Origin of the sequence: Shinella sp. (assembly GCF_049651085.1) — a bacterium.
Taxonomy (GTDB): domain Bacteria; phylum Pseudomonadota; class Alphaproteobacteria; order Rhizobiales; family Rhizobiaceae; genus Shinella.
Genome location: NZ_JBASBL010000016.1, coordinates 1 through 221,083 on the forward strand (window position 1 = coordinate 1; position 221,083 = coordinate 221,083).

Below are 221,083 nucleotides of genomic sequence, written 5' to 3' on the forward strand. Positions count from 1 at the left end.
CTGGCGCTGGCCGCCGGAAAGCTGGCCGGGCCGGCGCGCGCCGTAGCCGGGCAGCTTCACCATGGCGAGCGCCTCTTCCGCCGCCTTCAGCCGCTCCGCCTTGTCGACGCCCTTGACCATCAGGCCATAGGCGACGTTTTCGAGGATCGAGAGGTGCGGGAAGAGGGCGTAGTCCTGGAAGACCGTGTTGACGTTGCGCCGGTAGGGCGGCACGCCCTCGGCGGTCTCGCCGAAGATTTCGATATGGCCGGCGGTCGGCTGCTCGAAGCCTGCCATGAGGCGCAGGCATGTCGTCTTGCCGGAGCCGGAAGGTCCGAGCATCGCGAAGAACTCGCCCTCGGCAATGGCGAGATCCACGCTATCGACGGCGCGCACGGCGCCGAAATAACGGGATACTTGCTGAAACAGGACGGCGGTCATGGGAGCTCCCGGTGTTGTCTTGGGCGATGGCTGATCTGGTGAGCCGATCGCGGAAAGTGCCGTAGGAGTAAAAACGGCGCGACTATCCAATCTCCCCACAAGGGGAGATGCCCGGCAGGGCAGAGGGGGTATTGCTACCCGCTCGCTCGGATCTTGCTGCTTCGCGGGCACCCTCTGTCGCCTTCGGCAACATCTCCCCCACAAGGGGGGAGATCGGGAGGATACCGCTTCTTTTGCCTCAGCGGCCGCCGATTACGCCGATATAGTCGGACACCCAGCGGTGGTAGGGCACGCATTCGCCCTGGCTTTCGCACTTGCTGACGGGCGTGCGCCAGAAGCTGATCTTCTCGAAGTTGTCGAAGCCGTTGGTCGAGCAGCCTTCGTCCGTCAGCAGCGCATTGCCCTTGCAGGCGGCCGGAACGGAGGGAACGGCGCCGAACCAGGCGGCCGCGTCACCCTGCACCTTGCTGGACAGCGAATGTTCCATCCACATATAGGCGCAGTTCGGGTTCTGGCTGTCGGCATGCAGCATGGTCGTATCCGACCAGCCCGTCACGCCTTCTTCCGGGAAGGTCGAGGCGATCGGCTGCTTCTCGGCCTGCATCAGGTTGACCTGGAAGGGCCAGGAGCCGGAGGCGACGACGCCTTCATTCTTGAAGTCGTCGATCTGGATCATCGCGTCGTGCCAGTAGCGGCCGACGAGCGTGCGCTGGACGCGCAGCAGCTCGAGCGCGGCCTTGTACTGGTCTTCGTTGAGTTCGTAGGGGGACTTGATGCCGAGTTCCGGCTTGTGCGCCATCAGGTATTGGGCGGCGTCGGCAATGTGGATCGGGCCGTCATAGGCCTGCACGCGGCCCTTGTTGGACTTGCCGTCCGGCAGCGTCATTTCCTCGAAGACCACGTTCCAGCTCTTCGGCGCGGCGTCCTTGAAGACCTCGGTGTTGTACATCAGGACGTTCGGGCCCCAGAGATAGGGTGTGCCGTAGTGGACGCCGCCGACCGTGTGCCACGGCGCGTTCTGCAGGCGCTCGTCGATGGTCTTCCAGCTCGGGATGAGGTCGGTGTTGATCGGCTGGATGCGCTTGCCGGCGACGAGGCGCAGCGAAGCGTCGCCCGAGGCAGTGACAAGGTCGAAGCCGCCCTCGTTCATCAGCGCGACCATTTCGTCGGAGGTCGCTGCGGTCTTCACCGTGACCTTGCAACTCGTCTTCTTCTCGAAGTCGCTGACCCAGTCGTAATTCTTGTCCGTCTCGCCGCGCTCGATATAGCCGGCCCAGGCGACGATCGAGACTTGGCCTTCACCGGGGCCGAGTTCCTTCAGCGGCTCCTGGGCGACGGCGGCGGTGGCGAAAGCGAGCGAAAGGGTAAGCGCGGTGCAGGAATGCAGAAGTCGCTTCATGACAGTCTCCCGGTTTGATCCGCTTTATGCGGTATTGTTCCCGACTGGAAAGGTGCCGCTATTTCGCCGCTTTCGCAAATTCATAAATCAGATAGTTGATATCGGAAATTCCGAAAGCGTAACATTCTTCCGAGACTACCGGCCCCGCCCGCTACGCAGTGCCTCCGCCAGCCCGACGAAATCGCGCGCCGATTGCGGCAGGCTGGAGCCCTTGCGCCAGACGATGCCGACCTGCACCACCGGCAGCGCGCCGGACACGTCGCGGCTTTCGATGCGGTCACCTTCCAGCGACCAGGGGCGATAGACGAGATCGGGCAGGAGCGCGATGCCCGCGCCGGTGGCCACGAGGCTGCGCACCGCTTCCACCGAGCGCGTGCGGAAGGCGACATGCGGGCGGGCGCCGAGCGCCGTCAGCAGCTTGCCGGTATTTTCCTCGATTTCGTCCACCGTCAGCATGATCAGCGGTTCCCGTGCAATATCGCTGACGGAAATGATGTCCGCCGAGACGAGCGGATGGCCGATCGGCAGCCAAAGCCTGTAGGGCGAGGTCTCGATGATCTCCGCCTGCAACGCCATGCGGTCGCGCAGGTTCGAGATGACCATGACCGCGACGTCCAGTTCGCCGCCGACGAGCAGATGTTCAAGATAGGAGCCATTGTCCTCGATCGCGCTGACATCGATCCCGGGAAAGGCCCGGCGATAGCGCGACAGGAGGTCGGACAGCACGTAACCGGCGACGAGCGAGGTGACGCCGAGATTGAGTTGGCCCTTTTCCGCCGTGCGGTTATCGGAGAAGGAGCGTCGCGCATCGGAGACGTCGGCGAGGATCTTTGTCGCGTGGCGCAGGAACTGGTGGCCGTTATGCGTCGTCGTCAGGCCGCGCGGATGACGGTCGAAGAGTTCGACGCCGAGATCCGATTCGAGTTCCTTGATCGCTTCGGTGATCGAGGATTGCGAGATCGACAGGTTCTGCGCGGCGCGCGTCACGGACCCCTGTTCCGCGACGGCGACGAAATATTGCAATTGCCGGAGGGTGAATGCCATGGCGGCAGTTAATATGCGCCGCGGGCGCGACGCAAGGCGAATGGCTGCGGATGGGCATCGCTAGGCATTCCCCGCCCCCACTTCCTGGGATAAGCTCCGGCAACCGATGCGCGACCTGCAGGAGAGGACATGCCCCCGTTCGAAATGATGCTTGCCTTTTTCGTGACGACGGCGGTCTTCGCCTACATGCCGGGACCGGCCATGCTCTATGCCGCCGCCCAGACCATCGCGCGCGGACGCCGCTCGGGGCTGATGGCGAGCCTTGGCATTCATCTCGGCGGCTATGCCCATGTGCTTGCCGCCGCCGCCGGCCTGACGGCGCTTTTCCATGCCGTTCCCGCGCTCTATCTCGCGGTCAAGCTGCTCGGCGCCCTCTACCTCATCTGGCTCGGCATCTCCATGTTCCGGGCAAAGGCCGAGGCGCCGGCGCTGGCATCCGGCGAACAGGCGCGCAAGAGCGGCCGGCGTGCCTTCGTCGAAAGCGTTTCCGTCGAGGTACTCAATCCGAAAACGGCGATCTTCTTCCTGGCCTTCCTGCCGCAATTCGTCGATCCCTCGGCGGCGCTGCCGGTCTGGGCGCAGCTCCTCGTCCTCGGCACGGTGATCAATCTCATGTTCACCTCCGCGGACATCGTCTGCGTGCTGCTGGCGGGCGCGATCGCCACGCGGCTGAAAGGCTCGGCGCGGGTGCAGAAGACGATGCAGCGCGTCGGCGGTACGATCCTTGTCGGGCTCGGCCTCAACCTAGCCTTCCAGAAGACCTGATCCGAACGGAACCTGCCATGACCGAACGCCCCATGCCGAGCGAGGACGGCATTCTCGCCTTCCACAAGCGCTGCGAGGATTTTTATCCGGCCGATGCGGTCGATGCGGATATCGCGCAGCAACGGGCCTGGTACGACGCGCTGTGCGCGGCCTTCGATGCAGCGCCTCCGGCCGGCATGGTGAAGGCGGACGGGCTGGTGGCAGGGCGCATTCCGGTGCGCCGCTATCGGCCGGCGGCTCCCACCACGCAGACGCGGCTTTTCTACATTCACGGCGGCGGGTTCGTCGTCGGCTCGCTGGAGAGCCATGATGCGATTTGTGCCGAACTGGCCGAGGCGGCGGGAGCCGAACTCGTCTCCATCGACTACCGCCTTTCGCCGGAACATGTCTGGCCTGCCGCTTTCGACGATTGCTGGGCCGTGCTGGTCGAACTTCTTCTGGAAAACCGCCCGGTCGTGGTGATCGGCGACAGCGCCGGCGGCAATCTGGCGGCCGGCATCGTGCTGAAGGCGAGGGACGAGGGGCTGAAGGGCATTGCCGGGCAGGCGTTGATCTATCCGGGCCTTGGCGGCGATCTGGTTTCCGGTTCCTACGTGGACATGGCCGAAGCGCCGGGGCTGTCGACCGTAGATGTCGCCTATTATCGCGACATCTACGGCGCGCCCGAGGAGGCGGTTCATGCTTATCCGCTGCGGGCCGAAATCCTCGCCGGCCTTCCGCCGGCCTTCATCACCGGGGCCTATTTCGATCCGCTGCGCGACGATGCGCGCGCCTATGCGGCGCGGCTGGCGCTTTCCGGTGTGCCAGTGGATTTCCGCGAGGAGAAGCAGATGATCCATGCCTGGCTGCGCGCCCGCTTTATGAGCGAGGGAGCGAAGGCCGGCTTTGCAGCACTGTGCGCTGCCGTGCGCCGGATGGCCAATCTATGAGCGGCATCACCGATCTCGACGAATTGCTGGCGACCATGGAGCCGGCGCTGGTGGAGGGCAGCTTCGTCTATGCGAGCGTGCCGGCCGCCGATCTTGCGCTACATCTGGTGCGCGGGCCGATCGGCCTGTTTCGCGAGGAGGAGGGCATCACGCTGATCCTGCCCGCCAATGGCGCGGCCGGGTTTGCCGCCAGCCCGCCGATGCGGATGATCACGCTCACCGTCCATTCCTCGCTGGAGGCAGTGGGGCTGACGGCGGCCTTCGCGACGGCATTGACCAAGGCGGGCATCAGCGCCAACGTGGTTGCCGGCTACCATCATGACCATATATTCGTGCCGGAGCGGGATGCCGAGCGAGCGCTCGAAACGCTGCGGGCGCTGTCCCGCGCGGCGCGTGAAAAGGGAGATGCGGGATGAAACTCAAGCTATTTTCAGGCGTCGTCCTGGCTTGCGGCCTCACGGCGGCGCTGCCGTCCGGCTCCATGGCCGGCGACGCCCCGGCGCCGCTTCCGTCCTGCGCCATGTCCGGATCGAAAAGCGTCTTCATCGGCGGTGCGCCAGCGCTGCGCCTTTCCGACGTGATCAATTGCCCGCTGGAGCTTTACGAGATTGTTCCGAGCGTCATGATCGAAGGCCAGCCCATGGTGAAATTTCGCACCGGCGTCGGCGAGAAGGGCAATTGCACGGCGCGTGGCGAGGAGACGGTAAGCGTCGAAGGCGAATCCGCCAGCCGCCTCGGCGATGTGACCTGCACGCAGAATTGAGCGGAGGCGCCGTTTGCAGGCGCTCTCCCCTTGTCGCCGTCATCCTCGGGTCGAGCCCGAGGATGACGGCGGGAGGTTGTCGACGGCGCGGCACTTCGGAAGGTGGCCGGAGCCGCCGCCCGGTTCAGTTCCCGGCGCTTTCCATACGCCGTGTCGTCAGCACTCGCTCCAGCCAGCCGATTTCCATTTCCGGAACCGATTTCAACAGGAGGTCGGTGTAATCGTCGAAGGGCGGTGAAAGCACCTTCGATTTCGGGCCGAAGCGCACAAGCCGTCCCCGGTGCATCACGGCCACGCTGTCGGCGATCGCGCGCACGATGGCGATATCGTGGGTGATGAACATGTAGGAAACCTGCGTTTCCTCCTGCAGTTTGAGGAGGAGCTTCAGGATACCTTCCGCCACCAGCGGGTCGAGCGCCGAGGTCGGCTCGTCGCACAGGATGAGTTCCGGCTGGGCCGCCAGCGCCCTTGCGATCGCCACGCGCTGCTTCTGGCCGCCGGAAAGTTCGGCCGGATAGCGGTCGGCGAAGCGGTCGCCCATCTCGATCTGCTCCAGCAGTTCCTTCACCCGCTCCGCCTTCCTGGCGCCGCGCAAGCCGTAGTAGAAGGTAAGCGGCCGGCCGATGATGTCGCGCACCGTCTGGCGCGGGTTCATCGCCGTATCGGCCATCTGGTAGATCATCTGGACGCGGCGCAACTCGTCGTTCGACCGGCCCTTCAGGGCCTTCGGCAAGGGCTTGCCGTCGAAACTGATCGTGCCGTCCTGCGGTGGCAACAGGCCGGTGATGACGCGGGCGAGGGTGGACTTGCCGGAACCGGATTCGCCCACAACCGCCAGCGTCTGGCCCTTCGGCAGGTGCAGCGAGACGTTCTGCAACACCTTGAACCCGTTGGAATATCCGGCGGTAATGTTGTCGACCTTGAGGAGCGTATCCGACTGGTCGGGCGCTTCCTCGCGCTTGGTGCTGCGCACGTTGACCAGCGCGCGGGTATAGTCCTGCGTCGGCGCCTCGATGATCTGTCGCACCGAGCCGTATTCCACCATCTTGCCGTGCCGCAGTACGAGGATGTCGTCCGTGATCTGCGCCACGACGGCAAGGTCATGGGTGATGTAGAGCGCGGCCGTGTTGGTTTCCTCGATGGCGTGCTTGATGGCGGCGAGCACGTCGATCTGCGTCGTCACGTCGAGCGCCGTCGTCGGCTCATCGAAGATGATGAGTTCCGGGTTTGGGCAGAGCGCCATGGCGGTCATGGCGCGCTGAAGCTGGCCGCCGGAAACCTGGTGCGGATAACGTTGGCCGAAGGTTTCCGGGCTCGGCAGGCCGAGCACCTTGAACAGGTAGAGCGCGCGCTTTTCCGCTTCCGCACGGGTCATGATGCCGTGTTTCAGCGAGGCCTCGATCACCTGTTCGCCGAGCCGGTGGGCCGGGTTGAAGGCCGCCGCCGCAGATTGCGCGACGTAGCAGACCTTCGCGCCGCGCACCTTGCGGATGCCGACGGGCGAAAGCTTCAGGAGGTCCTCGCCATTGAGCTTGACCTCGCCGCCGGTGATGCGCACCCCGCCGCGCCCATAGGCAAGCGCGGTGAGGCCGATGGTCGATTTTCCGGCGCCCGATTCACCGATGAGGCCGAGCACCTTGCCTTTTTCGACGTCGAAGGACACGCCTTCCACGAGGGTCACGGTTCTCGGCGGCTCGCCGGGCGGGTAGCTGGTCGCCTCGATCTTGAGATCGCGGACGGAGAGAAGATCAGGCATCGCCGCGTCCCCCTTTCAGGCTCGAGGTGCGTTTCATCAGCCAGTCGACGACGAGGTTGACGCAGATGGCGAGCCCCGCGATCGCGCCGCCCGGAATGAGGGCGGCGGAAATCCCGAAAATGATGCCGTCCTTGTTGTCCTTGACCATGCCGCCCCAGTCGGCGGCCGGCGGCTGGATGCCGAGGCCTAGGAAGGAGAGGGTGGAGAGGAACAGGATCGAGAAGGCGAAGCGCAGGCCGAATTCTGCAAGCAGCGGCGAGAGCGTGTTGGGCAGGATTTCCCGGAAGATGATCCAGCCCGTGCCTTCGCCGCGCAACCGTGCCGCCTCGACGAATTCCATGACTGCTACGTCGAGCGCGACGGCGCGGCCGATGCGGTAGACGCGCGTACTGTCGAGGACCGCCATGACGAGGATGAGGATCCACAGCTGCTGCGGCAGGACGGCCAGCACGACGAGGGCGAAGATCAGTGTCGGGATCGCCATCATCAGGTCGTTGAAGCGCGAGAAGGCCTGGTCGACCAGCCCGCCCGTCACGGCCGCGGTGAAGGACAGCAGCATGCCGAGCGAGAAGGACAGCACGGTTGCCGCCAGCGCCACGAAGATGGTGGTGCGGGCGCCGAAGATCAGCCGCGAGAAGAGGTCGCGGCCGAGATTGTCGGTGCCGAGCAGGAAGTCGCCGCCCATCGGCTCCCAGACGGAGCCGACGATCTGGCTCTCGCTATAGGGGGCGATGAGGGGGGCGAAGATGGCGCAGAAAACGGCGAGCATGATGCCCAGGATGCCGATCCAGGCGCTGACGGGTATGGAGTTCAGTCTCATCGCGGATGCCTCAATCTGGGGTTCGCGACGATCGCAAGGATATCGGCGAACATGTTGAGGAAGATATAGAAGGCGGCGAAGATCAGGCCGCAGGCCTGCACCACCGGCATGTCGCGCACCGTCACGGCGTCGACCATGTACTGGCCCATGCCGGGATAGACGAAGACCACCTCGACGACGACGACGCCGACAACGAGATAGGCAAGGTTGAGTGCGATGACGTTGATGACCGGCGCCACGGCATTCGGCGCCGCGTGCCTGGCAATGATGCGCAAGCCCGAAAGACCCTTCAGTTCCGCCGTTTCGACATAGGCGGAGGACATGACGTTGAGGATCGCGGCCCGCGTCATGCGCATCATGTGGGCGAGCACGACGAGGACGAGCGTTGCGGTCGGCAGCGCGATGGCCGATAGCCGCTGGCCGATCGTCATGGTGTCGTAGACCGTCGCCGGGAAGGTCGCGACGCCCATCTGTACGGCAAAGAACAGGATCAGCAGATAGCCGACGAAGAACTCCGGCAACGAGATCGCGGCCAGCGAAACGACGTTGATGATCTTGTCCGGCAGGCGGTTGCGGAATTCCACCGCGAGCATGCCGAGGCCCACGGCGAGCGGGACGGAGATGATCGCGGCGAAGAAGGCGAGGAACAGTGAATTGCCGAGCCGCTTGCCTATCTGCTCGCTGACCGAATTCTTCGAGGCCCAGGAGGTGCCGAAGTCGCCCTGTAGCGCCCCGCCGAGCCAGTTCAGGTAGCGGGTGGTGGCTGGCTGGTCGAGGCCCAGATCCTTGCGGATGTTCTCGACGGCCTGCGGCGTGGCGGACTGGCCGAGATAGGTCGTGGCAAAGTCGCCGGGCAAGGCTTCCACGCCCCCGAAAATCATAAGGGACACGGCAAAGAGCAAGGCCACGCTGAGCGCGAGGCGTTGCAGGATGAGCGCAACCATGGGGCTGCTCTTGCTGAGTTTCGCCCAGAACGAAGGCGTGCCTTCGTTGGTGGGGGCTTCAGTGGACGCAACCGACCCGGCAACGCCGGCAGACTGCGGGGCTTCGCCCGCAGCCGCCGTTGCTGTCAGCTCCGGACCGTGCGCCGGTCCGTTGCCGGCCATCAGGTGTCGAGCCAAACGCGGGTTGCGACATAGCCGTTCGACATGTCGTTGCCGATGTCGTGGACATAGCCCTTCACGTTCTTGCTGCAGGCGTTCACGAAGTCGTTGAACATCGGCAGGATGAGGCCGCCCTCGTCACGCACCATCATGGCCATGCTGCGGTACATTTCCTTGCGCTTGGCCTCGTCGAGCTCGGAGCGGGCTTCCAGCAGGATCTTGTCGAAGTCCTCGCGGTGGAAGCGCGTGTCGTTCCAGTCAGCCTTCGTATGGTAGGCGGTCGAGTACATCTGGTCCTGCGTCGGGCGGCCGCCCCAGTAGGACGTCGAGAAGGGCTGGACGTTCCAGACGTTCGACCAGTAGCCGTCGCCGGGCTCGCGCTTCACTTCGATGTTGATACCGGCCTTCTTGGCGCTTTCCTGGTAGAGCACGGCGGCATCCACCGCGCCGGGGAAGGCGACGTCGGACGTGCGTAGCAGAACCGAGCCGCTATGGCCCGACTTCTTGTAGTGGAAGGCCGCCTTGTCCGGATCGTAGGCGCGCTGCTCGATGCCTTCCGGGAAGAGCGCATAGGTCTCGTTGATCGGAAAATCGTTGCCGACCTTGCCGTAGCCGCTGAGCACCTTTTCCAGCATCGTCTCGCGGTCCATCGCATATTTCAGCGAGAGCCGCAGGTCGTTGTTGTCGAAGGGCGCAGTGTTGCAGTGCATGATGAAGACGTAGTGGCCACGGCCGGACGTGCTCAGCACCTCGATATTCGGCGCGCGCTTCAGGAGGTCGACGGTCTTCGGATCGACGCGGTTGATATAGTGGAGCTGGCCGGAGGAAAGCGCCGCGATGCGCGCGGTCTTGTCGTTCATCGCGATCAGCTCGACCGAATCGACATAGCCGCGGTCGGTGCGCCAGTCGTCCTGGTTGCGCTCGAAGGTGGCGCGTACGCCGGGCTCGAAGCTCGTCATCTTGTACGGGCCGGTGCCGATCATCGCGTCCGGATCGTCGAAGCCGCCATTCGGCTGGATGACGAGGTGATAGTCGGTCAGGAGCAGCGGCAGGTCGGCATTGCCCTCGGCCAGAACGAGGACTAGCTTGTCGCCGTCGGCCTTGATTTCCTTGATGGACTGCATGACGCCGAGCGCGCCGGATTCGGCCTTCTCGTCCGTATGGCGCTGCAGCGTCTTGATCACGTCATCGACGGTCAGTTCCTTGCCGTCGTGGAACTTGACGCCCTTGCGGATGGTGAAGGTCCAGGTCGCAGCGTCGGCGGACGGCTCCCATGATTCGGCAAGCGCGGGAACCGGCTTGCCGGTCAGCGGCTCGGATTCGACCAGCATGTCGCCCCAGGTGCGGCTGGTGACGAACATGAACTGCGAAAGGTTCTTGGCGGGGTCCCGCGAATCGGTGGCCGATGCGCCTTCGAGGCCGAGCTTCAGATGACCGCCGCGCTTGGGCTCCTGCGCCCTGGCAGCGGTATCGAACATCGTCCCGGCGGCCGCAAGCGTGATGCCGAAGGCAGCGGCGCGGCCCATGAACTCGCGGCGGTTCATCTTGCCGAGCGAGACCTGGCTGGTAAGGTATTTTGTATAATCAGTCATTCCCCTGTTCCCTTTTTGCTGGCCCTGTTTGGTGGGCAATTGTCGTTATGATTGGCAGAATTTCTGTTTTTGGCCATTAAGGCAAGCTTGCAACCGGCTTTTGTGTCGGCAGCAGCGCATTTCCGTCTCCCGAATGCCTCCCTTTTTCACCGCAACGCGGCCTGTTATGCATGAGTCAATCACGCATTAGCTGCGTGTAATACTTAAAATATGTATTCCTTCCGCAAGTCATACTTGTAGAAGACTGCTTTGCTCGCCCGATGCAGGGGCGAGTTCTTTCATTGTCCCTTCCAGACGGGATCGCGTTTCTCCGCGAAGGCGCGGGCGCCCTCGAGTTGATCCTCGCTGGAATAGAGAATGTCGACCGTCCGGAACTGCCGGCGGGTGATCTTGTTCATGGTCGTCTGGAACGCCTCGCCTTCGGCGGCGCGCACCACTTCCTTGATCGCCGCATAGACGAGCGGCGGGCCGCTTTCGAGCAGGCGCGCCAGCTCCCAGGCGCGCTCGAGCAGCTTGTCGGCAGGCAGGATCTCGTTGACGAAGCCCCAGCGATGCGCCTCCTGCACATCGAGCCAGCGGCCGGTGAGCAGCATGTCCATCGCGATGTGGTAGGGAATGCGCTTCGGCAACTTGATCGAGGCGGCGTCCGCCACCGTGCCGGAGCGGATTTCCGGCAGCGCGAAGGTGGCGTGCTCGGCGGCGAGGATCAAATCTGTGGAAAGGGCGATTTCGAGGCCGCCGCCGCAGCAGATGCCGTTGATCGCCGCGATGATCGGCTTGTTGAGGTCTCGCAGTTCCTGCATGCCGCCGAAGCCGCCGACACCGTAGTCGCCGTCGACCGCGTCGCCCGCCGCCGCCGCCTTCAGGTCCCATCCCGGACAGAAGAATTTTTCTCCCGCGCCGGTGATGATGGCGACGCGCAATGTGTCGTCGTCGCGGAAATCGGCGAAGATCTCGCCCATGATGCGACTGGTCACGAGATCGATGGCGTTCGCCTTGGGGCGATCGATCGTCACTTCCAGAATGCCACCTTCGCGGCGTTGCAGGATCGGTCCGGTCATGGGTTCTCCCTCAGACGGATCAGTGCGTCGGCTGCGACGACACCGTCGCCAGCTGGCAGCACCATTATGGGATTAACGTCCAGTTCTTCGATTATTGAAGCGTTTGAAACGACATAGGATGCTGCTGATGCGACGGCGGCGACCAGAGCGTCGATATCTCCCTTCGGACCGCCGCGATAGCCGTCGAGCAGCTTTGCGACTTTCAGACCCGAGATCGCGTCGCGGATCGTCCTTTCATTGACCGGAAGCGTCAGGATCGCCGAATCTTCCAGCAATTCAACAAGAATGCCGCCTGCGCCGATGGTCAGGACGGGTCCTGCGACCGGGTCGCGCAGCGCGCCGACGATGAGTTCGGCGACGGGTTTGCCCACCATCCTTTCCACGAGGAAGCCGGATGCGACGCCGGCCATGGCGCTTGCCGCATCGCGCACCGCCTGGCGGTTCGCAAGGTTGAGCTTCACGGCGCCGGCCTCGGTCTTGTGCGCAACGCCAAGGCCCTTCAGCACGACCGGGAAACCGAGCATCTCTGCGGCATCGGCTGCGGCTTCGGCGGTGTCGGCGGTCATTCCCGGGGGCACCGGCAGGCCATGGGCGGCAAGCGCCTGCTTGGCCTCGTGCTCGGTGAGCGTGACGGCTTCGCCTTCGCCTTGCGTGGTTTTCAGCAGCGGTTCGGGAAGGGGCCGTACCCAGATCTCGCCGATGCCGGCGGCGATCTCGGCGGCGGCCAGCGCCTCCTCGATGCCGTAGAACGGCACGACGCCGTTCTTCACCAGCATTTCGGCTGTCTCCTCGGGCATGTTTTCGCCCATGCTGGCGACGATGCCGGCATTTTCGCCGGTTGCCTTTGAGGCATCGATGACGGCATGGCAGGTGGTGATCCAGTCGGCGGCGTCACAGCGGTCGAGGCGCGGGAAATCGAGCACCACGAGGTTCAGGGCATAGCCGCCCTTCATCATCGTCGTGAAGGCCTCTGTCTGCTTCTCGCGATTGCCCCAGACGAAGGTGTGGTAGTCGAGCGGGTTGGAAATCGTCACCATCTGGCCGAGCGTTTCGCGCAGAGGCTGGCGCTGCTCTTCCTTCAGCGCGCGGTAGTTGACCTTCCGCTTCACGCCGGCATCGGCCATGAGCGAGGCCTCGCCGCCCGAGCAGCTCATCGACGAGATGTCGCGGTTCGGCAGGGGGCCTGCCACATGCAGCAGTTTCAGGGTTTCAAGCAGCTCCGGCAGCGTCTCGACGCGGCCGATTCCGAGGCGGGAGAGCAGGGCGGAGGAGACCGCATCGTTGCCGGCAAGGGATGCCGTGTGCGAGACGGTGGCCAGCTGCGCCTGTTCGGATTTTCCGACCTTCAGCGTGACGACGGGCTTTTTCAGCTCCCGCGCGCGCAGCGCGAGGCGTTCGAGGGAAGCGAGGCTGTCGAAACCCTCGATATGCAGGCCGACGGCGGTGACGCGGGGGTCTTCCAGCACGGCGCAGGCGAGATCGGCAAGGCCGGTCTGCGCCTGGTTGCCGGCCGTCAGGATATAGGCGAGCGGCAGGCCGCGCTGCTGCATGGAAATGTTGCAGGCGATGTTGGAGGACTGCGTGAGGACGGCAACGCCCTTGTCGACGCGCAGCATGCCGTGCTGGTCTGGCCAGAGCAGCGCGCCATCCAGCATGTTGATGAAGCCGTAGCAGTTCGGGCCGAGGACAGGCATGTCGCCTGCGGCCTCCACCAGCGCCTTCTGCAGGTCGTCGCCATCGGCCAGTTCGCTGACGGCCTCGCGGAAGCCGGAGGCGTAGCACACCGCGCCGCCCGCGCCACGGGCGGCGAGGTCGCGGATGATGCCGATGGTCAGCTCGCGGTTGACGCCGACGAAGGAGGCGTCCGGCGCGCCGGGCAGATCGGCGACGGAGCGGTAGCATTTGCGCCCGAGAATTTCCGTTTCGCGCGGATGCACCGGCCAGATTTCACCGGAAAAGCCCATCTTGTCGCATTGGAAGATGACCCGTCGCGCCTCCTTTCCGCCGAAGACGGCGATGGATTTGGGCCGGATCAGACGGTCGAGAGAGCGTATCATGTCGCGATCACGCTCCCAGTGGCCGGAGCAGATCGCGGCTGATGATGTGCCGCTGGATTTCCGACGTGCCGTCCCAGATGCGCTCGACGCGGGCATCGCGCCAGAAGCGGGCGAGCGGCAGGTCGTCCATCAGGCCCATGCCGCCATAGATCTGGATCGCCTCGTCGGTGACGCGGGCGAGCATTTCGGTGGCGTAGACCTTGGCCGAGGCGATCTCGCGGTTCGACGGCAGGCCCTGGTCGAGACGCCAGGCGGCGCTGAGCGTCAGGAGGTCGGCGGCGTCGATCTCGGTGATCATGTCGGCGAGCTTGAAGGAAACACCCTGGTTCGCGCCGATCGGCTTGCCGAACTGCTTGCGCTCGGCGGCATAGGAGAGGGCATAGTCGAAGGCGCGGCGCGCGCGGCCGACGGAGGTGGCCGCGACCGTGAGGCGCGTCGCATAGAGCCAGTCATTGGCGATGTCGAACCCCTTGTGCACTTCGCCGAGGATCTGGGCCGAGGACAGGCGGCAATCGTCGAAGGACAGGATGCAGTTCTGGTAGCCGCGATGCGAGACCGAATTGTAGCCGTCGCGGATCTCGAAGCCCGGCGTGCCGCGGTCGACGAGGAAGCAGGTGATGAGCTTCTTCTTGCCGCGCGGCGTGTCTTCCTCGCCGGTTGCGATGAAGACGATGACGAAATCGGCGATGTTGGCATGGCTGATGAAATGCTTGGTGCCGTTGACGATCCAGTCGCCGCCGTCCTGCCGTGCGAAGCACTTCATGCCGCGCACGTCCGAACCGGCGTCCGGCTCGGTCATGGCGAGCGCATCGAATTTCTCGCCACTGACGGCCGGCAGCAGATAGCGCTCGCGCTGCTCGTCGTTGCAGGCCATCAGGATGCCCGAGGGGCGGCCGAAGAAGACGGTCAGCGCCATCGAACCGCGGCCAAGCTCGCGCTCGACAAGCGTGAAGGACGTGTGGTCGAGGCCCGCGCCGCCGACCGCTTCCGGCATGTTGCAGCCGAAGAAGCCGATTTCCTTGCACTTGCGTGCAATTTCCTGCCCGAGTTCCGGCGGCACGACGCCGGTGCGCTCGACCTCGTTTTCGTGCGGATAGATTTCGGTTTCGACGAAGGAGCGGACCGTATCCACGATCATCTGCTGTTCGCCGGTCAATGCGAAGTTCATTGAAAATTCCTCCCGGTATGTCTTCTACGGGAGGTGCGTGTTGCGGCAACCCCCCTTTGCCCTGTCGGGCATCTCCCCCGTGAGGGGGAGGTTGATTGCGGCACCGCTTTCCCGTTGCCGATCTCCCTTCTTGTGGGGAGATGCCCGGCAGGGCGGCGGGAACTGGAGGCTCTCGCCTTTACTTGTGCCTCTGGCCGACGCTGCGGCCCGCGCCCTCCGGCGCCGGCAGCCTGGCGTGCGCTTCGGCGATCGGCGCGATCTTCGCCAGCACCTCGGCAGGAGCGGAAACGCTCTTGCCGGCCTTGCTGTCGACATGGAGCGCCATCTGTTCCGCCGTCGCGATGACGTCGCCGGTTGCCGCATCATGGATGCGGCTAAAGTAGTGCAGTCGCTTGCTGTCCGAGGCGAGGATCTGCAATGTCGTGTAGAGCGCTTGCCCGAGCTTGGCCTCGCCGAGATGGCGGATGTGGGTTTCCACCGTATAGTAGCTGTGGCCGGCCTCGACATAGGCGAAGTCGACGCCGATCAGCCGCAGCAGCGCATCGGACGTATCGCCGAAAAGCTGGAGATAGCGGTGCTCGGTCATGTGGCCGTTATAGTCGACCCAGGCGGCATTGACCTTGGTGTCGACGAGGCGCAGCGGCTCGTCCGTGGAAACCTCGACCTTCGCCTTGCCGGCCTTGGCCCAGAGATGTTCCTCGAACTCGGCGAGCAGCTTGCCCGAACCCCAGCCGCGGCCGTCGTCGCCGGCCTTCAGCGCATGCATGATGCCGACGAGGTTCTGGTCGCGGATCCGCTCCAGCTCGCGGATGCCGCGGGCGCCGGACTGCGCGTCCGACTGGTTCGCGATCTTTTCCACCAGCTCGTCGTTGAGATCGACGACGTCGGTGAGCTTCGTCCACGGCCAGGAAAGGCAGGGGCCGAACTGGGCGAGGAAGTGGCGCATGCCGGCTTCGCCGCCGGCGATGCGGTAGGTCTCGAACATGCCCATCTGCGCCCAGCGCATGCCGAACGAATAGCGGATCACGTCGTCGAGCGTTTCGGTATCGCAGATGTCGTCCTTGATGAGCCAGAGACCCTCGCGCCAGACGGCTTCGAGCAGGCGGTCGCCGACGAAGGCCTCGATCTCCTTGTTGATGATCACGCCCTTCATGCCGATGGGGGCAAGCTTGGCCTTGGCGTCTTCCAGCACGGCGCGCGTGGTCTTCTGGCCGCCGACGAGTTCGGCGAGCGGCAGGAGGTAGACGGGGTTGTAGGGATGCGCCACGAACAGGCGTTCGGGGTGCTTCATGTCGCGCTGAAGATCGGTCGGCATCAGGCCGGAAGTGGAAGAGCCGATCAGCGCATCGGGCCTGGCCGCCGCGTCGATCTGGGTGAGGACACCGCGCTTCAGCTCCAGCCGCTCGGGCACGCTTTCCTGAATCCAGTCAGCATCTTGCACGGCTTCTTCCAGGCTCTTGCAGAAGGTGACTTTTCCCTTCGGCGGCAGCGGCGCCATGGTGAGCATGCCGTAGGCGCGCTCTGCATTGGCCATCACTTCGCCGATGATGCGCTCGGCTTCGGGATGGGGATCGAAGACCTTGACGTCGATGCCGGCAAGCGCGAAGCGGGCGATCCACGCGCCGCCGATGACACCGCCGCCGACGCAGGCTGCCTTGTTGATCTGGCTCATTTCGGTGCCCGCTTCTGGAGTTTCAGCTTCTCGCGCACTTCGGCCGGGCCGATGACCCGCGCGCCCATGCTTTCGATAATGTTCACGGCCTTGTCGACGAGCTGCGCATTGGTCGCGAGCTGACCCTTGCCGACATAAAGGTTGTCTTCGAGGCCGACGCGGACATTGCCGCCAGCAAGCACGGCGGCTGCCGGATAGGCCATGGCGTTGCGGCCGATGGAGAAGGCCGAGAAGGTCCACGAGGCCGGCACGTTGTTGACCATCGCCATATAGGTGTTGAGGTCGTCGGGCGCGCCCCACGGAATGCCCATGCAGAGCTGGATGAGAACCGGATCCTCGATGAGGCCTTCCTCGACGAGCTGCTTGGCGAACCAGAGGTGGCCGGTGTCGAAGGCTTCGATCTCGGGGCGCACGCCGAGGTCCGTCATCATCTTGGCCATGGCGCGCAGCATCGACGGCGTGTTGGTCATCACGTAGTCGCCGAGCGAGAAATTCATCGTGCCGCAGTCGAGCGTGCAGATTTCCGGCAGGCATTCGGCGACGTGGGACACGCGCTCGGTGGCACCCGCCATGTCGGTGCCGACGGGGTTCAGGGGCAGCGGCTGTTCGGTGTTGCCGAAGATCATGTCGCCGCCCATGCCGGCGGTGAGGTTCAGCACGACGTCGACTTCCGCGTCGCGGATGCGCTCGGTCGCCTCGCGGTAGAGGTCGTTGCGGCGGCTCGGCGCGCCGGTTTCCGGGTCGCGGACGTGGCAATGCACGATAGCGGCGCCAGCCCTGGCGGCCTCGATCGCCGATTCGGCGATCTGTTTGGGCGAGCGCGGCACATGGGGGGATTTCCCGGCGGTGTCGCCGGAGCCGGTAACGGCGCAGGTGATGAAGACGTCACGGTTCATGGCTAAGGGCATTGTCGTTCTCCCGGTATTCTCGTTGGGCCCATTACGAGCCAAGAGACGCCGCGATGCTTTCATTTTTCGGATCCAGTCTTGACAATTACGGAGATGAAAAAGCAGGATCGCGCCATGCTCGATCCTTCGCAAGACACGCTCGACATCGACATTCTCGTGCTGCCCGAGACCAACCTCATCCTCGTCGCTTCGGTCATCGAACCGTTGCGCGCGGCCAATCGCATCTCCGGCCATGACCTCTACCGGTGGCGGATCTTCTCGCCGGACGGCCAGCCGGTCGAGACGCGCAGCCGCATTCCCGTGCCGGTCGATGGCCTGTTCCAGCCGGAGAAGGAGACGTCCCCGCTCTTCGTGCTCTCCTCCTATCAATGGCAGATGAGTGCGACGCCGCTGCTGCGGCGGCAGCTTTCGCAGACCGCACGCCACCGCACGATGATGGCGGGCATCGAATCGGGCAGCTGGCTTCTGGCGCAGGCGAGCCTGCTCGACGGCCATACGGTGACGGTCCACTGGGAGGATATGGAGGAATTCGCTTCCGCCTATCCGCAGATCGACGTGATGCGCGAGCGCTACGTCATCGACGGCAAGCGCATCACCACCGGCGGCTCGCTGCCGACGCTCGACCTGATGCTGGAGATCATCCGCCGCCGGCAGGGATATTCGCTGGCGCTCGAGGTCTCGCGGCTCTTCATCTACGAGCACGAGCGCACCGGCGGGCTGTTGCAGGTGCCGGCGCTCGGCAACATGCGCGTTGCCGACCAGCGCGTCAGCCAGGCCGTGCGGCTGATGGAGGAGACGGTGGATGCGCCGCTGGCGCTGGCGCGGCTGGCCAGGCGCGTCGGGGTCAGCGCGCGGCACCTGCAGGACCTCTTCCAGGAATCGATGGGCGTTGCGCCCCACCAGCACTATCTGGCGCTCCGCCTCAATGCCGCGCGCCGCAAGGTGATCGAGACCAGGGCCGAATTCGCGGACATCGCGGCGCTCACCGGCTTCAATTCGTCTTCCGCCTTTTCGCGAAGCTATCGCGCGCACTATCACGAAAGCCCGAGCGAGACCCGCCGGCGGTTGCGGACCGGCGCGAAGGGTTAGGGCTCTGCGAGAAGCGCCATCATCGTTTCGCCCGCCTGCCGCGACAGGGCGTCGCGCGGCCAGACGAGGCTGAGCGATTGCTGGTAGGCAGGATCGAGCGGCAGCAGGGTGGGAGGCAGGCTGATATTGGCGACGGAATGCTCCGGCAGGACGGACAGGTGGCCGTGGTCCAGCACGAGGTTGATGATGACCGGGATCGAATCGACCTCGACCAGCGTCAGCCGCGCCCGCTCGGCAGGCGAGAGTGTCGCCTCCAGAAAACGGTCGGTCATCTGGCGCAGTCCGCTGCGCGGGCTCGGCACGGCGATGGGATAGCGGCGCAGCAGGGCGGGCAAATCCTGCTTTTCTGCTTCGTCGAGCATGCGCGGGCCGGCGAGGGCGAGTTGCGCGCGGCTGATCAGGCTCCCCTCGAATTCGGCGGGAAAGCGGTCCGTGTCGAGCAGGATCAGGTCGAAGCGGCGGTTCTTGAGCCCGGCGACGAGTTCGTCCGCCGTTGTGGACGACAGGAAGAGCGGCTGGCGGGGCCGCGCGGCGCGCCACCTCACCACGAGGCGGGCGAGCATGGCCGCGATCTCGCTTTCATGTCCGAATGGAATGACGGTGCCGAGCCGCCAGGTGGCGGCGCTGCGGCGGAACCGCTCGGCGGAGGCCGCGGAAAGCGCGTCCCACGCCGCGCCGATGCGTTCGGCCAGCGCCAGCGCCTCCAGTCCCGCCGGCGTGCAGCTTATGCCGGCCGGCGAACGGTCGAGCAGCTTGCAGCCGACCGCTTTTTCCAGCTGGCTCAGCTGGCGCGTAAACTGCGGCTGGCCGAGGCCGAGGGTTTTGGCTGCGGCGTTGATGCTGCCGGCTCTGGCCGCCGCGACGAAACGGGTGAGGGCGGCGAGCGATATGGCGGGCGGCGCCCCCGAACCATCGCCGAGGGCGGCAAGTGCGGCGGCGGCGCGGGCGATCTCGGCAAAGCGCGGCAGGCGGGCTTCGGCGTCGAGCGTCGGCACGAGCGCCTGTCCGTCGCGGCGTACCAGCGGCACGGACAGCACGGCCTCGACACGACGAAGCGCGGCGCTTGCGCTGGAAGCGGGACGGCCGGCAGCGACGGCTGCCCTGCGGATGCCGCGTTCTTCGAGAATGCTGTGCACAAGGCAAAGTGTGGATAGATCCACAGGCCGGTCCTTCGCTTTTCTTATTTGTTCGGATCATAGCATGGGCTGTACGGATTTTGGGATATCTGTTTGGCCGGCGATCCGCATAACATCCATCTTCGAAGAAACAGGTTTTCAAAAATGCTCGCTTCCGCCGATACGATCTATCTGACCGGTCAGCCGCTCGACTTCGCGACCCTGGAGGCCATCGGCGCGAGAACGCGGCGTATCGTTGCCTGCGAGATCGGCATGGAACGTGTCGATGCGGCGCGCCGTGTCATCACCGAGCGCCTTGCCGCCGGCCTGCCGATCTATGGCGCCAATACCGGCGTCGGTTCGATGAAGGACAAGCTCTGGACGGCGGACGACCTGCTGGAATTCAACAGCAATCTCGTCAAGGCGCACCATTTCGGCACCGGCGAGCCGTTCCCCCTGTCGATCGTGCGCAAGGCGATCGGCATCCGCGTCAACACGGCGCTCGGCGGCTATTCGGGGTGCAGCCCGGAGCTGATCGATGCCTTCCTCGCGCTGCTCGAAAAGGATGTCGTGCCGGTCGTGCGCCGCCACGGATCGATGGGCTGCGCCGATATCGGCCTGATGGGGCAGATCGCAGCGGTGATGACCGGCGAGGGCGAGGCCTGGTATGGCGGCGAGCGCCTGCCGGCGACGGAAGCGCTGAAGCGCGCGGGCCTGACACCCTACCGCATGCAGCCACGCGACGCGCTGGCGGCCCTCAGCGTCAACGCCATCTCGCATGCCGCCGCCGCCAATGTGGTGCGCGAGGCGGCGAAAGCGATCCGCAATCTCATGGTGACCGGCGTTCTCTCCTCTCTGGCGCTCGGCGCCTCGGCCGATCCGTGGCGCGTGGCGGCGCGGCTTTCGGCCCATGGCGAGGCGCTGGCCGGCACCTGGTTCGAGGCGCAGGCCGCCGCCGGCAACTGGCCCAAGCCCTCGGCGATCCACGATCCGCTCAGCCTTCGCATGACGGCACAGGTCTTCGGCGCCTGCCTCGATACGCTGATGAACGCGGCCGAGCGCATCGTAGAGGCGACGGCGCAGTCGGATGACAATCCGGTCGTGATGGACGGCCATGTCATGGCCTCCGGCGGCTCGCTGCCGCTGTCGACCACGCTCTATGTCGAGGCGGCGCAGACCGGTTTTGCCCATCTTGCCCGCAACGTGCTGAACCGCTGCGTGCTGCTTGCCAACGGCGTGCGCCGCAACCTGCCGGTCAATCTCGTCGCGCCCGGCGAGGCGGCGACCGGCTTCGGCCCGCTGCTGAAGCTCGCCGTCGAACTCTACATGCGCATCCAGTCGCTTGCCGTGCCGATCTCGGCGCAGTCGATCGTGGTCGCTGGCGGACTTGAGGAAGAGGCGACCTTCCTGCCGCTGATCGTCGAGCGCATGGAAAGCCAGGTGCGGGACCTGCGCCAGCTTGCTGCGCTCGAAGCCATGCTTTCTGCGCAGGCGATCGACCTGACCGGCGACAATGTCGCGGGTGTCGTCGCGCTCTCCTACCAGCGCACGCGCGCGATCAGCCCCTTCTACCGCAAGGACCGGCCGCTTTCCGCCGAGATCGAGGCGCTCGACTGCGACCTTGCAAGCCCCGAGGCGCTCGCCGCTTTCGTCGAGGCCGCACCGATGGCGGATTTCGACACTTTCTTTGCCCTCAAATCCTGACGGAGACACGGGAATGGCCGATTTCGATCTCGTTCTGAAAGGCACCGTGGTTCTCGCGGACCGCATCGTTGAAGGTGGCCATGTCGCGGTGCGGGACGGCAAGGTGGTGCATGTCGGGCAGGGCGCAATGCCCGCCGCGAAGGAACAGCACGACCTTTCCGGCGCGCTGATCCTGCCCGGCGCCATCGATGCGCAGGTCCATTCGCTGTCGCAGAAGAACCAGGAAGACTTCATCTGGTCGACACGCTCGGCGGCGGCCGGCGGTGTCACGACCATCGTCGACATGCCCTATGACGAGGGCAATCTCGTGTGCTCGGCCGAGGCGGTGAAGCGCAAGGTGGAACATGCATCGGCGCAGGCGCGCGTCGATTTCGCGCTCTATGGGACGGTCGATCCGGAAGAGGGGCCGGCCCGCATTGCCGAAATGGTCGAGGCGGGCGTTGCGGCCTTCAAGTTCTCCACCTTCGGCACGGATCCCAAGCGCTTTCCGCGCATTCCCGCAGCGCTGCTGGAGGATTGTTTTCGCGCCATCGCCCCGACGGGCCTGACGGCCGGCGTGCACAACGAGGACGACGAGGCGGTGCGCGCGGCGATTGCCAGGGTGCAGGCCGCCGGCATCACCGACTATCGCGCCCATGGCCTGTCGCGTCCGCCGCTGACCGAACTGCTCGCCTCCAATCAGATCTACGAGACCGGTGCCGAGACGGGTTGCCCGGCGCATGTGGTGCATTGCTCGCTCGGTCGAGGCTACGAGATCGCCGCCGCCTACCGGGCGCAAGGTCACCGCGCGACCATCGAGTGCTGCATTCACTACCTGACGCTCGACGAGGAGAACGATGTCGCCCGGCTCGGCGGCAAGGCGAAGATCAACCCGCCGATCCGCCTGCGCGCCGAGGTGGAAAAGCTCTGGCGCCATGTCGCTGCCGGCAATGTCACGCTGGTTTCCACCGACCATGTCAGCTGGTCTGAGGACCGCAAGACCAACCCGGACATGCTGGCCAATGCCTCCGGCGTGCCGGGGCTTGAGGTCATGGTGCCGCTCTTCGTCAAGGGCGCATTGGAGCGCGGCATTCCGCTCACGCGAGCGGCCGAGCTGATGACGCTGAACCCCGCCCGGCACTTCCGGCTCGATCACGTGAAGGGCGCGCTGGAGGCGGGCAAGGATGCCGACATTACCGTGCTGACGCCCGAGCCCTATACCTATGACGCGGCAGCGAGCGGCAACAACGTCGTCGGCTGGTCGCCCTATCACGGCATTCGCCTGCCGTGGCGCGTTTCGGCCACGTATCTGCGTGGCAGGCTTGCCTTCGACGGCAAGGCCGTGCTTGCCGAGCCGGGCCTTGGCGCCTTCGTGCGCCCGCTGCCGACGCTCCTCTCCTCCGGGGCACGGTGATGGCCCGCCCGACCAACCTGCCGGTCGATCCCGCCCGCATCGCGGATGTGATCGACGGCCTTGCCGCGCTCACCGAGCCGGGCCGTCCCTATACCCGGCGCGCCTTTACCGCTCTTTTCCCCGCGGGGCGGGCGTTTCTTGCAGGCAAGTTCAAGGCCGCCGGGCTCGAAACGCGCATCGATGCGGCCGGCAATCTCGTCGCCCGGCGGCCGGGCAGGAAGCCCGGCCTCGGGACGATCATGCTCGGCTCGCATTCGGACACGGTGCCGGATGGCGGGCGATATGATGGCATTGCCGGTGTGGCGGTGGCGCTGGAAGTGGCCCGCGCGCTTGCCGATCAGGGCATCGAACTCGACCATGATCTGGAGGTCGTCGATTTCCTCGCCGAGGAAGTCTCGATCTTCGGTGTTTCCTGCATCGGCAGCCGCGGCATGGCCGGCGTGTTGCCGCAGGAGTGGCTGTCGCGGCAAAGCGGCGAGCTGACGCTGGAACAGGGCATTCTCGACGCAGGCGGCGAACCCGCGCGCATTGCTGCCGAGGCGCGCAGGGATATTGCGGCCTTCCTCGAGCTGCATATCGAGCAGGGACCGGTGCTTGAGACGGAAAGGCGCGATATCGGCGTCGTGACGGCTATTGCCGGCATCACGCGGATCGAGATCGTCGTTGAAGGCCGGGCGGACCATGCGGGGACGACGCCGATGGGCAACCGGGCCGATGCGCTCGCCGCCGCCGCACGGCTGGTAACGGGCATCGAGGCGCTGGCGAAATCGCTTTGCGAGGGACCTTCTCATTTCACGGCGACGGTCGGTGAATTCTCCATCGAGCCGAATGCCGCCAATGTCGTGCCCTCCCGGGCTCGTCTTCTGATCGATGCGCGGGCGGAGGATCGCATGGCGATGGACCTTTTCGCCGCGTCGGTGGACCGGCTGGCCGAGCAGATCGCACGCGAGACGGGGACAGTCATCGCCGCGCCGCGCCGCATCTCCGACAACATGCCGACACCGGGCGATCCGCTCGTGCTCGATGTGCTGGATGCGGCCTGCGAGGCGGCGGGCGCCAGTTATCGCCGCATGGCATCCGGTGCCGGGCATGACACGGCCTTCATGGCGAAGGTGACGCGGGCGGCGATGATCTTCGTACCCTGCCTTGGCGGACGCAGCCATGCGCCGGAAGAATTTGCCGCGACGGATGATATCGCGCTTGGCGCGGCGGTGCTTCTTCATGCAGTGATTCAACTGGATGAAAAACTTCATAAAATGATTCAGGAGGACGTCTAATGGGCCGGATTTTAAAGGAAAAAGACGTCGAGGCGGCGGTCAAGGGCGGCTCGGTCTATGCGGCTGGCGGCGGCGGCTGGGCCGATCATGGGCGCATGCTCGGGCTTGCGGCAGTCTCGATCGGCAAGCCGGAGCTGGTATCCATCGATGAGCTTTCCGACGACGACTGGGTGGCGACGGCGGCGGCGATCGGCGCTCCGGCCTCGACCACGCCGTGGGAAATGCGCGGCGTCGATTATGTGAAGGCGGTCGAGTTGTTGCAGGAGGCGCTCGGCGAGAAGGTCGCAGCGCTGATGGTCGGCCAGAACGGCAAGTCCTCGACGCTGAACGGCTGGCTGCCCTCCGCCATCCTCGGCACCAAGGTGCTGGATGCGGTCGGCGACATGCGCGCGCATCCGACCGGCGACATGGGCTCGATCGGCATGGCCGGTTCCCCCGAGCAGATGATCCAGACGGCGGTCGGCGGCAATCGTGACGAGAACCGCTATATCGAGCTTGTCGTGCGTGGCGCGACGGCAAAGGTCTCGCCGATCCTGCGCACGGCTTCCGACATGTCCGGCGGCTTCATCGCCTCCTGCCGCAATCCGCTGCGGGCTTCCTATGTCCGCAGGAATGCCGCGCTGGGCGGCATCTCGCTGGCGCTGAAGCTCGGCGAGGCGATCATTGCGGCGGAAGGCAGGGGCGGTTCGGCGATCATCGACGCCATCGCCAAGACGACGGGCGGCGCGATTCTTTCCGAAGGCACGATCACCGACAAGTCGGTGGTCTATACCAAGGAAGCCTTCGACATCGGCACGGTGACCCTTGGCAAGGGTGACAGCGCCACGGTGCTGCATATCATGAACGAATATATGGCGGTGGAATCGGCAGGCGGCACGCGCCTCGCCACCTTCCCGGATGTCATCACCACGCTTTCGGCCGATGGCGAGGCCTTGAGCGTCGGCCAGCTTGAGGTCGGCATGAAGATCTTCGTGCTGCATGTGCCCAAGACCATCATCCCGCTCGCCTCCAGTGTCCTCGACCCGACCGTCTATCCGTCGGTCGAGAAAGCGATGGGGATCGAGTTGGCGCGGTATGCGCTTGGTGAGTGAGAGGGGGGAAGCCTCCCCGTGAACGCTGAGGAGACCACGATGCCCAAACCGAACCCGCGCCATCCGAACTACCCTATTCCCGGCGGTGACGTGCTGCGCGCCAAGGGATGGCGGCAGGAGGCGCTGCTGCGCCTTCTGGAAAACGTGTTGTCCGTCGGCGAGGACCCGGACAACCTCATCGTCTATGCCGCGCTCGGCAAGGCGGCGCGCAACTGGGCGGCGCACAAGGCCATCGTCAGGGCGCTGACGGAGATGGACGAGGACCAGACGCTGGTCATTCAGTCCGGCAAGCCGGTCGGCCTGCTCAAGACCCACGCGAAGGCCCCGCTCGTCATCATGGCGAACTGCAATATCGTCGGGCAATGGGCGAAGGCGGAGGTCTTCTACGAGCTTCAGCGCAAGGGGCTGATCTGCTGGGGCGGGCTCACGGCCGGCGCATGGCAATATATCGGCAGCCAGGGCGTCATCCAGGGCACCTATGAAATCTTCATGCGGATTGCGGAAAAGCGGTTCGGCGGCAGCCTTGCCGGCCGTTTCATCCTGACCGCCGGCCTTGGCGGCATGGGCGGCGCGCAGCCGCTTGCCGGCCGCATGGCGGGTGCGGCGATCCTCTGCGTCGATATCGATCCGGCGCGCGCGGCCGCCCGCAACGCGGTCGGCTATCTGGAGCATGTGGCGCCCGATCTCGATACGGCGCTCGCGATGATCGCCGAAGCGGTGAAGGACAAGCGCGCGACATCCATCGGTCTCGTCGGCAATGCGGCGGAAATCTATCCGGAAATCGCCCGGCGCGGCATCGTGCCGGATATCGTCACCGACCAGACCTCGGCGCATGACCTCGTCTATGGCTATGTGCCGAAGGGCATGAGCCTCGATCAGGTGAAGGGCCTGCGCGACGACGGGCAGGGGCAGTTGATGGCGGCAAGCCGTGCGTCCATCGTCGAACATGTCTCCGCCATGCTGGAATTCCAGAAGCAGGGCTCGGAGGTCTTCGACAATGGCAACCTCATCCGCACGCAGGCGCGGGAAGGGGGCGTGGAAAATGCCTTCGACATCCCGATCTTCACCGAAGCCTATCTGCGGCCGCTCTTCGCGCGCGCCATCGGGCCGTTCCGCTGGATGGCGCTGTCCGGCGAGGAAAGCGACATTGCCCGCATCGACGATCTCGTGCTGGAGATGTTCCCGGACAACAGCATCGTCACCAACTGGATCCGGCTTGCCCGCGAGAACGTGCCGTTTGAAGGCCTGCCGGCGCGCATCGCCTGGCTCGGCCATGGCGAGCGCACGGCGCTGGCGCTGGCGGTCAACCGGCTGGTCGCGGCGGGCGAGCTTAAGGCCCCGATCGCCTTTTCGCGTGACCATCTCGATGCCGGCGCCATGGCGCATCCGAACATCATGACGGAACGCATGAAGGACGGCTCGGACGCCATTGCCGACTGGCCGCTGCTCGATGCCATGCTGCTCTCTTCGTCCATGGCTGATCTCGTGGTCATCCATTCCGGCGGCGGCGGTTACGCCGGCTACATGACGAGCTGCGGTGTGACGCTGGTCGCCGATGGCACCCCGGAGGCTGCGGAGCGACTGGAACATGCCCTGACGAACGATACCTCGCTCGGCGTCATCCGCTATGCGGATGCGGGCTATGACGAGTCATTCGACGAGATCGAGAAGAAGGGCATCGGATACGTGAAAATCGGCAGTTCCTGAGAGGCGGAATGCTGTTCAAGGCGAAAGTGCTGGAAGGGATTGCGAGCGGCGCGGTGACGGTCGCTTTTCGGCGGTGGACCAGGCCGACCGTTCGGGCCGGCGGCACCTTGCGGACCGCCGTGGGCATTCTAGCCATCGACAGCGTCGAGACGCTCGCGCTTGAAGCCGTTTGCGAAACGGACATCCGCGCGGCCGGCTATGCCTCCCGCACCGCGCTGGTGCGCGACCTTCGGCCGGAGGGTGTACTGTACCGCATCGCCTTTCATGTCGCGGGCGAGGACCCGCGGGAAGAACTGCGCGAAAACGATACGCTCGATGCGGCGGAAATCGCTGCACTCGAAGGGCAGCTTGCACGGCTTGACCGTGCGAAGCCCTGGACCGGCGCCGTTCTTTCCCTGATCGCCGAAAGGGATGGGCACACCGCCGCCGAGATGGCGGAACGGCTCGGCGTGGAGAAGCTGGCGCTCAAGCGAAAGATCAGGGAGCTCAAGGATCTGGGGCTGACGGAAAGCCTTGCCATCGGCTACCGGCTTTCGCCGCGCGGGCGGGCGTTCCTTAATGGCAATCGTCAAGAAACATGAGGTCGCTGAGCCTAAGTGCCTGAAATGTCACGGTTGGCTGTAAACGTTGCATTTAACATTTCGCGGTAATCTTCCGTTAGTAATTCCGTCCATGTGTCGAAAGGGCGGGGCTTCGGTTTGTTTTGCGTGCGAGTGCCTATGCGTCTTTCGGTCCTTACAGCGGTCCTCCTCGGTTGTGCTTCCCTTGCGGGTTGCGCATCGGGCTCGAGCCCGGAAACCGTCCTTGCGATCAAGCCATCGCGGGAGACGACAAGTTCCGTCTCCAAGGCGAGCGGACCCGTGCCGGAAGTGGCTGTCGGCGAAAGCCAGGTGAAGGCCGAGGGCGCGCGCGAAATGCTCGCCTGGGCCGGGCCGGTACCGGAAACCCACATTTTCGAAACGGTGACCAAGCAGGCGGCAGTTCCCTCCGAACGCCCGGTTGATTCCGCGACGGCGGTCGAGACCCCCACGCAAGGGCGCTCGCGCAAGGGTTCGCGCGTCTACAGCCAGCAGTTTCGTGATGCCCATCCCATCAATTTCGGCAAGCGCGCACCGAAGCACTACCAGGTTCACGGCGTCGACGTCTCGCGCTGGCAGGGCGATATCGACTGGGTGAAGCTGCGCACGCAGGGCGCCAACTTCGCCTTCATCAAGGCGACCGACGGCGGCGATCACCTCGATCCCATGTTCCAGAAGAACTGGCGCCGGGCCAAGAAAGCGGGCATCCGGCGGGGCGCCTACCACTTCTTCTACTGGTGCCGGGTCGCAAGCTCGCAGGCCGAATGGTTCATCCGCAACGTTCCGAAGGATCCCGATGCGCTGCCGCCGGTGATCGATGCCGAATATAACGGCGAGTCCGCCTGTAAGAAGCGGCTGACGCGCGCGCAGTATGTCGAGAAGATCCAGGTCTTCTCCGATATGCTGGAACGCCACTACGGCAAGCGGCCGATCATCTACACGGCGCCGGACTTCTATGAGGACAACCTTTCGGGCGAACTCAAGAACCATCCGTTCTGGCTGCGCTCGGTCGCGGCGCACCCGTCCAAGCGCTATCCGAACCGCCGCTGGCTGTTCTGGCAGTATTCCGGCTCGGGCCTCTCGCACGGCGTTTCCGGCAAGATCGATCTCAATGTCTTCTCCGGCAGCGTAAACGACTGGAACAACTGGCTGAACGGCCAGTCCTGAATGCGCCGATGACGGTCTATTTCCGCTTCTGCGGATAGATCGTCTCGCCGCGCTTCAGCATCTCCACGAACGCTTCGATCTTGCGCGTGCGGGCAGCCTCTGTCTTGAGGTTGTGCATACGGAAGGCCAGCGCGAAGCGGTTCTGTTCCGTCAGCTTGCCGAGCATGTCCTTTGCAATCGGATCGGCATCGATGGCGAGCTGAAGGTCAGGCGGGATTGGCAGATCCCTGCCGCTGCCATAGGCCTTTTCCCAGCGGCCGTCCGCCTTGGCGGCCTCAACCTGTTTCAGGCCGTGCTCCGTCATCCGGCCGCCTTCGACCAGCCGGCCGACCGTCTCCACATTCTTCTTGCTCCACACGCTCTTCCTGCCGCGCGGGCTGTAGCGCTGGAAAAAGCTTCTTTCGTCCAGCCCCTTGCGGATGCCGTCGATCCAGCCCCAGCAGAGCACCACCTCGATCGCCTCTTCCGGGGTGATGGATTTGAGGCCAGAAGCGCGTTTGTGAACCTTGATCCAGACCTCCGGCGCGGCGGCGTGGTTTTCGCCCAGCCAGCGGTAGAAGCTTTCGGGATCTTCAAATTCGCGGACATGGTCAGGGTTGATTTCCACAGGCGCCATCGCGTTCTTCTCTCGATATCGGGCCGGACGTGACTGCTTTGCATCGGTCGGAAAGAACGAGCGGCCAATGCCGAGAATGTGATGCTTCTTCTTCTTGCCAGCCCGCTACCGCTCTGGCTAGCCATCGGCTTCAATCGTCTTTCCTATGGAGTATGTATCGAGAATGCCTACGGTGTGCACATTGTCGCGCAGAGCCTTCATCCTGGGCGCCGCCACGACGCTCGCGGGTTGCGCGACGACCAAGGATGCTCCGGTCAAGAATGCACCGGTGCCCCAGAAGGTCAGTTATCCGATCGTGCCGGCAGCGGACGATGAACTGGCGACACGCTATGCGGCCCTCGAGGATGGCGGTCATCTCATTCCGGCCATTCCCTATAAGGAAATCGATCCGAAGTATTTTCGCCAGCGCGTGAAGGATCCGACCGGCGAGGCGCCGGGCACGGTTGTCGTCGATACGCCCGGCCGCTTCCTCTATGTGGTGGAACCCGGCGGCACGGCAATGCGCTATGGCGTCGGCATCGGCCGCGAAGGTTTTGCCTGGGAAGGCGAGGGCATCATCCACTGGCGCCAGCCATGGCCGCGCTGGAAGGTTCCGGCGGATATGATCGCGCGCAATCCGGGTCTTGCCAAATATTCCGTCGAGAACGGCGGCATGGAGCCGGGCATCAAGAACCCGCTCGGCGCGCGGGCGCTCTACATTTTCCAGAACGGCAAGGACACGCTCTACCGCCTGCACGGCTCGCCGGACTGGAAGTCTATCGGCAAGGCGACCTCGTCGGGCTGCGTGCGCCTCCTCAACCAGGATGTACTCGATCTCTACAAGCGCGTGCCCTACCACGCCCGCATCGTCGTGTATCAGGGTGCGATGGGATCCGTATAGGCAATCCACGGACGATCGTAGAGCGGCGCGGAGGCGGCGCTTTCAAGCGGATTTGAACCGCGCCATCAGCTCGGCGCGGGCCGGATCGGTCAGCGTAACGGCGGCGCCGAATTCGAGTGGCATCAGGGCGGCCTCGTCGGGATAGACGATCTTGTCGCCGGTGATCTCGGCCGGCAGCAGCGACATGACGCGGCTGTCGGTCGTCGGCGTGCTGTTGGCGATATGCTCCTTTGCCGCGTTCTGCGGGTCCATCAGGAAGTTGAGCAATGCATAGGCGGCCGGCTTGTTGCCGGCGCTCTTCGGTATGCCGAAGAAATCCGACCATATCTCGCCGCCATCCGTGCCCAGAGCGAACTGGATTTCCGGGATGTCGCGGTTGAGCTGCGCGCCGTCTCCCGTCCAGCACATGGTCATCCAGGCGTTGCTGGCGCGCATGGCGGGCTGGTAGTCGCTGTTGATGGCGTAGAGGTGCGGCTTGACCCTGAGCAGCAGCTCCTCTGCTTCGGCAAGTTCGCCGGGCTTGATGGAATTGAACGAGTGGCCGAGCGAGACGAGGGCGCTGCCGATGGTGGTGAGCTGGTAGTCATGCACCATGGCGCGGCCGTCCGCCTCGGTCATCGCGATCTCGAAGAACGCCTTCCAGCTGGTTACAGGCGATTTTATCCTGTCGGAATTGAAGGCGATGCCGGTCGCACCCCAATTCTTCGGCAGCGCATAGATCTTGCCGTCGACCGTGCCCTCGTTGGTGAAGCGGGCGTTCTGGGTCTTCGGATCGTAGTTCGGCAACCTGGCAAGGTCGAGCGGATCGATCAGGCCGAGGTCGGCATAGGTGGAGATCGTGTGGTTGGTGGGCACGAAGAGGTCCCAGCCTGCGTCGCCGGCCTGCAGCCTGGCCAGTATTTCCTCGTTCGAGCCGAAGACATGCACTTCCACGGCAACGCCGGTCGCGGCGGTGAAGGCCTCGAAAGTCGAGGGGTCATGGTAGTTCGGCCAGGTGGCGAGGACCATCACCGAGCCGAGGTCCTCCTGCGCATGGGCCTCGGAGGGGAACAGGCCGGGCTGGCGGGCCATCAAGGCTGCGGCGGCGCCGAGGCCGGTGACGCCGAGGAAGTGGCGACGCGTGACCGAGCCGCGCCTGAGCCGCATGAACTCCTCCGTCAGATCGCTGGCGCTGATCGAGGCATTCTCCCTGAACCATTTCGACATCACGCTGTTCCCCTATTGTTGTGAGGCTGTTTCCCCTCGGGCGTGAAGGATAAGTGCTGTACCGGGATCGAAGCTTGTTACGACCCGCGTAATCGGTCCGGCGAGGTCTTTTTCTGATGGGCGCAACGCGAAAGCCCGGCATCGCTGCCGGGCTCCCTCAATCTTTTCAAGTTCTTGTCGCGTGGTCTTCGTGGATCGATTCCGGTCCTTGAGACGCAGATTCAAGCAACCGTCGCGAGGGCTACCTGCGCGCGGGCGTCGATGATCTGGCGGGCGGCGTTGGCCGCTTCCTTGCCCTTGATGACGAAGTGGTCGCGGAAGAAGGCGATATGGGCTTCCGATTCCTGGAAATGGTGCGGCGTCAGCACGGCCGAGAGCACCGGCACATTGGTGTCGAGCCCGACGCGCACGATGGCGTCGACCACCGAGCCTGCGACGAAATCGTGGCGGTAGATGCCGCCGTCAACGACGAGAGCGACGCCGAGGATGGCGGAATAGCCGCCGGTCCTGGCAAGCAGCTGGGCATGCAGCGGGATTTCGAGGGCGCCGGGAACGTCGATCACATCGACATCCTCGACGCGGCCGCCAAGCGCCTTCCATTCGGCGATAAAGGAATCGACCGCCTGATCGACGATGCCGGCGTGCCAGCGGGCACGGATAACGGCGATGCGGGCGGAGGGGGTGGCATTCACATTCATGTCTAGGCCTTTCAAGGGTTGAGCCATTTTGCAACGGGTCCCTTGGGCGAACACGCAAGAAAGCTGAAACCAGCCCTGCGGCCGGTGCCTCCTGCTTGCTCTCTTCCATCCGGACTATGACCGTCGGCTCCGGCATCGCACCGGATCTGCTGACCCCTCCATTGACCGGAGGGCGCTCGCGGGCTCCCGGATTGCTCCGGATACCGCCGGTGGGGAGTTTCACCCCGCCCTGAGAACAATGGGAGATTAACCGCGCCCGGCTGCCAGATCAAATCCCCAGGCGACGGAAAACGCATGATTCACGACAGATTTTTTTAAACCCTGCCCGAGGTCTGGAATGATATGCCAGCCTGGAGCAATTCCAGTGAAAACCGGACCGCTACAATTGCTTCAGGCTTTGTTTTTACCGCATTTTCCGACGCCGAAGCGATGCCGCTTCGGCTGGAAATGCTCTAGTCGTGGATGACCAGCAGGTCTCCGGCGGTGAACCGCAGGGTGACCGTGTCCCCGGCGACCGGCGGCACCAGGCCGGGGTTGTTGAACATGTCGAACGAGATGATGCTGCCGCCGACCTTCATGCGGGTGCGGATGACCGAGCCGAGGAAATTCGACGAAGTGACCTCGCCGGAAAGCGCCGTATCGCCCTTGGCATCGGGCGCGATGGAGCCTGCCTCCGGGCGCAGCGCCAGCGAGATCGTGTCGCCGGCCTTTGCATTGCCGAGCGATTCGTGCAGCGTGACAGCCTGATCGCCGATCAGGACGCTGCGTGCGGAAGGATCGACGACCTTGGCCTCGATGAGGTTGAGGGTGCCGACGAAATTCGCGACGAAGCGGGTGGCCGGGCGGTTGTAGATCTCGGCCGGCGCGCCGATCTGGTCGGCTTTGCCGGCATTCATGACGACGATGCGGTCGGAGATCGACAGCGCCTCTTCCTGGTCGTGCGTGACAAAGACCGTGGTAATGCCGAGCTGCTGCTGGATCATGCGGATTTCCTCGCGCAGCGACACGCGGATCTTGGCGTCGAGGGCCGAGAGGGGCTCATCGAGCAGCAGAACCTGCGGTTTCGGCGCCAGCGCGCGGGCCAGCGCCACGCGCTGCTGCTGGCCGCCGGACATCTGGTAGGGGTAGCGGTCGGCGAGGTGGTCGAGCTTGATGAGGCCGAGCATCTCCTTGACGCGCGCGTCGATCTCGGCCTTCGGCCGCCCGGCGACCTTGAGGCCGAAAGCGACGTTTTCCGCGACGTTCATGTTCGGGAACAGCGCATATGCCTGGAACACCATGCCGATGTTGCGCTGGTTGGGGCGGAGATTTTGCTGGCTCTTGCCGTCGATGGCGATCGTGCCGCCCGAGGGCGTCTCGAAGCCTGCGATCATGCGCAGGACAGTGGTCTTGCCGCAGCCGGAAGGCCCGAGGAAGGAGACGAACTCGCCCTTCTCGATCGACATGTTGAAATCCTTGACGACCTGAACGGGCCCGAAGGATTTCTGGAGGCTGGAGAGTGTCAGAAAGCTCATGAAAATCCTCAGGTGGGGCTTTGCGCGCCCTTCTGGAAGCGGGAGACAAGCTGGATCAGGCCAAGGCAACCCCAGGTCAGGGCGAAGGACATCACCGCGAGCGCAGCAGGTTCATAGGCACGATTGGCGCCGAGCAGCTGCATATAGGGACCGAAGGCCGGACGGTTGAGAAGCGCTGCCATGGTGAACTCGCCGATGACGATGGCAAAGGTCAGGAAGGCGCCGGACAGCACCGCGACCAGCACGTTGGGCAGGATGATGCGTGCAAGGATCGTCATCCAGCCGGCGCCGAGACTCTGGGCGGCTTCGGTCAGCGTGGCGATATCGATCGCGCGCAGGCCCGTATCGACCGCGCGATACATATAGGGCAGCGCCAGCATCGAGTAGCCGAACATCAGAAGGATGTTCGTGCCGGTGATCGAGCCGGTCAGCGGAAGCCAGCTGGAGGTGTTGTAGAGCCTGATGTAACCGAAGACGATGACGATGGCCGGGATGACCAGCGGCAGCAGCGTCACGAATTCGACATAGGGACGAAGGCGCGGCAGCTTCAGGCGCACCCAATAGGCCGTTGGCACGACGAGCAGCACACCGAAGGCGATCGTCGCGAGCGCCATCAGCACCGAATAGGTAAATGTCTCCTGGAAGCGCGGATCGCCGAGCACCACCGCATAGGCATCCAGCGAATAGACGCCGCGCCGCATCTTCAGCGAGAAGTTGGTCATGCCGAGCAGCGGCAGGGTGAAATAGAGCAGCCCGAAGATGAGGGCGCCCCAGGCCCAGAACTTCTTCATTTCAGCCACCTTTCGCTGCGGGCGCGAAGCCAGATGTAGATCGTGTTGGCGACGCCGGTCACGACGATCATGCCAAAGGCGAGCGCATAGCCGAGATGGGGATTGCCCAGCACGTCGCCGCGGATTTGCGCGAAGAGTAGGATCGGCACGATGGAGAGCGAGGAGCCCGTCAGCGCGATGGCTGTTGCTACGGCGCCGAAGGCATTGGCGAAAAGCAGGGCGAGCGTGCCGAGGAAGGACGGCAGCAGGATGGGGAAGGCGACGAGGCGCCAGTATTGTGCGTTCGTCGCGCCGAGAATCTGGGCCGCCTCACGCCACTCGCGCTTCAGGCCGTCGAGCGCGGGCGTGATGATGAGGATCATGAGCGGGATCTGGAAGAACAGGTAGGTGACTGTCAGGCCCCAGAAGGACAGGATGTTAAAGCCGAGCGCGCGCAGATCGATGCCGATCTGGGTCTTCAGGAAGACGGTGAGCAGGCCGACAGGGCCGAGGGTGGCAAGAAAGGCGAAGGCAAGCGGCACGCCGGCGAAGTTGGACGCGACGCCGGAAAAGGTCAGCAATGGACCGCGAAGCCACTTCGGCAGGCCGCCAAGCACGACGGCGGCGGCGACCGAGAAGCCGATCAGGCAGCCGAGCAGGGCCGAGGCGATGCTGATCTTGATCGAGATCCAGTAGGCCGACATGATCGAGGTGGTGAACAGCCCGCGGATATTGTCGAGCGTGAAGCCGCCGTCCGGGGTCTGGAAAGCGCCGATGACGATGCGCATCGTCGGCATGATGAGGAACAGCAGGACAAAGATTGCGAACGGCACCGCGCCGAGCCAGTGCAGCGGGAGGCGGAAAGGCGCCCGCGTCGGCTGTCTGCCTGCTGAACTGTCTGATGACATTAAGTAAACCTCGAAGGGGTTGCCATTATTGGCATAACGCAATCGTCGCCCCGGCTGAAGAACCGGAGCGACGAAAGATGTTCTTTATTGTACGTTCGCGCCGACGACGGAGTCCCAGGCGCTGGTCACGGCAGCATTGTTGGCGTCGACTTCCTCGAGCGTCGGGAAGTAGGCCTTTTCATAGGATGCTGCCGGCGGCAGGGCGTCGAGCAGGTCCTGCGGAACCTTGCCAGCCTTGACCATGGCGTTGAAGCGCGCCGGGTGGCAATAACCCTTCAGCCACGCGAGCTGGCCTTCGTCGGAATAGAGGTGCTCCATCCAAAGCTTGGCGGCGTTCGGGTGCGGCGCGTAGGCCGAGATTGCCTGAACGTAGACGCCGGCAAGGACGCCCTTCTCCGGGACGACGACTTCGGTCGGCGGGTTGCCGTTGAGGGTCTTGGCCCAGCCGAGGGCGTTGTAGTCCCAGGCGATGACGATCGGGGTGGAGCCCTGCGCCAGCGTGCCGGACTTGCCGATGACCGGAACGAAGTTGCCGGCCTTGTTCATCTCCGCGAAGTAGGCAAGACCTGCTTCGCCGGCTTCCTTGCCGGACTTTGCATCCTTGGCAAGACCAGCGGCGAGAACGCCGAGGATGGCCTGGTTGGAGGCGCGCGGGTCGCCTGCAAGCGCGACCTGGCCGGCATATTCAGGCTTCAGGAGATCGGCCCAGTCCTTCGGCGAGTTGGCCACGATGTCCTTGTTCACGATGAAGGACATCACGCCGTAATAGTCGCCGTACCAGTAGCCTTCGGGATCCTTGATGGTATCCGGAATTTCGTCCCAGGTGGAGACCTTGTAGGGCTGCAGCAGGCCTTCGGCCTTGGCGGACGGGCCGAAGGACAGGCCGACGTCGATCACGTCGGGCGACTGCGGGCCCTTGTTGTCCTTGTTGGCCTTGATGGCTTCGATTTCGTCGGCAGAACCGGCGTCCGGGTTCAGTTCGTTGATCTGGATTTCCGGATATTTCGCCTTGAAGGAGGCGAAGACATCACCGTAGCCGCACCAGTCGTGCGGCAGGGCGACCGTCGTCAGCATGCCTTCCTTCTTCGCCGCTTCGATAAGCTCGGCGCTCGGTTCGGCGAAGGCGAAGGAGGTCGTTGCAACCACCAGGGCGGTGGAGAGCGAAAGCAGACGTTTCGTATGTGATATCACGGTTTTCTCCTTTGTGTGACAGTCAACTTCGGTGAAGCTGATACTGGTGGTGCATGAACCCTATGTGACAGTTTTGTTTCTGTTTTTTCGTGTGCCTGCCACGACTTTCGCAGAGCTTCCGGCCGATGGTTTGCGAAATAGCTGACTAGCCTCGAAGAGGCCCTCCAGCGCTTTCAGGCGGCCGCTCGTCTCTTCCCAGCCCGAACTCTGGACGGCTTCGATCAGGGCTTCGACGATAAACAGGGTGACGACGGAGGAATCCCAGGCGGAAGGGGCCTCGATCTGGACCCGGAAAACCTTGGCCGCGACCTTTGCCACCGGCGAGGCCCATTGGTCGGTGAAGAGCACGATCTTCACGCCGCGCTCATGCGCCACGCGACCGAGCGTTTCCATTTCCTGCTCGTAGCGCCGGATGTCGAAGATCACGAGCACGTCGCCGGCCTTCATGTTCAACACATAGTGCGGCCAGGAACTCGGATTGGAGGCGATCTGCGTGACGTTGGGGCGAATGACCTGAAGATGGGTGAAAAGATAGTCGGCAAGCGCCTTCGTGATGCGCCCGCCGATGATGTAGATGCTGCGCTGCCGGTCGGCGAGAAGGGCGCTGGCGCTGTCGAATTCGGCTGTTTCCACATGGGCCAGCGTCTGGCGCAGGTTGTTCATGATCGTGTCGGCGAAGCGGTTCAGGATGTGCGCGCCCGGCGCATTCGCAGCCCAGCGGTCGTGCTTGCTGATCGGGCTTGAAAGCGTCGCTTCCAGCTCATGGTGAAGCCGGGCCTGAAAATCCGGAAAGCCCCGGAACCCGAGCTTCTGCACCATGCGGGCGACGGTCGGCGTCGACACGCCGGCATTTTCAGCGACCGTCGTGATGCTGCCGAGGCCGGAGACGGGGTAGTTGTCCAGTAACGATGTGGCCAATTGCCGTTCGGCACGCGTCAGCGCATCGAAGTGGCCGCTGATCACATCCGACACCGTCATGGATGTTTGGTTGAGCGTCAAATTTTTCCCCCGCGCTCCGTTCTTCGCCGGAGTTTCTAAAATTAAACATCGCTGTCACAATCCGAGTCAAATGTTTTTTTGAAGAGATTTTTTCAATTCCTGATTGACAGGAGTGAAACTGTGAAGAATTCTCTTCAGTAATGATAAAAGCCGGTCGAGGGGATCAGGCTCATGGGAATTCTGAGTGGAGAAGAGGGCGACCCCGTCGCCCTGGAGAATGCTGTTGCGCGTGGACCGATCATCCTGGTCTGCGAGCATGCATCGCGTCTTTTGCCGAAGTCGCTCGGCACGCTCGGCCTTTCCGAGGAGGTGCGCGCCAGCCATATCGCCTGGGATCCGGGTGCGCTCGCCGTGTCGCGATTGATGGCCGAACACCTCGATGCGACCCTGCTTTTCCAGCGCTTTTCGCGTCTCGTCTACGATTGCAACCGTCCGCCGGAATCGCCGGCCGCCATGCCGGAAAAGAGCGAGGTGTTCGACGTTCCGGGCAATGCCGGCCTCGATCAGGCGGCACGCGATGCCCGCACCGAAGCGCTCTACCTGCCATTCCGCGACACGCTCTCCCGCATCGTGAAAGAGCGGATCGCAGAGGGTCGGGCGCCGGTCATCGTGACCATGCACAGTTTCACGCCGATCTATTTCGGCATGCAGCGTCTGGTGGAAATCGGCATCCTGCACGACGCCGACGCACGCCTTGCCGATGCGATGCTGACCGCTGCCAGTGAGGACAAACGCTATGACGTTCGCCGCAACGAGCCCTATGGCCCGGACGACGGCGTAACGCATACGCTGAAGGAGCACGGCCTATCCAATGGCCTGCCCAATGTGATGATCGAGGTTCGCAACGACCTCATCAAGGACGAAGCCAGCCAGAGGGTGATGGCAGGCTACCTGTCGGGGCTGCTGCGTGAGAGCATCCCCGCAATAAAACAATAAACGCCCTGGGAACGGAATGTCCGTGGAGACGGAAGTGAACACGAACTGGAGAGGCCAAGCGAATGCTTGCGTTAATACACTGGAGGTCTGGCCCGGCTGAGAACGCCGCCGCTGTCAAAGGGGGCAGGGGACATGCCTGATTTCATCAAGAGTTATGTACGCTTCGTCGACACGTTCAACCGGCGTGTCGGCCTTTTTGCGATGTACCTGATCTTCGCGATGTTCGCGATCCTGTTCTATTCCTCGATTTCGAAGGCGTTCCACCTGCCGGCGAACTGGACCCTGGAATCCGCGCAGTTCACCATGGCCGCCTACTACATGCTCGGCGGCGCCTTCGCCATGCAGACCGGCGACCACGTCCGCATGGACCTCTTCTACAGCCAATGGTCGCTGCGCCGCCGCGCGGCCTTCGACGTCGTCACGGCCGTTGCGCTGATCGTCTTCCTGGGCTTCATGCTCTATGGCGGCATTTCCAGCACGGCCTACGCCATTCAGTTCAACGAAAAGAGTTTCAGCGCCTGGGCGCCCTACATGGCGCCGATCAAGACCATCATGACCTTCGGTGTCGTGATGATGCTTGCGCAGGCTACCTCCTCGCTCTTCAAGGATATCGCGGAATTGCGGGGAAGGCCCATCGCATGAGCTATGAATTCATCGCAATCACGATGTTTGCCGGCATGATGGTGCTGCTGCTTACCGGGCAGCGCGTCTTTGCCGTCATAGGCTTCGTCGGCGTCGTCGCGGCCTTCCTGCTCTGGGGCACGGGCGGCTCGGAAATGGGCTTCGCCTCCGCCATGAAGCTCGTCAAATGGTATCCGATGCTGACGGTGCCGATGTTCGTTTTCATGGGCTACATGCTCTCGGAATCGGGCATCGCCGAAGACCTCTACAAGGCGTTCCACGTCTGGATGGGATCGATCAACGGCGGCCTGGCGCTCGGCACCATCGGCCTCATGGTGATCATCTCGGCGATGAACGGCCTGTCGGTCGCCGGCATGGCGATCGGCGCCACCATCGCGCTGCCGGAATTGCTGCGCCGCGGCTACGACAAGGTGATGACGACCGGCGTGGTGCAGGGCGGCTCGACGCTCGGCATCCTCATTCCGCCGAGCATCGTGCTCGTGCTCTACGGCATGATCGCCCGCGTACCGGTCGGCCAGCTCTGGCTCGCCGGCGTTTTCCCCGGCCTGCTGATGGCCTTGCTGATGGCGATCTACGTCTATATCCGCTGCCGGATCAATCCGTCGCTCGGACCGGCGCTGCCGGCGGAGGAGCGCGCGGTGCCCATGGCTGAAAAACTGAAGCTGCTGACGGCAGGCGTCCTGCCCCTCGGCATCTTCTCACTGATGATGTGGCTGTTTCTGAGCGGCATCGCCAGCCTTGTGGAAGCCTCGGCCGTCGGCGCCATCTCCTCGGCCCTCGTTGCCTGGCAGCGCGGTCGCCTCAGCAGGCGGCTGTGGAACGACGTCTTGCAGAAGACGCTCGGTATCACCTGCATGTTCATGTGGATCCTGATCGCCTCGCTCTGCTTCGGCGCCGTTTTCGACGGTCTTGGTGCGGTAAAGTCGATCGAGCGCTTCTTCCTCGGCGACCTTGGCCTCGAGCCCTGGCAGGTGCTGGTGCTGATGCAACTCTCCTTCCTCATCATGGGGATGTTCCTCGACGACACGGCGATGCTCGTCATCGTCGCGCCGCTCTACATCCCGCTGGTGCAGAAGCTGGGCTTCGACCTCGTCTGGTACGGCATTCTCTACACGATCACCTGCCAGATCGCCTACATCACGCCGCCCTTCGGCTACAACCTGTTCATGATGCGCGCCATGGCGCCGTCCGGCATCACCATGTCCGATATCTACAAGTCGATCTGGCCGTTTGTCGGCATCATGGTCGCAAGCCTGATCATCATCGGCGTGTTCCCCGACATCGCGACGTGGCTGCCGAACAACTACTACAGCAAGTAACCGGACGCCCGGTGGCGGGAACCACCGGGCGTCCGACGGGAGTAATGGGCCGACAGAAAAAAAACGTTCGACCGACCGGGATTAACGGCCGTTCCCGGCAAAACGAGACGTATAACCAGAGGGATAGAGATATGACCAACAGAAGGCAGTTTCTTACCAGGGCAGGGGTGGTGACGATCGGTGCGGCAGGCGCCGCAACGCTTGCCGCACCCGCCGTCGTGAAGGCCCAGACGCCCATCAAGTGGCGCTTCCAGACCTATGCGGGCGCTGCGCTCGGCGAGCATGTCACCAAGCCGATCGTCGATGCGATCAACGCAGCCGCCAAGGGCGAGCTGGAGATCGAACTCTACTTCGCCGACCAGATCGTACCGACCGGTGAGCTTTTCCGCGCGCTTCAGGCCGGCACGATCGACGCCGTGCATTCCGACGACGATTCCATGGCCTCGCCGGCCGATGTCGCCACCTTCGGCGGCTACTTCCCGCTTGCAACCAAGCAGATCCTCGACGTGCCGGTGCTGTTCAAGCAGTACGGCCTCGCCGATATCTGGCGCTCGTCCTATGAAAAGGTCGGCGGCGTCGTCTGGCTCGCGGCTTCGGGCCAGGATCCGTGCCATTTCAACACCAAGAAGGCGATCAACTCGGTGAAGGACCTGGAGGGCTTGCGCCTCTACACCTTCCCGACCGCGGGCCGCTTCCTCACCCAGTTCGGCGTCGTGCCGGTGACGATCCCCTACGAAGACGCGCAGGTTGCCGTGCAGACCGGTGAACTCGACGGCATGGCCTGGTCGGGCATCACCGAGGACTACACGGTCGGCTGGGCCGACGTGACGGATCATTTCCTGACCAACAACATCTCGGGAGCCTGGATCGGCTCCTTCTTCGTCAACGAGAAGAAGTGGGCAGAACTGCCGGATCACCTGAAGAAGCTGGTCATGACCGCCATCGAGGCCGGTAACAACTACCGCGACCAGTGGTACTGGGGCGGTGAGGCCAAGCTGCGCGCCGAGGGCACGAAGCTGAAGCTCACCAGCATCCCGGCAGCCGAGTGGAAGGTCGTCGAGGATGCGGCCAAGGTGTTCTGGAAGGAGATCGCCGGACAGAGCGAGACGGCCGCCAAGGTCGTCAAGATCTTCGAGGACTACAACGCCGTCATCAACAAGGCAGGACCGCCCTACGTCAACGGCTGATAGCAACCGACACCCCGGACCGGGCTTGCCAAGGCCCGGTCCGGCATGACGCCACAACCCGCAGGACCGCCCGATGACCGTGACCTATAGTTTTGATGACCTGAAGAAGGATGTGGCCGAGGGCCGCATCGACACCGTTCTCGCATGCCTGGTGGACATGCAGGGGCGCCTGATGGGCAAACGCTTCCACGCGCAGTATTTTGTCGAAAGCGGCTATGAGGAGACGCATAGCTGCAACTACCTGCTTGCGACCGACATCGAGATGGAGACCGTCCCCGGCTACAAGTCGACAAGCTGGGCTGCCGGCTATGGCGACTATACGATGAAGCCGGACCTTGCCACGCTGCGCAAACTGCCCTGGCTCGAAGGCACCGCGCTGGTGCTTTGCGACGTTCTCGACCACCACACCCATGCGGAAGTGCCACACTCGCCGCGCGCGGTTCTCAAGAAGCAGGTCAAGCGGCTGGAGGCCCTGGGCTTCAAGGCCTTCATGGCCAGCGAGCTTGAATTCTACCTGTTCGACCAGACCTATGATCATGCTCGCGAGAGCGGCTATCGCGACCTCATGCCAGCCAGCGGCTACAACGAGGACTACCACATCTTCCAGACCACGAAGGAAGAGGATGTCATGCGGGCGCTGCGCAACGGCCTGCAGGGCGCCGGCATTCCGGTGGAAAACTCCAAGGGCGAGGCATCGCCCGGCCAGGGGGAGATCAACGTGCGCTATGCCGAGGCGGTGGCCATGGCCGACCGGCATTCGATCATCAAGAACGCCACCAAGGAAATCGCCTGGCAGCGGGGCAAGGCCGTCACTTTCCTGGCCAAGTGGAACTACAACGCCGCCGGCTCGTCCTCGCATATCCACCAGTCGCTGTGGAGCCTGGACGGCAAGGAGCCGAAATTCTTCGACAAGGAGGCCCGGTACGGCATGTCGGAGCTGATGCGCATGTATGTGGCGGGCCAGCTCGCCCATGCCAGCGAGATCACCTATTTCCTTGCGCCCTACATCAATTCCTACAAGCGCTTCGTCGCCGGCACCTTCGCGCCGACCAAGGCGGTCTGGAGCAAGGACAACCGCACGGCCGGCTACCGCCTTTGCGGAGCCGGATCGAAGGGCATTCGCATCGAATGCCGCGTCGGCGGCTCGGACCTCAATCCCTATCTCGCCATGGCGGCGCTGCTTGCGGCCGGCATTGCGGGCATCGAGGAGAGGCTGGAGCTCGAAGCCCCCTTCGAGGGCGATGCCTATGGCGGCAAGGACATCCGCGAGATTCCGAGGACGCTGCGCGGTGCCGCGGCGGCGCTGAAGGAATCCGAGATGCTGCGCGATGCCTTCGGCGATGACGTGGTCGATCACTATGTCCGCGCTGCCGAGTGGGAGCAGGAAGAGTATGATCGTCGCATCACCGACTGGGAGGTGGCGCGCGGCTTCGAGAGGGCATGATGTTGCGCGATTTGGAATATTGTTGACGTTATCGCAACACGATGCGATCCTTGTTGTCCCTACGCGTGTAGAAGGACCACATCATGGAGCAGGAATATACGATCGATACAGGTTGGTTTCGTGAACAGCTGAAGAAGCGCGGCAGCAACCAAAGCGATCTGGCCCGCTTCCTGGGGCGTGATAGAAGCGCTGTGTCACGCATGTTGAGCGGAGAAAAGAACATGTCCGTCCAGCAGCAGGACAAGATTGCGGAGTTTCTGGGCGTAAGTCTTGCGGAAGTGGCTGAACATCGATTTTTGCCGCAATCAGGCTTTGAGGAGGGGAAGCAAGGTAGCTACGCAACACACGAGGCAGAGCCGCAACAGGAAGCATCAGGGAAAAAGGCCGGCAAGGATCCATACCGGCATCCGATTTTCGGCTGCATGAAGGGAACGCTGACGATTGCACCGGGGGTGGATTTGACGGAGCCGCTGGATTTTGAATGGAGTGGCAAGCTCTATAATGAGTAGCGGATTTCTTCTTGATACCTGTGCCGTCATCTGGATGTCTCAGCGTCTCCCGATTTCCGAGGCGGCGGCCCATGTCGTAAGCGATGCCCGCGACAGTGGGGTGCCCATCCATGTTTCAGCCGTGACGGCGTGGGAAATGGGGATGCTCGTTGCTCACGGCCGCATTAGCGAAACCAAGGAGCCCAAGCGCTGGTATGATGAGTTTCTGGCAGGAGCGGGGCTTTCGGAGATACAGGTGACGGCTGATATTTTCATGGCCGCGTCCTTTCTCCCGCTGCCTTTGCACAAGGATCCCATCGATCGCATCATCATCGCCACAGCGCGCGGACACGATCTGACTATCATCACCCGCGATAGAGCGATCCTCGCCTATAGCGTTGCCGGCCATGTAAGGGCGCTGGCCTGTTAAAACGGAGTTCTGAAAGAATGACTGTGATCAAATGCATATCCCCCGTGGATGGCTCGGTTTACGCCGAGCGCGAGGCGATGCCGCTGGCTGCCGCGCAAGAGGTCGTCGCCCGCGCGAAAAAGGCGCAGAAGGCCTGGGCGAAGCGTCCGCTGGAAGACCGCATCCAGCTCGTCCTGAAGGGCGTGGCGCGCGTCAATGAAATGGCCGACGAGATCGTGCCGGAAATCGCCTGGCAGATGGGCCGCCCCGTCCGCTATGGCGGCGAGTTCAAGGGCTTCAACGAGCGCTCCAACTATGTGGCGGAGATTGCCGGCTCGTCGCTGGCGCCGATCGTTGTCGAGAACAGCGGCAGCTTCGAGCGCCGCATCGAGCGCGAGCCGCATGGCGTCGTCTTCGTCATCGCGCCGTGGAACTATCCCTACATGACCGCGATCAACACGATCGCGCCGGCGCTGATGGCGGGCAACACGATCATCATCAAGCATGCCGCCCAGACGCTGCTCGTCGGCGAGCGACTCGTGCGCGCCTTCAACGAGGCTGGCGTGCCGGAGGGCGTGTTCCAGAATGTCTTCCTCGATCATGACACGACTTCGGCGCTGATCGCCGGAAACGCGTTCGACTTTGTCAATTTCACCGGCTCCGTCGAAGGTGGCCGGTCCATCGAGCGCGCCGCCGCCGGCACGTTCACGCCGGTGGGACTGGAGCTTGGCGGCAAGGACCCGGGCTACGTCATGGAAGACGCGGACCTCGACGCGGCGGTCGATACGCTGATGGACGGCGCGACCTACAATTCGGGCCAGTGCTGCTGCGGCATCGAGCGCGTCTACGTCAACGAGAAGCTCTACGACGCCTTCGTCGAAAAATCCGTCGCCTGGGTGTCGAACTACAAGCTCGGCAACCCGCTCGACCCGGAAACGACCCTCGGCCCGATGGCGCACAAGCGCTTTGCCGCGACCGTGCGTTCGCAGATCGCCGATGCGGTTTCGCGCGGCGCGAAGGCGCTGGTCGATCCCAAGCTGTTCCCGGCCGATGACGGCGGCGCCTATGTCGCCCCGCAGATCCTCGTCGATGTCGATCATTCGATGGAGTTCATGACCGAAGAGACCTTCGGTCCGGCCGTCGGCATCATGAAGGTGAAGAGCGACGAGGAAGCGCTCGCCCTGATGAACGATTGCAAGTACGGCCTCACCGTCTCGCTGTGGACGAAGGACAGCGAGCGTGCGGCCCGCATCGCCCGCGACCTGGAGACCGGCACGGTATTCCAGAACCGCGCCGACTATCTCGACCCGGCGCTGTGCTGGACCGGCGTCAAGGAAACGGGCCGTGGCGGTTCGCTCTCCGTCATCGGCTTCCACAACCTCACGAGACCGAAATCCTACCATTTCAGGAAAGCTTGAAGAGCATGACCATCACTGCCAACTGGAGCTACCCGACCGCCATCAAGTTCGGGGCGGGCCGCATCTCGGAACTGGCCGATCACTGCAAGGCAGTCGGCATGAAGAAGCCGCTGCTTGTCACCGATCGCGGCCTTTCGACAATGCCGATCACGCAGAATGCGCTTGCCATTCTGGAGGCCGCAGGCCTCGGCCGGGCGATGTTCGCGGAGGTCGATCCGAACCCGACCGACAAGAACCTCGCAGCCGGCGTCAAGGCGTTCAGGGATGGCGGCCATGACGGCGTCGTCGCCTTCGGCGGCGGCTCGGGCCTCGACCTCGGCAAGGCCGTCGCCTTCATGTCCGGCCAGACGCGCCCCGTCTGGGATTTCGAGGATATCGGCGACTGGTGGACCCGTGCCGATCCAGCCGGCATCGCGCCGATCGTCGCCGTGCCGACGACGGCCGGCACCGGCTCGGAAGTTGGCCGTGCCTCGGTCATCACCAATTCCGAGACGCATACCAAGAAGGTGATCTTCCATCCGAAGTTCCTTCCCGCGGTGACGATCTGCGATCCGGAACTGACGGTCGGCATGCCGAAGGTCATCACATCCGGCACCGGCATGGACGCCTTCGCCCATTGCCTTGAAGCCTATTGCTCGCCCTTCTATCACCCGATGAGCCAGGGCATCGCGCTTGAGGGCATGCGCCTCGTCAAGGAATACCTCCCGCGCGCCTACAGGGACGGCACGGATATCGAGGCACGCTCCCATATGATGTCGGCCGCCGCCATGGGCGCGGTCGCCTTCCAGAAGGGGCTGGGTGCAATCCACTCGCTGTCGCACCCGGTCGGGGCGATCTACAACACCCACCACGGCATGACCAATGCCGTCGTGATGCCGCCGGTGCTGACCTTCAACCGTCCCGCCATCGAGGCGAGGATTGCCAGCGCTGCCGCCTATCTCGGCATAGCCGGCGGCTTCGACGGTTTCTTCGACTATGTGCTGCGCCTGCGCGAAGAGCTTGGCGTTCCCGACAAGCTTTCGGCGCTCGGCGTCGGCACGGACAGGATCGATGAAATGTCCGCCATGGCGATCGTTGACCCGACGGCTGGCGGCAATCCGGTGGAACTGACGCTCGATGCGGCCAAGCGCCTCTTCATCGAGTGCATCTGAGTTTTTACTTTTTACCCTTGAATGAAGCCCGGAAAACGCAGGTTTTCCGGGCTTTTTCTTTGCAAGGCGTGGTTCCGGCGCACCGTCTCGTTAATCTTTTCGATACGAAAGTTTGCAATTCCTTAACCATGTTTTGAAAGGTTTGATTAAGGGGCGCCATTTTTCACCGGGCCGCCCGACCAGAGCGATCAGGAAGCTCACAGCCTTCAACGAGGAACGCCATGTCAGTCATCACATTTGCCAATGCCAAGGGCGGCGCGGGCAAGACCACAGCGGCCTTGATCCTTGCCACCGAGCTTGCAAGTCAGGGCCACTGCATCACCATCCTTGATGCGGACCCGCAACGCTGGATCAGCCACTGGCACGAGACATCCGGCCGCCAGCGCAATATCGCCGTCATTTCCGAAGTATCCATGGCCTCGCTTCAGTGTCATATCCGCGAGAACCGTGCGGCGACGGACTATTTCATCATCGACCTTGCCGGCGCACGCGATGCGCTGGTCGCCACCGCCATCGGTCTGTCCGATCATGTGATGATCCCGGTGCAGGGCTGTGCGATGGATGCGCGGGGCGCCGCGCAGATCCTCGACCTCTTGAAACAGCTGGACGAAAAGGCCGGCATCCGCATCAACCATTCGGTCGTGCTCACCCGCATGAGCGCGATGGTGACGACCCGCGCCATGACGGCCATCAAGGCGCTGCTGTCGGCACGCGGCGTGAATGTGCTCGACACGCCGATCGGCGAGCGCACGGCTTTCCGTGAAATCTTCGATGGCGGCGGCACGCTCTATTCGATGGATCCGCTGAAGGTCAGCAACCTCGACAAGGCGCGCGAGAATGCGCGGCTCTTTGCCGAGGAAGTGCTCCGCCTCGTGCCCGCGCGCAAACCGACCGCGACAGAGCGCGGCTTTTTCCGCACGCTTCGGCCGGCGGCTTGAGTTCCCGGATTTGACGAAAGCCAGGAACGGTTGCGACCATATGCGCCGCCGTTCCCGTGATTTGAGGCAAGGCTTGGTAATGAACAATTTACCATGCCTAACTTAATGATATCGCGTCAGAAAGCTATCCCATGAAGGCCTTGCCTTCAGCAGAACCCATGACGGGTTGCGGGTTGGGCGTGCCGTGCGGCGCCGCCTCCCGAGGTGCGTTATCGCTTTAATTCCGTTTCTCGAGTACCAGGATGCCCTCAGCATGAAGCCAGTCCCGCAGACCGCCAGCCAGAGCCACGATATCGCGCGTCGTCTGGAGTATCTCGGCCTTGACGAGGCTTCCCTTACGCGACTGCGCAGTCTCAAGCCCTTCATCGAGAAGGAACTCGGCCCGGCGCTCGACAAGTTCTATGCCATCGTGCGCAAGAGCCCGGAGGTGAATCACCTCTTCTCCAACGATGCGCATATCAACCGTGCCAAGAACGCCCAGCTTGGCCATTGGGCGAACATCGCGTCGGCTGATTTTACCGGTGACTATGCAGCGAAGGTCCAGACGATCGGCCATGTGCATGCGCGCATCGGGCTGGAGCCGCGCTGGTATATCGGCGGCTACGCGCTGATCGTCGAGCATCTTCTGACGGAAGCGGTCAGGTCGCTGTGGCCGAAGCAGGGGCTCTTTTCCCGTCAGGAAATCGCCCCGGAGGAGTTCGCTGCGCGGTTCTCCAGCCTGCTCAAGGCCATGTTCCTCGACATGGACCTGTCGATCTCCGTCTATAACGACATGTCCGACCTCACCAAGCAGCAGATGGTGCAGGCGCAGGTTCTCGGCGAGGAACGCCAGCTGGTGAACGACAGTTTCGGCGCGGCGCTGAAGCGCATATCGGATGGCGACCTTACCGCGCGCATCAACGGTGCGCTGCCGGAGGCCTATGAAACGCTGCGGCACGACTTCAACCACGCCATGTCCACTCTGGCGCAGGCCATCGGCAATATCGGCGTCGGCGCCGGGTCGATCCATCTCAGCGCCCGCGAGATCGCGTCGGCCTCCGACGACCTTGCCAAGCGCACGGAACGGCAGGCGGCCAATCTTGAGGAAACGGCTGCCGCAATCGAAGAGGTGACGACCACCGTGCGCCACACCGCGCAAAGCGCAAACGATGCGAATGCGCTCGTCGAGGCGGCGCGCGACAACGCCCAGCGCAGCGGTGAAGTCGTGGAAGAAGCGATCACCGCCATGGGCGAGATCCAGGCCTCCTCGGCCGCCATCGCCAACATCATCGAGGTGATTGACGAGATCGCCTTCCAGACCAACCTTCTGGCGCTGAATGCCGGCATCGAGGCCGCGCGGGCAGGGGAGGCCGGCCGCGGCTTTGCCGTCGTCGCCTCGGAAGTGCGGGCGCTCGCCCAGCGCTGCGCGGATGCGGCCAAGGACATCCAGAACCTCATTGCCCGGTCGCACGGCCAGGTCGAGGACGGGGTGCGTTCGGTCAACGAGGTCGCCCAGTCGCTGCGCCAGATCGTTTCGCAGGTCGTCGAAGTCAGCGCGGTGTTCAACTCCATCCGCGCCAGCACGGCCGAACAGGCGACAGGCCTTCAGGCGGTCAATCAGGCGATCAACGCCATGGACCAGATCACCCAGCAGAATGCCGCCATGGTCGAGCAGGCGAATGCCGCAAGCCAGGCGCTGACGCAGGAAGCCGCATCGATCGCCGCCCAGCTCAGCGCCTTCCGCACCGGCGGCACGGCGCAGCCTGCCAAGGATTCGGGCTACACGCGCGCCGCCTGAGCGATCGTCGATAGTTGAAGGAGGGCCGGGAGCGCTTGCGTTGCCCGGCCTTCCTGTTTCTGGCTGCTGCGGAGACAAAAAAGCCGGCCCTGAAGGCCGGCTCCGATGCTTCGTTGGCTGGGTGGATCAGTCGACGAATTCGACCGTCACGCCCGCGCTCGTCATCTTGGCAAGCTCGGTGGCGTCCCAGTTGGTCATGCGGATACAGCCGTGGCTCTGGGTCTTGCCGATCTTGGAGGGTTCCGGCGTGCCGTGAATGCCGTAGGTCGGCTTGGAAAGAGCGATCCAGACGGTGCCGACCGGGCCGTTCGGGCCGGGCTGCAAGGTCAGGACCTTGTTGTTGTTGCCCTGCTGGAAATTGATCTTCGGATTGTAGGTATAGCCCGGATTGAGCGCGATGCGCTGGACCGAGACGATGCCGGAAGGCGAGGGCGTATCGGCCGAACCGATGCTGGCCGGGTAGGCGGCGATCAGCGTGCCGTTCGCGTCATAGGCGAGCACCTGCTTGCGACCCTTGTCGGCGAGGATCTTCGCCACCTTGCCGGTCTTCTTCTCGCCGGTATCGACGACCTTGATGAGCGTGCCGGGAATGGTGAAATCGACGCCGGGGTTGATTTCCTTCAGATAGGCCTCGTCCATATGGAACTTTTCGGCCAGCATCTCGCTGGTCGACGTGAAGGAAAGATGCGGCAGGGCCGCCTTGTGCGCATAGTCGTCCGGGATCGAGGCCACATAGGGACCGGCCGCGTCGGCGGCGCTGATCTCATAGGTGGTGAAGGCCATGCCGCCGGAAAGGCGCAGCCGCTCCAGAATATCGTCGGCATTGTTCGGATCGAGCTTTTCGCCCGTCGCGTTCTGCCAGGCTTCGATCGCCTTGGTGACGTTCGAGCCCTTCTTGCCGTCGATCACGCCCGGTGAAAACCCTTCACGGTCGAGGAACACCTGAAGCGCGGTGACTTCTGCGGAGGACATCTTGCCGAGCGCCTGTGCCGGCGCGAATTTCGGGCCGGGCACGAATTCGGCATTCGGATCGACGCCGTTTTCCGGCAGCGCCGCGGTGTCGTCTTCACCGTTGAAATCGGGCAGCGGCTGCGAACCGCCGAAATCAGCGTCTGGCAGCGGCTGCCGTTCGATATCGCCCGGCAGGCCGTTTCGCATTTCCGGCACGGAACTGGTCGTCAGCTCGTCGCCGAAGTCGGATCCAGGCGCCGGCGGAAAATAGTCCGGGTTCATGTCGTCATAACCGCGCGTATCGCGGTAGCGGTCGCGCCGCGGACGATAATCGTCGCCGCGCGCCAGATAGCGGCCGGCCGGCATGGCGGTGGCGACGATATTGCCCCAGTTGTCGACCAGCACGGTGCGGCCGCGATTGTCGCGCGCCCAGCGAACGCTGCCGTCGTCCGGCACGTAGTCGAGGATATCGCCCTGCGGCGATACGAGGATGGTATCGCGGGAAAGGCGGCTCTGGGCATGGGCGGGCGTAAGAGCGAATCCGAGCACGGATGCTGCCGCAAGGAGTGAAATGCTTGTTTTAAATATCGAATTCACGATCTTAGACCTGCCAGATTGCATATGTCGCGCGGACGGAACACTTCAATTCAGACCTTAATATGGAAAATCTGAATCGATGGTGAACGCAACGTCAACGCGTCAGGCAAAAACTTGTGATCGGCCGTGATCGTTCCATGAAAAAATGCGGGCGAATGGGTGTGTCCCGTGGCGTTGCGCGGCTTTTGATCCTAGCATGCTGTCGCCAGATTGCCTCTTGCCGGAGCCCCGGATGACCGTTTCCCTGACCGCCGAAACCTTTCTCCTCGATTTGACGCCGCAGTCGGTGCTGGATGTCGGCAGCGCGGTTTTCCACGGAGTGAACATCGCGCCCGGTTTTGCGATCCCCTCGGATGGCGATCCGCGCATCGACAAGGCGTTGCCGGGGTTCCTGTTTACCTGCGGGCCCGATCACATTCGCCACCCAGTGCCGGTGGAAGGTGCGGCCGACGGGCGGCGCTACCCGCTGCACGGATCGCTTTGCGGCCATCCGGCGCTCGACGTGCTGATCGAGGAGGATGAGAGGGAGACGGTCTGTGAGGGGCGCGTTCCCGTCGCGCTTGCCAATGGCGGGATGGCGGAGCTTGTGCGCCGCTGGCGGAGCGACCGGTCGACCGGCTGCGTCACGCTCGACGACGTCATCGTCAATTCCGGTGATACCGCCTGGCCGTGCTTTGGCATGTACCATATCAATTTCGGCACCGGCCTGTTCGACGAGGAGACGCGGCTGACCGGCGCCATGCTGCCGGGCGGCAGCCTGCCCTGGCGCTTCGACGATGGCGACATGACGATCTTCTGCGTGGCGGCGGCGGAAACGGCGAAGGACGGCTGGGCCGAGATCGCCGTCGGCCCGATCGCCAGCCTCGGCGGGCGCAGCGTGCATATCCGCTTCCGAACCGATACCTTGCCCTATCTCCAGGTCTGGCGGAACCAGTCGCCCGGCTGCGCCGTGTTGGGCATCGAGCCGGTCTCGCATCGCCTGGCCTCCCGCGCGGAACTGATCGCGGCCGGCGAAGCGCCGGATTTTGCGCCGGGCGAGAGCGCCAGCTACTGCCTCGCCTTCGAAGTCCGCTAGATCGAGCGTGATTGACGCTCTGCCGGCGCGGGCTTAAACGGGAGCGCACCCATTTCGGAAAGGACACATCCCATGGACATCCGTGAGATCAACGACGAATATTCCGTCTCCGGCCAGATCACTGTCGAGGACCTCGACGCTATTGCCGCCATGGGCTTCAAGTCCATCGTCTGCCATCGCCCGGACCATGAAGAGGCCGGCCAGCCGGAATTTGCGTCCATCGCCGCCCGCGCGAGCGAACTCGGTATCGAGACGGCCCATGTGCCTGTCGGTCCGATGGGCGTGACGGCGGAAGCAGTGACGGGCATGGTTGACGCGCTCGACGAACTGCCGCGCCCGATGCTCGGCTATTGCCGCTCCGGCATGCGCTCGACGAAGACCTACGAACAGACGCGGCACATTCGCGGCTGACGCCGGGAAGGGGCAGTTCCCCTCCGCCTACCGCGACCTTCTCCCCGCAAGCGGGGCGAAGGTCGCGGTAGAGGGACGAGGGGCTTTCACGCCCTCGCCAGACTACTTCCCGTTGCGGATATCGGACAGCGTGCGCGTCGGCGTGATGGCTTCCGGGTCGAGCTTCACCTCGATGATCGCCGGCTTGCCGCTGGCGCGGGCGCGCAGGAAGGCCGGCGCGAAGTCCTCCGTCTTTTCCACCGTTTCGCCATGGCCGCCATAGGCGACGGCAAGCGCTGCGAAATCGGGATTGGTAAGATCGGTGGCGCTGACGCGGCCCGGATAGTCCCGTTCCTGATGCATGCGGATCGTGCCGTAGATGCCGTTGTTGACGACGACCGTGATGATCGGGAGCTTGTAGCGCACGGCGGTCGCGAATTCCTGTCCGTGCATCATGAAGCAGCCATCGCCGGCAAAGCAGATGACCTCGCGCTCCGGGAAGAGTTGCTTGGCGGCAACCGCCGCCGGCAGGCCGTAGCCCATCGAGCCGGAGGCCGGGGCGGCCTGCGTCGCAAAGCGGCGGAACCGGTGGAAGCGGTGCACCCAGGTGGCATAGTTGCCAGCGCCGTTGGTGAAGATCGTGTCTTCGCCGGTGTTTTTCTCCAGCCAGGCCATGATCGGCCCCATCTGCACGGCGCCGGGGCCGCTTTCAGGCGGCGTCGACCATGTCAGGAAGTTTTCGTGCATGGTGGCGGTGCGGGCGGCCCAGCGCGGTGCGCTCTTCGGCGCGAGCCCTTCGAGCGCGGCGACGAAATCCTCCGGCGCGGCGCAGATCGCAAGATCGGGGCGGTAGACGCGGCCGAGTTCCGAGGGATCGGGATAGACATGCACCAGCTTCTGCTGCGGGTAGGGGCTTTTCAGCAGGCTGTAGGTGGAAGACGGCATTTCGGAATAGCGTCCGCCCAAGAGCAGGACGAGATCGGCCTCGCGGATTTCCTTGCCGAGCGCCGGGTTGATGCCGATGCCGGAATCGCCAGCATAGTTCGGATGCTGGTGATCGAACAGCATCTGCCGGCGGAAGGAGCAGGCGACCGGCAGCGACCAGCGCTCGGCGAAGGCCGTGAAGCCGGTAACGCTCTCCTGCGACCAGCGCGTGCCGCCGAGGATGACGAGCGGGCGTTCGGCCTTTTCGAGGAGGCCGGCCAGTTCTTCCACCTGCTTGCGGCCCGGATGGGCCTCCACCGGCGTATAGGCTCTTGCGGCGACCGTCTCGACTTCGTCCGTCAGCATGTCTTCCGGCAACGCCAGCACGACCGGGCCGGGCCGGCCGGAGGTGGCGACGGCAAAGGCGCGGGTGATGAATTCAGGAATGCGGCGGGCGTCGTCGATCTCGGCAACCCATTTGGCGACCTCGGTGAAGGCGCGGCGGTATTCGACCTCCTGAAAGGCCTCGCGCTCGCGCGCGTCGCGCTGCACCTGGCCGATGAAGAGGATCATCGGGATCGAATCCTGGCGTGCGATATGGAGGCCCGCCGAGGCATTGGTGGCGCCGGGGCCGCGCGTGACCATGCAGATGCCGGGCTGGCCGGTGAGCCGGCCCCAGCAATCGGCCATCATCGCCGCGCCACCTTCCTGCCGGCAGACGAGCACGTCTATATCCGTGTCGTGCAGCGCATCGAGCACCGCGAGGTAGCTTTCTCCCGGCACGCAGGAAACACGCGTGACGCCATTGGCAACGAGGGCGTCGACGATCAGCTGGCCACCGGTCTTCATGCGCTTTTCTTTCCTGCTTCGAGGGTTACGAGTTCCGCCATCACGGCGTCGGTGTGTTCGCCGAGCCGCGGGCTCGGACGGTCGTAGGCAAGCGGGGTGCCGGAAAAGACGATGGGGGTGCGCACGCCGGGGATGAGGTTGCCATCGGCATCCGGCAGGTCGACGCGCAGGCCGCGCGCCTTCACCTGCGGGTCGTCGAAGGTCTCGGCGATGGAGTTGATCGGCCCGGCCGGCACACCCCCGCGCTCGCAGGCCTCCAGCAACGCAGCCTTGGTGATTGCGGCCGTCGCGCCGGTGACGAGGCGGCGCACGTCGTCGCGATGGGCGACGCGGGCGCGGTTGGTGGCAAAGCGCTCGTCGTCCGCCATGCCGTCGAGCTTCAGGATGCCGCAGAGCTTGCGGAACTGCCCGTCATTGCCGACGGCGAGGATGATATGGCCGTCGGATGTCGGCACGACCTCGTAGGGCGAGATGTTCGGATGCGCATTGCCGAGCCGCGCCGGGGCAACGCCGGAGGCGAGGAAGTTCATGTTCTGGTTCGCCATGACGGCGGACTGCACGTCGAGCAGCGCCATGTCGACATGCTGGCCCTTGCCGGTCTTCAGGACATGGATGAGCGCCGCCTGGATGGCGGTGACGGCATAGATGCCGGTGAAGATGTCGGCGATGGCGACGCCGGCCTTCATCGGCTCGCCGTCGGGAGCGCCCGTCACCGACATGAAGCCGGACATGCCCTGCACGATATAGTCGTAGCCGGCGCGGGCGGCATAGGGACCGTCCTGGCCGAAGCCGGTGATCGAGCAATAGACGAGCTTGGGGTGGCTTTTCGCAAGGTTCTGGTAGTCGAGCCCGTATTTGGTCAGCCCGCCGACCTTGAAATTCTCGATGACCACATCGGCGGTTGCGATCAGGCGGTGGACGGTCTCCCGGCCTTCCTCCGTCTTGAGGTCGACGGCGATGGAGCGCTTGCCGCGGTTGGTGGAGTGGTAGTAGGCGGCCGAGAGGTTTTCGCCGTCCTTGCCCGTCACGAAGGGCGGGCCCCAGGCGCGCGTATCGTCGCCGCCATCGGGGTTTTCGATCTTGATGACGTCCGCCCCCATGTCGGCGAGCATCTGCCCGGCCCAGGGGCCGGCGAGAACCCGGGCCAGCTCGATGACACGGATGCCGGCTAGCGGCAGGTTCGGCTTCTCCATCGTGCACTCCCTCCCCGACGCGCGCGCTACGGCGCAGGCCGGGCTTTTACGCCCGTTTTCCCTTGGATAACAAAAAGCTGGCGGGCACGATAGCCGAAGCTGGCCGGGACATCATGACGGCTGCGACTGACATGATGCCGGGCCGTTTTTGCTTTCATCAGATCGGGGCCGAGACGGGCGGGACCGTTGCCGTCTTGTTGATCCGGCGTTCACGCCATATGACGTAGAGGCCGGAGCTGATGATGATGGCGATGCCGAGCCATTTTACCGCGTCCGGCAGGTGCCCGAATACCCACCAGCCGAGGATCGTCGCCGAGACGATCTCCAGATATTGCAGCGGTGCGAGCGTGGAGGCGGGCGCCGAGCGATAGGCATAGACGCCGAGCACGCCGGCAATGGTGGCGGCAACGGCCGCGCCGGCAATATAGAGCGTGTTCGCCATGTCCGGCATGACCGCGGTCAGCGCGGTGATGCCCGCCCGCCCTCCGACAAGAAGAAGCAGGCCTGAAAAGACCGCGCCCCAGAGCCCGGCATAGAACTGCATCGACCAGGGATCCTCCTTCTGCGCGACCAGCCGGGTCAGCAGGAAGAACAGCGCGAGGGAGAAGGCGGCGACGACGGGCAGGAGCGCGATCCAGCCGACCTCCTGCAGGCTCGGCTGGATGACGAGCAGCGAGCCGAGGAAGCCGACGCCGCAGGCCGTGTAGCGCCGCCAGCCGATGGTCTCCTTGAGGAAGATCGAGCCGAGGATCGTCAGGATGATCGGCTCGACGAAGAAGATGGCGATGGCGTCGGCCACTTCCATGACGGCGAGCGGCGTGACGAAGCTGATCATGGTGATGGCCATCAGCAGGCCGCGCGCCGCATGCAGGCCCATCTTCTTCCAGGTCACGTCGAGGAGCGTGCCGCGCATCAGGCAGATCGGCCCCAGCACCGTCATCTGGAAAAGGAGGCGCACGAAGGTGATCTCCGTCGCCGGAACGGTGGTGACGGCGAGTTTTGCGAAAATGTCGATGATCGGCGAGATCAGCACCGAGAGCACCATGAGGAGGAGCCCGAGGCTGACCTCCTGGCGAAGCGGGGGGACGGCAGATGTGTTCATGTCTGTTCCGGGATCCGGTGCCATTCCTCGACAACCCGCCGGCACCAGCCGGCAAAGGCGTCGATGGCGGGATCGCGCAACGCCGGGCTTTCGTTCAGCGTCTCGTGACGCATGCCGCGGTGGACGATCGTCGTGACGTCCTCCAGCTGCGATTTCGCCAACCGCCGGGCAAAGGCCAGCGTCGCCCGGCCGCGCTCCGTCGCCGGATCCTCGTCGCCGCCGACAAGGTGGATCGGCAGCCGCCTGGGCAGCCGGGCAAGCCCTTCGGCGGATGCGTCGGCAAAGGTGGTGGCAAAAATGTCGATCCACAGGGAGACATTGACGTCGAAGCCGCAGAGCGGATCGGCAATGTAGGCATCCACTTCGTCCGCCTCGTGCGACAGCCAGTCGAACGGCGTGCGCCGGCCCGCGATGGACTTGCCCCAGGCATCGAAGGTGAGGCGCGGCAGGACGGCGCTCGGCACGTCGGAGCCCTTCAACATGCGCTCGGCCGCCAGCACGACCTGCGCGATGCGCCCGGCAAGGCCGGGTTCGAGGTTGGAATTCCAGACGGCAAGGGCATCGATATCGGTCGGATGCGCCTGGGCATAGGCGAGGGCCAGAAGCCCGCCCATCGAATGGCCGAACAGCACGACCGGCAGGCCGGTGTGGCGGGCGACCGCATGGTCCCTGACGGCGCGCATGTCCGTGATCACGCGGCTGATGCCGTTGCGCGGCGCAAACTGGCCGCGCGGTGCATCCGGCGCCGTCGTGAAGCCATGGCCGCGATGGTCGTGGGCATAGACATGAAAGCCATCCTTCGCCATGCGCGCGGCGAAAGCCGCATAACGCGCGCTGTGCTCGGCAAGGCCGTGGCTGACGAGGAGGATGCCGCGCGCATCCGCACACGCCGGCTCATGGCGCAACGCCAGCGTCGCTCCGCTTGGGGTCTTCAGCGTCTCGGCCTTGGAAAACACCGCCGTTCCTCCGTTTGGCAAACGTCAACGCGATTTGCCGTGGAAAGACAATGGGATGCGGCGTGTATTTTTTGCTTGCCTCCCGTATTTCGGGATTTTGCCGATTTACGGTTGCAAATTTCTCGTTTTTGGATGTATATGATCTTGCTTTGTTCTCATTCGGGAGCCAGTCATGAAGACGAAAGCTGCATTTTCCTTTCTTGTCGCAGGCATCTCCTTTTTCATCGCGGCCGGGCTTGCCCTGGCGCAATCCGCACCGACGGGCGGCGGGACGCAGGAAGTCCTCTCCGTCAGCTGGCAGCCCGGTTATTGCGCGGCGCGGCCGAAGAGCCGCGGTTGTGCGGATTTCTCCACCACGTCAACGGCCGCCAGACAATTCTCGCTGCATAGCCGCTTCCAGCTGCGCAAGAGCTATTGCGGCATCGAGGCAGGGCTGAAGCAGCGGGCACGCAAGGGCAAATGGACGGATCTTCCGGATATCACGCTCGCCTCGGCCACAAAGGAGCGCCTGCTGGCGGCCATGCCCGCCGCACGCCTTGGCCTCGACCGGCAGCAATGGCTGAGAAGCGGTAGCTGCGTCGCCGCCTCGGCGGAAGCCTATTACGGCCGCTCTCTCGACCTGCTCGACCAGCTCAACGCCTCGCCGGTGCGGGCGCTCTTTTCCGGCAAGGCCGGCGGCACCGTGACGCTCGCGGACGTCCGCGCGGCATTCGATGCGGCCTTCGGTCCGGGAGCGGGCGAGCGGGTCCGTCTTTCCTGCCGCAAGGCGGGCGACAGGACCATCGTCGTCGGCCTCACCATCGGTCTTGCAGCCGGCGAGGGGCTGCTGCCGGCCCTGATCGAGGGATCCTCCCCTACGAAATCGCGCTGCGCGGAGGGGATTACCGGTGCCGGGCCTGCCGGATAGTTCGCTGGAGGATGGGGATCATACGCTCCTGTGCGGATGGGACTTGCCCGCGGAACGGCCTTCATGGAAGGCACTTGCGGCTCAAAGGGGGGCTGCGGAGACGTGTCGGACGGCGGCCGCCTGTGTGCCGCGGCTTTCATTGATTGCCGCGGGCAGAGAATTCGCCTACATAGCGGGCAAATTTCCTGCGAATGCGGAGTACACGCTTAATGGCACGTCAGTTCATCTACCACATGTCGGGGCTCAACAAGTCCTACGGCGCCAAGAAAATCCTCGAAAACGTCAACCTGTCTTTCTATCCCGATGCCAAGATCGGTATCCTCGGCCCGAACGGCGCCGGCAAGTCGACGGTGCTGCGCATCATCGCCGGTCAGGACAAGGAATATACCGGTGAAGCCTGGCTCGCCGATGGCGCGACCGTCGGTTACCTGGAGCAGGAGCCGCATCTCGATCCGAACAAGACGGCCTTCGAGAACGTCATGGAAGGTGTGGCCGACAAGCAGGCCGTGCTCGACCGCTACAACGAACTGATGATGAACTATTCCGACGAGACGGCGGACGAGGGCGCGAAGCTCCAGGATATCATCGACAGCCAGAACCTCTGGGACCTCGAACAGCAGGTCGAGATGGCGATGGAAGCCCTGCGCTGCCCTCCGAAGGACGCCGACGTCACGGTGCTGTCGGGTGGTGAGCGCCGCCGTATCGCGCTCTGCCGCCTGCTTCTGTCGCAGCCGGACCTGCTGCTGCTCGACGAACCGACCAACCACCTCGACGCCGAAACCATCGCCTGGCTGGAAAAGCACCTGCGCGATTATCCGGGCGCCGTCATGATGATCACCCACGACCGCTACTTCCTCGACAATGTGACGGGCTGGATTCTCGAGCTCGACCGCGGCCGCGGCATTCCCTACGAAGGGAACTACTCTGCCTACCTGCAGGCCAAGGCAAAGCGCATGAAGCAGGAAAGCCGCGAGGAAGCCGGGCGCCAGAAGGCGCTGTCGCGCGAACAGGAGTGGATCGCTTCCAGCCCGAAGGCGCGTCAGGCCAAGTCCAAGGCCCGTATCAAGGCGTACGAACAGCTGGTCGATGCGGCCGAAAACATCCGGCCCGGCGACGCCCAGATCATCATCCCGGTCTCCGAGCGCCTCGGCAACGTGGTCATCGAACTGGAAGGCATCAAGAAGGGCTTTGAGGGTCGCACGCTGATCAACGACCTGTCGATCAAGCTGCCGCCGGGCGGCATCGTCGGCATCATCGGTCCGAACGGCGCCGGCAAGTCGACGCTGTTCAAGATGATCACGGGCCAGGAGCAGCCCGATGCCGGCACGGTGCGCATCGGCGACACCGTCCAGCTCGGTTATGTCGACCAGAGCCGCGATGCGCTTGATGGCAACAAAACCGTCTGGGAGGAAATCTCCGGCGGTGCCGAAGTCATCAAGCTCGGCAAGTTCGACATGAACTCCAGAGCCTATTGCGGCGCCTTCAACTTCAAGGGCGGCGACCAGCAGCAGAAGGTCGGCAACCTGTCCGGCGGCCAGCGCAACCGCGTGCACCTCGCCAAGATGCTGAAGGCCGGCGGCAACGTGCTGCTGCTCGACGAACCGACGAACGACCTCGATACGGAAACGCTGGGTGCACTTGAAAGCGCGCTCGAGAACTTCGCCGGCTGCGCAATCATCATCAGCCACGATCGCATGTTCCTCGACCGTCTCGCCACGCATATCCTGGCCTTTGAAGGCGACGGCCATGTCGAGTGGTTCGAAGGCAACTTCGAGGACTACGAGGAGGACAAGGTGCGCCGGCTTGGTCCCGACGCCCTCAACCCCGGCAGTCAGGCCTACAAGCGCCTGACCCGCTGACCGAAAGCGTCATCGCCCTTTTGAAAAACCCCGGTTCGCCGGGGTTTTTCTTTGGGCCTGTTGATGGGAAGATCGGCGACACGGATTGGCTCTTGCGCGACGCAAGTTAATCACATAAACATATCTTTATGTCTTGATTGGAAAGACCATGGGCGACATGCAGAAACTCGGACTGGACGACATCGTGGAGATCCTGAAGGCGGCGGGCGAACCGACGCGCCTTCGCCTGCTCGCGCTGCTGTCGCATGGCGACCTGACCGTGACGGATCTCACCGATATCCTCGGCCAGTCCCAGCCGCGCATTTCGCGCCATCTGAAGCTGCTGGCGGAAGCGGCCCTGGTCGACCGCTACCAGGAAGGCGCCTGGGCGTTCTTCCGGCTGAGCCAGGGCGGCCCCGCCGTCTCGCTCGCCCGCCAGCTTCTCGATGCCGCCGAGCCGGCCGATGCGGTCTTTGCCCGTGACGACGAGCGTCTGCGTGCGCTCAAGAAGATCCGCTCGGACAAGGCGCAGGCCTATTTCAGTCGCAACGCTGCGGAATGGGACGCGATGCGTCGTCTCCATGTCAGCGAGGCGGAGGTGGAAGCACGGCTTGCCCGGATGATCGGCACCGAGCCGGTCGATGCCTTCCTCGATCTCGGCACGGGTACCGGGCGCATCCTCCAGCTCTTCGAGGGGCTTTACCGGCGCGGCGTCGGTGTCGATGCCAGCCGTGACATGCTGGCGGTCGCCAGGGCCAATCTCGATCGCGCCGGCATCACCAAGGCCTCGATCCGCCACGGCGATATCTTCAATCTGCCGCTGGAGCGCGACGAGTTCGACGTCGTGACGATCCACCAGGTGTTGCATTTCCTTGACGAGCCCGATGCGGCGATCGCCGAGGCGGCGCGCATGCTGGCGCCCGGCGGCCGTCTAGCCATCATCGATCTTGCGCCGCACACGCTGGAGCACCTGCGCGACGAGCACGCCCATATCCGCCTCGGCTTCTCGCACCAGACGCTCTCCGAGTGGCTGGAAAAGGCGGGGCTCGCCGTCGAGGAGGTCGTCGACCTCACACCCGCGCATTCGGCTGCCGATGCGCTCACCGTCACCATCTGGCTTGCCCGCGACCAGCGCGAACAGGCAGCCGACCCTATCGCGATCCGCAGGAGGAGTTGACATGAAACCGGCGACCGCCACGAGAGCCCACAAGGACGTCCGTCTGTCTTTCGAATTCTTCCCGCCCAAATCGGCGGAGGCCGAAGGCCAGCTCTGGGAGACGGCCGCCGCGCTTTCGGCCTATGCGCCGGGTTTCATGTCGGTCACCTATGGCGCTGGCGGCTCCACCAAGGAGCCGACGCTGGCGACCGTGCGTCATCTGCTGAAGATGGGCCTGCCCGCCGCCTCGCACCTCACCTGCGTCGGTGCGACGAAGGAGGAGGTGCATGCTGTTGTCGCCGAGTTCCAGGCCGTCGGCGTCAAGCATTTCGTGGCGCTGCGCGGTGATCCGCCGGGCGGCGTCGGCGCGGCCTATCAACCCCATCCCGGCGGCTATGCCAATGCTGCGGAACTGACCGCCGGCCTGCGCACGCTCGCCGATTTCGAGGTTTCCGTTTCCGCCTATCCGGAAAAGCATCCGCAAAGCCCGGATGTCGCGGCGGATATCGATATGCTGAAGCGCAAGGTGGATGGCGGGGCGACGCGCGCGCTGACGCAGTTCTTCTTCGAGAACGACGATTTCGAACGCTATCTCGAGCGGGTGCGCAAGGCGGGCATCTCCATTCCGGTCGTGCCGGGCATCCTGCCGGTGCACAATCTCTCGCAGGTCCAGAAATTCGCCGGCCTCTGCGGCGCGTCGGTGCCCGGCTGGCTTGCCGATCGTCTCGGCCCCTTCGACGACCGGCCGAACGAGCGGGCGGCCGTCGCAGTGGAATTGGCGATACGCCAGGTGAACGACCTCATCGACCGCGGCATCAGCGAGTTCCATTTCTACACGATGAACCGGGCGGCGATGGTTTCGGCGGTTTGCGATGGTGTCGGTTTTGCGAAGATCGACCAAAGCCGGGCCGCAGGCGCGGCTGCCTGACGCTCGCCCGGGTCGGAAATTCGCAGCGCCCAATAAAAAATGCATGGCGCCGTCTCCGGGCCATGCATTTTTTCTAATGGGTTTCGGCAGGGTTTGTTGCTCTTGTCCCTGACCTCTCTGCCTCGCTTGGATCGCCTCAGATGAAAATCATCGTTGCGATGAAGAGGAACGCTGCACTGATCATCAGAACATTCAAGGAATGTGTGAGTCCCATGGGCTTGCCTCCTTGCGTCTACGGTCCAATAATACGACCGAAAAATGCGGGTTGGAAAGGTGTTTTGTTGCTGCGTTGCAACATCCTAGCTCTCCCGATAGTTTATTCACAGCGCTAATCTGCTGAATTTACTGATTTTTTATGCGCGCCACAGAAAAATCACAATCCCTACCAAATGACGAATGCCGACATTGTGCATTTACCTTTGTGGCGCAAATCGGGTTCGCAAACCCGCGTATTGCCATGAAACGGCCTGAAACGCGCGTTGTTCCCGAAGATGTTCAGGCGGTGCGGAATCGGGCCAAAACGCGCCCGTCGAGCACCACAAGGCCCAGCAGCACCAGCACCATGCCGAGGACGCCGAGCGGCGTCAGCGTTTCGCCGAGAAACAGCATGCCGGCGAGAATCGCGCTGGGTGGCACGAGCAGGGTGACCAGCGAGGTATTGGTCGCACCCGCCGCCGCCATGATCCGGAAAAACAGGATGTAGCCGTAGGCGGTGGAGACGAGCGCCAGCGCCAGCACGGCGAGGATGGCCGACAGCGGGGGCAGGGGAAGCTGCCAGGGCGAATCAAGAAGCAGGGAGGCCGGCAGCATCAATAGCGTCGAGGCGGTGAGCTGGCCGGCGGCGATGACCGGCGGGGCGGTGCCGCGGAAGCGCTTGCCGTAGGTGGCGGCGAAACCGTAGGAGACGGCGGCAAGCACCGGCAGGATGACCGCCCAGAGCGGCGGGCCGCCATCGCCCGTGAACGGCGCCAGTGCACGCGGGCCGATCAGCACCGCCGTGCCGACGAGGCCGATGAGGCAGCCGGCGATCTTCGCCGGCGAGAGCTTCTCATCCGAGGTCATCCGGTTGGCGATGAGCACGGTGAAGATCGGCGTCGTCGCGTTGAGGATGGAGGCAAGGCCCGCACCGATCTGTGTCTGGCCGAGGAAGATCAGCATGTGCGGCACGGCGTTGTTGATGAGGCCGAGCAGCAGGAATTCGCGCCAGCGGGCGCGCAGTGTCGCGTAGATGTCCATGCGCCCGGCGATATAGATGTGGAGCGCAAGGGCTGCGATGCCGACGCGCAGCAGCACGAGGGTCGCCGGCGGCACATAGGCGACGGCGACGCGGGCAAAGAAGAACGAGCCGCCCCAGATCATGCCGAGGAGCGCCAGCAGGCCCCAGATCTGGGCGCTCATGCGCGTTGCAATGGCCGGCTGATCCATGCGTTCCCTCCCAGGAGCATCCAGCCGGCGGCGTGGATGCGGCAAGACAAAAGCAAGCGGCGCATGTCGGTTCGACCGGACATGCGCCACTCAGGTCTCAGGGGAAACTATAGCACCGGACGGCGGTCAGCCACCCGATTTCCGTCAGAGGGCGGAGAGCAGGGCCTGCGTTGCCCAGCCGTCGGCGGGCATGCCGAGGCGCAGCTGTTCCTTCTGGATCGCCGCGCGCGTGCCGGAGCCCAGAATGCCGTCGATTTTGCCGACGTCATGGCCCTGACCCTGCAGCTTGGTCTGGAGCTGCTTCATTGCGTCTTCCGAAAGGCCTTCCTCCGGGGCGCCGCGCTCATAGGGTGGCGTGCCGGCAAGGCGCGTCGCGAAATAGGCGGCGGACGTCGTGTAGATGAAGGACTGGTTCCATTCGAGGTAGATGTTGAAGTTCGGGTAGGTGATGAAGGCCGGGCCCTTGCGGCCCTGCGGCAGCACCAGCGAGGCTTCGAGATTGCCGAAGGATGTGTCGCCATCGCGCGGCTTGACGCCGAGGGCGAACCAGTCGCCGGCCTTCATGCCCGATTGCAGGCCGGTCTTCTCGAAGGGCAGCACGTCCGGTACGGAAACTTCCTGGATCCACGGCTGGCCCTTGGTGAAGCCGAGATGCTGGATGAATTTCGCGGCGGTCAGGATGGCGTCGGGCGAGCTTTTCTTGACGTCGATATGGTTGTCGCCGTCGCCGTCCACGCCGAATTCGATGATGTCCTTCGGCAGCATCTGTACCTGGCCGACTTCGCCGGCCCAGGCGCCCGTCGTGCCGTTCGGGTCGAGATCGCCATGGCCGACCATTTCGATGGCGGCGAGAAGCTGCGGCCGGAAGAGTTCCGGACGGCGGCAGTCGTGCGAAAGCGTCACGAGGGCGTTGCGGGTGTTGAAATCACCCTGCACGGCGCCGAAATCGGTCTCCATCGCCCAGAAGGCGGCAATGATCGGGCCGGGCACGCCGAATTCCTGCTCGGCGCGGGCGAAGACGGAGCCAAGGTCCTTCAGCTTCTTGCGGCCGATATCGAGGCGCGACTGGCTGACCGTGCGCTTGGAGAATTCGAGGAAGGTCTGGCGGAAGACGCCCTGGGCGCGGTCGCGCGACAATACCTTCGGGTCGATGGCGGCACCGGCAAGCGCCCGGTCGGCGACCTCGGCGGAAACGCCGCGGGTCAGCGCTTCGGCCTTCACGCCTTGCAGGAAGGCGTTGAAATCACCGCCGCAGGCGGCTGCCGTCTGGGCGTGCGCGCCGCCAGCGAGAAGAAATGCCGTGAGGCTTGCCGCAAGTGTCGTCTTCAGGTTCGGCCGCATCCGGGTGCTCCTTGGGTCTGTTGCTTGCCCGGCTGTCTCAGATGAATGTGACGGAAGCAAGAAGAAAAAGGCAGCAGCGGCGTGCGGTCACTCCTTCTCACGCAATTGTTGCTGAGATCAGCGAGAAACCGAGGAGACCCACTTGTTCCAGTTCTTCGTGGAGCCGGCGAAGACATTGATGTCCGTGTCTCCGGAGATGCCCGGTACGACCCCCGTCGAGGTATATTGCCAGAACGCCCATTTGCGCGCGGCGTAGATGTTCTCCGGATGGTTGGCGACCGAACGAAGCCAGAAATGGTATTTCTCGAAATGGCCGACGAGGTTTTCGCGATGGAAATCCACCGTCGTGTAGATGATCGGCCGCTTGCCGTAATGCGCCTCCAGGCGATCCATGAAGCGTTGCAGCGAGGCGCGAACCTCGTCCGCCGGCGGGCGCAGCTTGCAGGTCGGCGAGGCGGCGTTCCATTCGGCATCCAGCACCGGCGGCAGCTGCACGGCCGCCTTCGGCACATTGGCGATGAACCAGTCGGCCTGTGCGTCCGCCGTCGAGCAGAAATAATAGAAATGGTAGGGCGCATGGGAGACGCCGGCGGCGCGCGCGCCGCGCCAGTATTCGGCAAAGCGGCTGTCCAGCCGGTCGGTGCCCTCGGTTGCCTTCAGGAAGGCAAAGGATACGCCGCTCTTCTTGACGGAGTGCCAGTCGATGTCGCCATTCCATTTGGAGACGTCGATGCCGTGCACCTCATGGCGATGCGGGGTGCGCGCGCCGAAATCCTGCGGGTCCTTGTCCGCGAAGCGCGGCGGAACCGATGCAGTGGACACCAGATCGTAGTCGGTGGTGGAACAGGACGTGGCGAGAAAGGCGAGGGGCAGCAATGCCAGAATGAGCCGACGCATGGAGGTCCCGTTGTTGCGCGTTTTCCAATCCTGCCTCGAATGGGGCGGGCCGTAAAGGGGGGCGCGCGAGACCGGTCTGTGACCTATCGCGTATCTTCGTAAAATTATGGTTAGCGCGAGGTTAAGCCGGGGCGAAAGGACCGCCCCGGCCTAATCCGTCAGAACTTCATGCTGACGCCGACCATGATGGAGTGCGAATCGATATCGCCATCCAGGCCAGCGGCGCCGAACATGTCGGACTTGCTGTAGTCGCTGTAGCGATATTCGACGCGCCCGATCATGCTGTCGGTGAAGGCCTGCTCCACGCCGGCGCCGAGCGTCCAGCCATGCAGGGTTTCGCCTTCGCTTGCGCCGGTGTTCACGTCTTCAAGCTTGGCATGCGTGAAGGCATAGCCGCCGGTGCCGTAGATCAGCGTCCGGTCGATGGCATAGCCGAGACGCGCGCGAACGGAACCGCCCCACGTCGTCTCCGTTTCCAGCGTCGTTCCGCCTGAGGCGAAGCGCTCGTCGTTGAAGTCGCGCTTGACGTCGGCTTCAACGCCATACACCCATGCGTCGTTGGATATATTGTAGCCGGCATAGCCGCCGAGGACGAAGCCGCCGAGGTCGCGGTTAATGGCGGAGACGCCATCCGAATACTCGGCCCCCGTCCAGGCATAGCCGGTGTTCACGCCGACATAGAAGCCTCCCCAATCGTAGATGCCCGATACTTCGGTGATCGGGGTTTCCACCGGCGGTTCTGCTATGGTCATGTCGGCCGCAAAAGCGGGAATTGCGCCCGCTGTCAGCAGGATGCCAGCGGCACCGAAAATTATCGATTTCATGTGATTGTCCTTTTCACTCGATACCCGCGCGAAGCCCCGCACGCGAGTGACAACAACCGGCCCAACGCACATCGGCGCCGATAGTTCCAAAAAAATATCCCCCCTAATTCTTGGGGGGCGAACGCCAACGCTCCCTTAACACTCTGTCATCCTTTGTCGGCTACAACTTCCGCAGGCCGATATTGGCCAAGCCACCCTGTTGTCATGATAACAACGGTTTAGGGTTACATGATGTTGAAAATCTTGTTGCCGAGGATCGAGCAGCGCTATGCGTTGGCGGGATCGGTCTTTGGAGCGTTTCTTCCTGCCATCTGCCTTGCCGCCGACCAATTGCTGCGCGATCCCTTACAGGCGAGCCCCTTCAGCTTTTCCACGCCGATAGCCACCGCTTTCGCCCTGATGCCGGTTTTCTTCGGCGCCGGCTTCTACCGGATCGGCCGCTCGAAGGCGCAGCTCATCGAGGAGCTGGACCAGCGGCGGCAGACAGCGCGCCAGCTTCTGCACGACGCCCATCATGACCGGATGACCGGCCTTGCCAACCGCTTCCGTCTGGAGCGGGATATACAGGCCATCGTGGACGCGCGGGAGGACGCGAACCGTCCGGCCCTGCTGCTGCTCGATCTCGACCGCTTCAAGTCCGTCAATGACAGCTTCGGGCACGATGCCGGAGACCAGTTGCTCACGGCCATTGCCGGCCGGCTGACGCGTGCACTCTCCACAAAAGCGCGGGTCTACCGTCTGGGCGGCGACGAATTCGTCGTGATGGTCGCCGGACGGCCCTCACAGGGCAAGGTTGAAGACGTCTGCCGCACACTCTGCGCGCTCTTCGAAGAGCCGTTCGAGCTGAAGCGCGGTCGGGTTGCAAGCGGCTGCAGCATCGGCGTGACCTTCATGGAAGCGGACGACACGTCGGTGTGCGAGCTTCTGAAGCGCGCCGACGTCGCCCTGTATGAGGCCAAGAAAACGCGCAGTAGCGGTTTCCGCTTCTTCGATGCGGTGCTTGCCGCCGACATGCAGGCGCGCACTGCGATCGAGCACGACCTTGCGCGCGCGCTCGCGGCCGATGAATTCTTCCTCGAATACCAGCCCATCGTGGGCATCGAGAGCGGCTCCGTGCGTGCCTTCGAGGCGCTGCCGCGCTGGCGGCACCGGGAAAAGGGGCTGATCATGCCGGATGCCTTCATTCCCGTGGCGGAGAGGATCGGCCTTCTTCTGCCGCTCTACAATCGGGTCATGCGGGAGGCCTGCCGGGAGGCGGCGAAATGGCCGGCGCCGACCGGCATTGCCGTCAATGTCATTGGCGACCAGTTCAGGGACCGGACCTTCGTGGATTATGTCAAGGCGTGCCTTGCCGAAAGCGGACTGGCGCCGGGTCGCCTCACGGTCGAGGTGGCGCAATCCGTCTTTTCGCTGGACGAGGCGGTGATCCGCGATAACCTGCGGGCGTTGAGCGCTCACGGCGTGCGCGTCGCACTCGACGAATTCGGCACCGGCTTTTCCTCGATCAACAACCTGCGCTCCCTGCCGATCGACCAGATCAAGATCGACCGTTCCCTTGCGCGGGCGATGATGGACAGCAGGCGTGACGCCGACGTCGTCGATATCATCCTGAAGCTCGGCCAGACGCTGCAGGTGACGACGACGGTGGAGGGCATCGAATCGGAAAGCCAGCTCGACTTCATTCGCCAGCGCGGAGCCTCGGAAGCGCAAGGAGACCTGATTTCGGGGCCGGTCGCCGCGACGGATATCATGGCCTTTCTCGTTCGGCCGGAGAGCCGGCTTTCGGCGTGACGGCGCAAAAAGCCTTTTCACCGCACACAAATCCTGATTGTCTCGGATCGAAGGGGAGGCGGCGATGAGACGATTCTACGGGCTGGCGGTTTGGGCGTTTTCCCTGCTTGGCCTCGTCGTTCTGGTGGGAGCGAGCTGGCTCATCGTATCGCCGCCGGCGCTCCTCAGCGTCGGCTCCGGCTATGCAGCAAAAATCGTCTGCTCCAATGTTTTCATCGCCGGACGCGATCCGGACAAGGTGCTGGCCGAGGACGTGCAGGCGCCGGGCCATCCGCTGCTGAAACTCATGCGGCAGGATGTCGATTTCACGGAAAAGACGGTGACGACCCATCTGCTGGGCGCCTTCGCACCGGGCCATGCCGTCTGGCATGAGGGGTTCGGTTGCTCCAGCGTGCCGGACGGCGATTTCCGCGCGGCGCGGCAGGCGGTGTCCGACGTTCCGCTGCCCGTCATTCCCACGGGCGATCCGGCTGTTGCCTGGCCGGACGGCGAGGCGGTGAGCCCGGACGGCCGGCTTGCCGCACTGCTGGCCGAGCCCGAACTCGCCGGGCCGGGCATGCGTGCGACGGTCGTCGTCCACGACGGCCGCATTGTTGCCGAAGCCTATGGGCAGGGCTTTTCCCCCGCAACGCCCCTGCTTGGCTGGTCGATGACCAAGTCGGTCAATGCAGCCTTGATCGGCCGGCTGATGCAGGCCGGTGCGCTGTCGCCGGAAATGAGCAACCTCTTCCCGGAATGGCGCGGCGATGCCCGCGCGCAGATCACGCTGGCTCAGCTTTTCGCAATGGAGAGCGGGCTTGCCTTTAACGAGAGCTATGGCGACGTCGCCGACGTGACGCGCATGCTCTACCTCGAGCCGGACATGACGCGCTTCGTCCTGTCCTTGCCGCTCGAAGCCAATCCCGGCGAGAGGTTCAACTATTCCAGCGGCACGGCGGTGCTGCTGTCGCGCATCTGGATGGGCACGCTCAGCGGACGGGCGCAGGCGCTGTCCTTCCCCGCAAGGGCTCTCTTCGCCCCGCTCGGCATGGCAAGCGCGGTGATGGAGCCGGACGAGACCGGCATCTTCGTCGGCTCATCCTATATGTATGCGACGGCGCGCGACTGGGCGCGCTTCTCGCTGCTTCTCTTGAATGACGGGGTCTGGAAGGGAAGTCGCCTGTTGCCGGAAGGCTTCGTTGCGGCGATGGCGACGCCCACCGGGGTCTCCGACGGCGCGTATAGCCGCATGCAGACATGGACCAAGGGGCCGGGGCGGGAAAACGATACGGATTACGGCCTGCCGGATGAGACCTTCTGGATTCTGGGGCATGACGGCCAGTCGGCCGCCATCATTCCCTCGCGCCGGCTCGCGGTGATCCGGCTGGGGCTGACGCCGTCGAAACTCGGCTATCGGCCCCAGCGGCTGGTCAAGCGCATCCTGGATGTGCTGGATGCATCGAAACCCTGAAGCGCCTCAGGCGCCGACCTGGGCGATCCAGTCGTTGAGGTTGTAGGTGTTGGAAATGCGCGCAACCTTGCCGTCGCGGATTTCGAAGAAAGCGCCGGCCGGCAAGATATAGGTCTGGCCGTTGGCTTCCGGCAGGCCCTCGTCGGTGACGAGATACTGGCCGTTGACGACGAATTCGGCCGAGCCGCGCGTGCCGTCGTCATTCGACATGATGACGATATCCGTCAGCGTCTCGCGATAGGAGCGGTTCATATGCGCCATGAAGTCGCGGAAAACGGCCTTGCCGACCTGGCGGCCGCCCTGATTGATGTCGTGGATGACGTCATCGTGCAAAAGATCCAGGAAGGCTTCCATATCCTGCCTGTTGAAAGCATCGTAGTAAGCGCGGATCGTCTCTTTTGCTGGCATGTCATCCCTCATATCGTTGTCGTTTCGGCAAAAGCCGCCCGCCTTATAGCATTCTTCAAGCCTTTGGGAACGTTTACGGATCATGCAAGTCAAGATCGTCCATGGAGAGGCCGTGACGCCGCACATCGCGGATCTCGCGCGCCTGCGCATCGAAGTCTTTCGCGCCTTCCCCTATCTCTATGAAGGGAGCGAGGACTACGAGACGTCCTATCTCGCGACCTATGCCAGATCGCCCGAGAGCCTGTTCGTTCTGGCCATCGATGGGGAGCGTATCGTCGGGGCCTCGACGGGCGTGCCGATGACCGATGCGTCCGACGAATTCAAGGCGCCCTTCCTTGCCGCCGGCATCGACCCGCAGCAGGTCTTCTATTTCGGCGAATCCGTATTGTCGTCGAGCTATCGGGGCAGGGGGCTTGGCGTGCGCTTCTTCGAGGAACGCGAGGCCTATGCGCGCCGGCTCGGACGTTTCGACTGGTGCGCCTTCTGCGCGGTGGAACGGCCGAAGGACCATCCGCTGCGCCCGGCCGGCTATGCGCCGCTCGATGAATTCTGGGGCAGGCGCGGCTATGCGCAGCGCGCCGATCTGCGCACCATGCTGGCCTGGCAGGATATCGGTGAAGAGGACGAGACTGAAAAGCCGATGTCGTTCTGGCTGAAGCCGGCGCGCTGATCGCCCCGGCAAGCTGCCGGCCTATCTCAGGCCGGTCTCGTCGAGCAGGCCCTTGCGCTTGGCGTGATAGTAGTAGCCGGCGGCATAGAGGCGCACCGCGCCGTCGTTCTTGTCGTCGGCCACCAGCCATGCGCCACGCAGGTACTTGCCGGCATATTTGATATTGGTCTCGGCATCGAACAGGCCTTCGGCCGGGCCTTCATAACCCATGCTCTTGGCCGTCGCGTATTTGATCTGCATCAGGCCGTAGTGACCTCGGTTGAAAGCCCTCGGATTGTAGGTGCTTTCCCGCTTCACGACGCGATGCAGAAGCGATTCCGGGATGCCGTACAGGGCTGCGTATTTCGTGATCAACGCATCGATCGGCGTGCCGGATTTCTTGAACGGTTGCTCGGCCTGCGGCACCACCAGGCGCGTCTGGGTGGTCAGAACGGCGTTGCTGAGAAGCGCGGGCTTTGCCATGGGCACGATCTTGCGGCTGGCGACGAGCTGTTCGAGGCCTTCCGGCTCGCCGGTGTCGAAGCCTGGCTCCATGACCGAAACGCCGATGACCGTATCGAAGGTCTGCGGCTGCGAGACCGCGGTCACGGCGCTGCCGGTGTTTTCTGCAAGCGCAGCGGTGGCCACGGCTGCGCCCGTTGCCTGCCTGGTTTCTGCAAGGGCGGAGACCGGCACGGCGGCGCCTGCCGTATCGCCCGCGACGACGATCGGCGTCGGCAGGGCTTGCGGCGTGTTTTCCGTGCCCGGCTTGGCGGCGGGCAGTGCGGCATAGGCGACCTGCGTCCCCGCTGCGTCGGCGGCGGCGATATCGGTCATGGCCGAACCGGGCGTTATGGACCTTGCCGTCGTTGCATCCTCGGCGACGCTGGCGCAGCCGGCAAGCGTGACCAGAAGGCTTGCGCAGGCAAGCGTGGCAATGCGTGCCGGACGGGAAACGGGGGTGTCTGCCATGGTCGTCGCTCTCGGTTTGCCGGGGTGCGGGGCGCAAGAATGCCCCCGCTTTTGCAAATCAGTCGGCCGTGGCCGTGTCCCGCTCTTAAACGATCGGGGCAAGAGCGGCAACCCGCAGGCCTTGCGATGCGTCAGGCGGTCGTCCGTTTGAGGCCCGCCGTCAATAGTCCGGCGCCGATGAGAAGCGTGCCGCCGGTGCGGTTGACGACCTTCTGGACCGAGGGTTTGCGGATCGTCTGGCGCGCGGCGGCGGCCAGCAGGGCGTAGGAAAGCGCGTTCAGCGTCGCCAGCACGAGGAAGGTGATTTCGAAGATCACCATCTGCGGCAGGACGGGCTGCGAGAGGTCGAGGAACTGCGGCAGGAAGGCGACGAAGAAGACGATGCTTTTCGGGTTCAGCGCCGTGACCACATAGGCATGGGCGAAGATGCGGAAGGGCTTTTCCTCGGCCGGCGTCTCGCCTTCCGCGCCGATCGTGACGGGCGCGCGCCAGAGCTTGATGCCGAGCCAGACGAGATAGGCCGCGCCCACCCATTTGAGAACGGTGAAGATTGCGGCCGATGTCGCGAGCAGCGCGCCGAGGCCGAGCATGGAGGCGGTCATGGCGGTGAAATCGCCGAGCGCGACGCCGGCCACGGTAGCGCCGGCCGTGCGGCGGCCATGGCCAAGCGCATAGGAGATCACGAGGAGGATCGTCGGTCCCGGGATGGCAAGCATGACGGCGGATGCGGCGGCGAAGGCAAGCCAATGCTCGAAGGACATGAAGAACTCCCCGGATCGAGTGCGATCCGGGGAGAAAGCCATTCCGTTATTTCGCCGTCAAGCCTGATCTGAAGGCTGCCGGTTCGCAGGCCTCTATCAGCCGGCCGGCTTCCACTTCTGGCCGATCGTGTCCATCACCTCGCCGAACCACTTTGCCGAGGTGTCGAAGTGCTTGCCGCCCTTGATGCGCGGGAACTCGATGGTGCGCAGCTTGCCGCCCTGGCCCTCGTCATGGCCGGTGACACCGGAGACCTTGTTGAGCGCGCTTTCGACGGCAAGGTCGGTCATGCTCTGGATGAGGCGCAGGTCGTCACGGTTGGCCGGGGCGGAACGGGCATAGTAGCCCGACTTCTGCACCATGGAGCGCTCGGCCCCGAGGAGGGCGGCGAACTGCTTGGAGAACCAGTTACCGACATTGATCGTGTCGATCTTCACATGACCGAAGGCGTCGCGCTTGACGGTTTCGCCGGCGGCTTCCCGTTCGGCGACGATGGCGTCGAGGCAGGCACCTTCCGAAACGAAGAGGGTGACGTAGCCGCTGCGGTCCATGATCGCCCTCAGGCGCTCCGCCTCCGCGTCGAGGTTGAAGTCCATCTCCGGCAGGTAGAGGCCGTCGATGTTCTTCAGCTGCTTGTTCATCATGAAGCCCTCGACATACTCGTTGCCGTTGGTCTTCTGGATATAGGCGCGGGCGGTCGCGGCGGTGAGCCAGCCGCAATGGCGGCCCATGACTTCGTGCACGACGAGGGTTTTCGGCGCTGCGCTCTGTTCGTTGCTGACATGATCGAAGAAGCCGGCGCCGACTTCGGCGGCCGTCCAGGCGCCGAGCGACTGGCGGATCGGCACGACGTCGTTGTCGACGGTCTTCGGCAGGCCGACGACGGTGAGATTGTAGCCGTTCGCGCCGAGATAGGCGGCAAGGTCGGCAGCGGTCGTGTTGGTGTCGTCGCCGCCGATCGTGTGGAGGATGGTGATGCCGTCCTTGGCAAGCCGCTCGGCGGCAACGCGCAGCGGGTTCTCGCCTTCCTTGACGAGGCCGCGCTTCACGCAGTCGGCGGCATTGGTCAGCTTGACGCGGCTGTTGCCGATCGGCGAGCCGCCATAGCGGTGCAGGAGCGGCGCCTTCTCGCGCATGTCCCTGGTGATCTCGATACGGTCGGCAAGCAGGAGGCCCTGATAGCCGGAGCGGTAGGCGACAAGCTCGATATCCGGTGCGACGTCGCTGTAGCGCTCGATCAGGCCCCCGACGGCGGACGACAGACAGGGCGCGAGCCCGCCAGCGGTCAGCATTGCAACTCTCTGCTTGGCCATGATTCCTCCTCGGCTTAAGCCCGTCTGGATGGGCGGGCGTTCGGTCCTTTGTTTTCACGGCTGCGGACCAAAACGCTTCGCCCCTTTGCTGGTGTTGCTCCTAGCGCAGAATCCCCGCAAGGGGAACGGCATGGCGAACATATCTGCAGTCCATGACGGATTGTTCAGGCATGCTCCACAGGCAGGAAGCCTTGTTTTCGCAAATTATGATGGCGCCACTTAATGAGGGGCATCAAAATTCTGTCATACGGGGTTAAATTGCCGCTGCGTGCCTTGCATTCCCTGCAATTGTCTGATCAAGATCACCTTATGTTCCAGAATTCGCCTAGTTGCTTCATCAGTGCCGTATGGGATCGCCTCGTCGGCATGGTCTCTGATGCCGCCAGCAATGTGCTGTCCGGGGTGGTCGAGGCCGTGCGGACCCTTTTTGAGGGCGACCCGGAAACGCGTCGGCAGGTGGCCTTCTCCGTTGCGATGATCGCGCTTTCGGCCAAGATGGCCAAGGCCGACGGCATCGTCACGACCGCCGAGGTAGATGCCTTCAAGGATATCTTCAAATATCCCGACGACCAGGCGGCCAATGTCGCGCGCCTCTATAACCTCGCGCGCCAGGACGTTGCGGGCTATGAGGCCTATGCGGAAAAGATGAAGGCGCTGTGCGTCTCCTGCGAGAAGAATTGCCCGATCCTCGAGGATATCATCGACGGCCTGTTCCACATCGCCAAGGCGGACGGGCTGATCCATGAAAACGAAATGGCGTTCCTGATCCGCGTCGCCGAGATTTTCGGCATGGCCGAGGAGCGCTTCGAGCAGATCACGGCGCGGCATGTCCATATCAGCGGTCGCGATCCCTACAAGGTGCTCGGCGTGAAGCCGAGCGACGATTTTTCCGAGATCCGCAAGCGCTATCGCGTGCTTGCCTCGGAGAACCATCCTGATAGGTTGGTGGCGCGTGGCGTGCCGGCCGAGTTCCATCAGATTGCGAACGACCGCATGGCCGCGCTCAACGCTGCCTATGAGGCGATCGAGAAGGAACGCTGCGCTGCATGAGCGCATTCACATGTGACTATGCCGGCGCGACCGCTGCGCCGTCGCCGAATTTCGGCGAACGGGCTGGCGGACGCTCCCCGGACATCATCCTCCTGCATTATACCGGCATGGCAACGGCGGACGGCGCGCTGAAGTGGCTTCGCGCGCCGGAAAGCCAGGTCTCCTGTCATTACTTCGTGCATGAAGACGGACGCATCGAGCAACTCGTGCGCGAGGCGGATCGCGCCTGGCATGCGGGCAAGAGCTTCTGGATGGGGGAGGTCGATATCAACTCGGCATCGATCGGCGTCGAGATCGCCAATGCCGGCCACCCCGGCGGACTGCCGGATTTTCCCGATTTGCAGATCCAGGCCGTCATCGAACTGTGTCTCGATTGTGGCAGAAGGTGGGGAATTGCCCCGCAACGCGTGCTCGCGCACAGCGATGTTGCTCCGATTCGCAAGGTCGACCCGGGTGAAAATTTCCCATGGCAACGCCTCCATGCGAGGGGTGTCGGGCACTGGGTGGAGCCGTCGCCGATCGCCGGCGGGCGCTTCTTGCTCGAGGGCGATGCCGGCCAGCCGGTCGAGGCCCTGGAGACGATGCTGTCGCTCTACGGCTATGATGTTGAAATAGATGGAATTTACTCACAAAAGACGCGCGGTGCGGTAGAGGCTTTCCAGCGCCATTTCCGCCCGCAGCAGGTCGATGGAATCGCCGATTTTTCGACCATCGATACACTGCATAGGTTGCTTTCCACGCTGCCGCGGCAGGCTGTCTGACAGCCTATGCGATTATTCAAATGTTACAGTCTGTAATATAAGTTTATCGCTTCGCCACATCCTGACCCGATTAGGCATGTCTTTTCCGGCTGCGTTCGTTGCAGCGCAGCATGCGGTCAGGGCCTGATCGCAATCACGATGATCGAGACGTTAGCGCAGGGCGCGCGGCTTTCCATGCCGCGGCCAAGGCACTGCCTTTGCGCCTTTTGGAGACGACAAAAAAAATGAGAAGACTTCTTGCTGCCATCAGCGCGGCCTGCCTTTGTGCGTCCGTTTTTTCCGCCAGCATGGCGCATGCGGCATCCGGTGACTACCGGCAGCCCATGACGAAAACCTCCAGCAAGACGGAGGCCACCAGCAAGGAAAAGGTCCAGAAAACGTCCGGCAAGCGCAACAAGCGCAAAAAGGGTGGCGGCAACGACGTGGTCGTCGGCAAGCTGAAGACCTTCAAGAGCACGACCGGCTATCCCAGGGCGGAAAACCCGATATCGGCGGGCGCAAAGGCGGCGGGATATTCCAGCATCATCCAGACCTATGCGAAGAGCTACGGCGTGCCGGTCGATCTGGCACATGCGGTCGTGCGGGTCGAGAGCAACTTCAACCCGAAGGCTCGCGGCAGCGCCGGTGAAATCGGCCTCATGCAGATCAAGCCGGCGACGGCGCGCATGATGGGCTATAGCGGCAGCGCCAAGGGCCTCTACGATCCGGAAACCAACATCAAGTACGGCATGAAGTATCTCGCCATGGCGCATGAGCTGGGCGGCGGCACGACCTGCGGCACCATCCTGAAATACAATGCCGGTCATGGCGCCAAGCGCATGAACCCGATCTCCAAGCGCTATTGCGGCAAGGTGCTGAGCTACATCGACTGAAGCCGGAATGCGTGACCTTTCGCGGGCTGGAATCGGCCCGCAGCCATGCTATGCCATCGGAAAAGAGCGAGGGTGAAGCATGGTTCGGCATTTCGATTTCGTCGTTGTCGGCAGGGGCATGATGGGAGCCGCCGCAGCGCGGCACCTTACGAAAGCGGGCGCTTCGGTGGCGCTCGTCGGCCGGGGCGAGCCGGCGGACTGGAAGGCCCATGACGGCGTGTTCTCCAGTCACTACGACAGCGGCCGCATCACCCGCACGATCGACCAGGATGCGGACTGGGCCTTGCTCGCCAGCCGATCGATCGCCCGCTACCGCGCGATCGAGGCCGAAAGCGGCATTCCCTTCTACGGCGAGACCGGCTGCCTGATCAGCGGTCCTGCCGGCAGCGATTTCATCAATTCGGTTGCGGCGGTCGCGGAGCGCCATGCGCTCGACGCACTGCTGCTTGATCGTACTGCCCTGCGCCAGCGCTTCGCCTGGTTCGACCTGCCGGAAACCTCGGCGGGCGTCTTTGAAGCGAAGGGCGCGGGCTATGTGGATCCGCGCAAGCTGGTCGCCGCGCAGGTTGCCTGCTTCGAGAAGGCGGGCGGAACCTCCATCCTCGATGACGCAAACTCCGTGTCGGACGCGGGCGACCGGGCAGCGGTCGCGCTGAAATCCGGCGGCTCGGTCACGGGCGGGCGCGTGCTGGTGGCAACCGGCGGCTTTTCGCGGGCCCCCGGATTGTTGCCGAAGGTGCCGGCGCTGGTCGTGAAGGCGCGCACCGTCGTTCTGGCGCAGCTGACGCCGGAACAGGTCGAGGCCTATCGCGGCATGCCATCCTGGATCGATGAAGGCACCGACCCTTCCGAGCATTTCTATTTTCTGCCGCCGATCGTCTATCCGGACGGCGAGACCTATCTCAAGATCGGCGGCGATCCGACCGACGTCGAGATCGAGGAGGAGCAGGCAATCCGCGACTGGTTCGGCGGGGAGGGGCGTCCCGAAGCGATCGTCCATCTCAAGCGCCTGCTTGCCCGCGCGCTCCCGGACCTGAAGCCGGTGCGCCTTCTTTCCGTGCCGTGCGTGACGACCTACACCACCCATGGCTATCCCTATGCCGGCTTTGTCGAGGGCGAGCGTATCGCTCTGCTTACAGGCGGTAACGGCGCGGCGGCGAAGAGTTCCGACGAGATCGGCCGCATCGGTGCGGATCTGGTGATTCGCGGCCGGCTCGACGAGCCGGACTATGCGACGGATTTTGCCGTTCATTTTCGGTAGGGCTATGGCGTTTCCTTGCGGCATGAGCTAGTCAGCCCCTGCCAGTTGGCTGGGCAGCCGCGCTTTGCAAGGGTCGAAAGGCCGCAGGGTGAGGAAAGTCCGGGCTCCACGGAAACACGGTGCCGGATAACGTCCGGCGGGGGCGACCCCAGGGAAAGTGCCACAGAAAGCAAACCGCCTTCCTCGGAAGGTAAGGGTGAAAGGGTGGGGTAAGAGCCCACCGCGGCCATGGTGACATGGTTGGCAAGGTAAACCCCACCGGGAGCAAAACCGAATAGGGATGACGCGAACCGCGCAAGCGGTTCAGCCTGTTTCCGGGCCGGTCATCCGGGTGGGTTGCAAGAGGCCGGGCGCAAGTCCGGTCCCAGATGAATGGCTGCCACGTTCCGGTTTCGGCCGGGGCCATACAGAACCCGGCTTACAGGCCAACTGGCAAAATCTCTCCTTCAAGGACGATTTCAACATTTCCCGATGCGCTGAATTCCTCGGGGTTCGCGCATGCCTTGCCTTGCCCGGAGGCGAGCGTGCGCAGCGTTTTTCGAGCTGCAAAGCCGGGGCGCTAGGGGAGGCTCCCTAACCTTTTGTTAAACTTAACGCCTTATAAACATTTGACGGTCTGAATGCGGGAACGAGGTCTATTCCCATTGACGCCCATATGGTCCCATGTTATCCCAATACCATACTGCACGAGGGCGCATGAGCGTCCGATCATCGCAAAGCTTTAGGGCAAACCCGCTGGGGATGGTGCAACGCAAGCGCGTTGTGTCAGGGCTGGTTCGTGTGCGTTGTGTTGTGTTGGTTGCGCCGGAGGGGATGCACAGCGCTCCGGTTTTGGGAGCGGCTGTATCGCGTCATGAACCGGTTCCTGTCGAATGCGACAAACAGGATCGATGCCAAGGGGCGGGTTTCCGTGCCTTCGTCATTCCGTTCCGTCCTGTCGCAGCGCGACATCCGGGAACTCTATTGCTTCCAGGATTTCATGTTTCCGGCGATCAGCGTCGGAGGGCTGGATCTGCTCGATCGTTTCGAGCGCCAGATCGCCAGCGAGGATGTATTCTCGCCGAAGGCCAATTCGATGTCGCTCCTCATTCACGGGGGCGGCGTCTTCATGAAGCTCGATTCGGAAGGGCGCCTGCCGGTCACGGACTTCATCCGCGACTATACGGGCATCGCGACGGACGTGACCTTTGTCGGTCGGGCGGATCATTTTCAGCTCTGGGCCCCGCAGACATTTCAAGCCATGCAGGCGGCGGCCCGGGAAGAGTTCAGAACGCGAGGTCTGGGCTCGGGGTAAGACGGAGAATCGGAATGACGGCGGATTTTGGCGGAGGTTCTACTGAAGCCGATGGCGGATCGGTCCGTCACATTCCGGTTCTTCTCTCCGAGGTCATGGCGGCGCTTGCGCCCAAGCCCGGCGAAGTCATTCTCGACGGCACGTTCGGCGCAGGCGGATACAGCTCCGCCATTCTTGCTGCCGGCGCCGATGTCATCGGTCTCGACCGCGACCCGACCGCCATTGCCGGCGGGCAGGGGCTGGTGGAGGCCTCCGGCGGCCGGCTCACGCTCATTCATTCCCGCTTTTCCGAGCTTGCCAGGCATGCGCCCGAGGGCGGCCTCGACGGCGTGGTACTCGATGTCGGCGTCTCCTCCATGCAGATCGACGAGGCCGAGCGCGGTTTCTCTTTCCAGAAGGACGGCCCGCTCGACATGCGCATGTCGGCATCCGGCGTTTCGGCCGCCGATGTGGTCAACCGCGCCAAGGTCTCCGACCTCATCCGCATCTTCGGCTTCCTCGGCGAGGAAAAGCAGCCAGGGCGCATCGCCCGCGCCATCGAGAAGGCGCGCGAGAAAGAGCCCTTCACGACGACGCGGCAGCTTGCCAACCTCATCGAGCTGACGACGCCGCGTAAAGCGAAGGACAAGATCCATCCGGCAACCCGCGTCTTCCAGGCGCTGCGCGTCTTCGTCAACGACGAACTCGGCGAGCTCGCCCAGGCGCTGATCGCCGCCGAGCGCGCGCTGAAGCCGGGCGGGCGGCTCGTCATCGTCAGCTTCCATTCGCTGGAAGATCGCATCGTCAAGAAATTCTTCCAGGACCGCGCCGGCAAGGCGGGAGGCTCGCGGCATCTGCCCGAAGTGCACGACCGCGCCGCAACCTTCGCACCAGTCGGACGCCCTATGGTGGCGGCCAGCGACGAGGAAAGCGCGGTCAATCCGCGTGCCCGTTCCGCGAAGCTGCGGGCAGGCGAGCGCACCAGCGCCCCGGCCGGTACGGGTGATCTGTCCATTTTCAATCTGCCCAACCTTGCCGACCTCGAGAAGATGGGAAGCTGAGTGATGTTTCGTACCCTTGATGTCGTCATGATCGCTGTAATGACCGCAGCAGCCACCGTCACCTATTCGATCAAGCACCAGGCCGAGAACAAGCTCGAAACGGTGCGCAAGCTCGATGCCGAGATCAAGCTCGAAGAGGACACGATCGATCTTCTCAAGGCCGACTGGGCGCTGCTCACGCAGCCGAACCGCCTGAACCGCCTCGTGACGACCTTCGAGGGTGACCTCAAGCTGGTGCCCACCGAATCGACCCAGCTCGCGCGGCCGAGCGAATTGCCCATGGCGACCGCCGAATTGCCGGCGCTTGCGCCGGAGAAGGACGACAAGGTCGCCAAGAACAAGAAGAATGCCTCGGGCACGGATGCAATCCAAACCGGATCGGTGGCAAACTGATGTCGTTTCTCTCCCGCATCATGGACCTCAAGAGCAAGGCGCATTTCAACGCCGGTGGCAACAACCACAACCGGACCGGCGGCAATGGCGGCCAGACCTTCGAGGGCACGCGCAAGCGTTCCGGCTCGCAGGCGCGCAGCCGTGTCGCCGTTATCGTCTGCTGCTTCGGCATGGTCTATGCCGTTATCGGCGGGCGCCTCGTGCAATATGGCATGGCGTCGCCCGAGACCGTCTCCTCGATCGGCCCGGCAGACCACCTGATGGCCTCGCGTCCCGATATCGTGGACCGCAACGGCGAAATCCTCGCCACCGACATCCGCACCGTTTCGCTCTATGCCGAGCCGCACAAGATCGTCGATGTGGACGAGGCGGTCGAGATGCTCGCGACGGTGATGCCTGACCTCGACCGGCGCGGCACCTATCGCAAGCTGACCTCGAAGTCCCGCTTCCAGTGGCTCAAGCGCCAGCTCACCCCCAAGCAGCAGAGCCGCATTCTGGCGCTCGGCATTCCCGGCGTCGGTTTCCGGCCGGAAAAGCGCCGCTTCTATCCGGGCGGCGCCACCGCCGCGCATATTGTCGGCCACGTCAATATCGATAACCGCGGCATTGCCGGCATGGAGCGCTATATCGACAGCCAAGGGCTTGCCGACCTCGCCGCCATCGGCATGACGAGTGACGCCAAGCTGGAGCCGGTGCGTCTTTCCATCGACCTTCGCGTGCAGGCCATCGTGCGCGAAGTCGTCAAGGAAGGCATGGAGAAGTACAAGGCGATCGCCGCGGGTGCGGTCGTGATGGATGTGCATACCGGCGAAGTCCTCGCCATGGCCTCGGTGCCGGACTACGATCCGAACAATCCGGCGGAAGGCGCCAAGGACGGCTGGATGAACCGCATGTCGAACGGCACGTTCGAGATGGGCTCGACCTTCAAGAGCTTCACCACCGCCATGGCGCTCGATTCGGGCAAGGTGAAGATCACCGACAGTTTCGACGCGCGCGCGCCGATCCGCATCGGCGGCTTCACCATCAAAGACTTCCACGGCAAGCACCGGGTGCTGACCGTGCCTGAAATCTTCCAATACTCGTCGAATATCGGCACGGCAAAAATGGCCGATGTCATCGGTATTGCCGGCCACCAGGAATTCCTGACGCGCCTTGGCCTTCTGACGCGCCTCGAAACGGAACTGCCGGAGGTGAAGACGCCGACGCAGCCGCGCGAGTGGAAGAAGATCAACTCGATCACCATTTCCTTCGGCCATGGCGTCTCGACGACGCCGCTGCAGACGGCGGTGGCTGCCGCCGCCCTGATGAATGGCGGCCTGCTCATCAATCCGACCTTCCTGCCGCGCACGGTCGACGAGGCAAACGAGGTCGCCAAGGTCGTCCTCAAGTCCGATACCGTCGACAAGATGCGCTATCTCTTCAAGCTGAACGCAAATGACGGTTCCGGCCGGCGTGCGCTGGTGCCCGGCTTCAATGTCGGCGGCAAGACCGGCACGGCCAACAAGGTCGTCGGCGGGCGCTATTCCAACACGCAGAATTTCAACGCATTTCTGTCCGCCTTCCCGATCGACGACCCGAAATATGTGGTCCTGACCTTCATCGACGCGCCGCAGACCGGCGAGGGCGGTGGCCGCACGGCTGGCCTCAACGCTGCGCCGATGGTGGGTGAAATCATCCGCCGTTCCGCCGCGCTTCTCGGTGTAAAGCCGAAATTTGGTGAGGACGGGTCTGCCTTGCTTGTGTCTTATTGAATGGAGAAGACGGGACGCCGATTCGTGGGGCGAAGCGGCTACCAACAGAAAACACATAGAGCGGACAATGAAGATCAGTGACCTCGCCGGACCCGAAACCGAACTCTCGCATGCCGCAGCCTCCACAGAGGTAAGCGGCATTGCCAGCGACAGCCGGACGGTGAGGCCGGGCGATCTCTTCGTTGCGCTTTCCGGCACCAAGGCCGATGGCAGCGCCTTCATCGCCGATGCGGTTTCCCGCGGCGCCAGCGCCGTCGTCATCGCGGAGGGCGCTTCGGCCGACGCAGCCGTCCCGGTTATTCCCGTAGCCTCGCCGCGTCGCTTCCTGGCGCTTGCCGCCGCCCGCTTCTACGGCCGCCAGCCCGAAACCATGGTCGCCGTCACCGGAACCGCCGGCAAGACCTCCGTTGCCGCCTTCACCCGCCAGATCTGGGCCCATGCCGGCCATGCCGCCGCGATGATCGGAACGACCGGTGTCGTCGCACCGGGCCGCAACGACTACGGTTCGCTGACGACGCCCGATCCGGTCTCGCTGCATGCGCTGCTCACGGAACTTGCCGATGCCGGCGTTACCCACGCGGCGATGGAGGCCTCCAGCCATGGCCTCGACCAGTCGCGCCTCGATGGCGTGAAGCTCGCCGCCGCCGCCTTCACCAATCTCGGCCGTGACCACATGGACTACCATCCGACGGTTGAGCACTACATGGCCTCCAAGATGCGGCTCTTCGATACGTTGCTGGAGAAGGGCGGACCGGCGGTCATCTACGCCGATGACGAATGGTCGGGCGTGGCGATCGACGCTGCCCGCAAGGCCGGTCTTGACGTGCGCACGGTCGGCCGCAAGGGCGACTATCTTGCGCTGAAGCGGGTCGAGCATTTCCGCCACAAGCAGATCGCTGAAATCCATGTCGGCGACGATATCTTTGAAGTGCATATTCCGCTCGCAGGCGATTTCCAGGTGGCGAATGCGCTCGTCGCCGCCGGCCTCGCCATGTCGACCGGCGTTCCTGCCGCCGTTGCCATGGCCGCGCTGGAAAAGCTCATCGGCGCTTCCGGCCGTCTCGAACTGGTCGGCCATGCGAAGAACGGCGCGCTTGCCTATGTCGACTACGCGCACAAGCCGGATGCACTGGAAAACGTGCTGACCTCCGTGCGCCCGTTCACGACCGGCCGCGTTATCGTGGTCTTCGGCTGCGGCGGCGACCGCGACAAGGGAAAGCGCCCGATCATGGGCGAAATCGCCACGCGCCTTGCCGACGTGGTTGTCGTCACCGACGACAATCCGCGCTCGGAAGTGCCTGCCGTCATCCGTTCCGAAATCATGGCCGCGGCCAAAGGTGCAACCGAGATCGGCGACCGGGCGCAGGCCATCCGGGGTGCGGTCCGGATGTTGCAATCCGGCGATACGCTGATCGTCGCCGGCAAGGGACATGAAGAGGGCCAGACCGTCGGTGCGGTGACGCTGCCCTTCTCCGACCATGCCGAACTGCGCAAGGCCCTGGAGGAACTCGACCGGTGACATGGCTCTGGACCAGTGCTGATCTCGTTGCGGCCATGCGGGGCCGCCCCATCGGCAACCTGCCGCACGGCATAACCGGCATTTCCATCGACAGCCGCGCGATCACGCCTGGCGAAGCCTTTTTCGCCATCAAGGGCGATCGTGTCGACGGTCATGATTTCGCGAGCTTCGCCATCGCCAACGGTGCAGGACTGCTCGTCGTCAGCGAAGGAAAGCTGCCGGCGCTCGGCCGCCTCGTCACGCCGATGATCGTGGTGCCGGACGTATTGCAAGCGCTTGTCGATCTCGGCTGCGCGGCGCGCGACCGCACCGCCGCCCGCATCATCGCCGTCACCGGCTCCGTCGGCAAGACGACGACCAAGGAAATGCTGCGGCAGGCGCTTGCCCCCTCGGGCAGCGTCCATGCCTCCGTCGCCTCCTTCAACAATCACTGGGGCGTGCCGCTGACGCTTGCCCGCATGCCTGAGACCACCGACTACGGCATCTTTGAAATCGGCATGAACCATGCGGATGAAATCCGCCCGCTTGTCGGCATGGTGCGCCCGCATGTGGCGATCGTCACGACCATTGCCGCCGCCCATCTCGGCAATTTCCGCGACCTAGAGGAAATCGCCGCCGCCAAGGCGGAGATTTTCGAGGGCGTCGTGCCCGGCGGTCATGCCCTTCTCAACCGCGACAACGAACAGTTCGCCTTCCTCGAGAAGGCGGCGCATGCCGTGGGCGTTTCGCATGTCCACAGCTTCGGGGCGGACCCGGAAGCGGAATTCCGCCTGCTCGATTTCATCAGCACGAACGAAGGCAGCCTGTTGCGGGCTACGGTCGGCGGCCAGACGCTGGAAGTGCCGATGGGCGCGCCCGGAAGGCACATCGCCGAAAATGCCGTTGCCGTGCTCGGCGCCGTCCACCTTGCCGGTGGTGATATTGAAAAGGCGATGGCGGGACTCGCCACCATGCAGGCGGAGAAGGGGCGTGGCCGGCGCTATCGCCTCGCAAAGGATGCCGGCTGGTTCACCCTGATCGACGAAAGCTACAATGCCAACCCGGCCTCGATGCGCGCGGCGATCTCGCTGCTTCGCGATAGCGAGCCGCGCGGCAATGGCCGTCGCATCGCCATTCTCGGCGACATGCTGGAAATGGGCGAGCATTCGCCTGCCGTACATGCCGGCCTTGCCGAACCGCTGATCGAGGCGGGCATCGCTGACGTCTGGCTTGGTGGGCCGGACATGGGGGCCTTGCGGGATGTGCTGCCGGAAGGCGTCGAGACGGTCTATCACGATACGGCCGACCAGCTTGCTGCCCATGCGCTCGTCGCGGTGCAGCCAGGTGACGTGCTGGTGGTCAAGTCGTCGAAGGGCACGGGCTTCAGCCGCATCGTGGCAGCGCTGCTTGACAAATATCCAGCGCTCCCCGAGAGGGAACGCGAGAGTTGAGGAGGTTCGGCCGGGCAGGTGCCCGCCGGACCTTATCTTTTTTTGAAATTTGCTTCTCCGTCCGCGGTCGTCACGCCGGGATGATTCGGGGAACCTCTTGGGAAAGGGTGACAATGCTGCTTTGGCTCGTCGAGCTGGCTGACACCGTTCAGGTGTTCAACCTGTTTCGCTACATTACCTTCCGAACCGGCGCTGCGCTGTTCACCTCGGCCACCATCGTCTTCCTGTTTGGCCCGATGATCATCTCGTCGCTGCGCATCCGGCAGGGCAAGGGCCAGCCGATCCGTGCGGACGGGCCGCAGACCCATTTCAAGAAGGCCGGCACGCCGACCATGGGCGGCCTGATGATCCTTGCGGGCATCGTCGGCAGCGCGCTGCTCTGGGCGGACCTGTCCAACGTCTATGTGGTCGCCACCCTGCTCGTCACTCTCGGCTTCGGCGCCATCGGCTTCTACGACGACTACCTCAAGGTCACCAAGCAGACGGACAAGGGCTTTTCCGGCAAGGCGCGCCTTGGCCTCGAATTCATCATCGCGGGGGCTGCGACCTATTTCATGATGCGCGCCTCGCTCTCGGCAGGGGCGGCGGGCTCGACCTTCGGCTCGTCCATCGCCTTTCCGTTCGCCAAGGACCTCCTGCTCAACCTCGGCATCTTCTTCGTGCTGTTCGGCGGCTTCGTCATCGTGGCGGCTGGCAATGCGGTGAACCTGACGGACGGCCTCGACGGCCTTGCGACCGTTCCGGTGATGATCTCCGCCGCCTCCTTCGGCGTCATCGCCTATCTCGCCGGTAACGCGGTGTTCTCGAACTACCTGCAGATCCATTTCGTACCCGGCACCGGCGAGCTTGCCGTCGTGCTCGGCGCGGTCATCGGCGCGGGCCTCGGCTTCCTGTGGTTCAATGCGCCGCCGGCCGCCATCTTCATGGGCGACACGGGCTCGCTGGCGCTCGGCGGCCTGATCGGCACGGTTGCCGTCGCCACCAAGCACGAGATCGTCATGGCGATCATCGGCGGCCTCTTCGTCATGGAGACGCTGTCGGTCATCATCCAGGTCGCCTCGTTCAAGCTCACCGGCAAGCGCGTCTTCCTGATGGCGCCGATCCACCACCACTTCGAAAAGAAGGGCTGGACGGAAAGCCAGGTCGTCATCCGCTTCTGGATCATCGCCGTCGTGCTGGCGCTGGTCGGTCTTTCCACGCTCAAGCTGCGGTAAGGTCCGATGATCCCCGTCACCACATTGAAAGGCAAGGCTGTCGCGCTCTTCGGGCTCGGCGGCTCCGGCCTTGCGACGGCCCTGGCGCTTGCCGCGGGCGGCGCGAATGTCACGGCCTGGGACGACAACCCGGCCAGCGTCGAGAATGCGTCGGCGGCGGGCATCAACACCGGCGACCTGCGCAAGCTCGACTGGAACGCCATCGACGCGCTGGTGCTTTCGCCCGGCGTGCCGCTGACCCATCCGAAGCCGCACTGGAGCGCGGATCTTGCGCGCGCCGCCGGCGTCGAGATTGTCGGCGATGTCGAGCTTTTCGTGCGCGAGCGCCGGGCCCATGCCCCGGATTGCCCCTTCATCGCCATCACCGGCACGAACGGCAAGTCGACCACCACGGCGCTGATCGCCCATATCCTCAGGGTGAGCGGCCGCGACATGCAGCTCGGCGGCAATATCGGCACGGCCGTGCTGACGCTCGATCCGCCGAAGGCCGGCCGCTTCTATGTCGTCGAGTGCTCCTCCTACCAGATCGACCTTGCCCCGACGCTGAACCCGTCTGCCGGCATCCTGCTGAACCTGACGCCCGATCATCTCGACCGTCACGGCAGCATGCAGCACTATGCCGACGTGAAGGAGCGGCTGGTCGCGGGCAGCAGGACGGCGATCGTCGGCGTCGATGACACCTTCTGCGCCATGATCGCCGACCGCGTCGAGCGGACCGGCACGAAGGTCGTGCGCATCTCCCGGCGTCATGTGCTGGCTGACGGGATCTATGCGGACGGCGCGCGCCTCATCCTGGCGCAGGGCGCGGCAACGCGCGAGATCGCCGACCTGTCGCCGATCCAGACGCTGCGTGGAAGCCACAATGCCCAGAACGCCGCGGCCGCGATTGCGGCCTGCCTTGCGGTCGGGGTCGGCGAAGACGAAATCCGGGCGGGGCTTGCCTCGTTCCCGGGCCTGAAACACCGCATGCAGCCGGTCGGGCGCAGGGGCGAAACGCTCTTCGTCAACGATTCCAAGGCCACGAACGCCGAGGCTGCCGCACCCGCGCTCTCAAGCTTCGAGCGCATCTACTGGATTGCCGGCGGCGTGCCGAAGGAGGGCGGTATTTCCACCCTCGGCGGCTTCTTTCCGAAGATCGCCAAGGCCTATCTCATCGGTGAGGCGGCGCCGGCCTTTGCCGCAACGCTCGGCGAAACGGTGCCTTTCGAGATTGCCGGCACGCTGGAGCGCGCTGTGGAGGACGCGGCTGCCGATGCCGGGCAGGATGGAAGCGGCCCCGTCGCCGTTCTCCTGTCCCCGGCTTGCGCAAGCTTCGACCAGTACAAGAATTTTGAAGTCAGAGGCGACGCCTTCGTGAAACATGTCGCGGCGCTGCCCGGCGTGTCCATGCTGGTCGAGGTTTAAGCGAGGGTGGTTCCGGCAGGCTGCATAGCGGCTCTGCGTTCGGAATTGCCGGGGAACAGGGGAAAGAGACATGGTTAGTCGTGCCGAACGTGGTGCATTGGCGGACTGGTTCTGGACGATAGACCGGCTCTTCCTGGCGGCCTTCATCCTGCTGATGGGGCTTGGCTTCATGCTGTCCTTCGCGGCAAGCCCGGCGGTTGCCGAGCGCCTCGGGCTCGACAGCTTCCACTTTGTCAAACGTCATGCGATGTTCCTGCTGCCGTCGATTGCCGTCATGTTCAGCATTTCGTTCCTGTCGCCCCGGCAGGTGCGCCGGGCGGCGATGATCCTGCTCGTGATTTCGCTTGCGGCCATGGTGCTTGCGCTGTTCTTCGGCGTCGAGGTCAAGGGATCGCGGCGCTGGATATCGATCGGCAGCTTCTCGCTCCAGCCGTCCGAATTCATGAAGCCGGCCTTCGTCATCATCTGCGCCTGGCTCTTTGCGGAACATGCCCGCCAGCCGGAAATTCCCGGCAACCTCTTCGCCATCATCCTCTTCGGCATCGTGGCGGCGCTGCTCGTCGCCCAGCCCGACCTTGGCCAGACGATCCTGACCGCCGCCGTGTGGGGCGGCATGTTCTTCATGGCCGGCATGCCCTGGCTGTGGATCATCATCCTCGGCGGCGCCGGCGTCGGCGGTCTTCTGACGGCCTATACGTTCCTGCCGCACGTGGCGTCGCGTATTGACAAGTTCCTCACCGGCGAAGGCGACACGTTCCAGATGGACACGGCGCGCGAGGCCATCATCCGCGGCGACTGGTTCGGCCAGGGGCCGGGCGAGGGCACGGTCAAGCGGATCATCCCGGACAGCCACACCGACTTCATCTTCTCGGTCGCGGCCGAGGAGTTCGGCATCATCTTCTGCATGGTCATCGTGCTGGTTTTTGCCTTCGTGGTGATGCGCGGCCTCAATCATGCCTTCAAGGAGCGCAACGATTTCACGCGCTTTGCCGTCGCAGGCCTTGTGCTTCTGCTCGGCACGCAGTCGATGATCAATATCGGCGTGAACCTCGAGCTTCTTCCGGCCAAGGGCATGACGCTGCCGCTGATTTCCTATGGCGGCTCGTCGATGGTTGCGATCTGCGTGACCGCCGGCTTTATCCTGGCGCTGACCCGCCACCGGCCGGAAAAGCGCGCCTCCGAGCGCAGCCTCTTCCGCGGTGGCATCGTGGCGCCCGCTGAATAAGGGTTTCGAATGAACAAGGGTATCGTTCTTCTCGCCGCCGGTGGTACCGGCGGCCATCTCTTTCCCGCAGAAGCGCTGGCGCATGAGCTGAAGGCCGGCGGCTGGTCGGTGCACCTCGTCACCGACAGCCGGGCCGAGCGCTTCGCCGGAAAATTCCCGGCCGATGAAATCCATGTCGTCCCGTCCGCGACGATCGGCTCGAAGAACCCGATCAGCGTCGCCCGGTCGCTCTTCACGCTCTGGAAGGGCATTCGCGTTGCACGCAGGCTGATGGCGCGGCTGAAGCCGAAAGTCGTCGTCGGTTTCGGCGGCTATCCGACCGTGCCGCCCCTGCTGGCCGCGACGGGCATGGGCATCGCCTCGATGATCCACGAGCAGAACGCCGTGATGGGCCGCGCCAACAAGGCGCTCGCCAGCCGCGTCAAGGCAATCGCCGGCGGCTTCCTGCCCGAGACCGGCGGGCAATATGCCGGCAAGACCGTGACAACCGGCAATCCGGTGCGCCCGGCCGTGCTCGAGGCTGCGAGCATCGCCTATGAGGCCTCGGCCGAAGGTGAATTCCGTCTCGTCGTTTTCGGAGGCAGCCAGGGCGCGCAGTTCTTCTCCAAGGCCATTCCGTCCGCGATTGCGGCGATGGAGCCCGCGGACCGCGCGCGCCTGAAGATCACGCAGCAGGCGCGGCCGGAAGACCGCGACGAGGTGGTGCGCACCTATGCCGATCTCGCCATCCCGGCGGATGTCTCGCCCTTCTTCACCGACATGGCGTCACGCATCGGCCACGCCCATCTCGTCATCAGCCGCTCCGGTGCCTCCACCGTTTCCGAAGTCTCGGTGATCGGTCGTCCGGCCATCCTCGTGCCGTATCCTTACGCGCTTGATCATGATCAGGCGGCCAATGCGGCGGCGCTCGCCGAGGGCGGCGGGGCGAAGGTCATTGCCCAGTCGGAGCTTTCGACGGAGCGTCTTGCGGGCATCGTTTCCAAGGCGATGCACGATCCCGCGCGCATGGCGGCGATGGCCGAAAACGCCAGAAAGGCGGGAAAACCGGATGCCGCGCGCTTGCTCGCATCCATGGTTGAGGCTATTGCGGGCGGAAAGACCATCGCACAATTCAAGGGAGAACGGCCATGAAGATGCCGCAGAGCATAGGGCTCGTTCATTTCATCGGTATTGGCGGCATCGGCATGAGCGGCATTGCCGAAGTGCTGCACAATCTCGGCCATCGCGTCCAGGGCTCGGACCAGGCGGACAGCGCCAATGTGCAGCGCCTGCGCGAAAAGGGCATCGACGTCTCCGTCGGCCACCGGGCGGAGAACCTTGGCGACGCCGAAGTGGTGGTCGTCTCGACGGCCATCAAGAAGACCAATCCGGAACTCATCGCCGCGCGTGAAAAGCTGCTGCCGGTCGTGCGCCGGGCCGAAATGCTGGCCGAGCTGATGCGCTTCCGCAACGCCATCGCCATCGGCGGCACGCACGGCAAGACGACGACGACCTCGATGGTCGCGACGCTGCTGGAAGCCGGCGGCCTCGATCCGACCGTCATCAATGGCGGCATCATCAATGCCTACGGCACCAATGCCCGCATGGGCGAGGGCGAGTGGATGGTGGTGGAGGCCGACGAATCGGACGGCACGTTCCTGAAACTGCCCGCCGACGTCGCCGTCGTCACCAATATCGACCCGGAACATCTCGACCACTACGGCGATTTCGACGCCGTGCGCGCGGCCTTCCGCCAGTTCGTCGAGAACGTGCCGTTCTACGGTTTCGGCGTCATGTGCCTCGACCATCCCGAAGTACAGGCCATGGTCAGCCGCATCGAAGACCGCAAGGTCATCACCTATGGCGAGAACCCACAGGCCGACGTGCGCTTCGGCAATATCCGCATGGACGGCGCGACATCGGTCTTCGACGTGGAAATCCGTCGCCGCCGCACGGGCCAGGTGATCTCGATGAAGGACTTGCGCCTGCCGATGCCGGGCCGCCACAACGTTTCCAACGCCACGGCGGCCATTGCCGTCGCCCAGCGCCTCGGCATTTCGCCGGAGCTGATCGCCAAGGGTCTGGCGAGCTTCGGCGGGGTCAAGCGTCGCTTCACCCTTACGGGCACCTGGAACGGCGTGAGCGTCTATGACGACTACGGCCACCACCCCGTCGAGATCAAGGCGGTGCTGCGTGCGGCGCGCGAGGCCTGCTCGGGCCGAATCATCGCCGTGCACCAGCCGCACCGCTACAGCCGCGTGGCCAGCCTCTTTGAAGAGTTTGCCGGCTGCTTCAACGATGCCGACACGATCCTGATCTCGCCGATCTATGCGGCGGGCGAAGACCCGATCGAGGGTGTGACGTCGGAAGAGCTGGTTTCCCGCATCAAATCGGGCGGCCATCGCGATGCGCGCCTGCTTGCTTCGCCGGATGCGCTGGCCGAAGTTGTCGCCGGCATTGCAAAGCCTGGCGACTTTGTGGTTCTCTTGGGGGCTGGCAGCATCACGCATTGGGCGCAGGCGCTGCCGAACGAACTGGCAGGCATTTCGGGGCAGGTGGCATGAAGCAGGTGGATGGTGCGAAACTTCTGGCGTCGTTGGGCGAGGGCATCAAGGAGGTGCGTGGTCGCCTGACGCCGGATGCGCCGATGGATCGCGTCACGTGGTTCCGCGCCGGCGGCCTTGCCGAGCTGATGTTTCATCCGCATGACGTCGAAGACCTCGTCACCTTCCTCAAGCTCGTACCCGAAGAGGTGCCGCTGACGGTGACTGGTGTCGGCTCCAATCTGCTGGTGCGCGACGGCGGCATTCCCGGCATCGTCATTCGGCTGTCGGCCAAGGGTTTTGGCGAAGTCGAGCTTGCCGGTGAGAACAGGATCAAGGCCGGCGGCATCTGCCCGGACAAGAACATCGCCGCCATGGCGCTCGATCACAGCATTGCCGGCTTCGAATTCTATTACGGCATTCCCGGCGCAATCGGCGGCGCGCTGCGCATGAATGCCGGCGCCAATGGCGGCGAGACGAAGGACCTCGTCGTCGAGGTTCATGCCGTCGACCGCAAGGGCAACCAGCATGTGCTGACGAATGCCGATATGGGCTACACCTATCGCCATTCCGCCGCGCCGGACGGCCTTATCTTCACCCATGCCGTCTTCCAGGGACAGGCGGGCGAGAAGGAAGAGATCCGCGCCAAGATGGATGCGGTGCGCCAGCACCGCGAGACCGTCCAGCCGATCCGTGAAAAGACCGGCGGTTCCACCTTCAAGAATCCCGAGGGGCACTCCGCCTGGAAGCTGATCGATGAAGCGGGTTGCCGCGGCCTCATGATCGGCAGCGCGCAGATGTCGCCGATGCACTGCAATTTCATGATCAACACGGGACAGGCAACCGGCTACGAGCTGGAATATCTCGGCGAGACCGTGCGCAGCCGCGTGCTGGAGCATTCCGGTGTCATGTTGCAATGGGAAATCAGGCGTCTCGGCAAATTCATGCCCGGATACGAGGTCAAGGAATTCCTGGGCCGCGCGACCGCCTGACATATCTACCTGCCGGGGAGTTCGCGAGCGTCCCCGACGCCTCGCGTTCTCTCTCCCCTCCGGCAGTTTTCAAGAAAACATGTGAAATCGCGTATTCGGGCGCACGGCGAAGCCCGACATACGGGCAAATGGGGGATTCATGTTCAGGAAACTTGCGGCCGAATTCATCGGTACGTTCTGGCTCATCTTCATCGGCAGCGGCAGCGGCATACTGGCGGGGACCTTTCCCGACATCGGTATCGGCATTGTCGGTATCTCCTTCTCCGCCGGCATCGCCGTGATGAGCATGATCTATGCGGTCGGCCACGTTTCCGGCGGGCATTTGAATCCGGGCGTCTCGCTTGGGCTGGCGGTCGCCGGCAAGTTTCCGGCCTCCCACGTGCTGCCCTATGCCATCGCGCAGGTGGCGGGTGGGATCGCGGCCGCAGCGGTGATCTATCTCGTTGCCTCCGGCAACGCCGGCTTCGTGGCCGGCGGTTTCGGTGCGAACGGCTATGGCGAGCTGTCTCCCGGCGGCTATTCGCTGACGGCGGGCCTCGTCACCGAAATGGTGCTGATGGTGCTGTTCCTCTTCGTCATCCTCGGCTCGATCCATGACCGCGCTCCGGCGGGTTTCGCGCCGATCGCCATCGGTCTCAGCCTCACGGCGATCAATCTCGTGTCGATCCCGATCACCAACACCTCGCTGAACCCGGCCCGTTCCACGGGGCTGGCGCTGTTTGCCGATACCGCTGCGTTGTCGCAGCTCTGGCTCTTCTGGCTGGCGCCGATGCTCGGCGCCGTGATCGGCGCCGTTCTCTGGAAGGTCGTAGGCGAAGACGGCTGATTGCCGGGGAGGCCGCGGCGGGATTTCCCGCCGCCTGCCTTCTGTTTCTTTATTCAGCCTCTATTCAGACAAGTTTGACGAATGCTACGTTCAGTCGCGCGATGGTTGCGCGATGAAGCCCCGCCTCTGCGGGGTTCGGATCAGGGGGCATTCATGTTCAAGAAACTCTCCGCAGAATTCCTCGGTACGTTCTGGCTCGTCTTTGGCGGTTGCGGCAGTGCCGTGCTTGCAGCGGCCTTCCCGGAAGTCGGCATCGGCTTGCTCGGCGTTGCCTTCGCTTTCGGCCTCACCGTCCTGACGATGGCCTATACGGTCGGCGGCATTTCCGGCGGGCATTTCAATCCGGCTGTTTCCGTGGGCCTCACCGTTGCCGGTAAATTCCCGGCTGCAAGCCTCGTGCCCTATATCGTGGCGCAGGTTGTCGGTGCGATTGCGGCGGCTGCCGTGCTCTACCTCATCGCCTCCGGCAAGGCCGGTTTCCAGGCGGGCGGCTTTGCCTCGAACGGTTACGGGGAGCTTTCGCCGGGCGGCTATTCGCTGACGGCCGTGCTGGTCGCCGAAGTGGTTCTAACGGCGTTCTTCCTCATCATCATTCTCGGTTCGACCCACGGCCGTGTGCCGGCCGGTTTTGCGCCGATCGCCATCGGCCTGGGATTGACGCTGATCCATCTCGTCTCGATCCCGGTTTCGAACACCTCGGTGAACCCGGCGCGTTCGACGGGCGTCGCGCTGTTTGCCGATACGGCCGCGTTCTCACAGCTCTGGCTGTTCTGGCTGGCTCCGATCCTCGGCGCGGTGATCGGCGCGGTGATCTGGAAAGTGGTCGGCGAAGACGATTGATCGATCGATCGCAGACATGAAAAACCCGCCGCGTCGCCGCGGCGGGTTTTTGATTCGCAGCCCTGAAGGGCTCAGACCTCGTCCTTGCCCGAAAGCAGGATGCAGGCCAGCGTGATCACGGCGGAAAGGCCGAGATAATAGCCGACATAGGTCATGCCGTAATTCGCCTGCAGCCACGTCGCGATATAGGGCGCGAGCGATGCGCCGAAGATTCCCGCGAAGTTGAAGGTGATCGACGAGCCCGTATAGCGCACCTTCGTGGGGAAGGGCGCAGCGAGCGCCGTGCCGATCAGGCCGTAGGTCATGCCCATCAACGCCATCGCGAAGATCACGAAGATGAAGATGCCGCTCTCGCCGCCGGTCATCAGGCCGGGCAGGAAGAACGAGAAGATGCCGATCAGGACGGTGGTGGCGATCAGCACTTCGCGACGGCCGAACCGTTCCGCAAGCTTGCCGGCAAGCGGAATGAACAGGCCGAACAGTACCGAGCCGATGAGCTGGACTTCAAGCGCCTCCACGAAGGGCAGGCCGAGGACCTTGACGTTGTAGGACAACAGATAGGCCGAGCCGATATAGAACAGCACGAAGGTGGCGAGCGCCACGAACGTGCCGAGCACGAGGCTGCGCTTGTGGTTGCGGAAGAGTTCGACGACCGGAACCTCCACGCGTTCCTGCTTGTCGATGGCCTTCTGGAAGGCCGGCGTTTCGGTGATCGACAGGCGAACCCAGAGGCCGACGGCGATCAGGACGATCGAGGCGATGAACGGAATGCGCCAGCCCCAGGACAGCAGCGCCTCCTGCGACATGACATGGAGCAGCAGCCAGAAGACGCCCGAGGAGAGGAACAGGCCGACCGGTGCGCCGAGCTGCGGGAACATGCCGTACCAGCTGCGCTTGCCCGGAGGGGCGTTTTCCGTCGCCAGCAGCACGGCGCCGCCCCATTCGCCACCGAGACCGAAGCCCTGACCGAAACGGCAAAGCGCCAGCAGCAGCGGTGCAACCACGCCGATCGATTCGTAGGTGGGAAGCAAACCGATGATCACGGTCGACACGCCCATCGTCAGCAGTGCGGCGACGAGCGTCGTTTTGCGGCCGACACGGTCGCCATAGTGGCCGAACACGATTGCGCCGAACGGACGGGCGAAGAAGGCGATGGAGAAGGTCGCGAAGGAGGCGAGCAGGGCGGTCGTCGGATCGTTGTTCGGGAAGAACAGCGTCGGGAAGACCAGCACTGCGGCCGTTGCATAGACGTAGAAATCGAAGAATTCGATGGTCGTTCCGACCAGGCTTGCAAAAAGAACGCGCGCCGGGGAGTTGAGCCCGGCGCGGTTGGAATGCGTTGCGGTCGGCGACCCAGTAGAGCTTGTTTCACTCATTGGCGGTGCCTTTTCTGGTTTTTTGCCGTCTTGGGAGGCAGCGCGGGTCTATTACGCCAACCGGTCGACCGCTGAAACAATAAAAGTACGCCGAAGGGGGCTTAAGTCGTACTATTCGTGCTCGCCGACGCCTCCCGCGTTTACCAGGCTTGCGGGTGCCGCCTCGTGGTTGCTGTCCGGGAGTCTCATGTCGGGATTTTGCCGCTTTCTCTTGCGTCAATCACAACTCTCTGATTCCAGTGAGAGAATCGAAGTGTCGCTTGATTCGGTGTTCGGAAAATTTATCCCGCAGCGCGTCAGGTTAACGAAAGTAAACGCTTCATTAACCTTAATGACGCTCTAGTGGTCCCATCTCACCGCCGAGTCGGGGCCGGTAAGAAAATCAGGTCCGCACAAGCGACGAGACGCAATGTGCGGAATTCAGTTGGGGGTTCTATGAGCGTAAAGCATGTCGCGATGCTGATGGGTGGTTTTTCGTCGGAGCGGCCGGTGAGCCTTTCGTCGGGGAATGCCTGCGCCGACGCGCTTGAGGCCGAGGGCTACAAGGTTACGCGCGTCGATGTCGGGCATGACGTCGCGAGCGTGCTTGCCGAGCTGAAGCCGGATGTCGCCTTCAACGCGCTGCATGGCCCCTTCGGCGAAGACGGCACCATCCAGGGCATCCTCGAATATCTGGAAATTCCCTACACCCATTCCGGCGTGCTCGCCTCGGCGCTCGCCATGGACAAGTCGCAGGCCAAGATCGTCGCGAAGGCAGCCGGCGTTCCGGTCGCCGAGCAGCGCCTGATGAACCGTTTCGACTTCACCTCGGCCCATCCGATGAAGCCGCCTTACGTCGTCAAGCCGGTGTGCGAGGGCTCCTCGTTCGGTGTCGTCATGGTCAAGGAAGACCAGTCGCATCCGCCGCAGATCATTACTTCGGATGAATGGCGCTATGGCGACAACGTGATGGTCGAGCGCTACATCTACGGGCGCGAGCTGACCTGCGGGGTCATGGGCGATGTGGCGCTTGGCGTGACGGAAGTGGTGCCGCAGGGCCACGCCTTCTACGACTATGATTCCAAATATGTAAAAGGTGGCTCGAAACACGTCATCCCGGCGCAAATTTCACCGAATATTTACCAAAAAGTACAAACACTCGCACTGAAGGCACATCAAGCGATCGGGTGCCGTGGCGTCAGCCGTTCCGACTTCCGCTACGACGACCGCTTCTCCGAGAATGGCGAGCTTGTCTGGCTGGAGGTCAACACCCAGCCCGGCATGACCCCCACCTCCCTGGTGCCCGAAATGGCCGACCATGCCGGTCATTCCTTTGGTGAATTCTTGAAGTGGATAGTGGAGGACGCGTCTTGTTTGCGTTGAGCGTCAAGAAGAGCAGGGTTCGTCCCGCCGGGCTTGCCGAGACGGAAGCCGGTCGCGTTCTGCCGCGCCCGCTGCGCCGGATCGTCCGCTTCCTCGTCAGCCTTGCGGCTGGCCGCATCTATATTCCGCGCCACGTCGGCACTGTGGCGACCGGGCTTTTCCTCGGTGCGACCGGCCTCTACGGCATGTCGATCGGCGGCCACTCGCAGGATTTCGCGCAGGCCTCGACCACTGCGATCGGCTTTGCCATCGAGGATGTGAAGGTCTCCGGCAATCGCGAGACGTCGGAGATCGACATTCTTGAGCGCCTCGGCCTCGACGGCACGACCTCGCTGGTCGCCTTGGACGTTAAGGACGCGCGGCAGAAGCTTTCTGATCTGCCCTGGGTGCAGGACGTCTCTGTCCGCAAGGTCTATCCGGGCACGATCGAGATCACGCTCAAGGAGCGCGAGGCTTTCGCGATCTGGCAGCACGGCAACGACCTGTCGCTGATCGAAAAGAACGGCAGCGTGATTGCACCACTGCGCGACAACAAATTTTCCGCGCTGCCGCTGTTCGTAGGTCGCGATGCGGAAACCGCTGCGGCCGATTTTGCCGCAGAGTTCGACAACTGGCCGGAGATCAAGTCCCGGGTGAAGGCGTATATCCGCGTTGCCGGCCGCCGCTGGGACCTGCGTCTCGACAGCGGCATCGTCGTGAAGCTGCCGGAACACAACGTGCCGCGCGCCATGGACATGCTTGCGACGCTGGATGCGGAGCAGGGGATCCTGGAGCGCGATATCGCAGCCGTCGACTTGAGGCTTGAGGACCGCACGACGGTTCGCCTGACGGAAGGGGCGCTGGAACGCCGCAATGCGGCGGTCGAGCAGAGGGCAAAGGACCTGAAGAAGGCAGCGAAGCGCACATGAGCATTTTCGGTTCGTCCCATTTCGGCCTGCCGCGCTTGAAGCCGCTTTCCTCGAAGCGGGCTCACGTCGTTTCGGTCCTGGACATCGGATCCACGAAGATCGTCTGCATGATCGGCCGGCTGACGCCGCGCGCCGAAAGCGAGATCCTTCCCGGCCGCACGCACAATGTCGAGGTCATCGGGATCGGCCACCAGAAATCCCGCGGCGTGAAGAACGGCGTGATCATCGATCTCGATGCTGTCGAAAGCGTCGTGCGCCTTGCTGTCGACGCGGCCGAGCGCATGGCCGGCCTGACCATCGAGAGCCTGATCGTCAATGTTTCGACGGGCCGCCTGCAGAGCGACGTCTACACCGCCACGATCGACCTCGGCGGTCAGGAAGTCGATGCGAACGACCTGCGCAAGGTGCTTGCCGTTGCCGGCCAGCAGTCGCTGCGCCAGGACCGGGCGATCCTCCATTCGCTGCCGACCGGCTTCTCGCTGGACGGCGAACGCGGCATCCGCGATCCGCTTGCCATGTTCGGCGACGTGCTCGGTGTCGACATGCATGTGCTGACGGCCGAGCGCTCGGCGCTGAAGAACCTCGAGCTGTGCATCAACCGTGCGCATCTCTCCGTCGAAGGCATGGTGGCGACGCCCTATGCAAGCGGACTTTCGGCCCTTGTCGACGATGAAGTCGAACTCGGCTGCGCCTGCATCGACATGGGCGGCGGCACGACGACGATCTCGGTCTTCGCCGAAGGCAAGCTGGTGCATTCCGATGCGGTTTCGCTTGGCGGCCACCACGTCACGACGGACCTGGCGCGCGGTCTTTCGACCCGTATCGAGGACGCAGAACGCCTGAAGGTCGTGCATGGTTCGGCGCTGCCGAATGCCGGCGACGAGCGTGACATCATCACCGTTCCGCCGATCGGCGAGGATGACCGGGACCAGCCGACCCATGTGCCGCGCGCGCTCATCTCGCGCATCGTGCGGGCCCGGATCGACGAGACGCTCGAACTTATTCGCGACCGCATCCAGCGCTCCGGCTTTTCGCCGATCGTCGGAAAGCGGATCGTACTGACGGGCGGCGCAAGCCAGCTCACGGGTCTTCCGGAAGCGGCTCGCCGCATCCTCGCCCGCAACGTCCGCATCGGCCGCCCGCTGGGCGTGTCCGGCCTGCCGACGGCGGCAAAGGGCCCGGCCTTTTCGACCGCGGTGGGTCTGATGATCTATCCGCAGGTCGCGGAACTTGAAGAACACGCTGTGCAGGGCGGCATGCTCTCGCAGCTGACAGGGGGCAACGGCCGGATCGCTCGCGTGGGGCAATGGCTGAAGGAAAGTTTCTGACGGGTTTTCCGGCGGTTCGCCGCCGGAAGAGACCGACAACCAGGTTTTAGGGACAGAACGGCTGGGCGATGCGGCCGGAAACGAAAGGACAAGTACCATGACTATCAAGTTGCAGAAGCCGGACATCACCGAGCTGAAGCCCCGCATCACCGTCTTCGGCGTTGGTGGCGGTGGCGGCAATGCCGTCAACAACATGATCACCGCTGGCCTCGAAGGCGTCGATTTCGTCGTCGCCAACACCGACGCCCAGGCGCTCTCCATGACCAAGGCTTCGCGCATCATCCAGATGGGTGTCGCGGTCACCGAAGGTCTCGGCGCCGGCTCGCAGCCGGAAGTCGGCCGCGCCGCCGCTGAAGAGTGCATCGACGAAATCATCGATCACCTGAACGGCACGCATATGTGCTTCGTCACCGCCGGCATGGGCGGCGGCACGGGCACGGGCGCAGCTCCCGTCGTCGCGCAGGCGGCCCGCAACAAGGGCATCCTGACCGTCGGCGTCGTCACCAAGCCGTTCCACTTCGAGGGCGGCCGCCGCATGCGGCTTGCCGAGGAAGGCATCCTGGAGCTGCAGAAGTCGGTCGACACGCTGATCGTCATCCCGAATCAGAACCTCTTCCGCATCGCCAACGACAAAACCACATTTGCCGACGCCTTCGCGATGGCCGATCAGGTGCTCTATTCGGGCGTTGCCTGCATCACCGACCTCATGGTCAAGGAAGGCCTCATCAACCTCGACTTCGCCGACGTGCGTTCGGTGATGCGCGAGATGGGCCGCGCCATGATGGGCACGGGCGAAGCTTCGGGCGAAGGCCGCGCAATGGCAGCCGCAGAAGCTGCTATCGCCAACCCGCTGCTCGACGAGACCTCGATGAAGGGTGCGCAGGGCCTGCTGATCTCGATCACCGGCGGTCGCGACCTCACCCTCTTCGAAGTGGACGAGGCTGCAACCCGTATCCGCGAGGAAGTCGATCCGGACGCGAACATCATCCTGGGCGCGACCTTCGACGAAGAACTCGATGGCCTCATCCGCGTCTCCGTCGTTGCAACCGGCATCGACCGCACGGCCTCGGAGGTGGCCGGTCGTTCGGCTGACTTTCGCGGCCAGAGCAAGCCTGTAATTCGTCCGTCCGCTGCCGTTCCCGCCCAGCCGGTCGCTGCCATCCAGCAGCCCCAGCCCGTCATGCAGCAGCCGGTTTTCCAGCAGCCGGTGATTGACCCGATCGCCGAAGCCATCCGCGCTTCGGAAGAAAACCTCGAGCGCGAGCTTGCCATTCCGGCCAGCCGTCCGGCGGTGATGCAGCCGGTCGCCGCGCACCACGAAGAGCCCCGTATGCAGAACCGCATCTTCGCGGCCCCTGCCGAGGCCCCCGTCATGCAGCGCGCGGTTCCGGTCCAGCAGCCGGTTCATCAGGCCCCTGTCATGCAGGAGCGTGTCGAGCATTCTGCTCCGATCATCCGTCAGGAGCCGCAGGCCATGCGCATGCCGAAGATCGAGGATTTCCCCCCGGTCGTGCAGGCAGAGATGGATCATCGCACGGCACCGCAGCCGGTCGCGCATCAGGAAGAGCGTGGTCCGATGGGCCTGCTTCGCCGCCTGACCTCGTCGCTCGGCCGCCAGGAAGACGTCCAGGCGGCCCAGGAACAGGCGCCTGCCCAGCAGCAGCGTCGCCCGCTGTCGCCGGAAGCCAGCCTCTACGCGCCGCGCCGTGGCCAGCTCGACGATCACGGCCGTGCCAGCCCGCAGGCCCGTTCGCTGGGTGAGGACGACCAGCTGGAGATTCCGGCGTTCCTTCGCCGGCAGTCCAACTGAGGCCGCGATGACGGCCTTGTAACAAGGTGCCCGGATCTTTGATCCGGGCATTTTTATTTCTGTTTGTTTTCAATGGCTTGTTGCCATGAAACTCGCGTAACAAACCGAAAGAAACAGTGATTTGTCTGACGCTGAGGGGCCTACTACATTCAGCCCGGGCAAAGGGCATGGTCAGGATCCGCGTAACCGGTATCACCGGAACGCAAAGAACATTCCAGACTTCCGGCACATTTGGTCGGCGGACGCTACTGCGTTCGGCGCGTGGCCCCTCAGGGGCGTGAAAGAGACAATGTCGGCGAAGAATAAGCCGATAGTAAGATAAGGCAAATGCACATGACGATCGGTATGCTCGGTTTCCAGACGACGATTTCCAGCCCGGTGACGATTTCCGGGACGGGCGTCCATTCCGGCGCGGCTGTGTCGATCACTCTCAATCCGTCTGAAGCCGACAGCGGCATCGTCTTCCAGCGCCTGCACGACGACGGCACGGTCAGCGAATACCGCGCGGTCTCCTCGCAGGTCGGCAACACGGATCTGTGCACCGTTCTCGGTTTTTCTCCGGCAACCTCCATCGCGACGATCGAGCATGTCATGGCCGCGCTCTATGCGCTCGGCCTCGACAATGTGCTGATCGAAGTGCATGGCGCCGAAATGCCGATCATGGACGGCAGTTCCGCGCCTTTCATCGACGCCATCGACCATGTCGGCATCGTGCAGCTGGCTGTGAAGCGCCGCTACATCCGCATCATCAAGCCGGTCCGCATTGAGGCGGGTGCCTCCTGGGCGGAGTTCTCACCCTATGACGGCACGCGATTCGAAGTCGAGATCGATTTCGACACCCCGCTCATCGGGCGCCAGGCCTGGAAGGGCGACCTGACGCCGGCGACGTTCCGCAACGAACTGTCGCGCGCCCGTACCTTCGGTTTCATGCGTGATGTCGAACGGCTCTGGGCTTCAGGCCATGCGCTCGGCTCCTCGCTGGAGAATTCCGTCGTCATCTCCGATGACCACACGGTGATCAATGTCGAGGGCCTGCGCTACGCGAAGGACGAGTTCGTGCGCCACAAGACGCTTGACGCCGTGGGCGATCTTGCCCTTGCCGGTGCGCCGTTCATCGGCTGCTACCGGTCCTATCGCGGCGGCCACAAGATGAACGCCCATGCCCTGAACGCGCTGCTCAGCGACCGCACTGCCTATGAGGTGGTTGAAGCTGCCGCGCCGCGCTCGCGCGCCGGCCAGCGTGAACTGGTCGCCGTCAACGCTCCCGAGTTCGCGCCCTGGTCCGTCTGAATAGGATCGTTCCGGCATCTCTCCCGACCTATGCCATAAAAATGCGTTAATGCGGCGGCATGGCGTTGCGGTCTCTACGTATTTGGAGATACAACGCGGGGCGCGTGTGCGGCCCGTCCGCATAGGCTGCCGTTGAACTGGGATTGTCACATGGTTGTTGCAGGGTCTGTTGGTGTGAAGAAGACGGCGCGCATTGTCTATTTTACGCTTTTCGCTACGGCGTCTTCCGTTGGTCTTTCCGCTTGCCAGTCGGACCCGGACATCGACATCACGAAACTGACCGGCGAAACCGAATCCCCCGACACGCTCTATAATCAGGGCCTTGCCAACCTGAACGCCGGTAAGGTTACGGAGGCGAGCCGCAAGTTCGAGGCGGTCGATCGCCAGAGCCCGTTCTCCGAACAGGCCCGCAAGGCGCTCGTCATGACGGCCTTCACGAATTATCGCCAGGGTCGCAACGAAGAAGCAATCACAGCCGCCAAGCGCTACCTGAGCCTCTATCCGGGGTCTTCGGATGCCGCCTATGCCCAGTATATCGTCGGCCTTGGCTACTGGAAGCAGATCCCGAGCGTGACGCAGGATCAGCGCGCCTCGCAGCAGACGATCGAAGCCATGCAGGCCGTCATCGATAACTATCCCGATTCGGAATATGTCGAGGATGCGCAGGTGAAGATTCGCTTTGCGCGCGATCAGCTCGCCGGCAAGGAAATGCAGATCGGTCGCTACTACCTCGAGCGCAAGGAATATATCGCGGCTGCCAGCCGCTTCCGCGTTGTGGTCGAAAAATATGCGATGACCAACCAGATCGAGGAAGCGCTGGCGCGTCTCGTCGAGACCTACTACGCCATGGGCGTGGACAGTGAAGCGCAGACGGCGGCCGCGGTGCTCGGCCACAACTACCCCGACAGCCAATGGTACTCCGACAGCTACAAGCTCCTTCAGACGAAGGGGCTCGAGCCGCGCGAAAATTCCGGTTCCTGGATCGCTCGCGCCGGCAAGAAGCTGGTCGGCGCCTGACCTTAGAGATATGACGCGATATGCTGGCGCAGCTATCGATCCGCGATATCGTCCTGATCGAACGGCTCGATCTCGCTTTCGAGCCGGGTCTTTCCGTGCTGACGGGCGAGACCGGCGCAGGTAAATCCATCCTCCTCGACAGCCTTTCGCTGGCCCTCGGCGGGCGCGGCGATGGTTCTCTGGTTCGCCACGGCACCGAGCGCGGCCAGGTGACCGCCGTCTTCGACGTGCCGGGTGTCCATGCCGCTCGCGCGCTTCTGCGCCACAACGGCATCGACGACGACGGCGACCTGATCTTCCGCCGCCAGCAATCCGCCGACGGCCGCACCAAGGCCTATGTCAACGACCAGCCGGTCTCCGTGCAACTGATGCGCCAGGCCGGCCAGCTTCTCGTCGAGATCCACGGCCAGCACGACGACCGCGCGCTTGTCGACACCGACGCGCATCGCCTGCTGCTCGACGCCTTCGGTGGCCTCAGCGAGGCGGCGATCGATGTCGGGACGCTCTATCACCAGTGGAAGGAGGCCGAGCGCACGCTGCGCCGTCACCGCGAGAAGGTGGAGGCCGCCGCCCGCGAGGCCGACTACCTGCGCTCTTCCGTCGAGGAACTGGAAACCCTCTCGCCGCAGGATGGCGAGGAGGATGCACTGGCAGAGGTTCGCGCCCGCATGATGAAGGCCGAGCGCATTGCCGGCGATATCAACGAGGCAAGCGATTTCCTGAACGGCAATGCGTCTCCCGTGCCGCTTATCGCCGCGCTGGTGCGCCGGCTGGAGCGCAAGAGCCACGAGGCGCCGGGTCTTCTCGAGGAGACGGTCGAGTTGCTCGACCAGGCGCTGGGCCACCTTTCCGACGCGCAGATGGCGGTCGATGCGGCGCTCCGCAAGACGGAATACGATCCCAAGGAGCTGGAACGCACGGAAGAGCGCCTTTTCGCGCTGCGTGCCGCCGCGCGCAAATATTCGGTGCCAGTCACCGGGCTTCCCGCGCTGGCGGTCAAGATGATCGCCGACCTTGCCGATCTCGATGCCGGCGAGCAGAAGCTGGTGCAGTTGCAGGGCAGGCTTACCGAGGCGCGGGCTGCCTTCGAGAGCGCCGCCCGCTCGCTCTCGCAGAGGCGGCACAATACGGCAAAGGCGCTTGCCGCTGCCGTGATGGCTGAACTGCCGGCGTTGAAGCTGGAACGCGCGCGTTTTTCGGTCGAGATCACAACGGATCCGGAAGGCGGCGTCGAGGAGGGGATCGACACGGTTGAGTTCCACGTCCAGACCAACCCCGGCACGCGTCCCGGCCCGATCATGAAGGTCGCCTCGGGCGGTGAACTCTCGCGCTTCCTGCTGGCCCTGAAGGTGGCGCTTGCCGACCGCGGTTCGGCGCCGACGCTCGTCTTCGACGAAATAGACACTGGTGTCGGCGGGGCAGTCGCGGATGCCATTGGCCAGCGGCTGAAGCGCCTGTCGTCCACCGTGCAGGTGCTTTCCGTCACCCACGCGCCGCAGGTCGCTGCGCGCGCCGCAACGCATCTCCTGATCTCCAAGGGGCCGGTCGAGGGCAGCGAGACGGTCGCCACCCGCGTCGCCCGCATGGACGAGGGTGCCCGCACGGAAGAGATCGCGCGCATGCTCGCCGGCGCTTCGGTGACCGACGAGGCGAGGGCGGCGGCAGCACGGTTGCTCTCCGGCGGTGTGTGAGCAGCGCGGCCCACTTTCCTTTCGCCAAGTTTGCTCTAAAACCTGTTTCGAAATCCGGAGCATGTCATGGCAAACGCGAAAATTCCTGTCGAGAACCTGACCGAAGACGAAGCGGCGGCCGAGCTTGCCTTTCTGGCTGCTGAAATCGCGCGCAACGATGAGCTTTATCACGGGCAGGACGCGCCGCAGATTTCGGACGCGGATTACGATGCGCTGAAGCGGCGCAACGAGGAAATCGAGGCCCGTTTTGCAGCACTGGTGCGCGATGACAGCCCGTCGCGCCGGGTGGGGGCAGCGCCGCTGCCTACCTTCGCTCCGATCACCCATTCGCGTCCGATGCTCTCGCTCGACAACACGTTCTCGGACGAGGACGTGCGCGATTTCGTGAACTCGGTCTATCGCTTCCTCGGCCGCTTGCCGGACGATTCGATCGCGTTTACCGCCGAACCGAAGATCGACGGGCTCTCCATGTCGATCCGCTACGAAAACGGCCGGCTCGTCAGTGCGGCGACGCGCGGCGACGGCACGACGGGCGAGAACGTGACGGCGAACGTGCAGACCATCGGCGAGATCCCGAACCGGCTGCCGGCCGGCGCGCCCGCGGTGGTCGAGGTGCGCGGCGAGGTCTACATGGCCAAGAGCGACTTCCTCGCACTCAACGAGAAGATGGCGGCGGAGGGCAAGCAGACCTACGTCAACCCGCGCAACACGGCGGCGGGCTCGCTCCGCCAGCTCGATGCCACCGTGACGGCGAGCCGCAACCTGCGCTTCTTCGCCTATGCCTGGGGCGAGATGTCGGACATGCCGGCGGATACGCAGTTCGGCATGATCGAGGTGCTGAAATCCTGGGAATTCCCGGTCAATCCGATGACGAAGCGGCTCTCGCGCGTCGAGGAGATCATCGCGCATTACCGCGATATCGGCCTTGCCCGCCCGGACCTCGACTACGATATCGATGGCGTCGTCTACAAGGTGGACGAGCTCGCGCTTCAGGAGCGCCTCGGTTTCCGCTCCCGCTCGCCGCGCTGGGCGACGGCGCACAAGTTCCCGGCTGAACAGGCCTTCACGACGGTCGAGAAGATCGACATCCAGGTTGGACGAACCGGTGCGCTGACGCCCGTGGCGCGGCTGACGCCGGTCACGGTCGGCGGCGTGGTCGTCACCAACGCCACCCTGCACAATGCCGACTATATCGAGGGCATCGGCAATAGCGGCGAGCGCATCCGCCCGGAAGATCACGACATCCGCATCGGCGACACGGTCATCGTGCAGCGGGCGGGAGACGTCATCCCGCAGGTGCTGGACGTGGTGATGGAGAAGCGCCCGGCGGGGTCGATCCCTTACGAATTCCCGCGGACCTGCCCGGTCTGCGACAGCCATGCCGTGCGCGAGCGCAACGAGAAGACGGGCCGGCTCGATTCCGTCACGCGCTGCACCGGCGGTTTCTTCTGCCGCGCGCAAGCCGTGGAGCACCTGAAGCATTTCGTCTCGCGCAACGCCTTCGACATCGAGGGGCTGGGTGCAAAGCAGATCGACTTCTTCTTCGAGGCGGAAGACCCGTCGCTGACGATCCGCACCGCGCCGGATATCTTCACGCTCAGGAAGCGCCAGGAAGCATCCGCATTGACGAAGCTCGAAAACATCGACGGCTTCGGCAGGGTCAGCGTGCGCAAGCTCTTCGACGCCATCGACGCCCGGCGGTCGATTGCGCTCAACCGGTTCATCTATGCGCTCGGCATCCGCCATGTCGGCGAGACGAATGCCAAGCTGCTGGCGCGCGCCTATGGCACCTATGCCGCCTTCGAGGAGGCAATGAAGGGGGCGGCTTCGCTCTCGGGCGAGGCGTGGGCCGAACTCAACAGCATCGACGGCATCGGCGAGGTGGTCGCGCGGGCGATGGTGGAATTCTACAAGGAGCCGCGCAATCTCGACGTGATCGAGCGGCTGTTGCAGGAAGTGACGCCGGAGGCCGCCGAGGCGGTCGTCGCGACGTCGAGCCCCGTCGCCGGCAAGACGGTGGTCTTTACCGGATCGCTGGTGAAGATGACCCGCGACGAGGCGAAGGCCATGGCCGAGCGACTGGGCGCGAAGGTGGCGGGGTCCGTGTCGAAGAAGACGGATCTTGTGGTGGCCGGACCGGGCGCCGGCTCGAAGCTCGACAAGGCGCAGGAGTTCAACATCGAGGTCATCGACGAGGACGGCTGGTTCGAACGGATCAAATCCTGATTTCAGGGGATGGTGACGGTGGAGCCGCGCACGAGGAAGCGGCCGTCGAAGGTCATCGGCACGCCCTGGCCCGCGCTGTAGTCCAGCGTGCCGCCGAGATAGGCGTGCATGTGCAGGTGCGGCTCGGAGGAATTTCCGGAATTGCCGACCCGGCCGAGCATGTCGCCCTGCGTGACGATGTCGCCACCGGTGACGGCGAGCGAACCCTTCCTGAGATGGGCCAGCAGGATGCGCGCCGTGCCGCAGGCGAGGATGATGTGGTTGCCTGCCGGTTCCGTGATGTTCGTCTGCGAAATCCGGTTGTCCTCTATGCCGTCACGGGTGGAAATGGCGACGCCGGTGCAGGGGCTCGTGACCGCGTGGTCGTAGATGGCGTAGTCGGCCAGATCCTTCGGCATCAGTCCCCTGGCGCGCGCGCCAAAACCGTTGAGCGCGACGATATCGAGCGCATAGCGCTGGCTCTGGTCCGCATGATGAAAGTTGATCGACGTCGTGCTTCCGCCCTGGCCGATATAGTAGGTGCCGGCGGCAAAGGGAAAGGCGAGGTCAACGGCGCTCTCGTGATAGCCATAGCCCGAAAGCGCCCGGGCGGCGAGCGCCAGAAAGAACACGGCCATGGCGGCGGTGAAGCCATGGCTGCGTATCGCGGAGGCCGATTTGTTCCAGGGCAGGTCGCGAACGTGCATGAAGGCGAGCGCGGCCAGGCCGATGAAGACGATCGGTAGCCCGACCGCCAGCGTGGAACTCACGAAATCCCAGCGACCGATGACGGCGATGAAGGTAAAGTAGCAGCCGCCATAGAGGGCTCGCATGGCCCAGCCGAGTTGGTCGGCCGGGCGCGGCAGCCAGAGCCACAGCAGGAAGAAGGCAGGAAGAAGAACCTGCGTCGTCAGGAGGATGAGGAGGGGCAGTTGCATGGTTCGGGCCTTGCTGGATCAGCCATGCCCAATCGCGCAGCCGGACACGGACGTTGTGCCCTGTTCAATCCGTGCCGGAGGAATTGGTTCCGCTTTTTCAGCGTTTCCCACGCCTTGCCGTTGCGCCTCGCCGGTGCCGTATCCGGATGTCCGGCTGCGGCCTACCAGACAGGCGTAGCGCGTCAGACGGCCACACCATGAACCCGGAAAATCCCGCGCAAAAGCGCGGCGAGCAATGCGGCGCGGCTGATAAGCTCCGCGCCGCTGCATTTGTCAGAAGCGATCCGGCTTCTTGGTCTTGGGCTTGAACGGACCGCCCTCCGGCTTGCCGGACTTCTCGTCGCGCTTGCCCTTGAAGGGCTTTGCGCCGGCGAAGGGCTTGCCGGGCTTCTTGTCGCCCTCGTTGCGATCCTTCCAGTGCGGCTTGGCTGCCGCGCCTTCCGGCTTGTCGCCTTCGCGCTTCTTGTCAAAGCGGGGCTTTTTGTCGAAGCCGGGCTTCTTGTCGAATTCACCCTTCGGCTTCCAGTCGGCGCGACGCTCCGGCCGGTCGTAGCGTTGTGCAGGCTTGTCGCCGGGCGTGCGGGTGTAGGGCTGCGGGGTCAGGTCGGGCTGGCCTTCCAGCACGGTGACGCGGATGCCGCGCTCGAGCATGCTGGCCGGACCGAGATGGCCGAGGAAACCATCGGCGGCATCTGCGGAGAGTTCGACATAGGTCTCGTCCGGCTGCATCTTGATCGCGCCGATTTCGTTCTTGGTGATGTTGCCGTTGCGGCAAAGCATCGGGATCAGCCAGCGCGGTTCGGCGCGCTGCTTGCGGCCGACCGAAACGGAAACCCAGACGCTGGCGCCAAAACCGTCGCGCGGGCGCTTGGTTTCGGCGGGAATGCCGTCATTGCTCCGTTCGCGCGGCTTGCGCTGCTCAAGCGACACCTCGATCAGGTCTTCCGGGGCCGAGCGGCCGGCCTTGAAGAAGCGGGCGACGGCGGCGGCAAGTTGCTTGGCATCGAACTGCGCGACGAGCGCATTGATCGTGTCCTGCTCCTCTTCGGTGATCTTGTCCGTGAGGGTCGGATCGGCCAGCAGGCGCTCGTCGTCACGGCGAAGGATATCTTCGGCGGACGGCGGGGTGTCCCAGTTCGCCTTGAGGTTCGCCATCTGGAGCAGGCGTTCGGCCTTGCGGCGGGCGTTCAGCGTCACGATGAGAGCGCTGACGCCCTTGCGGCCCGCGCGGCCCGTGCGGCCGCTGCGGTGCAGCAGCGTGTCGGGATTGGTCGGCAGGTCCGCATGCACGACCAGTTCGAGGTTCGGCAGGTCGATGCCGCGTGCTGCGACGTCGGTGGCGATGCAGACGCGGGCGCGCCCGTCACGCATGGCCTGCAGCGCATGGGTGCGCTCGTTCTGGCTGAGTTCGCCGGAAAGGGCGACGACCGAGAAGCCGCGATTGTTGAAACGTGCCGTCAGATGGTTCACGGCGGCGCGCGTCGAGCAGAAGACGATGGCGTTCTGCGCATCGTAGTAGCGCAGCACGTTGATGATGGCGTTCTCGCGGTCTGCCGGGGCGGCGAGCAGGGCGCGATAGTCGATGTCGACATGCTGCTCGCGCTCAGCGGCGGTCGAGATGCGCTTTGCATCGCGCTGGTAGTTCTTGGCGAGCCCAGCGATTTCCTTCGGCACGGTGGCCGAGAACATCAGGGTGCGGCGATCTTCCGGCGCGGCTTCCAGGATGAATTCCAGGTCTTCGCGGAAACCGAGGTCGAGCATCTCGTCGGCTTCGTCCAGGACGACGGCGCGAATGGCGCCAAGGTCGAGATTGCCGCGCGTGATATGGTCGCGCAGACGTCCCGGCGTGCCGACGATGATATGCGCGCCGCGCTCCAGCGCGCGCCGTTCGCTACGCACGTCCATGCCGCCGACGCAGGAGCCGATCACAGCGCCGGTCAACTCGTACAGCCATTCCAGCTCGCGCTTCACCTGCATGGCAAGTTCGCGGGTCGGGGCGATGACGAGGGCCAGCGGGCTTGCAGCGCGACCGAAGCGTTCCTCGCCCTGAAGCAGCGTCGGGGCGAGCGCCAGGCCGAAGGCGACCGTCTTGCCGGAACCGGTCTGCGCGGAGACCAGCGCATCGGTATCGCCGAGCGCCGGATCGGAAACGGCGATCTGCACCGGGGTCAAAGTCGTATAGCCGCGTTTTTCCAACGCCTTTGCCATCGCCGGAGCGAGGCCATCAAAATTCGTCATATGGGGTCTTTCGGAATCCGGGTTCAGCGACGATCTGGCGTCGCACTCTCAAGCCCGCGTATGACGAGCGTGGTGCGCGCTCTCTACTTTGCATTGGCTCAAATGTACAGTGCGCAGAATGCAATGCTGCCCAGCGGGCCTGGCGATAGGTGGCAGCAGCGTTTGCCGATTGTCTTTTTGCGTTGCACAAGATAGAAAACGGCGCTCCCGACAAGGTCCGCAGAGGCCGCACGGGTGACGTCGCCCGCGGGAGAGGGCGTAGCATGGAGGAACCGGCGATGCAGACCCTCACCACCATCGCGGATTTGCGCGCGGCACTGGCGCCGCACCGTCTCGACGGCCGCACGATCGGTCTGGTGCCCACCATGGGCTATCTTCATGTCGGCCATATGGCGCTTGCCCGCCAGGCGCGCGCCGAGAACGATATCGTCGTCGCGACGATCTTCGTCAATCCGCTGCAATTCGGTGCCAATGAGGACCTGACGCGCTATCCGCGCGATCTTGCGCGCGACCAGGCGATGCTCGAGGCCGAAGGCGTGCACTATCTTTTCGCGCCCGGCGTGGCGGACATGTATCCGCAGCCGATGGAAACGGTGGTCGACGTGCCGACGCTCGGCGCGGAACTCGAGGGTTCCGTGCGCCCCGGCCATTTCGCGGGTGTCGCGACCGTCGTGACGAAACTCTTCAATATTGCCGGCCCGGACCGCGCCTATTTCGGCGAGAAGGATTTCCAGCAACTGACGATCATCCGCCGGATGGTCGAGGACCTTGCGCAGCCCGTCGAGGTCGTCGGCGTGCCGACGGTGCGCGAGGCGGACGGGCTCGCCTGTTCCTCGCGCAATGTCTATCTGTCGGCCGAAGAACGCGCCGCCGCCGCCATCGTGCCGCGGGCGCTGGAAGAGGCCGAACGGCTGGTCGCAGCCGGCGAGACGGATGCGAAGCGTCTGGAAGCGGCGGTGACCGCTTTTATCGGCACGGAACCCCTGGCGAAGCCGGAGGTCGTCGCGATCCGCGACCCGCAAACGCTGGCTGAAGCCGGCACTATTGGCGAAAAGCCGGTTCTTTTGTTGCTTTTCGTGCGCTTCGGGAGCACGAAACTCCTCGACAACCGGGTCATCGGCCCAAAAAACGCGAAAAATGCAAAGGTAGCGTGACATGAGCGTACACACCGCGAAACGCCGTCTGGCACCGTCCGACATCAGGGCTCTCAAGGGCGAGCGCCCGATCGTCAGCCTTACCGCCTATACGACGCCGGTTGCCAAGCTCATGGATCCGCATGTCGACTTCATGCTGGTCGGCGACAGCCTCGGCATGGTGCTCTACGGCCTCGATTCCACCGTCGGCGTGACGATCGAAATGATGATCGCCCATGGCCAGGCCGTCATGCGCGGCTCGTCCAGCGCCTGCGTCGTCGTCGACCTGCCGTTCGGCTCCTACCAGCAGTCCAAGGAGCAGGCCTTCGCAACGGCCGCGCGCGTGCTCAAGGAAACCGGCTGTTCCGCAATCAAGCTCGAGGGCGGCGCGGAAATGGCCGAGACGGTGCATTTCCTGACGCAGCGCGGCATTCCCGTGCTCGGCCATGTCGGCCTGATGCCGCAACTCATCAACACGACCGGCGGCTACCGCTCGCTCGGCCGGAACGACAAGGAAGTCGAGAAGATTCGCAATGATGCCGCGGCGCTCGACGAGGCGGGCGCCTTCGCCATCGTCATCGAGGGCACGGTCGAGCCTGTGGCGCGCGAAATCACCGGCAACCTCAAGGTGCCGACCATCGGCATCGGTGCCTCGCCGGCCTGCGACGGGCAGGTGCTCGTCGTCGATGACGTGCTCGGCATCTTCACCGACTTCAAGCCGCGCTTCGTAAAGCATTTCGCCAATCTGGCGCCGCAGATGAGCGAGGCTTTCGCGACCTATGCACAAGAGGTGAAGGCGCGCACCTTCCCCGGACCGGAGCACACGTTCCAGCTCAAGAAGGTCTGATCATCCATCAGCGCCGATCGCTGGATGGCGCTGACCGATCAACGTCGCTGAACGGTCCATCAGCCAATTTGGTTTGCCGGTGGACCGCTCCTGCTCTATGGATTCGATACTTTTTCACGCAATTCCGGACGGAAAACCGCTTTATCCTTTTCCTCGAATTGCTTCAGGCCAGAGCAGACCCATGACCCCCGCCACAAAAGAAGAAATCCGCGACGCCTTTCGGCGTGGCATCTCCGTCGCCATCGCAGCCTCTCCTTTCGCTGTCCTGTTCGGCGCCGTCGCCATTGACAACGGGCTGACCGTTGCCGAGGCGACGCTGATGAGCGCGACGCTCTATGCGGGCGCCAGCCAGCTCGTCGGCGTCGAGCTGTTCAATCACAATGTCGCGCCGTGGCTCGTCGTGCTCTCGATTTTCGCGGTCAATTTCCGCCATGTGCTCTATTCGGCAGCGATCGCCCCGCATATCCGGCATCTCACCTTCTGGCAGAAGGCGACGTCGTTGTTCCTGCTGACCGATCCGCAATTCGCCGAAACCGAACGGCGGGCGGATGCGGGTATTCGCGTCAGCTATATCTGGCTGATGGTGCTTGGCTTCAGCGTCTATGTTCCCTGGCTCTGCCTGTCGATCGTCGGGGGGCTTCTCGGCAACCTGATCGGCGATCCCAAAGCCATTGGCCTCGATGTGCTGCTGCCGATCTACTTCATGGGCCTCGTGCTAGGTTTCCGCAGCCGGGCGAACTGGCTGCCGGTCGTGCTCGCTTCGGCGGCGGGTTCGATCCTCGCGTTGCAGTTTGTCGGCTCGCCCTGGCATGTCAGCCTTGGGGCGCTCGCCGGCATCGCCGTCGCCGCGGTCCTGCCGCTGGATGACAAGGAGAGCGCGGCAACTGCCGGCGAGACCGTGGAAGGGGAGGCGTGACCATGGATACGCTGTTTCACACGCAGACCCTGCTGATCATTGCCGCCGGTGCGATTGCGACCTATTTCACGCGCGTTGGCGGCTATATCTTCATCACGCGCATGAAGCGCATTCCGCCGCGCGCCGAAGCGGCGCTGAACGCCGTTCCGGCGGCCGTGCTGACGACGCTTGTCGCGCCGGCAGCCATCACGGGTGGTTTCGACGTGAGCATCACCATGGCGATCGCCTTTGTCCTCGGCCTGCGCATCGGGCTGTTGCCGATGCTGGCCGCCGGCTGGATCGTCGTGATGACCCTGCGTCATTTCATCGGCTGATCGGGGCGGTCGCCTTTTCGAGCCAGGCTTTCGTTGCGTCGCCCGACAGCAACGGCAGGAGTTTCTCGCGCGTTTCGGCGTGATAGGCGTTGAGCCAGGCGAGTTCCTCGTCTGTCAGAAGCGCGGGCACGACGAGGCGGCGGTCGATCGGGCAGAAGGTCAGCGTTGCAAAGCCGAGCATGTCCAGATCGCCGCCGTCCACGGCGGCTGCCGGCAGGACATGGACAAGGTTCTCGATGCGGATGCCGAAGCTGCCGGGGCGGTAGTAGCCCGGCTCGTTCGAGAGGATCATGCCTGCGAGCAGTTCCTGCGTCGACAGCCGCGAGATGCGCTGCGGGCCTTCATGCACCGAAAGATAGGAGCCGACGCCATGGCCGGTGCCGTGGGCGAAGTCGGCGCCTGCCTTCCAGAGCGCGATGCGGGCGAGCGGGTCGAGATCGCAGCCGCGTGTCCCCTTGGGGAAGCGCGCCGTGCTGATGGCGATCATGCCCTTCAGGACCAGCGTGAAGAAGCGCTTCTGTTCCTCCGGCACCGCGCCGATGGCGATCGTGCGGGTGATGTCCGTCGTGCCGTTGACGTATTGCGCGCCGGAATCGATGAGGAACATCGTGCCCGGTTCGATGGCCGTGTCCGTAGCGGTCGTCACGCGGTAATGCATGATGGCGGCATGGGCGCCTGCACCGGCGATGCTGTCGAAGGAGACGTCCTTCAGCGGGTTCTGCTGGCGCTCGCCTACATTGCGGCGGACTTCTTCCAGCTTCTTCGTGACGGTCATCTCGGTCTGCGTGCCGGGCGTCATGCTGTCCAGCCAGGCAAGGAACTCGACCATCGCCGCGCCGTCCTGGAGATGGGCGCGGGCCGAACCCTGAAGCTCGACGTCATTCTTGCAGGCGCGGGGCAGGCGGGCCGGGTCGATCGCTTCCACCAGCGTGCCGCCCTTCGTGCGCACGATTTCCGCCAGTGCGAAGGGTGCGTGGTCGGGATCGATCAGGATACGCTTGCCTTCGGCCGAAAGCGCCGCGACCGCTTCGTCGAAGCGGGACGGCGGCTGGAGGTCGGCGAGCTGGGTGAGGTAGGCTTCCTGTTCGATGCCGGTCTTGCGCTTGTCGAGGAAGAGCTGCGGGCGACCGTTCGCCGGAATGATGGCGCGGGCCAGCGGATGGGGCGTATGCGGCACGTCGCTACCGCGGATGTTGAAGATCCATGCGATGGAGGAGGGATCGGTGACGGTGAGCGCATCCGCGCCGGCCTTTTCCGTCGCCTCGGCCATTTTCACCAGCTTGTCCTTCGCAAGTTCGCCCGCATGGTCGATGGCCTGGATGGTGACGCGGCCGAGCGGTTCGGCCGGGCGGTCGGTCCAGGCTCTGTCGAGCGGATTGTACGGCAGGAAGACCAGCATGCCGCCGAGCCCGGCGAGCGCCTTTTCGAGCCGACGCACTTCCGCGCCCGTATGCAGCCACGGGTCGATGCCGAGGCGGAACCCCTTCGGCGCATGGTTCTGCAGCCAGAGGTGCGGCGGTTCGCCGACGAGGTCGCCGCCGGTAAAGACGCTACCATCCACCTGCTCGGCAAGCTGGGTGACATAGCGTCCATCGACGAAGACGATGGCCTGGCCCCGCATGACCATCGCGACGCCGGCCGAGCCCGTGAAGCCGGTCAGCCAGGACAGGCGCTCGGCGCAGGCCGGCACATATTCGCCCTGATATTCGTCGGCGCGCGGCACGAGGAAACCGTCGATGCCGAGTGCATCGAACGAGGCGCGCAAGGCATCGGCCCGTTCGCGGCCGAATTCAGGCGTGGAGGTGACGTCGAAACTCTGGAACATGGGAAGGCTTCCGGTAAGGCTATGAATCGTGCCGGCAATCTATCGCATCGTCCTGCCGCGTCATAGGCGGGAAAGGGGACGGTCCAGCAAAGCGCAGAGGTATCCGATTGGACTTATGCGTCATGCGCATGGCACCCATGTCGCAAAGGGGCTGTCCTGATTTTCAGAATCACTTATAAGCAGCGCCAACGAAGCGAACATAAAACGCGCTTCAAGCGAAACGAAGTGAACCTCCTCCAATCCTTCGTATCGCGCATAGCTAGGTGTTCCGATCAGGCGTCTTGCCGGTCACTCCTCCTCCCTCCTCCGGGAAGGCGCTCGGAACACATAGGCCCGCTTGAGCGCTCCTCCTCCTCAAGCTCGCGGGCAGGCCGGTTCGCCGGCCATAGGCGGTGCCTCTGGCACCGCCTTTTATTTTGCCCGGATGCCAGTTTCCCGGGGCGGGGTGCCTGCACCCCGCCGGAGCTTTCGTTTCAACGTCTGTTGTCCAGGTGGATCGTTACCCAGCCCTCGCGCCAGAGGGTGCGCACATGACGCAGGCCCGCCCCGTTATAGGCGGCGAGCACTTTCCAGCGCTGCGAGGCGAGGATGCCCGACAGGATGACGTCGCCGCCGGGTGAAAGCTGCGCGGCAAGCTGCGGCGCCATGCGCATCAGCGGGCGGGCGAGGATATTGGCGATGATGAGATCGAACGGACCGTGGCGGCGGAATGCCGTGGAATGGAAGCCCGGTGCGGTTTCCAGCGCGATGCCGGAGACAATGCCGTTGAGGCGCACATTCTCGCTCGCGACGCGGGTGGCGATCGGGTCGATATCCGTTGCCAGCGCCTTCACCGGCGCCATCTTGCGCGCGGCGATCGCCAGCACGCCGCTGCCCGTACCAAGGTCGAGCACGCGCCTGACCTTGCGGGCGCGCATCACCTTGTAGATGACCTCGAGGCAGCCCGCCGTCGTGCCGTGATGGCCGGTGCCGAAGGCCTGGCCGGCATCGATCTCGATGGCGATCTCGCCGGCGCGGGCGGTGTCGCGGTCATGCGAGCCGTGGACGACGAAGCGGCCGGCGCGAACGGGCTTCAGCCCCTCCAGCGACTTGGCGATCCAGTCGATATCCGGCAGTTCCTCGCGGCGGATCTGCGCATCGGGGAACTCGGTGGCCAGCAGCGCGGCGAAGCGCTCGTGGACTTCTGCCTCGTCCTGCCGGAACATGTAGACCGAGGCTTCCCAGATGTCGTTCTTCTCGTCGATCTCCATCGTCGCGATGGCGTAGCCTTCCTCTTCGAAGGCGTCGGTCATCAGCGAAAGCGCGATATCGGCTCTGCGTTCGGTCGTGGTGATGTAGAGGCGGATTTCGCTCACGGCTCGGAGTTCCTGTTGTTTCAGGTCCGCCTAGCATGTCCGAAAGCCGAGGGCAAAGGTGGATCGCTGCGATCCTACCGCTTGATGAGATTCGCGAGCTTCTGTTCTGCGACGTCGGTGTTTTCGCCATAGGCGATCGTACCGATGAAGCGGCCTTCGGCATCGAGCAGGAAGACGGAGGCCGTGTGGTCCATCGTGTAGTCCCCGTCAGGCTTGGCCTCGTCGAGCGGCACCTTGCGATAGTAGACGCGGTAGCCCTTGACCATCTCCAGTACCTTGTCCGTCGGGCCGGAAATGCCGGTGATCCGCTTGGAGACGTTGCCGACATACTGGCCGATGAGCTCGGGGGAATCGCGCTCCGGGTCGACGGTGACGAAATAGGCCTGCAGCTTCGAGCCATCCGGATCGATCTTGTTGAGCCAGCCGTCGAGCTCGAACAGCGTCGTCGGGCAGACTTCCGGGCAATGGGTGAAGCCGAAGAAGAGGGCGGTCGGCTTGCCGGTGAAGGCCTTTTCGGTGATCGGCTTGCCGTCCTGCGCGACAAGCTCGAAGGGGACGCCGAACGGGCCGCCGGCGACCTGCTCCTTCGTGCGGGTCATTTCGAGCGTCAGCCAGCCGAGCAGGGCCGCAACGAGGGCGACGGCGATCCAGAGTACGAGGCGCAGGGTCTTCATGGCGGTCCTTCGATAGGGCTATGGCGGCAAGAGCCGTTCGCCCGTGTCATAGTCCTTCGCCGGAAGTCGTGCAAACGCGCCAATTGCCGCAATCGCGGACAAACGGAAGGGATCGCGCAATCGTGATCAGAAGCACCATGCCATGCCGGTTTCAGCCAGGCTGAGGAAAATCGCCGTGCCATGCTCCATCCAGCCAGCAAAGGCGGCTGTGGCGACCATGACGCCGAGCCCCAGCGCAATGAGCGCGACAGGCAGAACAGTGTATCGGCGGGCCATCTTGTCCATGTGCGAAGCATAGCACGAATCGGCGGGTTTTGGAACCGCAGCGCGGTTGCCGCGCCGTCAGTTACTCCGGAAGGAATGAAACCTTGCTAAAATGCAAGTTCCGGCAGGCCCCCCTTAGCCATTGTTTAATCTCTCTTTGCGACCTTTCAACAACGCGCAATAGGCCCTGACGGCTCCAGGACATGACGTCCGCCGCGCGCCGGCAACGGCGAGCTGCGCATTTCAAACAGTTCATTCCCTTGTGGGAAGAGGTCTTGTCCATGTCCAACGCCATCAAACAGTCCGGCGCCTATCTCGAAATCGTCTCCTTCCACCTGGGAGAGCAGGAATTCTGCATCGACATCATGGCCATCCGCGAAATCCGCGGCTGGGCCCCGGTGACGCCGATGCCGCATACGCCGCCCTATGTGCTTGGCCTCATCAACCTGCGCGGTGCAGTGATCCCGGTCATCGACATGGCCTGCCGTCTCGGCATGAAGATGACGGAGCCGTCCGAGCGCTCCGCGATCATCGTCACGGACATTGCCGGCAAGCTGGTCGGTCTTCTCGTCGAGCAGGTCTCCGACATGATGACCATCAAGAGCGAGGCCCTGCAGCCGGCGCCGGAAATCATCCCGGAAGCCCAGCGCGCCTTCTGCCGCGGTATCGTCGCGCTGGAGAAGTCGATGGTCTGCTTCCTCAACCTCGATACGGTCATCGCCGACGAGCTTGCCCAGGCCGCCTGAGGCGGCGGGGAGGGCAGATTCGGGTTTGCAGCACCCGGCCGGATTCCGGTCGGGTGTTTTCGGATATCGGCACTTAAATACCTTGATCTTGCCCCAATTCAGCAGGAACCAAACGAGGGGGCTTCCGTTTTCTCCGTGCTTCTAGCAACGAAACATTGGAGAATTGCAATGAAGAAGACCGTTATCATCGCCCTTGCTTCGCTTCTCGCGGTATCGCCGGTTGCGGGTATCGCCTATTCCCAGGACGCTACCACCGGCACGATGGCGACAAGTTCCATCACCGCCGACAAGGTGAACGTCGTTCCTATTTCCACGCTGGAAAGTGACGAAGCGCAGCGGAACGAATATGATCGCCTGACCAGCAAGTCGAAGGACATGGCGGCCGTCGAACAGGCACAGGCCGAGCTGCAGGCTGATCCGGCACTCACCGAAATCCTGGCCTCCAAGAACGTCCAGTTGCAGAACGTGGTCGAGATCAAGACTGCGGCCGATGGCGGCAAGATCGTCTACGTCAAGTAAGTACACAAGCAGGCTAAACGCCCCGGCGCCCATGCGCCGGGGCGTTTTTTTATGGCTTGCCGTTCGTCCATGTGACGGTCTGGCCGTAGAGCGGCACGGTGGAGATCGACATCTTTGCCGACCCTTCCGTCAACTCGCGCGAGTGGGCGAGGTAGATCAGGGTGTCGTTCTTCCTGTCGTAGATCCGGGTGACGATCAGCGACTTCCAGATCAGCGACAGGCCGGCCTTGAAGACCTCTTCGCCTTCGCGATCCAGCTCGACATCGCCGATGGTGATCGGGCCGGTCTGCTGGCAGGAGATGGCGTTGTTCGAGGGATCCTCGAACCATTTGCCTTTCTTCAGCCGGTCGATGACGGAGCGGTCGAAATAGGTGACGTGGCAGGTGACGCCCGCGACCTCCGGATCGGTCACCGCATCGATATAAATATCGTTGCCGATCCAGTCGACGCCGACCTTGCCGACCGTTTCAGCGGCGGCGGACAGGGTGGCGACGGCCATGAGGCCGGCCGCGATGGCAATGCGCAGGCGAGGGGTGGAAAGCGTGAGCGGCATGGCGGATCTCCTTGTTCCCTATCAGTAAGGAGTGCCGCCCGCCGCTTGCAAGATGAGGCGTCAGGATTTTGCGGCGGCGATGGTCGCGCGCACGGCGTCCCCGTCCGTCAGCGTCAGCTCGTATTCCCGATCCTTCTCCGTGCCGCCCATGCCGACATGGGGGTTGCGGAAGGCCATGCCGCTCGCCACGGTCTTGAGCGCGGCGAAGTGCATTTCGACCAGCCCGGTCTCGTCGCGGACCTTGCGGATGTTGTCCGCATCGAGCGCGCCGCATCCCATGATGACGATGCGGCCGGCTGCCTGCTCGACGGCGCTTTTCAGGATCGTGATGCCTTCAACGGCCGTATCGCGCTGGCCGGAGGTCAGCACGCGATTGACGCCGCAGCGCACGAGCGCCTCCAGCGCCTCGCCGGCATCGGCCGTCATGTCGAAGGCGCGGTGGCAGGTGACGGACATCGGGCGGGCCGCCTCGACCAGCGCTGCGGTGCGGGCTTCGTCGATCCGGCCGTCCGGCGTCAGGCAGCCGATGACGACGCCGGCGACGCCCTCGCTGCGCAGCGCCTTGATGTCCTCCACCATCGTGTCGAATTCGGCCTGCGAATAGAGGAAGTCGCCGCCGCGCGGGCGGATGATGACGTGGACCGGGATGCGTGCCGCCTTCACGGCGGCGCGGATCGTGGCAAGGCTCGGCGTCAGGCCGCCCTCCATCAGGCTCGCGCACAGTTCGACCCGGTCGGCCCCGGCCTCCTGGGCGGCGAGGAAGCCGTCGATACCTTCGACGCACAGTTCGATGAGGGGCTTGGTCATGAGCTTATCCGCAGGTTGGTCAGGCTTCGCGCCAGACGGTTTTCAGGAGCCGCAGCCAGTTTTCGCGGCAGAGTTTGGCCAGGTCGTCCTCGCCGTAGCCGGCAAGGCGCAAGGCTTCGACGAGCGCCTGGTTGCCGGCGGCATCGGTGATGGCGGCGGGGATGGTCGCGCCGTCGAAATCCGAGCCGAGCGCCACGCAGTCGATGCCCATGCGCTCCACCATGTGGTCGATATGGCGCACCATGTCGGAGAGCGGTGTTTCTGCATTCTCCAGGCCGTCGGCGCGCAGCATGGTGGTGGCGTAGTTGAGGCCGGCAATCCCCTTGCGCTCGCGGATAGCGTCGAGCTGGCGGTCGGTGAGGTTGCGGGAGATGGGCGTCAGCGCATGGGCGTTGGAATGGGTGGCGACCAGCGGCTGCGTGCTTTCGCGCGCCACGTCCCAGAAGCCCTGCTCGGTGATATGCGCAAGGTCGATCATGACGCCCAGCCGGTCGCATTCCTTCACAAGCGCGACGCCGGCATCGGTAAGGCCGGGGCCGGTATCGGGAGAGGACGGATAGGCGAAGGGAACGCCATGGCCGAAGCGGTTGTGCCGGCTCCAGACGGGGCCGAGTGAGCGAAGACCCGCCGCATAGAGCGTTTCGAGCGTCGAAAGATCGTCTGAGATCGGCTCGCAGCCTTCGATGTGAAGCACGGCGGCGAAGCGGTTGGCCTCCATCGCGGCGCGGATATCCGCGGTCGAGCGGCAGATGGCGAGCGCGCCGGCCCGTTCCAGACGGAAGGCGATGGCGGCCATTTCGAGCGCGGTGTTGAGGGCGGCAGGCTGCTCCAGCGGGCCGACCATCGGAATGTTGTAGTGGCCGTTTTCATCCACCTCGCGGGCCGGATAATCGCCGTCCGGCGGGATGAACATGGCGCAGAAGCCGCCGGCCAGGCCGCCCTTCAGGGCGCGCGGGGCGTCGATATGGCCCTTGTCCGTGCCGTCCACGAATTCGGCGACCGGATCGGCCCCTTCCTTCGCATGTTCCCACAGGCGCAGGAGAACATCGTTGTGGCCGTCGAAGATCAATTGCATGTGCCGCTCCTTGATTGCCCGGTTGGTAAAGCCGATTCCGCCGCAGCCTGCAAGGACCGCAGCGGCGGGTCAGGCGGCGAAGACCGGCGTGCCGCCGATCCATGTGGAGACGACATTCACGCCCTCGTCGATGACGGCGAAGTCCGCGTCGTGGCCATGCGTCAGGCGTCCCTTGCGGCCCGTCATGCCGATAGCCTCGGCGGGGTAGAGCGAGGCCATGCGCAATGCCTCCTCGAGGTCGATGCCAACGGTATCGCGCATATAGCGGATGCAGGAAGCCATATCGATATCCGCGCCGGCGAGCGTGCCGTCGGCAAGCGTCAGACGGCCGCCCTCGCGGAAGATTTCACGGCCGTTGAGGAAGAAGCTCGTCATGTCCGTGCCGATGGTCGACATGGCGTCGGTCACGAGGAAGATGCGACCCGGGCCGCGCTTGGCGGTCAGCGCCATGCGGATCGAGGCGGGGTGAACGTGGAAGCCGTCGGCGATAAGGCCGGCGTTGAGGTGGCCGAGGTCGAGCGCCGCGCCGACCATGCCGGGCTCGCGGTTGCCGAGCTGGCTCATGGCGTTGAAGAGGTGGGTCATCATGCTCGCGCCTGCCTCGACGGCAAGGCCAGCGGTCGCATAGCCGCAATCGGAATGGCCGAGGCTGACGGTGACGCCGGCCGCACGGAGCACGGCGATCTGGTCGTTCGTCGCGTTTTCCGGCGCCAGCGTCATCAGCAGGGCCACCAGCCCCTTTCGTGCCTCGATGGTGCGGTCGAGATCGGCCTGTTCCATCGGCCGGATGAGGGCAGGGTCATGCGCGCCCTTACGGGCGAGAGACAGATGCGGGCCTTCGAGATGAAGGCCGAGGAAGCCGGGAACCGCGGCGCGCTGTGCCTCAAGGCCGGCCGCGATGGTCGCGCTCGTCACCGAGCGGTTGTCGGTAATCAGCGTCGGCAGCAGGCCGGTCGTGCCGAAGCGGGCATGCGCGGCGCAGATCGTGCGGATGCCCTCAAGGTCCGGCCGCTCGTTGAGCAGCACGCCGCCGCCGCCATTGACCTGAAGATCGATGAAGCCGGGGACAAGCGAGAGCCCGTCCATCGGCACGGTGCGGGTGCCGGCCGGCACATCCTGCGGCGAGGCGACGGCCGCGACCTTGCCGTCCTCGATCAGCAGCACGCTGTTCTCGTGCCACAGATCGCCGTCGAAGATCCGGGCGCCGGTAATGGCGGTGAGCGCTGTCATCGGGTTTCCGTCACTTTCTTGAGGTTGACCGGCTTGTCGGGATCGAGCCCCTTGCCGCGCGACCAGGCTTCCACGAAGCCATAGAAGGGCACGATGAGCGCCAGCGCATCGGTGATCGGGTGGCCGGTGGCGACGAAGGGCAGCTTTCGCGCGCTTCTGGCGCCGGCGGCGGTGACGCCGGCATAGGCGCCGCGATCGGCAAGGCTGTCTGCCATGCCGGTGACGGACGCTTCCGCCGCGTCGCGCGCGGCAAGCGCGATGACCGGGAAGGCGGGACCGACAAGGGCGACCGGGCCGTGCAGCACTTCGGCCGAGGAATAGGCCTCGGCATGCATGCCGGAGGTTTCCTTGAACTTCAGCGCCGCCTCGCTGGCAATGGCAAGCCCGGGGCCGCGGCCGAGCACGTAGAGCGACTGGGCCGCCGCAAGGTCGCCGGCGAGATCCGACCAGTCGAGCGCCACGGCCTTGGCGAACTGTTCGGGCAGGTTCTTCACGGCGCGGTCGAGGTCGGCATCGCCCGTCCACTCGGCGAGAATGGCAAGGCCGGCGACGATCGAATTCACATAGGACTTGGTCGCGGCCACGCTGAGTTCCGGCCCGGCGGACAGGTCGAGCGAATGCGTGCAGGCGTCCGCCAGCGGCGAGGGGAGCGTGTTGGTCAGCGCGATGGAGATCGCGCCGCCCTGCGTTACGCCTTCCGCCATGGCCACGATATCCGGGCTCTTGCCGGACTGGGAAATGGCGATGGCGGCCGCACCGCCGAGCTTCAGCTTCGCACCGTAGATCGAGGCCAGCGACGGGCCGAGGGAGGCGACGGGCCGGCCGGCGGTCAGCTCGATCGCATATTTCAGGAAAAGGGCCGCATGATCGGAGGAGCCGCGGGCGACCGTCACGAAGAACTGCGGGTCACGTTCGCGCAGGGCCTTGCCCGCAGCCGTGATCGCGCTGGCGGAATTTGCCAGCAGGCGCGCAGCCGCTTCCGGGATCTCGTTGATTTCTCTGCGCATGTTGGTCTGCATGGAATTGCCTCTGCGGTTGGACGGTCACGTCTCGGACAGCGTCAGTTCTGCGACGAAATCGTAGGCGTCGCCGCGATAGATGGAGCGGGTGAATTCTACCACCCGGCCGGTACGAAGATAGGAGATGCGTTCTATGGAAAGCCCCGCAGCGCCGGCGGGGACGCCAAGCATGGCCGCGTCCGGATCCTTCATGTTGTAGGCGGAGATGCGCTGCACCGCGCGCACCGGCCGGCAGCCGTGCTTTTCCAGTGCGGCATAGAGCGAATCCTGCACTTTCTGCGGATCGGGCAGGAACTCGGCGGAGATGCAGGCGCGCTCGATGGCCAGCGGCATGTCGTCGGCGACGCGCAGGCGACCGAGCCGTGCCACGAGTGCGTCGGCTGGCAGGCCGAGCATCATCATCTCGTCAGGCGAGGGATGGAACAGGCCGCGATCGAGCCATTCGGCGCGGGTGGTAAGGCCGCGTCGCGCCATGTCCTCGGTGAAGGAGGTGAGGCGGGAAAGCGACTGCTGCACCTTGGAAACGGGTTTGGCGACGAAGGTGCCGGACCCGTGGCGGCGCACCAGAAGGCCGTCCTTGACGAGATCGTCGACGGCCTTGCGCACGGTGACGCGGCTGACATTGGCGTGGTCGGCAAGGTCGCGTTCGGCCGGCAAGGCATCGCCGTAATTGAGCTTGCCGGAGGTGATCGCGTCTTCGAGTGTCTGGCGAAGTTTCAGATAGAGCGGACCGGGTACGCCCGACTGCAGACCTTCCGGGGTCAGGATGGCGGCAAGGGGCGTGGTCATGCGGCAGCTCCCTTTCTTTGCCGGTGGCCCTTGGCGGCAAGCGCCACAGCGCCCGTCAGCGCATCGGCCTCGGCTACCACCAGTATCGCGCGGTGCCGTTCGGAAAGCCATTCGGGATAGATCGTGGCAAGGCCGCCGAGAAGGCACAGGCGCTGTGCCCCGGCGAGTGCCATGATGGCGTCGAGGGATTCGTTTACCGTTGCCGCGCCTGCCTTGACGATGGCGATCGCCTGCGGATCTCCCCGGCGCGCGTGATCGAAAAGAAGCGGGGCGAAGCGGCCGAAATCGCCCGGCTTGGAAAGGCGGGCGAACTCGACGATGCCGCGCGGATCGCCCTTGAATTCATCCAGTATGGCGTCCGTCACGCCGGAACGCGGGCGCACGCCGTCATGGGCAAGAAGCGCCTCCTGCAGGAGCGCATGGCCGAGCCGCGCGCCGCCGCCGAGATCCCCGACGGTAAAGCCCCAGCCGCCGATATAGCGGACAGTATTGTCCTTGCGCGCCATGAAGATGGAGCCGGTGCCGAGGATCGCCACTGCGCCGTCTTCGTCGCCGATCGCGCCCTGGAGGGCGATCAGGCCGTCGGAATCGATATCCGTGTGGCGGAAGGGCAGGCGGTCGTGCACGTAGCGGGTAAGGTCGCCGACATTGGTGCCGGCAAGGCCGAGAAAGGCAGAGGCGCCGGAGACGCCGGCATCGTCGAGCCCGGCATCGCGAAAAGCGGCCTTCGCCGCCTCCGTGATGGAGATGATCGCATTGTTGGGGTCGGTCAGGATATTGGCCGCGCCGCTCTTGCCGCGGCCGAGAATGACGCCGTCCGGGTCTGCGACCGCCGCGCGGCAACTGGTTCCGCCGCCATCGATACCGAGAATGTAATCCGTCATGGCCACCTCCACTTAAAACGATACCAAAAAAATACCAATAACCAAGGGGTATGGTGGTGCTGAAAATCAGCTTTCTTTTATATTGTTGATTTTATGAGATAAAAATATCTGCAACCAAAAAAGTGGTCTCAAAAGTTAATTCCCTATGGACAAGTGGTATTTTTTTGGCATTAATTTGGTGCAGAGGAGAAGTGACGATGGCTGGAGGCAAGACCGAGGGCAGGCATGATCAGGCGAGCGGGCTGGACAAACGTCCGCCTGTCGACGTGCTGAGAGTGCTTGCGGATGGACAGAAGGCCGCGGCCGCCGTGGTCGATGCTGCGCTTGGCGATATCGCCGCCGCCGCACGTCTTGCCGCCGATGCGCTGCTTTCCGGCGGCCGCCTCGTCTATGTCGGCGCCGGCAGTTCCGGCCTGATGGCCATGGCCGACGCGCTTGAGCTTCCGGGCACCTATGGCATTGTCCATGATCGCATTGTCATCCTTCTGGCCGGTGGGGCTGCAAGCCTCCAGGACCTGGCCGGCGGGTATGAAGACGACCGCGATCTTGCCCTCGGCGATGCTTCCGCAGTTTCCATCGATGCGCGTGACTGTGTGATCGCCGTTTCGGCGAGCGGCAGCACGCCCTATGCGCTGGCCATTTCGTCCTATGCGAAGGAGAAGGGCGCGCGCGTCGTGGCGCTTGCCAACAATCCGGGGGCGGCGCTTTTCGAGGGGGCCGACGTTTCGATCCTGCTGGCGACGCCGCCGGAGGTCATCTCCGGCTCGACGCGCATGGGCGCCGGCACGGCGCAGAAGATCGCCTTCAACATGTTCTCGACGCTTGTCGGCATCCATCTTGGCCATGTGCACGATGGTCACATGGTCAATCTCAAGACCGACAATATCAAGTTGAAGAGGCGGGCTTGCCGCATCGTCTGCGACATTTCCGGCGTCGGCCTGGACGAGGCGGAGCGCCTTCTTGCGCGCTCCGAAGGTTCGGTCAAGACGGCGGTTCTGCTGGCTGCGGGGGTTCAGGACGCCGGTGCCGCGCAGGAGGCGCTGGACCGGTCGGGGCAAAGCCTGCGCCGAGCACTTGAAGCTCTCGGATAAACAGATCTCAAAACGCGCTGCGGCGCATAAAAGGGGAGAATGACATGACACGCAACGCAATCAAGGGCTTGCTCCTTGCCACCAGCATCCTCGGCACGGCCGGGCTGGCCCAGGCACAGGAAGTCACGCTGACCGTCGAAAGCTGGCGCAATGACGACCTGTCCATCTGGCAGGAAAAGATCATCCCGGCCTTCGAAGCGAAGAACCCGGGCATCAAGGTCGTCTTCGCGCCGACCGCGCCGACCGAATACAACGCCGCGCTGAACGCCAAGCTCGATGCCGGCTCCGCAGGCGACCTCATCACCTGCCGTCCGTTCGACGCCTCGCTCGAACTCTTCAACAAGGGCCACCTTGCCGGCCTGAACGACCTGCCGGGCATTGAGAACTTCTCCGACGTTGCCAAGTCCGCCTGGACGACGGACGACGGCGCGACGGCGTTCTGCGTGCCGATGGCTTCGGTCATCCACGGCTTCATCTACAACAAGGACGCCTTCGACCAGCTCGGCGTGACTGTCCCGACGACGGAAGCCGAATTCTTCGCCGCGCTCGAAAAGATCAAGGCCGACGGCAACTACATCCCGATGGCCATGGGCACGAAGGATCTCTGGGAAGCCGCGACCATGGGCTACCAGAATATCGGCCCGACCTACTGGAAGGGCGAGGAAGGCCGCAAGGCGCTGATCAAGGGCGAGCAGAAGCTGACCGACGAGGGCTGGGTCGAACCCTATCGCGTTCTGGCCAAGTGGAAGGACTATCTCGGCGACGGCTTCGAGGCGCAGACCTATCCGGACAGCCAGAACCTCTTCACGCTCGGCCGCGCCGCGATCTTCCCGGCGGGTTCGTGGGAAATCGGCCTGTTCAACACGCAGGCCCAGTTCAAGATGGGCGCCTTCCCGCCGCCGGTGAAGAATGCCGGCGACACCTGCTACATCTCGGACCACAACGACATCGGCATCGGCCTCAACCCCAAGAGCGCCAATTCCGAAGCCGCCAAGAAGTTCCTGACCTTCGTCACTTCGCCGGAATTTGCCGACATCTACGCCAACTCGCTGCCGGGCTTCTTCAGCCTGAACTCGACGGCCGTGAAGATGCAGGATCCGCTGGCGCAGGAATTCGTCTCCTGGCGTGAAAAGTGCCAGCCGACGATCCGCTCGACCTACCAGATCCTGTCGCGCGGCACGCCGAACCTGGAAAACGAGACCTGGACGGAATCGGCCAACGTCATCAACGGCACCGACACGCCGGAAGTGGCTGGCGAAAAGCTCCAGAAGGGCCTCGACAGCTGGTACAAGCCGGCGAAGTAAGCCTCGGCTTCGGCTGTTGAATTCTGCTTGAGGAGCGGGTGTTTGCCCGCTCCGGTCCTCTCCCCGGCCAAATCGGGGGGAGGAGCCTGCGGCGGTGCGGCTCGATGATGCAAGGCGCGCCTGCCACAAACCTCTGCGTCCCGGTGGACAGAGGTCGCCGAAGGGCAAATTCGGGGAGCGACCCCGTTACTATTGTGTATGCTGAACCTGTCATGTGCGGCTGGGCCGCCGCACAAGGCGTTCGCGCATGCGAACCTGAGAACAACAACCGGACAGGGCAGGCTGGGCCATGAGCGATATTCCTTCTTCCCATGAGGCGATACGACCGATCAAGCGGGCGACACGTTGGCATATCGGCGTTTTCCTGCTGCCGGCCGTGCTCGTCTATTCGACGGTCATGATCCTGCCGCTCATCGAAACCCTGCGCCTGTCGCTGTTCAACGTCGTGGACGGCCAGTCGACCTTCGTGGGCCTCGGCAACTTCAAGGTGCTGTTCGGCGACGAGCGCTGGGCCGTGGATTTCTGGAATGCGCTGAAGAACAACTTCATCTTCTTCGTCATCCACATGCTGGTGCAGAATCCGATCGGGGTGGCGCTTGCCGCGATGCTCTCGCTTCCCAAGCTGCGCTTTGCCGCCGCCTACCGCACGGCCATCTTCCTGCCGACGCTGCTGTCCTTCGTGATCGTCGGCTTCATCTGGAAGCTGATCCTGTCGCCGATCTGGGGCGTCTCGCCCTATCTGATGGACCTCGTAGGCCTCAAGTCGTTCTTCTCGCCGTGGCTCGGCAAGCCGAACTCGGCGCTGATCGCCGTGTCGCTGATCTCGGTCTGGCAATATGTCGGCATTCCGATGATGCTGATCTATGCGGCGCTGCTCAATATCCCGGAAGAGGTGGTCGAGGCCGCCGAATGCGACGGCGTGACCGGCTGGAGCCAGTTCTGGAAGATCAAGCTGCCGCTGATCCTTCCCGCCATCGGCATCATCTCGATCCTGACCTTCGTCGGCAACTTCAACGCCTTCGACCTGGTCTACACCGTGCAGGGCGCGCTTGCCGGACCGGACAAGTCGACGGATATCCTCGGCACGCTGCTCTACCGCACCTTCTTCGGTTTCCAGCTTCAGCTCGGCGACCGCTCGATGGGCGCGACGATCGCGACGGTCATGTTCCTCATCATCCTCGCCGGCGTGTCGCTCTATCTCTTTGTCATCCAGCGGCGCATGCGTCGCTACCAGTTCTGATCGGGAGGGTCCGACATGGCTCAAGCACGCAATTCGCTCACCCGCACCGGGCTCGTGCACCTCGCGCTGACCGCCTATGCGCTGGTCGCGCTCTTCCCGGTGTTCCTGACGATCATCAACTCGATGAAGGATCGCAACGCGATCTTCCGAAACCCGATGCAGCTTCCGTCGCCCAAGACCTTCGATCTGGTTGGCTACTATACGGTGCTGGGGCAGGGGGACTTCGCAAGCTACTTTCAGAACAGCTTCATCGTCACGGTGGCTTCCATCACGCTGGTTCTGTTGTTCGGCGCCATGGCCGCCTTCGCGCTCTCTGAATACCGCTTCCGCGGCAACATGCTGATGGGACTCTACCTTGCCATCGGCATCATGATCCCGATCCGTCTCGGTACGGTCGCCATCCTCCAGGGCATGGTGGCGACGGGGCTCGTCAACACGCTGACGGCGCTGGTGCTTGTCTATACGGCGCAGGGCATCCCGCTCGCCGTCTTCATCCTGTCGGAATTCATGCGGACCGTTTCCGACGACCTCAAGAATGCCGGTCGAATCGACGGGCTCTCTGAATACTCGATCTTCTTCCGGCTCGTGCTGCCCCTGGTCCGCCCGGCCATGGCGACGGTCGCTGTCTTCACCATGATCCCGATCTGGAACGATCTGTGGTTCCCGCTGATCCTGGCGCCGGGCGAGGCGACCAAGACGGTCACGCTGGGCTCGCAGATCTTCATCGGCCAGTTTGTCACCAACTGGAATGCGGTGCTCGCGGCTCTCTCGCTGGCCATCCTTCCGGTCCTCGTCCTCTACCTCGTCTTCTCGCGGCAACTGATCCGCGGCATCACCTCGGGAGCTGTAAAGTGAACTCTGCCATGACCCCCATCCGTGTCCTCTCCGCCGGCCTCGGCAACATGGGCAGGAGCCATGCGCTCGCCTATCACGAAAATCCCGGCTTCGAGATCGCCGGGCTCGTCAACCGCTCGGAGGTCCCGCTGCCGGCGGGGCTGGAAGGCTACGAGATCCTTCCGTCCTTTCCGGAGGCGCTCAAGGAGTTGAAGCCCGACCTCTGCTCGATCAACACCTATTCGGACAGCCATGCCGAATTTGCGATCGCGGCCATGGAAGCGGGCGCGCATGTCTTCGTGGAAAAGCCGCTGGCGACGACGGTCGCCGATGCCGAGCGGGTGGTCGCCTGCGCCAGGGCGAACGGCCGCAAGCTCATCGTCGGCTATATCCTGCGCCATCATCCCTCGTGGATGCGGCTCATCGAGGAGGCGCGCAAGCTCGGCGGGCCCTATGTGTTCCGCATGAACCTGAATCAGCAGTCGAGCGGGCCGACCTGGGCGACCCACAAGGCGCTGATGCAGACGACGCCGCCGATCGTCGATTGCGGCGTGCACTATGTCGACGTGATGTGCCAGATCACCGATGCCAAGCCCGTCGAGGTGCGTGGCATGGGGCTTCGCCTGTCGAACGAGATTGCGCCGGACATGTACAATTACGGCCATCTCCAGGTGATGTTCGACGATGGATCGCTTGGCTGGTACGAGGCGGCCTGGGGCCCGATGATCTCGGAAACGGCCTTCTTCGTGAAGGATGTGATGTCGCCCAACGGTGCGGTTTCGATCGTCATGGATCCGAACGCCAAGTCGGACGACATCGACACCCACACCAAGACGGCGGTCATCCGCCTGCACAATGCGGCCACCGGCCCCGACGGCAAGTTCCTGTCGCCGGACGAGGACCTGAAGATGGCTGGCGAACCCGGTCATCAGGAACTCTGCGACCGGGAGCAGGCCTTCGTGCTGAAGGCAATCCGTGAGGATATCGACCTCTCGCGGCACATGGACGATGCGGTGCAGTCGCTGAAGATCTGCCTCGCAGCCGATGAAAGTGTCAGAACCGGCCAGCCGGTCAAGCTTTAAGGGGATATCGGGTGGGCTCTCTTCAACTTAAATCCGTACGCAAGTCCTTCGGCTCGGTCGATGTCATCAAGGGCATCGATCTCGAGGTGAAGGACGGCGAGTTCGTGATCTTCGTCGGCCCCTCGGGCTGCGGGAAGTCAACGCTGCTGCGCATCATCGCGGGTCTCGAGGACGCGACCTCCGGCTCGATCGCCATCGACGGGACGGAAGTCGCAACCGTTCCGCCGGCCAAGCGCGGCATCGCCATGGTGTTCCAGTCCTACGCGCTCTATCCGCACCTGTCGGTCAAGGACAATATGGGGCTCGGCCTCAAGCAGGCCGGAACGCCGAAGGCGCAGATCGAGCAGCGGGTCGGCAAGGCCTCGTCCATGCTTTCGCTCGAAAAGTACCTTGCCCGCCGGCCGGCCGAGCTTTCCGGCGGCCAGCGCCAGCGCGTCGCCATCGGCCGCGCCATCGTGCGCGAACCCAAGCTCTTTCTCTTCGACGAGCCGCTGTCCAACCTCGATGCGGCGCTGCGCGTCAACACGCGTCTGGAAATCGCCCGGCTGCACCGCGAGCTGAAGGCGACCATGGTGTACGTCACGCACGACCAGGTCGAGGCTATGACGCTGGCGGACAAGATCGTGGTGCTCGATGCTGGCGTCATCCAGCAGGTCGGCTCGCCGATGGAGCTCTACAATCGTCCTGCGAACCTGTTCGTCGCCGGCTTCATCGGATCGCCGAGCATGAATTTCATCGATGCCGAACGCCTCGGCGTCGCCGATGCGAAGACGGTCGGCGTGCGTCCGGAGCACCTGGCATTGTCGCGGGACGGCGGGGAATGGCAGGGCAAGGTCGTGCATGTCGAGCACCTTGGCGCCGACACCATCGTCTATCTCGAATCGGAAAAAGTCGGGTTGATCACGGTCCGCCTGTTCGGCGAACACCACTATGCGGTGGACGACGTGGTCTTCGCCACGCCGGCGCAGGGCCAGACGCATCATTTCGATTCAAATGGTCGTGCAATACGTTGAGGCCCCTCATCACAATTCTGTGATGAGTGAGGATTGCGGCATTCCCAGCCGTGCTCTACGATTGTCAAACATCAGGAACTAACATACAGCCTTGTTTGTATGTTGCGATGCGGTGGTCACTCGATCACCGCATCGACTCATTTTCAGCACCATGTCGGTCTCCCGCCGGCACTGCCTATGGAAGAACCCATGCGTTTCAACAGACCGATTACGATTGCGACCTTTGGCGCCCTTCTGATCCTCGCCGGCTGCCAGGACGAACAGGCGCAGCAGGGCGGCGGAGCTTTCCCGCCACCGCAAGTGGCCGTCATCACCGCCAAGGCCGAGAACGTGCCGATCACCAACGACCTGCCGGGCCGCATCGCCGCGACCCGTACGGCGGAAGTCCGCCCACGGGCTACGGGGATCGTCATCGAGCGGGTCTTCCAGCAGGGCTCGCAGGTCAAGGAAGGCGATATTCTCTATCGCATCGACCCCGCGCCGTTCCAGGTACTGGTCGATAGCGCGGAAGCCACGCTGCGCCGCGCCAAGGCCGTACAGGCCCAGGCGAAGAACGACACGGTGCGCCAGGAGCAACTGAAGAAGTCGAACGTCGCCTCCGCGCAGGCCTATGACGACGCCATCGCCAAGCTGGCGCAGGCCGATGCCGATGTCGCGATCGCCGAAGCGGGTCTCGCCACGGCCAAGCTCAATCTCCAGTACACCGAAGTGAGAGCGCCGATCAGCGGCCGCATCGGCCGGGCCCTCATCACCGAAGGTGCGCTGGTTTCGGCGAACGGTACAGAAAACCTCGCCACGATCCAGCAGCTCGACCCTGTTTATGCCGACTTCACGCAGTCGGCGACGGACCTCATGCGCCTGCGCAAGGCGCTGGAGGACGGCGACCTGATGGCTGACAACAATTCCGCCGACGTCAAGCTGATGCTCGACGACGGTACCGCCTATCCGCATCCGGGCAAGCTGCTCTTCTCGGAAGCCGCCGTCGACGAGACGACCGGCCAGGTGACGCTGCGCGGCGAATTCCCCAACCCGGACGGCGATCTTCTGCCGGGCATGTATGTGCGCGTTCAGATCGAGCAGGGCATCGAGAAGGGCGCTGTTCTGGTGCCGCAGCAGGCCGTGCAGCGTGACGCTTCGGGCAACGCTCTGGTCTACCTCGTTTCCGCCGACAACAAGGCGGGTGCCCGCCCTGTGCGCGTTGGCCGCGCTTCCGGTACGCGCTGGGTTATCACCGATGGCCTGAAGGACGGCGAGACGATCATCGTCGAAGGCTTCCAGAAGGTTCAGCCGGGCGGCGAAGTCGTTCCGACCGCATGGGACCCGAATGCCGTCGCCAATGCCGCCAAGCAGCCCGCCGAAGGCGGCGCGGCGCAAGCCGGCACGGACGCCAAGGCTGAAGGCGGGGAGGGCGCTGCGCAGACCGGCGAAGCCGGCAAGGTCGAAGGTGGCGATGATGCCGCCAAGACCGAGCAGGCAAAGTAAGGATCTGAACGATGCCCAGTTTTTTCATCGACAGGCCGATTTTTGCCTGGGTGGTCGCGATCTTCATCATGATCGCCGGCGCCATATCCATCCCGCTTCTGCCGATATCGCAGTATCCGAACGTTGCTCCGCCCCAGATTTCGGTTTCGACTTCCTATTCCGGTGCGTCTTCCCAGGATACCTACCAGAGCGTCACCAAGCTCATCGAGGATGAGCTGAACGGTGTCGACGGCATGCTCTACTTCGAATCGACTTCGAGTGCTTCCGGCTCTGCGGATATCAACATCACCTTTGCGCCGGGCACCGATCCGTCGCAGGCCTCGGTCGACGTGCAGAACCGCATCAGCCGCGTCGAACCGCGTCTGCCGGACTCCGTTCGCCGCCAAGGCGTTCAGGTCGAGGAAGCCGGTTCCGGCTTCCTTCTGATCGTGTCGCTGACCTCCACCGACGGTTCGATGGACGCCATCAGCCTCGGCGACTACCTCAACCGCAACATTCTTTCGGAAATCCAGCGCGTACCCGGTGTCGGCCGTGCGCAGCTCTTCGCGACCCAGCGCTCCATGCGCGTCTGGCTGGATCCGGCCAAGATGCTCGGCCTCAATCTGACGGCTGCGGACGTGACTGCTGCTGTTCAGGCACAGAACGCGCAGATCGCAGCCGGCAGCATCGGCGCGCAGCCGAATCCGATCACCCAGCAGATTGCGGCCCCTGTTAACATCAAGGGACAGCTGACGACGCCGGAAGAATTCGGCGCCATCGTTCTGCGTGCCAATCCGGACGGCTCTGCCGTGCGCCTGCGCGATGTCGCGCGGGTGGAAGTCGGTGGCGAGAGCTATGCCTTCTCGACGCGCCTCAACGGCCAGCCTTCCGCCGCGATCGGCGTGCAGCTTTCGCCGAGCGGCAACGCCATGGAGACATCCGATGCCATCAAGGCGCGTATGGACGAACTGGCGAAGTTCTTCCCGGCGGGCCTGGAATACTCGATCCCCTATGACACCTCGCCCTTCGTGAAGGTGTCGATCGAGAAGGTTCTGCACACGCTGCTCGAAGCCATCGGCCTCGTGTTCCTCGTGATGTTCCTGTTCCTGCAGAATATCCGCTACACGATCATCCCGACGCTTGTCGTGCCGGTCGCGCTGCTCGGCACCTGTGCCGTCATGCTCGCGATGGGATTCTCGATCAACGTCCTGACCATGTTCGCCATGGTGCTCGCCATCGGTATTCTCGTCGACGATGCGATCATCGTGGTCGAGAACGTCGAGCGCATCATGTCGGAAGAGGGGCTGCCGCCGAAGGAGGCGACCCGCAAGGCAATGAAGCAGATCACCGGCGCCGTCATCGGCATCACGCTGGTGCTCGCCTCGGTGTTCATCCCGATGGGCTTCTTCCCCGGCGCGGTCGGCGTCATCTACCAGCAGTTCTCGCTGACGATGGTGGTCTCGATCCTGTTCTCGGCCTTCCTTGCCCTGTCGCTGACCCCGGCTCTTGCCGGCAGCTTCCTGAAGCAGGTCCAGAAGGGACATCACCAGACCAAGCGGGGCTTCTTCGGCTGGTTCAACCGCGGTTTCGACAAGACGTCGAGAAACTACAGCGGAAGCGTCAGCTGGCTCCTTCGCCGTACCGGTCGCGTCATGGTAATCTACCTGGCGATCCTGGCTGGCCTCGGCTACATGTTCATCAAGCTGCCATCCTCGTTCTTGCCGGATGAAGACCAGGGCTTCGTCATCGTCATGATGCAGCTTCCCTCGGAAGCGACCGGCCACCGCACGGACGAAGTGCTTTCGCAGACCGAAAAGATCTTCGGTCAGGAGCCCAAGGTCGACACGATCGTCGGCATCAACGGCTTCTCGTTCTTCGGTGCGGGCCAGAATGCCGGCCTCGCCTTCGTGACGCTGAAGGACTGGTCCGAACGCGGACCGGAAGATTCCGCTCAGTCCATCGCAGGCCGTGCCACCATGGCGATGAGCCAGATCAAGGATGCGATCAGCTTCGCGCTGTCGCCGCCGCCGATCCAGGGCCTTGGCACGACGGGCGGTTTCTCCTTCCGTCTGCAGGACCGTGGCGGACTCGGGGCCGAGGCGCTTGCCAGCGCGCGTGACCAGCTTCTCGGCCTTGCGGCCCAGAGCAATGTCGTGGCGGGCGTACGCGTCGAAGGCATGCCGGATGCGGCGCAGGTCAACATCGTGATCGATCGCGAGAAGGCCAATACCTTTGGCGTGACCTTCGCCGAGATCAATTCGGCGATCTCGACCAACCTCGGCTCGACCTATGTCAACGACTTCCCGAACGCCGGGCGCATGCAGCGCGTGACCGTTCAGGCGGATCAGGCAGAGCGCATGCAGGTGGCCGATCTGCTCAACCTCAACGTCCGCAATTCCAAGGGCGGCATGGTGCCGATCTCGGCCTTTGCCACGGCGGAATGGGTGAAGGCGCCCACGCAGACGGTGGGCTACAACGGCTATCCCTCCATTCGCTTCAGCGGCGATACGAAGCCGGGCTTCTCCTCGGGTGACGCGATCACCGAGATGGAGCGCCTTGCCTCGCAGCTTCCGCCGGGCTTCGGCTACGAATGGACGGGCCAGTCGCTGCAGGAAATCCAGTCCGGTTCGCAGGCGCCGATCCTCGTCGGCCTCTCGATCCTCCTGGTGTTCCTGTGCCTTGCGGCGCTCTATGAAAGCTGGTCGATCCCGTTCGCGGTCATCCTCGTGGTGCCGCTCGGCGTGATCGGTGCCGTCCTTGCGGTGACGATGCGTGACATGTCGAACGACGTCTACTTCAAGGTGGGCCTGATCGCGATCATCGGTCTATCGGCGAAGAACGCGATCCTGATCATCGAGTTTGCCAAGGAACTGATGGAGGACGGCCGGTCGCTCATCGATGCGACCATCGAGGCCTGCCACCTTCGCTTCCGCCCGATCCTGATGACCTCGCTTGCCTTCACGCTCGGCGTTCTGCCGCTCGTGATCGCCACGGGCGCAAGCTCGGGCAGCCAGCGCGCCATCGGCACCGGCGTCATGGGCGGTATGATCACCGCCACCGTGCTCGCCATCTTCTTCGTGCCGGTCTTCTTCGTCTTCGTGATGAGGCTGTTCGGCTACGGCAGAAAAAAAGAGGTGCCGGTTCCGGCTGAAAGCGCGGCAGAGTAAGCCGCATGCGCCGAACCAAGGCAGAGGCCAAGGAAACCCGCCAGCAAATCCTGCTGGCGGCCGAGCGGGTCTTCTACGAAAAAGGTGTCGCCCATGCCTCCATGGAGGATGTGGCGCGCGCCGCGGGGGTTACCCGCGGCGCCATCTACTGGCATTTCGCCAACCGGGCGGATCTGGTGCTGGAACTCTACAGTTCGCTTCCCCTGCCACAGGAAGAGCTGATCGCCCGCGAGCTGGAAGCGGAGAATGCCGATGTGTTCGGCGTTCTCGAGCGCGTCGGCCGGGAATGGATCGGGTTGCTTGCACAGGACGAACATCGCCAGCGCATCCTGTCGATCCTCCTGCGCTGCGATACGACCGGCGAGTTCGCCAGTATTTCCGAGCGACAGAACGATATCGACGACGAACACATGCAGGTGCTGGAGGCGGCCTTCGCGAAGGCGCAGCATCAGGGCCGGCTCTGCACCTGCTGGTCGCCCCGCTCGGCGGCTTCCATGCTGCGCTGGGTCATCAAGGGGCTTTGTTCGGAGTGGCTGTTGTTCGGCCGCAGGTTCGATATCGCTATCGAAGGCAATGAGGCGTTGCGGCGGCTGTTCGCCAGCTATTCCGCGCAAGCACGGTCAGGCTGAGCGGCCGCGCCAGGCCGCGAGCCGTTCGATCCAGTCCGCGCCGATCTGCCAGCGTTTCAGCACCGAGACGGGATCCTCCGCATCGAGCCGCGAGCAGATGCGGTAGACCTCCAGCACCTCCGGTGCCATGTCGCCGCGCTGGCAGAAATACATGGCCGCCGCATAGCGGGCGCGCCCGGACCATTCCGCGCCCGGTGGCATCGCGATGATCTCCCAGTTGCGGCGCGTTTCCTCGTCCATCTATTTCAAGCCCGGTGGCGTGGCCGTGCGGCGCGCAAGCTTGACGAAGGGGCGCGGCACGATCTTCGCCCGCTTCATCATCTTCTGATATTTCAACTCGCGCAACGCATAAATCTCGACCCAGAGGTCGTCCGTTATTCGCGATCCATAGGGTCGTTCGAGGCTGGCGATGGCAATGTTGCGCTTGGCCGTCGGCGACCAGATCGCGGCGGTGACGAGACCCGCTTCGCGCTTCTGGCGATGATAGACGATCGCGTGCTCGGCGGGAATATTTCCTTCTATTTCAAGGTCGACGAGGATGTGCTTCAGAGTTTGATTCCGCCGCGCGTCGAGGATCGCCCGGCGCCCGTTGAAGCTGGGCTTGTCCGGGTCGACGAGCCAGTCTAGGCCGATCTCGTCAGGCATGCGCACCCGGTCGGCGCGCAGCGCACCTTCGGCCGTGATGAAATCCGTATTGGCGACGATGAAGCCGGCCTCGATGCGCGTCTGGTTGAGCGCGCCGTAGCCGATGGCGCGGACGGCATGCTTCTCGCCGGCAGCCCACAGCCGGTCCCACAGGCTGAGGGCTTTCGCACGCGGCACGAAGAGTTCGTAGCCGAGGTCTCCGGTAAAGCCGGTGCGCGAAATCGTCACCTCGCCGCCATCGTGCGGGAAGGTGGCGATGTCGAAGGGCTTCAGCTTTTCAGCGTCGATGAAGCCTGCGTCGCGCAGCACGGCGTAGCTGGTCGGCCCCTGCAGGGCGAGGCCGGCGATTTCCTCCGTCTCCTCATGGACATCGACGGTAAAGCCGATGGCGCTGTCGAGCAGCCAGGGCAGGTGGCGTTCCTGGCAGCAGAGGCGGAATTCCTGTTCGGCCAGCCGGAACAGCGTGCCGTCGTCCAGCACATGGCCATGATCGTCGCACCAGGCGGTATAGTGCACGCGGTTGACGCCGAGCTTTCTGACATCGCGCAGCGTCAGGCGGTTGAGGTAGCGTTCCGCATCCGGGCCGCTGATGCGGTATTTCACCATCGGCGAAATATCGAACAGGGCGGCGGTGGAGCGGAGGGCGAAATATTCCAGCTCGCCGTCGAACAGCGAATGCGGCGCCTTGTAGCCGGCCCAGTTGTACCAGTCGTTGACCTCGCTCAGTGCCATGAGCCGTTCGTGGAAGGGCGTTTCCAGACGCGGCGTGCGGATATGGTCGTGCGCGGCGCGGCGTACTTCGGCGGCAGATTTCGTCATGGCGTTCATGGCTTGCCTCCCGAAAGGATGTGGCGGGCCGCATTCCAGCCCGGCAGGCCGGAAATGCCGCCGCCCGGATGCGCCCCGGCGCTTGCGAGATAGAGCCCCTCGATCGGTGTCGCGTAGCCGGAGGCAGCGCTGGTCGGCCGGTTGACGAGCAGCTGGTCGGCCTGCAACTCGCCGTGATGCCAGTGCCCGCCGGGCAGGTTGTAAGCGGCCTCGATATCGACCGGCGTCATGAGGCTGGCTGCGACGACGGACTTGCCGATACCCGGCGCATGGCGCTCCAGCGTCTCCAGCACGATCTTCAGGAAGGCGGGCCTGCCTGTCTCCCAGCCTGCCTTGAGCCGGTAGGGCGCGTATTGCACGAGCGCCGAAAGCGTGCAGCCGCCGGAAGGGGTAAGCGACGGATCGGCAAGGCTCGGCAACGTCACTTCCATCACCGGATCGCTGGAGAACTCGCCGTATTTCGCTGGATTGAAGGCCGTCTCGACCTGTTCCTTCGAGCGAACCAGCACGATGCGCCCGTTGCGTGCTTCGGCCGATAGGCCCGCGAAATCCGGTATGCGATCCAGTGCAAGATCGAGTTTGGCGACGTTGCCTTGGCTGCGCAGGTTCTTCACCGATCGAATGAAACCCGTGCCGCTTTCGGCGGGATCGACGAGGTGAAGGAAGGTGGTCTGCGGATGGATCGCGGAGACGACGACGGGGGCCGTGATCTCCGTTCCGTCCCGCATGACGACGCCGCTGGTGCGGCCGCGGTCGGCAAGGATGCGGCCGACAGGCATGCCGCACCGGATGGAGACGCCGGCCTTTTCGGCCGCGCGCACGAAGGCCGACGCAACCGAGGCCATGCCGCCTGCGGGCACGAACTGGCCGCCGGTCCGGCCCGCAACGTCGCCCGTGAGGCGATAGTAGAGGCCGAGCAGCGAGGTCGGCGAGCGCGGCCCAAGATGGATGCCGAGCGTCGCATCGAAGGCAAGCAAGCCCTTGAGGCTATCGTCCGTCAGGTATTCGTCGGCAATGTCGGCGACGTTCATCAGCAGCATGCGCAGGAAATCGCGGCCTTCGCTCCGGCCCTTGCGGATGAGGCCGAGGCCGGCGCCGGCGAAGGTGGAAAGGTCGCCCAGCGAAAGGACGCCGATCTGCGGCGGCGGGCGGCGCAGGAAGCGCTTGAGGATGCTCGCCTGGAAAATGAGTTTCGTACGCAGGGCGGTGAAGGCGGCGGCCTCTTCGGCGGCAACGCCGTCGACGCGCTCGCCGTAAGCCCCGTGCAGCGTTACGGCCTTGCCGCTGCCGTCCAGCACAGTGGTCGGCAGCAGCCTGTCGTCGCCGGTAAGGCCGAGGCCGATGTCGCGGGCGACCTCCGCGTCCAGCCGGTTGACGAGATGGGCAAGGCCGGCGGAGCGGAAGCCGGGGGCGAATTCGCGGCCGCGCATTGCACCGCCCGGTTCGTTCGCCGCCTCCAGAACCAGAACCCGCCGGCCGCCCCTGGCGAGGCGGGCGGCGGCGGCAAGGCCGTTGTGGCCGGCGCCGATCACGATGGCATCAAACGACGTCATGGGCTTTGCTCATCTGTTCGGGGGAGCGCTTGAGATCGCGCAGGATTTCGGCGGCGGCGTTGCGGCCGGGCGCACCCATCACCCCGCCGCCCGGATGGGTGGAGGAACCGCACATATAGAGCCCGGATATCGGGCTGCGGTATTGCGCATAGCCGGGCACCGGCCGGTTGAAGAGAAGCTGGTCGAAGGTCAGTTCGCCTTGGAAGATATTGCCCTCGGTGAGGCCCACTTCCGCTTCGATCTCGCGCGGCGTTCGCACCTCCATATGCACGAAGCGGTCACGGAAGCCGGGCGAATAGTCGGCGATCTGGCTGATGACGGATTCGGCGAAGGCGTCGCGGTCGGCATCCGTCCAGTCGCGGCCCTCCACCTTCGGCGGGCAATATTGCACGAAGCAGCTCATGAAGTGTCTTCCCGGCGACGTCATGGTCGGGTCGAGCAGGGTGGGGATCATCATGTCGAGGAACGGATCTGCCGACCAGCGCCCGGCCTTCCAGTCGTCATAGCCGCGTTCCATGCGCTCGATGCTGTCGGTGAAATGCATGTCGCCGCGAATGCAGCTGGATCCTTGCGGCAGCGCCGGGAATTCCGGCAGGCTGTCGAGCGCGATGTTCACCTTGCCGGAGGAGCCGCGCATCTTGAAGTGCCTGACCCGGTGAACGAAGTCGCCGGGAAGGCTCTCCTCGTCGACGAGTTTCAGGAAGGTGCGCTTCACATCGGCATTGGAGACGACGAGACCGGCATTCACCTCGTCGCCGTTCGCCAGCACGACGCCGGTGGCGCGGCCGCCGCGGGTCAGGATTTTCGAGACTTCCGCATCGGTGCGGATGGTGCCGCCGGCGGCCTCGAAGGAGCGGGCGAGGGCCTGCGTGACAGCGCCCATGCCGCCGCGCGCGTAGCCCCAGGCGCCGACCGAGCCGTCCACTTCGCCCATATAGTGGTGCAGGAGCACATAGGCGGTGCCGGGCGACATGGGGCCGAGGGCGGTGCCGATGATGCCGGACAGAGCCAGATAGGCCTTGATGACGTCTATCTCGAAATATTCATCGAGGAAATCGGAGATCGACATGGTCCAGAAGCGTAGCGTTTGCGCCATTTCGTGCGGGCTGAACTCGCCGAACTTCCTGGCGAGGTAGAGCAGTTCGGAAATGTCGCGCGGGCGAAAGCCGAACGGGTCGGGCGCGGTGCGCATCAGCAGCGGCTGGATGAAGCGGCACTGGCGCGTCACGTCGCGGGCATAGCGCTCATAGGCTTCGGCGTCGCGCCTGGAGTAGCGGGCGAATTCGCGGCGGTGGCTGTCATGGTCGCGGTAGGAGGCGAGATAGTCGCCGTCGCGGGTGAAGACGGCGCCGCCCTCATAGGCAATGACCTGGAGGCCGTGCTTCGGCAGTTCGAGATCGCGCATGATCTCCGGCCGGAAGAGGGAACAGACGTAGGAACAGTTCGAATAGAGAAAGCCGGGCGTCAGTTCGCGGCTGGTTGCCGCGCCGCCGACCCAGCCGTTCTTTTCCACGACCATGACATTGAGGCCGGCGCGCTGGAGATAACAGGCCGTGACCAGCCCGTTGTGGCCGCCACCGACGATCAGGGCATCGAACTTCTGCATTTGATGTCTCCCTTGTTGTCAAAAGCTGCATCAAAAGCAAAATGTTGTCCAGATATTCTGAATGATCATTCAGCAAGTATCTTGCAATCGCCTGATTATGCGCTAGAATTTCGATCCATGGAAAAGCGGCCGCAACAGCGGGGAAGCCATGGCGGAGAGTGTCGGGGGCGATGCGGCGGTCGAGCCGGAATATGACGAGGCGGCGATCCGCTTCCTCGCCGTCATGTGGGGCGAGGGCTATCTTTCGCCGGGCGGTCCTGCGGAAGTCGATCGCGTGCTGAGCGGCATCGATCTGGCCGGCAGGGACGTTCTCGATTTCGGCTGCGGCGCCGGCGGCATCACGCTTCACATCGCCCGGACCTATCGTCCGGCCGAGATCGTCGGCTACGATGTGGAGCAGCCGGTTATCGATCGCGCGCGGGCCGCCGCTGCCGTTCAGGGCTTTTCCTCCATTGCCCGCTTCGTGTCCGGCTCGCCCGGGCGCCTGCCGTTTGGCGATGGCGAGTTCGATGTCGTTTTCTCCAAGGATGCGATGATCCATGTGCCGGACAAGGAGGCGTTGTTCGAGGAGCTTTTTCGCGTGCTGAAGCCGGGCGGTGTCCTTGCCGCTTCCGATTGGCTGATCGGCCATGACGGGGAACCGAGCGCCGACATGAAGGGCTATATCGCGGCTGAGGGCCTGCATTTCGGCATGGCTTCGCCGCTCCGCTACCTGCGGGCGATGGCGGCGGCGGGGTTTGTCCATGCGGCCGCCGAAAGCCGCAATGCCTGGTATCGCGACGTGGCGCGCGGCGAACTTGAGCGCCTGAAGGGGCCGCTCTATGCCGAGGCCGTTGCGGCGGTAGGCGAAGCCTATGTCGAGAAGAACATCCGCACTTGGACCGCCATGCAGAAGGTTCTTGACAGCGGGGAGCATTGTCCCGCTCATCTGCGCGCCAGCAAGCCGGTCGAGGGAGTTCGCCCGTGACGGTCACGCTGAGAAATCTCAAAGGCAAGGTAGCGGTGAAGATGCGGGCAGGCGGGGCTGAACAGGGCTCGGGTGACGGCGAGAAAAGGGGGCGCAAGGCCTCCAAGGAAACACGGCGGCAACAGCTCATCGAGGCGACGATCGATTCGCTCGCCAAGCGCGGCTATTCGGATACCACGCTCGCCGATGTTGCCGATGGCGCCGGCCTGTCGCGCGGCATCGTCAACTTCCATTTCGAGAGCAAGGAAAACCTGCTCATCGCCACGCTGCAGTTGATGTCCGAGGAATATGCGGATCATTGGAACGCAGCGCTGGAGAAGGCGGGGCCGAGCTTTGCCGGTCGTCTCTGGGCGCTGGTGCTTGCCGATTTCGACCGCAAGATCTGCACCAAGCGCAAGCTGGCCGCCTGGTGCGCCTTCTGGGGCGAGGCGAAGTCGCGCCCGACCTACCAGGCGCTCTGCGGCGCGCGCGACGTCAAATACCAGGAGACCGTGATCTCGCTCTGCGCGGGGCTGAAGGCCGAAGGCGGCTATGCCTACGAAGTGGAGCCGATGGCGCTGTCGCTCTGCGCGATGCTCGAGGGCCTTTGGCTGCGCCTGATGATGGGCGACGGCACGACACGGGAAAAGGCGCTGGAGGCGGCCATCGCCTTCGTCGTCATCGCCTTCCCGATGCATCTCACGATCCAGGGACCGAAATCACGATAGGGAACCCGAAACGGGCAAGGAGCACGGCATGATGATTGCGAACACCGCCAAGACTTACCTGACAACGGCGCTAGCCGCCGCCCTTGCCCTCGGAGCCGCCTTTCCCGCCTTCTCCGCCGATACGCTCACCGTCTTCGACTGGTCCGGCTATGAGGATCCCGCCTTCCATCCCGCCTATACGCAAAAGCATGAAGGCTCGCCGGAATTCTCCTTCTTCGGCGATGAGGAGGAGGCGTTCCAGAAGCTGCGCTCCGGCTTCAAGGCGGATGTGGCCCATCCCTGTTCGCAGAGCGTGGTGAAGTGGCGCGAGGCCGGCCTGCTGGAGCCCCTCGATACGGCCAAGCTCACCGCCTGGAACGACATCCTGCCGAACTTCAAGGCAATGAAGAACCTGATGACCTCCGATGACGGCACGGCCTGGTTCATTCCCTTCGAATGGGGCAACACGGTTCTCACCTACCGCACCGATACCGTGAAGCCGGAGGAAATCGCCTCGCTGAAGGCCTTCGCCGATCCGAAGTTCAAGGACCGCGTGTCGATCGGCGACAATGTCGACGACGCCTACGCGCTGGCGAGCCTTGCCATCGGCCTCAAGGACTGGACGGCGATGACCGATGCGCAGTTTGCCGAAGCATCCGCCTTCCTGCGCGAGGTGCACAAGAACGTGCGGCTCTACTGGACCGACAACACGGATCTCAGCCAGGCGCTGGCGAGCGGCGAGGTCGACCTTGCCTGGGCCTGGAACGAGACGGCGACGACCTTGCAGGCCGAGAGCCAGCCGGTCGCCATCAAGAAGGATACGCAGGAAGGACTTTCCACCTGGGTCTGCGGTTATGTGCGCCTGAAGGGCGCGGAGGCGAGCGCCGACCTCGCCTATGACTATCTTAATGCCGTCACGGAGCCGGCTGTCGCCGCCTATATGGTCGAAAGCTGGGGCTACGGCCATTCCAACGCCAAGGGCATGGCCGCGGTCGATCCGAAAATCCTTGCCGAGAAGGGCTATGCCGATGTCGACGCCTTCGTCGCCAACACGCTCTTCCAGTCGCCGATGCCGACCGAGCTTCGGCAGAAGATGATCGCGGAATTCGAGAAGATCAAATCGGGGTATTGAGGCGGCGATTGCCTCTCATCCCGCTGCTGCCACCTTCTTTCTGCAAGCGGCGAGAAGGTGGCCGTCAGGCGGGATGAAAGGCCGCTTCACACCCGCGAGACCGGCGGATCCTCTGCCAGCAGCACGAAGGCGTCCGGGTCGTAGGCGAGGCGGATCTCGGCGCCGATCGGCAGGTCGTCCGCGCCGTAATTGTTCGTCTCGACCATGGAGAGCGGCTGTTCCAGCCCGTCGATGCCGACAGTCAGGTGCGTGACCTCGCCGAAATATGCGCGGTTTTCGATACGGCCGGCAAGTTCGTGCGGCGCGCGTTCGTCGTCCCACAGCAGGCGCAGCCGCTCCGGCCGAATGCCGAGGGTGACATGGCCGTTGGTCGGGGAAAAACCCTGCGGCTTTTCCAGGCTGACATTGCCGAAGCGGGCGGCGTCGATGGAGACGGCGTTGCCCTGTTCTCCGAGCACCTTCGCCTGCAGGAAATTCATGCCGCCGAGGAAGTCGGCGACCTTGCGGGTGCGGGGATGCTGGTAGATTTCCTTGGGGCTGGCGATCTGCGCGATGCGGCCGCCGAACATCACGGCGATGCGGTCGGAGAGCGCGAGCGCCTCGTACTGGTCGTGCGTGACGAGGATGAAGGTGATGCCGACGGCCTTTTGCAGCATGCGCAGCTCCACCTGCATTTCCTCGCGCAGTTTCTTGTCGAGCGCGGAGAGCGGTTCATCGAGCAGCAGCACCTTCGGCCGCATGACGAGCGCGCGGGCGAGCGCCACGCGCTGGCGCTGGCCGCCGGACAATTCGTGCGCCTTGCGCTGGCCGAGGCCGGAAAGGCGTACCTGATCAAGCGCATCGCCCACGCGCTTTCTTTCCTCTTCAGGCGAAAGCTTCTGTCGTTTCAGGCCATAGGCGACGTTCTCCGCGACGTCGAGATGGGGGAAGATGGCATAGCTCTGGAACACCATGTTGGTTGGCCGCCTGTTCGGCGGCAGGGCGAGGGAAGGCACGCCGTCGATGAAGATTTCGCCGGATGTCGGCGTCTCGAAACCGGCGATGGAGCGCAGGAGCGTGGTCTTGCCGCAACCGGACGGGCCGAGCAGTGAGAAGAACTCGCCTTCGCCGATGGACAGCGAGACGTCGTCCAGCGCCCTGTAGATGCCGTAGAACTTCGACACGTTCCTGATGTCGATCATCGCGCGGTCGGCCATGGGCGGCTCCTAGGGCAGCATATGCGCCATTTGCGTGCGCCGTTCGGCACGCCGGCGCAGGATTTCAGCAAGGGTGAGCATGAGGACGGAAGCGGCGAGCATGATCGTGCCCAGCGCCAGCACGCCCGGCAGTTTTGCGGCAAAGCGCAGCTGGCCCCAGATATAGACCGGCAGCGTCGGCTCCGTGCCGGAGAGGAAGAAGGCGAGGATGAACTCGTCGAGCGAGATCGTGAAGGTGACGAGGAGGCTCGAGACGATGGCCGGGGCGACGACTGGCAGCGTCACGCGCCGGAAGGTGCCGATGGCGGTTTCTCCGAGATCGTAGGAGGCTTCCTCCAGGCTGCGGTCGAAGCCCTCGAAGCCGGAGACCAGCACGGACATGGCGTAGGGCACGCAGAACACGGTCTGGCCGAGAATGACGGTGACGAGCGACAACTCGACCCCCATCGCCAGCACGATCATCAGCAGCGAGACGGCGACGATGATTTCCGGCAGGAAGAGCGGCGCCATGATGAGGCCGGTGGCGGCCCGCTGGCCGCGAAAGCGATAGCGCGTGATGGCGCGCGCCGCGCAGATGCCGAGGATGGTTGAAAGCAGCGAAACGGAAACGCCGACGATCAGGCTGTTCCAGGCCGCCTGCAACATGACCGAATTGCCGGCGAGCGAGGCGTACCATTTCGTCGTGAAGCCGGCGAGCGGGAAGGTGGTCGTGGCCGCATTGTTGAAGGAGAAGACCGGCAGCAGCAGGATCGGCAGGTAGAGAAACAGGAAATAGACCGCCACGTAGACCGGCAGGAACGGGATGAACCGCAGGCGCTGCGTCAGCACGCTCATCTGATCCTCCGCACGGTGAATTTCAGCGCGAGCACGAAGGCGGCCGCGACAAGCGAGACAAGCACCATGGTCGTTACCGACAGGGCGGCGCCGAGCGGCCAGTTGGCCGCCTTGCCGAATTGCGCCTGGATGGCGGTGGCGATCATCACGCCGTCCTTGCCGCCGACGAGGCGCGGCGTCACGTAGTCGCCGACGGTGGGGATCATCACGATCAGGAAAGCGGCAATGACGCCCGGCAGCGACAGCGGCAGCGTCACGCGGAAGAAGGCGCGCAGGCGGCTGTCGCCGAGGTCGCGCGCCGCCTCGATCAGCGTGCGGTCGACCTTCTGCAGCGAGACATAGATGGGCAGGATCGCGAAGGCCGCCCAGCTGTGCACCAGCGTGATGACGACAGCATTGGAATTGTAGAGGAGCGAGGTCACCGGCTTGTCGATCAGGCCCATCGAGATGAGGCCGGTATTCATGACGCCGCCATAGCCGAGAATGACCTTCCAAGACATGACGCGCAGCAGGTAGCTGGTCCAGCAGGGCACGGTGATGAGGAAGAGCCAGAGGTTCTTGTGCACCCCGCCATGGAACGAGATGAACCAGGCGATGGGGTAGGAGAAGACGACGGTAATGATGCTGACCGTCAGCGAGATCCATAGCGAGCGGATGAAGAGGTCGCGGTAGATCGGCTCCGTCAGGGCCTGCCGGTAGTTTTCCAGCGTGGAGGTGCGGTCGATGTCGAGATAGTTCTGGGTCCAGAAACTGTAGGCAAGGACGATGAGGACCGGGAGAAGGAGCACCGCCAGCGCATAGAGGAAGGTTGGCGATATCATGGCGAGGCCGCGGGCCTCTTCACTCCGCATCCAGGCCCGGGGCCTGACGGGAGAGGGTGTTTCAGCGATCGTATCGAACGCTGTCGCCGTCATCTGCCAGAACTCCAGCCACGACAACTCTCATAGAGCGTGAGATTTCCCGTTCTCATCTTCGCGCCTTTTCGGCTTCGTGTGTTCCCGAAACGAAGCATGCGCCTAAATCTGCGTTGAAATCAAGCCCCAGTTCTGCAATATTGATTGAACGAACATTCAATATGATTGGGAAATGTGAGATCTTTCATATTGTTGCTCGTGGAATCTTTTTCAGGAAGGATATGGAGAGGGACATGGCGGCAATTCCGAAGACGGCGAACGAGGGCATCCCCACCGACGAGGCGTCCGACGATCTCACCCGGCTTGCCGAGCGCCATCTGGTACAGCCATGGCCGGTGTCCGGCTCCATCGGCGCCGAGGCGCGCGGGCGGATCGAAGCGGGCGAGGGTATCTATGTGACCGACGCCGCCGGCCGAAGGCTGATCGACGGGCCTGCCGGCATGTGGTGCGTCAATGCCGGCCACCGCAACAGGGAGCTTGCCGAGGTCATGGCGGCGCAGGCCATGGAACTCTCCTACAATTCGCCCTGGTACACGACGAATGCGCCGTCGGCCGTGCTTGCCGCGCGGCTGGCGGCGCATGCGCCTGACGGCGTCGATCATGTGTTCTACACGACCGGCGGCTCCTCGGCGGTCGAGACGGCCTTGCGCTTCATGCAGTTCGCCAACAACGTGAAGGGCCGGCCGGAGAAGAAGCTGATCGTCTCGCGGCAGGGCGGCTATCATGGCTCGACCTATCTCTCGGCCTCGCTCAACGGCCGGCCGCGCGATCATGACTGGATGGACAGTGCGTCCGACCTCGTCGTCAAGCTCTCCTGCCCGGATCCGTTCCGTCGGCCGGCGGGTATGAGCGTTGAAGCCTTCTGCGATACGCTCGTGGAGGAGTTCCGTCAGGTCATCGAGGAGAGGGGGGCGGAGCGCATCGGCGCTTTCATCGCAGAACCCGTCATGGCTTCCGGCGGCGTCATCGTGCCGCCGCCCGGCTATCTCCAGCGCATGCATGCGATTTGCCGGGAAAGCGACATCCTCTTCATCGCCGACGAGGTGGTGACTGCCTTCGGGCGTCTCGGCCATGTCTTCGCGTCGAAGGACGTCTTCGATTTCGAACCGGACATGATCACCTTTGCCAAGGGCGTCACATCCGGCTATTTCCCGCTCGGCGGCGTGATGATCGCCGGCCGGCTCTTCGAGGAACTGCGCCGCTCGAACCATTCCGAAGCGATGTTCGCGCACGGGCTCACCTATTCCAGCCATCCGGTCGGCTGCGCGGTGGCGCTGAAGAACCTCGACATACTGGAAGGCGGATTGCTGGAGCATGCGCGCGCGGTATCGGATCATTTCCAGCATAGTCTGAAGGCGCTGGAGGACCTGCCGCTGGTCGGCGAGGTGCGCGGTCTCGGGCTGATGGCCTGCGTCGAATGCGTTGCCGACCGTGTCAGCAACAATCCGCTGACGCTCGACCTGGAAGTTGGAAAACGCATCGACAGGCACTGCCAGGAGCTTGGCCTGCTGGTGCGCCCGCTCATCAGCATGTGCGTGATGTCGCCGCCGCTCACCATCTCCGCCGCCCAGATCGACGATATGGCGGCGATCCTGCGCAGGGGCATCGAACTGACGATGGACGATCTGACCCGGGAAGGGCTCTGGAAGGGCTGAGCCTGGGTGAGGTTTTGCGGCTTTGCCGGCAGTCTGGAGGCCCGCAGAAGCGGGCCTCCTTTTTTCGCGGCGGGTGGTGGCTGGTCTAGCCTTTCAGGCCTGCATTGACGCCTGCCATCTCCTTCTCCTCCGGCGCATTCTTCAGCGTCACCACGGGCAGCACCTTGCGCAGGTGATCGTGATGGGTGCGCACGCCATATTCGAGGTCGGACAGGTAGAAGCCGGCAAAGGCGTTCGAGGTCATCGCCTCGTTCGACCAGACGGTGAGTTGCACGTCCTCGGCTTGCGTATCGCGATCGATGCGGAAGGCGAGATAGCGGGCCAAGCGTTGGGCGCGGTCCTCCTCGCGGTAGCGGTAGATGCCGCCGCGCAGCAGCGTCTTGCCGACGGCGACCGGAAATTCCTGGTAGAACTGCACGGTTTCCGGCGTCACGGCGATGACGCAATTCGGAAAGAGGCCGAAATAGATCCAGGCCTTGCGCAGCCGCCCCGGCAGGCGCGGATTCTCCGGCGAAATCCTCACATAGTTGCGCACGCTCCAGCGCCGGCCGGCATGGGGATTGTAGGTCGCGAAGGAGCGACACAGGCCATCGATGAAGGGCTCGTCGTAATAGGTGGAGCCGTAGAGATCCTGCAGGGCCGGGTGCGCCATGGCGACATGGTAGCCCTCGTTGTCGACGTCGCGCACGGACTTCCAGTTGACGGGGGAATCCTGCGTCCAGATATCGCCGGCCGGCACCATTTCCTGCGAGCGGTAGTGCGACAGCTCCTCCTCGAAGGGCTTCATCAGTTCGGCGACGGAGGGTTGCGGACCGGGCGCGAAGCGGATGAAGACGAAGCCCTGCCAGATCTCGCATTCGAGCGATTTCAGCGCGAACTCGTCCTTGTCGAGCGGCGGGAAGCTCTTCGGGCGGGCGGCGCCGCGCAGGGTGCCGTCGAGATTGTAGACCCAGCCGTGGAAGGGACAGACGAGCGCGTTGCGGCATGAGCCCTTCTCGTCCGCGACAAGGCGGGAGCCGCGGTGACGGCAGATATTGTGGAAGGCGCGCACCTCGCCGTCCTGCCCGCGCAGGATGAGCGCGCGCTCGCCGACGACATCCATGGTGAGGTAGTTGCCGGGCTCCGGGATGTCGCTGACGTGGCAGGCGATCTGCCAGTGCTCGCGGAAGACATGCTGTTTCTCAAGCTCGAGCAAGGCGGGGCTATGGTAACACCAGCCCGGAAGTCCGCTCCTGTCCCAGTCGCTCGGAACGGATATGTCGCGGATCATCTCGTTCATGGTGCTCCCCTTGTTTTGCTGAACGTTCATTCAATAAAACCATATTTTTCCTTAAAATGGAATAGGTTGCGGAAGGACGTGGTTTTCAGAACGGCAAATCCCCGGCCGCAGGGCAGCCGGGGAACAGCGAACTTTCCGGAAAATCCCGGTGGCGCCAGCGCTTAACGGCAGACCTTCACGCGCTTGACGACGCGGTGGCCCCACTTGTTGTAGCGCTTGATCTTCTTCCAGAAGCAGTGGCGGTGGTGGCCATAGTAATGGCTGACATGGCCGCCGTGATGGCCGCCCCAGCCATGGCCGCCGCCAATGCCGAAATAGAAACCACCGGCCTGCGAGGGCGCTGCGAAGGATAGCGCTGCGACGGTCGCGACAACGGCGGATAGAATGAATCTGCGCATTTTCGGTCTCCTCTCTTCCAGGGATCGGATGATCCATTTCATCCGGTAGGATCACTCTGGCAGGAGAGGGAGCCGGGCGTTGTTCCGGCGGGAACAGGCGCTTATCTGTCGAGTTCCGGGTAGTAGCGTTCCATGTAGCCTGGCCGGAGCTTTTCACCCATCATGCAGTCGGCCGGCTGTCCGGCTGCGCTGACCACGCGGGTGGGCGGCTCGGCACCGCTGACTTCAAGGATCAGCTTGCGACGAATGGCGACGGAGAAATCCTCCGGTTCCTGCACCGGCAGCACGAAGGCGCCGGGACCGCCGATCACGCAGTTGGAATAGTAGTCGTCGAGCGACCCATAGGCGGCGGAGGGGCGGATCATGATCGCAAGGCCGTTGATGATGATGCCGAGGGCGGTCGCCGCATCGCGCGCGGGTGTGACCGGGGCCCCGAAATTGTTCGGGCCGTCGCCGGAAATGTCGATGACGCGGCGCATGCCGGAATAGGGGCTGGCGTCGAAGAGCTTTGCCCCATAGGCGATGGCGCCGGAAATCGAGGTGCCGCGACGGGTGGCGATCGGGCGCGCTTCCAGCAGGGCGGCAAAGGCGCTGGCGTCCTCGGGGCCGGAAATGATCCGCCAGGAAATGTAGGAATTGTCGCGGATCGTGCCGGCCCATTCGAAATAGCTGATGGCGATCCGGCCGGTCAGCCCGTCTCGCACGGCATCGACGAATTCGGGATGGCGGAGCGCTTCCACATAGCCGGCGCGCTGCACCTCGGCTTCCTCCAGATCCATGGAGCCGGAGACGTCGACCGCCAGTACCAGTTCCACATCCACGTCTTCTGTAGAGGTCGCGGCGATTTCGGCGCCGGCCGTCAGGCTCATCAGCAAGGCAAGCGTCGTCAGCATGACCATCACCCATCCGTGCATATCCCATCGTCAAATATAGCACGCGTGGCGGGAAGATTGGATGCGCGTTCTTCAAAAAATCGGTGAATGGCGGCCAAGAGCGGCGGCGGGCTGCAACCAAGCTCCGTGCGTGCGAATTGACATTGGGCGGCTGGACCTGAGGGCCTGCGACTTCTATTTCTTGGTCTGCCTGCGCGACGGGCGGCCGGCCGCCGCGTGATTGTGCGGGGGCCGGTTTCTGGAGGATCTACCATGGCAAGTGCGTTTCCGATCCTGACCTTCCTCGCTATCCTTGCGGCGGCGCTGAATGCGGGGCTGTTCTTCATCTTCTCCGTCTGCATCATGGCCGCCTTCGCGCGCCTTTCGCCGGCAGAGGGTGCGGCGGCGATGAATGCCGTCAATGTCGTCATCCAGAATCCGTGGTTCTTTTCGGCGTTCTTCGGCGCAGCGTTGTTGTCGCTGGTGCTGGCGGTGCTCGGCTTCACGCAGGGCGGGGCTGGCGGGCTGATGGCGGCAACGGGCGGCATCGTCTTCCTCGTGGCGGTGATCGGCGTGACGATCGTCTTCAACGTGCCGCTCAACGACGCGCTGGCCGCCGCCCCCGCAGGCAGCGCCGAGCAGGCCGCCCTCTGGCAGCGCTATCTCGACGTCTGGACGATGTGGAACCATGTGCGCACCATCGGCTCGCTTGCCGCCGTCGCGCTCTTCGCCTGCGCCCTCCGGCAGGGCGTTTCCCTCGGCTGAGGGCGGGCTGGCGCTTGCCCGTGCGGCCTGCTAGCTCTTGCATCTCACGATTGCCGGAGCCGACCTTGCAGGACATCACCGATCTTTCCGCCCTTGCTCTTTCCGCCGCCATCGCCGAACGCCGGCTCGACTGCCGAAGCGTCATGGCGGCCTTTCTTGCGCGGATCGGGGCGATCAATCCGCAGATCAACGCCATCGTCAGCCTGCGGCCCGAGGAAGACCTCATGGCGGAGGCAGAGGAAGCCGACCGGGCGCTGGCGGCGGGAAACCATCGCGGCTGGCTGCACGGCATTCCCTTCGCGGTGAAGGATCTTGCCGAGGCCAAGGGCATCCTCTGCTCCTTCGGCTCGGCGAACTATGCCGATTTCGTGCCGGACTATGACGATTTCCATGTCGAGCGCATCCGCGCGGCCGGCGCCATCGTCATCGGCAAGACCAACGCGCCGGAAATGGGGCTCGGCTCGCACAGCTACAATCCGGTCTTCGGCGTTACCCGCAATCCCTATGACAGGACGAAGAGCGCCGGCGGTTCCTCCGGCGGGGCCGCGGCGGCGCTGGCCGCCCGTCTGCTGCCGGTCGCCGATGGCAGCGACATGATGGGATCTTTGCGCAACCCCGCCGCCTTCAACAATGTCGTGGGCTTCCGTCCGTCCTTCGGCCGTGTGCCGTCGCTCGGCAACGAACTCTTCCTCGGCCAGCTTGCCGTCAACGGCCCGATGGGCAGGAGCGTTGCGGATGTCGCGGCGCTTCTGGCGACACAGGCCGGGCACGATCCGCGCGATCCGCTGTCCCTGGCCGATGAAGACCTGTCGCTCGACGCAGGCCGCGACCTGTCCGGCGCCCGTATCGGCTGGCTTGGCGATTTCGGCGGTTATCTTGCCTTCGAGCCCGGCGTGCTGGAACTTTGCCATGCGTCGCTTGATGCCTTCCGCCGGATGGGCTGCGTGGTGGAAGAGGTGCCGCCGGGCTTCGACATGGACCGGTTGTGGCAGACCTGGCGCACGCTTCGCCACTTCCTCGTCGCCGGCGGGCAGGCGGCGGACTATGCCGATCCGGCAAGGCGGGCGCGCATGAAGCCGGAAATGATCTGGGAGATCGAGAACGGCCATGGCCTTTCGGCGGCCGATGTCTATGCCGCCTCGCTCGGCCGCAGTGACTGGCATCGCCATGTCGCAGGCCTGTTCGACCGCTACGATTTCCTTGTCCTGCCCTCCGCCCAGGTCTTCCCGTTCGCCGCGGAAATCGACTGGCCGAAGGCGATCGACGGCCGGGCGATGGATACCTACCATCGCTGGATGGAGGTGGTGATCGGGCCGACGCTCGCCGGGCTTCCCGTCGCCGCCATGCCGGCCGGTTTCGGGGCGAACGGATTGCCCGCCGGCATCCAGATCATCGGCCATCCAAGGGGTGACCGCGCCGTGCTTGCCGCTGCCGCTGCCTATGAAAAGGTGACCGACTGGCTCGGCCGGCAGCCTGCGTTCTAGGCAAGCCGGGCCTTGCGGACACGCGAGCGCCGCATTTTTGTGAAAGGGACGCGATGCCGGGTTTGAGGGCCGCCCGGAGAATTCCTTCAAAAACACGAGGCGTCGTTTAGGAATTGCTTACCATATTTCGTCATTCTTTGCTCGTTCGGCAGAGACGGAGGACGCGTGTTCCCGCCTGCCGCCAGCGTAACGGCTCTCGGAGCGTCATTTCCGCGGCCGCGTCGAGTAACGAGTATCGGGTAACGAGTATCATGGCGTCTGTATACGGTTCCGCGCGTTCCGCGTCGAAGTCCCGTCGGGGTCGGTCCGGTGGAATTCTTCTCAGCACATTGCTTGCCTGCGGCGTCATCGCCGGGTCCGCCTGGGCCGTCGTTTCGACGCTCGGCGTGATGCAGGATGCGGCCTCCTCCTTGTCGGAAGGCAAGAAGAGCATTGCCGCCTCGCTTCATACCAGGCCTGTCGTGACCGAGAGGCAACACACCGAGCGCATGGTGAAGGTCGCGAAATTCTCGCGCCTCTCGCAGCCCTCGCAAAGCGATCTTCGCCAGAAGCAGCTCACCACCGAGGCGATCAAGCTTGCCCATCAGCGCAGGATTTCCATCCAGCTCGCCTCCGCCGTCAAGCGCGAGAAGGCGAAAGCCCTGATGCTCGAAGCCGCCTTTGCCCGCGCCGAGCGCTCGGTGGAGGAGGAGAAGGCGCTCAGCGGGCAGCCGACAATGGTCACCGCGCTGCTTCCCGACAATTCCGCCCGCAAGGACATCCAGCCCTTCGGCCTCGTCATGGCCAAGCCGGAAGCCGAAGAGGACGACATCCTCAGCGCAATCCCGCTGCCCGAAGCAAAGCCCGCGCTGGAAACCGTCACCATCGAGCGCAAGCCGGTGGAGGAAAAGCCCGTCGCACGCACGAAGCGCGACGAGGCGAAGGACAAGGAAGACGTCGCCCTTGCAAAGCCCGAGCGGTCGCTGTTCGGCGATCTTTTCAAGGGCAAGGGCAGCAGCACCGGCTGGCTCGGCAAGGGCACGAAGGTTGCGATCTACGACGTTTCCAACGCCACCGTTCACATGCCCGACGGCACGAAGCTGCGCGCCCATTCCGGCATCGGCAAGATGCGCGACAATCCCGACTACGAGCATATCAAGATGAATGGCCCGACGCCGGCCGGCATCTACCGCCTGAAGATGCGCGAGCGGCTCTTCCACGGCGTCGAGGCGATCCGCATGACGTCGATCGACGGTCGCGATCCGAAGAACCGCACGGGCCTTCTGACGCACACCAATCTGCTGCGCGGCCAGAAGGGCTCGCATGGCTGCGTTGCCTTCCAGAACTACGAGCCGTTCCTCAATGCCTTCAAGCGCGGTCGTGTGACCATGCTGGTCGTGGTGCCGGAACTGCCGTCCTCCCGCACGCAGCTTGCCGCGCTCTACCGCAAGGCCGGCGCATAACATTCCCCCCACATCGAACGAGACCGGCGCTTCAGGCGCCGGTTTTTTCATTGAGGACGGTTGGATGCCGTTTCCATGATTTTTCGTCGATGAAAATTTGCCGAACAGTACTTGGTTTATCAAAAGCTAAGAAATTTAGGTCATTTCTAGCCAATATCTGACTGTGGCCGGTTGCAAGACCGCATCGGGATTGGGAACGAAACATGACTGCTTTCGATTTTGGAATGAATGCCCGCGCCGTGCTGGCTGCGATGAACCGCTCGCAGGCGATCATCGAGTTCGATACCACGGGCACGATCCTGCACGCCAACGAGAACTTCCTGAATGCTATGGGCTATCAGCTTTCCGAGATCGTCGGCCAGCATCATCGCATGTTCGTCGAGCCGGAAGAGGCGGCCTCCGCCGACTACGCCGCCTTCTGGGCTGAGCTTGCCGAAGGTCGCTTCGACCGCCGCCAGTACAAGCGCATCGCCAAGGGCGGGCGGGAGATCTGGATCGAGGCGTCCTACAATCCCGTCTTCCGCGGCCGCAAGCCCTACTAGGTCGTGAAGTTCGCCACCGACATCACCGCCATCAAGCGCAAGGCGCAGGAGGACGAGGGCAAGCTCAGCGCGCTCGGTCGCGCGCAGGCGATCATCGAATTCACGCCGAACGGCGACATCCTGGCGGCCAACGAGAACTTCCTGGCGGCGCTCGGCTACGAGCTTTCCGAGATCGTCGGCCGCCACCACGCCATGTTCTGCGCGCCGGATTATGTGGCAAGCGCGGATTACAAGGCATTCTGGAGAAGGCTTGCCGAGGGGCAATTCGTCTCCGACCAGTTCACGCGCCTGGCCAAGGGTGGCGGCAAGATCCATATCCAGGCATCCTACAATCCGATCCTCGACGCGAACGGCAAGGTCTTCAAGGTTGTCAAGTTCGCAACCGACGTAACGGAGCGCGTCCGGTCGATGGAGGAGATCGGTGCCGGCCTCGGGCGTCTTGCGGAATGCAACATCCGTATGACCATCGATTGCGCGTTCGTGCCGGAATTCGAGCCCCTCCGTCGCGATTTCAACAATTCGATCGGTGCGTTCCAGGAGACCCTGTCGAAGGTGCTGGACCAGACCCATATGCTCAACGGAAGCGGCCAGGTGATGCACAGGGCAGCGGAGGACCTTTCCGAACGCACCCGCCGGCAGGCCGTCGCGCTGGAGGAGACCGCCGCCGCGTTGACGCAGGCGACCGTCGCCGTGCGCTCCTCGACCGAGCGCACACGGGAAACCCGCAAACTCGTGCAGGATGCGCGTGCCTCCGCCAATACCTCCGCCGGCGTGGTGAGCAATACCGTGAGCGCCATGCAGCGCATCGAATCCGCGTCGAGCGAAATCGGCACGATCATCGGCGTGATCGACGAAATCGCCTTCCAGACCAACCTTCTGGCGCTCAATGCCGGCGTCGAGGCGGCGCGCGCAGGGGACGCTGGCCGCGGGTTTGCCGTCGTCGCGCAGGAAGTGCGGGAACTGGCGCAGCGTTCGGCCAAGGCGGCGCGTGAGATCAAGACGCTGATCACCAACTCCCGCGCCGAGGTTCAGGAGGGCGTGCGACTTGTCGGGGAGACCGGCCGGGCGCTGCGCGAGATCGAGAACTTCGTCACCGAGATCGACCACAATGTCGATGCCATCGCGACATCCGCCGCCGAGCAGGCGAGCGGACTGGAGGAAATCAGCTCTGCCGTAAGCGATGTGGACCGCATCACCCAGGAAAACGCCGCCATGGTGGAGCGCACCACGACGACCAGCCAGTCGCTGGCCGAAGGCGCGACGACGCTGACGGAACTGGTGAACCGCTTCCAGCTCAATCGCCGGGGCCGTCGCCGCGACGGAAGCGAAATCTGGACGCCGGAAGAGCGCGCAGCCCGTCTTGGCGCCATGCGCCAGGCATCCTGACGGCACGAGGCGGGGCCTTTGGGCCCCGTCACACCCGTTCGACGAAGCCGTCGAGCACGCGTTTCTGGCCGGCCCGGTCGAAATCGATCGTCAGCTTGTTGCCTTCGATCGCCGCCACATTGCCATTGCCGAATTTCAGGTGGAAGACGCGGTCGCCGATCGAAAATTTCGACGGTTCGGCGGTGGTCGACTTGGCCACGAGTTCCCCGTCGATGGTGCGCCCGCGCGGGCCGCTCTCGCCGTAGCCGATGCGTTCGACGGCATGGCCGGAGCGTGAGCCCCAGTTGTCGCGCGTCGCCTCGGTGCGGTTTGCCTGCGCGCGTCGCCAGCCGGGCGTCGAATAGGCGTTCTGGAACGGCTCCTGCTTGTCGAAGCGCGACTGGCCGTAGCCGCCGCGACCGTAACCGCCATAGGATTGCTCCACCTCGGCCACTTCCACATGGCTTTCCGGCAGCTCGTCGAGGAAGCGCGAGGGCAGGGTCGATTGCCAGAGGCCGTGGATGCGGCGGTTCGAGACGAACCAGATGTGGCAGCGGCGCTTTGCCCGCGTGATGCCGACATAGGCAAGGCGGCGCTCTTCCTCGAGGCCGGACCGGCCGCCCTCGTCGAGTGCGCGCTGGTGCGGGAACAGGCCTTCCTCCCAGCCGGGCAGGAAGACCGTCTCGAATTCGAGGCCCTTGGCCGAGTGCAGCGTCATGATCGAGACAGCATCGAGGTTCTCGTTCTGCTCGGCGTCCATGACGAGCGAGACGTGATCGAGGAAGCCGCGCATCGAATCGAAGGCTTCCATCGAGCGAATGAGTTCCTTGAGGTTGTCGAGGCGGCCCGGCGCTTCGGCCGATTTATCGGCCTGCCACATGGCGGTATAGCCGCTTTCGTCGAGGATCTGTTCGGCAAGCTCGGTGTGCGGCATCGTCTCCAGCAACGCCTGCCAGCGGCGGAAGTCGGTGACGACGTCGAACAGCGCCTTGCGCGCCTTCGGCTTCAGCTCGTCCGTCTCGATGATATCCGATGCTGCCGTCAGCATGGGAATGTCGCGGGCGCGGGCATAGTCGTGCAGGTTGCGGATCGTCGTGTCGCCGAGGCCGCGCTTCGGCGTGTTGACGATGCGCTCGAAGGCGAGGTCGTTGGCCGGCTGGCTGACGAGGCGGAAATAGGCCAGTGCATCGCGGATTTCGAGGCGTTCATAGAAACGCGGGCCGCCGATGACGCGGTAGTTGAGGCCGAGCGTGACGAAGCGGTCTTCGAATTCGCGCATCTGGAAGGAAGCGCGCACCAGGATCGCCATGTCGTTGAGCTTGTGCTCCTTGCGCTGGAGCTGCTCGATCTCCTCGCCGACGGCGCGGGCTTCCTCCTCGGAATCCCATGCGGCGTGCACGACGACCTTGTCATCGTCGGGATCGTGCCTGTCGGTGAAGAGCGTCTTTCCGAGGCGGTCCTCGTTGTGGGCGATCAGATGGCCGGCAGCGCCGAGGATATGGGCGGTCGAGCGGTAGTTGCGCTCCAGCTTGATGACCTTTGCGCCGAGAAAGTCCTTCTCGAAGCGCAGGATGTTGTCCACCTCCGCGCCGCGCCAGCCGTAGATCGACTGGTCATCGTCGCCGACGCAGCAGACGTTCTGCGGCGTGCCCTTCGGCCGCTGCGCCAGAAGCCGCAGCCACATGTACTGCGCCGTGTTGGTGTCCTGATACTCGTCGACGAGAATGTAGCGGAAGCGCTGGTGATACTCGGCGAGCACGTCGGGATGGGCGCGGAACATGCGGATCGGGTGGAGCAGCAGGTCGCCGAAGTCGCAGGCATTCAGCGTCTTCAGGCGGCTCTGGTAGGCGGCGTAGAGTTCGCGGCCCTTGCCGTTGGCAAAGGCGCGGGCATCGCCTTCCGGAATCTGCGCCGGATCGAGGCCCTTGTTCTTCCACGTATCGATCATGCCGGCGAACTGCTTGGCCGGCCAGCGCTTGTCGTCGATGCTTTCCGCCTGGAGGAGCTGCTTGATCAGGCGAACGACGTCGTCGGTATCGAGGATCGAAAAATCCGAGCGCAGGCCGACGAGTTCGGCATGGCGGCGCAGGAGCTTCACGCCGATCGAGTGGAACGTGCCGAGCCAGGGCATGCCCTCGACGGCCCCGCCCACGAGAAGGCCGATGCGCTCCTTCATCTCGCGCGCCGCCTTGTTGGTGAAGGTCACCGCAAGGAGCTGGCTGGGAAAGGCGCGGCCGGTCGCTAGAATATGGGCGATGCGGGTCGTCAGCACGCGCGTCTTGCCGGTGCCGGCGCCGGCGAGCACGAGCACGGGGCCGTCGAGCGTCTCGACCGCCTCACGCTGCTCGGGATTGAGGCCGGAGAGGTAGTCCGGCGCACGGTGCGCATCGCGGGCCGCCATGGCGCGGGCGGCAATGCCAAGGCCTTGGCCGCCGCCGGCCGGCTTTGCCGGAGTGCCGGCAAGCTGCGGGTCCTCGTCGAAGAAGGGAATGTCGTCGTAACCGCTGATCATGCGGCTCAATGTAGTGATTCGGTCCGGAAAGGCCAGTTATCCGTTCTGCTTTTATTCCGCGGGCAAAAACAACGGCCAGAAGATTGTGGAAAGTCCCGCCGTTCAGCTCTTTGCGCGGTCCGCGTCGAAGAGGCCGTCCACCGGCACCTGCAGGGCGGTCGCGAGCTGGTTGGTCTTGCCGGCGAGTGAGACGATGGCGAGCAGTTCACCATATTGTTCGTCCGTCATGCCCTTGGCCCTTGCCGCCGCCGTGTGCGAATGGACGCAGTAGCTGCAGCCGTTCGTTACCGAGACGGCGATGTAGAGCATTTCCTTGACCAGCGGATCGAGCGTCGAGGGCGTTGCCATCACTGCCTTCACCTCGGCCCAAGTGCGCTCCAGCAACGCCGGGTCGAAGGCGAGGTAACGCCACATATTGTTGACGAAATCCGATTTTCGCGTGGTGCGGATGTCGTCGAACACCGCCTTGACGCGCGGATCGGCTTCCAGGTCTTCGGCAGGCTGGACGGTGCTCATGGTTTTCTCCTGAAGAATGGGCCGGCGGACGAGCCGCCGGCCGTATCGAACTAGACCAGCGCGAGGACGCGGGACGGTCCTCCCGTGCCGCCGCGCACCTTGGGCGCTCCGACGATGAGCGTCGCACCCTTGGCCGGAAGCTGGTCCAGATTGGCGGCAGCTTCAAGCCCCCAATGGCCGGAACCGAGCCAGGCATAGTGCGTGGCGAAGTCCGGCGAGATCCCGTGGTCGAGCGAAAGCGTATCGACGGCAATGCCGACGGCGCTGGAGTTTTCCGCAAGATACTGCACGGCTTCGGCGTGAAAGCCGGGGAAATGCATCTTGCCTTCGCTGTCGGCGTTCCTGAACTTGTCGGTGCCGAGATGCTTGCCCCAGCCGGAATGCAGCGCCACGCAGGCCTTTTCCGGCAGGTCGCCATTGGCCGAGATCCAGGCCTTGATGTCGTCGGGCGTGAGCTGGGCATCCGGGTTCGCATCCGCCTTCTCGCGGATATCGATGATGGCGAGCGGCACGACGAGGTCGGAAATCGGGATTTCGGCGACGGACTTGCCGTCTTCGGAAAAGTGCAGCGGCGCGTCGAGATGGGTGCCGGTGTGTTCGTTGACGCGCAGCTCGAACAGGTTGAACTTGTGTTCCTTGTAGTTGAATTTCTGCTCGCGCCAGAACTGTTGTTGTCCGAAGAAGGTCGGAAATTCCTCGTGGAGCTCATGGGTGAGGTCCGTTACCTGCGCCGGGGCCTGAGCAAGGGCCGGGCTCAGCGCGCCGGAGCTTGCGGCGGCAAGGGTGGCCGCTCCGGCGGTGGCGGCGCGGAAGAAGCTCCTTCTCGAGAGCATGCGGTTTTTCACGGATTCGATGACGCAGGCATTGCACATGACTTTCCCCTCTCGTTCAGTGTTTTCATGAAGAATGCGGAAATGATGCCGCAGCCCGCAGGCCGCTCGAAAAAGCTACCACAAGGAGAAGGGCCGTCCAGCCTCGGCTATGCTCGCGGAGGGGCGAAACGGGAAGATTTCTCTCTGTTTTCTTACGTTTCTGTAACAGAGCGACCCGCCAATCTTACAATTGCGTAATGAATGGATTCTTTCATTGCCGGTTCATTTCCAAAGCGGGATACTTGCTCTATGCCGCGCTGCAACAGGTACGGTTCGCTTGATTGGAGAGAGTGCGCATGCGGGTTTGGAAACAGCTCCTTATAAGCATTGGCGTCATTGTGGTCGGGGTCTTGCTCTGGGGCCGCTTCGTGCCGGGGGCGAACGCCATGCTGGTGGCTGCAGGCTTGCCGGGTACGCTCGTTGCCGCAATCGCGCCGGCCGGTGAAGGCGAGGCCGCGGGCGGCGGCGAAGGTGGCGCACGTCGCGGCGCATTCGGTGGCGGCCCCGTGCTGGTCTCCACGAAGCCGGTCTCCATGGCAGTCGTCAACGACCGGCTGAACGCCATCGGCGACGGTGAGGCCATCCGCACCGTGACGGTGACGCCCTATTCGACGGGCAACCTTACGGAAGTCCTCGTCGAATCCGGCGACCGGGTGGAGCAGGGGCAGATCATCGCCCGCCTGGACAGCGACGAACAGAAGATCGCCGCCGACCAGGCGCGGGTGAGCCGCGAAAACGCCGAGCAGAAGCTGAAGCGCATCGAGAACCTTCGCTCGTCGATGAGCATTGCCGATCTTCAGGATGCCCAGACCGCCCTGAAGGCGGCGGAACTGGCGCTTCAAAATGCCGAGCTGACGCTGCGCCGCCGCGATATCACCGCGCCCTATGGCGGCGTGGTCGGCATCATCTCCGTCAATCCGGGCGACTATGTAACGACCTCCACGGCGATTGCCCGCATCGACGACCGTTCGGAAATCCTTGTCGATTACTGGGTGCCGGAACGCTTCGCGACGAGCGTGCGTGTCGGTGGAGAGGTGACGGCGACCGCCGTCGCGCGGCCGGGTGAAACCTTCACCGGCGTCGTTCAGGCGATCGACAACCGCATTGACCAGGAAAGCCGCACCTTGCGGGTGCGCGCCCGCATCGACAATCCCGAGGACCTGCTGCGCGCCGGCATGTCCTTCCAGGTCACCATGCGCTTTGCCGGAGACCTCTACCCGAAGGTCGATCCGCTTTCCGTCCAGTGGAGTGCCGAAGGATCCTATATCTGGCGGGTGACGGGCGACAAGGTGGAGCGCGTGCCGATCCATATCATGCAGCGCAATCCGGACAGCGTTCTCATCAAGGCGGACCTTGCCGAGGGTGATCAGGTCGTCACGGAAGGTCTGCAGACGCTTCGGCCGGGCGGCGCGGTGCGCACCGTCGCCGAGCAGCGGACGCCGGCCGTGACGGAGGGTTCCTGATGTCGGGGGAGGCGGGCGGTTTCGATAGCTCCGGCAAGGCAGGGTTCACAGCGCTTTTCATCCGCCGGCCGGTCTTTGCCATCGTCTTGAACACCCTGATCGTCGTCGCCGGCCTTGCCGCCTACAACGGCGTGGAAATCCGCGAATTGCCGTCTGTCGATCAGCCGGTCATCAGCGTGACGACCGATTTTGACGGGGCCTCGCCGGAGACGGTCGATCGGGAGCTTACCGATGTCATCGAGGGGGCGGTTTCCCGCGTCCAGGGCATCAAGAGCATTTCCTCGCAGTCGTCCTTCGAGCGAAGCCGCGTAACGCTGCAGTTTTCCGACACGACCGACGTCAACCAGGCGGCGAACGATGTGCGCGATGCGCTTGGCCGGGTGTCGAACCAGATTCCGGACGGCGCGGATGAACCGCGCGTGGTCAAGGCCGATGCGGACAGCCAGCCGATCATGCGGCTAGCGCTTACCTCCGACACGCAGTCGCTCGAAGATCTGACGCTGCTTGCCGAAAACGAGATCACCGATCGCCTCGCCTCCGTCGAAGGCGTTGCCGACGTTGCCGTCTACGGCGATCAGGAAAAGATTTTTCGCGTCGATGTCGACCAGGCGAAGCTTGCCGCGCGTGGGCTGACGGTGGCGGATCTGCGCAACACGCTGGCGACTGCCGCCTTCGACGTGCCGGCCGGCTCGCTGAAAAGCCGGAGCCAGGACATTACGGTGCGTGCGACAGCCGATCTCACCACGCCCGCCGACTTCGAGAACCTGATCCTCAAGAACCGTGTGCGCCTCGGCGACGTCGCGATGGTGACCATGGGGCCGGACGAGGGCTCGACGGCGCTACGCTCCAACGGACGCCAGGGCATCGGCCTCGGTATCGTCCGCCAGGCGCAGTCCAACACGCTCGACATTTCCGAGGGCGTGAAGCGGATGGTGGCGCAGTTCGACAGCATCCTGCCGGAAGGCACGCAGATCAAGGTCACCAGCGACGATGCCGTGTTCATCGACGGGGCCATCCATGAGGTGGAGATCGCGCTCGTCGTCGCCGTGGTGATCGTGACGCTTGTCATCTATCTTTTCCTGCTCGACTGGCGGGCGACGCTGATCCCGACGATCAGCATGCCGATCACGCTGATCGGCACGGTGGCGGCCATCTACATGGCCGGCTTCTCCGTCAATATCCTCACGCTGCTGGCCATCGTTCTGGCGACGGGCTTGGTGGTGGACGACGCCATCGTGGTGTTGGAAAACATCGTGCGCCGCCGGGCGGAGGGCCTGAAGCCGCGCGCCGCGGCCATCCTCGGCACGCTCGAAGTGTTCTTCGCCGTCATCGCCACCACCGCGACGCTCGCCGCCGTCTTCGTGCCGCTGTCCTTCCTGCCGGGGCAGGCGGGCCGGCTGTTCCGTGAATTCGGCTTCGTGCTGGCCTTTGCGGTGTTGCTGTCGTCCTTCGTCGCGCTGACGCTCTGTCCGATGCTGGCCTCGCGCCTGCTGACGAACGAGGTGAAGCACGAGCGCACCGGCATCCTGGCACGCATCGGCGCTGCGGCCTCGCGCTTCTACCGCTCGACGCTGAGCGCCTGTCTTGGCGCGCCCTTCATCGTCTTCATGGCAGCGCTGCTTTTCACGGCCGCGGGCGCGACCTCCTTCTTCACCATCAAGTCGGAGCTGACGCCGAGCGAGGACCGCTCCATGGTGATGCTGCGCGTGAACGCGCCGCAGGGCGTGTCGCTCGAATATGCGCAGGACCAGATGAAGCTGGTCGAAAACAAGCTTCGCCCGCTCTACGACAGCGGCGAGATCGTCAACGTCTTCTCGATCTCCGGGCAGGGCGGTTCGACCAATAGCGGCTTCATGGTGCTGACGCTCGCCTCGTGGGCCGACCGCGAGCGCACGCAGCAACAGATCGTGCAGGATATCAACGCGGCCGTGGCGACCGTGCCGTCCGTCCGCGCCTTCACCATGCAGCCGAACAGCCTTGGCATTCGCGGGGCCGGCAACGGCCTGCAGGTCGCGCTTGTCGGCAACGATTATACCAAGCTCGGCAATGCGGCGGCCGAACTCGTGCGCAAGATCGAGGACAGCGGCCGCTTCCAGAACGTGCGCCTCAACTACGAGGCCAACCAGGCGCAGCTTTCCGTGACCGTGGATCGCGAGCGCGCCGCCGATCTCGGCATCGATATCACGGGCCTTTCGGCCGCCTTGCAGGCCATGCTGGAAGGCACGAGCGTCGTCGATGTCTATGTCGAGGGGCAATCCTATCCCGTCAAGCTGACCTCCACGACCTCGCCGATCAACGATCCGATGGACCTGGAAAACATTTTCCTCAAGACCGGCGACGGCAAGATTGTGCCCATGTCGTCCATCGCCACGCTGGAGGAAAAGGCCGTCGCGCCGCAGCTCTCGCGTGAGCAGCAGCTTCGCGCCGTGTCGCTTTCGGCCGGCCTCAAGGACGGTCTGGCGCTTGGCGATGCGCTCGCCATGGTGCAGGAAATGGCAGAACCTCTGCTGCCGGAAGGCTCGCGCCTGATGCCGATGGCGGAGGCTGCGACCCTTGAGGAGAATTCGAGCGGCCTTGTCGTCACCTTCGGCTTTGCCCTCGCCATCATCTTCCTGGTTCTGGCGGCGCAGTTCGAAAGCTTCGTCAGTGCGATCATCATCATGGTGACGGTGCCGCTCGGCCTTGCCTGCGCCGTGTTCGCGATGATCCTGACGGGAACGACGCTCAACATCTACAGTCAGATCGGGCTCGTGCTGCTCGTCGGCATCATGGCGAAGAACGGCATTCTCATCGTCGAATTCGCCAACCAGCTGCGCGACCGCGGACAGGATATCCGCAGCGCCATCGAGAATGCCTCGAACATCCGCCTGCGTCCCGTTCTGATGACGATGATCGCCACGGTGGTCGGTGCGGTGCCGCTGGTCGTGGCGAGCGGGGCGGGCGCCGAGGCGCGCATTTCGCTCGGCTGGGTGCTGGTCGGCGGTCTCGGCCTTGCGACGGTGGTAACGCTCTACCTGACGCCGGTCGCCTATCTGGTTATCGCCCGCTTCACCAGCCCGCATGCCGACGAGGAAAAGCGCCTCGCCGCCGAATTGCGGCATGCCGAAATGCTCGAGCGGAAGGCGGACGATGCCCTGCCGCAGGCGGCGGAGTGATCTTCGCTCCGCCCGGCCGGAAATGCTGATGACGAGCCGATATTGCGGCTGGACAGCCGTGCGCCAATTTGCACAGTAGCGCCTCACGAGAATGAGGATTGAACATGGCATTGGCGGATATCAGGAGTGGCACGCGCAACGAGAAGGGTATCGCCGAAGCGCTGCCGCGTCTTGCAGAACGGTTCGGGGCGCGTTTCCAGACGGGAGAGGCGATCCGCGCCCAGCACGCGCACACCACGACCTATATTCCCGCCCAGCTTCCCGATGGCGTCGTCTTCGTTGAAAATTCCGGTGACGTGCAAGCGGTCGTGGCGCTCTGCGCGGAACTCAAGGTGCCGGTCATCCCCTTCGGCACGGGCTCCTCGCTGGAGGGGCAGGTGAACGCGCCGCAGGGCGGTATTTCCATCGATTTCAGCAACATGAAGCGGGTGCTGGAGGTGAATGCCGAAGATCTCGACTGCACGGTCGAGCCCGGCATCACCCGCGAGGAACTCAACACCTATCTTCGCGACACCGGCCTCTTCTTTCCGATCGACCCCGGCGCCAATGCTTCGATCGGCGGCATGACGTCGACCCGCGCTTCCGGCACCAATGCGGTGCGCTATGGCACCATGAAGGACAACGTGCTGGCCGTGACCGCCGTGACGGCGACCGGCGAGGAAATCCGCACGGCCCGCCGGGCGCGGAAATCATCCGCCGGATACGACCTCACGCGCCTCTTCGTCGGGGCGGAAGGCACGCTCGGCGTGCTGACCTCCGTCACGTTACGCCTTCAGGGCATTCCCTCGGTCATTGCGGGCGGCATTTGCGGCTTCCCGACGCTGGCGGACGCCTGCAATGCGGTGATCATGACGATCCAGCTCGGCATCCCGGTTGCGCGCATCGAACTGGTAAATACGTTGCAGATCAAGGCCTGCAACGCCTATTCCGGCCTGACCCTGCCCGAGCAGCCGACGCTCTTTGTCGAGTTTCACGGCAACGCGGAGAGCGTGCGCCTGCAATCGGAAGAATTCGGCGCGATTGCCGCCGAATGCGGCGGCGGTGAATTCCAGTGGACGGCCGATGCGCAGGAGCGTGCGAAACTCTGGAAGGCCCGGCACAATGTCTATTGGGCAGCCAAGGGGCTCAGGCCCGGATACGCCGTCATCGCCACCGATGTCTGCGTGCCGATCTCCCGGCTTGCCGATTGCGTGGCGGAAACGGAGGCAGACATCGACGAGCATGGTCTGCTGGCACCGATCGTCGGGCACGCCGGCGACGGCAATTTCCATGTCAGCATCGTTTTCGACGACAAGGATCCGCTGCATGTCGAACAGGTGGAAGCCTTCGTCGGCCGGCTGAATGCCCGCGCGCTCGCCATGGACGGCACCTGCACGGGCGAACACGGTATCGGGCAGGGCAAGCAGACCTTTCTTCCTCAGGAACTCGGCGGTGCGGTTGAGCTGATGCAACAGATCAAGCGGGCGCTCGATCCCGACAACATTCTGAACCCTGGCAAGATTTTTTCGACTCTGCCGGAGAATTAGACGCTATCCTTACGGCGATGGAACGGAATTCGAGGCTTGCGGCGTGCTTTCTAGGATAATGCTCTTTGTCGGCGGCCTCGTGGTCGTGGCGCTCTTCGTCGCGCTGCTCGCCCCGTTTTTCGTCGACTGGACCAGTTTCCGGCAGGGTTTCGAGCGTGAGGCGAGCCGCATCATGGGCCGCACGGTCGTGGTCCATGGCAGTGTCGATGCGCGCCTGATCCCGTTTCCCTCGGTGACGCTCAACGACGTGCGCGTCGGCTCGCCCGAGGATGGCAAGCCATTGGTCGAGGTGGCGCGCTTCTCGATGGATGCGGAACTGGCGCCGTTCCTGTCCGGCGAGGCGCTGATCTTCGACATGCGCATCGAGGAGCCGAAGGCGCGGATAAAGCTCTTCGAGGACGGCACGCTCGACTGGGCGCGCGGGCGCAAGGCAGACATTCCCGCCCGCACCGTCATTCTCGAAAATGTCTCCATTACCGGCGGCGAGATCGAATTCGTCGATGAACAGACCGGCCGCACGCGCCATGTCACCGGCCTCGATGCGCAGGTCTCGGCAAAATCGCTCGGCGGACCGTGGCGCATTGACGGGCGCGCGGCGCTCGACGGTGAAAGTGGCGCCTTCCAGCTTGCGAGCGGGCAGCTTGAAAACGATACGCTTTCCCTGCGCGCCCGCATCGTTCCCGATCGCCTGACCTTCACCGCCGATCTCGACGGTGCGTTGAAGGTGGTGGATTTCCGTCCGCAATATCAGGGCGGCTTCACGATCTCCGAAAAGCCGCGCCCGAAAGGCGAGGGCGCGGCCGAGCCGATCCGCGTCGCCGGCAAGTTCGAGCTTTCCAACGAGCGTATCCGCGTTCCGGAATACCGTCTTGAAGCCGGTCCGCATGACGATCCCTATGTGGTGACGGGCGAGGCGACGCTCGATACCGGCCGTGCGCCGGAATTCCTGCTGATCGCCGATGGCCAGCAGATCGATGTCAGCCGTATCGGAAACAGCGGGGAGACCGGCAAGACCGGCCGCGACCCGCAGGGTTCCGCCCGCCAGCGGCTGCAGGCGCTGCTGGCGATCGCGGCCGATATTCCGATCCCGCAGGTGCCGGGACGCGCCAGCCTCTTCCTGCCGGCCGTGGTGGTGGGCGATACGACGGTGCGCGAGATCCGGCTCGACGTGAAGCCGGACGGCGACGGCTGGCGGATCGACCGGGCCGATGCATTGCTGCCGGGTCGCACCGCGCTTGAGGCCAATGGTCGGCTGATGCTGCGCGAGAACCGCGGTTTCGTGGGTGACCTGCTGATCGCCTCCAACCAGCCCTCGGGCCTGGCGACCTGGCTTGCCGGTTCCGTCGATCCCGAAATCCGCAAGCTGAAGACGGCGGGCTTTTCCGCCCGGGTGAGCCTGACGGACGAATTGCAGCGCTTCGAAAATCTCGAAATCGCCATCGGCGGCGCGTCGCTGACCGGCCGGCTGGAGCGCGAATCCCGCAGGGAGGCGGATCCGACGCTCTCGCTTCAACTGCGCGGCAACGAAGTGGAGCTGGAATCGCTTCAGGCCCTTGTCGGCCTCGTGGCGGGCGATGCCTCGCTTTCCACCGTGCTCGACCATTCGATCGCGCTCGACCTCAAGGCGGATCGCCTTCTCGCCTTCGGGGAAAGCGCCGAGGGCGTCACCGCCGCGCTTTCGGTGAAGGACGGCCTCCTGACACTGAGCCGTCTCAACATCGCCTCGCTGGAAGGCGCGGCACTGTCGGCGAGCGGCACGATCGGCGGCTCGCTTCTGGCGCCGAGCGCCGGGATGGACCTGACGCTGAAGGCGGCGGCTATGCGGCCTGTCGCCGAGCTTCTGGCGCGGCACCTGCCGGCCCATCCGCTGCTTGCCCGGTTCCTCGCCAATGCCGGCTACTACGACAATGCCGATCTTTCCCTGCGGGCGACCTTCTCCGGTGAGGAGGAAGGTCCGGCGACTGTCACGCTCGCCGGTCCCGTCAATGACGGGCGCATCGAGCTGAAACTGTCGGCGCCGACGCCTGCCGATCTCCTGCGCGGCGGTAATTTCAATCTGGAAGGCAGCCTGTTCAATCCGCAATCGGTGGTGCTCGCCGGGCAGATGGGGCTTGATCCGCTCCCCTTTGACGCCGATCCGGATGCAAGCCTCACCTTCCACGTCACGCAGCCAGGGGAAGGACCTGCCGATGTCTTGGCCGCCTTCAACGCCGGCAGCACGTCGATCACCGCCAAAGGCACGGCCATTCTCTCCGCCGAGGATTTTCTGTCCGGCTCGCTCGCCCTTACGGCGAGAAGCGACGACATCGAGCCCTATCTGATGATGAACGGCATCGCCGTGCCGCAGGCCGGTGCGGGGCTGCCGCTCGCGTTGCAGGCCGCCGTCGCGACGAGCACCGGGGCATTCGCGATTACCGGAATTGCCGGCGAAGCGGACCGCAATGCCTTTTCCGGCGATCTGACGCTCGACCGCACGGCATCGACGCTCAAGGGCACGGGCGCACTGCGCTTCGATACGGTCGATTTCGCCTTCCTTGCGGAGGCTGTGGCTGGCCCCGTGACGGATATCGCAGAGGGCGGGCTGAATGCCGCGCCGCTCACCCAGCCGCTTCACGACGCTGCCGACATGTCCGTCGCGCTGGAAGCCGGGTCGTTCTGGCCGGGCCTCTACGGTGCAGTGGAGGGCTTCAAGGGCAATCTTCTCTGGAAGGGCGGCGAACTGACCTTGACCGACATGGCGGGCGACTGGCTTGGCGGCAAGCTCTCCGGGCGCATCAAGATCGCCAATGCCGACGAGAACGGGCTGTTCGAGGCGCGCGCCGATCTTTCGGGCGTCGACCTGTCGCGGATCGTCTGGTCCGGTCCCGCTGGCGCAGTCGCCGGCGGCAAGGCGGACGTGACGCTTGCCGTCGATGCTTCCGGCAAGAACGTGCGCGCCATGGTCGAGGGGGCCAGCGGCTCGGGCGACGCACGCATTTCCGGTTTCGTCATCCGGGGGCTCGATACGAGTGCGCTACCCACGCTGCTGGCGCAAGCCGATCGCATCGAAGGCGATATCACGCCGGAACGCGTTTCCGGATTCGCCTCCGATGCCATCCTGAAGGGGGAGGCGATGCTGGGCACGGCGCGCATTCCCTTCGCGCTTGCGGGCGGCAGGTTGCGCGTGCAGAGCGTGACGGCGGAAGACGACCGGGCCGCGCTTTCGGGCGACGCGGATGTCGCTCTTGCCGACGGGACGATGACAGGGCGGCTCTCGCTCACCTACAAGGCCGGTGAGGATGCGCTGGCCGGTGCTGATCCGGAGGTGGCGCTCGCCTATCGCGGCCTTGTGGAGGCGCCTGGCGTAGAACTCGACGTGCAGCCGCTCGCCAACTATCTGTCGCTGCGCCGCTTCGAGACCGAGCGGCGACGCGTCGAGACCTTGCAGGCGAATGTGCTGGAAAAACAGCGCCTGCGGCGCGAGGCCGCGCTCTATCGTTCGCGTGCCGAAGCCCGTGCCGCACTTGCCGAGGCCACGCGCCTGCAGGTGGAGGAAGAACAGCGCCGGCGCGCGCAAGCCCGCGAACGGGCCGAGCAGGAACGCACCGTGCGCGAGGCTGCGCAAGAGGCCGAGCGGATCAAGCGAAAAGCTGCGGAAGACGCCCGTATTCAGCTGGAAGGGCAGGAGGAGGCTCGCCGGCTTGCCCAGCAGCGGGCGGCCGAGGAAGCCCGCAAGGCGGAGGAGGCGGCCAAGCGTCGCCGCTTGCCGGTCTCGCCCGACGACGGTGTGGAACGGGGCGGCGAGTTGCCGCCGGTCGATAGCGGTCAGAGCCTGAATTTCGATGCTTTGCCCGGGCTCAACTGACCGGCTGTTCGCCGTTTTTCCGTTTCAGCCATTCCAGCACGAACAGGCGCAGAGCCGAGGAAAGATTGCCGTCCACGCCGCGCGCATCGTCGATCTCCCGCAAGAGGGCGGCAAGCGGCAGGCCGCGCTCGTCGGCAATGGCTTTCAGCTCGTCATGGAAGGCGGGTTCGAGCGAGAAGCTCGTGCGGTGGCCGTGCAGCGTCGTTGAATATTTGCGGATCATGCCCGTCCTCGCGCACCTGTTCAGGTGATTGGCAGATCGATTCCGGCTTTGCCGGTAAGGGTTTGAAAGGTCAGTCTTTAGCGTCGTCGGGCCGCTCGAGGCGGCCCTGATCGAGCGTCTTTTGCGCCTTGTCGTTGAGCGCGCGCGTCAGGGATTTTTCCGTTTTCGTGCGGCCGAAGGCCACACGGTTCTGCTCGGCCTGCTTCTCCTTGTCGGAGCGCGCCTTCTGTTTGCGGAACTGGCGGAGATTGACGACGTCGCCGCTCATCGCGCGGCCTCAGTTCTTCTTGCGGAACGAATCGAGCGAGACGACGGAGCCACCCTTGTTGTTGTCGTCGCCACCGGTCGGCGGCGTCGGCTCCTCGGCGGGCTCTTCGGCCTTTTCCGCAGGGGTGGGATAGGCGGTGATCTCGGCGGAGTTCTCGTCTTCCTCAACCGCCGGCACGTCGAATTCCAGCTCGAAGCTGACGGACGGGTCATAGAAGCCGCGGATGGCGTTGAACGGGATGACCAGCTTTTCCGGCGTGTCGGAGAAGGAGAGGCCGATCTCGAACAGGCTCTCGGTCACCTTCAGATCCCAGAACTGATGCTGGATGACGATGGTCATCTGCTCGGCATACTTCGCCTTGAGGTGCTGCGAGATGCGCACGCCGGGGGCGTTGGTCAGGAAGGTGATGAAGAAATGGTGCTCGCCGGGCAGATGGCCCGTGACGGCGATCTCGGACAGAACCTTGCGAATGACGCTGCGCAGCGCGTCCTGAGCGAGAATGTCGTAGCGAATGTGGTCTTGCGCCATCCGTTCCTGTCTTTCTTCCTGCCTTTGTCGTCAGGCATTGTAGGGTCGTTCTCATGCTTGCCGGCACGAGTCATGTGGCACAGCTATAGACCATTTCTAGAGATTGGAGAAGGTGAAGGCTTCTGTTGCCAGGTGCCTTCGGACCCCGCCTGCCGGTGCGACCCGTCAGGACTTTGAGTGAAGTGTCACACCGCCATTAGGCAGCGAGACGAGCTTCCGCATAGTTGTCGTTTGCAACTACAAGTTTAGCCCGATAACGGTGGTACAATGCCGAGCAAAAAGTCGATCTTTACGCCCTTGTCGATCCTATTTCGCCCCCATCAAAAGCCGGTCCGTCGAAATGACCGGTTTTTGGTGGAGGCGCCGGGTACCGCCCCCGGGTCCAATGGGTTTATTACACCGCCCGTTTATTGCCATAGCTGCCGAGGCAGCACTTCACATATAGGCACTCTTGCGTCGCAAGAAAAGGGCTTTGTGACAGCGGTTCGGCAAGTTTTCGCCGTCAGGCTGTTTTCGCGGTTTCGCCGTCCGCCGGGATGTGGACGGAAGCCTGGATGGAGCGCGCATTTCGGGCCGCAGCCGGGGCTCGACGCGTTTATTAGTGCTTGACTTGCCATCGCTGCGTGAAAAACATGGTTGCGCGGCGGGACCCCATGACGGTGGCGGCCGAACCATAGAGGAGACACCATGACCGACTATCTCGCAGATGTCCGCAAGTATGACAGCGGTGCCGACGAGGCCATCGTCAAGAAGATCGTGACCCATCTTGGTATCGCCCTGCGCAACCGCGACTCCTCGCTCGTCTCCTGCTCCGATCCGGAAGAACTGAACCGTGTGAAGGAGAAGTGGTGCAGCAAGAAGTTCGGCGTCACCGGCGATCCTGCCGACAAGGCCGTCGAGGCCGTCTGCAAGGCCATGGCCGACGACCGCACCAAGTCGCGCGTGACCTTCTACTATCTCACCGCCAAGGAACTCGGAAAGCTCGGCGCGCTCGCCTGAGGAAAGCCGGGGAAATCCCATTTCATGCTATGGTCGCCGCCGCCCACGCTCTAGTATCTCATGCTGGACAACGAATCGGCGGCGACCATGCAGCAATATCTCGACCTTCTCGCCCATGTGATGGAAAACGGAACTGACCGGGGAGACCGGACGGGCACCGGCACGCGCGGCGTTTTCGGCTACCAGATGCGCTTCGATCTTTCCGAAGGCTTTCCGGTGCTGACCACGAAGAAGCTGCACCTGCGCTCCATCATCCATGAACTCCTGTGGTTCCTGAAGGGCGACACCAACATCGCCTATCTCAAGGACAACGGCGTCTCCATCTGGGACGAATGGGCCGATGAGAAGGGCGAACTCGGCCCGGTCTACGGCTACCAGTGGCGCTCCTGGCCGACCCATGACGGCCGCCATCTCGACCAGATCGCCGCCGTCGTCGGTTCCATCAAGAGCAATCCGAATTCGCGCCGGCATATCGTTTCGGCGTGGAACCCGGCGCTGGTCGACGAAATGGCGCTGCCGCCGTGCCACTGCCTGTTCCAGTTCTACGTGGCGGACGGAAAGCTCTCCTGCCAGCTCTACCAGCGCTCCGCCGACATCTTCCTCGGCGTTCCGTTCAACATCGCCTCCTACGCGCTGCTGACCATGATGGTGGCGCAGGCGACCGGCCTCAAGCCCGGCGATTTCGTGCACACGCTGGGCGATGCGCACATCTATGCCAACCATTTCGAGCAGGTGCGCACGCAGCTGACGCGCCGGCCGAAGCCCTTGCCCTTCATGAAGCTCAACCCGGATGTGAAGGACCTTTTCTCCTTCAAGTTCGAGGACTTCACCCTGGTCGGCTATGAAGCCGATTCAAACATCAAGGCGCCGATCGCCGTCTGATATCCGGAGAGCTGGACCCGCATGAGCCAAGCCAAGATCGTCCTCGTCGTGGCCGTTGCGAAGAACGGCGTCATCGGCCGCGATGGCGACCTGCCGTGGCGCTTGCCATCGGACCTGAAGCGTTTCAAGCAACTGACGCTCGGCAAGCCGGTGCTGATGGGGCGAAAGACCTGGGATTCGATCGGGAGGCCTTTGCCCGGCCGGCCGAACATCGTCATTACCCGTGACGCGACCTTTCGCGCGGCCGGTGCCGAAGTCGTGTCCTCGCTCGATGCAGGGCTGGCCTCAGCCCGGCGCGAGGCGGAAGGGCTCGGCGTCGATGAAATCTGCGTCATCGGCGGCGGGCAGATCTATGCCCAGGTCTTCGACCGGGCCGACATTCTGCACGTTACCCATGTCGAGGCGGATGTGGATGGCGATACGCGGTTTCCGGCGATCGATCTGGCTGTCTTCGAGAAGATCGTCGAGGAGCCCATTCCTCAGGGCGAAAAGGACAGTCACGCCATGCGTTTCGTGACATGGCGCCGCAAGACGGCCGCGTAAACCATAAATCGAGCCGATCACGAACTATTTTGCCGCACAAGCCCGCAAGGCCGCGCGGATTTGTTGAAAGGTGCCGGAGGGATACCTATAACGGGTTCACTTCGTGCAGCGCAGTAAAACGATCCGCGTGCTGTGCAGAAACAGAGCTGGAGTGTTTTTGCGTTTTTGAAGAATGCGAAAATGCTTCGAGGGGATTTGAAAGAAAGAGGTATTGATGCCCTGGAGCAATCAGAACGGCGGCGGCGGCCCTTGGGGCGGCGGTGGCGGCGGCGGTGGTGGAAACAATCAAGGGCCGTGGGGGCAGGGACCGAACCGCCCGCGCGGCGGTGGGGGCGGCAATGGCGGCCCACCCGATCTTGAGGAAATCATCCGGCGCGGCCAGAACCAGCTGAAGAACGTCATGCCCGGCGGCATCAACGGTGGCGTCGTTGTCATCGCGCTGCTGCTCGTCGGCGTCTTCTGGCTGATGAACGCGATCTATACCGTCCAGCCGGATGAACGCGGCGTCGAACTGCGCTTCGGCAAGCCGAAGCAGGAAGTTTCCATGCCCGGCCTGCATTTCCACCTGTGGCCGCTCGAGACCGTCGAACTGGTCAAGATCACCGAGCAGCAGCAGAATATCGGCCGTCGCGCCGCGGCGTCGAATTCCGAGAGTTCGGGCCTGATGCTGACCGGCGACCAGAACATCGTCAACGTGCAGTTCTCGGTGCTCTATTCGGTCACGGACCCGCAGTCCTACCTCTTCAACCTCGAATTCCCGGCCGAGACGCTGCAGCAGGTCTCCGAGAGCGCCATGCGCGAAGTCGTCGGCCGCCGTCCGGCGCAGGACATCTTCCGCGACAACCGTCAGGCGATCGCCGAAGGCGTGAAGACGACGATCCAGGCCACCATGGATGCCTATGGCGCCGGTATCTCGATCAACACGGTCGCCATCGAGGATGCAGCGCCGCCGCGTGAAGTGGCCGATGCGTTCGACGAAGTGCAGCGCGCCGAGCAGGACGAAGACCGTTTCCTCGAGGAAGCCAACCAGTATGCCAACCAGAAGCTGGGCCTTGCCCGCGGTCAGGCAGCGCAGGTTCGCGAAGAAGCGGCCGCCTACAAGGACCGCGTCGTGAAGGAAGCCGAAGGTGAGGCCGCGCGCTTCCTGTCGGTCTACGAACAGTACAAGCTCGCGCCCGACGTGACCCGCAAGCGTCTCTTCCTCGAAACGATGGAAGGCGTGATGAAGAACTCGAAGAAGGTCATCATCGACGAGAAGCAGGGCGGACAGGGCGTCGTTCCCTTCCTGCCGCTTAACGAACTCGGCCGTGCCACGACCCAGCAGCAGCAGAGCACGGGAGGCACTCAGTAATGGGCAACCGTATACCAGCCATTCTGATCGCCCTCGGCGTTCTCCTCTTCATCGGCTATTCGTCGGTGTTCGTCGTCAATGAGCGCCAGCAGGCGATCGTCATCCGCTTCGGTCAGATCCAGGACGTCAAGACCGAGCCGGGCCTCTACTTCAAGCTGCCCTTCGGCTTCATGGATGCCGACAGCGTTCAGTACATCCAGGACCAGGCGCTGCGCTTCGACCTCGACGACATCCGCGTCCAGGTCTCGGGCGGCAAGTTCTACGAAGTCGATGCCTTCGTGGTCTACAAGATCACCGATGCACGCCGCTTCCGCGAGACCGTCTCGGGTGACCGGGAATCGGCGGAAGCGCGTCTGCGCACCCGTCTCGATGCGGCCCTGCGCCGTGTCTACGGTCTGCGTGGCTTCGAATCCGCTCTTTCGGAAGAGCGCGCTTCGATGATGCGTGAAGTCCGTGGCGAACTGACGAACGATGCGTCGAACCTCGGCCTGACGATCTCCGACGTTCGTATCCGCCGCACCGACCTCACGCAGGAAGTCTCGCAGCAGACCTTCGAGCGCATGAAGGCCGAGCGTCTTGCCGAAGCCGAACTGATCCGCGCCCGCGGTAACGAAGCAGGCCAGCGCCGCCGCGCCATCGCCGACCGTCAGGTCGTCGAATTCCTGGCCGAAGCGCAGCGTGATTCGGAAATCCTGCGAGGCGAGGGTGAAGGCGAGCGCAACCGCGTCTTCGGTGAAGCCTTCTCGCAGGATCCGGCCTTCTTCGACTTCTACCGGTCGATGAGCGCCTACCGGGATTCGATGTCGTCGGCGTCGGATACCACGCTGGTCCTGTCGCCGCAGTCGGAGTTCTTCCGCTTCTTCGAGGATGCGGCCGGCACGAAGCCTGCAACGAACGGCACGGCGACGACACCGTCGACCGCAAACTGAGAACGCCATGTCCGATTTCCTGACGGGGATCGCGTTCTTCCTGATCATCGAGGGGCTGGTGTACGCACTGGCCCCTTCGGTTTTGAAGCGCATGGCGGAAATGCTGCCGCAAATCCCGGAAACGCAGTTGCGCATATCGGGGCTCGTTGCCGTTGCGCTTGGCGTGCTGATGGTCTGGTTCATCCGCGCCGCGTGAGCCGCGCTCTTGCGAGCGACCGCGAAGACGGGCAAGACTTCATATCAAATCGGCGTGGCGGACTGATTTTTGCCGTATCCTCGGCAAACACTCGTCACGACTGCCAGCACAGAGGATGCCGAACATGGCTTTGAAGATGAGGTCCAGCGTTGCCCATGCGGCACTCGCGCTTGCGATGAGTTTTTCGCTGGTCGCGGGAGGACCATTCGCCGTTCCGGCCGCCGCCGAGGTCAAGCCTGCCGCCGGCCCGGAATCGGTCGCCGACCTTGCCGAAGGGCTGCTCGATGCGGTGGTGAACATCTCCACCTCGCAGAACGTCAAGAGCGAAGACACGGCACCCGTTCCGCAGGTTCCGGAAGGCTCGCCCTTCCAGGACTTCTTCGACGAGTTCTTCAAGGGCGAGGGCGGTGACGGCTCGAACCAGCCGCAGACCGTCAATTCGCTCGGCTCCGGCTTCGTCATCGATCCGTCGGGCTTCATTGCCACCAACAATCACGTCATCGACGGGGCGGACGATATCGAGGTGAACTTCGCCAACGGCTCCAAGCTGAAGGCGAAGCTTGTCGGCACCGACCCGAAGACCGACCTGGCGCTGCTGAAGGTCGAGCCGAAATCGCCGCTCAAGGCGGTGCCTTTCGGCGATTCGCGCACCATGCGCATCGGCGACTGGGTGATGGCGATCGGCAATCCGTTCGGGCTCGGCGGTTCGGTGACGGTGGGGATCATTTCGGCGCGCGGCCGCAACATCAATGCCGGCCCCTACGACAATTTCATCCAGACGGACGCCGCCATCAACCGCGGCAATTCCGGCGGCCCGCTGTTCAACATGAACGGCGAGGTCATCGGCATCAACACGGCGATCATCTCGCCCTCCGGCGGATCGATCGGCATCGGCTTTTCCGTGCCGACGGAACTGGCGCAGAACATCTTCACGCAGCTTCGCGATTTCGGCGAGACGCGGCGCGGCTGGCTCGGCGTGCGCATCCAGCCGGTCAGCGACGACATCGCCGAAAGCCTCGGCATGAGCGAGGCCAAGGGCGCGCTCGTTGCCGGCATCATCAAGGGCGGACCAGTCGACAACGGTTCGATCGAGACCGGCGACGTCATCACCCGCTTCGACGGCAAGGATGTGGACGAGATGCGCGATCTGCCGCGTGTCGTCGCCGAAAGCCCTGTCGGCAAGGCTGTCGACGTCGTGCTGCTGCGCAACGGCAAGGAAATGACCGTCAAGGTCACGCTCGGCCGCCTCGAGGATGGCGAGAAGGAGGCTGACGCCGAAGACGAGGTGACGCAGGAGGAAGGCACGGCGGGAGAGGGCACGACGCCCGAGACCGGCGGCGCGACCGATCCCACCAAGGTTGATAGGGTGCTCGGCATGGGCATCAGCGACCTTGACGAGGAGGCGCGCAAGACCTTCGAGATCGTCGAAAGCGTCAAGGGCGTGGTGATCACCGAGGTTGCACCGGGCACGGCCGCCGCCGAACGCGGCATCGTACCCGGCGACGTGATCGTCGAAATCGGCCAGGAGGCAGTGACGACGGCGGATGAGGTCAAGAGCCGCGTTGCCAAGCTAAAGTCGGAAGATCGTCGCAATGCACTGATGATGATCGCCAACCGCACCGGTGCGCTGCGCTATATCACCGTGCGCATCGACTGACGGAAAGCCGAGTCCCGTCAGGGGCTTGGCGGCAGCAGGCGAGAGTTTGATTCAGGCCGTTGGAGCTTTGCTTCAGCGGCCTTTCGCTTGCCAGGCGGCGTGGTCGATCGTGTAGAGCACGTGCCGGCGAAGCTCGGCGCGGGCCTCATCGATGCCGGGCATATCGAAGTCGCGCCCGGTATTGACCATGCCGATGCGCTGCATGACGGCAATGGAGCGCACATTGTCTGCCACGGCGAAGGAGACGATCTTGTCGAGCCCCTTGTCCTCGAAGCCGAATTCCAGGAGCTTTTCCGCCGCCTCGGTAATATAGCCGTGGCCCCAATGGCGCCGTGCCAGCCGCCAGCCGATCTCGACGCTGCCGTTCGTCACGTAGGGCTCCTGCTTCGTCGTGCGCGAGAGGCCGCAGAAGCCCATGGCTGCATCCGTCCGGCCATCGGCGAGCGCGAAGAAGCCGAGGCCGGTCTGCGTGATGATGCCGCGGATGCGCTCAAAGGTTTCGTCCGACTGGGCGCGCGTGCGCAGGAAGGGGAAGAATTCCATGACCACGGGATCGGAATTGATCTCGTGGAAGAGGTTCCGGTCCTTGTCTTCCCAGTTGCGAAGAACGAGGCGCTTTGTCGTGGTGATGATCATTCGGGGATCACGAAGTCGGATTTGCGATAGCCCTGCAGGTAGAGCAGGGCGGTAAGGTCGCCGTGGTCGATGCGGATCTTCGCCTCCGCCGCGACGGCGGGCTTGGCGTGCAGCGCCACTCCGGCGCCGGAATGATGCAGCATGCCCAGGTCGTTGGCGCCGTCGCCGACCGCCATGGCGTCCTGCGGCGAAATGCCGAGGCGTTCGGAAATCTCGATCAGCGCATCCACCTTGGCCTGCTTGCCCAGGATCGGCTCGGCGACCTCGCCAGTGAGCTTGCCGTCGGCGTCGAGCAGCAGGTTGGCGCGGTTCTCGTCGAAGCCGAGGGTCGCGGCGATGCGGCTGGTGAAGACCGTGAAGCCGCCGGAGACGAGGGCGGTGTAAAAACCCTTCGCCTTCATCGTCGCGATCAGTTCCTTGCCGCCCGGCGTCAGCGTGATGCGCTTGGCGATCACCTCGTCCACGACCGAGAGAGACAGGCCCTTCAGCAGTGCGACGCGCTCGCGTAGCGCCGGCTCGAAGGCGATTTCGCCGTTCATCGCGCGGGCGGTGATCGTGGCGACCTTGTCCTTGAGGCCGACTTCGGCGGCAAGCTCGTCGATACATTCCTGGCCGATCATCGTCGAATCCATGTCGGCGATCAGCAGCTTCTTGCGCCGCGTCTCGGCCTCCTGAATGGCAAAGTCGATCGGCGCGCCGCCGATGACTGCACGGATCGTGTCGTGCGCTGCATCGATGTCGCTGTCGTCGCGAAGCGCGATGTCGCAGGCAATGCCGTCGGCGAGCCAGTAGAGGCCGGAGGCCCTGAGCTGATCTGCGACCTTTTCGGCGAGGGCGGGCGTCAGAACAGGATTTGACGGATTGGCGACAAGCGTGGCAACGAAAGCCATGATGAAAAACCTTGATCTAATGCGGGACGCGATCCTGATAACCGGCCCGACGGCGAGCGGCAAGTCCGCGCTTGCCGTGCGGCTGGCCGCCGACCACGATGGCGTGGTGGTCAATGCCGACAGCATGCAGGTCTACGACACGCTGAATATCCTGACGGCGCGTCCGCAGCCGCAGGACATGGCGGGTATCGAGCACCGCCTTTACGGCCATGTGCTGGCGGGCGCTGCCTATTCCACCGGCGACTGGCTGCGGGAGGCGACGGCGGTTGTCGCCGAGTTGCGCGAGCGGAAAAAGTGTCCGGTTTTCGTCGGTGGAACCGGCCTTTATTTTCGGGCGCTGACGGGTGGCTTGTCGGACATGCCCGCCATTCCTGATGCTGTGCGCGATCGCATGCGCGGCCTGCTTGCCACTGACGGCGCCGAGATGCTGCACCGGATGCTTGCCGAGCGCGACCCCGAGATGGCGGCCCGGCTGATGCCGGGCGACGGCCAGCGAATCGTGCGGGCGCTCGAGGTCCTGGAGGCGACGGGCCGATCCATTTCCACGTTCCACGCGGCGGCCGGCCCTGCGGTGATCGAACCCGCGCAGGCGGAAAAGATCGTCGTCCTGCCGGACCGCACGGTGCTTGCCGCGCGCATCGGCCGGCGTTTCGGGCAGATGCTGAAATCCGGTGCGGTGGAGGAAGTCAAGGCCCTGCTGGCGCTCGCTCTTCCCGCGGCCATGCCGGTGATGAAGGCGATTGGCGTACCGCAGATCGCGGCGATGCTTGCCGGCGAGCTGAGCGAGGCGCAGGTCGTCGAGCGCGGCGCGGCGGCGACCCGGCAATACGCCAAGCGCCAGATGACCTGGTTTCGCAACCAGCTCGACGAGAGCTGGCAGCGGATCGATCCGTCCGCCGAAAGCGCTGAAAAAGCGTGAGACGCCTTACCGGCGGATGAGGCTGCTCAAAGGCTTCTTGAGAAGCTGCTCGCGAATGGAGCCTTCACGCCGCGGTTCCTGCTGCTCGCCAAAGGCAGGTGCAGGGCGCGCCGGCTGGCGGTAGGGATCTGCGGCCGGCCGCGGCGTTTCGCCCGAGAGCTCACGGCGAAGCGTTTCGAGCCGCTCCTGCGGGGATGCCTCGTAGGCTCCGCCTGCACCGGGCAACATGTCCGGGCGATAGCGTTCTTGGGCGGGTGAAGGTGCGGCCTCGGCTTGAAACGTATCGAGATAGTCTTCCTCGTCCTCGTAGGGTGCATCCTCGTAACCGGTCGTTACAGTGGCGCTCTGTCCCTGCGAGGTGAGGTACGAATTCTGGAAGTTGGAGATGTCCGGCCCAGAGACCGCACGCATGCGCGAGACGATTGACCGGAGGTCGACGCTTTGCGGTGTGTCGTCGCTGGCCTTGATGGTGGTGCCGTTGGCTTTCGGCAGTCGGCCTGTCTCGACGCGGGAAAAACGCATGCGCATCGGCACCGCAACAGCCTCGCCGAAGGCGATGGCTTCGCCATTACCGATCGACGATATGAAGCTCGTCGTCGAGGAGGAAGAGTTCGGGATCGCCGAGCGGATGATCTCCTGGTCGTGGTCATTGGCAAGGCGCATGGCGAAGACTGTCGAGCACTGGGACAGGATCGTCGGGTCGAGTTCGCCGGGGCGCTGGGTAATGATGCCGAGTGAGACGCCGTATTTGCGGCCCTCCTTGGCGATTCGGGCGATGGCCTGGCGCGTCGGCGCAAAGCCGAGCTTCGGATCGGCCGGTACGTAGCGGTGCGCTTCCTCGCAGACGACCAGCATGTGCACGCCGCCATTGCTCCACAGGCCGATTTCGAAGGCCATGCGGCAGAGGACCGAGGCGACCGAGTTGACGACCTCCGACGGAATGCCGGCGAGCTGGAAGGTCGTCACCGGCTTGCCGTCGCCCGGAATGCGGAAGATGCGGGCGATCGTGTCGAGGATCGTATCGGTGATCGTGTTGGAGGAGAACATGAAGTGGTAACGCGGGTCGTTGATCGCCGACATGATCTTGACCTTGAGCGAACGCAGGTGCGGTTTTTCCGCCCGCCCCTCGAGGCGTCCGATGCGCTCGTCGATCAGCGCCAGCAGGTCCGCCATGCGGAAGGGGACCGGCGTATCGGCGGTCACCGAGCTTTTTTCGCTGGTGCGGCGCATGAGACCGTTTTCGACCGAGCCGCGGAAGGCGCGTTTGGCCTCGGGAATGAGGTCGCGCAGGATATCCATTTCCTCCACCAGCGGCGGGCGGCCGCGGAAGATGACTTCGGCGAATTCCTCCAGCTTGAACAGCCAGAACGGCAGGTCCAGCGTATCGGTGTCGATGACCAGTGCAAGGTCGCCGAAGGCGGCGGCGAATTCGTTGTGCGGGTCGAGAATGAGCACGCGCAGCTTGGGATCGGATTGGATCGCCTTGTGCAGCAGCAGGGTGACGGAGGTGGATTTGCCGACGCCGGTCGTGCCGACAATGGCGAAATGCTTCTCCAGCATGGACGGAACGTGGATCGTCGCGTCGATACTCTCGTCCTGTGTCAGCTTGCCGATGATGCAGACATTGTTCTTGCCGGTGTCGTAGATCTTGGCGAGATCGGAGGTGCGGATGCGGTGGGCAATGGCGCCGAGATGGGGATAGTCGGTGATGCCGGCGGAAAATTCCTCGCGCCCGTCCGCGCTGACATGCACTTCACCCAGAAGCTCGACATCAATGCGGAAGACCGTATCCTGATCCTCCAGCCAGTTCTGCTGGTCGGTGGACATGGAGTAGACGAGGGCGACGACGCGGTTGCGGCCCACGGAAATGGAAATGAGCCGGCCGACGGCCCACAATTCCGTGAGCGCCGTCTGGCCTCCCTCGGCAAGTGCGCTGATGGTGGCGCGCGAGCCGCTGCAGGCGACGACGCGGCCAAGCAGTCGGTTTCCAGCCGCAATGTCATCCCGGCGTTCCTGCTCGCCGGCCACTATCGAACTTTGGAAATCACTGTTCAGCACCCGCGGCACTCCTTGCCAGTATTCAAGATATTAACCGGGGCCGCTTAATAAGACGTTTCTGGTCGAGCCGGCTTCCTGCCGTCCTTTGCGCAGGCGGCCAAAAAGCGTGCTGTTACGAAACAGCCGGAAAAGCGTTGACGCGCCGTGCCTTTGTGGCTAACAATCCGCCCCATGAAATATCTGACGGCTATCATTCTTGTGGTGGGAAGGCGCATGGGCAGGGTGGTGTAACCATCCGGCGAAAGCACCCATGCGCGGTAAGCAGGCTCCTCCAGGGGCCTTTTTTTATGCCCAGAAATTCGATAATCACCCGAAATACGAAAAAGAGACGGACGGAAATCCGATGAGCGGAACAGAAAATCAGATGACGGGCGCCGAAATTGTCTTGCAGGCCCTGAAAGACAATGGCGTTGAACATATCTTCGGCTATCCGGGCGGTGCCGTCCTGCCGATCTATGATGAAATCTTCCAGCAGGACGATATCGAGCACATCCTCGTGCGCCACGAGCAGGGCGCCGGCCACATGGCCGAAGGCTATGCCCGCTCCACCGGCAAGGTTGGCGTCATGCTCGTCACCTCCGGCCCGGGCGCAACGAATGCCGTCACGCCCCTGCAGGACGCCCTGATGGATTCCATCCCGCTCGTCTGCCTCACCGGTCAGGTTCCGACCACGCTCATCGGATCGGATGCCTTCCAGGAATGCGATACGGTCGGTATCACGCGCCCCTGCACCAAGCACAACTGGCTGGTCAAGGACGTCAACGATCTTGCCCGCATCATCCATGAGGCCTTCCGCGTCGCCCAGTCCGGCCGCCCGGGCCCGGTCGTCGTCGATATTCCGAAGGACGTGCAGTTCGCGACCGGCACCTATACGCCGCCGTCCGCCGCACCGATCCAGAAGAGCTACCAGCCGAAGCTGCAGGGCGATGCCAGCCAGATCGAGGCAGCCGTCCAGTTGATGAAATCGGCTCGCCGGCCGATCATCTATTCCGGCGGCGGCGTCGTGAATTCCGGCCCGGAAGCCTCGCGCCTGTTGCGCGAACTGGTCGAGATCACCGGTTTCCCGATTACCTCGACGCTGATGGGCCTCGGCGCCTATCCGGCCTCGGGCAAGAACTGGCTGGGCATGCTCGGCATGCACGGTTCCTACGAGGCGAACATGGCGATGCATGATTGCGACGTCATGGTCTGCATCGGCGCGCGTTTCGACGACCGCATCACCGGCCGTCTCAATGCCTTCTCGCCGAACTCCAAGAAGATCCACATCGATATCGATCCGTCTTCCTTCAACAAGAACGTTCGCGTCGATGTCCCGATCCTCGGCGATGTCGGCAATGTTCTCGAGGACATGGTCCGTCTGTGGCGGGCAGGCAACAAGGATTACGACAGGGCGATCCAGGCCGACTGGTGGACCTCGATCGCCAAGTGGCGCGCGCGCAACTCGTTTGCCTACAAGCCGAACGACGACGTGATCATGCCGCAATACGCGATCCAGCGTCTCTATGAGCTGACGAAGAACCGCGACACTTACATCACCACGGAAGTCGGCCAGCACCAGATGTGGGCCGCGCAGTTCTACGGCTTCGAGCAGCCGAACCGCTGGATGACATCGGGCGGCCTCGGCACGATGGGCTATGGCTTCCCGGCGGCGATCGGCGTGCAGGTCGCACACCGCGACAGTCTCGTCATCGATATTGCCGGCGATGCCTCAATCCAGATGTGCATTCAGGAAATGAGCTGCGCCGTGCAGTATAACCTGCCCGTCAAGATCTTCATCCTGAACAACCAGTACATGGGCATGGTGCGCCAGTGGCAGCAGCTCCTGCACGGGAACCGTCTGTCGAACTCCTACACGGAAGCGATGCCGGACTTTGTCAAGCTCGCGGAAGCCTATGGCGGCGTCGGCATTGCCTGCGACAAGCCGGCTGATCTCGACGGCGCGATCCAGGAAATGATCGACGTCAATCGTCCGGTCATCTTCGACTGCCGCGTCGCGAACCTCGCCAACTGCTTCCCGATGATCCCCTCGGGCAAGGCGCATAACGAAATGCTGCTGCCCGACGAGGCCACGGACGAAGCGGTCGCCAATGCGATCGACGCCAAGGGCCGCCAGCTCGTTTGATGAAAAGGAGAGCAATTCCAGCAAAAGTGCGTAGCGGTTTTACTGGAATTGCGTGAGGAAAGAACGACCATGAACGCACACCTACAGCCTACCGGTTCCGCCTATTTCATCGCCAAGGAAACCCAGGTCGCGGAAAGTCACACGCTTTCCGTGCTCGTCGACAACGAGCCGGGCGTCCTGGCCCGTGTCATCGGCCTGTTTTCCGGCCGCGGCTACAATATCGAAAGCCTCACGGTTTCCGAGACCGAGCATGAGGCGCATCTGTCGCGCATCACCATCGTGACGCGCGGCACGCCGGGCGTTCTCGAGCAGATCAAGTCGCAGCTGGAACGCATCATCCCGGTCCACCGGGTCGTCGATCTGACGGTCCGCGCCAAGATCATGGGGCAGGAACGTCCGATCGAGCGCGAAGTGGCGCTGGTGAAGGTTACCGGTTCCGGCGAGATGCGGGCGGAAACGCTGCGGCTTGCCGATGCCTTCCAGGCCAAGGTCGTCGATGCGACCGTCGATCACTTCATCTTCGAGATCACCGGCAAGTCGTCCAAGGTCGACCAGTTCGTGGCCGTGATGAAGCCGCTCGGCCTGTCCGAGGTCTGCCGCACCGGCATCGCGGCGATGAACCGCGGACCGCAGGGCATGTAAGCCAGCGCGGCGAAGCTTTTGGCCTTTCAATGGAGCCTTCCCCTGACGGGGAGGGCTCCATTTTTCTTTCAGATCATCTCCAGCGGCCGCTTGCGGCTTGGCGGCGGGAAGGCCTCGTCCAGCAGGCGGAGGTCCTCCGAGCTGAGGCGGATTTCGGAAGCGCGGAAATTCTCGCGCACGCGCTCCGGCGAGCCGGATTTCGGGATGGCGATGACGCCTGCCTTGGTGAGCAGGAAGGCGAGGGCGACCTGCGCCGAACTTGCATCGTGGATGTGGCCGATCTCTTCCAGCACCGGATGGCCGACGAGCCGCCCCTCGTCGAGCGGCGAATAGGCCATGATCGGGACGCCCTGCATCTGGCTCCAGCGCAGGAGATCGAACTCGATGCCGCGGCGGGCCAGATTATAGAGCACCTGGTTTGCCGCGGGGCGCACGGGCTCGGCCACGCTGAACAGCTCCTTCATGTCGCTTTCGTCGAAGTTGGAAACGCCCCAGGCGCCGATCTTGCCCTGCGCCTTCAGCGCCTCGAAGGCTTCGACGGTCCCGGCCAGCGGATGGTTGCCGCGCCAGTGCAGGAGATAGAGCTCGATATGGTCGGTTCTTAGCCGTTTCAGGCTCGCCTCGCAGGCGGCCATGGTGCCGGCGCGGCTGGCGTTGTAGGGCAGGACCTTGCTGACGAGGAAAACCTCCTCACGCCGTCCCCGGATCGCTTCGCCCACCACCATTTCGGCCCCGCCATCGGCATACATTTCGGCGGTGTCGATCACTGTCATGCCAAGGTCGAGACCGGCGCGCAGGCTGGCAGTCTCCGCCGATGCGGATACGCGGCTTTCGCCCATGTGCCAGGTGCCGAGGCCGAGCGCCGGCACCTGTCGGCCGCCGGGAAGGGTGACTGCGGGTAGTTCGGCTTTCATGCTGCGCTCCGTCTGCAAGGCCATGCATCAATTATCCGATTGTATGCATGACAAGAATTGGCTGGTCGTTGCAAGGAGATGGATTATCAATCGAAAAAGACAAACCCGATACACAAGAGTCTGCATGCAGATCGAAATCTTCCTGGCGCTGCTGGTCTTCGCCTTCACAACCTCCATCACACCTGGCCCGAACAACATGATGCTCTTCGCATCGGGGGTGAATTTCGGCTTCGTGCGCACGATCCCGCATATGTGCGGCATCGGTGTCGGTTTCCTCGTGCTGCTGCTTGCCGTCGGCTTTGGCCTTGGCGCGCTGCTTGAGGCGGTCCCGCTCGTCTATACGGTTCTGAAATTCGCCGGCGGTGCCTACCTTGTCTGGATCGCCTGGAAGATCGGGACGTCCCGTTCGATCGGCGAGGGCAAGACCGGCGCGCGACCCATGAGCTTCCTTGCCGCCGCCGCCTTCCAGTGGGTCAACCCGAAGGCCTGGGTCATGGCCGTCTCCGCCATGGCCACCTATACGAATTCGGCGAACTACACGATGAGCGTGCTGATTGTCGGCGTCGCCTTCGCCATCGTCAATTTCCCGAGCGTTTCCACCTGGGCCGGCTTCGGTTCGGCGCTGCGCGAGTGGCTGTCCGTTCCGGTGCGGCTGAAATGGTTCAACATCACGATGGCGCTGCTGCTCGTCGCAAGCCTCTGGCCGATGCTGCGTTAGAGGATTATGAATAGGCAAAGCCGGAGGAAAACGCCTTGCCGCCGCATGATCACGATCACGACGACCACCACCATCACGACAACCATTTCTCGCCGATGGAAGCCCGGGTGCGCGCGCTCGAAACCATCCTGACGGAGAAGGGCCTGATCGATCCGCAGGCGATCGACGTCATCGTCGAGACCTACGAGACGAAGATCGGCCCGCGTAACGGCGCGCGCGTCGTCGCCAAGGCCTGGGCGGAGCCGGATTTCGCGGACTGGCTGAAGCGCGACGCGACGGCGGCCATCGCCAGCCTCGGTTATACCGGCCGGCAGGGCGAGCATATGCGGGCGGTCTTCAACGACGGTGAGACGCACAACCTCGTCGTCTGCACGCTCTGCTCCTGCTATCCATGGTCTGTGCTCGGTCTGCCGCCCGTCTGGTACAAGGCGCCGGCCTACAGGTCGCGGGCGGTCATGGATCCGCGCGGCGTGCTGGCGGAGTTCGGCGTGACGTTGCCTGCGGGCAAAAAAGTCCGCGTCTGGGATTCGACGGCGGAACTGCGCTATCTCGTCGTTCCGGAGCGCCCGGCCGGGACGGAAGGGCTGGACCAGGAGGCGCTGGCCGATCTCGTGACGCGCGATGCGATGATTGGCACCGGCCTTGCACTTTCGCCGCAGGCGCGGCCATGAACGGGCCGCACGATCTCGGCGGCCTGCACGGTTTTGGCCCCGTCGCACCCGAGCCGAACGAGCCCGTCTTTCATGCCGAATGGGAAAAGCGGGCGCTTGGCGTGACGCTTTCCTGTGGTGCTTTCGGGGCCTGGACGATCGATGAAAGCCGCCATGCGCGGGAGAACATCCCGCCAGCCACCTATCTGTCCGCCAGCTATTACGAAATCTGGATCCGCGCGCTGGAAACGCTGCTCGAGCGCCACGGCTTCGTCAGCGCCGGGGAACTGGCTGAGGGGCGGATGCTGGAGCAGGGCGCAGCGCCGAAGCGTGTGCTGAAGGCGGATATGGTGCCGGCGGTCCTGGCCAAGGGCGGGCCTTGCGACCGGCCGCTCGATACCGCGCCGCGCTTTGCCGCCGGCGACCGCGTGCGCACCAGCAATTTCAATCCGGCAACCCATACGCGCCTGCCGCGCTATGCCCGCGACAAGGTGGGCGTGGTCGAGACGGTGCAGGGTTCCTACGTCTTCCCGGACGATAGCGCGCATGGCAGGGGCGAAAGTCCCCAATGGCTCTACACCGTTGTCTTCGATGGTGCGGACATCTGGGGCGAGGGGGCCGAGCCGGGCCTGACGGTCTCGATCGACGCGTGGGAGAGTTATCTTGAGCCAGTGTGAAACGCCCGCCTCCTCACCCGGCCTGCCGAAATCCGCCGAGGGCGATCCGGTCTTCGCCGAGCCCTGGCAGGCGCAGGCCTTCGCGATGACCGTGCGCCTGCACCAGCAGGGCGTGTTCACCTGGGCTGAGTGGGCTGCGGCGCTGTCGCGGGAGGTGCATCGACCCGGCAGGGCCGGGGATGGTTCGGATTATTTCGACTGCTGGGTCGCTGCCCTTTCCACACTGCTATCCGAGACGGGTGTGGCGAGCGAGGCCGAGCAGGCGGCGCTTTCGGAGCGCTGGTCGCGTGCCGCCGAGGCAACCCCGCACGGCAATCCCATCTATCTTGAAAACGCGCCGGCTTAGGCGCGGTCCGCGACGAACCGCGCGAGCCATGGGCCGATGAGGGTCACGAGGATCAGCCGCGCGGTCTGCAAGGTCATGACGAAGGCGATGTCCACCTTGCTGGCGGCGGCGATGACGGCAATCGAATCGAGCCCGCCGGGGCTGGTCGCGAGATAGGCCGTCAGCGGATCGACGCCGAGGACGAGGATCAGCAGGCCGGCAAGCAGGCCGGAAAAGCTGATCAGCGCGATGATGGAGGCCACTGTCGGCATGAGGGCGCGGCGCGCGTGCAACAGGATCGCACGGGTGAAGCCGAGGCCGATGTTCCAGCCGAGCAGGGTGAAGGCGATGACGAGCAGCCACTGCGGCAACACGATCGTCACCGTGCCGGAGGATGTCAGCACGGCGGCAAGGGCGAAGGGTACGAGAAAGGCGCCGGCCGGGATGCGCAGCTTCTGGCCGGCAAGTCCGGCGAGGATGCCGACCGCCAGCATGGCGGCGAGGGGCAGCATCGGCACCGGCTCGAACCAGGCATGCGGCGGCACGGCCGCGCCGTCATGGCCGCCGAAATGGGCGACGAGCGTTGCAAAGCTCGCAACGAAGACGACGCGCAGATACTGCATGAAGGCGACGAGGCGGGCATCCGCGCCATAGGCTTCCGCCATGATCATCATGGTGGAGGCGGCGCCGGCCGAAGACCCCCAGATCGCCGTCGTGCCGGGCAGGATGCCGGTGCGCGCGATCAGCCAGCCGGAAAGCGTGCTGACGCTGATCACGGAGAGGACGACGAGGAGTATCACCAGCCAGTTTTCGCTGAAGGTGCCGATGAAGTCCTGCGAGACCATGGTGGCGATCATCAGCGCCAGCACCACCTGCACGACGAAGACGAAGAGGCGCGGCAGGCGGATCGTGCCACCGCCCAGCGCCACGACGATGCCCGCGAGCATCGGTCCCATGAGGAAGGCGGCGGGAAAGCCGGCAGCTTCCAGCGGCACGGTGGCGACGATGGAAAGACAGCCGACGAGGCACCATTGCAGGAAGGCGGGCAGCCTGCCGAGACCAGTCGGCGCATTCGTTCTGTCGTTCGGGCTGTGGGCGGCTGGGGGCAAAACGTCGCTCCGGAGGTTATGCCCTCCATACAGCGGCGCGGCCCCGGCGAACAGGGCCAAATCAAGGGGGGCTATTCCTGTGGGAGCCGGGCGAACTGGCGCTGGCCCCCTTGCTTCGCGGCGCCGAATCCTGCCAAGTCCGGGAATGGAATTCGCACCCCAACAGGATGAAGCACTGAAGGCTGTCGCGCGATGGCTGAAGGAAGGCCGTCAGCCGTTGTTCCGGCTGTTCGGCTATGCCGGCACCGGCAAGACGACGCTTGCTCGCCATTTTGCCGAAAATGTCGATGGCGACGTGCTGTTTGCCGCCTTCACCGGCAAGGCGGCGCAGGTGCTGCGCTCCAAGGGCGCGAGCAATGCCAAGACGATCCATTCGCTGATCTATCGCCCGCGCGGCGAGGAAGAGGTGTCGGACGAGGAAACGGGGAAAACCTCGATCTCGCCGATGTTCTCCATTAATCGCCAGAGCCCGGTCGCCAAGGCGGCGCTCGTCGTCGTCGACGAGTGTTCGATGGTGGATGAGGCGCTCGGGCGCGACCTGATGAGTTTTGGCACACCGATCCTCGTTCTCGGCGATCCCGGCCAGCTGCCGCCCGTTACCGGCGGCGGTTATTTCACCAACCAGGAGCCGGACTACCTCCTGACCGATATTCATCGGCAGGCGCGCGACAATCCGATTATCCAGCTTGCCATGCAGGTTCGCGAAGGCAGCGAAATCGGCTTTGGCGATTATGGCGCGGCGCGAGTCATCGGCCGCAATGAGGTCGACCAGTCGCTGGTGCTCGAGGCCGATCAGGTGCTTGTCGGCACCAACCGGACGCGGCGGCGCTACAACCAGCGCCTTCGCGAGCTGAAGGGATTTTCCACAGACTACCCGCAATCCGGCGACAAGCTGGTCTGCCTGCGCAACGATCCGGCCAAGGGCCTGCTCAACGGATCGCTCTGGCAGGTGATGAGTTCATCCAAGGAAACGGTGAAGCCCGGCATCAACCTGATGATCCGGCCGGAGGACGACGACATGGATCGCGGCGCGGCCAAGATCAAGCTGTTGAAGGCCGCCTTCGAGAATCTCGAAGAGGAAATTCCGTGGTCGACGCGCAAGCGCTACGATGAGTTCGACTTCGGCTATGCGCTGACCGTGCACAAGGCGCAGGGCTCGCAGTGGAACAATGTCGTGCTGTTCGATGAGAGTTTTGCCTTCCGCGACACGCGTGAACGCTGGCTTTACACCGCCATCACGCGCGCCGCGGAAACGCTCACCATCGTGCGATAGATAGAGCTTTTCCGCGTATCGCCGAAAGACGCTTTACCTTTGTGGGACTCGCACGACGGGCCGCTCTCAGGAGCGGATGAAAGGGGCCGGTCATCATGTCCGGCCCGTTTACGCCGGCCTCAGTGGCCGACGATTCCGAGCATGACCGCCTTTGCGACGGCCTGGAAACGGTTGTTGCTGTCGAACTTGGCGATGATGTTCTTTTCCATCACCTGAACCTCGCCCGGCTCCACTTCGAGCGCGCGGGCGATGCGGCTTGTGGGATACCCTTCCGACATCAGCGCCAGGCAGCGCAGTTCCACGGGGGAAAGCTGGGCCTGCGGGATGTTGTCGTTCGTCTCGGGTTCGTGCGCGGCTGCAAAGTCCAGCAGTTCGTTGATCTGCTGCATCTGCCGGCGGATCGTCGATTGCTGGGCGGCAAGTTCCCGTTTGCGCGCGTTCATTGCCGCGTGGAAGATGCCATCGGCTTCATCCTGGCTTGCGGCGGCGGCAAGCTGCTCCAGCAGTTCCTGGATCACGGCGACGGGCATGCCCGTCTCGCGGCAGGTATTGACCACTGCCATCTGCTGGATTTCCGTTGCGCCATAGACGCGCATCGGTCCGACGCGGGCTGCGGTGAGCAGGCCCTTTTCCTCGTAGAAATGCAGCGTGCGATGGGTCACGCCGAAGGCGTTGGCCATGTCCGCGATGGCAAGACGCCCGTCCGGCAGGTTTTCCGGCAGCGGTGCAACAGGCAAAAAGCGGATGGTCTTGCGCCCGCCCGCTCGGCCCTCGGCTTTCTTCGACCCATTGGTCATCATGAAAACCGCCTGCAAAAAAGAAGATCGGTCATGTATTACCCCCGGTCGTCGACACGGGATAATCCCTCCTGTGAGGGCTGTTGCCGTGGCGACGGATAGTGCCCTTCATCGCATACGTTCTGCCGGCCTGTGCAATTCCGGTAGAGTGTACACGATTGATCTGTGGTTTTCCGATCCGTGGTCGCACGGCGATGTGCCGGATCGTGAGCTCCTGGCCGTAAATATTACCAGTCCGCCTATTTTCTAAAATAAGCCGGCGATACGCTTATGCATATCGCTATATCTAGGGATTTATTTTTCGTGGCCGTTTGCACGGCAGAGGGCGTGGACAGGGCCTAGCGCACCAAAGGCGTGCTGCGCCGGGCCGGTGCTGCGGCATCCGCATCGGCGAGTGTGTCCGGCGTCTCTTTGGAGCAGCTCGCCAACGGCTGCGGATGGGCTATCCCGCGCGCCGACTGCTGCTCCACTTGCGCCAGGCAGTGCATGAAGGCGCTTGCCGCGCCTGCTCGTATCGCGTGGCGGTAGAGCGCCCCGCTTGCCGAGAACGCCCGTGCCGCAAAGACGACGGCCTCGTAGGCGATGCCCGCTTCACCATGCAGCTGCTCGCGGGTGAAATGCCGGGTAAAGACAGTCCTGCCGGATTGCTCGTGGATCAGCCGGGCATAGATGCCGTAGCCGACCACCCGGTTTTCTATGCGGATAACATAGGATAGCGGTCCGGGTTCGTGTGTTTCGACGAGACGCACGGTCCTGTGATAGCCGGTGGCGTTCGTGATGGCGCGAGCCAGTGCGTTGCAATCGCCTCCCGCCGGCCAGCATTGCTCGATGCGGAGTTGCGGCAGGATCTGCGTCTGGTCGGTGAATGAGGTCTGCACGGAAAGAACGCGCTGCGCTTTCTCGATCGCCGCATTGGTTGGTTCCGGATAGATCGAGGGTGCAAGGAAGATCAGCGGCAGCAAGGAGAAAAGCGCAAGCGGCGAAGAGGCCGGCGCTGGAAGCCAGGATCGGCGCGCGCTTCGTGTCTGCCGGACGGACGACGGAGCGATTGCCGGTTTGTCTGCTACGATGTCCGCTGCCGTTTCCGGCTCCTTGCTGACGAGGCTGTATTCCGGGACGTAACTGCCGAGAGGCACGCGGATGCGGACAATGTCTGAAGCGCCTTCCGTCTCGTAATATTGCTCCAGCAGTTTCCTGAGCTTGCCGGCCTGGACGCGCACCAGGGGGTCGTTGCCGGCGTCGAAACCATGCGAGCGTCCGAAGACGTCGATGCCGATGCAGTAGCCCTTCAGGTGGGTTGCCTTGCCGGATACTTCGTTCTCCACGATATAGGAGAGGAACGAGCGCAAGCGTTCGGAACGGGCAAAGGTCTCGCTGGCGACGATTGTCTCGAGGGTGCGCCGCACGAGATCGCACGTCGGCCTGCCGGTCCCGCTCACGGTGCTGTTGCAGAGAAGACCATCGTCGTTGCCTGATGCCTTTCCGTTCCCCGAACCGTGACGCAGACGCGCCATCCCTAAAAATCCGGGGGAGTTTATCGGAGATTCCCGATCATGGGCAAGGGCGAAGCAGCCGAATGCCGGGCAATTCTTCCGCAAGCCCGCCTCGCGCGGCATTTGTGGCGATTGCCCTTGTGGAAACAACGCGCTAGACGTTGATATAGCAATAGGAGCCCGCGTCGTCATGCCTGCGAAACTGTCGGTCAATCTCAACGCTATCGCCATGCTGCGCAACCGCCGGGACCTGCCCTGGCCGAGCGTCACCGGCCTCGGCCGGATTGCGCTGGAGGCAGGTGCAAGCGGGCTCACGGTGCATCCGCGGCCGGACCAGCGCCATGTGCGTTTCAGCGATCTTGCCCCCATCCGGGCGCTGATCGATACCGAGTTTTCCGGCACCGAATTCAATATCGAGGGCTTTCCCGAAGAGAATTTCATGCGCCTTGTCGAGGAGCACCGTCCCGAACAGGTGACGCTGGTGCCGGACGACCCGGCGCAGGCGACTTCCGACCACGGCTGGGATTTCCGCAAGAACCACAACCTGCTCGGCAATATCGTCGGCCGGTTGAAGAAGCTGGGCCTGCGCGTTTCGGTCTTCGCGGACGGTGAGCCGGACCGCGAGGCGCTGATCATCGCACGCGAGCTGGGTGCCGACCGGATCGAACTGTACACCGGTCCCTATGGCGGCTGCTACGACAACCCGGCAGAGGCCGCGCGCATCGTAGAACTGCTCGGCGAGACGGCGGACATCGCCTTTGATCTCGGCCTCGATGTCAATGCCGGCCATGACCTAACGGTCGCCAACCTGCCGGCGCTCGTCGCCCGCATTCCGCGCCTTGCGGAAGTGTCGATCGGTCATGGCCTGACGGCCGATGCGCTGGAATACGGCATGGCAGAGGCGGTGCGCCGTTTCTGCCGCGCCTGCGGCCAGGATATCTGACGGCCATGCGGCGCTCCAGGAGAGCGCCGCACCCCATTCCTGTCAGCCGAGGAGGGCTGCCTTGTTGGCGGCGATGAAATCCTCGAAGGATGTCGGCGCGCGGCCGGAAAGCGTCTGCGCATCGCCGGTGACCATCGCGATCTTGCCTTCGCGCGTGTTGGCGTCGAAGGAAACGATGGTGGGAATAAAGCCTTCCGGCAGGCCGGCGGCCTTCAGGCCCTCCGCAAGCTGGGCGTCCGTCACATGCACCACATTCAGCGGCTTGCCCGTGGCGGCGGAGACGATGGCGGCGATTTCCTCGGCCGTGCGGCTCTTCGTGCCGGTCAGCGTGTAGGTCTTGCTCTCGCCGCCAGCCTTCAGGGCTGCTCCGGCAATGGCGGCGGCCGTGTCGGCGCGGGTGATGTGGGCAATCCTGCCTTCTCCTGACGAGGTGTACCAGGAGCCGGTCTGAAGCGCGTGCGGCAGCGACATGAAGAGGTTTTCCGCATACCAGCCGTCGCGCAGGATCGTGTGGGGGATGCCGCTCGCCTTGATGGCTTCCTCGGTGCCGAGATGGTCGGGTGCGAAGGTGACGAGCGAATCGTCCGGCTGCGGCATGGACGTGTAGAGGATGTGCCTGGCGCCGGCCTTCTTTGCCGCGGCGACGGCGGCCTTGTGCTGGGCGAGGCGCTTGCCGGGCGCATCGAGCGCGTCGGTGGAGATGATCAGCACCGTGCCGGCCCCGGCAAAGGCGGCGTCGAGCGAGGCCGGGTCGTCGAAGTCGGCGGCGCGTACGGTGATTCCCTTCGCCGCATAGTCGGAGAGCTTGGCGACGTTGCGGCTGGTCGCGATGAGACTGGTAGGCGCGATCTTGCCGGAGGCGAGAAGCGCATCGAGGACGAGGCGGCCGAGCTGGCCGGAGGCGCCGGTGACGAGAAGCGTGTCGGTCATGTCATTCCTTTCAGGCAGGCTCGGCGGGGAGGCGTATCTGATCCTGCTGTGAGTTGGTCTCTTATTGAGACTTGCTCTTATCCGGTAATCTGATAGAGCCTGTAAAGGAGGCAGTTTTTTCTGCGGTGGTTACCTGAAGGGAACCGGCTATGAACAAAATCATCGACCGAGCCGCGGGCGAACGCGTCATTTTGATCGACGGGGTCCCCATGTCTATGGAGGACTGTCCCGTGCGCGATGTGCTGGACAGCGTCGGCGGGAAGTGGACCTCGCTGATGATCCTCGGCCTTGCTGATGGGCCGCGCCGCTTCTCGCAACTGCGCCGATTCATCCCGGACATTTCGCAGCGTATGCTGACGCAGACCCTGCGTGACCTCCAGCGTGACGGCTATGTGGCGCGCACCGTCTATCCGACCCAGCCGCCGAGTGTCGAATATGCACTGACGCCGCTCGGCCAATCCTTCCTTGCGCTCCTGCGCTCGCTCGTGCAGTGGTCTACGCAGAACCATACCGCGATCCGGGCCGCACGGACGGCCTACGATACGCAAAAGGATTGACGCTTCGGCCATCGGGGCCGCATCGGGGAAGGGCATGAAGCCATTGGATATCGGCATTGCCGGCGCGGGGCCTGCGGGGCTCGCTGCGGCACTGTTTCTTGCGCGTGGCGGCCATCGGGTCGAGCTTATCGAACGTTTCGAGCGCCCGTCGCCGGTCGGCTCCGGTCTCCTGATGCAGCCGACGGGACTGACTGTACTCGACGCCCTCGGCCTCTCTTCCAGCATCCACGCTCTCGGCAATCGCATCGACCGGCTGCATGGCGCAGATGCGCGCAGCGGGCGCACCGTGCTCGATGTGCGCTATGATGCGCTGGCAGGCGGCCGCTATGGTCTTGCCGTGCACCGTGCCGCGCTGTTTTCGACGCTGCACGATGCGGTCGTGGCCGAGGGCCTTCCCATCCGCACAGGCATCACGCTCGCCAAGGCAGAAACCCGGCAGGCGCGCACCGCCCTGCACGATCCGGACGGCGAGATCGTCGGCGACTACGACCTGGTGATCGATGCGACCGGCGCGCGCTCGCAGCTCGTTGCCGCGTCCGTCGTTGCCCCGAAGGTCAGGGAACTGCCCTGGGGCGCCTTCTGGGCGACGCTCGATTGTGACGGTGTCGCCCATGATGCACGGGCATTGTCCCAACGATACGATGCGGCGAAGGTGATGATCGGCGTATTGCCGGTCGGGCGCGCGCATCCGGGCGAAGGGCGCAAGGCGGCCTTCTTCTGGAGCCTCAAGACGGCGGATGCAGAGGCGGTGAAGCAGGCGGGGCTTGCACGCTGGAAGGCCGGTATCCTCGATTACTGGCCCGAGACTGCGCCGTTCCTCGATCAAATTGGCGACTGGGAGCAGTTGACGCTTGCCCGCTATGCCCATCGCACCACGCTGCCGCCGCATGCGGACGGCATCGTCTTCATCGGTGACAGCGCCCATTCCACCAGTCCGCAGCTCGGGCAGGGCGCCAACATGGCGCTGCTCGACGCGGCGGCGCTGGCGCACGCCCTTTCCTCGGCCCGGTCACTGGAAGAGGGGCTGGCAGCCTTCGCAAGCGCCCGGCGCAATCACGTGCGGCTGTTCCAGCTGCTCTCCTACGTCTTCACGCCGTTCTACCAGTCGGATTCGCGGTCGATCGCCTGGCTGCGCGACCGGCTTGTCGCGACCGTCGCGAAAATCCCGCCGACACCGCAACTGCTGGCGGCCATCGTTTCCGGCACGCTTGTCGACCCGTTCGCACGGGCTGGCCTGCAGGAATGCCGCTGGCTGGAGAGGCTGCTTCAGGAGGCCTGACAGGCGATGGGCCGCTCTGGCGGCCTTGCCTGAAGCGCGGGCGCTGCAAAAAGCGGACACAAAAAAGGCCGGTCGAAACCGGCCTTTTCCATTCTTGCTGTGAGGCGTTTCAAGCTGCTTCGAGCTGATCGGCCGACATCTTGCCCGACTTGCGGTCACGGACCAGCTCGAAGCTGACCTTCTGACCTTCGTCGAGGCCGGTGAGGCCTGCGCGCTGTACGGCGGAGATGTGGACGAAAACGTCCGGTTCACCGCTGTCCTGCTGAATGAAGCCGTAGCCCTTGGTCGTGTTGAACCACTTTACGGTACCAGTTGCCATGACGAAACCTTTCCTGAGCCGTCAAATCAATCGTCGGTCGCGGTTAGGCGACCATGGGTGGTCGAATTTGAAGGGGAAGTTCGTGAGCTGCGGGCTGGAAACCGGCAAATGCAGAAGACAACGTTCAAATCTCGATGCGCGCAGAAATAAGTGCTTCGCCTCGATGGGTCAAGAGTGGCTGGAGGCAGATACTTCAACGGAAAATCGGGCGTTGGCGGAGGGTGTAAATGGCGCGGATCCCGCCTGCTGGTCACGGTAGAGAGCCGTGCGGGCAATACTGCCGCCCGAAGGCCCCGTTTCCGGGGCCTTGGCGTCGCACTTTCTAGGCGGGGCGCCGTTTGTCGACGCGATGATGGTCGAGGAAGGCGGCGATGGCCGTTTCGCCGCAGAGGCGGCGCTGCTCGGTGAGGGCCGTCGCAAGACGGGCAGCATCGCCGAAGGTGACGATCTCGGCGTCGATGGTCGCCGGGTTGCGGGCGAGCGTATCGGAAACGATATCCGCCATCGTGCGCGGCAGGATATCGGTGCAGTCCCGCATGCTTTCAAACACGGTGCCGATGGGAATGATGTGATCCTCGTAGATCACCATGGGTTCGGCGCGCTCGTCTTCCCAGGCATCGAAAGCCTCGAGAGCATTGCCGAACAGTTGCTGGAGAGTAATGGGAGCATGTCCTTCGTGAAGGACGGGCAGGAAATTCAGCATTTTCTGTCTCCTTGGCGTAAGGGCGTTTCGCTTCGTACTCCTGACTGAGGCCTGGACTGCCGGCACGCCGACGCGTGAAGCGTGGCCTGCTGCACCGCAGGTCTCACAAATCTTAACAAGACGAAACGGATTGGGAAGCGAAAAATATTGTGCAATCTGCAATGAAACGCCTTCCCGCATGGTTTTTTGTTTCTAATCAGGAAGATGGCTGGAAGAAAATTTCTCATACATTGTGCGCCGCAGCAATTTTTGCGTGCAACGAAGTGTCGTTCACAGCCGATGCCGGTGCGCAAATCACTCTCTTCGAATCTCGCGAAGGAAGCTGTTGACCGGACTGTCGAGGAACGCTAGAAGATGCGAACCGTACGGTACGGTACTTGATTTTGCGGGGTGGAGATCTTGCGGACGATGGAGCAGGGAAGGGCTGGCGCAGCTGCTGCGGGACTGACGGAGCGTCAGGGCGTGGTGCTGGAGCATGCGCTCGGCCTGCTCGTCGGAGGAGGGGAGCGCGCGCTGACGACGGCGGGTGTCGCACGTGCGGCGAATTGCTCGAAGGAGAGCCTCTATAAGTGGTTCGGCGATCGCGACGGGCTGATCTCGGCGATGATCACCTACCAGGCCGGCAAGGTGCGCACGGTCGAGGCCGAAGCGGGCAAGCTGACGGCGGAAACGCTGCGCATGCATCTTTCAGCCTTTGCCCGCGATCTGATCGATGTGCTTTCCGGTGACGTCTCGCTGGCGCTCAATCGTCTGGCGATCGGCCAGGCCAGTCGCGAGGGCGCCGGGCTCGGCCGTCTGCTGCAGGAGCGCGGCCGGCGGCAGATCGGCAAGCGCGCCGCCGCGTTGCTGGAAGCAGGCCGCAAGGCGAAGCTGCTTGCATTCGACAGTGCCGACGAGGCATACGGCACGCTCTACGGCCTGATCGTCTCGGACATGCATCTGCGCATGCTTCTGGGGGAGGATGCCGCAGCGCTCAAAAAGGAATTCTCGCCGCGGGCGGAGAAGGCAGTGGATGCCTTCCTGATACTCCACGGTGTGAAAGAATAGGCCGGCAGTTTAACCGCCGGTTCGGGTTTAAACAGACATCAAGGGAAGGAACTACCGATGCGCGTCTATTACGATCGTGATGCCGATCTCAACCTCATCAAGGCGAAGAACGTCGCCATCGTCGGCTACGGCTCGCAGGGCCGTGCACACGCACTCAACCTCAAGGATTCCGGCGCCACCGGCGTCGTGATCGCGCTCAAGGCCGGCTCGCCGACCATCAAGAAGGCCGAAGCCGACGGCTTCAAGGTCATGACCGTCTCGGAAGCCGCCAAGTGGGCCGACCTCCTCATGATGGCGACCCCGGACGAACTGCAGGCCGACATCTACAAGGCCGAGATTGCCGGCAACATCCGTGACGGCGCGGCCATCGCGTTTGCCCACGGCCTCAACGTCCATTTCGGCCTGATCGAGCCGAAGGCCTCGCTCGACGTCGTCATGATCGCGCCGAAGGGCCCGGGCCACACGGTTCGCGGCGAATACCAGAAGGGCGGCGGCGTCCCCTGCCTCGTTGCCGTTCACCAGAACGCTTCGGGCAACGCGCTTGACGTCGCTCTCTCCTACGCCTGCGGCGTTGGCGGCGGCCGTTCGGGCATCATCGAGACCAACTTCAAGGAAGAGTGCGAAACCGACCTCTTCGGCGAACAGGTCGTTCTGTGCGGCGGTCTCGTCGAGCTGATCCGCGCCGGTTTCGAAACGCTGGTCGAAGGCGGCTATGCGCCGGAAATGGCCTATTTCGAGTGCCTGCACGAAGTGAAGCTGATCGTCGACCTGATCTATGAAGGCGGCATCGCCAACATGAACTACTCGATCTCCAACACGGCCGAGTGGGGCGAATATGTCTCGGGCCCGCGCATCATCACCGCCGAGACGAAGGCCGAGATGAAGCGCGTCCTGACGGACATCCAGACCGGCAAGTTCACCTCCGAGTGGATGCAGGAATGGAAGGCCGGCGGCGCTCGCTTCAAGGGCATCCGTCGCAACAACGACGCGCACCAGATCGAAGAAGTCGGTGCGAAGCTGCGCGGTATGATGCCGTGGATCGGCAAGAACAAGCTGGTCGACAAGGCTGTCAACTAATCGTTCCTGCCTTCGGGCAAGACGACGGGCCGGGCGGTTTTCCGCCCGGCTTTTCTATTTCAGTGAACTTTAAATAATGCAGCGCATCCTTCTGAGACGCCGCGGTGCAGCAAGTAATAAGCTTGCTTAACGGGGCAAATGGGAACACAATACACTTGTGTATCGTTCCGCTGTCAGGAGGATAGTGCGATGACCACGATTATCCAATACTTCGCCTGGTTCGATCTTCTCATCCTTGGCAGTATAGCCATGCTGGTGCTGCTGAGTCTCTATGGCGACCGGACAACCTGAGTCCGGGTCGTAACTGGAGTTTCAGTCGGAGCTAAATCGCTCCGACAGGAGTGCCTTTGCGCGAAACCTTGGGCGGTGCGCGGCTTTTCTGGTGCAAATGTTTAGGTCAGCATTATTGACATAAAAACGGCGCCATGATGAGGTGCGTTCAAACAACAAGCCCGAGGAAACCCCTATGTTCAAATGGGAACAGGCCTTCGCGACGCGTGCGTCGCGCATGAAGGCATCCGAAATCCGTGAATTGCTGAAACTGCTGGAGCGGCCCGACATCATCTCGTTCGCAGGCGGCATTCCGGATCCGGCGCTGTTTCCGAAGGAAGCCTTCTCCGCCGCCTATACGGATGTGCTGGCGGGCGAGAATGCATCCGCCGGTCTGCAATATTCGATCAGCGAAGGCTACAAGCCCCTGCGTGACTGGCTCGCCGGCGAAATGGGCAAGCTGGGCGTTCCCTGTACTGCGGACAACGTCTTCATCGTTTCTGGTTCGCAGCAGGGCCTCGACTATCTCGGCAAGCTCTTCCTGTCGCCAAAGGATACGGCGCTCGTCACCTGGCCGACCTATCTCGGCGCGCTTCAGGCCTTCAATGCCTATGAGCCGACCTACGACCGGCTGAACCTTTCCGGCAACCGCACGCCGGATGCCTACCGCGCGACGGCAACGGAAGCCGGCGGACGCGTGAAGTTTGCCTATCTCTCCGCCGATTTTTCCAATCCGACGGGCGAAACGGTCGACCGCGCCGGCCGCGAAAAGCTGCTGGCGCTTGCCGAAGAGCTGGAAATCCCGATCATCGAGGATGCCGCCTATCAGTCGCTGCGCTATGACGGCGAGGCGATTCCGCCGATCCTGGCGCTCGAAATCGCCAGCAAGGGCAGTATCGACGACACCCGCACCATCTATTGCGGCAGTTTCTCCAAGACGCTCGCACCGGGCCTGCGCGTCGGCTACATCGTCGCGGCCGCTCCGGTCATCCGCAAGCTCGTGCTGATGAAGCAGGCGGCGGACCTGCATTCCTCGACCATCAACCAGATGGCGATCGCCCATGTCGCCGAGCGTGGTTTCGACGCGCAGGTCGCGAAAATCCGCGCCGCCTATAGCGGACGTCGCGATGCCATGCTGGCGGCGCTTCAGAAATACATGCCGGAAGGCGTCACCTGGACGAAGCCGGAAGGCGGCATGTTCGTCTGGGTCACGCTGCCGGCCGGCATGGACGGCGCGAAACTGCTCGCCCGCTCCATCGAGACGGAAAAAGTCGCCTTCGTTCCCGGCCAGGCTTTCCATGCGGATGGCAGTGGCGCCAACACGCTGCGCCTCAGCTTCTCCTGCGCCGATGCCGCGACGATCGAGGAAGGCATTTCCCGCCTCGGCCGCCTGCTCGCCAGCGAGCGGCTTGCAGCCTGAAGCCGGACGCCGGGCGCGTTGCCCTCACGATAACCCTCTTCCCGCAGGCGGGGAGAGGGCGGTGACCCGGTTCTCACCGGAATTTCTCTAGTCGTCCAGCCACGTGCGGGCCGCTTCGAAGACGAGGTCCGGCAGGACCTCGAATGTATAGGGCGCATGCACGCGCTCCCATTTCTGATGATAGTCGCGCCCCCACGGGCCGATATTGACCGTCGGGAAGGGCAGCAGCCCTTCCGGCGCATTGTCCGTGAAAGCTGCCGACGGCGTGTTGGCGGCCAGGAGGGCGGTCTCGCCCGCATCCGGCCGGTGGCCGAAGAAGCTCATGTCCGAAATCCCGGCAAAGATCTGCTTGAACTTGATAGAGGTGTCGTGCCGGCGCGCGGCGTCCTGCATCACGCGCTGAAGTTTCGCCTGCATGCCTTCGGCATTGGAGCGTTCCAGATGCACCAGCGGGTAGTGCAGGCTGCCGAAGCCGATGATGACGGCCGGTCCTTCGATGCCGGCTTCCGTCGCCGCCGCCGAGACGATCTCCCGGCTCACCTTCAACGGATCGGTGCCGCCCGATAGCGCCCGGTCCAGCGTTTCGAGCCGCGCCAGCGCCTCCATGCCGCCGCGCTGCTTCACCCGCTCCAGAAGCTCGGCATAGGTCAGCACGAGGCCCTTGGTGCTGGCTATGGCGCGATCCCGGTAGCGCGCGGCGTGGGCATCCTGCGTTTCGAGCGCGGTTTGCAGCGCGCCGGAGACGATCGTGCGGAATTCGCCGAGAATGTCGTTGGCGCTGCGGCGGTGCGTCAGCCAGTTGAAGGAGAGCCAGACGCGGTCCGGCGTCGTCACGTCGTATCCGTCACGGATGTCGCGGGCTTCAAGGCACACCGGCGGCGGCGAGCGTTCGCCGAAGGCTTCGTCGCTGAGTTCCGGCACCGTATCCATGGCGCGGATGATTTCCCCGCTGATACGATGCGCACTCGTGCCGTTGAACGGGTAGCCGGCATGGGTCGGACGGCCGATGACGAAGGCGAAGGGGGCGAACTTGCCGATGGAGCCGAGATAGATTGCCCGGCCTTCCTCGCCGTCGCGCTCGCAGCTCGATGCATCGAGATTGATGCCGCCGACAATGTCGAGGTCGAAGCGGCGGGCGATAGCGGGCAGGGCGTCGCGCAGGCTGCGCATGCCGCGCGAGCGGTTTTCCTCGTCGGGTGTCGCCACGAAGAGGATGTTGCCTTCCAGGTCTTCCAGCCCGGCGAAGCGTTCCAGAACCGCGATGCCGGCGGCAAGGCCGCTCTTCATGTCAAGCAGGCCGCGCCCGGCGATGAAGTCGCCGCTCTCGAAATCCTCGAGCGCCTTGGCCTCCGCGCCGTTCAGCGGGCGGCTGCGCAACTCCTTGACGAGGGCTTCGGTCAGCGGTTCCGGATCGCAGGCGAGCGGCGCAAGCGTGCCGTAATTGGCGATGGAAACCGTATCGAAATGGCCGGCCAGCACCACCGTTCGCCGCCCCTTGCCGCGTACCAGCGCCACAACGTTGCGCGTCAGCGGATCGCCGTGGCTGTCGATGGTGAAGAGCTGTTCGCGATGGCGCTGGAAATAGGGCGTCTCGGCGAGATGCGCCTCGAGCTTTTCGGAAAAGCGCGCCTCGTCGGGCGAGCCGGTCACGCTCGGCCACCGTGTCATCAGCAGGGAAAGCGCGCGGGTGCGCGCGGCGGCGATGCGGAGGGCGGTTTCGTTCATCGGGGACATGGGGCCTGCCGAAAGCTGTTGCGTTGAAGAGACTGCAAGGCTAGCCAAGGACAGCGGCAAGCGAAACGGCAATCTTTTGTGAAAATTGACGCCAATCTTGCCGTTTCGTTATCTCAATCTGGCATTTCGACAGACATGGACACGACCGACCGCAAACTTCTCGCTCTGCTGCGCAAGGATGGCCGCGCCTCGCTTTCGGCGCTTGCGGCAGAATTGAAGGTGTCGCGCGGCACCGTGCAGAACCGCATCGAGCGGCTGACCCGTGATGGCGTCATCGCCGGCTTTTCCGTGCGGGTGACCGAGACGGACGATCCGCATGCGGTGCGTGCGGTCATGATGATCGAGATCACCGGCCAGAAGACGCTGGCCGCCATCAAGGCGCTGCGCGGTATTCCGGAGGTGCGCGCCCTGCACACGACGAACGGCGCCTGGGACCTGGTGGCGGAGCTTCACGCCGAGAATCTCGTCGAGTTCGAGCGGGTGCTGCGCGGCATCCGCGCCATGGACGGCGTGTCGAAATCCGAGACGAGCCTGCTGCTGACGACCCTTTGACGGGCGCTACGGCATCACGATGTCGATTTCCTCGCCCGTCGAGGAATAGGTGACGCGCCCGCCCTTCCAGCCGTCCGGTCCTTCGAGGCGAATTTCCAGCGTCACCTTGCCGTCCGGCGAGGGCACCATGAAGCTGCCGTCGGGCGTCGGCAATTGGCCGATAGAGAAGGTATAGCGCGAGAGCGCCATGTCCGAGCCGACCTTCAACCGGGTAAAGGTGCGGGCCGTCAGTTCGTTCAGCTTTTCCGCCGAGAAAAAGGCAAGATCACTCATCCGGTAGAGCCGCTCCGGCCGGAATTCAGCATCCCAGGGCATCATCATGCTGGAGGCGGTGAGGCCGCGGTCGTTGGCGTTGTAGTCGCGCATCTTGCCGGGCGTATCGGGCACCTCGGCGAGAATGCGCATCGAATCGACATTGATGCTGATTTCGGAGAAGCGTGCATTCTTGCCGAACTGTTCGCCGATCGCCGCCAGCGTCTCCCGCGTCGTTTTCGGTTCGAGCCAGTTGCGCTTCGGCTGGCGCGCGGCAGGCAGGTTGGCGTGGCGCACCGTGCCGTCCGCTGTCAGCTCGATCGAGCCGCTATTGGAAAACAGTGCGAGTTCACCCGGCTGTCCCCAATCGGTGAAATTCACGGTCCAGCGCTGTTCCGGCTTGCCGGGACCGTCCGAAAAGAGCCGCAACATCATGTAGTTCAGGCTGGATTTGTCGTTGCCCCACGCCTTGATCGCATTGTCGCGCACCTTGCCAAGCGGCGCGAAGTCGACATCGGCCAGCGACAGGGCGGGCTGCTGCGCCGTGCCGGGGAACATCGGCGAGGTAATCGCCGAGCGGGTGACGCCGGACAGGTCCCAGGAATAGCCGACCGTGGTCTCCGGCAGGGTCGGGTGGTCGGCCTTCACCTGTATGGATTTCGGGTAGATTGTGATGTCGCGCACGACCGGCCCGGTGCCGATCACCGAGATCAGGCTGTCGAGCGCTGCTGCCTTCGGCCAGTCGTCGTCCTTGTAGAAATCCATGTTGCGGGCGCGCACGGTGTTGGAGAGGTCGCCGCCGATGATCGTGCCTTTTGCGTCGGTGTAGACCGTTGCGCTCTCGCGCGGCGAGGCGACGTAGAGCGTCCAGCGGATATCGCCATAGGCTGGTTTCGGCAGCAGGCTGACGCGCCGGGCGATTTCGATCGACTGGACGATCGCCTCGTCCTGCAGCCTGGCATAGGCGATGGCGCGGGTCGCCACCTGATCCACCTTGTCGAGAGCGATCTCCTCTACGGCGAAGAAGCCGCTTGCGGTATCGGCGACGATGGCCGGGGCCGGCTTTGCCGATGGGCCGCTGACTGTCTCGGCGGCAAGGAGGAAGAAGCGGCGCGCCATCCGCACCCTCCATTCCTCCACGTCGTCCGGCCGCGCCGCGCCGCGTACAAGCACGGTGAGCTCCTTTTCGGTGATTCGGATCGTATGCACCTGCGCCTTGCGGCCGATAGCATCGGCAACGAGGCCCATGGCGTGCACTGCATCGCCCGGCGTGGTGATATAGTGTTCAGCGGCGCGGACCGGCAGGCCGGCAAAGAGGATGAGCGCGAGCCATGCCGCCACAAACGCCCGTGCCAGCTGGATGCAATTGCCATGACCGCTCCCTCCGCCCGTCACCGGAATGCGCATCGCCCGTGAGGAGAAGACGGGAAGGGCGGTCGCTTTATTCCGCCGATGGCGGGCACGCGTGAAAAGGCGCTTTTCATTGCCCGTCACCCGGATACACTCGGCCGGCATTCCCGGAAGGACCTCATGTCGCTACGTCTCGCCACCTTCAACATCGAAAATCTCATGGCCCGTTTCGACTTTACGGGTTTTCGCAACCAGCTTCGCCAGGATCGCGTCCTGCGCCTCTTTGATATTCGCAACGAGGCGGAGTACCAGCGCCTGGAGGAGGCGCGCGCCATTGCGCATACGGATGACGCCCGGCAGCATTCGGCGCTTGCCATTGCCGATGCGGATGCGGACATTCTCTGCCTGCAGGAAACCGACAACATGGCCGCGCTGGAGGCCTTCGAGTATGGCTATCTCTTCCGCATGGTCGGTAGTGGCTACCGGCAGAAATACCTGATCGAGGGCAATGACAGCCGCGGCATCGACGTTTCGGTTCTGATGCGCCAGGAAACGCGTGATGGACAGCGCATCGAGTGCGTCGACATTCGCAGCCATGCGTCCGTCACCTATCGCGATTTCGGCCTCCATACGCCCGAGCTTGGTCAGGGCGTCAAACCGGACGACAGGGTCTTCAAGCGCGATTGCCTGGAAATGGACCTGCGCATCGGCGGGCGGCCGCTCACGCTTTATGTCGTCCACTTCAAATCGATGGGGCCGGGAAGGGAAGGGATGGATGGCCGCCAGTCCACCATGCCGGTCCGTACCGCCGAGGTGCGCGCCGTGCGCCGCATCATCGAAAATCGATTCGGTGCCGGCCATACGGCGGGCAAGTCTTTTGCGATTTGCGGCGACATGAACGACTATCAGGAAAAACTGGCGATAGAGGGCGACAAGCGCAACGGTTACCGCTTCGTGCCGCAGCAGGAGGCGGCGAGCGCGCTCGATGTCTTCAGCGCCGACGGCTTTGCGGTGAACCCGATGCTGCGCCGGCCGGTCGATGATCGCTGGACGCTCTATCACAGCCGCGGGCCGGAGGAGCGGCATCTCTGCCAGCTCGACTATATCTGGCTCTCGCCGTCGCTTGCCGCACGCAACGCGCAGCACGTGCCGGAAATCATCCGCGCCGGCCAACCGTTCCGCACACCCTTCCCGCCGGGGCAGGAGGTAGAACGCTATCCGCGCATCGGCTGGGACCGGCCGAAGGCCTCGGACCATTGCCCGGTGGTCATGACCCTTGATCTGTGAGCTGCAAGCGGCGTCATTTCCGCTTGCCCGCACAGATGCCCTCGGGCAGGTTCAGGCAAATGCCTCGATCAAAAAGTAGAATACGGAGAATGCCTTGACCTGCCGCTACGCCATCTACGACGTCTTCACCGATACGCGGCTTGCCGGCAATCCGCTGGCCGTCGTCTTCGATGCCGACGGTCTCGACGAGGGCACGATGCAGCGCATCGCGGGCGAGTTCAACCTGTCCGAAACGGTCTTCGTGAAGGCGGCGGAAAACCCGGCGCACACCGCGCGCCTGCGCATCTTCACGCCCGGTCGCGAACTGCCCTTCGCCGGGCATCCCACGGTGGGGGCGGCGATCGCGATTGCCGAAGCGGGCGGCAACAATGGGACAGGGGCGCCCGATCAGGTGTCGGTGCTTGAGGAAAATGTCGGTCCGGTGCGCTGTGCGGTGCGGCTAGGCGGCGACAAAGCGGCTTTTGCCGAGTTCGACCTGCCGCGCAAATCCGAGCGTCTGGAGGCGACCTTCGACAGGCAGGCGATCGCCGATGCCCTGAGCCTCAAGCCGGGAGAGATCGGCTTCGAGAACCACACGCCCACGCTCTGGAGCGCTGGCGCCGCCTTCGTAATGATTCCCGTGCACGACCTTACGGCCGCAGCAGCCGTGGAATTCGATCCGGCGCTCTGGGAGCGCTGCGCGCCTTTCGCCGAGGGCCGGCTGGCCCCTGCCTATCTCTATTGCCGCGGCGGCGTGAACCACAATGCGAAGTTCCACAGCCGCATGTTCTCCGCCGACAGGGGCCTCAGCGAGGATCCGGCGACGGGCTCTGCCGCTGCGGCCCTGTCCGGCGCCATCCACTTCTTCGACAAGCTGGTCGATGGCCACCACCCGTTGCTGATCGAGCAGGGCGTCGAAATGGGGCGTCCCTCCCATATCCATCTGCATCTCGACGTAGCGGGCGGCGTCATCGCCGGCGCGCGCATCGGCGGCGAGGCTGTGCGTATCGCATCGGGAACGCTGGATTTGTGACGGCCATTTTGCGCTGCGGAAGTTTTTTTGCTCGAAATCATGTTTTTTTGGACTGCGGTATAGACAAGCCCTGCGAGGCCCATTATACGCCCCATCAGACCGCTGGAGCGGTTGTGTGTGGGTGATTAGCTCAGTTGGTAGAGCAGCTGACTCTTAATCAGCGGGTCCACGGTTCGAGCCCGTGATCACCCACCAAATCTTCTTATTTCCGCTGATTATACAAATACTTGCCTGCGGGCGCGCATGATGGCGCGCCACGCGGCATTTGGTTTCCACCGCCTCTTGCCACATCCTCTGACAACGCCATATTGCCTGCTTGGACGAATGGAGGCTTTGGCATGAGCGATGGTGAAATCAGGCAGCCGGAAGAGGTTGTCGGTTATTGGTGCGAGACGCTGACGGCGAAGGACTGGTGGAAGTCGACGCCGCAGCTCGATGCGCAGGTGCGTGAGAAATTTGCCGCGACGCATCTGGCCCTCTCGAGGGATGTCACGCCGCAATGGCGGGCAAGCCCGGAGGCGCGGCTGGCGGCGCTCATCGTGCTCGACCAGTTTCCCCGCAACATGTTCCGCGCTTCCCCGATGGCCTTCGCCACGGACTGGATTGCGTTGCGTGAAGCCCGGCTGGCGCTGGAGGCAGGTGCGGACAAGCTGGTGGACTATGACCGCCGGCATTTCTTCTACATGCCGTTCGAACATTCCGAAGCGCTTGCCGATCAGGACCTGTCTGTTTCGCTCTTCGAGGCGCATGGCGACGAGATGTATCTCGACTATGCCGTGCGGCATCGCGATGTCATTGCCCAATACGGCCGCTTTCCGCACCGCAATCCTTTCGTCGGTCGGATTTCGACGCCGGAGGAGGAGGCCTATCTTGCCGAGCCGGGCGCCGGATTCTAGCCGATCCGCCGTGCCGGTTTAAAATGGCCGCAATCATCGCTAGAAAGAGCAGAATCGCGTGACTGCGATGCGTCGTCTGTTCCAGTCCAACGAGGATGGCCTTTTGCCGATTTTCCGCCTTCTTTCCATCCTTCTGACGGTCCTCCTGCTTGCGGCATCGCCGGCGCTTGCGCAGACGGCGCCCGCGGTGGATACGGCGACGCAACTTCAGCAGGCCAGTGTCGATCTCGACAAGGCAGGCGTACAGCTCAACTCCATCCGCGAGCGGGTCGAGAAATACAAGGAGGATGACGCCCGCCTCGTTGAGCTGAAGCTGGAGGCGCAGACGCTGAACCGCTCGATCCTCGCCACCTCGCTCGCAACGCGGCCGCGGCTGGACGCGATCAAGGCACGTCAGGCTGAACTCGGCGATCCGCCGGCCGACGGTGCGCCGCCGGAGGCGGACGTCGTTGTCGAGGAGCGCAAGAAGCTCGCCGCCGAGCGCAACGAAATCAACGCACTGACGGGGGAGGCGGAAAACCTTTCGATCGAGGCGACGAAACTATCGAACCGCATCACCGAAATCCGCCGGGTGCTTTTCACCGACGCCATCCTGAAGCGTACGGAAGTCAGCTCTGCGCTTTTCACCGAAGCCTCCAGCGCGCTCACCAATGAGACGCACACGCTTCAACGCACTGTGACTGCGTGGTTGCAGTTCGTCTGGAAGTTCAAGAAGATACAGCTTCTGGGGGCGGTCGGCCTGTCGCTGGTGGCTGCACTCGTGCTGCTTTCCGGCAGTTACCGGCTGTTTTCGCCCTATATCACGCGCGCCGCCCGCCAGGAGAAACCGCACTACATCACGCGCCTCTCCGTCGCTTTCTGGTCGACCGTGTTGCCGACCATGGCGGCGGCGGCCTTTGCGGTGACCGCCTATTTCTTCCTGGATGCGTTCAAGGTGCTGCGAACCGATATCGCGCCGATCATCGTGGTCGCGCTTGGTGTGGTTGTAGCGGTCTATTTCGTTGCGCAGCTCGCCAATGCCGTCCTGTCGCCTGGAGACGGGCACTGGCGGCTCGTTCGTGTCTCCGACCGCGGAGCAAGGCTCCTTTGGCTGCTGATCCTCAGCATGGCGATCGTCAACGGCGCCGACTATTTCCTCGGCTCGATCAGCGAAGTGCTCGGCTCGCCGGTGGTGCTGACGGTGGTGAAAAGCTTCGTCGCCTCGATCATCATCGGCCTGCTCCTGGTCGTCACCGCCTTCATCAAGCCGGTGCTGACGCAGGGCGAGAAGCCGGACTCGCAGGGACGTCCCTGGCCGCGGTCGATTTTCGTTCTGCTGATGCTGACGGGCCTCGGCCTCATCTTCGCGTCGCTGTTCGGCTATGTCGGCATGGCGCGGTTCGTCGCCACGCAGATCGTCGTGACGGGCGCGGCGGCAGTGACGATGTATATCGGCTTTCTCTCCGGCCGCGCCGTCTCGGCGACGGGTGCTTTCGCCGAGACGACGGTCGGCAAGAAACTGGAGGAACGCTTCGGCCTTGGCCCTGTCGCGCTCGACCAGGTGGGCCTTGCCGCGGGACTGGCGATCTATGTTCTGATTTTTGTCTGCTTCATGCCGCTGATTCTGTTGCAGTGGGGCTTCCAGTTTGCCGACATCGAGGCCTGGGCATACCGCATCTTTACCGAAATCCGCATCGGCACCATCACGATCTCGCTGGTCGGCATCATTGCCGGTATCCTGCTTTTCGTCGTCGGCCTCGTCGTTACGCGCTGGTTTCAGAAATGGGTGGACGGCAATGTGCTGGCGCGTAGCCAGGTCGATGCCGGCGTGCGCAATTCGGTGCGCACCGCCGTCGGCTATGCGGGTGTGGCGCTGGCGGGCCTCGTCGGCATATCGGCTGCGGGCATCAATCTATCCAGCCTCGCGCTCGTCGCCGGTGCCCTCTCGCTAGGTATCGGTTTCGGCCTGCAGAACATCGTCTCGAATTTCGTCTCCGGCCTCATCCTGCTTGCCGAGCGCCCGTTCAAGGTGGGCGACTGGGTCGTGGCTGGCACGACGGAAGGCTTCGTTCGGCGCATCTCCGTGCGCGCCACGGAGATCGAGACCTTCCAGCGCCAGACGGTGATCGTGCCGAACTCCGTGCTGATCAACGGCCAGGTCGGTAATTGGACGCATCGCAACAAGCTCGGCCGTATCGAGATTCTTGTCAGCGTGCATGGCAGCAACGATCCGCGCCGGGTGCAGGAAATACTCACGGAGGTTGTGCGGGCGCAGCAGGGGCTTCTGCGCAACCCCGAACCGATGGTGGTGTTCCAGGCATTTTCCTCGGCGACGCTGGATTTCGAAGTCCGGGCGTTTCTGGCGGATATCCTGAACGGAACTGGCGTCAAGTCGGAGTTGCGCGCCGCTATTCTCGAACGTTTCCGCCTGGAGGAGATCGCCATCGGTGCGCCGGCGGCAACGGAAGTGCCGGTCAAGATTTCGCCCGAGGGCGCCGCGCTCATCTCCACGCTGCTTGAGCAGGCGACCGAGAAAGTGCGCCTGCCGGCGGCGCGGCGGCCTCGAAAATCGGCCGGAGAGAAGCCCCAGGCCTGATGGCGCGCCTGATTTCCGGCACATGAACGCCGCATTCACGCTGCATTCAGCCGCCCCCTCATAAAACACATGCAAATCCGCTGGGTGGACGTTAGTGTTCGTTCAGGGCTTTGAAGAGGGCGGCGCTCGGGCGCCGGGGTGAAAATGAAGCGAATGATCATGATGCTGCTGGTCTCGGCAACCGTGTCCGCTCCGGCCATGGCTGCCTCGATCACGAACAAGGATGCGGATACGCAGGTTCTCGTCGTCGTCGAGGGCGGCAGCCGTGTGGAAGTCGCGCTGGAGCCGGGTGCGACTGAATCGATCTGCCCTTCGGGCTGTTTTGTCACCCTGCCGAACGGCGACCGCATCGCGCTCAGCGGCGGCGAAGAGGTCGAGATCGAAGGCGGAGCAGCCTCGATCAAGTAAGTTTTCAATCACGGTTTTGCAAAGCGGCGTGCAAGAAGAAGCGCGCCGCTTTACTTTGCTCGCAAGCTCTTTTTCGCGGCGCGGCAATCATGCCTACCGTGTTTTCATGCCTTCGAATTTAACGCTTTTGCAAAGGGTTGCCGCTACCTCTGGATGTGGGGAAAATTTACAATACGAAGGCATATCATGGCGTTTATCGGTATTTCCGGAATGCAGTATTCCGGCGCGTCCATCTCGCATCACCGTATTCTGGTTGCCGAGGACTCGAACGTCTTCACGTCCATGATCTCGAAGCGGCTGAAGGAGCTTTTCGACATCGATGTCGAGGTTTGCCGTAGTTTCGAGGAGCTGGAACTGGCTTATGACAAGTCTAGCGAAAAAATCACCCTGGCGATATCGAACATCAACCTGCCGGGCGCCGAGAATGGCGAAGCGCTGAACTATCTGGTTGATCTTTCCATTCCGACAATCGTGTTTACCGGCACGTTCCAGCAGACGACGCGCGATCAGCTGCTCTCCAAGGAAATCGTCGACTACATCATCAAGGACAATATCTTCGCGGTCGACATGCTGGCCGAATCGGTTTGCCGTTTTCTTACCAATCACGAGCACCATGTGTTGATCGTCGATGACAGCGCGACGGCCCGGGCGCTCCTGACGACGCGCCTCAAGCGTTTCAATTTTCGCGTCAGCGTTGCCGAGAACGGAGCGAGCGCGCTCGCGCTGCTCAAGGCCAATCCGGATATCGCGCTGATGATCACCGACTACAACATGCCCGATATCGACGGCTTCGAACTGACGCGCCGTATCCGCAGCACGCGCGGTTCGCACCAGTTGCGCATCATCGGTGTGTCTTCCTCCACCGACCGGCTGTTGTCGGCGCGCTTCCTGAAGGCCGGCGGTAACGACTTCATCATGCGTCCCTTCATCGACGAGGAATTCTACTGCCGCGTGAACCAGAATCTCGACACGTTGATCCAGATCAGGACAGCTCAGCAGCGCTTGAGTGCCTGAATCCCCGGATTATCGGGCTCTTCCTATTCTTGACTTCCGTTAGGTAAGATATTTCCGCGTGAGTTAACCACTTAGTAAAACCGCTGGTTTGTAATACGGATAGACGGAACATCATCTAGGGTACTGGACGACGTGGGAGTGGATCCAAATCCGCAGCGAGGGCCTGCATTCCTGCGCCATTCCGGCCAGCAGGTCTTGCTCGTGGAGGACTCGCGCATGTTCTCCACCGCGCTCAAATACCGCTTGGAGAAGGAACTCGGTCTTTCCGTTACCCATTGTCCGAGCATGGCGGCGCTTCGCGCGATCTTCCAGTCCGACGCGCCGGAATTCGCCCTTGCCGTTCTCGATCTCAACCTGCCCGACGCGCCCAATTGCGAGGCGCTCGACTACGTGATCTCCAAGGGCATCGCGCCGCTGGTCTTCACCGGTTCGTTCAGTGACGCGACCCGCGACCAGATCCTAGCCAAGAACGTGCTCGACTATGTCGTCAAGGACAACCCGGCGGCGATCCAGCAGCTCGTGCTTGCAGTGGATCGCATCCTGACGAGCGGCAAGACGCAGGTGCTTGTCGTCGATTCGGATCCTGAAAGCCTGCGCCAGCAGATCAGCCTGCTTGCCAAGCAGCGCTTCCAGATCGAGGCGGTGACGAGCGGGGCGGCGGCGCTCGAGGCGCTCGATACCCACAGCGGGATCGACATGGTGGTCTGCGACCTCCATCTCGCCGACATGGATGGTTTCACGCTGCTGAGCGAAATCCGCCAGCGGCATGGCGACGATACGGTACGGGTCGTCGGCCTCTCGACGTCGGAAGACAGGATGGTCGCGGCGCGCTTCCTGCGGGCCGGCGGCGACGAATATATCCAGAAGCCGTTTCTCGTCGAGGAATTCAACAGCCGCATCTTCCACGTCGCGGCCATCCAGAAGCGCGTGCAGTCGCTGCATCGCATCGCCGCGCGGGACTACCTGACGGATATCTACAACCGCCGCTACTTTTTCGAGGCCGGTCCGCGGCTGGTCGATCAAGCCCTGCGGCGCGGCGAGGCCATGTCGATCGCCATCCTCGATATCGACCATTTCAAGCGTCTGAACGACACCTATGGCCATGAGATCGGCGATGTGGTGCTGAAGGCCATTGCGCGGCGGCTCAAGCACCGGCTCGGCGACCGGCACCTGCTGGCGCGCCTCGGCGGCGAGGAATTCGGTGTCATCTTTGCGGGACTGGCGCTCGAAGAGGCGCTGGATTGCTGCGAGCGGCTTCGCATCGAGCTGGCAGCCCAGCCGATCGACGCCGATGGCGAGCCGCTGACGATCACCGTCTCCGCCGGTCTTGCGACCATTTCCGAGCGGGAAACCTTCGACAACTACCTGAATGCTGCCGACCAGTTCCTTTATATGGCAAAACATGCCGGCCGGAACCGGGTCTTCTCCGAGCTTTCGCTGGTCAACGCGCTGGCAAGCTGAAAGCCCCGCCGGCAAGGGCAGAGCTCTTTATCCTTCATCCCGATATTCAGCGTGCGATGGCCGAAAGCGTCAGCTTGCGCTCGGCGCGCTCCTGCTGGGGCGAGCGATTGTAGAGCTCGCGGTAACACTTGGAGAAGTGCGAGGCGGAGACGAAGCCGCAGGCAACGGCCACTTCGACCACAGGCATGGATGACTGCACGAGCAGGTGCCGGGCGCGGTCGAGCCGGATCTCGAGATAGTAGCGGGCGGGCGAGCGGCCCATTTCCTGACGGAACAGGCGCTCGATCTGGCGGCGCGACAGGTCGGCGCCGTCGGCGATTTCCAGCAGCGACAGCGGCTCTGACAGGTTCTTTTCCATCAGCTCGATGATCGACAGCACCTTGGCGTTCTGCACGCCGAGACGGGCGCGCAGCGGCAGGCGCTGGCGATCATGGGGCCCGCGCACGCGGTCGGTCAGCGCCTGCTCGCAGACGCGGTTGACGAGGTTCTCGCCAAAATCCTGGTCGATCAGGTTCAGCATCATGTCGAGCGAAGCGGTGCCGCCGGCGCAGGTATAGATATTGCCGTCGATCTCGTAGAGGTCGGCATAGACATCCGCCTGCGGGAAGGCCTCGGCAAAACCGGGCAGGTTCTCCCAGTGGATCGCACAGCGTTTTCCCGAAAGCAGGCCCGCCTGGGCGAGCACATGCGCGCCGGTACAGAGCGAGCCGACCGCGATGCCGCGGTTGTAGACTTCGCGCAGCCAGGCGTTGACGGACTTGTTGGAGAAATCCTCGACATAGATGCCCGAGCAGACCAGCACCATGGACGGACGGTTCTCGCCGCCCAGATGCTTGCGCTCGTCGGCGAGCGAGGAATTCACCTCGATGCCGATGCCGCTGGACGACAGCACCTGGCTGCCATCCGCGGAGGCAAGCCGCCAAGTATAGGCCTCATAGCCGATCATGCGGTTGGCGATGCGCAGCGTCTCGATGGCGGCCGAAAAGGGCAGCATGGAGAAATTGGGCACGAGAAAGAAAACGAGAGAGCGCTTCTTGACGTTTTGCTTGTTCATCGGAGTGTCCATGCTGGAGCGTGTCGCAATCGTGGCAGGCGCAATGGCCGTCGCGATAGCATTTTTGCGACGAACAAGAGGATGGTTGCGACTGACATGTGCCGCATAACGCTGAAATGCCAGTATCTTCCGGCGAAACTGTGACGCTTGCCGCCTGCTTATCCATTTGCGACCCCATCGCGGGTTTTGCCCGATTGCGACAGGTTGCCCATGGCGCGGGCTGCGCAGCTTCCGGTTTGAACCTGACCGCAAGATCCGCGCGTTGATCTCGGCGTTGCAGTTGCCCAAAAGAAAACCGCCGGAGAGACGTTTCAAGGTCAGCTCCGGCGGTGTTCGGCGTCGTCTTCGTTCGGCAGGGTGCCGTTACAGTCGTCCGTCATTGCGTGTTCGTGTCAAAGGAACGGAAGCCGATATCCTTGCGCAGGTCATACGGCATGCCTTCGAGTTCCCGTTCGGCGCGGCGGCGCTGCCAGGCAGCGGCGATCCGCCCGTAGGTGTCACGGACGAGATGAGACAGGTTGCCGGCATCGCGGCTGCGTGCTGCATGCCGAACCGGGTGGTGTTGCAATGCGATTGCCATTTCAGGGTTCCTTTCGAGCTTGGGAGGTTCGAGAGGTCGCGACCTTGATCGTGACACTGTCGTAGTCTGTTGCATCAATCAAACGAATATATTTGATTGGATTAATCAGTCTTCTTTATGCTTATCGATGGCAGGCCAGTTGATGTCCTGCTTCAGATAGTCCGGCAGTTGCGCCAGTTCCTCTGCGGTGCGGCGAACCGCGACGCGCTTGCGCCGCGCTTCGATGGCCTCGCCCACGAAGCGCCGTATTGCGTAGTAAAATCCGCTTCCACGAACGAGAACGGCGAGATCGGCGCCGTTTGTGAACGTTTTTTGCGTTTTCATTGGCGTTTTTCCTTCCATTCGATGTGTTTGCAGATTGACTATCCGCCCATCTCGGTTTTCAATCAAACGAAATGAAGTGACGCTTTGCTTCAGTATTTTTGATCCAAGGAGGCGGATATGAACCTGCTGATGCGCCAGACACTCCCCTTGCTGGAGCTCGATATCCTGAAAACTTTCGTAGCGATCGCCGAGACGGGAAATTTCACGACGGCCGCCGAGACGGTGCACCGCACGCCGTCCGCAGTGTCCATGCAGATCAAGAAGCTGGAAGAACTGCTCGGCTGCTCATTGTTCCGGCGTGATGCGCGCTCGGTGGTGCTGACCCATCATGGCGAGGTGCTGCTGTCCTATGCGCGCCGCCTGATCGCGCTCAGCAACGAGGCGGTCTCCCGCTTCATGATGCCGGAAATGAACGGTGTCGTGCGGCTTGGCGCGCCTGACGACGTCGGGGAACTGATCCTGCCGGAAGTGTTGCGGCGCTTTGCCGATACCTACCCGTCGATTGCCGTCAACGTCTCGATCGAAACGAGCAGCAGCCTGCGCCGTGCAGTCGCCGAGCGGCGGCTCGATCTTGCCATCTTCAATTCCGCTGACGGATCGATGCCGACACCCGGCGAAGTCCTGTTGAAGGAGCAACTCGTCTGGGCAGGAAAGAATTGCGGCAACGCGCATCTCAAGAATCCGCTGCCGGTATCCGTCTGGGAGGAAGGCTGCATCTGGCGTGCGCGCGCGCTTGAGGAACTGAGCCGTTCGGGCCGTGATTTCCGGGTCGCCTATTTCTGCGCCCATCATATGGGCCAGCGCGCCGCGATCCGCGCCGATCTTGCCGTCGCGCCGCTCGCCCGTTTCCTGGTCGGTGACGACATGGTGGCGCTCGGTGAAAAGGATGGCCTGCCGGACCTCGGCCACTACCTGATCGGCCTTGTCGTCAACGAGGAGGCTGAAACGCCGGCGCTGGCGGTTGCCGATTATATCCGCGCCGCCTTCGCGCGCATCGAGCGCCGGCCGATGGAGATGCTGCAGGTCGCCTGCTGAAACGTGAAGGCCGGGCGCAAGCCCGGCCGTACCGCCTATTCGTAGGTGTAGGACGCGCACATTTCCGCGTTGCTCGCCGGGACATCCTGCGTCGCGAAGACGGCGACGATGGTAGCGCTGTCGTCGCTCGCTCCCCACGAGGCGACATAGGTGACGGGCTCGCCGCACAGCCGGTTGCCGTTGAGGAGAACCGGGTCCTTCGCCTCGGTAAGGCTGTAGACCGAGGCGTTCACCTGCTCGCCGTCCACCACGAACGTATCACCGACCAGTTCGTCGAAGGTGATCTGTTCACCGTTCTCGAAGGTGATGCCGAAATCGTCGAATTCGATGTCGCCGGTGATCGCCATCGCCGTGTTGCTGACGGCCGCATAGGTGTCCGCAAGGGCGGGCGAGGCGATGGCCAGCGCAAGGGTGAGGGCGAGAAGACGGGCGCGGTTCATGGCAATATCCTCGGTATCGGCGACAGCTCTCACCATGCCGATAAACCGCCGAAAACAAAACGGAATTCTCAAGGGTGGTTTACGGGCATGATGCCTGCGGCCGGCTGGCGGCCGCGGGCAGGTACTATTCGCGGCTGCGGCGTCTGCGCCGGCCGCCGCCTTCGCCGCCACCGCCATCGTCGGAAAGCACCTTGCGTTCCGGCAGCGTGACCACCTTGGCGAGTTCCGGGAACGGATCCACCTTGTTCGGCAGCGCCATAGCGTTGACGAAGAGCTGCTGGAAATGCGGCTCCAGCGCCGTCTCGATCTTCTCGATATGGGCGACGGTCTGCTCGATCTCGCGGCGATGATCGCGGTTGAGCAGCGCCATCAGCGCGCCGGTGCCGGCCGCATTGCCGACGGCTTTCACCTGGTTGAGGTCGCAGTCCGGGATGAGGCCGAGCACCATGGCGTATTTCGGATCGATGAACGAGCCGAAGGCGCCGGCGAAGCGGATCGTATCGACATGCTCGATTTCCAGCTTTTCCATCAGGAGCTTGATACCGGCATAGAGCGCGGACTTGGCAAGCTGGATGGCGCGGATGTCGTTCTGCGTCACCGTGATGCGCGGCTCGCCGTCGTGCAGCAGGTAGGAGAAGGTGCGGCCGTTCTGGAGAACGCGCGGGGTTCGCTCCGCCATCGCGCCATCCACCACGCCATCTTCTGAAATGAGGCCGGAGAGGTACATTTCCGCCACGACCTCGATGATCGCCGAGCCGCAAATGCCCGTGACGCCGACGCTTTTTGCCGCTTCGGCAAAACCCTCTTCGTCCGACCATTTGTCCACGCCGATAACGCGGAATTTCGGTTCCAGCGTTTCCGGGTCGATGCGCACGCGCTCGATCGCGCCCGGCGCGGCGCGCTGGCCGGAGGAGATTTCCGCGCCCTCGAAAGCCGGGCCGGTGGGCGAGGAGGCGGCGACGACGCGCTGGCGGTTGCCGAGCACGATCTCGGCATTCGTGCCGACGTCGACGAGCAGCATCATGCTGTCCTGCCGGTAAGGGCCTTCCGCCAGCGTCGCGGCCGCGGCATCCGCGCCGACATGGCCGGCGATGCAGGGCAGCGTATAGAGCCGCGCGCCGCGGTTTACCTCGATATCGAGTTCATGCGCCCAATATTGCAGCGCGCCCGAGACGGAGAGCGCAAAGGGCGCCTGGCCGAGTTCCGTCGGATCGATGCCGAGGAACAGGTGGTGCATGATGGGGTTCGCCACGAACACCATGTCGAGAATGTCGTGCCGGTCGACCTCGCCTTCCTCGCACACCTTGCCGATCAGGCCGTTGACGGCCTCGCGCACGGCCTTGGTCATGGCTTCCCGGCCGTCCGGGTTCATCATGACATAGGAGACGCGGCTCATCAGGTCTTCGCCGAAGCGGATCTGCGGGTTTGAAGTGCCCGAGGAGGCGACGATGCGGCCGGAAAGCAGCGAGACCAGATGCATGGCGATCGTCGTCGAGCCGATATCGCAGGCCGTGCCATAGGCCTCGTTCTTGAGGCCGGGCCACAGGCCGACGATGAAGGGGCGCGAACTGTCCATGTCGCGATGAATGGCGGCGGTGACGCCCCAGTTGCCCTTGCGCAGGATCGACTGCACCTGCGGAATGAGGTGCGGCGCGATCAGCAGATCCTTCCAGCCCCAGTCCTTTTCGAGCATGACCTTCAGCCGGTCGAGGTCGCCGAGCGGCTTGTGCATGTCGGGTTCGTCCACCTCGACATAGCAGAGCTGGATGGCGGCGTTGCGCTCGATGACGCGGTCCGTCGCGGCCTTGCGCACGACCTGGGCATTGATGACGGTATCCTGCGGCACGTCCACCACGAGGTCGCCGAGGATGAGGGCGGAACAGGACAGGCGGCGCCCGTCCGGCAGGCCGCGGATTTTTTCGTAGCGCTCTTCCTTCGGGCCCTTTTCCGAGATGTGGTCGAGCGAGGAGACGATCTTGTGCTTGGCGAAGTTGCCTTCCTGCACCTCGATCTGACAGCGCCCGCAGGTCGCACGTCCGCCGCACACGCTCTCGACATAGACGCCGAGTTTGCGCGCGGCCTCCAGAACGGGCGTGCCGACCGGGAAGCGGCCACGCTTGCCGGAGGGCATGAAGAGGACCAGTGGTTCTTTCACCGAGGCTTCGGTCATGTTGGTCTCTATCTCACCTTCGTAGCGCATCGATCATACTCTTTCTTGGCGGCCGAACCGCAATGTCAGCCCTTGCGGCCGGCGAGGCGCTTTACATTGCTGCGCACCCGCTTGCCGTAGGGTTTCAAGGCTGCTTCCGACACGGCGCGGGCCGTGGCGCCCGGCGAAGCCGCCGTCATCATGGCCTTTGCAACAGCAAAATTGGCTGCCATGACGCTTTCCGTCGCGGCAGCCATCTTTTCGGTGACCATTCGGGTCATCTCGGCGGTGTTCTGCGTCGAACCCGTCAGGGCCGCCATGCCGACCTCTTGGCAGCGCATGGCGATCACGAGCGGGGCCTCCAGCCAGAGGCTGAAGGCGTCGCGGCGAAACTGACGCCCGCCGGTCATCTTATTCTCTCGCAGCGCCGGCGCGGCCGGCACGCCCGCCGCGGCGACCGCCGGCAGCAGCAG

At 63.8% G+C, this 221,083-nt stretch carries 197 protein-coding genes, 1 tRNA gene, 2 other RNA genes, 1 pseudogene and 1 riboswitch; of the genes and pseudogenes, 118 read left to right on the plus strand and 83 right to left on the minus strand.

Annotated features, from left to right (window positions below; translation table 11 throughout):
• The 3 genes from WA950_RS08800 to WA950_RS08810 all read right to left on the minus strand — a co-directional run.
• The coding region (locus tag WA950_RS08800) for an ABC transporter ATP-binding protein (protein ID WP_424551332.1) at positions 1-420 on the minus strand (420 nt) is incomplete at its 3' end.
• 238 nt (positions 421-658) lie between these two features.
• Entirely contained in the window at positions 659-1,819 is a 1,161-nt protein-coding gene (locus WA950_RS08805) for an ABC transporter substrate-binding protein (protein WP_424551333.1), read from the minus strand.
• 135 nt (positions 1,820-1,954) lie between these two features.
• Entirely contained in the window at positions 1,955-2,863 is a 909-nt protein-coding gene (locus WA950_RS08810) for a LysR family transcriptional regulator (RefSeq protein WP_424551334.1), read from the minus strand.
• A gap of 129 nt (positions 2,864-2,992) precedes the next feature.
• On the opposite strand from WA950_RS08810, the gene WA950_RS08815 reads away from it, so the two are divergent.
• Genes WA950_RS08815 through WA950_RS08830 form a run of 4 tightly spaced genes read left to right on the plus strand, consistent with a single transcriptional unit; the run spans position 2,993 to position 5,320 of the window.
• Positions 2,993-3,628 (plus strand): LysE family translocator, encoded by a 636-nt coding sequence (locus tag WA950_RS08815; RefSeq protein WP_424551335.1) that lies wholly within the window; start codon positions 2,993-2,995, stop codon positions 3,626-3,628.
• A 17-nt stretch (positions 3,629-3,645) separates the two neighbouring features.
• On the plus strand, positions 3,646-4,557 hold the full coding sequence (locus WA950_RS08820) for an alpha/beta hydrolase (RefSeq protein ID WP_424551336.1): 912 nt from the start codon (positions 3,646-3,648) through the stop codon (positions 4,555-4,557).
• A complete protein-coding gene (locus WA950_RS08825; protein ID WP_424551337.1) occupies positions 4,554-4,973 on the plus strand; it encodes an ACT domain-containing protein in 420 nt (139 codons plus the stop codon). The genes WA950_RS08820 and WA950_RS08825 overlap by 4 nt, the downstream gene beginning before the upstream one ends.
• Positions 4,970-5,320 carry a hypothetical protein gene (locus tag WA950_RS08830; RefSeq protein WP_424551338.1) on the plus strand — a complete coding sequence of 117 codons (351 nt, stop codon included), beginning with the start codon at positions 4,970-4,972 and terminating at the stop codon, positions 5,318-5,320. Before WA950_RS08825 ends, WA950_RS08830 begins: the two co-directional genes overlap by 4 nt.
• A 124-nt stretch (positions 5,321-5,444) precedes the next feature.
• Here WA950_RS08830 and WA950_RS08835 read toward each other — a convergent pair whose 3' ends face one another.
• From WA950_RS08835 to WA950_RS08875, 9 genes are all read right to left on the minus strand, one after another.
• Positions 5,445-7,076 (minus strand): ABC transporter ATP-binding protein, encoded by a 1,632-nt coding sequence (locus WA950_RS08835; protein WP_424551339.1) that lies wholly within the window; start codon positions 7,074-7,076, stop codon positions 5,445-5,447.
• Entirely contained in the window at positions 7,069-7,896 is an 828-nt protein-coding gene (locus tag WA950_RS08840) for an ABC transporter permease (protein WP_424551340.1), read from the minus strand. The genes WA950_RS08835 and WA950_RS08840 overlap by 8 nt, the downstream gene beginning before the upstream one ends.
• On the minus strand, positions 7,893-9,002 hold the full coding sequence (locus tag WA950_RS08845; protein WP_424551341.1) for an ABC transporter permease: 1,110 nt from the start codon (positions 9,000-9,002) through the stop codon (positions 7,893-7,895). The genes WA950_RS08840 and WA950_RS08845 overlap by 4 nt, the downstream gene beginning before the upstream one ends.
• Positions 9,002-10,591 (minus strand): ABC transporter substrate-binding protein, encoded by a 1,590-nt coding sequence (locus tag WA950_RS08850; protein WP_424551342.1) that lies wholly within the window; start codon positions 10,589-10,591, stop codon positions 9,002-9,004. The genes WA950_RS08845 and WA950_RS08850 overlap by 1 nt, the downstream gene beginning before the upstream one ends.
• A gap of 278 nt (positions 10,592-10,869) precedes the next feature.
• On the minus strand, positions 10,870-11,652 hold the full coding sequence (locus WA950_RS08855) for a carnitinyl-CoA dehydratase (RefSeq protein WP_424551343.1): 783 nt from the start codon (positions 11,650-11,652) through the stop codon (positions 10,870-10,872).
• Positions 11,649-13,709 carry an acetate--CoA ligase family protein gene (locus WA950_RS08860; RefSeq protein WP_424551344.1) on the minus strand — a complete coding sequence of 687 codons (2,061 nt, stop codon included), beginning with the start codon at positions 13,707-13,709 and terminating at the stop codon, positions 11,649-11,651. The genes WA950_RS08855 and WA950_RS08860 overlap by 4 nt, the downstream gene beginning before the upstream one ends.
• 7 nt (positions 13,710-13,716) lie before the next feature.
• Positions 13,717-14,877: an acyl-CoA dehydrogenase family protein gene (locus WA950_RS08865; RefSeq protein WP_424551345.1), complete on the minus strand. Its 1,161-nt coding sequence runs from the start codon at positions 14,875-14,877 to the stop codon at positions 13,717-13,719.
• A gap of 178 nt (positions 14,878-15,055) precedes the next feature.
• The gene (locus WA950_RS08870) at positions 15,056-16,549 is read right to left on the minus strand and encodes a carnitine 3-dehydrogenase (protein ID WP_424551346.1); all 1,494 of its coding nucleotides are present in this window, start codon (positions 16,547-16,549) and stop codon (positions 15,056-15,058) included.
• Positions 16,546-17,457 carry a 3-keto-5-aminohexanoate cleavage protein gene (locus WA950_RS08875; protein WP_424551347.1) on the minus strand — a complete coding sequence of 304 codons (912 nt, stop codon included), beginning with the start codon at positions 17,455-17,457 and terminating at the stop codon, positions 16,546-16,548. Before WA950_RS08875 ends, WA950_RS08870 begins: the two co-directional genes overlap by 4 nt.
• A gap of 114 nt (positions 17,458-17,571) precedes the next feature.
• Here WA950_RS08875 and WA950_RS08880 point away from each other — a divergent pair, with 114 nt between their 5' ends.
• Positions 17,572-18,546 (plus strand): GlxA family transcriptional regulator, encoded by a 975-nt coding sequence (locus WA950_RS08880; RefSeq protein WP_424551517.1) that lies wholly within the window; start codon positions 17,572-17,574, stop codon positions 18,544-18,546.
• On the opposite strand, the gene WA950_RS08885 is transcribed toward WA950_RS08880, so the two are convergent.
• Positions 18,543-19,706, minus strand: coding sequence for a LysR family transcriptional regulator (locus tag WA950_RS08885; RefSeq protein ID WP_424551348.1), 1,164 nt, complete (start codon positions 19,704-19,706; stop codon positions 18,543-18,545). The genes WA950_RS08880 and WA950_RS08885 overlap by 4 nt on opposite strands.
• 120 nt (positions 19,707-19,826) lie before the next feature.
• Here WA950_RS08885 and WA950_RS08890 point away from each other — a divergent pair, with 120 nt between their 5' ends.
• The 7 genes from WA950_RS08890 to WA950_RS08920 all read left to right on the plus strand — a co-directional run bounded on the left by WA950_RS08890 (position 19,827) and on the right by WA950_RS08920 (position 28,578).
• Positions 19,827-21,365: an aromatic amino acid lyase gene (locus WA950_RS08890; RefSeq protein ID WP_424551349.1), complete on the plus strand. Its 1,539-nt coding sequence runs from the start codon at positions 19,827-19,829 to the stop codon at positions 21,363-21,365.
• Between the two features lie 13 nt (positions 21,366-21,378).
• Entirely contained in the window at positions 21,379-22,758 is a 1,380-nt protein-coding gene (locus tag WA950_RS08895; protein ID WP_424551350.1) for a dihydroorotase, read from the plus strand.
• The gene (locus WA950_RS08900; protein ID WP_424551351.1) at positions 22,758-24,035 is read left to right on the plus strand and encodes a Zn-dependent hydrolase; all 1,278 of its coding nucleotides are present in this window, start codon (positions 22,758-22,760) and stop codon (positions 24,033-24,035) included. Before WA950_RS08895 ends, WA950_RS08900 begins: the two co-directional genes overlap by 1 nt.
• Positions 24,035-25,126: a DUF917 domain-containing protein gene (locus tag WA950_RS08905; protein WP_424551352.1), complete on the plus strand. Its 1,092-nt coding sequence runs from the start codon at positions 24,035-24,037 to the stop codon at positions 25,124-25,126. The genes WA950_RS08900 and WA950_RS08905 overlap by 1 nt, the downstream gene beginning before the upstream one ends.
• Before the next feature lie 39 nt (positions 25,127-25,165).
• The gene (locus WA950_RS08910; protein ID WP_424551353.1) at positions 25,166-26,833 is read left to right on the plus strand and encodes a urocanate hydratase; all 1,668 of its coding nucleotides are present in this window, start codon (positions 25,166-25,168) and stop codon (positions 26,831-26,833) included.
• Between the two features lie 8 nt (positions 26,834-26,841).
• Positions 26,842-27,414 (plus strand): hypothetical protein, encoded by a 573-nt coding sequence (locus WA950_RS08915; RefSeq protein ID WP_424551354.1) that lies wholly within the window; start codon positions 26,842-26,844, stop codon positions 27,412-27,414.
• Positions 27,415-27,552: 138 nt separating this feature from the next.
• Positions 27,553-28,578, plus strand: coding sequence for a GH25 family lysozyme (locus WA950_RS08920; protein WP_424551355.1), 1,026 nt, complete (start codon positions 27,553-27,555; stop codon positions 28,576-28,578).
• A gap of 16 nt (positions 28,579-28,594) precedes the next feature.
• On the opposite strand, the gene WA950_RS08925 is transcribed toward WA950_RS08920, so the two are convergent.
• Positions 28,595-29,194 carry a YdeI/OmpD-associated family protein gene (locus WA950_RS08925; RefSeq protein WP_424551356.1) on the minus strand — a complete coding sequence of 200 codons (600 nt, stop codon included), beginning with the start codon at positions 29,192-29,194 and terminating at the stop codon, positions 28,595-28,597.
• Positions 29,195-29,357: 163 nt separating this feature from the next.
• Between WA950_RS08925 and WA950_RS08930 the strand changes: the two genes are divergently transcribed.
• Entirely contained in the window at positions 29,358-30,074 is a 717-nt protein-coding gene (locus WA950_RS08930; protein ID WP_424551357.1) for a L,D-transpeptidase, read from the plus strand.
• Positions 30,075-30,116: 42 nt separating this feature from the next.
• Here the strand turns inward: WA950_RS08930 and WA950_RS08935 are convergent, their stop codons facing one another.
• The 7 genes from WA950_RS08935 to WA950_RS08965 form a co-directional block, all read right to left on the minus strand.
• On the minus strand, positions 30,117-31,280 hold the full coding sequence (locus WA950_RS08935) for a polyamine ABC transporter substrate-binding protein (RefSeq protein ID WP_424551358.1): 1,164 nt from the start codon (positions 31,278-31,280) through the stop codon (positions 30,117-30,119).
• 221 nt (positions 31,281-31,501) lie between these two features.
• Positions 31,502-31,978 carry a 6,7-dimethyl-8-ribityllumazine synthase gene (locus WA950_RS08940; RefSeq protein WP_424551359.1) on the minus strand — a complete coding sequence of 159 codons (477 nt, stop codon included), beginning with the start codon at positions 31,976-31,978 and terminating at the stop codon, positions 31,502-31,504.
• Positions 31,979-32,071: 93 nt separating this feature from the next.
• Positions 32,072-32,219: riboswitch (FMN riboswitch) on the minus strand.
• A 211-nt stretch (positions 32,220-32,430) separates the two neighbouring features.
• Complete coding sequence (locus WA950_RS08945) at positions 32,431-33,492, minus strand: ABC transporter ATP-binding protein (RefSeq protein ID WP_424551360.1); 1,062 nt, start codon at positions 33,490-33,492, stop codon at positions 32,431-32,433.
• 8 nt (positions 33,493-33,500) lie between these two features.
• The gene (locus WA950_RS08950) at positions 33,501-34,283 is read right to left on the minus strand and encodes an ABC transporter permease (RefSeq protein WP_424551361.1); all 783 of its coding nucleotides are present in this window, start codon (positions 34,281-34,283) and stop codon (positions 33,501-33,503) included.
• The gene (locus WA950_RS08955) at positions 34,280-35,170 is read right to left on the minus strand and encodes an ABC transporter permease (protein ID WP_424551362.1); all 891 of its coding nucleotides are present in this window, start codon (positions 35,168-35,170) and stop codon (positions 34,280-34,282) included. Before WA950_RS08955 ends, WA950_RS08950 begins: the two co-directional genes overlap by 4 nt.
• Positions 35,171-35,254: 84 nt before the next feature.
• Positions 35,255-36,361, minus strand: coding sequence for an ABC transporter substrate-binding protein (locus tag WA950_RS08960; RefSeq protein ID WP_424551363.1), 1,107 nt, complete (start codon positions 36,359-36,361; stop codon positions 35,255-35,257).
• A 60-nt stretch (positions 36,362-36,421) separates the two neighbouring features.
• Entirely contained in the window at positions 36,422-37,339 is a 918-nt protein-coding gene (locus WA950_RS08965) for a MurR/RpiR family transcriptional regulator (protein WP_424551518.1), read from the minus strand.
• 192 nt (positions 37,340-37,531) lie between these two features.
• Here WA950_RS08965 and WA950_RS08970 point away from each other — a divergent pair, with 192 nt between their 5' ends.
• The 11 genes from WA950_RS08970 (at position 37,532) to WA950_RS09020 (ending at position 49,069) form a co-directional block, all read left to right on the plus strand.
• Positions 37,532-38,296: an N-formylglutamate amidohydrolase gene (locus WA950_RS08970; RefSeq protein ID WP_424551364.1), complete on the plus strand. Its 765-nt coding sequence runs from the start codon at positions 37,532-37,534 to the stop codon at positions 38,294-38,296.
• A gap of 132 nt (positions 38,297-38,428) precedes the next feature.
• On the plus strand, positions 38,429-38,938 hold the full coding sequence (locus WA950_RS08975; RefSeq protein ID WP_424551365.1) for a TRAP transporter small permease subunit: 510 nt from the start codon (positions 38,429-38,431) through the stop codon (positions 38,936-38,938).
• Complete coding sequence (locus WA950_RS08980; RefSeq protein ID WP_424551366.1) at positions 38,935-40,257, plus strand: TRAP transporter large permease; 1,323 nt, start codon at positions 38,935-38,937, stop codon at positions 40,255-40,257. Before WA950_RS08975 ends, WA950_RS08980 begins: the two co-directional genes overlap by 4 nt.
• Before the next feature lie 131 nt (positions 40,258-40,388).
• The gene (locus tag WA950_RS08985; RefSeq protein WP_424551367.1) at positions 40,389-41,444 is read left to right on the plus strand and encodes a TRAP transporter substrate-binding protein; all 1,056 of its coding nucleotides are present in this window, start codon (positions 40,389-40,391) and stop codon (positions 41,442-41,444) included.
• Between the two features lie 73 nt (positions 41,445-41,517).
• Entirely contained in the window at positions 41,518-42,888 is a 1,371-nt protein-coding gene (locus WA950_RS08990) for a glutamine synthetase family protein (RefSeq protein ID WP_424551368.1), read from the plus strand.
• 83 nt (positions 42,889-42,971) lie between these two features.
• Positions 42,972-43,397, plus strand: coding sequence for a helix-turn-helix domain-containing protein (locus WA950_RS08995; protein WP_424551369.1), 426 nt, complete (start codon positions 42,972-42,974; stop codon positions 43,395-43,397).
• On the plus strand, positions 43,390-43,806 hold the full coding sequence (locus WA950_RS09000) for a type II toxin-antitoxin system VapC family toxin (RefSeq protein ID WP_424551370.1): 417 nt from the start codon (positions 43,390-43,392) through the stop codon (positions 43,804-43,806). The genes WA950_RS08995 and WA950_RS09000 overlap by 8 nt, the downstream gene beginning before the upstream one ends.
• A gap of 17 nt (positions 43,807-43,823) precedes the next feature.
• Positions 43,824-45,203, plus strand: a complete 1,380-nt coding sequence (locus WA950_RS09005; protein ID WP_424551371.1) for an aldehyde dehydrogenase family protein — start codon at positions 43,824-43,826, stop codon at positions 45,201-45,203.
• A gap of 5 nt (positions 45,204-45,208) precedes the next feature.
• Entirely contained in the window at positions 45,209-46,354 is a 1,146-nt protein-coding gene (locus tag WA950_RS09010) for an iron-containing alcohol dehydrogenase (RefSeq protein WP_424551372.1), read from the plus strand.
• Between the two features lie 221 nt (positions 46,355-46,575).
• Positions 46,576-47,292 carry an AAA family ATPase gene (locus WA950_RS09015; protein WP_424551373.1) on the plus strand — a complete coding sequence of 239 codons (717 nt, stop codon included), beginning with the start codon at positions 46,576-46,578 and terminating at the stop codon, positions 47,290-47,292.
• A 253-nt stretch (positions 47,293-47,545) separates the two neighbouring features.
• A complete protein-coding gene (locus tag WA950_RS09020) occupies positions 47,546-49,069 on the plus strand; it encodes a methyl-accepting chemotaxis protein (protein ID WP_424551374.1) in 1,524 nt (507 codons plus the stop codon).
• Positions 49,070-49,195: 126 nt separating this feature from the next.
• Here WA950_RS09020 and WA950_RS09025 read toward each other — a convergent pair whose 3' ends face one another.
• A complete protein-coding gene (locus tag WA950_RS09025; protein ID WP_424551375.1) occupies positions 49,196-50,641 on the minus strand; it encodes a L,D-transpeptidase family protein in 1,446 nt (481 codons plus the stop codon).
• Positions 50,642-50,849: 208 nt separating this feature from the next.
• Between WA950_RS09025 and WA950_RS09030 the strand changes: the two genes are divergently transcribed.
• The gene (locus tag WA950_RS09030) at positions 50,850-51,692 is read left to right on the plus strand and encodes a DUF4432 family protein (RefSeq protein ID WP_424551376.1); all 843 of its coding nucleotides are present in this window, start codon (positions 50,850-50,852) and stop codon (positions 51,690-51,692) included.
• A 72-nt stretch (positions 51,693-51,764) separates the two neighbouring features.
• On the plus strand, positions 51,765-52,103 hold the full coding sequence (locus tag WA950_RS09035) for a TIGR01244 family sulfur transferase (protein WP_424551377.1): 339 nt from the start codon (positions 51,765-51,767) through the stop codon (positions 52,101-52,103).
• Positions 52,104-52,205: 102 nt separating this feature from the next.
• Here the strand turns inward: WA950_RS09035 and WA950_RS09040 are convergent, their stop codons facing one another.
• The 4 genes from WA950_RS09040 to WA950_RS09055 form a co-directional block, all read right to left on the minus strand.
• Positions 52,206-53,855, minus strand: coding sequence for a thiamine pyrophosphate-binding protein (locus WA950_RS09040; protein WP_424551378.1), 1,650 nt, complete (start codon positions 53,853-53,855; stop codon positions 52,206-52,208).
• Positions 53,852-55,048, minus strand: a complete 1,197-nt coding sequence (locus WA950_RS09045; protein WP_424551379.1) for a CaiB/BaiF CoA transferase family protein — start codon at positions 55,046-55,048, stop codon at positions 53,852-53,854. The genes WA950_RS09040 and WA950_RS09045 overlap by 4 nt, the downstream gene beginning before the upstream one ends.
• A gap of 157 nt (positions 55,049-55,205) precedes the next feature.
• A complete protein-coding gene (locus tag WA950_RS09050; RefSeq protein WP_424551380.1) occupies positions 55,206-56,150 on the minus strand; it encodes a DMT family transporter in 945 nt (314 codons plus the stop codon).
• The gene (locus tag WA950_RS09055; RefSeq protein ID WP_424551381.1) at positions 56,147-57,106 is read right to left on the minus strand and encodes an alpha/beta fold hydrolase; all 960 of its coding nucleotides are present in this window, start codon (positions 57,104-57,106) and stop codon (positions 56,147-56,149) included. Before WA950_RS09055 ends, WA950_RS09050 begins: the two co-directional genes overlap by 4 nt.
• Before the next feature lie 172 nt (positions 57,107-57,278).
• Between WA950_RS09055 and WA950_RS09060 the strand changes: the two genes are divergently transcribed.
• From WA950_RS09060 to metF, 4 genes are all read left to right on the plus strand, one after another.
• Positions 57,279-58,013, plus strand: a complete 735-nt coding sequence (locus WA950_RS09060; RefSeq protein WP_424551382.1) for a ribonuclease — start codon at positions 57,279-57,281, stop codon at positions 58,011-58,013.
• Between the two features lie 209 nt (positions 58,014-58,222).
• On the plus strand, positions 58,223-59,872 hold the full coding sequence (ettA, locus tag WA950_RS09065; RefSeq protein ID WP_424551383.1) for an energy-dependent translational throttle protein EttA: 1,650 nt from the start codon (positions 58,223-58,225) through the stop codon (positions 59,870-59,872).
• Between the two features lie 148 nt (positions 59,873-60,020).
• Positions 60,021-61,028: an ArsR/SmtB family transcription factor gene (locus tag WA950_RS09070; RefSeq protein ID WP_424551384.1), complete on the plus strand. Its 1,008-nt coding sequence runs from the start codon at positions 60,021-60,023 to the stop codon at positions 61,026-61,028.
• A gap of 1 nt (position 61,029) precedes the next feature.
• Positions 61,030-61,935 carry a methylenetetrahydrofolate reductase [NAD(P)H] gene (gene metF / locus WA950_RS09075; RefSeq protein ID WP_424551385.1) on the plus strand — a complete coding sequence of 302 codons (906 nt, stop codon included), beginning with the start codon at positions 61,030-61,032 and terminating at the stop codon, positions 61,933-61,935.
• Between the two features lie 495 nt (positions 61,936-62,430).
• Here the strand turns inward: metF and WA950_RS09080 are convergent, their stop codons facing one another.
• The 4 genes from WA950_RS09080 to WA950_RS09095 all read right to left on the minus strand — a co-directional run bounded on the left by WA950_RS09080 (position 62,431) and on the right by WA950_RS09095 (position 66,422).
• Positions 62,431-63,360, minus strand: coding sequence for a DMT family transporter (locus tag WA950_RS09080; protein WP_424551386.1), 930 nt, complete (start codon positions 63,358-63,360; stop codon positions 62,431-62,433).
• 144 nt (positions 63,361-63,504) lie between these two features.
• On the minus strand, positions 63,505-64,701 hold the full coding sequence (locus WA950_RS09085) for a lytic murein transglycosylase (protein ID WP_424551387.1): 1,197 nt from the start codon (positions 64,699-64,701) through the stop codon (positions 63,505-63,507).
• 117 nt (positions 64,702-64,818) lie between these two features.
• Positions 64,819-65,598, minus strand: coding sequence for a GH25 family lysozyme (locus WA950_RS09090; RefSeq protein WP_424551388.1), 780 nt, complete (start codon positions 65,596-65,598; stop codon positions 64,819-64,821).
• Positions 65,599-65,756: 158 nt separating this feature from the next.
• Entirely contained in the window at positions 65,757-66,422 is a 666-nt protein-coding gene (locus tag WA950_RS09095; protein ID WP_424551389.1) for an outer membrane protein, read from the minus strand.
• Between the two features lie 231 nt (positions 66,423-66,653).
• On the opposite strand from WA950_RS09095, the gene WA950_RS09100 reads away from it, so the two are divergent.
• Together WA950_RS09100 and WA950_RS09105 are read left to right on the plus strand one after the other, a co-directional pair.
• Positions 66,654-68,213 carry a putative bifunctional diguanylate cyclase/phosphodiesterase gene (locus tag WA950_RS09100; protein ID WP_424551390.1) on the plus strand — a complete coding sequence of 520 codons (1,560 nt, stop codon included), beginning with the start codon at positions 66,654-66,656 and terminating at the stop codon, positions 68,211-68,213.
• A 64-nt stretch (positions 68,214-68,277) separates the two neighbouring features.
• Positions 68,278-69,663, plus strand: coding sequence for a serine hydrolase domain-containing protein (locus WA950_RS09105; protein ID WP_424551391.1), 1,386 nt, complete (start codon positions 68,278-68,280; stop codon positions 69,661-69,663).
• 6 nt (positions 69,664-69,669) lie between these two features.
• Here the strand turns inward: WA950_RS09105 and WA950_RS09110 are convergent, their stop codons facing one another.
• Positions 69,670-70,071, minus strand: a complete 402-nt coding sequence (locus WA950_RS09110) for a ketosteroid isomerase-related protein (protein ID WP_424551392.1) — start codon at positions 70,069-70,071, stop codon at positions 69,670-69,672.
• 82 nt (positions 70,072-70,153) lie between these two features.
• Between WA950_RS09110 and WA950_RS09115 the strand changes: the two genes are divergently transcribed.
• On the plus strand, positions 70,154-70,741 hold the full coding sequence (locus WA950_RS09115) for a GNAT family N-acetyltransferase (RefSeq protein ID WP_424551393.1): 588 nt from the start codon (positions 70,154-70,156) through the stop codon (positions 70,739-70,741).
• Positions 70,742-70,762: 21 nt separating this feature from the next.
• Here WA950_RS09115 and WA950_RS09120 read toward each other — a convergent pair whose 3' ends face one another.
• The 3 genes from WA950_RS09120 to WA950_RS09130 form a co-directional block, all read right to left on the minus strand.
• Positions 70,763-71,692 (minus strand): transglycosylase SLT domain-containing protein, encoded by a 930-nt coding sequence (locus WA950_RS09120; protein ID WP_424551394.1) that lies wholly within the window; start codon positions 71,690-71,692, stop codon positions 70,763-70,765.
• Between the two features lie 131 nt (positions 71,693-71,823).
• On the minus strand, positions 71,824-72,453 hold the full coding sequence (locus WA950_RS09125) for a LysE family translocator (protein WP_424551395.1): 630 nt from the start codon (positions 72,451-72,453) through the stop codon (positions 71,824-71,826).
• 96 nt (positions 72,454-72,549) lie between these two features.
• On the minus strand, positions 72,550-73,764 hold the full coding sequence (locus tag WA950_RS09130) for a pyrophosphate--fructose-6-phosphate 1-phosphotransferase (protein ID WP_424551396.1): 1,215 nt from the start codon (positions 73,762-73,764) through the stop codon (positions 72,550-72,552).
• 366 nt (positions 73,765-74,130) lie between these two features.
• Between WA950_RS09130 and WA950_RS09135 the strand changes: the two genes are divergently transcribed.
• The 19 genes from WA950_RS09135 to aqpZ (WA950_RS09225) all read left to right on the plus strand — a co-directional run bounded on the left by WA950_RS09135 (position 74,131) and on the right by aqpZ (WA950_RS09225) (position 94,158).
• Positions 74,131-74,814 (plus strand): TerB family tellurite resistance protein, encoded by a 684-nt coding sequence (locus WA950_RS09135; protein ID WP_424551397.1) that lies wholly within the window; start codon positions 74,131-74,133, stop codon positions 74,812-74,814.
• Entirely contained in the window at positions 74,811-75,575 is a 765-nt protein-coding gene (locus WA950_RS09140) for an N-acetylmuramoyl-L-alanine amidase (RefSeq protein WP_424551398.1), read from the plus strand. The genes WA950_RS09135 and WA950_RS09140 overlap by 4 nt, the downstream gene beginning before the upstream one ends.
• 224 nt (positions 75,576-75,799) lie before the next feature.
• On the plus strand, positions 75,800-76,447 hold the full coding sequence (locus WA950_RS09145; protein WP_424551399.1) for a lytic transglycosylase domain-containing protein: 648 nt from the start codon (positions 75,800-75,802) through the stop codon (positions 76,445-76,447).
• A gap of 79 nt (positions 76,448-76,526) precedes the next feature.
• Positions 76,527-77,708: an NAD(P)/FAD-dependent oxidoreductase gene (locus tag WA950_RS09150; RefSeq protein ID WP_424551400.1), complete on the plus strand. Its 1,182-nt coding sequence runs from the start codon at positions 76,527-76,529 to the stop codon at positions 77,706-77,708.
• A 41-nt stretch (positions 77,709-77,749) separates the two neighbouring features.
• An RNA gene (gene rnpB, locus WA950_RS09155) (RNase P RNA component class A) lies at positions 77,750-78,145 on the plus strand.
• A 416-nt stretch (positions 78,146-78,561) separates the two neighbouring features.
• Positions 78,562-79,002: a division/cell wall cluster transcriptional repressor MraZ gene (gene mraZ, locus WA950_RS09160; RefSeq protein ID WP_424551401.1), complete on the plus strand. Its 441-nt coding sequence runs from the start codon at positions 78,562-78,564 to the stop codon at positions 79,000-79,002.
• A gap of 14 nt (positions 79,003-79,016) precedes the next feature.
• Positions 79,017-80,042, plus strand: a complete 1,026-nt coding sequence (gene rsmH / locus WA950_RS09165) for a 16S rRNA (cytosine(1402)-N(4))-methyltransferase RsmH (protein ID WP_424551402.1) — start codon at positions 79,017-79,019, stop codon at positions 80,040-80,042.
• Positions 80,043-80,045: 3 nt separating this feature from the next.
• Positions 80,046-80,435 (plus strand): cell division protein FtsL, encoded by a 390-nt coding sequence (gene ftsL, locus WA950_RS09170; protein ID WP_424551403.1) that lies wholly within the window; start codon positions 80,046-80,048, stop codon positions 80,433-80,435.
• On the plus strand, positions 80,435-82,186 hold the full coding sequence (locus WA950_RS09175) for a peptidoglycan D,D-transpeptidase FtsI family protein (RefSeq protein ID WP_424551404.1): 1,752 nt from the start codon (positions 80,435-80,437) through the stop codon (positions 82,184-82,186). The genes ftsL and WA950_RS09175 overlap by 1 nt, the downstream gene beginning before the upstream one ends.
• A gap of 67 nt (positions 82,187-82,253) precedes the next feature.
• Positions 82,254-83,705: a UDP-N-acetylmuramoyl-L-alanyl-D-glutamate--2,6-diaminopimelate ligase gene (locus WA950_RS09180; protein ID WP_424551405.1), complete on the plus strand. Its 1,452-nt coding sequence runs from the start codon at positions 82,254-82,256 to the stop codon at positions 83,703-83,705.
• Entirely contained in the window at positions 83,702-85,135 is a 1,434-nt protein-coding gene (locus WA950_RS09185) for a UDP-N-acetylmuramoylalanyl-D-glutamyl-2,6-diaminopimelate--D-alanyl-D-alanine ligase (protein WP_424551406.1), read from the plus strand. Before WA950_RS09180 ends, WA950_RS09185 begins: the two co-directional genes overlap by 4 nt.
• A 113-nt stretch (positions 85,136-85,248) precedes the next feature.
• The gene (gene mraY, locus WA950_RS09190; protein WP_424551407.1) at positions 85,249-86,349 is read left to right on the plus strand and encodes a phospho-N-acetylmuramoyl-pentapeptide-transferase; all 1,101 of its coding nucleotides are present in this window, start codon (positions 85,249-85,251) and stop codon (positions 86,347-86,349) included.
• A gap of 6 nt (positions 86,350-86,355) precedes the next feature.
• Positions 86,356-87,753 (plus strand): UDP-N-acetylmuramoyl-L-alanine--D-glutamate ligase, encoded by a 1,398-nt coding sequence (gene murD / locus WA950_RS09195; protein WP_424551408.1) that lies wholly within the window; start codon positions 86,356-86,358, stop codon positions 87,751-87,753.
• Between the two features lie 70 nt (positions 87,754-87,823).
• Positions 87,824-88,978: a putative lipid II flippase FtsW gene (ftsW, locus tag WA950_RS09200; protein ID WP_424551409.1), complete on the plus strand. Its 1,155-nt coding sequence runs from the start codon at positions 87,824-87,826 to the stop codon at positions 88,976-88,978.
• 9 nt (positions 88,979-88,987) lie between these two features.
• Positions 88,988-90,109, plus strand: coding sequence for an undecaprenyldiphospho-muramoylpentapeptide beta-N-acetylglucosaminyltransferase (gene murG / locus WA950_RS09205; protein ID WP_424551410.1), 1,122 nt, complete (start codon positions 88,988-88,990; stop codon positions 90,107-90,109).
• A complete protein-coding gene (murC, locus tag WA950_RS09210) occupies positions 90,106-91,521 on the plus strand; it encodes a UDP-N-acetylmuramate--L-alanine ligase (RefSeq protein WP_424551411.1) in 1,416 nt (471 codons plus the stop codon). The genes murG and murC overlap by 4 nt, the downstream gene beginning before the upstream one ends.
• Positions 91,518-92,492 carry a UDP-N-acetylmuramate dehydrogenase gene (murB, locus tag WA950_RS09215; protein WP_424551412.1) on the plus strand — a complete coding sequence of 325 codons (975 nt, stop codon included), beginning with the start codon at positions 91,518-91,520 and terminating at the stop codon, positions 92,490-92,492. Before murC ends, murB begins: the two co-directional genes overlap by 4 nt.
• A 139-nt stretch (positions 92,493-92,631) precedes the next feature.
• Positions 92,632-93,318, plus strand: coding sequence for an aquaporin Z (aqpZ, locus tag WA950_RS09220; protein ID WP_424551413.1), 687 nt, complete (start codon positions 92,632-92,634; stop codon positions 93,316-93,318).
• A 153-nt stretch (positions 93,319-93,471) separates the two neighbouring features.
• Positions 93,472-94,158, plus strand: coding sequence for an aquaporin Z (gene aqpZ / locus WA950_RS09225; RefSeq protein ID WP_424551414.1), 687 nt, complete (start codon positions 93,472-93,474; stop codon positions 94,156-94,158).
• A 71-nt stretch (positions 94,159-94,229) separates the two neighbouring features.
• On the opposite strand, the gene WA950_RS09230 is transcribed toward aqpZ (WA950_RS09225), so the two are convergent.
• Positions 94,230-95,534: an MFS transporter gene (locus WA950_RS09230; RefSeq protein ID WP_424551415.1), complete on the minus strand. Its 1,305-nt coding sequence runs from the start codon at positions 95,532-95,534 to the stop codon at positions 94,230-94,232.
• Between the two features lie 435 nt (positions 95,535-95,969).
• Between WA950_RS09230 and WA950_RS09235 the strand changes: the two genes are divergently transcribed.
• From WA950_RS09235 to ligA, 8 genes are all read left to right on the plus strand, one after another.
• A complete protein-coding gene (locus WA950_RS09235; protein WP_424551416.1) occupies positions 95,970-96,896 on the plus strand; it encodes a D-alanine--D-alanine ligase in 927 nt (308 codons plus the stop codon).
• Positions 96,884-97,804, plus strand: a complete 921-nt coding sequence (locus tag WA950_RS09240) for a cell division protein FtsQ/DivIB (RefSeq protein WP_424551417.1) — start codon at positions 96,884-96,886, stop codon at positions 97,802-97,804. Before WA950_RS09235 ends, WA950_RS09240 begins: the two co-directional genes overlap by 13 nt.
• Entirely contained in the window at positions 97,801-99,132 is a 1,332-nt protein-coding gene (ftsA, locus tag WA950_RS09245; protein ID WP_424551418.1) for a cell division protein FtsA, read from the plus strand. Before WA950_RS09240 ends, ftsA begins: the two co-directional genes overlap by 4 nt.
• Before the next feature lie 97 nt (positions 99,133-99,229).
• Positions 99,230-100,942, plus strand: coding sequence for a cell division protein FtsZ (gene ftsZ / locus WA950_RS09250; RefSeq protein ID WP_424551419.1), 1,713 nt, complete (start codon positions 99,230-99,232; stop codon positions 100,940-100,942).
• Positions 100,943-101,275: 333 nt separating this feature from the next.
• Entirely contained in the window at positions 101,276-102,232 is a 957-nt protein-coding gene (gene lpxC, locus WA950_RS09255) for a UDP-3-O-acyl-N-acetylglucosamine deacetylase (protein WP_424551420.1), read from the plus strand.
• A gap of 150 nt (positions 102,233-102,382) precedes the next feature.
• Entirely contained in the window at positions 102,383-103,249 is an 867-nt protein-coding gene (locus tag WA950_RS09260) for an outer membrane protein assembly factor BamD (protein WP_424551421.1), read from the plus strand.
• Positions 103,250-103,269: 20 nt separating this feature from the next.
• Positions 103,270-104,940, plus strand: coding sequence for a DNA repair protein RecN (recN, locus tag WA950_RS09265; protein WP_424551422.1), 1,671 nt, complete (start codon positions 103,270-103,272; stop codon positions 104,938-104,940).
• Between the two features lie 66 nt (positions 104,941-105,006).
• Complete coding sequence (gene ligA / locus WA950_RS09270) at positions 105,007-107,166, plus strand: NAD-dependent DNA ligase LigA (RefSeq protein ID WP_424551423.1); 2,160 nt, start codon at positions 105,007-105,009, stop codon at positions 107,164-107,166.
• 2 nt (positions 107,167-107,168) lie between these two features.
• Here the strand turns inward: ligA and WA950_RS09275 are convergent, their stop codons facing one another.
• Both WA950_RS09275 and WA950_RS09280 read right to left on the minus strand, forming a co-directional pair.
• Positions 107,169-108,083 (minus strand): M23 family metallopeptidase, encoded by a 915-nt coding sequence (locus WA950_RS09275; protein ID WP_424551424.1) that lies wholly within the window; start codon positions 108,081-108,083, stop codon positions 107,169-107,171.
• A gap of 273 nt (positions 108,084-108,356) precedes the next feature.
• Positions 108,357-110,321, minus strand: coding sequence for a DEAD/DEAH box helicase (locus WA950_RS09280; protein ID WP_424551425.1), 1,965 nt, complete (start codon positions 110,319-110,321; stop codon positions 108,357-108,359).
• Positions 110,322-110,599: 278 nt separating this feature from the next.
• Here WA950_RS09280 and panC point away from each other — a divergent pair, with 278 nt between their 5' ends.
• From panC to WA950_RS09300, 4 genes are all read left to right on the plus strand, one after another.
• Positions 110,600-111,475 carry a pantoate--beta-alanine ligase gene (gene panC, locus WA950_RS09285; protein WP_424551426.1) on the plus strand — a complete coding sequence of 292 codons (876 nt, stop codon included), beginning with the start codon at positions 110,600-110,602 and terminating at the stop codon, positions 111,473-111,475.
• Position 111,476: 1 nt separating this feature from the next.
• Positions 111,477-112,301, plus strand: a complete 825-nt coding sequence (gene panB / locus WA950_RS09290; RefSeq protein ID WP_424551427.1) for a 3-methyl-2-oxobutanoate hydroxymethyltransferase — start codon at positions 111,477-111,479, stop codon at positions 112,299-112,301.
• A 181-nt stretch (positions 112,302-112,482) separates the two neighbouring features.
• Positions 112,483-113,217, plus strand: coding sequence for an AzlC family ABC transporter permease (locus WA950_RS09295; protein WP_424551428.1), 735 nt, complete (start codon positions 112,483-112,485; stop codon positions 113,215-113,217).
• Positions 113,218-113,219: 2 nt separating this feature from the next.
• Positions 113,220-113,531: an AzlD family protein gene (locus WA950_RS09300; RefSeq protein WP_424551429.1), complete on the plus strand. Its 312-nt coding sequence runs from the start codon at positions 113,220-113,222 to the stop codon at positions 113,529-113,531.
• Here WA950_RS09300 and WA950_RS09305 read toward each other — a convergent pair.
• The 4 genes from WA950_RS09305 to WA950_RS09320 form a co-directional block, all read right to left on the minus strand.
• Complete coding sequence (locus WA950_RS09305) at positions 113,521-115,356, minus strand: aminopeptidase P family protein (protein WP_424551430.1); 1,836 nt, start codon at positions 115,354-115,356, stop codon at positions 113,521-113,523. The genes WA950_RS09300 and WA950_RS09305 overlap by 11 nt on opposite strands.
• Positions 115,357-115,829: 473 nt before the next feature.
• Complete coding sequence (locus WA950_RS09310; RefSeq protein WP_424551431.1) at positions 115,830-116,711, minus strand: 50S ribosomal protein L11 methyltransferase; 882 nt, start codon at positions 116,709-116,711, stop codon at positions 115,830-115,832.
• Between the two features lie 74 nt (positions 116,712-116,785).
• Positions 116,786-117,385, minus strand: coding sequence for an SCO family protein (locus tag WA950_RS09315; protein WP_424551432.1), 600 nt, complete (start codon positions 117,383-117,385; stop codon positions 116,786-116,788).
• Positions 117,386-117,511: 126 nt separating this feature from the next.
• Positions 117,512-117,670, minus strand: coding sequence for a hypothetical protein (locus WA950_RS09320; RefSeq protein WP_424551433.1), 159 nt, complete (start codon positions 117,668-117,670; stop codon positions 117,512-117,514).
• Positions 117,671-117,930: 260 nt separating this feature from the next.
• Here WA950_RS09320 and WA950_RS09325 point away from each other — a divergent pair, with 260 nt between their 5' ends.
• Positions 117,931-118,395, plus strand: a complete 465-nt coding sequence (locus tag WA950_RS09325; protein ID WP_117366518.1) for a chemotaxis protein CheW — start codon at positions 117,931-117,933, stop codon at positions 118,393-118,395.
• Positions 118,396-118,563: 168 nt separating this feature from the next.
• Complete coding sequence (locus WA950_RS09330) at positions 118,564-118,914, plus strand: hypothetical protein (protein ID WP_424551434.1); 351 nt, start codon at positions 118,564-118,566, stop codon at positions 118,912-118,914.
• 49 nt (positions 118,915-118,963) lie between these two features.
• Here the strand turns inward: WA950_RS09330 and WA950_RS09335 are convergent, their stop codons facing one another.
• The 7 genes from WA950_RS09335 to WA950_RS09365 all read right to left on the minus strand — a co-directional run bounded on the left by WA950_RS09335 (position 118,964) and on the right by WA950_RS09365 (position 125,271).
• A complete protein-coding gene (locus WA950_RS09335; RefSeq protein WP_424551435.1) occupies positions 118,964-119,467 on the minus strand; it encodes a CreA family protein in 504 nt (167 codons plus the stop codon).
• A 60-nt stretch (positions 119,468-119,527) separates the two neighbouring features.
• A complete protein-coding gene (locus WA950_RS09340; RefSeq protein WP_424551436.1) occupies positions 119,528-120,274 on the minus strand; it encodes a copper homeostasis protein CutC in 747 nt (248 codons plus the stop codon).
• 19 nt (positions 120,275-120,293) lie between these two features.
• Positions 120,294-121,349, minus strand: a complete 1,056-nt coding sequence (locus WA950_RS09345; RefSeq protein ID WP_424551437.1) for a dipeptidase — start codon at positions 121,347-121,349, stop codon at positions 120,294-120,296.
• Positions 121,350-121,418: 69 nt separating this feature from the next.
• On the minus strand, positions 121,419-122,579 hold the full coding sequence (nagA, locus tag WA950_RS09350) for an N-acetylglucosamine-6-phosphate deacetylase (RefSeq protein ID WP_424551438.1): 1,161 nt from the start codon (positions 122,577-122,579) through the stop codon (positions 121,419-121,421).
• On the minus strand, positions 122,576-123,598 hold the full coding sequence (locus tag WA950_RS09355; RefSeq protein WP_424551439.1) for an SIS domain-containing protein: 1,023 nt from the start codon (positions 123,596-123,598) through the stop codon (positions 122,576-122,578). The genes nagA and WA950_RS09355 overlap by 4 nt, the downstream gene beginning before the upstream one ends.
• A 24-nt stretch (positions 123,599-123,622) precedes the next feature.
• On the minus strand, positions 123,623-124,387 hold the full coding sequence (locus tag WA950_RS09360; protein ID WP_424551440.1) for a GntR family transcriptional regulator: 765 nt from the start codon (positions 124,385-124,387) through the stop codon (positions 123,623-123,625).
• A complete protein-coding gene (locus WA950_RS09365; protein ID WP_424551441.1) occupies positions 124,384-125,271 on the minus strand; it encodes a BadF/BadG/BcrA/BcrD ATPase family protein in 888 nt (295 codons plus the stop codon). Before WA950_RS09365 ends, WA950_RS09360 begins: the two co-directional genes overlap by 4 nt.
• 197 nt (positions 125,272-125,468) lie before the next feature.
• Between WA950_RS09365 and WA950_RS09370 the strand changes: the two genes are divergently transcribed.
• The 9 genes from WA950_RS09370 to WA950_RS09410 all read left to right on the plus strand — a co-directional run bounded on the left by WA950_RS09370 (position 125,469) and on the right by WA950_RS09410 (position 137,092).
• Positions 125,469-126,362: an N-acetylmuramic acid 6-phosphate etherase gene (locus WA950_RS09370; RefSeq protein WP_424551442.1), complete on the plus strand. Its 894-nt coding sequence runs from the start codon at positions 125,469-125,471 to the stop codon at positions 126,360-126,362.
• A 44-nt stretch (positions 126,363-126,406) separates the two neighbouring features.
• Complete coding sequence (locus tag WA950_RS09375; RefSeq protein WP_424551443.1) at positions 126,407-127,666, plus strand: ABC transporter substrate-binding protein; 1,260 nt, start codon at positions 126,407-126,409, stop codon at positions 127,664-127,666.
• 289 nt (positions 127,667-127,955) lie between these two features.
• Positions 127,956-128,906 (plus strand): carbohydrate ABC transporter permease, encoded by a 951-nt coding sequence (locus tag WA950_RS09380; RefSeq protein ID WP_424551444.1) that lies wholly within the window; start codon positions 127,956-127,958, stop codon positions 128,904-128,906.
• 15 nt (positions 128,907-128,921) lie between these two features.
• Positions 128,922-129,761, plus strand: coding sequence for a carbohydrate ABC transporter permease (locus WA950_RS09385; protein WP_424551445.1), 840 nt, complete (start codon positions 128,922-128,924; stop codon positions 129,759-129,761).
• Positions 129,758-130,822, plus strand: coding sequence for a Gfo/Idh/MocA family protein (locus tag WA950_RS09390; protein WP_424551446.1), 1,065 nt, complete (start codon positions 129,758-129,760; stop codon positions 130,820-130,822). The genes WA950_RS09385 and WA950_RS09390 overlap by 4 nt, the downstream gene beginning before the upstream one ends.
• An 11-nt stretch (positions 130,823-130,833) precedes the next feature.
• Entirely contained in the window at positions 130,834-131,835 is a 1,002-nt protein-coding gene (locus WA950_RS09395) for an ABC transporter ATP-binding protein (RefSeq protein WP_424551447.1), read from the plus strand.
• Between the two features lie 177 nt (positions 131,836-132,012).
• Positions 132,013-133,317, plus strand: a complete 1,305-nt coding sequence (locus tag WA950_RS09400; RefSeq protein WP_424551448.1) for an efflux RND transporter periplasmic adaptor subunit — start codon at positions 132,013-132,015, stop codon at positions 133,315-133,317.
• Between the two features lie 11 nt (positions 133,318-133,328).
• Complete coding sequence (locus WA950_RS09405) at positions 133,329-136,463, plus strand: multidrug efflux RND transporter permease subunit (RefSeq protein WP_424551449.1); 3,135 nt, start codon at positions 133,329-133,331, stop codon at positions 136,461-136,463.
• Positions 136,464-136,468: 5 nt separating this feature from the next.
• Positions 136,469-137,092, plus strand: a complete 624-nt coding sequence (locus WA950_RS09410) for a TetR family transcriptional regulator (protein ID WP_424551450.1) — start codon at positions 136,469-136,471, stop codon at positions 137,090-137,092.
• Here the strand turns inward: WA950_RS09410 and WA950_RS09415 are convergent.
• The 4 genes from WA950_RS09415 to WA950_RS09430 are packed head-to-tail and all read right to left on the minus strand — an operon-like array spanning position 137,084 to position 141,724.
• Positions 137,084-137,332 (minus strand): hypothetical protein, encoded by a 249-nt coding sequence (locus tag WA950_RS09415; protein ID WP_424551451.1) that lies wholly within the window; start codon positions 137,330-137,332, stop codon positions 137,084-137,086. The two genes, WA950_RS09410 and WA950_RS09415, sit on opposite strands and share 9 nt — an antisense overlap.
• On the minus strand, positions 137,333-138,565 hold the full coding sequence (locus tag WA950_RS09420) for an aminomethyltransferase family protein (RefSeq protein ID WP_424551452.1): 1,233 nt from the start codon (positions 138,563-138,565) through the stop codon (positions 137,333-137,335).
• A complete protein-coding gene (locus WA950_RS09425; RefSeq protein ID WP_424551453.1) occupies positions 138,562-140,118 on the minus strand; it encodes a phytoene desaturase family protein in 1,557 nt (518 codons plus the stop codon). Before WA950_RS09425 ends, WA950_RS09420 begins: the two co-directional genes overlap by 4 nt.
• Positions 140,105-141,724: a phytoene desaturase family protein gene (locus WA950_RS09430; protein ID WP_424551454.1), complete on the minus strand. Its 1,620-nt coding sequence runs from the start codon at positions 141,722-141,724 to the stop codon at positions 140,105-140,107. Before WA950_RS09430 ends, WA950_RS09425 begins: the two co-directional genes overlap by 14 nt.
• A 148-nt stretch (positions 141,725-141,872) precedes the next feature.
• On the opposite strand from WA950_RS09430, the gene WA950_RS09435 reads away from it, so the two are divergent.
• Genes WA950_RS09435 through WA950_RS09445 form a run of 3 tightly spaced genes read left to right on the plus strand, consistent with a single transcriptional unit; the run spans position 141,873 to position 144,509 of the window.
• Complete coding sequence (locus tag WA950_RS09435) at positions 141,873-142,691, plus strand: class I SAM-dependent methyltransferase (protein ID WP_424551455.1); 819 nt, start codon at positions 141,873-141,875, stop codon at positions 142,689-142,691.
• Between the two features lie 41 nt (positions 142,692-142,732).
• Positions 142,733-143,398, plus strand: a complete 666-nt coding sequence (locus WA950_RS09440) for a TetR family transcriptional regulator C-terminal domain-containing protein (protein WP_424551519.1) — start codon at positions 142,733-142,735, stop codon at positions 143,396-143,398.
• A 31-nt stretch (positions 143,399-143,429) separates the two neighbouring features.
• Complete coding sequence (locus tag WA950_RS09445; protein ID WP_424551520.1) at positions 143,430-144,509, plus strand: extracellular solute-binding protein; 1,080 nt, start codon at positions 143,430-143,432, stop codon at positions 144,507-144,509.
• 86 nt (positions 144,510-144,595) lie between these two features.
• Here the strand turns inward: WA950_RS09445 and WA950_RS09450 are convergent, their stop codons facing one another.
• The 3 genes from WA950_RS09450 to WA950_RS09460 are packed head-to-tail and all read right to left on the minus strand — an operon-like array spanning position 144,596 to position 147,453.
• A complete protein-coding gene (locus WA950_RS09450) occupies positions 144,596-145,690 on the minus strand; it encodes an ABC transporter ATP-binding protein (RefSeq protein WP_424551521.1) in 1,095 nt (364 codons plus the stop codon).
• A gap of 24 nt (positions 145,691-145,714) precedes the next feature.
• Complete coding sequence (locus tag WA950_RS09455) at positions 145,715-146,539, minus strand: ABC transporter permease (RefSeq protein ID WP_424551456.1); 825 nt, start codon at positions 146,537-146,539, stop codon at positions 145,715-145,717.
• Complete coding sequence (locus WA950_RS09460) at positions 146,536-147,453, minus strand: ABC transporter permease (protein WP_424551457.1); 918 nt, start codon at positions 147,451-147,453, stop codon at positions 146,536-146,538. The genes WA950_RS09455 and WA950_RS09460 overlap by 4 nt, the downstream gene beginning before the upstream one ends.
• A gap of 233 nt (positions 147,454-147,686) precedes the next feature.
• Here WA950_RS09460 and WA950_RS09465 point away from each other — a divergent pair, with 233 nt between their 5' ends.
• Positions 147,687-149,108, plus strand: a complete 1,422-nt coding sequence (locus tag WA950_RS09465) for an aminotransferase (protein ID WP_424551458.1) — start codon at positions 147,687-147,689, stop codon at positions 149,106-149,108.
• 85 nt (positions 149,109-149,193) lie between these two features.
• Here WA950_RS09465 and WA950_RS09470 read toward each other — a convergent pair whose 3' ends face one another.
• The 3 genes from WA950_RS09470 to WA950_RS09480 form a co-directional block, all read right to left on the minus strand.
• The gene (locus WA950_RS09470) at positions 149,194-150,387 is read right to left on the minus strand and encodes an aromatic ring-hydroxylating oxygenase subunit alpha (protein WP_424551459.1); all 1,194 of its coding nucleotides are present in this window, start codon (positions 150,385-150,387) and stop codon (positions 149,194-149,196) included.
• A 161-nt stretch (positions 150,388-150,548) separates the two neighbouring features.
• On the minus strand, positions 150,549-150,785 hold the full coding sequence (locus WA950_RS09475) for a hypothetical protein (RefSeq protein WP_424551460.1): 237 nt from the start codon (positions 150,783-150,785) through the stop codon (positions 150,549-150,551).
• Between the two features lie 101 nt (positions 150,786-150,886).
• Positions 150,887-151,678, minus strand: coding sequence for a DUF1194 domain-containing protein (locus WA950_RS09480; protein ID WP_424551461.1), 792 nt, complete (start codon positions 151,676-151,678; stop codon positions 150,887-150,889).
• Positions 151,679-151,930: 252 nt separating this feature from the next.
• On the opposite strand from WA950_RS09480, the gene WA950_RS09485 reads away from it, so the two are divergent.
• From WA950_RS09485 to WA950_RS09500, 4 genes and pseudogenes are all read left to right on the plus strand, one after another.
• Positions 151,931-152,422, plus strand: coding sequence for a DUF1772 domain-containing protein (locus WA950_RS09485; RefSeq protein ID WP_424551462.1), 492 nt, complete (start codon positions 151,931-151,933; stop codon positions 152,420-152,422).
• A 65-nt stretch (positions 152,423-152,487) separates the two neighbouring features.
• On the plus strand, positions 152,488-153,906 hold the full coding sequence (locus WA950_RS09490) for an amidase (protein ID WP_424551463.1): 1,419 nt from the start codon (positions 152,488-152,490) through the stop codon (positions 153,904-153,906).
• Positions 153,907-154,157: 251 nt separating this feature from the next.
• The gene (locus tag WA950_RS09495; RefSeq protein ID WP_424551464.1) at positions 154,158-155,348 is read left to right on the plus strand and encodes a DUF2778 domain-containing protein; all 1,191 of its coding nucleotides are present in this window, start codon (positions 154,158-154,160) and stop codon (positions 155,346-155,348) included.
• A gap of 203 nt (positions 155,349-155,551) precedes the next feature.
• Positions 155,552-157,276, plus strand: a pseudogene (locus WA950_RS09500) (methyl-accepting chemotaxis protein).
• Positions 157,277-157,304: 28 nt separating this feature from the next.
• Here WA950_RS09500 and WA950_RS09505 read toward each other — a convergent pair.
• From WA950_RS09505 to WA950_RS09515, 3 genes are all read right to left on the minus strand, one after another.
• Positions 157,305-159,767 (minus strand): ATP-dependent helicase, encoded by a 2,463-nt coding sequence (locus WA950_RS09505; protein WP_424551522.1) that lies wholly within the window; start codon positions 159,765-159,767, stop codon positions 157,305-157,307.
• 102 nt (positions 159,768-159,869) lie between these two features.
• Positions 159,870-160,283, minus strand: a complete 414-nt coding sequence (locus WA950_RS09510) for a carboxymuconolactone decarboxylase family protein (protein ID WP_424551465.1) — start codon at positions 160,281-160,283, stop codon at positions 159,870-159,872.
• A gap of 50 nt (positions 160,284-160,333) precedes the next feature.
• Positions 160,334-161,155 carry a cyclase family protein gene (locus tag WA950_RS09515; protein WP_424551466.1) on the minus strand — a complete coding sequence of 274 codons (822 nt, stop codon included), beginning with the start codon at positions 161,153-161,155 and terminating at the stop codon, positions 160,334-160,336.
• Positions 161,156-161,451: 296 nt separating this feature from the next.
• Between WA950_RS09515 and WA950_RS09520 the strand changes: the two genes are divergently transcribed.
• The 4 genes from WA950_RS09520 to WA950_RS09535 all read left to right on the plus strand — a co-directional run bounded on the left by WA950_RS09520 (position 161,452) and on the right by WA950_RS09535 (position 171,143).
• Entirely contained in the window at positions 161,452-162,618 is a 1,167-nt protein-coding gene (locus WA950_RS09520) for an efflux RND transporter periplasmic adaptor subunit (protein WP_424551467.1), read from the plus strand.
• A complete protein-coding gene (locus WA950_RS09525) occupies positions 162,618-165,773 on the plus strand; it encodes an efflux RND transporter permease subunit (protein ID WP_424551468.1) in 3,156 nt (1,051 codons plus the stop codon). Before WA950_RS09520 ends, WA950_RS09525 begins: the two co-directional genes overlap by 1 nt.
• 104 nt (positions 165,774-165,877) lie before the next feature.
• Complete coding sequence (locus WA950_RS09530; protein WP_424551469.1) at positions 165,878-167,299, plus strand: FAD-binding oxidoreductase; 1,422 nt, start codon at positions 165,878-165,880, stop codon at positions 167,297-167,299.
• Positions 167,300-167,342: 43 nt separating this feature from the next.
• Positions 167,343-171,143, plus strand: a complete 3,801-nt coding sequence (locus WA950_RS09535) for an AsmA family protein (RefSeq protein ID WP_424551470.1) — start codon at positions 167,343-167,345, stop codon at positions 171,141-171,143.
• On the opposite strand, the gene WA950_RS09540 is transcribed toward WA950_RS09535, so the two are convergent.
• The 4 genes from WA950_RS09540 to ssrA form a co-directional block, all read right to left on the minus strand.
• The gene (locus tag WA950_RS09540; protein ID WP_424551471.1) at positions 171,136-171,366 is read right to left on the minus strand and encodes a ribbon-helix-helix domain-containing protein; all 231 of its coding nucleotides are present in this window, start codon (positions 171,364-171,366) and stop codon (positions 171,136-171,138) included. The two genes, WA950_RS09535 and WA950_RS09540, sit on opposite strands and share 8 nt — an antisense overlap.
• Positions 171,367-171,436: 70 nt before the next feature.
• Positions 171,437-171,634 carry a DUF4169 family protein gene (locus tag WA950_RS09545; RefSeq protein ID WP_424551472.1) on the minus strand — a complete coding sequence of 66 codons (198 nt, stop codon included), beginning with the start codon at positions 171,632-171,634 and terminating at the stop codon, positions 171,437-171,439.
• 9 nt (positions 171,635-171,643) lie between these two features.
• Positions 171,644-172,162, minus strand: a complete 519-nt coding sequence (locus WA950_RS09550; RefSeq protein ID WP_424551473.1) for an SspB family protein — start codon at positions 172,160-172,162, stop codon at positions 171,644-171,646.
• Between the two features lie 111 nt (positions 172,163-172,273).
• Positions 172,274-172,633, minus strand: a transfer-messenger RNA (tmRNA) gene (ssrA, locus tag WA950_RS09555).
• A 216-nt stretch (positions 172,634-172,849) separates the two neighbouring features.
• On the opposite strand from ssrA, the gene WA950_RS09560 reads away from it, so the two are divergent.
• From WA950_RS09560 to WA950_RS09590, 7 genes are all read left to right on the plus strand, one after another.
• Positions 172,850-173,161 carry a DUF2853 family protein gene (locus WA950_RS09560; RefSeq protein ID WP_424551474.1) on the plus strand — a complete coding sequence of 104 codons (312 nt, stop codon included), beginning with the start codon at positions 172,850-172,852 and terminating at the stop codon, positions 173,159-173,161.
• 87 nt (positions 173,162-173,248) lie between these two features.
• A complete protein-coding gene (locus WA950_RS09565; RefSeq protein WP_424551523.1) occupies positions 173,249-174,043 on the plus strand; it encodes a thymidylate synthase in 795 nt (264 codons plus the stop codon).
• Positions 174,044-174,064: 21 nt separating this feature from the next.
• Positions 174,065-174,586: a dihydrofolate reductase gene (locus WA950_RS09570; protein ID WP_424551475.1), complete on the plus strand. Its 522-nt coding sequence runs from the start codon at positions 174,065-174,067 to the stop codon at positions 174,584-174,586.
• A gap of 214 nt (positions 174,587-174,800) precedes the next feature.
• The gene (gene hflK / locus WA950_RS09575; RefSeq protein WP_424551476.1) at positions 174,801-175,937 is read left to right on the plus strand and encodes an FtsH protease activity modulator HflK; all 1,137 of its coding nucleotides are present in this window, start codon (positions 174,801-174,803) and stop codon (positions 175,935-175,937) included.
• Positions 175,937-176,866 carry a protease modulator HflC gene (gene hflC / locus WA950_RS09580; protein WP_424551477.1) on the plus strand — a complete coding sequence of 310 codons (930 nt, stop codon included), beginning with the start codon at positions 175,937-175,939 and terminating at the stop codon, positions 176,864-176,866. Before hflK ends, hflC begins: the two co-directional genes overlap by 1 nt.
• A gap of 7 nt (positions 176,867-176,873) precedes the next feature.
• A complete protein-coding gene (locus WA950_RS09585) occupies positions 176,874-177,062 on the plus strand; it encodes a DUF2065 domain-containing protein (RefSeq protein ID WP_424551478.1) in 189 nt (62 codons plus the stop codon).
• Positions 177,063-177,237: 175 nt separating this feature from the next.
• Positions 177,238-178,719: a DegQ family serine endoprotease gene (locus WA950_RS09590; RefSeq protein ID WP_424551524.1), complete on the plus strand. Its 1,482-nt coding sequence runs from the start codon at positions 177,238-177,240 to the stop codon at positions 178,717-178,719.
• A 72-nt stretch (positions 178,720-178,791) separates the two neighbouring features.
• Here the strand turns inward: WA950_RS09590 and WA950_RS09595 are convergent, their stop codons facing one another.
• A complete protein-coding gene (locus WA950_RS09595; protein WP_424551479.1) occupies positions 178,792-179,355 on the minus strand; it encodes a GNAT family N-acetyltransferase in 564 nt (187 codons plus the stop codon).
• The gene (gene serB / locus WA950_RS09600; protein WP_424551480.1) at positions 179,352-180,245 is read right to left on the minus strand and encodes a phosphoserine phosphatase SerB; all 894 of its coding nucleotides are present in this window, start codon (positions 180,243-180,245) and stop codon (positions 179,352-179,354) included. Before serB ends, WA950_RS09595 begins: the two co-directional genes overlap by 4 nt.
• On the opposite strand from serB, the gene miaA reads away from it, so the two are divergent.
• A complete protein-coding gene (gene miaA / locus WA950_RS09605) occupies positions 180,244-181,164 on the plus strand; it encodes a tRNA (adenosine(37)-N6)-dimethylallyltransferase MiaA (RefSeq protein ID WP_424551481.1) in 921 nt (306 codons plus the stop codon). The two genes, serB and miaA, sit on opposite strands and share 2 nt — an antisense overlap.
• A 6-nt stretch (positions 181,165-181,170) precedes the next feature.
• On the opposite strand, the gene WA950_RS09610 is transcribed toward miaA, so the two are convergent.
• Complete coding sequence (locus WA950_RS09610) at positions 181,171-183,222, minus strand: ATP-binding protein (protein ID WP_424551482.1); 2,052 nt, start codon at positions 183,220-183,222, stop codon at positions 181,171-181,173.
• A 343-nt stretch (positions 183,223-183,565) separates the two neighbouring features.
• Here WA950_RS09610 and WA950_RS09615 point away from each other — a divergent pair, with 343 nt between their 5' ends.
• Both WA950_RS09615 and ilvN read left to right on the plus strand, forming a co-directional pair.
• Positions 183,566-185,344, plus strand: coding sequence for an acetolactate synthase 3 large subunit (locus WA950_RS09615; protein ID WP_424551483.1), 1,779 nt, complete (start codon positions 183,566-183,568; stop codon positions 185,342-185,344).
• 69 nt (positions 185,345-185,413) lie between these two features.
• Positions 185,414-185,986 (plus strand): acetolactate synthase small subunit, encoded by a 573-nt coding sequence (gene ilvN / locus WA950_RS09620; protein WP_424551484.1) that lies wholly within the window; start codon positions 185,414-185,416, stop codon positions 185,984-185,986.
• A gap of 68 nt (positions 185,987-186,054) precedes the next feature.
• On the opposite strand, the gene WA950_RS09625 is transcribed toward ilvN, so the two are convergent.
• Positions 186,055-186,900, minus strand: a complete 846-nt coding sequence (locus WA950_RS09625; RefSeq protein WP_424551485.1) for an aldo/keto reductase — start codon at positions 186,898-186,900, stop codon at positions 186,055-186,057.
• A gap of 124 nt (positions 186,901-187,024) precedes the next feature.
• Here WA950_RS09625 and WA950_RS09630 point away from each other — a divergent pair, with 124 nt between their 5' ends.
• The 4 genes from WA950_RS09630 to WA950_RS09645 all read left to right on the plus strand — a co-directional run bounded on the left by WA950_RS09630 (position 187,025) and on the right by WA950_RS09645 (position 189,291).
• Positions 187,025-187,618, plus strand: coding sequence for a LysE family translocator (locus WA950_RS09630; protein ID WP_424551486.1), 594 nt, complete (start codon positions 187,025-187,027; stop codon positions 187,616-187,618).
• Positions 187,619-187,713: 95 nt separating this feature from the next.
• The gene (nthA, locus tag WA950_RS09635) at positions 187,714-188,289 is read left to right on the plus strand and encodes a nitrile hydratase subunit alpha (RefSeq protein WP_424551525.1); all 576 of its coding nucleotides are present in this window, start codon (positions 187,714-187,716) and stop codon (positions 188,287-188,289) included.
• Entirely contained in the window at positions 188,286-188,945 is a 660-nt protein-coding gene (nthB, locus tag WA950_RS09640) for a nitrile hydratase subunit beta (RefSeq protein ID WP_424551487.1), read from the plus strand. The genes nthA and nthB overlap by 4 nt, the downstream gene beginning before the upstream one ends.
• Positions 188,932-189,291, plus strand: coding sequence for a nitrile hydratase accessory protein (locus WA950_RS09645; RefSeq protein ID WP_424551488.1), 360 nt, complete (start codon positions 188,932-188,934; stop codon positions 189,289-189,291). The genes nthB and WA950_RS09645 overlap by 14 nt, the downstream gene beginning before the upstream one ends.
• Here WA950_RS09645 and WA950_RS09650 read toward each other — a convergent pair.
• A complete protein-coding gene (locus WA950_RS09650) occupies positions 189,288-190,379 on the minus strand; it encodes an AbrB family transcriptional regulator (protein WP_424551489.1) in 1,092 nt (363 codons plus the stop codon). The two genes, WA950_RS09645 and WA950_RS09650, sit on opposite strands and share 4 nt — an antisense overlap.
• 145 nt (positions 190,380-190,524) lie before the next feature.
• On the opposite strand from WA950_RS09650, the gene WA950_RS09655 reads away from it, so the two are divergent.
• Entirely contained in the window at positions 190,525-191,652 is a 1,128-nt protein-coding gene (locus WA950_RS09655; RefSeq protein ID WP_424551490.1) for an ATP-dependent DNA helicase, read from the plus strand.
• Positions 191,653-191,771: 119 nt separating this feature from the next.
• Here the strand turns inward: WA950_RS09655 and WA950_RS09660 are convergent, their stop codons facing one another.
• Together WA950_RS09660 and WA950_RS09665 are read right to left on the minus strand one after the other, a co-directional pair.
• Positions 191,772-192,449, minus strand: coding sequence for a MerR family transcriptional regulator (locus WA950_RS09660; protein ID WP_424551526.1), 678 nt, complete (start codon positions 192,447-192,449; stop codon positions 191,772-191,774).
• A 338-nt stretch (positions 192,450-192,787) separates the two neighbouring features.
• The gene (locus tag WA950_RS09665; protein ID WP_424551491.1) at positions 192,788-193,855 is read right to left on the minus strand and encodes a hypothetical protein; all 1,068 of its coding nucleotides are present in this window, start codon (positions 193,853-193,855) and stop codon (positions 192,788-192,790) included.
• Positions 193,856-194,132: 277 nt separating this feature from the next.
• Between WA950_RS09665 and WA950_RS09670 the strand changes: the two genes are divergently transcribed.
• A complete protein-coding gene (locus tag WA950_RS09670) occupies positions 194,133-194,885 on the plus strand; it encodes a pyridoxine 5'-phosphate synthase (RefSeq protein ID WP_424551492.1) in 753 nt (250 codons plus the stop codon).
• A gap of 42 nt (positions 194,886-194,927) precedes the next feature.
• On the opposite strand, the gene WA950_RS09675 is transcribed toward WA950_RS09670, so the two are convergent.
• On the minus strand, positions 194,928-195,815 hold the full coding sequence (locus WA950_RS09675) for an NmrA family NAD(P)-binding protein (RefSeq protein ID WP_424551493.1): 888 nt from the start codon (positions 195,813-195,815) through the stop codon (positions 194,928-194,930).
• A 149-nt stretch (positions 195,816-195,964) separates the two neighbouring features.
• Between WA950_RS09675 and WA950_RS09680 the strand changes: the two genes are divergently transcribed.
• A complete protein-coding gene (locus WA950_RS09680; protein ID WP_424551494.1) occupies positions 195,965-196,372 on the plus strand; it encodes a winged helix-turn-helix transcriptional regulator in 408 nt (135 codons plus the stop codon).
• 34 nt (positions 196,373-196,406) lie between these two features.
• Positions 196,407-197,651 carry an FAD-dependent oxidoreductase gene (locus WA950_RS09685; RefSeq protein ID WP_424551495.1) on the plus strand — a complete coding sequence of 415 codons (1,245 nt, stop codon included), beginning with the start codon at positions 196,407-196,409 and terminating at the stop codon, positions 197,649-197,651.
• Between the two features lie 109 nt (positions 197,652-197,760).
• On the opposite strand, the gene WA950_RS09690 is transcribed toward WA950_RS09685, so the two are convergent.
• Positions 197,761-197,970 (minus strand): cold-shock protein, encoded by a 210-nt coding sequence (locus WA950_RS09690; protein WP_424551496.1) that lies wholly within the window; start codon positions 197,968-197,970, stop codon positions 197,761-197,763.
• Between the two features lie 322 nt (positions 197,971-198,292).
• Positions 198,293-198,673 carry a hypothetical protein gene (locus tag WA950_RS09695; protein WP_424551497.1) on the minus strand — a complete coding sequence of 127 codons (381 nt, stop codon included), beginning with the start codon at positions 198,671-198,673 and terminating at the stop codon, positions 198,293-198,295.
• Positions 198,674-199,081: 408 nt separating this feature from the next.
• Here WA950_RS09695 and WA950_RS09700 point away from each other — a divergent pair, with 408 nt between their 5' ends.
• The 3 genes from WA950_RS09700 (at position 199,082) to WA950_RS09710 (ending at position 202,487) form a co-directional block, all read left to right on the plus strand.
• Complete coding sequence (locus WA950_RS09700; protein WP_424551498.1) at positions 199,082-199,720, plus strand: TetR/AcrR family transcriptional regulator C-terminal domain-containing protein; 639 nt, start codon at positions 199,082-199,084, stop codon at positions 199,718-199,720.
• A gap of 57 nt (positions 199,721-199,777) precedes the next feature.
• Positions 199,778-200,797, plus strand: a complete 1,020-nt coding sequence (gene ilvC, locus WA950_RS09705; RefSeq protein WP_424551499.1) for a ketol-acid reductoisomerase — start codon at positions 199,778-199,780, stop codon at positions 200,795-200,797.
• A 466-nt stretch (positions 200,798-201,263) separates the two neighbouring features.
• Positions 201,264-202,487 (plus strand): PLP-dependent aminotransferase family protein, encoded by a 1,224-nt coding sequence (locus WA950_RS09710; RefSeq protein WP_424551500.1) that lies wholly within the window; start codon positions 201,264-201,266, stop codon positions 202,485-202,487.
• An 87-nt stretch (positions 202,488-202,574) separates the two neighbouring features.
• Here the strand turns inward: WA950_RS09710 and WA950_RS09715 are convergent, their stop codons facing one another.
• Positions 202,575-204,221 carry a M20/M25/M40 family metallo-hydrolase gene (locus WA950_RS09715; RefSeq protein WP_424551501.1) on the minus strand — a complete coding sequence of 549 codons (1,647 nt, stop codon included), beginning with the start codon at positions 204,219-204,221 and terminating at the stop codon, positions 202,575-202,577.
• Positions 204,222-204,356: 135 nt separating this feature from the next.
• Between WA950_RS09715 and WA950_RS09720 the strand changes: the two genes are divergently transcribed.
• Complete coding sequence (locus WA950_RS09720) at positions 204,357-204,773, plus strand: Lrp/AsnC family transcriptional regulator (RefSeq protein ID WP_424551502.1); 417 nt, start codon at positions 204,357-204,359, stop codon at positions 204,771-204,773.
• A 6-nt stretch (positions 204,774-204,779) separates the two neighbouring features.
• Here WA950_RS09720 and WA950_RS09725 read toward each other — a convergent pair whose 3' ends face one another.
• Positions 204,780-206,366 (minus strand): hypothetical protein, encoded by a 1,587-nt coding sequence (locus tag WA950_RS09725; protein ID WP_424551503.1) that lies wholly within the window; start codon positions 206,364-206,366, stop codon positions 204,780-204,782.
• A gap of 189 nt (positions 206,367-206,555) precedes the next feature.
• Here WA950_RS09725 and WA950_RS09730 point away from each other — a divergent pair, with 189 nt between their 5' ends.
• The 8 genes from WA950_RS09730 to WA950_RS09765 all read left to right on the plus strand — a co-directional run bounded on the left by WA950_RS09730 (position 206,556) and on the right by WA950_RS09765 (position 215,028).
• The gene (locus tag WA950_RS09730) at positions 206,556-207,662 is read left to right on the plus strand and encodes an endonuclease/exonuclease/phosphatase family protein (protein WP_424551504.1); all 1,107 of its coding nucleotides are present in this window, start codon (positions 206,556-206,558) and stop codon (positions 207,660-207,662) included.
• A gap of 94 nt (positions 207,663-207,756) precedes the next feature.
• Positions 207,757-208,674: a PhzF family phenazine biosynthesis protein gene (locus tag WA950_RS09735; RefSeq protein WP_424551505.1), complete on the plus strand. Its 918-nt coding sequence runs from the start codon at positions 207,757-207,759 to the stop codon at positions 208,672-208,674.
• Between the two features lie 119 nt (positions 208,675-208,793).
• A tRNA-Lys gene (locus WA950_RS09740) sits at positions 208,794-208,869 on the plus strand.
• A 143-nt stretch (positions 208,870-209,012) separates the two neighbouring features.
• Positions 209,013-209,570: a DUF924 family protein gene (locus tag WA950_RS09745; protein WP_424551506.1), complete on the plus strand. Its 558-nt coding sequence runs from the start codon at positions 209,013-209,015 to the stop codon at positions 209,568-209,570.
• Positions 209,571-209,637: 67 nt separating this feature from the next.
• Positions 209,638-212,145, plus strand: a complete 2,508-nt coding sequence (locus WA950_RS09750) for a mechanosensitive ion channel domain-containing protein (RefSeq protein WP_424551527.1) — start codon at positions 209,638-209,640, stop codon at positions 212,143-212,145.
• Between the two features lie 144 nt (positions 212,146-212,289).
• Positions 212,290-212,553 (plus strand): hypothetical protein, encoded by a 264-nt coding sequence (locus WA950_RS09755; protein WP_424551507.1) that lies wholly within the window; start codon positions 212,290-212,292, stop codon positions 212,551-212,553.
• Between the two features lie 186 nt (positions 212,554-212,739).
• The gene (locus WA950_RS09760; RefSeq protein ID WP_424551508.1) at positions 212,740-213,567 is read left to right on the plus strand and encodes a response regulator; all 828 of its coding nucleotides are present in this window, start codon (positions 212,740-212,742) and stop codon (positions 213,565-213,567) included.
• 216 nt (positions 213,568-213,783) lie between these two features.
• Positions 213,784-215,028 (plus strand): GGDEF domain-containing response regulator, encoded by a 1,245-nt coding sequence (locus tag WA950_RS09765; RefSeq protein WP_424551509.1) that lies wholly within the window; start codon positions 213,784-213,786, stop codon positions 215,026-215,028.
• A gap of 46 nt (positions 215,029-215,074) precedes the next feature.
• Here WA950_RS09765 and WA950_RS09770 read toward each other — a convergent pair whose 3' ends face one another.
• The 3 genes from WA950_RS09770 to WA950_RS09780 all read right to left on the minus strand — a co-directional run bounded on the left by WA950_RS09770 (position 215,075) and on the right by WA950_RS09780 (position 216,986).
• Positions 215,075-216,082, minus strand: coding sequence for a GlxA family transcriptional regulator (locus WA950_RS09770; RefSeq protein ID WP_424551510.1), 1,008 nt, complete (start codon positions 216,080-216,082; stop codon positions 215,075-215,077).
• Positions 216,083-216,458: 376 nt separating this feature from the next.
• Positions 216,459-216,662, minus strand: a complete 204-nt coding sequence (locus tag WA950_RS09775) for a hypothetical protein (RefSeq protein WP_424551511.1) — start codon at positions 216,660-216,662, stop codon at positions 216,459-216,461.
• Positions 216,663-216,767: 105 nt separating this feature from the next.
• Entirely contained in the window at positions 216,768-216,986 is a 219-nt protein-coding gene (locus WA950_RS09780; protein WP_424551512.1) for a hypothetical protein, read from the minus strand.
• Positions 216,987-217,103: 117 nt separating this feature from the next.
• On the opposite strand from WA950_RS09780, the gene WA950_RS09785 reads away from it, so the two are divergent.
• On the plus strand, positions 217,104-218,021 hold the full coding sequence (locus tag WA950_RS09785) for a LysR family transcriptional regulator (RefSeq protein WP_424551513.1): 918 nt from the start codon (positions 217,104-217,106) through the stop codon (positions 218,019-218,021).
• A 35-nt stretch (positions 218,022-218,056) separates the two neighbouring features.
• On the opposite strand, the gene WA950_RS09790 is transcribed toward WA950_RS09785, so the two are convergent.
• From WA950_RS09790 to WA950_RS09800, 3 genes are all read right to left on the minus strand, one after another.
• Positions 218,057-218,461, minus strand: coding sequence for a hypothetical protein (locus tag WA950_RS09790; protein WP_424551514.1), 405 nt, complete (start codon positions 218,459-218,461; stop codon positions 218,057-218,059).
• Positions 218,462-218,585: 124 nt separating this feature from the next.
• The gene (locus WA950_RS09795; RefSeq protein ID WP_424551515.1) at positions 218,586-220,661 is read right to left on the minus strand and encodes an ASKHA domain-containing protein; all 2,076 of its coding nucleotides are present in this window, start codon (positions 220,659-220,661) and stop codon (positions 218,586-218,588) included.
• Positions 220,662-220,696: 35 nt separating this feature from the next.
• On the minus strand, positions 220,697-221,083 hold a 387-nt coding region (locus tag WA950_RS09800), incomplete at its 5' end, for a hypothetical protein (RefSeq protein WP_424551516.1).

Excerpts from the sequence above, each read along its gene's own strand:
- WA950_RS08805 (WP_424551333.1), bottom strand. The coding sequence starts at position 1,819 with ATGAAGCGACTTCTGCATTCCTGCACCGCGCTTACCCTTTCGCTCGCT.
- WA950_RS08810 (WP_424551334.1), bottom strand. The coding sequence starts at position 2,863 with ATGGCATTCACCCTCCGGCAATTGCAATATTTCGTCGCCGTCGCGGAA.
- WA950_RS08815 (WP_424551335.1), top strand. The coding sequence starts at position 2,993 with ATGCCCCCGTTCGAAATGATGCTTGCCTTTTTCGTGACGACGGCGGTC.
- WA950_RS08820 (WP_424551336.1), top strand. The coding sequence starts at position 3,646 with ATGACCGAACGCCCCATGCCGAGCGAGGACGGCATTCTCGCCTTCCAC.
- WA950_RS08825 (WP_424551337.1), top strand. The coding sequence starts at position 4,554 with ATGAGCGGCATCACCGATCTCGACGAATTGCTGGCGACCATGGAGCCG.
- WA950_RS08830 (WP_424551338.1), top strand. The coding sequence starts at position 4,970 with ATGAAACTCAAGCTATTTTCAGGCGTCGTCCTGGCTTGCGGCCTCACG.
- WA950_RS08835 (WP_424551339.1), bottom strand. The coding sequence starts at position 7,076 with ATGCCTGATCTTCTCTCCGTCCGCGATCTCAAGATCGAGGCGACCAGC.
- WA950_RS08840 (WP_424551340.1), bottom strand. The coding sequence starts at position 7,896 with ATGAGACTGAACTCCATACCCGTCAGCGCCTGGATCGGCATCCTGGGC.
- WA950_RS08845 (WP_424551341.1), bottom strand. The coding sequence starts at position 9,002 with ATGGCCGGCAACGGACCGGCGCACGGTCCGGAGCTGACAGCAACGGCG.
- WA950_RS08850 (WP_424551342.1), bottom strand. The coding sequence starts at position 10,591 with ATGACTGATTATACAAAATACCTTACCAGCCAGGTCTCGCTCGGCAAG.
- WA950_RS08855 (WP_424551343.1), bottom strand. The coding sequence starts at position 11,652 with ATGACCGGACCGATCCTGCAACGCCGCGAAGGTGGCATTCTGGAAGTG.
- WA950_RS08860 (WP_424551344.1), bottom strand. The coding sequence starts at position 13,709 with ATGATACGCTCTCTCGACCGTCTGATCCGGCCCAAATCCATCGCCGTC.
- WA950_RS08865 (WP_424551345.1), bottom strand. The coding sequence starts at position 14,877 with ATGAACTTCGCATTGACCGGCGAACAGCAGATGATCGTGGATACGGTC.
- WA950_RS08870 (WP_424551346.1), bottom strand. The coding sequence starts at position 16,549 with ATGAGCCAGATCAACAAGGCAGCCTGCGTCGGCGGCGGTGTCATCGGC.
- WA950_RS08875 (WP_424551347.1), bottom strand. The coding sequence starts at position 17,457 with ATGCCCTTAGCCATGAACCGTGACGTCTTCATCACCTGCGCCGTTACC.
- WA950_RS08880 (WP_424551517.1), top strand. The coding sequence starts at position 17,572 with ATGCTCGATCCTTCGCAAGACACGCTCGACATCGACATTCTCGTGCTG.
- WA950_RS08890 (WP_424551349.1), top strand. The coding sequence starts at position 19,827 with ATGCTCGCTTCCGCCGATACGATCTATCTGACCGGTCAGCCGCTCGAC.
- WA950_RS08895 (WP_424551350.1), top strand. The coding sequence starts at position 21,379 with ATGGCCGATTTCGATCTCGTTCTGAAAGGCACCGTGGTTCTCGCGGAC.
- WA950_RS08900 (WP_424551351.1), top strand. The coding sequence starts at position 22,758 with ATGGCCCGCCCGACCAACCTGCCGGTCGATCCCGCCCGCATCGCGGAT.
- WA950_RS08905 (WP_424551352.1), top strand. The coding sequence starts at position 24,035 with ATGGGCCGGATTTTAAAGGAAAAAGACGTCGAGGCGGCGGTCAAGGGC.
- WA950_RS08910 (WP_424551353.1), top strand. The coding sequence starts at position 25,166 with ATGCCCAAACCGAACCCGCGCCATCCGAACTACCCTATTCCCGGCGGT.
- WA950_RS08915 (WP_424551354.1), top strand. The coding sequence starts at position 26,842 with ATGCTGTTCAAGGCGAAAGTGCTGGAAGGGATTGCGAGCGGCGCGGTG.
- WA950_RS08920 (WP_424551355.1), top strand. The coding sequence starts at position 27,553 with ATGCGTCTTTCGGTCCTTACAGCGGTCCTCCTCGGTTGTGCTTCCCTT.
- WA950_RS08925 (WP_424551356.1), bottom strand. The coding sequence starts at position 29,194 with ATGGCGCCTGTGGAAATCAACCCTGACCATGTCCGCGAATTTGAAGAT.
- WA950_RS08930 (WP_424551357.1), top strand. The coding sequence starts at position 29,358 with ATGCCTACGGTGTGCACATTGTCGCGCAGAGCCTTCATCCTGGGCGCC.
- WA950_RS08935 (WP_424551358.1), bottom strand. The coding sequence starts at position 31,280 with ATGTCGAAATGGTTCAGGGAGAATGCCTCGATCAGCGCCAGCGATCTG.
- WA950_RS08940 (WP_424551359.1), bottom strand. The coding sequence starts at position 31,978 with ATGAATGTGAATGCCACCCCCTCCGCCCGCATCGCCGTTATCCGTGCC.
- WA950_RS08945 (WP_424551360.1), bottom strand. The coding sequence starts at position 33,492 with ATGAGCTTTCTGACACTCTCCAGCCTCCAGAAATCCTTCGGGCCCGTT.
- WA950_RS08950 (WP_424551361.1), bottom strand. The coding sequence starts at position 34,283 with ATGAAGAAGTTCTGGGCCTGGGGCGCCCTCATCTTCGGGCTGCTCTAT.
- WA950_RS08955 (WP_424551362.1), bottom strand. The coding sequence starts at position 35,170 with ATGTCATCAGACAGTTCAGCAGGCAGACAGCCGACGCGGGCGCCTTTC.
- WA950_RS08965 (WP_424551518.1), bottom strand. The coding sequence starts at position 37,339 with ATGACGGTGTCGGATGTGATCAGCGGCCACTTCGATGCGCTGACGCGT.
- WA950_RS08970 (WP_424551364.1), top strand. The coding sequence starts at position 37,532 with ATGGGAATTCTGAGTGGAGAAGAGGGCGACCCCGTCGCCCTGGAGAAT.
- WA950_RS08975 (WP_424551365.1), top strand. The coding sequence starts at position 38,429 with ATGCCTGATTTCATCAAGAGTTATGTACGCTTCGTCGACACGTTCAAC.
- WA950_RS08980 (WP_424551366.1), top strand. The coding sequence starts at position 38,935 with ATGAGCTATGAATTCATCGCAATCACGATGTTTGCCGGCATGATGGTG.
- WA950_RS08985 (WP_424551367.1), top strand. The coding sequence starts at position 40,389 with ATGACCAACAGAAGGCAGTTTCTTACCAGGGCAGGGGTGGTGACGATC.
- WA950_RS08990 (WP_424551368.1), top strand. The coding sequence starts at position 41,518 with ATGACCGTGACCTATAGTTTTGATGACCTGAAGAAGGATGTGGCCGAG.
- WA950_RS08995 (WP_424551369.1), top strand. The coding sequence starts at position 42,972 with ATGGAGCAGGAATATACGATCGATACAGGTTGGTTTCGTGAACAGCTG.
- WA950_RS09000 (WP_424551370.1), top strand. The coding sequence starts at position 43,390 with ATGAGTAGCGGATTTCTTCTTGATACCTGTGCCGTCATCTGGATGTCT.
- WA950_RS09005 (WP_424551371.1), top strand. The coding sequence starts at position 43,824 with ATGACTGTGATCAAATGCATATCCCCCGTGGATGGCTCGGTTTACGCC.
- WA950_RS09010 (WP_424551372.1), top strand. The coding sequence starts at position 45,209 with ATGACCATCACTGCCAACTGGAGCTACCCGACCGCCATCAAGTTCGGG.
- WA950_RS09015 (WP_424551373.1), top strand. The coding sequence starts at position 46,576 with ATGTCAGTCATCACATTTGCCAATGCCAAGGGCGGCGCGGGCAAGACC.
- WA950_RS09020 (WP_424551374.1), top strand. The coding sequence starts at position 47,546 with ATGAAGCCAGTCCCGCAGACCGCCAGCCAGAGCCACGATATCGCGCGT.
- WA950_RS09025 (WP_424551375.1), bottom strand. The coding sequence starts at position 50,641 with ATGCAATCTGGCAGGTCTAAGATCGTGAATTCGATATTTAAAACAAGC.
- WA950_RS09030 (WP_424551376.1), top strand. The coding sequence starts at position 50,850 with ATGACCGTTTCCCTGACCGCCGAAACCTTTCTCCTCGATTTGACGCCG.
- WA950_RS09035 (WP_424551377.1), top strand. The coding sequence starts at position 51,765 with ATGGACATCCGTGAGATCAACGACGAATATTCCGTCTCCGGCCAGATC.
- WA950_RS09040 (WP_424551378.1), bottom strand. The coding sequence starts at position 53,855 with ATGAAGACCGGTGGCCAGCTGATCGTCGACGCCCTCGTTGCCAATGGC.
- WA950_RS09045 (WP_424551379.1), bottom strand. The coding sequence starts at position 55,048 with ATGGAGAAGCCGAACCTGCCGCTAGCCGGCATCCGTGTCATCGAGCTG.
- WA950_RS09050 (WP_424551380.1), bottom strand. The coding sequence starts at position 56,150 with ATGAACACATCTGCCGTCCCCCCGCTTCGCCAGGAGGTCAGCCTCGGG.
- WA950_RS09060 (WP_424551382.1), top strand. The coding sequence starts at position 57,279 with ATGAAGACGAAAGCTGCATTTTCCTTTCTTGTCGCAGGCATCTCCTTT.
- ettA (WP_424551383.1), top strand. The coding sequence starts at position 58,223 with ATGGCACGTCAGTTCATCTACCACATGTCGGGGCTCAACAAGTCCTAC.
- WA950_RS09070 (WP_424551384.1), top strand. The coding sequence starts at position 60,021 with ATGGGCGACATGCAGAAACTCGGACTGGACGACATCGTGGAGATCCTG.
- metF (WP_424551385.1), top strand. The coding sequence starts at position 61,030 with ATGAAACCGGCGACCGCCACGAGAGCCCACAAGGACGTCCGTCTGTCT.
- WA950_RS09080 (WP_424551386.1), bottom strand. The coding sequence starts at position 63,360 with ATGGATCAGCCGGCCATTGCAACGCGCATGAGCGCCCAGATCTGGGGC.
- WA950_RS09085 (WP_424551387.1), bottom strand. The coding sequence starts at position 64,701 with ATGCGGCCGAACCTGAAGACGACACTTGCGGCAAGCCTCACGGCATTT.
- WA950_RS09090 (WP_424551388.1), bottom strand. The coding sequence starts at position 65,598 with ATGCGTCGGCTCATTCTGGCATTGCTGCCCCTCGCCTTTCTCGCCACG.
- WA950_RS09095 (WP_424551389.1), bottom strand. The coding sequence starts at position 66,422 with ATGAAATCGATAATTTTCGGTGCCGCTGGCATCCTGCTGACAGCGGGC.
- WA950_RS09100 (WP_424551390.1), top strand. The coding sequence starts at position 66,654 with ATGTTGAAAATCTTGTTGCCGAGGATCGAGCAGCGCTATGCGTTGGCG.
- WA950_RS09105 (WP_424551391.1), top strand. The coding sequence starts at position 68,278 with ATGAGACGATTCTACGGGCTGGCGGTTTGGGCGTTTTCCCTGCTTGGC.
- WA950_RS09110 (WP_424551392.1), bottom strand. The coding sequence starts at position 70,071 with ATGCCAGCAAAAGAGACGATCCGCGCTTACTACGATGCTTTCAACAGG.
- WA950_RS09115 (WP_424551393.1), top strand. The coding sequence starts at position 70,154 with ATGCAAGTCAAGATCGTCCATGGAGAGGCCGTGACGCCGCACATCGCG.
- WA950_RS09120 (WP_424551394.1), bottom strand. The coding sequence starts at position 71,692 with ATGGCAGACACCCCCGTTTCCCGTCCGGCACGCATTGCCACGCTTGCC.
- WA950_RS09125 (WP_424551395.1), bottom strand. The coding sequence starts at position 72,453 with ATGTCCTTCGAGCATTGGCTTGCCTTCGCCGCCGCATCCGCCGTCATG.
- WA950_RS09130 (WP_424551396.1), bottom strand. The coding sequence starts at position 73,764 with ATGGCCAAGCAGAGAGTTGCAATGCTGACCGCTGGCGGGCTCGCGCCC.
- WA950_RS09135 (WP_424551397.1), top strand. The coding sequence starts at position 74,131 with ATGGTCTCTGATGCCGCCAGCAATGTGCTGTCCGGGGTGGTCGAGGCC.
- WA950_RS09140 (WP_424551398.1), top strand. The coding sequence starts at position 74,811 with ATGAGCGCATTCACATGTGACTATGCCGGCGCGACCGCTGCGCCGTCG.
- WA950_RS09145 (WP_424551399.1), top strand. The coding sequence starts at position 75,800 with ATGAGAAGACTTCTTGCTGCCATCAGCGCGGCCTGCCTTTGTGCGTCC.
- WA950_RS09150 (WP_424551400.1), top strand. The coding sequence starts at position 76,527 with ATGGTTCGGCATTTCGATTTCGTCGTTGTCGGCAGGGGCATGATGGGA.
- mraZ (WP_424551401.1), top strand. The coding sequence starts at position 78,562 with ATGAACCGGTTCCTGTCGAATGCGACAAACAGGATCGATGCCAAGGGG.
- rsmH (WP_424551402.1), top strand. The coding sequence starts at position 79,017 with ATGACGGCGGATTTTGGCGGAGGTTCTACTGAAGCCGATGGCGGATCG.
- ftsL (WP_424551403.1), top strand. The coding sequence starts at position 80,046 with ATGTTTCGTACCCTTGATGTCGTCATGATCGCTGTAATGACCGCAGCA.
- WA950_RS09175 (WP_424551404.1), top strand. The coding sequence starts at position 80,435 with ATGTCGTTTCTCTCCCGCATCATGGACCTCAAGAGCAAGGCGCATTTC.
- WA950_RS09180 (WP_424551405.1), top strand. The coding sequence starts at position 82,254 with ATGAAGATCAGTGACCTCGCCGGACCCGAAACCGAACTCTCGCATGCC.
- mraY (WP_424551407.1), top strand. The coding sequence starts at position 85,249 with ATGCTGCTTTGGCTCGTCGAGCTGGCTGACACCGTTCAGGTGTTCAAC.
- murD (WP_424551408.1), top strand. The coding sequence starts at position 86,356 with ATGATCCCCGTCACCACATTGAAAGGCAAGGCTGTCGCGCTCTTCGGG.
- ftsW (WP_424551409.1), top strand. The coding sequence starts at position 87,824 with ATGGTTAGTCGTGCCGAACGTGGTGCATTGGCGGACTGGTTCTGGACG.
- murG (WP_424551410.1), top strand. The coding sequence starts at position 88,988 with ATGAACAAGGGTATCGTTCTTCTCGCCGCCGGTGGTACCGGCGGCCAT.
- murC (WP_424551411.1), top strand. The coding sequence starts at position 90,106 with ATGAAGATGCCGCAGAGCATAGGGCTCGTTCATTTCATCGGTATTGGC.
- murB (WP_424551412.1), top strand. The coding sequence starts at position 91,518 with ATGAAGCAGGTGGATGGTGCGAAACTTCTGGCGTCGTTGGGCGAGGGC.
- aqpZ (WP_424551413.1), top strand. The coding sequence starts at position 92,632 with ATGTTCAGGAAACTTGCGGCCGAATTCATCGGTACGTTCTGGCTCATC.
- aqpZ (WP_424551414.1), top strand. The coding sequence starts at position 93,472 with ATGTTCAAGAAACTCTCCGCAGAATTCCTCGGTACGTTCTGGCTCGTC.
- WA950_RS09230 (WP_424551415.1), bottom strand. The coding sequence starts at position 95,534 with ATGAGTGAAACAAGCTCTACTGGGTCGCCGACCGCAACGCATTCCAAC.
- WA950_RS09235 (WP_424551416.1), top strand. The coding sequence starts at position 95,970 with ATGAGCGTAAAGCATGTCGCGATGCTGATGGGTGGTTTTTCGTCGGAG.
- ftsA (WP_424551418.1), top strand. The coding sequence starts at position 97,801 with ATGAGCATTTTCGGTTCGTCCCATTTCGGCCTGCCGCGCTTGAAGCCG.
- ftsZ (WP_424551419.1), top strand. The coding sequence starts at position 99,230 with ATGACTATCAAGTTGCAGAAGCCGGACATCACCGAGCTGAAGCCCCGC.
- lpxC (WP_424551420.1), top strand. The coding sequence starts at position 101,276 with ATGACGATCGGTATGCTCGGTTTCCAGACGACGATTTCCAGCCCGGTG.
- WA950_RS09260 (WP_424551421.1), top strand. The coding sequence starts at position 102,383 with ATGGTTGTTGCAGGGTCTGTTGGTGTGAAGAAGACGGCGCGCATTGTC.
- recN (WP_424551422.1), top strand. The coding sequence starts at position 103,270 with ATGCTGGCGCAGCTATCGATCCGCGATATCGTCCTGATCGAACGGCTC.
- ligA (WP_424551423.1), top strand. The coding sequence starts at position 105,007 with ATGGCAAACGCGAAAATTCCTGTCGAGAACCTGACCGAAGACGAAGCG.
- WA950_RS09275 (WP_424551424.1), bottom strand. The coding sequence starts at position 108,083 with ATGCAACTGCCCCTCCTCATCCTCCTGACGACGCAGGTTCTTCTTCCT.
- WA950_RS09280 (WP_424551425.1), bottom strand. The coding sequence starts at position 110,321 with ATGACGAATTTTGATGGCCTCGCTCCGGCGATGGCAAAGGCGTTGGAA.
- panC (WP_424551426.1), top strand. The coding sequence starts at position 110,600 with ATGCAGACCCTCACCACCATCGCGGATTTGCGCGCGGCACTGGCGCCG.
- panB (WP_424551427.1), top strand. The coding sequence starts at position 111,477 with ATGAGCGTACACACCGCGAAACGCCGTCTGGCACCGTCCGACATCAGG.
- WA950_RS09295 (WP_424551428.1), top strand. The coding sequence starts at position 112,483 with ATGACCCCCGCCACAAAAGAAGAAATCCGCGACGCCTTTCGGCGTGGC.
- WA950_RS09300 (WP_424551429.1), top strand. The coding sequence starts at position 113,220 with ATGGATACGCTGTTTCACACGCAGACCCTGCTGATCATTGCCGCCGGT.
- WA950_RS09305 (WP_424551430.1), bottom strand. The coding sequence starts at position 115,356 with ATGTTCCAGAGTTTCGACGTCACCTCCACGCCTGAATTCGGCCGCGAA.
- WA950_RS09315 (WP_424551432.1), bottom strand. The coding sequence starts at position 117,385 with ATGAAGACCCTGCGCCTCGTACTCTGGATCGCCGTCGCCCTCGTTGCG.
- WA950_RS09320 (WP_424551433.1), bottom strand. The coding sequence starts at position 117,670 with ATGGACAAGATGGCCCGCCGATACACTGTTCTGCCTGTCGCGCTCATT.
- WA950_RS09325 (WP_117366518.1), top strand. The coding sequence starts at position 117,931 with ATGTCCAACGCCATCAAACAGTCCGGCGCCTATCTCGAAATCGTCTCC.
- WA950_RS09330 (WP_424551434.1), top strand. The coding sequence starts at position 118,564 with ATGAAGAAGACCGTTATCATCGCCCTTGCTTCGCTTCTCGCGGTATCG.
- WA950_RS09335 (WP_424551435.1), bottom strand. The coding sequence starts at position 119,467 with ATGCCGCTCACGCTTTCCACCCCTCGCCTGCGCATTGCCATCGCGGCC.
- WA950_RS09340 (WP_424551436.1), bottom strand. The coding sequence starts at position 120,274 with ATGACCAAGCCCCTCATCGAACTGTGCGTCGAAGGTATCGACGGCTTC.
- WA950_RS09345 (WP_424551437.1), bottom strand. The coding sequence starts at position 121,349 with ATGCAATTGATCTTCGACGGCCACAACGATGTTCTCCTGCGCCTGTGG.
- nagA (WP_424551438.1), bottom strand. The coding sequence starts at position 122,579 with ATGACAGCGCTCACCGCCATTACCGGCGCCCGGATCTTCGACGGCGAT.
- WA950_RS09355 (WP_424551439.1), bottom strand. The coding sequence starts at position 123,598 with ATGCAGACCAACATGCGCAGAGAAATCAACGAGATCCCGGAAGCGGCT.
- WA950_RS09360 (WP_424551440.1), bottom strand. The coding sequence starts at position 124,387 with ATGACCACGCCCCTTGCCGCCATCCTGACCCCGGAAGGTCTGCAGTCG.
- WA950_RS09365 (WP_424551441.1), bottom strand. The coding sequence starts at position 125,271 with ATGACGGATTACATTCTCGGTATCGATGGCGGCGGAACCAGTTGCCGC.
- WA950_RS09370 (WP_424551442.1), top strand. The coding sequence starts at position 125,469 with ATGGCTGGAGGCAAGACCGAGGGCAGGCATGATCAGGCGAGCGGGCTG.
- WA950_RS09375 (WP_424551443.1), top strand. The coding sequence starts at position 126,407 with ATGACACGCAACGCAATCAAGGGCTTGCTCCTTGCCACCAGCATCCTC.
- WA950_RS09380 (WP_424551444.1), top strand. The coding sequence starts at position 127,956 with ATGAGCGATATTCCTTCTTCCCATGAGGCGATACGACCGATCAAGCGG.
- WA950_RS09385 (WP_424551445.1), top strand. The coding sequence starts at position 128,922 with ATGGCTCAAGCACGCAATTCGCTCACCCGCACCGGGCTCGTGCACCTC.
- WA950_RS09400 (WP_424551448.1), top strand. The coding sequence starts at position 132,013 with ATGGAAGAACCCATGCGTTTCAACAGACCGATTACGATTGCGACCTTT.
- WA950_RS09405 (WP_424551449.1), top strand. The coding sequence starts at position 133,329 with ATGCCCAGTTTTTTCATCGACAGGCCGATTTTTGCCTGGGTGGTCGCG.
- WA950_RS09410 (WP_424551450.1), top strand. The coding sequence starts at position 136,469 with ATGCGCCGAACCAAGGCAGAGGCCAAGGAAACCCGCCAGCAAATCCTG.
- WA950_RS09415 (WP_424551451.1), bottom strand. The coding sequence starts at position 137,332 with ATGGACGAGGAAACGCGCCGCAACTGGGAGATCATCGCGATGCCACCG.
- WA950_RS09420 (WP_424551452.1), bottom strand. The coding sequence starts at position 138,565 with ATGAACGCCATGACGAAATCTGCCGCCGAAGTACGCCGCGCCGCGCAC.
- WA950_RS09425 (WP_424551453.1), bottom strand. The coding sequence starts at position 140,118 with ATGACGTCGTTTGATGCCATCGTGATCGGCGCCGGCCACAACGGCCTT.
- WA950_RS09430 (WP_424551454.1), bottom strand. The coding sequence starts at position 141,724 with ATGCAGAAGTTCGATGCCCTGATCGTCGGTGGCGGCCACAACGGGCTG.
- WA950_RS09435 (WP_424551455.1), top strand. The coding sequence starts at position 141,873 with ATGGCGGAGAGTGTCGGGGGCGATGCGGCGGTCGAGCCGGAATATGAC.
- WA950_RS09440 (WP_424551519.1), top strand. The coding sequence starts at position 142,733 with ATGCGGGCAGGCGGGGCTGAACAGGGCTCGGGTGACGGCGAGAAAAGG.
- WA950_RS09445 (WP_424551520.1), top strand. The coding sequence starts at position 143,430 with ATGATTGCGAACACCGCCAAGACTTACCTGACAACGGCGCTAGCCGCC.
- WA950_RS09450 (WP_424551521.1), bottom strand. The coding sequence starts at position 145,690 with ATGATCGACATCAGGAACGTGTCGAAGTTCTACGGCATCTACAGGGCG.
- WA950_RS09455 (WP_424551456.1), bottom strand. The coding sequence starts at position 146,539 with ATGAGCGTGCTGACGCAGCGCCTGCGGTTCATCCCGTTCCTGCCGGTC.
- WA950_RS09460 (WP_424551457.1), bottom strand. The coding sequence starts at position 147,453 with ATGACGGCGACAGCGTTCGATACGATCGCTGAAACACCCTCTCCCGTC.
- WA950_RS09465 (WP_424551458.1), top strand. The coding sequence starts at position 147,687 with ATGGCGGCAATTCCGAAGACGGCGAACGAGGGCATCCCCACCGACGAG.
- WA950_RS09470 (WP_424551459.1), bottom strand. The coding sequence starts at position 150,387 with ATGAACGAGATGATCCGCGACATATCCGTTCCGAGCGACTGGGACAGG.
- WA950_RS09475 (WP_424551460.1), bottom strand. The coding sequence starts at position 150,785 with ATGCGCAGATTCATTCTATCCGCCGTTGTCGCGACCGTCGCAGCGCTA.
- WA950_RS09480 (WP_424551461.1), bottom strand. The coding sequence starts at position 151,678 with ATGCTGACGACGCTTGCCTTGCTGATGAGCCTGACGGCCGGCGCCGAA.
- WA950_RS09485 (WP_424551462.1), top strand. The coding sequence starts at position 151,931 with ATGGCAAGTGCGTTTCCGATCCTGACCTTCCTCGCTATCCTTGCGGCG.
- WA950_RS09495 (WP_424551464.1), top strand. The coding sequence starts at position 154,158 with ATGGCGTCTGTATACGGTTCCGCGCGTTCCGCGTCGAAGTCCCGTCGG.
- WA950_RS09505 (WP_424551522.1), bottom strand. The coding sequence starts at position 159,767 with ATGATCAGCGGTTACGACGACATTCCCTTCTTCGACGAGGACCCGCAG.
- WA950_RS09510 (WP_424551465.1), bottom strand. The coding sequence starts at position 160,283 with ATGAGCACCGTCCAGCCTGCCGAAGACCTGGAAGCCGATCCGCGCGTC.
- WA950_RS09515 (WP_424551466.1), bottom strand. The coding sequence starts at position 161,155 with ATGTGCAATGCCTGCGTCATCGAATCCGTGAAAAACCGCATGCTCTCG.
- WA950_RS09520 (WP_424551467.1), top strand. The coding sequence starts at position 161,452 with ATGCGGGTTTGGAAACAGCTCCTTATAAGCATTGGCGTCATTGTGGTC.
- WA950_RS09525 (WP_424551468.1), top strand. The coding sequence starts at position 162,618 with ATGTCGGGGGAGGCGGGCGGTTTCGATAGCTCCGGCAAGGCAGGGTTC.
- WA950_RS09530 (WP_424551469.1), top strand. The coding sequence starts at position 165,878 with ATGGCATTGGCGGATATCAGGAGTGGCACGCGCAACGAGAAGGGTATC.
- WA950_RS09540 (WP_424551471.1), bottom strand. The coding sequence starts at position 171,366 with ATGATCCGCAAATATTCAACGACGCTGCACGGCCACCGCACGAGCTTC.
- WA950_RS09545 (WP_424551472.1), bottom strand. The coding sequence starts at position 171,634 with ATGAGCGGCGACGTCGTCAATCTCCGCCAGTTCCGCAAACAGAAGGCG.
- WA950_RS09550 (WP_424551473.1), bottom strand. The coding sequence starts at position 172,162 with ATGGCGCAAGACCACATTCGCTACGACATTCTCGCTCAGGACGCGCTG.
- WA950_RS09560 (WP_424551474.1), top strand. The coding sequence starts at position 172,850 with ATGACCGACTATCTCGCAGATGTCCGCAAGTATGACAGCGGTGCCGAC.
- WA950_RS09565 (WP_424551523.1), top strand. The coding sequence starts at position 173,249 with ATGCAGCAATATCTCGACCTTCTCGCCCATGTGATGGAAAACGGAACT.
- WA950_RS09570 (WP_424551475.1), top strand. The coding sequence starts at position 174,065 with ATGAGCCAAGCCAAGATCGTCCTCGTCGTGGCCGTTGCGAAGAACGGC.
- hflK (WP_424551476.1), top strand. The coding sequence starts at position 174,801 with ATGCCCTGGAGCAATCAGAACGGCGGCGGCGGCCCTTGGGGCGGCGGT.
- hflC (WP_424551477.1), top strand. The coding sequence starts at position 175,937 with ATGGGCAACCGTATACCAGCCATTCTGATCGCCCTCGGCGTTCTCCTC.
- WA950_RS09585 (WP_424551478.1), top strand. The coding sequence starts at position 176,874 with ATGTCCGATTTCCTGACGGGGATCGCGTTCTTCCTGATCATCGAGGGG.
- WA950_RS09590 (WP_424551524.1), top strand. The coding sequence starts at position 177,238 with ATGAGTTTTTCGCTGGTCGCGGGAGGACCATTCGCCGTTCCGGCCGCC.
- WA950_RS09595 (WP_424551479.1), bottom strand. The coding sequence starts at position 179,355 with ATGATCATCACCACGACAAAGCGCCTCGTTCTTCGCAACTGGGAAGAC.
- miaA (WP_424551481.1), top strand. The coding sequence starts at position 180,244 with ATGATGAAAAACCTTGATCTAATGCGGGACGCGATCCTGATAACCGGC.
- serB (WP_424551480.1), bottom strand. The coding sequence starts at position 180,245 with ATGGCTTTCGTTGCCACGCTTGTCGCCAATCCGTCAAATCCTGTTCTG.
- WA950_RS09615 (WP_424551483.1), top strand. The coding sequence starts at position 183,566 with ATGAGCGGAACAGAAAATCAGATGACGGGCGCCGAAATTGTCTTGCAG.
- ilvN (WP_424551484.1), top strand. The coding sequence starts at position 185,414 with ATGAACGCACACCTACAGCCTACCGGTTCCGCCTATTTCATCGCCAAG.
- WA950_RS09625 (WP_424551485.1), bottom strand. The coding sequence starts at position 186,900 with ATGAAAGCCGAACTACCCGCAGTCACCCTTCCCGGCGGCCGACAGGTG.
- WA950_RS09630 (WP_424551486.1), top strand. The coding sequence starts at position 187,025 with ATGCAGATCGAAATCTTCCTGGCGCTGCTGGTCTTCGCCTTCACAACC.
- nthA (WP_424551525.1), top strand. The coding sequence starts at position 187,714 with ATGGAAGCCCGGGTGCGCGCGCTCGAAACCATCCTGACGGAGAAGGGC.
- nthB (WP_424551487.1), top strand. The coding sequence starts at position 188,286 with ATGAACGGGCCGCACGATCTCGGCGGCCTGCACGGTTTTGGCCCCGTC.
- WA950_RS09655 (WP_424551490.1), top strand. The coding sequence starts at position 190,525 with ATGGAATTCGCACCCCAACAGGATGAAGCACTGAAGGCTGTCGCGCGA.
- WA950_RS09660 (WP_424551526.1), bottom strand. The coding sequence starts at position 192,449 with ATGACCAATGGGTCGAAGAAAGCCGAGGGCCGAGCGGGCGGGCGCAAG.
- WA950_RS09670 (WP_424551492.1), top strand. The coding sequence starts at position 194,133 with ATGCCTGCGAAACTGTCGGTCAATCTCAACGCTATCGCCATGCTGCGC.
- WA950_RS09675 (WP_424551493.1), bottom strand. The coding sequence starts at position 195,815 with ATGACCGACACGCTTCTCGTCACCGGCGCCTCCGGCCAGCTCGGCCGC.
- WA950_RS09680 (WP_424551494.1), top strand. The coding sequence starts at position 195,965 with ATGAACAAAATCATCGACCGAGCCGCGGGCGAACGCGTCATTTTGATC.
- WA950_RS09685 (WP_424551495.1), top strand. The coding sequence starts at position 196,407 with ATGAAGCCATTGGATATCGGCATTGCCGGCGCGGGGCCTGCGGGGCTC.
- WA950_RS09690 (WP_424551496.1), bottom strand. The coding sequence starts at position 197,970 with ATGGCAACTGGTACCGTAAAGTGGTTCAACACGACCAAGGGCTACGGC.
- WA950_RS09695 (WP_424551497.1), bottom strand. The coding sequence starts at position 198,673 with ATGCTGAATTTCCTGCCCGTCCTTCACGAAGGACATGCTCCCATTACT.
- WA950_RS09700 (WP_424551498.1), top strand. The coding sequence starts at position 199,082 with ATGGAGCAGGGAAGGGCTGGCGCAGCTGCTGCGGGACTGACGGAGCGT.
- ilvC (WP_424551499.1), top strand. The coding sequence starts at position 199,778 with ATGCGCGTCTATTACGATCGTGATGCCGATCTCAACCTCATCAAGGCG.
- WA950_RS09710 (WP_424551500.1), top strand. The coding sequence starts at position 201,264 with ATGTTCAAATGGGAACAGGCCTTCGCGACGCGTGCGTCGCGCATGAAG.
- WA950_RS09715 (WP_424551501.1), bottom strand. The coding sequence starts at position 204,221 with ATGTCCCCGATGAACGAAACCGCCCTCCGCATCGCCGCCGCGCGCACC.
- WA950_RS09720 (WP_424551502.1), top strand. The coding sequence starts at position 204,357 with ATGGACACGACCGACCGCAAACTTCTCGCTCTGCTGCGCAAGGATGGC.
- WA950_RS09730 (WP_424551504.1), top strand. The coding sequence starts at position 206,556 with ATGTCGCTACGTCTCGCCACCTTCAACATCGAAAATCTCATGGCCCGT.
- WA950_RS09745 (WP_424551506.1), top strand. The coding sequence starts at position 209,013 with ATGAGCGATGGTGAAATCAGGCAGCCGGAAGAGGTTGTCGGTTATTGG.
- WA950_RS09750 (WP_424551527.1), top strand. The coding sequence starts at position 209,638 with ATGCGTCGTCTGTTCCAGTCCAACGAGGATGGCCTTTTGCCGATTTTC.
- WA950_RS09755 (WP_424551507.1), top strand. The coding sequence starts at position 212,290 with ATGAAGCGAATGATCATGATGCTGCTGGTCTCGGCAACCGTGTCCGCT.
- WA950_RS09760 (WP_424551508.1), top strand. The coding sequence starts at position 212,740 with ATGGCGTTTATCGGTATTTCCGGAATGCAGTATTCCGGCGCGTCCATC.
- WA950_RS09765 (WP_424551509.1), top strand. The coding sequence starts at position 213,784 with ATGTTCTCCACCGCGCTCAAATACCGCTTGGAGAAGGAACTCGGTCTT.
- WA950_RS09770 (WP_424551510.1), bottom strand. The coding sequence starts at position 216,082 with ATGAACAAGCAAAACGTCAAGAAGCGCTCTCTCGTTTTCTTTCTCGTG.
- WA950_RS09775 (WP_424551511.1), bottom strand. The coding sequence starts at position 216,662 with ATGGCAATCGCATTGCAACACCACCCGGTTCGGCATGCAGCACGCAGC.
- WA950_RS09780 (WP_424551512.1), bottom strand. The coding sequence starts at position 216,986 with ATGAAAACGCAAAAAACGTTCACAAACGGCGCCGATCTCGCCGTTCTC.
- WA950_RS09785 (WP_424551513.1), top strand. The coding sequence starts at position 217,104 with ATGAACCTGCTGATGCGCCAGACACTCCCCTTGCTGGAGCTCGATATC.
- WA950_RS09790 (WP_424551514.1), bottom strand. The coding sequence starts at position 218,461 with ATGAACCGCGCCCGTCTTCTCGCCCTCACCCTTGCGCTGGCCATCGCC.
- WA950_RS09795 (WP_424551515.1), bottom strand. The coding sequence starts at position 220,661 with ATGCGCTACGAAGGTGAGATAGAGACCAACATGACCGAAGCCTCGGTG.